This window comes from Mesorhizobium sp. CA5 (genome assembly GCF_020165105.1).
In the GTDB taxonomy this organism is placed as follows: Bacteria; Pseudomonadota; Alphaproteobacteria; order Rhizobiales; family Rhizobiaceae; genus Mesorhizobium.
In genome coordinates this window covers 1-225,803 of the sequence record NZ_JAIUHJ010000008.1, presented here as the reverse complement: position 1 = coordinate 225,803, position 225,803 = coordinate 1, and the positions used below count along the sequence as shown (strand labels likewise).

General features: G+C 63.9%; 218 protein-coding genes, 1 tRNA gene and 6 pseudogenes (1 of these 225 running past the window's edge). 112 read left to right on the top strand and 113 right to left on the bottom strand.

The window, feature by feature from the left end:
- The 6 genes from LB529_RS13345 to LB529_RS13320 all read right to left on the bottom strand — a co-directional run.
- Nucleotides 1-7,897: the 5' portion of a hypothetical protein gene (locus LB529_RS13345; RefSeq protein WP_224711322.1), read on the bottom strand. It extends 959 nt beyond the left edge of the window; 7,897 of the gene's 8,856 nt are visible here — the first part of the coding sequence; it begins with the start codon at nt 7,895-7,897; its stop codon lies off the left edge, out of view.
- A 332-nt stretch (nt 7,898-8,229) separates the two neighbouring features.
- The gene (locus LB529_RS13340; protein WP_224711321.1) at nt 8,230-9,408 is read right to left on the bottom strand and encodes a hypothetical protein; all 1,179 of its coding nucleotides are present in this window, start codon (nt 9,406-9,408) and stop codon (nt 8,230-8,232) included.
- Nucleotides 9,405-10,148, bottom strand: a complete 744-nt coding sequence (locus LB529_RS13335; protein WP_224711320.1) for a TfuA-like protein — start codon at nt 10,146-10,148, stop codon at nt 9,405-9,407. Before LB529_RS13335 ends, LB529_RS13340 begins: the two co-directional genes overlap by 4 nt.
- Nucleotides 10,145-11,425, bottom strand: coding sequence for a YcaO-like family protein (locus LB529_RS13330; protein ID WP_224711319.1), 1,281 nt, complete (start codon nt 11,423-11,425; stop codon nt 10,145-10,147). The genes LB529_RS13335 and LB529_RS13330 overlap by 4 nt, the downstream gene beginning before the upstream one ends.
- A 9-nt stretch (nt 11,426-11,434) precedes the next feature.
- Nucleotides 11,435-11,860 carry a hypothetical protein gene (locus LB529_RS13325; protein ID WP_224711318.1) on the bottom strand — a complete coding sequence of 142 codons (426 nt, stop codon included), beginning with the start codon at nt 11,858-11,860 and terminating at the stop codon, nt 11,435-11,437.
- A 13-nt stretch (nt 11,861-11,873) separates the two neighbouring features.
- Nucleotides 11,874-13,550, bottom strand: a complete 1,677-nt coding sequence (locus LB529_RS13320; protein ID WP_224711317.1) for a BTAD domain-containing putative transcriptional regulator — start codon at nt 13,548-13,550, stop codon at nt 11,874-11,876.
- Nucleotides 13,551-14,059: 509 nt separating this feature from the next.
- Between LB529_RS13320 and LB529_RS13315 the strand changes: the two genes are divergently transcribed.
- The gene (locus LB529_RS13315) at nt 14,060-14,680 is read left to right on the top strand and encodes a helix-turn-helix transcriptional regulator (RefSeq protein ID WP_224711316.1); all 621 of its coding nucleotides are present in this window, start codon (nt 14,060-14,062) and stop codon (nt 14,678-14,680) included.
- A gap of 271 nt (nt 14,681-14,951) precedes the next feature.
- On the opposite strand, the pseudogene LB529_RS13310 reads toward LB529_RS13315, so the two are convergent.
- Together LB529_RS13310 and LB529_RS13305 are read right to left on the bottom strand one after the other, a co-directional pair.
- Nucleotides 14,952-15,689: pseudogene (locus LB529_RS13310) on the bottom strand (transposase); the annotation flags it as partial.
- Between the two features lie 301 nt (nt 15,690-15,990).
- Nucleotides 15,991-16,066: transfer RNA gene (locus LB529_RS13305), tRNA-Ile, on the bottom strand.
- Nucleotides 16,067-16,286: 220 nt separating this feature from the next.
- On the opposite strand from LB529_RS13305, the gene LB529_RS13300 reads away from it, so the two are divergent.
- Nucleotides 16,287-16,997 (top strand): SIMPL domain-containing protein, encoded by a 711-nt coding sequence (locus tag LB529_RS13300; RefSeq protein ID WP_224711315.1) that lies wholly within the window; start codon nt 16,287-16,289, stop codon nt 16,995-16,997.
- A 165-nt stretch (nt 16,998-17,162) separates the two neighbouring features.
- Here LB529_RS13300 and LB529_RS13295 read toward each other — a convergent pair whose 3' ends face one another.
- Together LB529_RS13295 and LB529_RS13290 are read right to left on the bottom strand one after the other, a co-directional pair.
- Nucleotides 17,163-17,516, bottom strand: coding sequence for a hypothetical protein (locus tag LB529_RS13295; RefSeq protein ID WP_095766645.1), 354 nt, complete (start codon nt 17,514-17,516; stop codon nt 17,163-17,165).
- Between the two features lie 323 nt (nt 17,517-17,839).
- Nucleotides 17,840-18,286, bottom strand: coding sequence for a YcgN family cysteine cluster protein (locus LB529_RS13290; RefSeq protein WP_095766643.1), 447 nt, complete (start codon nt 18,284-18,286; stop codon nt 17,840-17,842).
- A gap of 193 nt (nt 18,287-18,479) precedes the next feature.
- On the opposite strand from LB529_RS13290, the gene LB529_RS13285 reads away from it, so the two are divergent.
- On the top strand, nt 18,480-20,945 hold the full coding sequence (locus LB529_RS13285) for an OmpA family protein (protein WP_411962495.1): 2,466 nt from the start codon (nt 18,480-18,482) through the stop codon (nt 20,943-20,945).
- 420 nt (nt 20,946-21,365) lie between these two features.
- Complete coding sequence (locus LB529_RS13280; RefSeq protein WP_224530384.1) at nt 21,366-21,884, top strand: TIGR00645 family protein; 519 nt, start codon at nt 21,366-21,368, stop codon at nt 21,882-21,884.
- 15 nt (nt 21,885-21,899) lie between these two features.
- Here LB529_RS13280 and LB529_RS13275 read toward each other — a convergent pair whose 3' ends face one another.
- The 3 genes from LB529_RS13275 to LB529_RS13265 form a co-directional block, all read right to left on the bottom strand.
- Nucleotides 21,900-22,766 (bottom strand): SDR family oxidoreductase, encoded by an 867-nt coding sequence (locus LB529_RS13275; protein ID WP_224530381.1) that lies wholly within the window; start codon nt 22,764-22,766, stop codon nt 21,900-21,902.
- Between the two features lie 105 nt (nt 22,767-22,871).
- Entirely contained in the window at nt 22,872-23,519 is a 648-nt protein-coding gene (locus tag LB529_RS13270; protein WP_224711313.1) for a helix-turn-helix transcriptional regulator, read from the bottom strand.
- 8 nt (nt 23,520-23,527) lie between these two features.
- A complete protein-coding gene (locus LB529_RS13265) occupies nt 23,528-24,403 on the bottom strand; it encodes a S1C family serine protease (RefSeq protein ID WP_224711312.1) in 876 nt (291 codons plus the stop codon).
- 160 nt (nt 24,404-24,563) lie between these two features.
- Here LB529_RS13265 and LB529_RS13260 point away from each other — a divergent pair, with 160 nt between their 5' ends.
- Complete coding sequence (locus LB529_RS13260) at nt 24,564-25,511, top strand: S1C family serine protease (RefSeq protein WP_224711311.1); 948 nt, start codon at nt 24,564-24,566, stop codon at nt 25,509-25,511.
- A 15-nt stretch (nt 25,512-25,526) separates the two neighbouring features.
- On the opposite strand, the gene LB529_RS13255 is transcribed toward LB529_RS13260, so the two are convergent.
- Entirely contained in the window at nt 25,527-25,952 is a 426-nt protein-coding gene (locus LB529_RS13255; protein ID WP_224711310.1) for a VOC family protein, read from the bottom strand.
- Between the two features lie 66 nt (nt 25,953-26,018).
- On the opposite strand from LB529_RS13255, the gene LB529_RS13250 reads away from it, so the two are divergent.
- Nucleotides 26,019-26,645, top strand: coding sequence for a TetR/AcrR family transcriptional regulator (locus tag LB529_RS13250; protein ID WP_224711309.1), 627 nt, complete (start codon nt 26,019-26,021; stop codon nt 26,643-26,645).
- Here LB529_RS13250 and LB529_RS13245 read toward each other — a convergent pair.
- Complete coding sequence (locus LB529_RS13245; RefSeq protein WP_095766737.1) at nt 26,587-27,534, bottom strand: LysR family transcriptional regulator; 948 nt, start codon at nt 27,532-27,534, stop codon at nt 26,587-26,589. The two genes, LB529_RS13250 and LB529_RS13245, sit on opposite strands and share 59 nt — an antisense overlap.
- 113 nt (nt 27,535-27,647) lie before the next feature.
- Here LB529_RS13245 and LB529_RS13240 point away from each other — a divergent pair, with 113 nt between their 5' ends.
- A complete protein-coding gene (locus tag LB529_RS13240) occupies nt 27,648-28,286 on the top strand; it encodes an FMN-dependent NADH-azoreductase (protein ID WP_224711308.1) in 639 nt (212 codons plus the stop codon).
- 122 nt (nt 28,287-28,408) lie between these two features.
- Here the strand turns inward: LB529_RS13240 and LB529_RS13235 are convergent, their stop codons facing one another.
- The gene (locus LB529_RS13235) at nt 28,409-28,738 is read right to left on the bottom strand and encodes a hypothetical protein (protein WP_224711307.1); all 330 of its coding nucleotides are present in this window, start codon (nt 28,736-28,738) and stop codon (nt 28,409-28,411) included.
- Between LB529_RS13235 and LB529_RS13230 the strand changes: the two genes are divergently transcribed.
- A complete protein-coding gene (locus LB529_RS13230; protein WP_027168206.1) occupies nt 28,722-29,654 on the top strand; it encodes a 3-keto-5-aminohexanoate cleavage protein in 933 nt (310 codons plus the stop codon). The genes LB529_RS13235 and LB529_RS13230 overlap by 17 nt on opposite strands.
- A 36-nt stretch (nt 29,655-29,690) precedes the next feature.
- On the opposite strand, the gene LB529_RS13225 is transcribed toward LB529_RS13230, so the two are convergent.
- Both LB529_RS13225 and LB529_RS13220 read right to left on the bottom strand, forming a co-directional pair.
- Nucleotides 29,691-29,981, bottom strand: coding sequence for an HlyU family transcriptional regulator (locus LB529_RS13225; RefSeq protein ID WP_095766632.1), 291 nt, complete (start codon nt 29,979-29,981; stop codon nt 29,691-29,693).
- 51 nt (nt 29,982-30,032) lie between these two features.
- Nucleotides 30,033-30,674, bottom strand: coding sequence for a TetR/AcrR family transcriptional regulator (locus LB529_RS13220; protein WP_140838490.1), 642 nt, complete (start codon nt 30,672-30,674; stop codon nt 30,033-30,035).
- A gap of 178 nt (nt 30,675-30,852) precedes the next feature.
- Here LB529_RS13220 and LB529_RS13215 point away from each other — a divergent pair, with 178 nt between their 5' ends.
- A complete protein-coding gene (locus LB529_RS13215) occupies nt 30,853-31,530 on the top strand; it encodes a PspA/IM30 family protein (protein ID WP_224640101.1) in 678 nt (225 codons plus the stop codon).
- Between the two features lie 43 nt (nt 31,531-31,573).
- Nucleotides 31,574-31,834 (top strand): YiaA/YiaB family inner membrane protein, encoded by a 261-nt coding sequence (locus LB529_RS13210; RefSeq protein WP_095766630.1) that lies wholly within the window; start codon nt 31,574-31,576, stop codon nt 31,832-31,834.
- Between the two features lie 79 nt (nt 31,835-31,913).
- On the opposite strand, the gene LB529_RS13205 is transcribed toward LB529_RS13210, so the two are convergent.
- The 7 genes from LB529_RS13205 to LB529_RS13175 form a co-directional block, all read right to left on the bottom strand.
- Nucleotides 31,914-32,570 (bottom strand): PadR family transcriptional regulator, encoded by a 657-nt coding sequence (locus LB529_RS13205; protein ID WP_224640102.1) that lies wholly within the window; start codon nt 32,568-32,570, stop codon nt 31,914-31,916.
- Nucleotides 32,571-32,705: 135 nt separating this feature from the next.
- On the bottom strand, nt 32,706-33,086 hold the full coding sequence (locus tag LB529_RS13200; protein WP_224606285.1) for a thiol-disulfide oxidoreductase DCC family protein: 381 nt from the start codon (nt 33,084-33,086) through the stop codon (nt 32,706-32,708).
- A gap of 61 nt (nt 33,087-33,147) precedes the next feature.
- The gene (locus LB529_RS13195; protein WP_095766734.1) at nt 33,148-33,441 is read right to left on the bottom strand and encodes a GYD domain-containing protein; all 294 of its coding nucleotides are present in this window, start codon (nt 33,439-33,441) and stop codon (nt 33,148-33,150) included.
- A gap of 190 nt (nt 33,442-33,631) precedes the next feature.
- The gene (locus tag LB529_RS13190; protein ID WP_224707055.1) at nt 33,632-34,210 is read right to left on the bottom strand and encodes a hypothetical protein; all 579 of its coding nucleotides are present in this window, start codon (nt 34,208-34,210) and stop codon (nt 33,632-33,634) included.
- Nucleotides 34,211-34,235: 25 nt separating this feature from the next.
- Nucleotides 34,236-36,263, bottom strand: a complete 2,028-nt coding sequence (gene rpoD / locus LB529_RS13185; RefSeq protein WP_224606283.1) for an RNA polymerase sigma factor RpoD — start codon at nt 36,261-36,263, stop codon at nt 34,236-34,238.
- A gap of 424 nt (nt 36,264-36,687) precedes the next feature.
- Nucleotides 36,688-38,628 carry a DNA primase gene (dnaG, locus tag LB529_RS13180; RefSeq protein ID WP_140838494.1) on the bottom strand — a complete coding sequence of 647 codons (1,941 nt, stop codon included), beginning with the start codon at nt 38,626-38,628 and terminating at the stop codon, nt 36,688-36,690.
- A 135-nt stretch (nt 38,629-38,763) separates the two neighbouring features.
- Nucleotides 38,764-39,126 (bottom strand): RcnB family protein, encoded by a 363-nt coding sequence (locus LB529_RS13175; RefSeq protein WP_224707058.1) that lies wholly within the window; start codon nt 39,124-39,126, stop codon nt 38,764-38,766.
- Between the two features lie 352 nt (nt 39,127-39,478).
- On the opposite strand from LB529_RS13175, the gene LB529_RS13170 reads away from it, so the two are divergent.
- The 3 genes from LB529_RS13170 (at nt 39,479) to LB529_RS13160 (ending at nt 42,756) form a co-directional block, all read left to right on the top strand.
- A complete protein-coding gene (locus tag LB529_RS13170) occupies nt 39,479-41,143 on the top strand; it encodes a Na/Pi cotransporter family protein (RefSeq protein WP_224707059.1) in 1,665 nt (554 codons plus the stop codon).
- A 94-nt stretch (nt 41,144-41,237) separates the two neighbouring features.
- The gene (locus tag LB529_RS13165) at nt 41,238-41,447 is read left to right on the top strand and encodes a DUF2061 domain-containing protein (RefSeq protein WP_095766624.1); all 210 of its coding nucleotides are present in this window, start codon (nt 41,238-41,240) and stop codon (nt 41,445-41,447) included.
- 127 nt (nt 41,448-41,574) lie between these two features.
- Nucleotides 41,575-42,756 carry an MFS transporter gene (locus tag LB529_RS13160; RefSeq protein ID WP_140838840.1) on the top strand — a complete coding sequence of 394 codons (1,182 nt, stop codon included), beginning with the start codon at nt 41,575-41,577 and terminating at the stop codon, nt 42,754-42,756.
- Nucleotides 42,757-42,861: 105 nt separating this feature from the next.
- On the opposite strand, the gene LB529_RS13155 is transcribed toward LB529_RS13160, so the two are convergent.
- The gene (locus LB529_RS13155) at nt 42,862-43,419 is read right to left on the bottom strand and encodes a GNAT family N-acetyltransferase (protein ID WP_224711306.1); all 558 of its coding nucleotides are present in this window, start codon (nt 43,417-43,419) and stop codon (nt 42,862-42,864) included.
- A gap of 47 nt (nt 43,420-43,466) precedes the next feature.
- On the bottom strand, nt 43,467-44,177 hold the full coding sequence (locus tag LB529_RS13150) for a DNA helicase (protein WP_224711305.1): 711 nt from the start codon (nt 44,175-44,177) through the stop codon (nt 43,467-43,469).
- A gap of 283 nt (nt 44,178-44,460) precedes the next feature.
- Here LB529_RS13150 and LB529_RS13145 point away from each other — a divergent pair, with 283 nt between their 5' ends.
- Complete coding sequence (locus LB529_RS13145) at nt 44,461-45,459, top strand: murein L,D-transpeptidase catalytic domain family protein (RefSeq protein WP_224711304.1); 999 nt, start codon at nt 44,461-44,463, stop codon at nt 45,457-45,459.
- 9 nt (nt 45,460-45,468) lie between these two features.
- On the opposite strand, the gene LB529_RS13140 is transcribed toward LB529_RS13145, so the two are convergent.
- Nucleotides 45,469-45,918, bottom strand: coding sequence for a GatB/YqeY domain-containing protein (locus LB529_RS13140; RefSeq protein ID WP_224711303.1), 450 nt, complete (start codon nt 45,916-45,918; stop codon nt 45,469-45,471).
- 260 nt (nt 45,919-46,178) lie between these two features.
- Here LB529_RS13140 and carA point away from each other — a divergent pair, with 260 nt between their 5' ends.
- The gene (gene carA / locus LB529_RS13135) at nt 46,179-47,384 is read left to right on the top strand and encodes a glutamine-hydrolyzing carbamoyl-phosphate synthase small subunit (RefSeq protein WP_095766618.1); all 1,206 of its coding nucleotides are present in this window, start codon (nt 46,179-46,181) and stop codon (nt 47,382-47,384) included.
- A 14-nt stretch (nt 47,385-47,398) separates the two neighbouring features.
- On the opposite strand, the gene LB529_RS13130 is transcribed toward carA, so the two are convergent.
- The 3 genes from LB529_RS13130 to mntR all read right to left on the bottom strand — a co-directional run bounded on the left by LB529_RS13130 (nt 47,399) and on the right by mntR (nt 50,363).
- Nucleotides 47,399-48,667 carry a TCR/Tet family MFS transporter gene (locus LB529_RS13130; RefSeq protein WP_224606266.1) on the bottom strand — a complete coding sequence of 423 codons (1,269 nt, stop codon included), beginning with the start codon at nt 48,665-48,667 and terminating at the stop codon, nt 47,399-47,401.
- A gap of 164 nt (nt 48,668-48,831) precedes the next feature.
- The gene (locus tag LB529_RS13125; RefSeq protein ID WP_224606262.1) at nt 48,832-49,752 is read right to left on the bottom strand and encodes a neutral zinc metallopeptidase; all 921 of its coding nucleotides are present in this window, start codon (nt 49,750-49,752) and stop codon (nt 48,832-48,834) included.
- 155 nt (nt 49,753-49,907) lie between these two features.
- A complete protein-coding gene (gene mntR / locus LB529_RS13120) occupies nt 49,908-50,363 on the bottom strand; it encodes a manganese-binding transcriptional regulator MntR (RefSeq protein WP_224543103.1) in 456 nt (151 codons plus the stop codon).
- Between the two features lie 223 nt (nt 50,364-50,586).
- On the opposite strand from mntR, the gene LB529_RS13115 reads away from it, so the two are divergent.
- The 4 genes and pseudogenes from LB529_RS13115 to LB529_RS13100 form a co-directional block, all read left to right on the top strand.
- Entirely contained in the window at nt 50,587-51,945 is a 1,359-nt protein-coding gene (locus tag LB529_RS13115) for an Nramp family divalent metal transporter (protein ID WP_224711302.1), read from the top strand.
- Between the two features lie 78 nt (nt 51,946-52,023).
- A complete protein-coding gene (locus LB529_RS13110; RefSeq protein WP_411962493.1) occupies nt 52,024-52,824 on the top strand; it encodes a protein-L-isoaspartate O-methyltransferase family protein in 801 nt (266 codons plus the stop codon).
- A 153-nt stretch (nt 52,825-52,977) separates the two neighbouring features.
- Entirely contained in the window at nt 52,978-53,628 is a 651-nt protein-coding gene (locus LB529_RS13105; protein WP_224711300.1) for a dihydrofolate reductase family protein, read from the top strand.
- A gap of 80 nt (nt 53,629-53,708) precedes the next feature.
- Nucleotides 53,709-54,347: pseudogene (locus tag LB529_RS13100) on the top strand (glutathione S-transferase family protein); the annotation flags it as partial.
- A gap of 16 nt (nt 54,348-54,363) precedes the next feature.
- Here LB529_RS13100 and LB529_RS13095 read toward each other — a convergent pair.
- Entirely contained in the window at nt 54,364-55,230 is an 867-nt protein-coding gene (locus tag LB529_RS13095; RefSeq protein WP_224711299.1) for a LysR family transcriptional regulator, read from the bottom strand.
- A 99-nt stretch (nt 55,231-55,329) separates the two neighbouring features.
- Here LB529_RS13095 and LB529_RS13090 point away from each other — a divergent pair, with 99 nt between their 5' ends.
- On the top strand, nt 55,330-55,929 hold the full coding sequence (locus LB529_RS13090; RefSeq protein WP_224530528.1) for a LysE family translocator: 600 nt from the start codon (nt 55,330-55,332) through the stop codon (nt 55,927-55,929).
- A 177-nt stretch (nt 55,930-56,106) separates the two neighbouring features.
- On the opposite strand, the gene LB529_RS13085 is transcribed toward LB529_RS13090, so the two are convergent.
- Nucleotides 56,107-56,901 carry an SDR family NAD(P)-dependent oxidoreductase gene (locus tag LB529_RS13085; protein WP_224711298.1) on the bottom strand — a complete coding sequence of 265 codons (795 nt, stop codon included), beginning with the start codon at nt 56,899-56,901 and terminating at the stop codon, nt 56,107-56,109.
- A 189-nt stretch (nt 56,902-57,090) separates the two neighbouring features.
- On the opposite strand from LB529_RS13085, the gene LB529_RS13080 reads away from it, so the two are divergent.
- Complete coding sequence (locus tag LB529_RS13080) at nt 57,091-57,555, top strand: MarR family winged helix-turn-helix transcriptional regulator (protein ID WP_224711297.1); 465 nt, start codon at nt 57,091-57,093, stop codon at nt 57,553-57,555.
- Between the two features lie 31 nt (nt 57,556-57,586).
- Here the strand turns inward: LB529_RS13080 and LB529_RS13075 are convergent, their stop codons facing one another.
- Nucleotides 57,587-58,765, bottom strand: coding sequence for an MFS transporter (locus LB529_RS13075; protein ID WP_224707071.1), 1,179 nt, complete (start codon nt 58,763-58,765; stop codon nt 57,587-57,589).
- A gap of 193 nt (nt 58,766-58,958) precedes the next feature.
- Between LB529_RS13075 and LB529_RS13070 the strand changes: the two genes are divergently transcribed.
- The 4 genes from LB529_RS13070 (at nt 58,959) to carB (ending at nt 64,732) form a co-directional block, all read left to right on the top strand.
- Nucleotides 58,959-59,315 carry an ArsR/SmtB family transcription factor gene (locus LB529_RS13070; protein WP_140838528.1) on the top strand — a complete coding sequence of 119 codons (357 nt, stop codon included), beginning with the start codon at nt 58,959-58,961 and terminating at the stop codon, nt 59,313-59,315.
- A 37-nt stretch (nt 59,316-59,352) separates the two neighbouring features.
- Nucleotides 59,353-60,162, top strand: coding sequence for a metallophosphoesterase family protein (locus tag LB529_RS13065; protein WP_224711296.1), 810 nt, complete (start codon nt 59,353-59,355; stop codon nt 60,160-60,162).
- Complete coding sequence (locus LB529_RS13060; protein ID WP_224711295.1) at nt 60,146-60,934, top strand: SH3 domain-containing protein; 789 nt, start codon at nt 60,146-60,148, stop codon at nt 60,932-60,934. Before LB529_RS13065 ends, LB529_RS13060 begins: the two co-directional genes overlap by 17 nt.
- Before the next feature lie 294 nt (nt 60,935-61,228).
- On the top strand, nt 61,229-64,732 hold the full coding sequence (gene carB / locus LB529_RS13055) for a carbamoyl-phosphate synthase large subunit (protein WP_224636541.1): 3,504 nt from the start codon (nt 61,229-61,231) through the stop codon (nt 64,730-64,732).
- A 243-nt stretch (nt 64,733-64,975) separates the two neighbouring features.
- Here the strand turns inward: carB and LB529_RS13050 are convergent, their stop codons facing one another.
- The 9 genes from LB529_RS13050 to LB529_RS13010 form a co-directional block, all read right to left on the bottom strand.
- Nucleotides 64,976-65,524 carry a hypothetical protein gene (locus LB529_RS13050; RefSeq protein ID WP_224711294.1) on the bottom strand — a complete coding sequence of 183 codons (549 nt, stop codon included), beginning with the start codon at nt 65,522-65,524 and terminating at the stop codon, nt 64,976-64,978.
- 504 nt (nt 65,525-66,028) lie between these two features.
- Entirely contained in the window at nt 66,029-66,421 is a 393-nt protein-coding gene (locus LB529_RS13045) for a RidA family protein (protein WP_224711293.1), read from the bottom strand.
- A gap of 219 nt (nt 66,422-66,640) precedes the next feature.
- Nucleotides 66,641-67,195, bottom strand: a complete 555-nt coding sequence (locus LB529_RS13040; protein WP_224711292.1) for a DUF4142 domain-containing protein — start codon at nt 67,193-67,195, stop codon at nt 66,641-66,643.
- A 114-nt stretch (nt 67,196-67,309) separates the two neighbouring features.
- Entirely contained in the window at nt 67,310-68,065 is a 756-nt protein-coding gene (locus LB529_RS13035) for a DUF899 family protein (protein WP_224711291.1), read from the bottom strand.
- A 116-nt stretch (nt 68,066-68,181) separates the two neighbouring features.
- Entirely contained in the window at nt 68,182-69,006 is an 825-nt protein-coding gene (locus LB529_RS13030) for a carbohydrate ABC transporter permease (RefSeq protein WP_095766599.1), read from the bottom strand.
- Between the two features lies 1 nt (nt 69,007).
- Nucleotides 69,008-69,922, bottom strand: a complete 915-nt coding sequence (locus LB529_RS13025) for a carbohydrate ABC transporter permease (RefSeq protein WP_224711345.1) — start codon at nt 69,920-69,922, stop codon at nt 69,008-69,010.
- Nucleotides 69,923-69,945: 23 nt separating this feature from the next.
- A complete protein-coding gene (locus tag LB529_RS13020) occupies nt 69,946-71,202 on the bottom strand; it encodes an ABC transporter substrate-binding protein (protein ID WP_224543123.1) in 1,257 nt (418 codons plus the stop codon).
- A gap of 421 nt (nt 71,203-71,623) precedes the next feature.
- A complete protein-coding gene (locus LB529_RS13015; RefSeq protein ID WP_224543124.1) occupies nt 71,624-72,121 on the bottom strand; it encodes a GNAT family N-acetyltransferase in 498 nt (165 codons plus the stop codon).
- Between the two features lie 35 nt (nt 72,122-72,156).
- Nucleotides 72,157-73,200, bottom strand: coding sequence for a transglycosylase SLT domain-containing protein (locus LB529_RS13010; protein WP_224711290.1), 1,044 nt, complete (start codon nt 73,198-73,200; stop codon nt 72,157-72,159).
- A gap of 165 nt (nt 73,201-73,365) precedes the next feature.
- Here LB529_RS13010 and LB529_RS13005 point away from each other — a divergent pair, with 165 nt between their 5' ends.
- Nucleotides 73,366-73,935: a methylated-DNA--[protein]-cysteine S-methyltransferase gene (locus LB529_RS13005; RefSeq protein ID WP_224711289.1), complete on the top strand. Its 570-nt coding sequence runs from the start codon at nt 73,366-73,368 to the stop codon at nt 73,933-73,935.
- A gap of 21 nt (nt 73,936-73,956) precedes the next feature.
- Here LB529_RS13005 and LB529_RS13000 read toward each other — a convergent pair whose 3' ends face one another.
- Nucleotides 73,957-74,283 carry a hypothetical protein gene (locus tag LB529_RS13000; RefSeq protein WP_140838556.1) on the bottom strand — a complete coding sequence of 109 codons (327 nt, stop codon included), beginning with the start codon at nt 74,281-74,283 and terminating at the stop codon, nt 73,957-73,959.
- Between the two features lie 278 nt (nt 74,284-74,561).
- On the opposite strand from LB529_RS13000, the gene LB529_RS12995 reads away from it, so the two are divergent.
- Entirely contained in the window at nt 74,562-74,774 is a 213-nt protein-coding gene (locus LB529_RS12995) for a cold-shock protein (protein ID WP_027168154.1), read from the top strand.
- A gap of 332 nt (nt 74,775-75,106) precedes the next feature.
- Here LB529_RS12995 and LB529_RS12990 read toward each other — a convergent pair whose 3' ends face one another.
- The 3 genes from LB529_RS12990 to LB529_RS12980 all read right to left on the bottom strand — a co-directional run bounded on the left by LB529_RS12990 (nt 75,107) and on the right by LB529_RS12980 (nt 77,663).
- Nucleotides 75,107-75,715 carry a glutathione S-transferase family protein gene (locus LB529_RS12990; RefSeq protein WP_224711288.1) on the bottom strand — a complete coding sequence of 203 codons (609 nt, stop codon included), beginning with the start codon at nt 75,713-75,715 and terminating at the stop codon, nt 75,107-75,109.
- Nucleotides 75,716-75,903: 188 nt separating this feature from the next.
- The gene (locus tag LB529_RS12985) at nt 75,904-76,764 is read right to left on the bottom strand and encodes an EAL domain-containing protein (protein ID WP_140838560.1); all 861 of its coding nucleotides are present in this window, start codon (nt 76,762-76,764) and stop codon (nt 75,904-75,906) included.
- Nucleotides 76,761-77,663, bottom strand: coding sequence for an EAL domain-containing protein (locus LB529_RS12980; protein ID WP_224711287.1), 903 nt, complete (start codon nt 77,661-77,663; stop codon nt 76,761-76,763). The genes LB529_RS12985 and LB529_RS12980 overlap by 4 nt, the downstream gene beginning before the upstream one ends.
- A gap of 219 nt (nt 77,664-77,882) precedes the next feature.
- Here LB529_RS12980 and LB529_RS12975 point away from each other — a divergent pair, with 219 nt between their 5' ends.
- The gene (locus LB529_RS12975; RefSeq protein ID WP_224711286.1) at nt 77,883-79,085 is read left to right on the top strand and encodes a pyridoxal phosphate-dependent aminotransferase; all 1,203 of its coding nucleotides are present in this window, start codon (nt 77,883-77,885) and stop codon (nt 79,083-79,085) included.
- Between the two features lie 55 nt (nt 79,086-79,140).
- On the opposite strand, the gene LB529_RS12970 is transcribed toward LB529_RS12975, so the two are convergent.
- A complete protein-coding gene (locus tag LB529_RS12970; RefSeq protein ID WP_224711285.1) occupies nt 79,141-79,536 on the bottom strand; it encodes a cupin domain-containing protein in 396 nt (131 codons plus the stop codon).
- Between the two features lie 298 nt (nt 79,537-79,834).
- Here LB529_RS12970 and LB529_RS12965 point away from each other — a divergent pair, with 298 nt between their 5' ends.
- Nucleotides 79,835-81,364: a putative bifunctional diguanylate cyclase/phosphodiesterase gene (locus tag LB529_RS12965; RefSeq protein WP_224711284.1), complete on the top strand. Its 1,530-nt coding sequence runs from the start codon at nt 79,835-79,837 to the stop codon at nt 81,362-81,364.
- Nucleotides 81,365-81,442: 78 nt separating this feature from the next.
- Nucleotides 81,443-81,601, top strand: a pseudogene (locus LB529_RS12960) (aspartate transaminase); the annotation flags it as partial.
- 9 nt (nt 81,602-81,610) lie between these two features.
- Here the strand turns inward: LB529_RS12960 and LB529_RS12955 are convergent.
- Complete coding sequence (locus LB529_RS12955; protein ID WP_224551624.1) at nt 81,611-82,189, bottom strand: methyltransferase family protein; 579 nt, start codon at nt 82,187-82,189, stop codon at nt 81,611-81,613.
- 122 nt (nt 82,190-82,311) lie between these two features.
- On the opposite strand from LB529_RS12955, the gene LB529_RS12950 reads away from it, so the two are divergent.
- The 3 genes from LB529_RS12950 (at nt 82,312) to LB529_RS12940 (ending at nt 86,820) form a co-directional block, all read left to right on the top strand.
- A complete protein-coding gene (locus tag LB529_RS12950; protein WP_224711283.1) occupies nt 82,312-83,169 on the top strand; it encodes an alpha/beta fold hydrolase in 858 nt (285 codons plus the stop codon).
- A gap of 320 nt (nt 83,170-83,489) precedes the next feature.
- Nucleotides 83,490-85,538, top strand: a complete 2,049-nt coding sequence (locus LB529_RS12945; protein ID WP_224711282.1) for an elongation factor G — start codon at nt 83,490-83,492, stop codon at nt 85,536-85,538.
- Between the two features lie 784 nt (nt 85,539-86,322).
- Complete coding sequence (locus LB529_RS12940) at nt 86,323-86,820, top strand: methyltransferase family protein (RefSeq protein WP_224711281.1); 498 nt, start codon at nt 86,323-86,325, stop codon at nt 86,818-86,820.
- A 146-nt stretch (nt 86,821-86,966) separates the two neighbouring features.
- Here LB529_RS12940 and LB529_RS12935 read toward each other — a convergent pair whose 3' ends face one another.
- Nucleotides 86,967-87,863 carry a LysR family transcriptional regulator gene (locus LB529_RS12935; protein WP_095766582.1) on the bottom strand — a complete coding sequence of 299 codons (897 nt, stop codon included), beginning with the start codon at nt 87,861-87,863 and terminating at the stop codon, nt 86,967-86,969.
- A gap of 71 nt (nt 87,864-87,934) precedes the next feature.
- Entirely contained in the window at nt 87,935-88,909 is a 975-nt protein-coding gene (gene trxB, locus LB529_RS12930) for a thioredoxin-disulfide reductase (RefSeq protein WP_095766581.1), read from the bottom strand.
- Between the two features lie 274 nt (nt 88,910-89,183).
- Here trxB and LB529_RS12925 point away from each other — a divergent pair, with 274 nt between their 5' ends.
- The gene (locus LB529_RS12925; RefSeq protein WP_040989590.1) at nt 89,184-89,660 is read left to right on the top strand and encodes an Lrp/AsnC family transcriptional regulator; all 477 of its coding nucleotides are present in this window, start codon (nt 89,184-89,186) and stop codon (nt 89,658-89,660) included.
- A gap of 69 nt (nt 89,661-89,729) precedes the next feature.
- Here the strand turns inward: LB529_RS12925 and LB529_RS12920 are convergent, their stop codons facing one another.
- From LB529_RS12920 to LB529_RS12895, 6 genes are all read right to left on the bottom strand, one after another.
- Nucleotides 89,730-90,359, bottom strand: a complete 630-nt coding sequence (locus LB529_RS12920) for a D-glycero-alpha-D-manno-heptose-1,7-bisphosphate 7-phosphatase (protein ID WP_224711280.1) — start codon at nt 90,357-90,359, stop codon at nt 89,730-89,732.
- Nucleotides 90,352-90,924: an SIS domain-containing protein gene (locus LB529_RS12915; RefSeq protein ID WP_095766579.1), complete on the bottom strand. Its 573-nt coding sequence runs from the start codon at nt 90,922-90,924 to the stop codon at nt 90,352-90,354. The genes LB529_RS12920 and LB529_RS12915 overlap by 8 nt, the downstream gene beginning before the upstream one ends.
- A gap of 7 nt (nt 90,925-90,931) precedes the next feature.
- The gene (rfaE1, locus tag LB529_RS12910; RefSeq protein ID WP_224711279.1) at nt 90,932-92,416 is read right to left on the bottom strand and encodes a D-glycero-beta-D-manno-heptose-7-phosphate kinase; all 1,485 of its coding nucleotides are present in this window, start codon (nt 92,414-92,416) and stop codon (nt 90,932-90,934) included.
- Between the two features lie 152 nt (nt 92,417-92,568).
- A complete protein-coding gene (locus LB529_RS12905) occupies nt 92,569-93,201 on the bottom strand; it encodes a LysE family translocator (protein WP_224626945.1) in 633 nt (210 codons plus the stop codon).
- A 30-nt stretch (nt 93,202-93,231) separates the two neighbouring features.
- On the bottom strand, nt 93,232-93,645 hold the full coding sequence (locus LB529_RS12900) for a hypothetical protein (RefSeq protein ID WP_318012559.1): 414 nt from the start codon (nt 93,643-93,645) through the stop codon (nt 93,232-93,234).
- The gene (locus LB529_RS12895; protein ID WP_217575619.1) at nt 93,638-93,874 is read right to left on the bottom strand and encodes a type II toxin-antitoxin system Phd/YefM family antitoxin; all 237 of its coding nucleotides are present in this window, start codon (nt 93,872-93,874) and stop codon (nt 93,638-93,640) included. Before LB529_RS12895 ends, LB529_RS12900 begins: the two co-directional genes overlap by 8 nt.
- Before the next feature lie 141 nt (nt 93,875-94,015).
- Here LB529_RS12895 and rfaD point away from each other — a divergent pair, with 141 nt between their 5' ends.
- From rfaD to waaC, 3 genes are read left to right on the top strand one after another with little or no spacing between them, the layout of a single operon-like run.
- A complete protein-coding gene (gene rfaD / locus LB529_RS12890) occupies nt 94,016-94,966 on the top strand; it encodes an ADP-glyceromanno-heptose 6-epimerase (RefSeq protein WP_224626885.1) in 951 nt (316 codons plus the stop codon).
- Nucleotides 94,939-95,946: a lipopolysaccharide heptosyltransferase II gene (gene waaF, locus LB529_RS12885; RefSeq protein ID WP_224711278.1), complete on the top strand. Its 1,008-nt coding sequence runs from the start codon at nt 94,939-94,941 to the stop codon at nt 95,944-95,946. The genes rfaD and waaF overlap by 28 nt, the downstream gene beginning before the upstream one ends.
- Nucleotides 95,943-96,917 carry a lipopolysaccharide heptosyltransferase I gene (gene waaC / locus LB529_RS12880; RefSeq protein WP_224711277.1) on the top strand — a complete coding sequence of 325 codons (975 nt, stop codon included), beginning with the start codon at nt 95,943-95,945 and terminating at the stop codon, nt 96,915-96,917. The genes waaF and waaC overlap by 4 nt, the downstream gene beginning before the upstream one ends.
- A 140-nt stretch (nt 96,918-97,057) precedes the next feature.
- On the opposite strand, the gene greA is transcribed toward waaC, so the two are convergent.
- Together greA and LB529_RS12870 are read right to left on the bottom strand one after the other, a co-directional pair.
- Nucleotides 97,058-97,531 carry a transcription elongation factor GreA gene (greA, locus tag LB529_RS12875; RefSeq protein ID WP_095766573.1) on the bottom strand — a complete coding sequence of 158 codons (474 nt, stop codon included), beginning with the start codon at nt 97,529-97,531 and terminating at the stop codon, nt 97,058-97,060.
- A gap of 260 nt (nt 97,532-97,791) precedes the next feature.
- Nucleotides 97,792-98,328: a tetratricopeptide repeat protein gene (locus tag LB529_RS12870; protein ID WP_224711276.1), complete on the bottom strand. Its 537-nt coding sequence runs from the start codon at nt 98,326-98,328 to the stop codon at nt 97,792-97,794.
- 178 nt (nt 98,329-98,506) lie between these two features.
- Here LB529_RS12870 and LB529_RS12865 point away from each other — a divergent pair, with 178 nt between their 5' ends.
- The 3 genes from LB529_RS12865 (at nt 98,507) to LB529_RS12855 (ending at nt 101,021) form a co-directional block, all read left to right on the top strand.
- Nucleotides 98,507-98,932: a DUF3775 domain-containing protein gene (locus tag LB529_RS12865; RefSeq protein WP_095766571.1), complete on the top strand. Its 426-nt coding sequence runs from the start codon at nt 98,507-98,509 to the stop codon at nt 98,930-98,932.
- Between the two features lie 132 nt (nt 98,933-99,064).
- Nucleotides 99,065-100,054, top strand: a complete 990-nt coding sequence (locus LB529_RS12860) for an extensin family protein (RefSeq protein ID WP_318012558.1) — start codon at nt 99,065-99,067, stop codon at nt 100,052-100,054.
- Between the two features lie 136 nt (nt 100,055-100,190).
- Nucleotides 100,191-101,021 carry an extensin family protein gene (locus tag LB529_RS12855; protein WP_224711274.1) on the top strand — a complete coding sequence of 277 codons (831 nt, stop codon included), beginning with the start codon at nt 100,191-100,193 and terminating at the stop codon, nt 101,019-101,021.
- Nucleotides 101,022-101,027: 6 nt separating this feature from the next.
- Here LB529_RS12855 and LB529_RS12850 read toward each other — a convergent pair whose 3' ends face one another.
- Entirely contained in the window at nt 101,028-101,711 is a 684-nt protein-coding gene (locus LB529_RS12850) for a gamma-glutamylcyclotransferase (RefSeq protein ID WP_224711273.1), read from the bottom strand.
- Between the two features lie 141 nt (nt 101,712-101,852).
- Between LB529_RS12850 and LB529_RS12845 the strand changes: the two genes are divergently transcribed.
- Nucleotides 101,853-102,560: an LssY C-terminal domain-containing protein gene (locus LB529_RS12845; protein WP_224636575.1), complete on the top strand. Its 708-nt coding sequence runs from the start codon at nt 101,853-101,855 to the stop codon at nt 102,558-102,560.
- A gap of 171 nt (nt 102,561-102,731) precedes the next feature.
- Entirely contained in the window at nt 102,732-104,042 is a 1,311-nt protein-coding gene (locus LB529_RS12840) for a hemolysin family protein (protein ID WP_224711272.1), read from the top strand.
- A gap of 152 nt (nt 104,043-104,194) precedes the next feature.
- On the opposite strand, the gene LB529_RS12835 is transcribed toward LB529_RS12840, so the two are convergent.
- Entirely contained in the window at nt 104,195-105,088 is an 894-nt protein-coding gene (locus tag LB529_RS12835) for a LysR family transcriptional regulator (RefSeq protein ID WP_224531371.1), read from the bottom strand.
- A gap of 104 nt (nt 105,089-105,192) precedes the next feature.
- Between LB529_RS12835 and LB529_RS12830 the strand changes: the two genes are divergently transcribed.
- Together LB529_RS12830 and LB529_RS12825 are read left to right on the top strand one after the other, a co-directional pair.
- The gene (locus tag LB529_RS12830) at nt 105,193-106,062 is read left to right on the top strand and encodes an SDR family oxidoreductase (protein ID WP_224711271.1); all 870 of its coding nucleotides are present in this window, start codon (nt 105,193-105,195) and stop codon (nt 106,060-106,062) included.
- A 47-nt stretch (nt 106,063-106,109) separates the two neighbouring features.
- Nucleotides 106,110-106,583: an SRPBCC family protein gene (locus LB529_RS12825; protein WP_224531259.1), complete on the top strand. Its 474-nt coding sequence runs from the start codon at nt 106,110-106,112 to the stop codon at nt 106,581-106,583.
- A 46-nt stretch (nt 106,584-106,629) separates the two neighbouring features.
- On the opposite strand, the gene LB529_RS12820 is transcribed toward LB529_RS12825, so the two are convergent.
- Nucleotides 106,630-106,995 (bottom strand): avidin/streptavidin family protein, encoded by a 366-nt coding sequence (locus LB529_RS12820; protein ID WP_224604541.1) that lies wholly within the window; start codon nt 106,993-106,995, stop codon nt 106,630-106,632.
- Nucleotides 106,996-107,189: 194 nt separating this feature from the next.
- Nucleotides 107,190-107,795 (bottom strand): NADPH-dependent FMN reductase, encoded by a 606-nt coding sequence (locus LB529_RS12815; protein WP_095766563.1) that lies wholly within the window; start codon nt 107,793-107,795, stop codon nt 107,190-107,192.
- 90 nt (nt 107,796-107,885) lie between these two features.
- Here LB529_RS12815 and LB529_RS12810 point away from each other — a divergent pair, with 90 nt between their 5' ends.
- Complete coding sequence (locus LB529_RS12810; RefSeq protein ID WP_095766562.1) at nt 107,886-108,254, top strand: winged helix-turn-helix transcriptional regulator; 369 nt, start codon at nt 107,886-107,888, stop codon at nt 108,252-108,254.
- Nucleotides 108,255-108,414: 160 nt separating this feature from the next.
- Here LB529_RS12810 and LB529_RS12805 read toward each other — a convergent pair whose 3' ends face one another.
- Both LB529_RS12805 and LB529_RS12800 read right to left on the bottom strand, forming a co-directional pair.
- Entirely contained in the window at nt 108,415-108,618 is a 204-nt protein-coding gene (locus LB529_RS12805) for a hypothetical protein (protein WP_224531249.1), read from the bottom strand.
- A gap of 126 nt (nt 108,619-108,744) precedes the next feature.
- The gene (locus LB529_RS12800; protein ID WP_042646168.1) at nt 108,745-109,140 is read right to left on the bottom strand and encodes an acyl-CoA thioesterase; all 396 of its coding nucleotides are present in this window, start codon (nt 109,138-109,140) and stop codon (nt 108,745-108,747) included.
- Nucleotides 109,141-109,328: 188 nt separating this feature from the next.
- Between LB529_RS12800 and LB529_RS12795 the strand changes: the two genes are divergently transcribed.
- Genes LB529_RS12795 through LB529_RS12785 form a run of 3 tightly spaced genes read left to right on the top strand, consistent with a single transcriptional unit; the run spans nt 109,329 to nt 113,067 of the window.
- Nucleotides 109,329-110,945 (top strand): GMC family oxidoreductase, encoded by a 1,617-nt coding sequence (locus tag LB529_RS12795; RefSeq protein WP_224711270.1) that lies wholly within the window; start codon nt 109,329-109,331, stop codon nt 110,943-110,945.
- A complete protein-coding gene (locus LB529_RS12790) occupies nt 110,942-112,153 on the top strand; it encodes a mandelate racemase/muconate lactonizing enzyme family protein (RefSeq protein WP_224711269.1) in 1,212 nt (403 codons plus the stop codon). The genes LB529_RS12795 and LB529_RS12790 overlap by 4 nt, the downstream gene beginning before the upstream one ends.
- A complete protein-coding gene (locus LB529_RS12785; protein ID WP_224711268.1) occupies nt 112,150-113,067 on the top strand; it encodes an NAD(P)-dependent oxidoreductase in 918 nt (305 codons plus the stop codon). Before LB529_RS12790 ends, LB529_RS12785 begins: the two co-directional genes overlap by 4 nt.
- A 71-nt stretch (nt 113,068-113,138) precedes the next feature.
- On the opposite strand, the gene LB529_RS12780 is transcribed toward LB529_RS12785, so the two are convergent.
- Entirely contained in the window at nt 113,139-114,077 is a 939-nt protein-coding gene (locus LB529_RS12780) for a diacylglycerol/lipid kinase family protein (RefSeq protein ID WP_095766558.1), read from the bottom strand.
- 803 nt (nt 114,078-114,880) lie between these two features.
- On the opposite strand from LB529_RS12780, the gene LB529_RS12775 reads away from it, so the two are divergent.
- A complete protein-coding gene (locus LB529_RS12775) occupies nt 114,881-115,396 on the top strand; it encodes a hypothetical protein (RefSeq protein WP_224543157.1) in 516 nt (171 codons plus the stop codon).
- A gap of 156 nt (nt 115,397-115,552) precedes the next feature.
- Nucleotides 115,553-116,035 (top strand): YegJ family protein, encoded by a 483-nt coding sequence (locus LB529_RS12770; protein ID WP_224531227.1) that lies wholly within the window; start codon nt 115,553-115,555, stop codon nt 116,033-116,035.
- Between the two features lie 3 nt (nt 116,036-116,038).
- Here the strand turns inward: LB529_RS12770 and LB529_RS12765 are convergent, their stop codons facing one another.
- Nucleotides 116,039-117,088, bottom strand: coding sequence for a CapA family protein (locus LB529_RS12765; RefSeq protein WP_224626853.1), 1,050 nt, complete (start codon nt 117,086-117,088; stop codon nt 116,039-116,041).
- A 155-nt stretch (nt 117,089-117,243) separates the two neighbouring features.
- Here LB529_RS12765 and LB529_RS12760 point away from each other — a divergent pair, with 155 nt between their 5' ends.
- A complete protein-coding gene (locus LB529_RS12760) occupies nt 117,244-118,494 on the top strand; it encodes a hypothetical protein (RefSeq protein WP_224711344.1) in 1,251 nt (416 codons plus the stop codon).
- 226 nt (nt 118,495-118,720) lie between these two features.
- Here the strand turns inward: LB529_RS12760 and LB529_RS12755 are convergent, their stop codons facing one another.
- A complete protein-coding gene (locus LB529_RS12755; protein ID WP_224711267.1) occupies nt 118,721-119,875 on the bottom strand; it encodes a clavaminate synthase family protein in 1,155 nt (384 codons plus the stop codon).
- Nucleotides 119,876-120,048: 173 nt separating this feature from the next.
- Here LB529_RS12755 and LB529_RS12750 point away from each other — a divergent pair, with 173 nt between their 5' ends.
- The 7 genes from LB529_RS12750 to LB529_RS12720 all read left to right on the top strand — a co-directional run bounded on the left by LB529_RS12750 (nt 120,049) and on the right by LB529_RS12720 (nt 128,072).
- Nucleotides 120,049-120,972: a LysR substrate-binding domain-containing protein gene (locus LB529_RS12750; RefSeq protein WP_224711266.1), complete on the top strand. Its 924-nt coding sequence runs from the start codon at nt 120,049-120,051 to the stop codon at nt 120,970-120,972.
- A 99-nt stretch (nt 120,973-121,071) separates the two neighbouring features.
- A complete protein-coding gene (gene uvrB / locus LB529_RS12745; RefSeq protein ID WP_224711265.1) occupies nt 121,072-124,194 on the top strand; it encodes an excinuclease ABC subunit UvrB in 3,123 nt (1,040 codons plus the stop codon).
- A 457-nt stretch (nt 124,195-124,651) separates the two neighbouring features.
- Complete coding sequence (locus LB529_RS12740; protein WP_224711264.1) at nt 124,652-126,178, top strand: ABC-F family ATP-binding cassette domain-containing protein; 1,527 nt, start codon at nt 124,652-124,654, stop codon at nt 126,176-126,178.
- Between the two features lie 121 nt (nt 126,179-126,299).
- Nucleotides 126,300-126,689, top strand: coding sequence for a nuclear transport factor 2 family protein (locus tag LB529_RS12735; protein ID WP_095766548.1), 390 nt, complete (start codon nt 126,300-126,302; stop codon nt 126,687-126,689).
- Between the two features lie 93 nt (nt 126,690-126,782).
- A complete protein-coding gene (locus LB529_RS12730) occupies nt 126,783-126,965 on the top strand; it encodes a hypothetical protein (RefSeq protein WP_224587753.1) in 183 nt (60 codons plus the stop codon).
- A 157-nt stretch (nt 126,966-127,122) separates the two neighbouring features.
- Entirely contained in the window at nt 127,123-127,539 is a 417-nt protein-coding gene (locus LB529_RS12725; RefSeq protein ID WP_095766546.1) for a VOC family protein, read from the top strand.
- Nucleotides 127,540-127,718: 179 nt separating this feature from the next.
- Nucleotides 127,719-128,072, top strand: a complete 354-nt coding sequence (locus tag LB529_RS12720) for a DUF1428 domain-containing protein (RefSeq protein ID WP_095766545.1) — start codon at nt 127,719-127,721, stop codon at nt 128,070-128,072.
- A 292-nt stretch (nt 128,073-128,364) separates the two neighbouring features.
- On the opposite strand, the gene LB529_RS12715 is transcribed toward LB529_RS12720, so the two are convergent.
- Nucleotides 128,365-129,999, bottom strand: a complete 1,635-nt coding sequence (locus LB529_RS12715) for a tetratricopeptide repeat-containing sulfotransferase family protein (protein WP_224626836.1) — start codon at nt 129,997-129,999, stop codon at nt 128,365-128,367.
- Between the two features lie 190 nt (nt 130,000-130,189).
- Nucleotides 130,190-130,576 (bottom strand): Kazal-type serine protease inhibitor domain-containing protein, encoded by a 387-nt coding sequence (locus tag LB529_RS12710; protein WP_224531204.1) that lies wholly within the window; start codon nt 130,574-130,576, stop codon nt 130,190-130,192.
- Nucleotides 130,577-131,026: 450 nt separating this feature from the next.
- Between LB529_RS12710 and LB529_RS12705 the strand changes: the two genes are divergently transcribed.
- The 3 genes from LB529_RS12705 (at nt 131,027) to LB529_RS12695 (ending at nt 132,370) form a co-directional block, all read left to right on the top strand.
- A complete protein-coding gene (locus LB529_RS12705; RefSeq protein ID WP_006202520.1) occupies nt 131,027-131,239 on the top strand; it encodes a cold-shock protein in 213 nt (70 codons plus the stop codon).
- A 238-nt stretch (nt 131,240-131,477) separates the two neighbouring features.
- Nucleotides 131,478-131,690: a cold-shock protein gene (locus tag LB529_RS12700; RefSeq protein ID WP_008877668.1), complete on the top strand. Its 213-nt coding sequence runs from the start codon at nt 131,478-131,480 to the stop codon at nt 131,688-131,690.
- A 266-nt stretch (nt 131,691-131,956) separates the two neighbouring features.
- Nucleotides 131,957-132,370, top strand: coding sequence for a BA14K family protein (locus tag LB529_RS12695; RefSeq protein ID WP_224711263.1), 414 nt, complete (start codon nt 131,957-131,959; stop codon nt 132,368-132,370).
- Between the two features lie 214 nt (nt 132,371-132,584).
- Here the strand turns inward: LB529_RS12695 and LB529_RS12690 are convergent, their stop codons facing one another.
- From LB529_RS12690 to LB529_RS12680, 3 genes are all read right to left on the bottom strand, one after another.
- Nucleotides 132,585-133,226: an MBL fold metallo-hydrolase gene (locus tag LB529_RS12690; RefSeq protein WP_140838645.1), complete on the bottom strand. Its 642-nt coding sequence runs from the start codon at nt 133,224-133,226 to the stop codon at nt 132,585-132,587.
- A 203-nt stretch (nt 133,227-133,429) separates the two neighbouring features.
- On the bottom strand, nt 133,430-133,738 hold the full coding sequence (locus LB529_RS12685; RefSeq protein WP_095766540.1) for a hypothetical protein: 309 nt from the start codon (nt 133,736-133,738) through the stop codon (nt 133,430-133,432).
- 146 nt (nt 133,739-133,884) lie between these two features.
- Nucleotides 133,885-134,778 (bottom strand): branched-chain amino acid aminotransferase, encoded by an 894-nt coding sequence (locus LB529_RS12680; protein WP_095766539.1) that lies wholly within the window; start codon nt 134,776-134,778, stop codon nt 133,885-133,887.
- Nucleotides 134,779-135,037: 259 nt separating this feature from the next.
- On the opposite strand from LB529_RS12680, the gene LB529_RS12675 reads away from it, so the two are divergent.
- From LB529_RS12675 to LB529_RS12660, 4 genes are all read left to right on the top strand, one after another.
- Nucleotides 135,038-135,565 (top strand): MarR family winged helix-turn-helix transcriptional regulator, encoded by a 528-nt coding sequence (locus LB529_RS12675; RefSeq protein WP_140647554.1) that lies wholly within the window; start codon nt 135,038-135,040, stop codon nt 135,563-135,565.
- Nucleotides 135,552-136,271 carry a response regulator gene (locus LB529_RS12670; protein ID WP_095766537.1) on the top strand — a complete coding sequence of 240 codons (720 nt, stop codon included), beginning with the start codon at nt 135,552-135,554 and terminating at the stop codon, nt 136,269-136,271. Before LB529_RS12675 ends, LB529_RS12670 begins: the two co-directional genes overlap by 14 nt.
- A 51-nt stretch (nt 136,272-136,322) precedes the next feature.
- A complete protein-coding gene (locus LB529_RS12665; RefSeq protein ID WP_224711262.1) occupies nt 136,323-137,738 on the top strand; it encodes an ATP-binding protein in 1,416 nt (471 codons plus the stop codon).
- A 225-nt stretch (nt 137,739-137,963) separates the two neighbouring features.
- Nucleotides 137,964-139,028 (top strand): glycosyltransferase family 4 protein, encoded by a 1,065-nt coding sequence (locus LB529_RS12660; RefSeq protein WP_224711343.1) that lies wholly within the window; start codon nt 137,964-137,966, stop codon nt 139,026-139,028.
- Here LB529_RS12660 and LB529_RS12655 read toward each other — a convergent pair.
- From LB529_RS12655 to LB529_RS12645, 3 genes are all read right to left on the bottom strand, one after another.
- Entirely contained in the window at nt 139,020-139,379 is a 360-nt protein-coding gene (locus LB529_RS12655; RefSeq protein WP_224630894.1) for a tRNA-binding protein, read from the bottom strand. The two genes, LB529_RS12660 and LB529_RS12655, sit on opposite strands and share 9 nt — an antisense overlap.
- 18 nt (nt 139,380-139,397) lie before the next feature.
- On the bottom strand, nt 139,398-139,898 hold the full coding sequence (locus tag LB529_RS12650) for a YbjN domain-containing protein (protein ID WP_040989643.1): 501 nt from the start codon (nt 139,896-139,898) through the stop codon (nt 139,398-139,400).
- A gap of 313 nt (nt 139,899-140,211) precedes the next feature.
- Nucleotides 140,212-140,514, bottom strand: coding sequence for an accessory factor UbiK family protein (locus LB529_RS12645; protein WP_040990372.1), 303 nt, complete (start codon nt 140,512-140,514; stop codon nt 140,212-140,214).
- Between the two features lie 135 nt (nt 140,515-140,649).
- Here LB529_RS12645 and LB529_RS12640 point away from each other — a divergent pair, with 135 nt between their 5' ends.
- The 8 genes from LB529_RS12640 (at nt 140,650) to LB529_RS12605 (ending at nt 146,937) form a co-directional block, all read left to right on the top strand.
- Nucleotides 140,650-140,910, top strand: a complete 261-nt coding sequence (locus LB529_RS12640) for a type II toxin-antitoxin system ParD family antitoxin (RefSeq protein ID WP_224711261.1) — start codon at nt 140,650-140,652, stop codon at nt 140,908-140,910.
- On the top strand, nt 140,907-141,092 hold the full coding sequence (locus tag LB529_RS12635) for a type II toxin-antitoxin system RelE/ParE family toxin (protein ID WP_224711260.1): 186 nt from the start codon (nt 140,907-140,909) through the stop codon (nt 141,090-141,092). Before LB529_RS12640 ends, LB529_RS12635 begins: the two co-directional genes overlap by 4 nt.
- A gap of 90 nt (nt 141,093-141,182) precedes the next feature.
- A complete protein-coding gene (lgt, locus tag LB529_RS12630; RefSeq protein ID WP_224711259.1) occupies nt 141,183-142,037 on the top strand; it encodes a prolipoprotein diacylglyceryl transferase in 855 nt (284 codons plus the stop codon).
- Nucleotides 142,034-143,101, top strand: a complete 1,068-nt coding sequence (locus tag LB529_RS12625) for a class I SAM-dependent methyltransferase (protein ID WP_224711258.1) — start codon at nt 142,034-142,036, stop codon at nt 143,099-143,101. Before lgt ends, LB529_RS12625 begins: the two co-directional genes overlap by 4 nt.
- An 89-nt stretch (nt 143,102-143,190) precedes the next feature.
- On the top strand, nt 143,191-143,979 hold the full coding sequence (gene pgeF / locus LB529_RS12620; RefSeq protein ID WP_224707120.1) for a peptidoglycan editing factor PgeF: 789 nt from the start codon (nt 143,191-143,193) through the stop codon (nt 143,977-143,979).
- Nucleotides 143,979-145,130 (top strand): M24 family metallopeptidase, encoded by a 1,152-nt coding sequence (locus LB529_RS12615; RefSeq protein ID WP_224711257.1) that lies wholly within the window; start codon nt 143,979-143,981, stop codon nt 145,128-145,130. The genes pgeF and LB529_RS12615 overlap by 1 nt, the downstream gene beginning before the upstream one ends.
- Before the next feature lie 55 nt (nt 145,131-145,185).
- Nucleotides 145,186-145,812, top strand: a complete 627-nt coding sequence (locus LB529_RS12610) for a hypothetical protein (RefSeq protein WP_095766530.1) — start codon at nt 145,186-145,188, stop codon at nt 145,810-145,812.
- A gap of 189 nt (nt 145,813-146,001) precedes the next feature.
- On the top strand, nt 146,002-146,937 hold the full coding sequence (locus LB529_RS12605; RefSeq protein WP_095766529.1) for a ribose-phosphate pyrophosphokinase: 936 nt from the start codon (nt 146,002-146,004) through the stop codon (nt 146,935-146,937).
- On the opposite strand, the gene LB529_RS12600 is transcribed toward LB529_RS12605, so the two are convergent.
- Both LB529_RS12600 and LB529_RS12595 read right to left on the bottom strand, forming a co-directional pair.
- On the bottom strand, nt 146,934-147,497 hold the full coding sequence (locus LB529_RS12600) for a dihydrofolate reductase family protein (protein ID WP_224711256.1): 564 nt from the start codon (nt 147,495-147,497) through the stop codon (nt 146,934-146,936). The genes LB529_RS12605 and LB529_RS12600 overlap by 4 nt on opposite strands.
- Before the next feature lie 109 nt (nt 147,498-147,606).
- Nucleotides 147,607-148,476, bottom strand: coding sequence for an AraC family transcriptional regulator (locus LB529_RS12595; protein WP_224711255.1), 870 nt, complete (start codon nt 148,474-148,476; stop codon nt 147,607-147,609).
- A gap of 167 nt (nt 148,477-148,643) precedes the next feature.
- On the opposite strand from LB529_RS12595, the gene LB529_RS12590 reads away from it, so the two are divergent.
- Entirely contained in the window at nt 148,644-149,873 is a 1,230-nt protein-coding gene (locus LB529_RS12590; RefSeq protein WP_181174692.1) for an MFS transporter, read from the top strand.
- A 152-nt stretch (nt 149,874-150,025) separates the two neighbouring features.
- Here LB529_RS12590 and LB529_RS12585 read toward each other — a convergent pair whose 3' ends face one another.
- Nucleotides 150,026-151,312, bottom strand: a complete 1,287-nt coding sequence (locus tag LB529_RS12585) for a glycosyltransferase (RefSeq protein ID WP_224711254.1) — start codon at nt 151,310-151,312, stop codon at nt 150,026-150,028.
- 267 nt (nt 151,313-151,579) lie between these two features.
- Nucleotides 151,580-152,437, bottom strand: coding sequence for an alpha/beta fold hydrolase (locus LB529_RS12580; RefSeq protein ID WP_095766525.1), 858 nt, complete (start codon nt 152,435-152,437; stop codon nt 151,580-151,582).
- A gap of 146 nt (nt 152,438-152,583) precedes the next feature.
- Here LB529_RS12580 and LB529_RS12575 point away from each other — a divergent pair, with 146 nt between their 5' ends.
- The gene (locus LB529_RS12575; RefSeq protein ID WP_095766524.1) at nt 152,584-153,033 is read left to right on the top strand and encodes a MarR family winged helix-turn-helix transcriptional regulator; all 450 of its coding nucleotides are present in this window, start codon (nt 152,584-152,586) and stop codon (nt 153,031-153,033) included.
- 39 nt (nt 153,034-153,072) lie between these two features.
- Here the strand turns inward: LB529_RS12575 and LB529_RS12570 are convergent, their stop codons facing one another.
- From LB529_RS12570 to LB529_RS12545, 6 genes are all read right to left on the bottom strand, one after another.
- A complete protein-coding gene (locus LB529_RS12570) occupies nt 153,073-153,834 on the bottom strand; it encodes an ABC transporter ATP-binding protein (protein WP_095766523.1) in 762 nt (253 codons plus the stop codon).
- A 17-nt stretch (nt 153,835-153,851) separates the two neighbouring features.
- Nucleotides 153,852-154,847, bottom strand: coding sequence for an ABC transporter substrate-binding protein (locus LB529_RS12565; protein ID WP_224711253.1), 996 nt, complete (start codon nt 154,845-154,847; stop codon nt 153,852-153,854).
- Between the two features lie 48 nt (nt 154,848-154,895).
- On the bottom strand, nt 154,896-155,744 hold the full coding sequence (locus LB529_RS12560; RefSeq protein WP_224711252.1) for an ABC transporter permease: 849 nt from the start codon (nt 155,742-155,744) through the stop codon (nt 154,896-154,898).
- A gap of 22 nt (nt 155,745-155,766) precedes the next feature.
- A complete protein-coding gene (locus LB529_RS12555) occupies nt 155,767-157,131 on the bottom strand; it encodes an LLM class flavin-dependent oxidoreductase (protein ID WP_224711251.1) in 1,365 nt (454 codons plus the stop codon).
- Nucleotides 157,132-157,167: 36 nt separating this feature from the next.
- Complete coding sequence (gene msuE, locus LB529_RS12550) at nt 157,168-157,725, bottom strand: FMN reductase (RefSeq protein WP_224531135.1); 558 nt, start codon at nt 157,723-157,725, stop codon at nt 157,168-157,170.
- A gap of 140 nt (nt 157,726-157,865) precedes the next feature.
- Nucleotides 157,866-158,510 carry a glutathione S-transferase family protein gene (locus tag LB529_RS12545; protein WP_224711250.1) on the bottom strand — a complete coding sequence of 215 codons (645 nt, stop codon included), beginning with the start codon at nt 158,508-158,510 and terminating at the stop codon, nt 157,866-157,868.
- 347 nt (nt 158,511-158,857) lie between these two features.
- Between LB529_RS12545 and LB529_RS12540 the strand changes: the two genes are divergently transcribed.
- From LB529_RS12540 to LB529_RS12515, 6 genes are all read left to right on the top strand, one after another.
- Nucleotides 158,858-159,499 carry a 50S ribosomal protein L25/general stress protein Ctc gene (locus LB529_RS12540; protein WP_095766518.1) on the top strand — a complete coding sequence of 214 codons (642 nt, stop codon included), beginning with the start codon at nt 158,858-158,860 and terminating at the stop codon, nt 159,497-159,499.
- A 111-nt stretch (nt 159,500-159,610) separates the two neighbouring features.
- Nucleotides 159,611-160,333 carry an aminoacyl-tRNA hydrolase gene (pth, locus tag LB529_RS12535; RefSeq protein WP_095766517.1) on the top strand — a complete coding sequence of 241 codons (723 nt, stop codon included), beginning with the start codon at nt 159,611-159,613 and terminating at the stop codon, nt 160,331-160,333.
- 198 nt (nt 160,334-160,531) lie between these two features.
- Nucleotides 160,532-161,635, top strand: coding sequence for a redox-regulated ATPase YchF (ychF, locus tag LB529_RS12530; RefSeq protein ID WP_224626820.1), 1,104 nt, complete (start codon nt 160,532-160,534; stop codon nt 161,633-161,635).
- A gap of 19 nt (nt 161,636-161,654) precedes the next feature.
- Nucleotides 161,655-162,629, top strand: a complete 975-nt coding sequence (corA, locus tag LB529_RS12525) for a magnesium/cobalt transporter CorA (protein WP_140543249.1) — start codon at nt 161,655-161,657, stop codon at nt 162,627-162,629.
- A 113-nt stretch (nt 162,630-162,742) separates the two neighbouring features.
- Entirely contained in the window at nt 162,743-163,213 is a 471-nt protein-coding gene (locus LB529_RS12520; RefSeq protein WP_224531110.1) for a MaoC family dehydratase, read from the top strand.
- Nucleotides 163,210-163,680 (top strand): MaoC family dehydratase, encoded by a 471-nt coding sequence (locus tag LB529_RS12515; protein WP_224531108.1) that lies wholly within the window; start codon nt 163,210-163,212, stop codon nt 163,678-163,680. Before LB529_RS12520 ends, LB529_RS12515 begins: the two co-directional genes overlap by 4 nt.
- A 157-nt stretch (nt 163,681-163,837) precedes the next feature.
- Here LB529_RS12515 and LB529_RS12510 read toward each other — a convergent pair whose 3' ends face one another.
- From LB529_RS12510 to petA, 4 genes are all read right to left on the bottom strand, one after another.
- Nucleotides 163,838-164,383, bottom strand: a complete 546-nt coding sequence (locus LB529_RS12510) for an adenine phosphoribosyltransferase (RefSeq protein ID WP_041012774.1) — start codon at nt 164,381-164,383, stop codon at nt 163,838-163,840.
- A gap of 96 nt (nt 164,384-164,479) precedes the next feature.
- A complete protein-coding gene (locus tag LB529_RS12505) occupies nt 164,480-165,337 on the bottom strand; it encodes a cytochrome c1 (protein ID WP_224524619.1) in 858 nt (285 codons plus the stop codon).
- 21 nt (nt 165,338-165,358) lie between these two features.
- On the bottom strand, nt 165,359-166,660 hold the full coding sequence (locus tag LB529_RS12500; protein WP_224707132.1) for a cytochrome b: 1,302 nt from the start codon (nt 166,658-166,660) through the stop codon (nt 165,359-165,361).
- A gap of 16 nt (nt 166,661-166,676) precedes the next feature.
- Entirely contained in the window at nt 166,677-167,237 is a 561-nt protein-coding gene (gene petA, locus LB529_RS12495; RefSeq protein WP_095766509.1) for a ubiquinol-cytochrome c reductase iron-sulfur subunit, read from the bottom strand.
- Nucleotides 167,238-167,547: 310 nt separating this feature from the next.
- On the opposite strand from petA, the gene LB529_RS12490 reads away from it, so the two are divergent.
- Nucleotides 167,548-167,892 carry a cupin domain-containing protein gene (locus tag LB529_RS12490; RefSeq protein ID WP_224711249.1) on the top strand — a complete coding sequence of 115 codons (345 nt, stop codon included), beginning with the start codon at nt 167,548-167,550 and terminating at the stop codon, nt 167,890-167,892.
- A gap of 82 nt (nt 167,893-167,974) precedes the next feature.
- Complete coding sequence (locus tag LB529_RS12485; RefSeq protein WP_224711248.1) at nt 167,975-168,829, top strand: alpha/beta fold hydrolase; 855 nt, start codon at nt 167,975-167,977, stop codon at nt 168,827-168,829.
- Here the strand turns inward: LB529_RS12485 and LB529_RS12480 are convergent.
- The 5 genes and pseudogenes from LB529_RS12480 to LB529_RS12460 form a co-directional block, all read right to left on the bottom strand.
- Nucleotides 168,826-169,136 (bottom strand): annotated as a pseudogene (locus tag LB529_RS12480) (DUF6665 family protein). The gene LB529_RS12485 and the pseudogene LB529_RS12480 sit on opposite strands and share 4 nt — an antisense overlap.
- A gap of 9 nt (nt 169,137-169,145) precedes the next feature.
- On the bottom strand, nt 169,146-171,029 hold the full coding sequence (locus LB529_RS12475) for an ABC transporter ATP-binding protein (protein WP_224711247.1): 1,884 nt from the start codon (nt 171,027-171,029) through the stop codon (nt 169,146-169,148).
- Nucleotides 171,026-172,743, bottom strand: a pseudogene (locus LB529_RS12470) (ABC transporter ATP-binding protein). Before LB529_RS12470 ends, LB529_RS12475 begins: the two are co-directional and overlap by 4 nt.
- Before the next feature lie 379 nt (nt 172,744-173,122).
- On the bottom strand, nt 173,123-175,003 hold the full coding sequence (locus LB529_RS12465; RefSeq protein WP_224711246.1) for an ABC transporter ATP-binding protein: 1,881 nt from the start codon (nt 175,001-175,003) through the stop codon (nt 173,123-173,125).
- A 25-nt stretch (nt 175,004-175,028) separates the two neighbouring features.
- Nucleotides 175,029-175,445, bottom strand: a complete 417-nt coding sequence (locus tag LB529_RS12460; RefSeq protein ID WP_224711245.1) for a hypothetical protein — start codon at nt 175,443-175,445, stop codon at nt 175,029-175,031.
- Nucleotides 175,446-175,888: 443 nt separating this feature from the next.
- Here LB529_RS12460 and LB529_RS12455 point away from each other — a divergent pair, with 443 nt between their 5' ends.
- Entirely contained in the window at nt 175,889-176,347 is a 459-nt protein-coding gene (locus tag LB529_RS12455; protein ID WP_224711244.1) for a tRNA (cytidine(34)-2'-O)-methyltransferase, read from the top strand.
- A gap of 147 nt (nt 176,348-176,494) precedes the next feature.
- Nucleotides 176,495-176,938: a redox-sensitive transcriptional activator SoxR gene (gene soxR, locus LB529_RS12450; protein WP_224711243.1), complete on the top strand. Its 444-nt coding sequence runs from the start codon at nt 176,495-176,497 to the stop codon at nt 176,936-176,938.
- A gap of 152 nt (nt 176,939-177,090) precedes the next feature.
- Here the strand turns inward: soxR and LB529_RS12445 are convergent, their stop codons facing one another.
- Complete coding sequence (locus LB529_RS12445; RefSeq protein WP_095766723.1) at nt 177,091-177,348, bottom strand: hypothetical protein; 258 nt, start codon at nt 177,346-177,348, stop codon at nt 177,091-177,093.
- A 121-nt stretch (nt 177,349-177,469) separates the two neighbouring features.
- Here LB529_RS12445 and hemF point away from each other — a divergent pair, with 121 nt between their 5' ends.
- The 5 genes from hemF to LB529_RS12420 all read left to right on the top strand — a co-directional run bounded on the left by hemF (nt 177,470) and on the right by LB529_RS12420 (nt 181,193).
- Nucleotides 177,470-178,384: an oxygen-dependent coproporphyrinogen oxidase gene (gene hemF, locus LB529_RS12440; RefSeq protein ID WP_224604405.1), complete on the top strand. Its 915-nt coding sequence runs from the start codon at nt 177,470-177,472 to the stop codon at nt 178,382-178,384.
- Nucleotides 178,385-178,644: 260 nt separating this feature from the next.
- Entirely contained in the window at nt 178,645-178,905 is a 261-nt protein-coding gene (locus LB529_RS12435; RefSeq protein ID WP_224711242.1) for a DUF1344 domain-containing protein, read from the top strand.
- A gap of 169 nt (nt 178,906-179,074) precedes the next feature.
- The gene (locus LB529_RS12430) at nt 179,075-179,260 is read left to right on the top strand and encodes a DUF1059 domain-containing protein (protein ID WP_095766497.1); all 186 of its coding nucleotides are present in this window, start codon (nt 179,075-179,077) and stop codon (nt 179,258-179,260) included.
- Nucleotides 179,261-179,464: 204 nt separating this feature from the next.
- Nucleotides 179,465-180,127: a hypothetical protein gene (locus tag LB529_RS12425; protein WP_224711241.1), complete on the top strand. Its 663-nt coding sequence runs from the start codon at nt 179,465-179,467 to the stop codon at nt 180,125-180,127.
- An 85-nt stretch (nt 180,128-180,212) separates the two neighbouring features.
- A complete protein-coding gene (locus tag LB529_RS12420) occupies nt 180,213-181,193 on the top strand; it encodes a S8 family serine peptidase (RefSeq protein WP_224711240.1) in 981 nt (326 codons plus the stop codon).
- A 24-nt stretch (nt 181,194-181,217) separates the two neighbouring features.
- Here LB529_RS12420 and LB529_RS12415 read toward each other — a convergent pair whose 3' ends face one another.
- Genes LB529_RS12415 through LB529_RS12405 form a run of 3 tightly spaced genes read right to left on the bottom strand, consistent with a single transcriptional unit; the run spans nt 181,218 to nt 183,789 of the window.
- Nucleotides 181,218-182,486 carry a CCA tRNA nucleotidyltransferase gene (locus LB529_RS12415; RefSeq protein ID WP_224711239.1) on the bottom strand — a complete coding sequence of 423 codons (1,269 nt, stop codon included), beginning with the start codon at nt 182,484-182,486 and terminating at the stop codon, nt 181,218-181,220.
- Nucleotides 182,483-183,115 carry a CoA pyrophosphatase gene (locus LB529_RS12410; protein WP_140838715.1) on the bottom strand — a complete coding sequence of 211 codons (633 nt, stop codon included), beginning with the start codon at nt 183,113-183,115 and terminating at the stop codon, nt 182,483-182,485. The genes LB529_RS12415 and LB529_RS12410 overlap by 4 nt, the downstream gene beginning before the upstream one ends.
- Nucleotides 183,115-183,789: a DUF1285 domain-containing protein gene (locus LB529_RS12405; RefSeq protein ID WP_411962494.1), complete on the bottom strand. Its 675-nt coding sequence runs from the start codon at nt 183,787-183,789 to the stop codon at nt 183,115-183,117. Before LB529_RS12405 ends, LB529_RS12410 begins: the two co-directional genes overlap by 1 nt.
- A gap of 154 nt (nt 183,790-183,943) precedes the next feature.
- Here LB529_RS12405 and LB529_RS12400 point away from each other — a divergent pair, with 154 nt between their 5' ends.
- Genes LB529_RS12400 through LB529_RS12385 form a run of 4 tightly spaced genes read left to right on the top strand, consistent with a single transcriptional unit; the run spans nt 183,944 to nt 190,772 of the window.
- Nucleotides 183,944-184,948, top strand: a complete 1,005-nt coding sequence (locus LB529_RS12400; RefSeq protein ID WP_095766493.1) for an AAA family ATPase — start codon at nt 183,944-183,946, stop codon at nt 184,946-184,948.
- Entirely contained in the window at nt 184,948-185,862 is a 915-nt protein-coding gene (locus LB529_RS12395; RefSeq protein ID WP_140838720.1) for a DUF58 domain-containing protein, read from the top strand. The genes LB529_RS12400 and LB529_RS12395 overlap by 1 nt, the downstream gene beginning before the upstream one ends.
- The gene (locus LB529_RS12390; RefSeq protein ID WP_224711237.1) at nt 185,859-188,681 is read left to right on the top strand and encodes a DUF4159 domain-containing protein; all 2,823 of its coding nucleotides are present in this window, start codon (nt 185,859-185,861) and stop codon (nt 188,679-188,681) included. Before LB529_RS12395 ends, LB529_RS12390 begins: the two co-directional genes overlap by 4 nt.
- 3 nt (nt 188,682-188,684) lie before the next feature.
- Nucleotides 188,685-190,772, top strand: coding sequence for a hypothetical protein (locus LB529_RS12385; RefSeq protein WP_224711236.1), 2,088 nt, complete (start codon nt 188,685-188,687; stop codon nt 190,770-190,772).
- 170 nt (nt 190,773-190,942) lie between these two features.
- Here the strand turns inward: LB529_RS12385 and clpS are convergent, their stop codons facing one another.
- The 4 genes from clpS to LB529_RS12365 form a co-directional block, all read right to left on the bottom strand.
- Nucleotides 190,943-191,248, bottom strand: a complete 306-nt coding sequence (gene clpS / locus LB529_RS12380; protein WP_224711235.1) for an ATP-dependent Clp protease adapter ClpS — start codon at nt 191,246-191,248, stop codon at nt 190,943-190,945.
- Between the two features lie 128 nt (nt 191,249-191,376).
- Nucleotides 191,377-191,709: a hypothetical protein gene (locus LB529_RS12375; protein WP_224711234.1), complete on the bottom strand. Its 333-nt coding sequence runs from the start codon at nt 191,707-191,709 to the stop codon at nt 191,377-191,379.
- A gap of 152 nt (nt 191,710-191,861) precedes the next feature.
- Entirely contained in the window at nt 191,862-192,137 is a 276-nt protein-coding gene (locus LB529_RS12370; protein WP_095766487.1) for a hypothetical protein, read from the bottom strand.
- A gap of 37 nt (nt 192,138-192,174) precedes the next feature.
- Complete coding sequence (locus LB529_RS12365; protein ID WP_224711233.1) at nt 192,175-192,480, bottom strand: hypothetical protein; 306 nt, start codon at nt 192,478-192,480, stop codon at nt 192,175-192,177.
- 247 nt (nt 192,481-192,727) lie between these two features.
- Here LB529_RS12365 and LB529_RS12360 point away from each other — a divergent pair, with 247 nt between their 5' ends.
- From LB529_RS12360 to LB529_RS12350, 3 genes are all read left to right on the top strand, one after another.
- Nucleotides 192,728-193,444 (top strand): response regulator, encoded by a 717-nt coding sequence (locus tag LB529_RS12360; protein WP_095766485.1) that lies wholly within the window; start codon nt 192,728-192,730, stop codon nt 193,442-193,444.
- Nucleotides 193,441-194,850, top strand: a complete 1,410-nt coding sequence (locus LB529_RS12355) for an ATP-binding protein (RefSeq protein ID WP_224603733.1) — start codon at nt 193,441-193,443, stop codon at nt 194,848-194,850. Before LB529_RS12360 ends, LB529_RS12355 begins: the two co-directional genes overlap by 4 nt.
- Nucleotides 194,851-194,945: 95 nt before the next feature.
- Nucleotides 194,946-195,320 (top strand): YciI family protein, encoded by a 375-nt coding sequence (locus tag LB529_RS12350; RefSeq protein ID WP_224711232.1) that lies wholly within the window; start codon nt 194,946-194,948, stop codon nt 195,318-195,320.
- A 20-nt stretch (nt 195,321-195,340) separates the two neighbouring features.
- Here the strand turns inward: LB529_RS12350 and LB529_RS12345 are convergent, their stop codons facing one another.
- Nucleotides 195,341-196,822 (bottom strand): pyridoxal phosphate-dependent decarboxylase family protein, encoded by a 1,482-nt coding sequence (locus LB529_RS12345; protein ID WP_224711231.1) that lies wholly within the window; start codon nt 196,820-196,822, stop codon nt 195,341-195,343.
- Between the two features lie 81 nt (nt 196,823-196,903).
- Nucleotides 196,904-197,989, bottom strand: coding sequence for a PLP-dependent cysteine synthase family protein (locus tag LB529_RS12340; protein ID WP_224711230.1), 1,086 nt, complete (start codon nt 197,987-197,989; stop codon nt 196,904-196,906).
- Nucleotides 197,990-198,231: 242 nt separating this feature from the next.
- On the opposite strand from LB529_RS12340, the gene LB529_RS12335 reads away from it, so the two are divergent.
- On the top strand, nt 198,232-200,232 hold the full coding sequence (locus tag LB529_RS12335) for a BTAD domain-containing putative transcriptional regulator (protein ID WP_224711342.1): 2,001 nt from the start codon (nt 198,232-198,234) through the stop codon (nt 200,230-200,232).
- A 149-nt stretch (nt 200,233-200,381) separates the two neighbouring features.
- Here LB529_RS12335 and LB529_RS12330 read toward each other — a convergent pair whose 3' ends face one another.
- From LB529_RS12330 to LB529_RS12315, 4 genes are all read right to left on the bottom strand, one after another.
- A complete protein-coding gene (locus LB529_RS12330; RefSeq protein WP_224543204.1) occupies nt 200,382-201,419 on the bottom strand; it encodes an MBL fold metallo-hydrolase in 1,038 nt (345 codons plus the stop codon).
- A 106-nt stretch (nt 201,420-201,525) separates the two neighbouring features.
- Nucleotides 201,526-202,707, bottom strand: coding sequence for a choline ABC transporter ATP-binding protein (choV, locus tag LB529_RS12325; RefSeq protein WP_224711229.1), 1,182 nt, complete (start codon nt 202,705-202,707; stop codon nt 201,526-201,528).
- Nucleotides 202,704-203,558 carry a choline ABC transporter permease subunit gene (gene choW / locus LB529_RS12320; protein WP_095766478.1) on the bottom strand — a complete coding sequence of 285 codons (855 nt, stop codon included), beginning with the start codon at nt 203,556-203,558 and terminating at the stop codon, nt 202,704-202,706. Before choW ends, choV begins: the two co-directional genes overlap by 4 nt.
- 123 nt (nt 203,559-203,681) lie before the next feature.
- Nucleotides 203,682-204,617, bottom strand: coding sequence for a choline ABC transporter substrate-binding protein (locus LB529_RS12315; protein WP_095766477.1), 936 nt, complete (start codon nt 204,615-204,617; stop codon nt 203,682-203,684).
- On the opposite strand from LB529_RS12315, the gene LB529_RS12310 reads away from it, so the two are divergent.
- The 8 genes from LB529_RS12310 (at nt 204,616) to LB529_RS12275 (ending at nt 215,010) form a co-directional block, all read left to right on the top strand.
- Nucleotides 204,616-204,840: a hypothetical protein gene (locus LB529_RS12310; RefSeq protein ID WP_140546564.1), complete on the top strand. Its 225-nt coding sequence runs from the start codon at nt 204,616-204,618 to the stop codon at nt 204,838-204,840. The two genes, LB529_RS12315 and LB529_RS12310, sit on opposite strands and share 2 nt — an antisense overlap.
- Nucleotides 204,841-204,902: 62 nt before the next feature.
- Nucleotides 204,903-205,514, top strand: a complete 612-nt coding sequence (locus LB529_RS12305) for a thymidine kinase (RefSeq protein WP_095766475.1) — start codon at nt 204,903-204,905, stop codon at nt 205,512-205,514.
- Between the two features lie 430 nt (nt 205,515-205,944).
- Complete coding sequence (locus LB529_RS12300) at nt 205,945-207,033, top strand: hypothetical protein (RefSeq protein ID WP_095766474.1); 1,089 nt, start codon at nt 205,945-205,947, stop codon at nt 207,031-207,033.
- Between the two features lie 34 nt (nt 207,034-207,067).
- Nucleotides 207,068-208,213, top strand: coding sequence for a hypothetical protein (locus tag LB529_RS12295; protein ID WP_224711228.1), 1,146 nt, complete (start codon nt 207,068-207,070; stop codon nt 208,211-208,213).
- A 23-nt stretch (nt 208,214-208,236) separates the two neighbouring features.
- Complete coding sequence (locus LB529_RS12290) at nt 208,237-210,147, top strand: AAA family ATPase (RefSeq protein ID WP_224711227.1); 1,911 nt, start codon at nt 208,237-208,239, stop codon at nt 210,145-210,147.
- A 222-nt stretch (nt 210,148-210,369) separates the two neighbouring features.
- Nucleotides 210,370-211,674 (top strand): DUF6638 family protein, encoded by a 1,305-nt coding sequence (locus LB529_RS12285; RefSeq protein ID WP_224711226.1) that lies wholly within the window; start codon nt 210,370-210,372, stop codon nt 211,672-211,674.
- Between the two features lie 217 nt (nt 211,675-211,891).
- Complete coding sequence (locus LB529_RS12280) at nt 211,892-213,016, top strand: DUF2333 family protein (protein ID WP_224636644.1); 1,125 nt, start codon at nt 211,892-211,894, stop codon at nt 213,014-213,016.
- A gap of 314 nt (nt 213,017-213,330) precedes the next feature.
- Nucleotides 213,331-215,010 carry a formate--tetrahydrofolate ligase gene (locus tag LB529_RS12275; protein ID WP_095766469.1) on the top strand — a complete coding sequence of 560 codons (1,680 nt, stop codon included), beginning with the start codon at nt 213,331-213,333 and terminating at the stop codon, nt 215,008-215,010.
- A gap of 65 nt (nt 215,011-215,075) precedes the next feature.
- Here the strand turns inward: LB529_RS12275 and LB529_RS12270 are convergent, their stop codons facing one another.
- From LB529_RS12270 to LB529_RS12260, 3 genes are all read right to left on the bottom strand, one after another.
- Complete coding sequence (locus tag LB529_RS12270; protein ID WP_224711225.1) at nt 215,076-216,380, bottom strand: hypothetical protein; 1,305 nt, start codon at nt 216,378-216,380, stop codon at nt 215,076-215,078.
- A 15-nt stretch (nt 216,381-216,395) separates the two neighbouring features.
- The gene (locus LB529_RS12265) at nt 216,396-216,611 is read right to left on the bottom strand and encodes a hypothetical protein (RefSeq protein WP_224711224.1); all 216 of its coding nucleotides are present in this window, start codon (nt 216,609-216,611) and stop codon (nt 216,396-216,398) included.
- Between the two features lie 157 nt (nt 216,612-216,768).
- Nucleotides 216,769-217,410, bottom strand: coding sequence for a cysteine hydrolase family protein (locus tag LB529_RS12260; RefSeq protein WP_224711223.1), 642 nt, complete (start codon nt 217,408-217,410; stop codon nt 216,769-216,771).
- Between the two features lie 127 nt (nt 217,411-217,537).
- On the opposite strand from LB529_RS12260, the gene LB529_RS12255 reads away from it, so the two are divergent.
- A complete protein-coding gene (locus LB529_RS12255) occupies nt 217,538-218,524 on the top strand; it encodes a helix-turn-helix domain-containing protein (RefSeq protein ID WP_224711222.1) in 987 nt (328 codons plus the stop codon).
- On the opposite strand, the gene LB529_RS12250 is transcribed toward LB529_RS12255, so the two are convergent.
- Entirely contained in the window at nt 218,511-219,068 is a 558-nt protein-coding gene (locus tag LB529_RS12250; RefSeq protein WP_224711221.1) for a sugar O-acetyltransferase, read from the bottom strand. The two genes, LB529_RS12255 and LB529_RS12250, sit on opposite strands and share 14 nt — an antisense overlap.
- Nucleotides 219,069-219,202: 134 nt before the next feature.
- Between LB529_RS12250 and LB529_RS12245 the strand changes: the two genes are divergently transcribed.
- From LB529_RS12245 to LB529_RS12225, 5 genes and pseudogenes are all read left to right on the top strand, one after another.
- Complete coding sequence (locus tag LB529_RS12245) at nt 219,203-219,664, top strand: DUF4126 domain-containing protein (RefSeq protein ID WP_224543224.1); 462 nt, start codon at nt 219,203-219,205, stop codon at nt 219,662-219,664.
- Entirely contained in the window at nt 219,661-221,037 is a 1,377-nt protein-coding gene (locus LB529_RS12240) for an FAD-containing oxidoreductase (RefSeq protein WP_224711220.1), read from the top strand. Before LB529_RS12245 ends, LB529_RS12240 begins: the two co-directional genes overlap by 4 nt.
- 165 nt (nt 221,038-221,202) lie before the next feature.
- Nucleotides 221,203-222,257: pseudogene (locus tag LB529_RS12235) on the top strand (succinylglutamate desuccinylase/aspartoacylase family protein).
- Nucleotides 222,258-222,495: 238 nt separating this feature from the next.
- A complete protein-coding gene (locus LB529_RS12230) occupies nt 222,496-224,685 on the top strand; it encodes an anthranilate synthase (protein WP_224711219.1) in 2,190 nt (729 codons plus the stop codon).
- Nucleotides 224,686-224,690: 5 nt separating this feature from the next.
- Nucleotides 224,691-225,638, top strand: a complete 948-nt coding sequence (locus LB529_RS12225) for a cation diffusion facilitator family transporter (protein ID WP_224711218.1) — start codon at nt 224,691-224,693, stop codon at nt 225,636-225,638.
- The last annotated feature ends 165 nt before the right edge of the window (nt 225,639-225,803 follow it).

Here is a 225,803-nt window from a genome sequence, read left to right as displayed (position 1 = left end):
GGAAGGCGCCGAGCTTCGCGTCGGCGCGGAACCTGACAGGATCCTGGCCGAGCAGGTCGATGTCGACCCGCACGGCAACGTCGAATTTTGTCCCCGGAAGAAGCTGGAAGATCTCGCCTTCGGCCGTGCCGCCGCCCGACGCCAGGTTCAGGTCGTAGGCGAGCGTGGTGCGCAGTGGAACCAGATTGGCCAGGGCGTCCTCGATCTCGTCCCGCAGCGCCGCGACGTCGATCATGCTCAAAATGTCGCCGCTGGTTGCCTTGACGACGAGCTGCTTGAGATTGTTGGCGATCACCTGCGGCGCGGCGGCGTGGTTGCGCCAGCCTTCCAGCAGCGCGGACAGTTCCTGGCGAATGTTCACTTGACTGAAATCGCTCGCCGCCGCCGCGTCGGCTATCCAACCGGCCTCCTGTCCCAACCGGTCTGATTTGTCGCCATCGTGCGGGAAAGTCGGATCGGGCTCGACCACGAGGGCCTCGCGAACCAGCCCTTTTGCCAGGCCCTTAGCCAAAGAGGGGTCGGCCAGCACCTTGTCCCGAGCGCGGACGATCTCGGCATAGCCGGTCGCCAATAACGCGAAGGCAGGCTGAACCAGGTGAAAGGCCTTGTCCTGCAAAGGCTTGGGCAGCGCCGAGGCGCGCTCGAACAGGCTGCGGTATGCCGACATGGCGGCTGCCTCAGCGGCCCGCAGCCTGTCCCGCACGGCGTTGAATTCGGCCGCCCCGCCGCCGAAGAAGAATTTCTCGACCGTCGTATCCTTCTTGACGGTCAAGGCGAGAAAATCGGCGATCGTTTGCGGATCGATGCCGACCCCGAAATTCTCGGGCAGGTCCGCCGGTATCGCCGCTTCAAGGGCGGCGAGCGCATCAACCACCCTTTGGCGCTCGGGATCGAGCACTTTGGGCAGATCGGCGAATATCTTTTTGAGCGCCGCGATGCCGGCGGTGGTCAGAAGGCAGCTGTTTGCAAGCAACTTCAACAGCGCGCTTGTCGCAAGTGTCAGGTAGCCGGCAATTTCGGCCTGAGCGGATTTCAGGGATGCCTCTACGGTTTTGACGGCGTTCTGAATGTCTGCGCTGGCACCCAACTTTGCCGCAAACGCCAGGCCCAAGGCGTCCGCATTGTTGGGCTTGCCGGTGATGTAGGCCTTCACGGCCTCGCTGATCGCCTGCAGGGTATCGAACAAGCCGTCCACACCACTCTCGACGATCGCGCGGGCTGCTTCCAATCGCTGCAGAAGCCTTGCCAGATCAGGCGTATCTCCATTTGCGGGGCTCAGTTTTTCGAAGTCGCGCAAAGAGCGCGAGGCCATTTGAAGCCCCTGCCCGAGATGCACGGTGTGCCGATAGGCCTCGCCGATCTGCCCTCTGACGGCACCGGCGAGCGTCTGCGTATCCGACAGCACGCCGTCGACATCATGCTGCAGCGGCAATGGCAGCTCGTCCTTGTGGTCGGTGAACGCGGTTCTGGCGAGAGCAAGGTCCGAGTTGAGCTGGCCGGCGGTTTGCCAGGCCTTGGCGAGCTTCATGAGGGCGCTGCCCGAAGCCGGCAGCGTGTCCGGCAGATCCGCCATCACCGCCGTTTCGACCTCTTCATCGGTCGGCCATTGCTGCGCGCTGTCGCTGGTGAAACCAAGCGACCTGGCCAGCGTGTCGATGGCGTTCGCAGCCTCTCCCGCCGACTTTGTCAGTGGGTTGCTCAGGTCGACCTCGACGCCGAACAGCTGACGCGCCGCAGACCCCGAGGCAGCGAGTGCCGCCTCGATATCACTGTTCTTGACGGCGCTGACAAACGAGACGACGGACTTTCCGCCGTCCTGCAGGCGGGTCAGCGTGGTCATCAACTGCGACAGTGCGGGAGGCAGCTTTATCGGTCTCTTGCCAACGCCATCGCCGACCAGCTTCAACCGGGCGCGATAGACCTCGACCTCCGCCACGAGTCTCGACCGGTAAGGCTCGTCGACATTGTCCTTGACGTGGTCAAGCGCTCCGTCGATTGCGCCGGCGGCGGCATTGATGATCGTTTTGGCCAGATCGGCCGTCGCCGCTTCCGGCGTTGCGGCGCCTGTCGCCAGATCGCCGATTGCTTTCCCGATAGCATCCCGCAAGCCGCCGACATCAGTGGAAACCGCGCCGCGAAGCAGGGCGGCGGTTTCCTGAGCCGCGGTTTCGATATCCGCCGGCGTCGGATCAGCGACGACGCGAACCGCCGCAACCAGATCGGGAACCGGCACCGGCAGCGGGATAATGTCGTCGAAGAACTTGACGGAGGCTATGAGCTCGCCCGCCACCGCGGCGACCGCTGCCGGCGCATCGCCCTGGCCCACCGCCTGGATCTTGGTCAGCGCGGTCTCGAGAGCAGTCTTGGCTGCCAGGATACCCGATATCCCGCCGACCAGCGAACTGCGCACTGCCTCCTGCACCCGCTCGGGCGCGTTCGCGGCAAGCGCGGAAAGCACGCGCGCGAAGCGCTTGCCCGCCTCGTAGACGGCCGAAAGCTTCTTGGGCAGCTTGAGGAGATCGTTCTCCGCCAGCGCGTCGTCGAGCAGACGCCGCAGGCCGGCAAGTCCATCCTCGATCTCGGGAAAGTACGTCTTTATCGAGATGATCTGGACATCCTGACCGATGAGCTTGGCCTGCCTTTTCTGCTCGGCCTGCAGGCGCTGGTCGAGCGCATCCCATTGCGCGGCGATGGCATCGATAGCGGTTCGCAGCGGCAGAAGCACGTTGGTGCGCACAAGCGCCAGGGCATCCGAGGTCGTCTTCTGCAACGCGGAGCCGAATTCGATCGCCTCCTTCAGAAGCGGCAGGTCGGCGCCGGCCAGATCGAAGGATGACATCAGATCCTTGAGCGTGATCAGTCCAAGGAGCTTGGCGTCCGACGAGAAGAAGCCCTTGAACACGTCCATCTTGGCTGGCGCGGAAGCACCGTCGCCGGGCGCCGCCGGCGCAGCGCCGGCGGTCTTTTCGGGGACGGCGCTGCTGAAATATTTGGCCATCGATACAATGGTGGAAGGCGGACGACGCTCGATGGATGGCTCATCGGCTCCGAGCGGTCCCTTGCTTCGGGACAGGGCCTGGATCATCGAATTCGGACGGGCAATGCCGCCCGAGCGGTCACCGCTGCCGGCCATGTCCAGCTTTACCGGCGAGGTGAGGTCGAGGAACACCTCGACGGGATTTTCCGCGGCCGCCACATCGCTCGCGTCCTTTACCGCCCCCTCCTCGCGCGGAAAGCCGTGAGCTAGGAAATGCCCGTCGTAGCGGACGCTGGTCGGCTTGGTGCCAGAACCCGTGAAGCGCTCCACCTGCTCGATGTGGATGTCGGCGATATCGACGGCCGGGTAGAATGGCGGCTGCTCGGCGCCCTCGAGCACGCCTGTCGTCTCGTAGAGGGTATTGTCGCCTTCCCAAGTGCTTCCGCCTGGAGCTTGCCGGCCTTGCGCAACCACCATCACCCGATCGGTGGCGAACGTCGTATCGCCGCTCTCCTTCTCCTCGGCGAAGCGCAGCTTCTGGCCATGCAGCGGCATGTCGCGACGCACAAGTTGGTTGGTGTTGTAGTACTCGGCGGCCTTGCGCACGGCCGCCGGCGTGGTCGCCGCGACATTGTCCAGGAACAGCAGCGGCATCGAGGTCTTCTTGCCGTCGAGCGTGAACTGGAAAGAGATGATGCCCTGATCTGTGAGATCGACCTTCGGCCAGAACGCCAGGCCTGGCTGGTCGCCCAGCGAGAGCATGCCGTTGGGACCAACCTGGCTGTCTCCTGGGAGTGGCCCCACCGGCGTTGTCGGATCCACGATATCGGGTGTGCGACGGGTGAGCATTTCCACGTGGCTGGCGCACCACTGACGGCCGGCGTTGGGCTGACCGACCGCTGGATACTGCTTCTCGGGCTTGCCGACGCGCAGGAACATGCGCTGGCGCAGCAGCGCTTTGTAGCCCTGGTTCTTGGTCAACAGGAAGATGCGCTCGGTGAGCTTGACCAGCGAAGCCCGATGACCAAGCGGGAACAGATAACCCTTATAGACGACCTCGGCGCGGATGTCGCGGCTGAGCACGATGTCGTGCTGCCAACGCTCGATGGTCATGCCATTAAAGAAGGGAAGGCCGTCGATGTCGAGCGCCGTCGCCGGCGGGTTGAAATGAGTGTCGTGGGAGAACGAGCCGCCGAGCGTCGAAAGCGTCAGCTCGGTGGCGTTCAGCGCGACCGGTCGGTAGATCGCCTCATCGGCGCGGCCGTCAAGCAGCGCGAACTCCGCGCCGGGCTCGAATTGGCCGGAGCCGTCGACCAGAGCTCCCGACAATTCGACGTTGTCGCCAACCGCCTGGCGCTTGCCGGTGACAGGCAGGCCAAAGGCCGATGTCAAGAGCATCAGTTCGTGCCGGTCATAGGCGTCGAGCGAGGTGCGGAAGAATTCGATATCCCGCTCGGTCTGCGAGCGGATGCCAAGACGGCGGCAAAGCCAATCGACCAGCCGAAGCTTCCTTGGTGGCTGGAACTCCTTAGCCGCGGCGCAGAACGCCTCGTCGGAGACCCCCTCCCATTTCTTGTCCGGATCGCCAAAGCGCTCGACAAAGGCATCGCGCGGCGATGATGCGCCGGACGCCGCCTGCTCCTTGCCCAGGAACCATGGCGCATAGGCCCCGCGCGGCGGCGCGAAATGACCCGGCAACAAAGCGCGGCTGTCGCGCGTCGCCGGCTCGAGGGCCATCGGGCGGTAATCTGGCGTGCCGACCACGCGCAGGCCCGGTTGCACGTCTTCGATCAGCAAACGCGCGGTCCACAGATCCCGACTGTGGGAGGCGATCGGCGCGCCCGTTTCCACAACCTCGCGACCTGCCTCGAGCACAGCGGGAGGATCGGCAAAGGCCGTGTCCGGCTCCGGAATGGGAAACCGCCGCGTCGTCTGCCAGACGGCATCCTGCGCTGTCGACAACAGCAGCCGCGACGGAATCTCGATTGCCGTCTCGAGCGCATTCGGCGCCTTGGCGAGCGAGGCGCGGATTTCGGCCATGCGCTGGGCGCCGGTGATGTCTTCTCCGGCGCTTAGGCTCTGGTAGTCCAGCATGTGCCGGTCGTCGAGATCTGCGGCCTGCTCGCCCAACGGGGCAAGGACGCCGCTGGGCAGTTCGCGAAAGAGCTTTTCGGCGCGGCGGGTGACTGCCGGCTCGTGGTGCGACCAGTCGGTAAGCGCGGCAAAGGTGAATGGCATGCCGTCGAAGGCGACGCCTGCCGCTCCAGGTCTGGCAGATGACGCCGCGGGCGTGGCGGCGAGGCCGTTGGAGTCGCTGCCGTCGCCCACGCCAGGCCTGCAGTTGAGGCGGAAGGCAAGCCGTGTCGGTCCGGATAAACGGGCCTCGACGATATCGGGAATATCGTCGCGACCGGCCGCGAAATCGCTGAACTTCTCGCGCGCATCCGTATCGCGCCGCCCTGCCCGCGCCAGATCCTTCTCCGCGACGCCGTCGCGGTTGTTTGGATGGAAGTATTCGGACGCGGACTCTTCCGGCAGCGGCGGCTCCGCCGGCCTGACTTTGGCTGCCCCGGTCATCAGGTCGCGATAGAAGCTCCTGAACAGGGCATAGAGCGGAAGGCTGGTCTCGACGGAGCTTTCCAACGCCAGGCGTAGGCCGCGATCGGTAATCGGCCGCTTGAATTCCGTGTGAGCCGCGTTGGCGGCGGCCGAAGCCAGGATAGCGGCGATCTGATCGCGCGCCTGTATGTCGACAAGTTGATCGACGGCGTTTTGGATCGTCTGGCCGAGAGAGAGGGCCTGCAGCTTGCGCGCGGCTTCGAACGCGTCGGGATCAAGGCCGTCCGGGCCGATGTAGATCCTCTGCGCCTTAGAAAGCAGCTTGGTCTCTTCGGCCTTCGCGAAGATTGCGCAAAAATCGGCGAACGGGTGATCGTTCTTGTCCTGGGCGTCTTTCTCCTCCTTGGCGACCTTCGCGTCCTGGATCGCCTGGCGGCCCTTCTCATCGCTGGCGTTGGCAAGCTTGCTTTGCTCTCCCGGGTCCAGGGCCACGTCCGGCAAGGGTGGCGGCTCGGGCAGGAAGATTGCCTCTTCCATCACATGTTGCGGATCGAATTCGACAACCAGAACCGGGCGCGTATCGATGCGCACCGGTTCTGGTTGGGCCCGCCCCTCTCCATCCGCCGAGCCTGCCGGCTCGGAACCTTGGGTGGCGAACACGCCGCAATCGGCGCGTCCATTCAACAGCATCGGTTGCGGCGTGAATGCCAGAGCCACGTCACGGAAGCGGAACCGCAGGCGCATCTGGTCATAGTCGCGAGCGGCGGCAAGGGTGGCGCGCCCGAGATCAAGCGCTGCCTGACGCTGAGTTCCGTCGCGGTCGTCGAGCCAGATGAAGCTGGAGCGTTCAGGAACCGGCGCCTCGGCAATCAGGCCGCCCAACTCCCGGCCATCGGAAAATGCCAGGCGCAATTCTGCACGGTCGAACAGCAGCCTGCTATGACTGACGTCGGGCAATGCGGCGTCCGCCTCAAGCAGCTCGAGATCGATCGCGGCGCGGCGCAAGGATCGCGCCTTGGGATCGCTGTCGGCGACGACCCAGGCCGTCTGGTCCGCGACCGCCGAACGATCGCCGCACGCCGCCAGCGCTATCTTGCCGAATTCGTCGAGACTGTGGGCGGGGTCCTGCGGCGTCGCCGCGGGACCGACAGCGGCCGGTTGGGCGCCCCCCCGCCCGTCCGGTTGCGCCGGCTCCGATGCGCCGTCAGCGCGGACGCGGCCAATCGGCGTGTCGATCGTCCTTCCCTCGCCCTTGGGATCGCTCGTGGACCTTGCCGAAAATACGGTGCGAACTGTCCGTTTCGAACGGGAAGCCGACTTGTCGGGAAAGACGATCGCTGTCTCGGTCGCCACCGACCGCTCCATGGCGATCGGCCCGGCAACGCGGGCACCATCTCGCCAGAACTCCGTCTCGGTCCCTCCGATGGCGATGCGCGTCACGGTCTGATACGTATTCGGCTTCAGCGCGGAAGGTCCGCGGCGGATCTCCACCTGCCAGCCGGCTGCGCGAGCGGGCTGCGGGCGAACAAGGCGCATGCGCGGCGCTTGCCGGCCGCCGAACTCAAGCTTGTCAAGCGACGCGGTCGTGCCCAGCGCCGCAAGATAAGGCCCTTGATCCGCGCTCACGGCAGTGCCGTCTCGGTACCAGCCGACAACAAGATCGGCGATTTCGACCTGGCCGCCGAAGACGGTGAACTTCCTTTGAAGCGCGGCCAGATGCCATTGGAATTGTGAATTCAGGCCGACCAGCACATCCTCCCGGCCGGCGCCGGCGTCGATGCGACCCTCCAGCATCCGCCGAAATGTCTGGGTCAGGCGCGATGCCGGGAGCGTCTCGACCAGTTCAGCCCGACCGCTGACAAAATCGTCGAGGAAGACCGGACTTTCCGTCTTGTACTCCAGCGAGTTTCCCTTGCTGTCGAGCCAGGCGTCAGTGAGCAGGCGAACCTTCCATGCGCCGCTGTTTTCGAAGAACAACTCGATATTGCGGTTGATCAGATCGCCATAGGCGATGTTGCGGACATAGAGCTGGCGCGTACGCGCGTCCGCTGGCGGAGCGCCGAGATCGAACCACGCCTCCGGCCCGAACATTTCAAGGTTGAGCTTCAGGATTTCGAAGCCGCTCGCCGGCTGATTTTTCTCGACGCGGACGACCTGCAATTCGCGACCGTCGGCCGACAGATCGAAACGCAAGGCGAGCTGGCCGTCATCGCGCCGCTCGGCCGCGAATGCGTCGGCGAGGCCTGGTAGCGCAGGCGCAGCCGCCAGAAACGCGAGGACCTGCCTGCGGCTGACTGGCAGTCGGGCGAGGCCGGCGGCGGCCGGTATTGCCGAAAGCGGTTCATAGAGCGTGTCGCGCATTGGTCCTCCCGGGCCATCCAGGCCCAAGCGAAACTTCGGCTGGGGCGAGCGCTGGGAGCGGGCGTCCCGGACAAAGGATTAGGACAACAGCGTTAGGACGACAGCCGTGACACGGCCGTTACAGCGAGCAACGCGAGGCGCTCCCGCTGCTGCCCAGGTGGCGACCCGCCGGACGGCTTGAGTCTTCCTGCTTCTGATCTTGATAGCGGCCATGAGGCGCTTGATCGCCGCGCTCACCGCCTGCTCCGACGTTGCCGAGCTCGCGGCCGCAGTCAAGGTATCTCAAGTCGAACGGAGATACAGGGGGACTTGCGGCGTCCCGAAAGATGAGACTACGGCCGCTCAAGCACGTTGGTTGCGCAGCGGATGGCTCCCGCGGATTCGTGGAAGGCCATCCAGCCGTTCACAGGCCTCACTTCGAAGCCGAGGTCGCTCCAGATCTTTCGGTTTGCCGCATCGGTATCAGCAAATTCGCCATTGAACTGTGGAAGCCACACGATGTCTGGACAGGTCTGGACAATGGTGTTGTTGTAGGCCAAGGGTGCCTTTTTTGTATACCTTGTGGGGTTGTTGATCACCTTGTAGCCGCTGCCACGCAGATAGTCCGACAGCGCACTCAGACAGTCGGCCATTGGAGCTTCCGATTCGCCGCCGTTTCCTATCGATATGATTTGCGCGACCAGCAACGTGCCCTTCGTTCCAGCCTCTTTGCGGCCGGTCACGGAAACAACCTGGTCGGTATGAAGCCAGCTCTGGGTCAACCGGTTCAGCAGCAGATCGGTGATCGTGGCGATCAAGGCGCGTATCAGGGCGACCGAGATGGGCAAGGTGGGTGGAGTGGCGACCGCCAACGGTGCCAAGCCGTGCGTTGTCTGCATTCGCCGCTGAATCTCGAATCTTATCCAATTGACTTTGTCGCGGATGGCCTGGGGGAAATAACCCACAACGGTGAGCGGCCTGGTGTCCAGGGCGCCCAGCCGCGCCACCGCGACTGCCGGCTTGCAAAGGTACTTGGCGATCTGACTGCCGGTGCTGTCCACCGCGCTTTTCCCGACCAGCCGAAAATCCGGCCCGACAAGGCTGTCCCCGCCCTCGAGGTAGGTGTCTGGCACCGGCACGACGGGCGTTCCGTCGATTGCTGAAATCCAGTCGGCCTGGTCGCCTCGGTCCGCGCTGATGACACATTTTACGTAGCTTCGTCTGCCGTCCTGCTCGCCTCGAAGAAAAGCGTCGCGTATCCACGACAGGGTATCCGTCACCTCCCCGCCAGGACGTCCGGCCACGGCAGCGCGGCAGGACAGATTGAGGCCGGCCAGCCAGGACTCGACGTCCGCGACGCTCGTCTGATCGGCAAAGACTTGAACCTCCATCTCCGCCGGAAAGGCCTGCAAGAGATTTTGATACGCAAGTTTCATGTCGGATTGCCCCGCCGTCAGCAGATCGGACGAAACCTGCATTGCGATGCGGGTGATGCGCCCCGTGACATCGTCGGCGAGCGTATTGCGTTTCATTTGCCAAGGCCTCCGACTGGCGCGGGCGCAGCGATGGTTGCCTGCAGCGTGTCGAGATAGATCGTTCGATTGAGTTGGGCCGCGGTGATCGCATGCGGCGCGGTCCCGGCCATGCCCAGGCGCTTTATCAGTTCCTTGGCGTCGAGCGTCTTCTGGCTGACCGTATGGCTTTGCAGATTGCGCGCCAGCATCTCCGTGGCGCGTTGGTCGAAGCCTGCGACGTCAAGAATGCGAGACCACGTCCGCTCCTTGAAATGCAGCACCCGTGCGGCGGCAAGCAGCGCCGGGGCTTGCGAAGCCACCAGCAATTTCAGACCCGACAATTGCGCGATGGTAGCCTCGACGTCCACGAGCGCCACCGTAAGGGGCCGGTAGGCGAGCTCCGGCGGAGCATGCAGGACGGCTACATCGGCGTCGGCGATTCTTTGCCCGGAAAGATATTGTTCGAAGATGACTCCCACCCCCTGCATGCCGAACCGATGGCACTCGGCCGCCCGCAAAGCTCCCATGCTGGCCGCGCCGGAAACCTCGACACCCAGGGCAAGGGCAAACAATATCTCCTTGTGCCAGACCGACGGGCACGATTCGAAAACGCCATCGACTATGCCAATTCTTGAGACGCCATCGCGGCAAGCGCGAAGAATATCGCCGCAAGCTGCAGGCGGGCGCAAATCGACTTCCGCCAAATCGCCCTTCTCCATGCCGCAAATGCTGGGGCCGGCGAAGACGACCGCTTTCATGGCGCCGCCTCTTGCGGCGACCACAGCGCCTCGAGAGCATCGATCCCCATCCGCACGACGCCATGTCCGGCGGCCGCCTGCAGACCGGGCACCAGAACGCGCACTACCCTTACACAATCGGAGAGACCGCCCAGCGGAACGACTATGAGGTCGTGAGCGCCCGCCCGCAGGTTCGCGCTGAGGACGACATCGAGTTTTTCGATCGACGTCGCGTCGGCAGGCAGGTCGTATCGCGGCATGTCTTCAATAGCACGTGCATGGCCTCTCGGGCGCTTGATCAGGCACCCGTGCCGATAATCCTCGAAGGAAAGATCGTCGCGAGCGCCGGCAATTAGGGTCAGTCTGGATTGAACCGCTTCCAGCAGAGCCGCAAACGCCGCCGCCTCGGGCGAAAGCCGGCATGCGAACCCGGCAAAGCCGCGTGCGCCGACGCCCGCGTGGCTCCCCCCCGGCGTGGCGATAAAGGCAGCCACTGTGGGCAGGCGGACATGGCCGGACACATCGGCGAAAAAGCACTCGAACCCGGCGGCCTGCACTCTGGCGACGAGGTCGTCGAGCAGCTCGTGGCGACCGGAGCGACACACCAGCGGTCGCGCAAAGCCCGACAGCTGGCCAAACACGTCCACCATAGCCGTCGCGTCATTTTCGACCACCTCAAGCATTGCATGAAGGGTCGCCTCGGCCATTGACTCCCCTGCGCCCAGGCCAACCGTGGACATTGTGTAGGCGGCGTGATCCCAGCGTGCCTCGCTGCGCAGGTCGAAACCGACCAGCTCGAAGGGTACGTGCACTGGCAGACCATCGACCATGGACAGCCCACGCACCCAGCAGCGCTCGCGGCGCGGGTCCCGGGCGGAGGCGGTCGTTCGAAGGATCTCGAACGCGTCGACGCATCTCAATCCACGACGCTCCATCGCCGCCTGCGCCGCCATTTCCACGACGAGGTCTTCGTGTCGTTCGGCCAGCGACTGCTCCACAGCCTCCATTATTGCGCCCAGCCTGGCATTTTCCGGGCGTATGTCCTTGCCCAAGCAGACAGACAGCGACCGGGAATTCGGGCGTGTGGCGCAGAAGACAGGAACGCCGATGACATCAAGCCCTGTCAGATCGGCCACACGCGTGATGCCGAAGGACGACAGGTGCGGCTCGATCGAGGCCAGCACCTCCGCGGCCCCGGGCCGCGGGGCGGCTTGGGCTCCCGCTGCCGCGTTTGCAGCCGCGCGAAGCGCGCTGACTTCGCCGAGCAGCTTATCCGGCCAGCCAAAGACCCCCGTCATGAGGCCAAGTCAGTCCTGCGCCAACTCTGCTTCCGGCACCGCCGCGGTGAAGAGCGTGGCAGAATCAAGCAAGGTCTTGATGGTCGGCTTGATCGGAACGAAGCCGTTGCGGAAGGTTTTCCATTTCTTGTCATCTACTTCGGATACGAAACAAAACTCTGCGTTGGTGATCGTCTTTCCGATAGAGAGAAGATACTCGATGGAAATGTGCGACAACTCATCCAGATTGTCGGGAGTGTCGCCATTACCGTCCGTCTTGCGGATCAGGCCGTGGATCGCAGCGCCGACATAAGAAAGCGCCTGCTCGAAGGTCTTTTTGTGATTGTCCGCGTAGTTCTGGATCTCCTCCCTTGTCACCACCACCGCACGCAAGGGATCAAGCATGACAATCAAAATGCCCTCGTTCTTGTCGCCGATCACATAAAGTTTCGCCATTTCAGTCCCCTTCTCAAACGACCCCGGCCAACCGGAGTCCCTCCAAACTCAGCCGTCGATGGTCTTCCAATCGATCCGGAGTTACCGTCGCGCTTTTCGCAAGCGCCATTCCGCCCGGGAAAAGTTCCTTTATCCTGCCGGCATAGATGCGCGCGCGATCAAGGTCGCCCTGCAAGGCATGACAGGCCGCCAGCATCGACAGGACCGGTTCGTCGTCCGAAAGCCTGCCGCATAGATCGATAGCTTTCTGGAAAGCCTTTTGATGAAAGGCGATACTGGCGCCCGCCCACCAATAATGGTCTGGCGGCAGCGGATTCAAATCAACGGCGCGTTCGAACTTGCGCCAGCCGCTGTCCGGATCGCCCAGATGAGACAGCGCATCGCCGTATTGCACCTGCAGATCCGCCGCGTTCGGACAAAGGGTCTCGGCCTCCGCCAGCTTTGCCTCACACTCGTCGTAATCACGCTGATAAAGCGCCACAGTACCTTTCATCCAATGTCCGATCGCGTCATTCGGGTCTAGCGCAAGCGCTATGTCCGACTGTTCCCTCGCCAGGTTAAGCAGTTCCGGGTCGTGGCCGCCGACTTGTATCCACTCGAGATAAAGCGTTTGCGCGATGCGCGCCCTTGCCGGCGCGAAAGCGGGATTTTCATCAAGGGACTGTTTGAATGATTTGCGTGCCCGGCGAAGCCTGGGAAGATCGCAAGCAGACAGCCACTTCTGCCCCTGAAGATAGTGTAGATATGCCGGGCCGCCGCAATTTTTCCGAGGCGCTGCGAGAAGGTCACCTTCGATTGCAGAGCAGAGAGTGCCGGCTATGCGAAGAGACAGCAGGCTGAAGGATTTCGATAATCCCTCGACGTCGACGGGGAACTCCCCAGCCCAGATCACTTCCCCGCCGGAGCATTTCGTCATCCTCAAGGCGAGAGTTGTTGCGTGCCTGTCCGGTTTTATAAAGCCGCTGACCGTATAATCCGCGCGCAGTATCGAGTTGTCGACAGGCATCCCAGAGAGATGGTCGATCTTGAAGGAGCTGTGCGGCGCCAGGACCAGGAAGCCTCGATTTCGACCCAGCTCGTTCGCGACATCCTCCACGAAGAACCTGATCAGATCGCCGTTCTCGATTCTGTCGAGAGACAAGGGCGCAAGGAACGCGACCCGTGGTCGCTCATCGACCTGACCGGTCGGCAATGATATCGGACCATATTGCGGGCGAGGCGCGAAGACACGGCGGGTCACGGCGATGGTTTCGGGCGACGGGACCGATCCATACTCGCGCTGCAGCATAAGGCATAGCGCATCGTGGATCCGCCTGGCCTCATCCAGCATCCCGTTGCGGCCGTAGGCCTCGACGAGCGCGCGGTAACTCTGCTCCCGCTCGGGTTCGAAGCCCAACATCCTCTCGGCAATCAGCTTGAGGCTCGTCTCCGAAGCACGGCCGAATTTCGTGAGCTCTATCAGACATGTTTGAGCCAGGAGGAAAAAGCGCTCGCGGATTGCCGCGCGTTCCCTGGCCAGCCAATGCGAGAATTGATCCGTGGTGTCGTCGACGCCCTCGAGCAGGTCGCCTCGAACCAAGGTCATAACGTCGGCGCATGCCGAGGCCTTCTCACTGCCAACGCAGGCCATAAGGCGGCAAACGTCGACTTCATCGCGCGCCACGCCAAGCGCCACGGAATAAGCGTCCACCTGCAGGAGCTCTCGCTCGGCGGGAATGGCCTTTTTGACGCGGGCTATCAGTTGCCTGAGGTTCGAAAGCGCAGAGCCTTCAGAACTGCTCTCCCAGAGCAGATCGGCGATCTCCCTGCGGGATACCGCTCCAGAGGCCGAAAGACTAACTATGGCAATAAGTTGGAATGCTTTCCCTGGGAAAAATGCGCCTGGAGGCAGTCCAGCGATTGCCGGAGTCCCCATTATTCGAACTGACGGTTCCCCTGTTATCGTCATATTCAATGTCTGCCCCAGACGCCAGACACTATCCGAATGTCTTTGCCGTTCAAGTAATTTCTATTTCAAGGCGGCACGACTACCAGATGGTAGTCGTGCCTTGCCAAGTCACGTTGGCGTCACGCTCCCACTGATCTTGTCACCAGAACGTGAGGACGAAGAAGGCGAACTATCAGCCGCGGCCTGCTGACCCTCTATGTACTGACCGCCTGATTGCCCGCGTCAGAAACCAAGCAGGAGGCGCCGAGATCGTGGGTAACGAAATACTGCCCCTTCTGTGTCCGGACTGGCGAACAGCGACCCTGGTGATCGACGGGAAGCACGCGTCGGTAGCGTTCGCCAATTCGACTGGCATTGCCATGCTGAGACGAAAGCGGCAGGTCCGTCTATCCCGAGGACGCCTTGTGTTCGGGTCGGCCGATCTCGATCGCAGGTTTCGTCTGGAGCTGGAGCGACTGATCTCGACTGGGAGCGAAAGCGCCTTTTTGTTCGAACGCGATGTGGCGGAGGAAGGCTGGCTATCTGTGTCCATCCGAAATGGTCAGGGCTTTTTTCGCGATGCGATCCACACTGGACTCGGCGCTGCTTATGGTCAGAGCCTGATGGTGATCGAGCTCTTCAACGACAGCGAGGATATCGATGCACAGGCGTTTTCCGCGTTTGCCGCGACGGCCTCGCTCTCCAACGCGGAAGCGGAACTGGTGGACGCGGTCGCCCGCGGAAGGTCCCTCCGGCAAGCAGCAGAAAAAAAGGGCGTGGCCATATCGACGATCAGACAGCGCATGAAGGCCATCCTCCTCAAAACCGGATGCCGAAGTCAGCCCGAACTGACGCATCTGGTCCTGTCGCTCTGTCCGAGACGTTCAAACTAATGTACAGCGCCCCGCCGCTTCGCAGGCGAATTGAGCGTATGCCGCCAGCCTTGCGGCGACTGAGCATCGAAGTGGCTCGCATCTCGCAAGGCAAAATACGGTCTGATTACCTAGTCCCCCCTGCCCAATCGGAAGATGAACGAGACGCAATTCTCTAATATCCATCGATCTGTGCGAGCGTAGCCTTACGAGTCGATCTCACGAGATCGGTGATCGCCAGAAACAAACAGAACCGGACCGCCCTGTCCGCAACGGGCTGCCACCGGTATCAGAGCCTGGCTCTTGCGGCGCGGATCATGTCCCTGATAGCCCCCGACTTGTGGGGTCCCCGAGAGTGTCCGTGACGACGATGTCGCCGGGATCGAGCGTGGGCACAGTTGCTGCTCGACGGGCGCGGAAGCACTGGCCGTTGATTGGCCCGTCGAAGACGCAAAGCGCTGTCAGTCGGTCGCACCGCAGGGCGCCGGGGAAGGCCAATGTGCGCGCCAGTGACCATGCGGGGCAAGGCTGTGCAGGCGTTTGCCTGATGTCCCCAGCCGCGTGGCCGTGCCATGCTGGTCTTGATTATCCAAGTCCCGTCGATGAAGACCAGCCGTCACGGGTCGAAACCGGCCTGCCAGGCGCGCCGGCGTGCCGCCTCGCGATGTCAGCGCAGGCTTGCTCAGGGCGAACAGCGTCTTTTTTGAACCGTGGGCCCTCGCGCCGCAGGAACTGCCACACTGTATCGTGCGAGACCTTCACGCCCCGTGCCGCCAGTTCGTCCTTCAGCCCATGCAGTGACAGATGCGGCGTCTGATGGATCCGTTCCAGGATGAATGCACAGTGCGGCTCCAGGACACGCTTACGGTGCCCACCCATCGTGCCAGGCGCTCGCACGGTACCGCTGCGACCACTTCACCGCCGACGAAACTGCAATCCCGAAACGAGCCGCCCCCGACTGCCAGCTCTCGCCGGCCACGATCGCAGACACAACACGCTCGCGAAGATCGTTGGAAAGAGATGCCGCCATCCGATGCTGGCCTCCAGTCCCAGCCAGCATCTTGAATAACAAAACGGCCCTAACCGGAATCCCCTTCCGATTCGGTCAAACTCTGAAACGCTCTAGAAGCGCAACTCCGGTGCCGTCACGGCAATCATTCGCAAGGAACGACTGGCGACGATCGCATGTCCAAAACGCAAAAACCGCCCCGGTTAGACCGGGACGGTTATAGATTTATGACAGAATTGGTTGCGGGGACACGCAACCACCGATACCGACAATCACTGATCGTTTCGATTTGACGATGCCAAGCCACACCAAGTTGGTGTTTTGGTGGGCCCGGAGGGACTCGAACCCCCAACCAAGCGGTTATGAGCCGCCGGCTCTAACCATTGAGCTACAGGCCCCACGCGGGCTGGCTTAGTGTTTTTCTTGTCGTCGCACAAGGCTTTCGAAAGCTCTGGCGCAAAACGCCAAAATCAGCCCATATTCGCGCCGTAGAGCGGCCTGCGCCCATATGGCGCGAGAAAGGTCCAGCCCTTGCACCGCACTGCAGGAATCGGCGCCCTTTGCGGGTCGAGGCAGATGCGGCACGGGGGAGGCGGACCGCAGACTTCGAGGAGTTTCATGACCAGACAACTTTTGCCCATCGCGCTCGCTGCCGCGGTCGCGTTCCCGGCGCTGGCGAGCGCCGCCGACATCCAGCCTCCGCCACGCATCATCGTGTCCGGCGAAGGCGAAGCGACCGTGGCGCCGGACATGGCGATCCTTTCGCTCAGCGTGATGCGCGAGGCCAAAAGCGCGCGCGAAGCGCTCGACGCCAACAACGACGCCATGGCGGCGGTGATCGCGGCGATGAAATCCGCTGGCATTGCAGAACGCGACCTGCAGACCGCCGGCATCCAGATCAACCCGCGCTACAACTACACCAACAAGGCCGACGGCAGCCAGGAAGCCGAGCTCGTCGCCTATCAGGTGACCAACACGCTGTCGGTGCGCGTGCGCGACGTCGACAAGACCGGCGAGATTCTGGACAAGGCGGTGTCGCTCGGCGTCAACCAGGGCGGCGGCATTGCTTTTACCAACGATAATCCGAAGGCCACGATCACCGAGGCGCGCAAGAAGGCCGTCGCCGACGCGATGGCCAAGGCAAAGACCCTCGCCGAAGCGGCGGGCGTCAGTCTGGGCAAGGTGCTCGAGATCGCCGACCAGAATGTCGCGCCGGTGCCGATGCCGATGGCGGCCAAGTCGTTGGATGCGGCCCGTTCGGCCGTCCCCGTGCAGGCCGGCGAGAATTCCTACAACGTCCAGGTCACGGTCACCTTCGAGCTGAGGTGACATCCGGCCCAGCCGCGGACATGCCGTTAGCAAAACGCCCCGCAGGATCATCCTGCGGGGCGTTTTCGAGCCGCGCCTCATCTTGAGGGGCTCAGCTACTCATAGGCGATCCTCGCAGAGGATCGTCCGCATAAGCGATCCTCGAACGGGATCGCCCTTTCAGCCTCAGCGATAGATGATCGGGCAGCCGCGCTCGTTGGCGAACACCACCACGACACGGTCGCCATACTGGCGACCTGCCACCTTCACGGTACGGCGGCTGATGTCGACGATGCGGGCGCGGTGCAGACCCATGCGCTCGGCCTTGTCGAGGGCGCGGTCCGGCGAACAGCCGCGCCAGTCGCGGTCGCGGCGCCAGTCGCGGCGATAACCGTCATCGTCGCCGGTGTAGATGCCGAAACGCGGGTCGTGCCTGTCCCCGAAACCGAGATAGAGGCTGTCCGCATGTGCCGGAATGGCCGTCAAAGTGCCAAGCCCGACAAGGGCCGAAAGGGCTGCCGTCCTGATCGTGTTGAACATCGTCTTCTCTCCTTATTGTGGGCTGTCGCCCGTAGAACCGATGATTGGAAAATGCCCTTTTGCGTCTGAACCTTCCGCGAACCGGCCATTCATGTCTGGTTCATATAAGCGCGAACCCGCCAGGGTTCGTCGCTCGTGCCAAAACCGCGAGCCCCTTAGGCGCGAACCCGCCAGGGTTCGTCGCTCGTAAGTGCGTAAAAGCGAGGCCCCTCAGGTTTCTAAACGCGAACCCGCAGGTTTCGTCGTTCCTCGTCAAAAGCGCCTCGTCAGCGTTCGTCATCTAGAGGCGAACCCGTCAGGGTTCGTCGTCCAGACGCGAACTGCTAAGGTTCGTCGTCCAATATATAATCAAAATAATCGTCCGGGTCGGCCAGATCGGTTTCCTTGGCCTTCACCCGACCCCGGATCGAGATGCCGGCCTCGTGCACGGTCTCAGCGCTTCCCGAAACAAGTCTGTGCCACCAGTAGAGATCATGGCCCTCGGCAATAAGCCGGTAGGCACAGGTTTTTGGCAGCCAGGTGATGGTGCGCACATTCTGTGGCGTCAGGCCGACGCAATCGGGCACCCGCGCCAGGCGGTTTGCATAGTCGGAGCAGCGGCAGTTCTCGGCGTCGAACAGCCTGCAGCCCACGCTTGTCCAGAAGATCTCGCCCGTATCCTCATCCTCGAGCTTGGACAGGCAGCATTTGCCGCAGCCGTCGCAAAGCGATTCCCATTCGGCCGGGGTCATCGCCTCAAGCGTCTTGGTTTTCCAGAATGGCGCGGTCATTTGGCTGGATTTGGCCCTCCGCGGTCTTCCGGTCAAGCGCTGTGTGGCGGCGACCCAGTATCAACATTAGAAAAACACGAAATTGCCTTCAAAAGGCCGGCCAGGCATCCTTGGTTGGCGCCAATGCCTGACGGAACCAATTATGGTTGATGAAAGTTTGGGCAGGGATGGGACCCCATTAGGAGAAATCGATATGAAACGCCAACCACGGATTCTGGCGGGCACGGCAATCGGCCTGCTTATGGCATCCGCGCCGTTGGGCGCGTACCCGCTGCAGGGGGGTGTCGCTTCCGGCGGCCTGCACGGAGCGCCGCTCGTGCTGGCTCAGGCCGCCTGCGCCGAAGGCCAGTCGGCCGAAGAATGCGCGCAAGGCGGAGCCGAACAGCCGCGTAGAAAGAAGCGCGAGCAGCAGCAGCAAAGCGAATCGGCGCCGGCCGAACAGGCCGCGCCCGCCGAATCCGAGCAACAGCCGCGCAAGAAGCGGCACGAGCAGCAGCAGACGGAGGGCGCCCAGTCCGGGGAAGCTGCACCGGCCGAGCAGCAGTTCAAGCCACGCAAGAAGCGCGACCAACAGCAGCAAATCGAGGCGGCACCCGCCGACCAGGGCGGCCAGCCTGCGACCGACGAGCAACAATTCAAGCCGCGCAAGAAGCGCGATCAACAGCAGCAGATCCAGGCAGCACCCGCCGACCAGGGCGGCCAGCCGGCGGCCGACGAGCAGCAATTCAAGCCGCGCAAGAAGCGTGACCAGCAGCAGCAGATCGAGGCTGCACCCGCCGACCAGGGCGGCCAGCCCGCGGCCGAGGAGCAGCAGCCGCGCAAGAAGAAGCGCAACCAGCAGCAGATCGAAGCGGCGCCAGCCGACCAGCAGCCCGCGGAACAGGTCGCGCCTGCCGCCGGCGACCAGCAGCAAGGCAACCAGGGTCGCAAGAAGCGCAAGCACGATCAGCAGCAGACAGAAGGTGCGCCCGCCGGCCAAGCCGGCGAGCAGGTTGCCCCGACCGAACAGACTGCTCCCGCCAACGACAACCAGCAAGGCGGCAATCAGCTCAGGAAGAAGCTTAAGCAGAACCAGCAGGGTGAGACCGCCCCGGCCGAGCAGACGCAGACCAACGAGCCGGCCAAGAAGCGGGCGCCGGCAGGTGAGCCCGTGCCGCAGGCCCAGCCGCTGCAGAATGGCGAGCAGCCAGCCCAGGGCGAACAGGCCCAGGACAACAAGAAGCGTGGCAAGAAGCCGAACGCGGAACAGCCCGCGACGGGTGAACAGCCCTCGACAGGTGAACAACCCGCGACCGGCGAACAGCCACAGACCGGAGAGCAGACGAAGACCGGCCGCAAGCCCCTCACCGGCGAGCAGCAACCCGCAACCGGCGAGCAGCCGGCCAATGGCAATCAGCCGGCGAACAACAACCAGCCTGCCAACGGCAACGCCGCGCAGGGCGAAACCGCCAATCCGAACGAGGCGCCCGTCTTGGACAGCCAGAAAGATGCCATGCGCAAGCACCGGGGCCGCAACGACAACGGCCAGAACGGCGGGGCCCAGACCGGTGGCGCTCAAATCGAAAATGGCCAGGCCGGCAACGGCCAGAACGCCAATCAGGCCGGACAGCAGCAAGGTGGCGAGCAGGCGCAGAGGCCGGCTCCGGTCGATCAGGGGCCGCCGCCCACCGACGACAAGTCGGCGCAGCAGGCGATCAAGCCCGAAAAGATCGTCCCAGTGGACCAGGAGAAAGGCAAGCGGATCGAGCTTACGCCCGAGCAGGTTGTCCGTGAGCGCCGCCGGCCGCAGGGTGCCGACGTGGTGAAGCAGTTCGGCGACCGGGTGATCCTTCAGTTCAACAACCAGACATTCGTGGAAAGCAACGAAGCTCCTCGCATCACCCGCGGCGCCAGGGATGTTTACTACGAGGATCTTTCGGGCGGCCGCACCCGCGAAATCGTGGAGCGCGACAACGGCGTCAGGATCATCACCATCCGCAACCGTAATGGCGACGTCATCCGGCGATCTCGCGTTACATCGGATGGCCGCGAATACGTGCTGAGCTATGTCGACGAGCGCTACTATAACGACGTCGACGAGTGGCGCGATCCCGGCGACGACCTGCCACCGATGCGGCTCGACATTCCGCGCCGGGACTACATCCTGGATTCGGAGGAAGTCGAGGATCCGGACGAATATTATACCTTTCTCGAGCAGCCACCTGTGGAAAGGGTGCAGCGTCTCTACTCGATTGACGAGGTCAAGCGCTCGGCCCGCGTGCGCGACATCGCCCGGCGTATCGACCTCGACACGCTGAACTTCGATTTCGGCTCGGCGACGCTCTCCGACACCGAAGTGCAAAAGCTCGAAGGCGTCGCCACCGCCATGGAAAAACTGCTCAAGAAGAACCCGGCGGAAACCTTCCTGATCGAGGGCCATACCGACGCCGTCGGCACGCCGGACGCAAACCTCGCTCTGTCGGACCGGCGCGCCGAGGCGGTGGCCGAGGCGCTCACCAACGCCTTTGGCATCCCGGCCGAGAACCTCACCACGCAGGGCTATGGCGAGGAGTATCTCAAGGTGAACACGCCCGGTCCGAACCGCGAGAACCGGCGTGTCGCCATCCGCCGCATCACCTCGCTGGTGGCGCCGGTGGCGAGCAACAGCGAGCAACAATGAGCGTTTGATTTCAAGATCCTGCCCGGATCTGCAGAATCAGCGCGCAAGACGGGCCCGTCCGCTTCGGACGGGCCTTTTTTCCTTACCGGCTCAAAAAGAATTGTCCTGCCTGGCCCGGCCTGCTCATTGAATCGCCGCATTGCGGCACCCAGATTCCAGATAGGGCGTTCCCTGCCCTGTCCCGACTCCAGCGGGACACGTTGAGCCCCGCCGGGCCCCCTCCCCGGCGGGGTTTTTTGCCTTGAAAACCTGTGTCACCTGGCCGAAATACGTCCAGAGCAATTCCAGGAACAGTGTGAGCGGTTAGGCTCGGCGCCTTCGCCGTAGCCTTCCGTCCGGACTTGCGTCAAAACAAAAGATAGAGCGGTTCGCCGTTTCCGTGAACGGTGAAACGCTCTATCGCAATTGACCGGAGCCTTCATGAAGCGTCTCGAACTCGCCATCGAATCCGTTATCCTGGCCTCGCGCTGGCTGCTGGTCGCCTTCTATCTCGGGCTCGGCGTGGCGCTGGCGATCTACGCGCTGTCCTTCGGCAAGAAGCTCTATGAGTTCGTCATGAGCGCCTTCACGCTCGGCGATACCGACACGATCCTGAAGATGCTCGGTCTGATCGACGCGGCGCTTGTCGCCTCGCTGGTGGTGATGGTGATCATCTCGGGCTACGAGAATTTCGTCAGCCGCTTCGACGAGCAGGATGGCGAGGTCCATTGGCTGGGCACAATCGATGTCGGCTCGCTGAAGGTCAAGGTCGCCTCGACCATCGTTGCCATCTCCTCCATCCACCTTTTGCAGGTGTTCCTGAATTCGGTGTCCTACACGACCGACCAGCTGATGTGGCTGACCATCATCCACCTCGCCTTCGTCGTCTCGGCGCTGATGCTGGCCTATATCGACCGCGTCATGGCGCTCGCCAAGGGCAAGAAGGCCGAGATGGATTGAGGCGGACCCGGTCCGTCAGTAGATCCTTTTTACCTCCGTCTGCGAGTTCGCGAACACCTCGTCGGGAACGAAGAAGTCGCCCGCCAGCTGATCGGCCGCGCCCGGCGCATAGATCGAGAAGTCCGTCACGCCTTCGGCGCGCAGCACCTCTTCGTCGATGTAGAAATTGCCAGTCGCCTCGCGCGACGGGCGCATGAAGATCGCATGCGCGGCGTCGGCCATGATGTCGGGTGAGCGGCTCATCGCGGCCACTGTTGCACCGCCCAGAAGATTGCGCACGGCCGCGGTATCGATGGTGGAGATCGGCCATAGCGAATTGACCGCGATACCGTCCTTGGCGAATTCGGCGCTCATGCCCAGCGTGCACATCGACATGCCGAACTTGGCCATTGTGTAGGCGACATGGTTCTTGAACCACTTGGCCTTCATGTCGAGCGGGGGCGCCAGATTCAGGATGTGAGGATTGTTTGCCAACTTAAGGTGGGGAATGCACATTTTGGAGACCAGGAAGGTGCCGCGCGTGTTGATCTGGTGCATCAGATCGTAGCGCTTCATGTCCGTCTCCAGCGTGCCGGTGAGCTGGATGGCGCTGGCATTGTTGACGCAGATGTCGATGCCGCCGAACCGCTCGACAGTTCTTGCCACCGCATCGGCGACCTGGACCTCGTCGCGAATGTCGCAAAGCACTGGCAGCGCCTTGCCGCCGGCCTGCTCGATCTCTTCCGCCGCGCTGTAGATGGTGCCCGGCAACTTCGGATGCGGCTCGGCGGTCTTGGCCGCGATCGTCACATTGGCGCCGTCGCGCGCCGCGCGCAACGCGATCGCCAACCCGATGCCGCGCGATCCGCCCGAGATGAACAGCGTCTTTCCGTGGAGCGACATTTTTTGCATCCCTCTTCAATTGGGAAGGCAACTTGCGCGGGCGACACACTTGGCGCAAGAGCCGAAGGGGACGGGCCGAGATTACGCAACGTCGTGCGGACAGGGTCAGACCAATACCAGCCCCTGCCGCATCGCGATCGCAATCGCGTCGGTGCGGTTGGCGGCGCCGAGCTTGATCAGGATGGCGGCCACATGGAACTTCGCCGTGTGGACGGAAATGTTGAGCCGCCGGGCGATGACCTTGTTTGGCGCGCCTTCGGCCAGCAGAGCCAGCACCTCCGCCTCGCGCGGCGACAAAGCCGGGCGGGGCTGGTTGTCGTCAGGCGTCTCTTCCTCGGCAGGCTCGTCATCGTGGAAATCGCCATGCCCGGCCTCCGACGGCGCCGCCCTGCCAACGCGATAGCCTGAGGCCGCCAACCGCGCTGCGGCGGCGATCAGCAGGCCATCTGCGGAGGCAGGCAGCACGGCCAGCACATTGTCCGTCACCTGCTCGCTGCCCACACGCCGCGAAAGCAGGACGATTGGGGTGGCCGAACTGACGACCCGGCCTTCCAGGCCGGCCTCATCGGCGATGGCGACATCCGCCATTTGGCCGACGCCGCTTCCAGCCAAGGCCGGTGCCAGATCGTCGCTCGCGGCCAGCGCATCGGCAAGTTGCTCGGCGCGCTGGGCATCGGCGAGCGCGACCAGCACCGTCAGCCGGTGAATTGCCGGCTCCGGTCTCGCGACTGCTTGTGCTGCGCTGTTTGCCATAGACCCTCTCAGCTCAGCGGCTTCTCGCCGATGGTGATCGAGACATCGCGCTCAGCGCCGCCGCTTGAAACACCGAGCGTAACGGTGGTGCCGGCGCTGTCCGGCCCGAGCTTGCGGATAAGCTCGCGCGGACCATGCACCGCCTCGCCGTTCCAGGCGACGATGATGTCGCCGACATGCAGGCCGGCGGCCTTGGCCGGGCCGTTATCGTCGAGGCTCATCACCATGGCGCCTTTCGTGTCGCCATTGCGGATCGGATGCAATCCGGCGCCGAGATAGCCGCGCGCGACATGACCCTTCTCGCGCAACGTCGCGACCGCGCGCTCGATCGTCTCGTAGGGCATCACCAGCGCCCGCCGGCGCGGCCCGAACAAGAGCATGCCGATCACGCCGCCCTTGGCGTCGAGCACCGGCCCGCCCTCGAAGCGCCCGCCGGTGTTGATGGCAAGGTTGATACGCCGGTCGATCGTGCCGCCGCGCATCGAGCGCCACGCCGGCCCGACCTCGCCGACTGTGCCGAGCACCGCAAGCGCGGCGCCGTCGCTGTTGCCGACCGCAATCGCGATATGGCCGGGCCGCACGGCGCCGGCCTGAGCCAGTTGCGGCAACCCGGCAGCGCCGGAAGCGGGCTTCAACAGGGCAACGCCCGTCGAAGGATCGCGTCCGACGAGCTCGGCCTTGACGGTTTCGCCGGAAGCCAGCGTCAATTCGATCTCCTCGCCGGCTTCGACCGCTTCCTCGGCGGTGACAAAATAGCCGTCGCGCCAATGGAAGGCGCTCGCGGTGCGGTGATGGTGCGTGACGAAACTCGCCAGCGCGGGGGCGGCGGTGGCCGCGACATCGGCGATCGTGTCGGAAAAGGCACTGAGGTTGAAGTCGCTCATAAGACTGTCTCCTGGGTTCGGTGACCCAGATATCGCTCGGTAACACCGCCGCGGGTACTCGCCTGACGGCTAGTCGCCGGCCGGACTGGCCATCTGGTCAGGTCGCGGCAATTGCGGCTGCTCCGCACATATAGTCATCATTCTACGAGGGAACACGCCGATGGCTTTCGCAGCCGAAATACTTCCATCCGACGACACCTTGCTCGATGCTTATTCGGCATCCGTTGCCGACGCCGTCGACCGGATCGGCCCAGCCGTCTGCCGCATCGAACGCATCGGCGCCGGCGGCCACGGCTCCGGCTTCGTCATCGCGCAGGACGGGCTGGTCGTCACCAATTTCCATGTCGTCGGCGACGCGCGCGCCGTGCGCGTCACCATGCCGGACGGTGCCTCGCGCGAAGGCCATGTGCTTGGCCGCGACCCCGACACCGACATAGCGCTCGTGCGCGCCGACGGCAGTTTCGCCGACGTCGCGCCGCTCGGCGATTCCAAGCGCCTGCGCCGCGGCCAGATCGCGATCGCGATCGGCAATCCGCTCGGTTTCGAATGGACCGTCACCGCCGGCGTCGTCTCGGCGCTCGGCCGCTCGATGCGCGCCTCGACCGGCCGGCTGATCGACGACGTCATCCAGACCGATGCCGCGCTCAATCCCGGCAATTCGGGCGGACCGCTGGTATCGTCGGCGGGCGAGGTGATCGGCGTCAACACCGCCATGATCCACGGCGCGCAGGGCATCGCCTTCGCGGTCGCCTCCAATACCGCCAATTTCGTCATCTCGGAAATCATCCGCTTCGGCCGCGTGCGTCGCGCCTTCATCGGCATTTCCGCCGACACGACCAACCTGCCGCGCCGTGCGGCACTTCTGTCGCAGGTGACCACGAACACGGCGGTGCGCCTGCGCAGCGTCGAGAAGAACGGTCCCGCCGCCAAGGCCGGCCTGAAGGAAGGCGACATCATCGCCGCTATCGACGGACGGCCGGTCACCGGCGTCGACGACCTCGTGCGCATGCTCGACGCCGAGCGCATCGGCCGCGAGACGCTCTGCACGGTCGTGCGCCGCACCGGCGTCAGCCAGGTGAAGGTGACGCCGGTGGCGCGGACGAGCTGAGATTGCCGCGCCGGTCTAACTCCCGGCTGCGCCCTCCGCATATTGCGCCAGGAACTCCTCGCTTGGCGGGATCGGCTTGATGACGTCGATCAGCACGCCGTTGGGATCCGTGGTGATGAAATGGCGCTGGCCGAAGGGCTCGTCGCGCAAGCTGCGCAGGATCGGCAGGCCAGCGGCGACAATCCGCGCATAGACCGCGTCGGGATCGCGGACCTCGAAATTGATCAGCAGGCCCGACGTTCGCCCCCGCCCCTCTTGCGGGATCGTCTCATGGTCGCCCTGGACGATGCCAAGGTTGACGCGCCTGTCCTCACTGGAGCGCAGATGCACATACCAGTCGCTCGCAAACAGCGGCTCGAAGCGGAAATGCTCGACATAAAAATCCGCAGTGCCTGCGACATCATCCGTCATCAGCACCGGATAATAGCTTGTCGTCCTCATCTTTCCTTCTCCTCTCATCCAACATACAGTCTGTATGTAAATGCAAATAACATACAGGCTGCATGTATGCAACAAGAGTCCGGACGCCGCTCCAATCGCGACCGCACCGAGGCGACGCGCGCCGATCTGATCCGCGCGGCGCGAAAGCTGTTTACGGAAAAGTCCTATGCCGAGACTGGCACGCCGGAGATCGTCGCCGAGGCCGGCGTGACGCGCGGCGCGCTCTACCATCACTTCGCCGACAAGCAGGCGCTGTTCGCGGCGGTGGTCAAGCAGGAAGCAGCGGCCGTTGCGGCCGAGATCGACCAAGCCTCCCCGCCGTCGCTATCCGCGCGCGACGCGCTGATCGCAGGCTCGGACGCCTATCTCGAGGCAATGCAGGCGCCCGGCCGCACGCGGCTTCTGCTGCTCGACGGGCCGGCCGTGCTCGGGCGCGCGGCCATGGACGAGATCGACAACCGCCACGGCAACCGCTCGCTGCGCGAAGGCCTGGTCGCGGCGATGCGCGCGCAAGCAATGACCAGATTGCCGGTCGAGGCGTTGACCGTCCTGCTGGCGGCCGCCTTCGATCGAGCCGCATTAGCCATCGAGGCCGGCGCGTCCAGCGAGGATTACCGCGCGGTGCTGATCGCGCTCATGGACGGCTTGTCTCCGGCTCCTCCTCCGTCCAAACGCCCGGCTCCGTCTCGGTGAAGCAGCCGAGTTGCCGCTTGAACTCGTCGATCAGCCAGGATGCCGCCGGCTTGGGGCTGCGATCGTTGCGGTGCATGGCGTACATCGGCGAACGGACTTCGCGGTAAGGCTCGAGATCGAGCTCGACCAGCCGTCCGCTGGCTAGGTCGTCGGCGATCAGCCAGCGCGGCAGGCCGCCCCAGCCAAGTCCCTCGCGCATCAGCGCGTGCTTGGTGCGCAGGTCCGTAAGCCGCCAAGTGCGATAGGCAAACACGCCATAGTCGCGGCCGCGCGTCCGCTCCGACTGGTCGGTGACGACAAGCTGGATGTGCTCGCGCAGATCCTCGATCCCGACCGGCTTTGGCAGTTTCGCCAGCGGATGATCGGGTGCGGCAGCCGGCACCAGCGAGATGAAGCCGACGCGCAGCAGATTGACATCGGCATCGCCTTGCAGGCCGCCGAAGCCGAGATCCGCCTGGCCGTTGACGACCTGGTCGACAATGAGGCCGAGCGAGCCGATATAAAGCCGCAGCATGACCGCCGGGAATTGCGCCTCGAAGGCTTTGAGCACGCGCACCAGCGCCGGTGAGGGCAGCGCCACGTCGACCGATATCGCCACTTCCGCTTCCAGCCCTTGCCGGTAGCCGTCGGCACGCGAACGGATGCGCTGCAGCACGCCGATCATGCGCCGCGCATCTTCCAGCATCGCCTTGCCGACGTCGGTCAGTTGCGGCTCGCGCACGCCTTCGCGTTCGAACAATTTCAGTCCGAGCTGCGCTTCGAGATTGGCGATGCCGTAGCTTACCACCGACTGCGCCCGGTTGAGCTTGCGGCCCGCGGCAGAGAAGCTGCCGGTGTCGGCCACCGCCACTAGAATTTGGAGCTGATCCAATGTCGGGTTCGGCTGCATGCTTCCCATCCATTTTGTTGATGGATTGTATGCATATTATACCCATTATCCTGATGAGGCAGCAATCCCATATTGGCGGGGAAGTTTCAATCCAACCCCAAGGGGACACCGCCATGTCTATTCTTCTCGTTACCTCCAGCCCGCGCGGCGCCGCTTCGCACTCGACCCGCGTCGCCACCGATCTTGCCCACAAGCTCGCTGCCGCCGATCCGTCCAACACGCTCGTCGTGCGCGATCTCGTCGCCAACCCGCTGCCGCATATCGATCCTGACTACGCCACCGGCATCTACACGCCGGCCGAAGCACGCACGCCGCGCCAGGCCGAGGTCGTCGGCGTCTCCGACGCCGTGCTCGACGAGCTTTTCGCTGCCGACACCGTGATCCTCGCGACAGGTTTCATCAACTTCAACATCTCCTCGACGTTGAAGTCCTGGGTCGACCATGTCGCCCGCTCCGGCAAGAGCTTTGCTTATGGCGAAGGCGGTCCGAAGGGCCTCGTCAACGGCAAGAAGGTCTATATCGTGCTCGCTTCCGGCGGCATCTATTCGGAAGGCGCCGCAGTGCAGATGGACCATGCCGTTCCCTATCTGCGCAGCGTGCTCGGCTTCCTCGGCATGACCGATGTCGAAGTCATCCGCGTCGAAGGCGTCGGCATGGGCGCTGATGCCGTCACGGCGGCGCTTGCCAAGGCCGCCGCCAAGGTCGATGCGATCGCCGCCGCCACGGCTGACCAGGTCGCCGCCGCGGCCTGACCGCCGATGCCGGAAATGAAAGAGGCAGGTGCCCGCCAGCGCCTGCCTCTTTTTGCATTTTCGCCCCCGCTATAGCGGCGGCAGCGCCACGGCTGGATGGCGGTCCTCTCGCAGGACCAGCCTCACGGCGCCGAGCGCGATCCGATATCCTGCTCTGCCGACAGCGATCCGCCCGCCGCCAGCGCAAACAGCTGGAACGACTTTTTCTTCCCCCTGGTCCTGACCACCTCCGACAATTTGAAGACACTGCCGCGAGGGCTGACCGTGTTCGTCGGCGAATTCACCACCGACTGGGGGTGCGGTTCACCGGGCTGACACTGGCGGCCCTGCCGATTACCCTGCTTTATGTCGTGCTGTCGAAGCAGTTCATTTCCGGCATCAAAGTAAGGCGCGGTTAAATAGGCGCAGGTCAACAACGAAGTCAGGGCACCAAAAGTGGCGAACCAGAACAAGATCATCATCACCTGCGCGGTCACAGGCTCGATCCATACGCCGTCAATGTCGCCGCATCTGCCGGTGACGGCGCAAGAGATCGCGACCGCGGCCATCGAGGCGGCCGAGGCAGGTGCGGCGATCGTCCATCTTCACGCCCGCAACCCGGTCGACGGGCGCCCAGACCAGTCGACCGAGGCCTTCGCCCCGTTCCTGCAGGTCATCAAGCAGCGCTCCAACTGCGTCGTCAACATCACCACCGGGGGTGCGGCGACGATGAGCGTGGAGGAGCGCGTCAGGCCGGCGAAGGTGTTCGCGCCCGAAGTCGCGTCGCTCAACATGGGCTCGATGAATTTCGCGCTGTTCCCGATGCTGGAGCGCTTCAAGACATTCGAGCATGACTGGGAGCGGCCCTATCTGGAATCCTCGCGCGACCGCATCTTCCGCAACACCTTTGGCGACATCGAGCACATCTTGCGTACCTGCGCCGACAACGGCACGCGTTTCGAGATCGAATGCTACGACATCGGCCATCTCTACACGCTGGCGCATTTCGTCGAGCGCGGCCTGGTCAAGGCGCCGTTCTTCGTCCAGAGCGTGTTCGGCATCCTCGGCGGCATCGGCACTCACCCGGAAGACGTTGCCCATATGAAGCGCACCGCCGACCGCCTGTTCGGCAACGACTATCACTGGTCGGTGCTCGGCGCCGGCCGCCACCAACTGCCGATCGCCACGCAGGCGATTGCGCTGGGCGGCAATGTGCGGGTCGGCCTGGAGGACTCGCTATGGATCGGCAAGGGCAAGCTCGCCCGCTCCAGCGCCGAACAGGTGACCAAGGTGCGCCAGATCATCGAAGGCCTCGGCGCCTCGATCGCCACACCCGACGAAGCGCGGCAGATCCTCCAGCTCAAGGGCGGCGACAAGGTCTCGTTCTGAGCGAGGAGAAGCTGGCGGGCGCAGCGGAAGTACTGCTTACCCGAACATCCGCTCGCCCTGCTCGTCGACCAACTGGATGCCCTTCTTGATCGAGATGTCGACGGCGTCGTCCAGCCCGGCGAAACGGTCGGCGCGGATGAAGCGGTGCTCTTTCATCACACCGTCCACTTCCTTCGAGACGACGCCGCAGGTCTGGTATTGGCCCTCGGCCTTGTAGGGCGTGGCGCTGATCAGAAATCCCTTGTGCTCGACCTGCTTTGCCGGCTTGGCGGTGCCGGCCTCCGTTGCCTCGCCGCCGCCGCCGAAAAGCTTCTTCAGAAAAGACATTTTTTCAAAACTCCTATTCACGCGGGCACCAAGGATTCGCGGCGCCCCTGGTTACGCAGGCTTTGCGTCAGCATGCGCGAATGCGCCGCCGTGTTCCAGCCCCTTGACGAAAACGCCGACCAGAAGCTCGATCTGATGCCAGATCTCCTCGGCCTGCCTGCTGTCCGAATTCGCCACATAGCCGCTGGTCACAATGCCATGCACGCTTGACCACAAGGTCCGGGCCGCAAGCGCGCGGCGGTCGTCGTCGAGGCCGAAATCGCCTGCCTTGAGCACGCCGGCGACGATGTCGAAGAGTGCGTCGAGCAGCGCGTCATAGGCGTCGGGGCCGGGCCGCGTCGCGCGGCGGCGGTTGAAGGCAAGCACCGCCGGCCAACTACCGGGATGGGCCTCGACGAAGCGCACATAGGCCGCCGCCATCGCCAGGATGCGGTGCTGGACATCCGTCACCCCTTGCCTTTCGAGATCGGCCATCGCCGCCAGACCTGTCGCGCCGAGCCGGTCGAGCAGCCGCATGTTGACGGCGCGGTGCACCTCGTCGAGATCGGCAAAGAGGTTATAGACGGATCCGACGGAGATGCCGGCCTGCTCGGCAATGGTGCGCGCTTTCAGGTTGTCGGCGCCGCCCTCGTTGAGCAGCGCCTCGGCAATGGCGAGCACCTTCTCACTCATCTCTTCCTTGTCCAGCGCCATGCTTCTTTCTTGTCCTTATGTCCGAAGTCGGCAAGCCCGGCCCGGGATTCATTCCGTTGCTTGCATTTACCATGTCCGGCGCTTCATGAACAGCGTTCAAAATAACTCTTGAACAATGTTCATTTCCTGTTATGTTGAGCTTGTGAACAACGTTCACGAAAACAGGGAGAAGAAGACCATGCTTAGCCTGATCAAGACATTGCTGGACGGCGCCAGCGCGCGGGCCGAGGACAATCTGAAGGATCGTTTTGCGATCGACCTTCTGGCCCAGCGCATCCGCGACGCAGAGGCGGGCCTTGCCGCCGCCAAGCAGACGCTCGCCTCGCTGATCGTGCGCCAGCGCGCAGAGCAGACCAGCCTCGACCAGCTCGACCGCCGCATCGCCGATCTGGAAACCCGCACGCTCAGCGCGCTTTCCGCCAACAACCAGGCGCTTGCCGAAGGCGGCGCCTCCGCAATCGCCGAACTCGAGAACGAGCGCGAGGTCCGCCGCGCCACGGTCAAAAGCCTGGGCGAGAAGACCTTGCGGATGCGTCTGTCCGTGGAACAGGCGCATCGCCGCATCATCGATCTCGGCCAAGGCATGATCTCAGCCCGGGCGATCGATGCCGAACGCAAGGCGCAGTCGCGCCTCAACCGCTCGATCGGCCGTACCGCAAGCATTAACGAAGCGGAGGAATTGCTGGCCCGCATCAAGGACAGCTCCGACCCGTTCGAGGAAGCCAGCATCCTCGACGAGATCGACGGCGAGCTGCGCCACGAGGCGATCCGCGAACGTCTCGCCGAAGCAGGCCATGGACCGGCCACCAAGGTGCGCGCCCAGGATGTTCTGGCACGCCTCAAATCCCTGAACTGAACCCGCAATTTCCCGTGACGGATCAAATCCAAGGAATACGACGATGAACGGCAATCAGACCTATATCCTCTTCAACACCATATCGGTGGGCGCTGCCTATTTCATGCTCGGCCTGTCGCTGTGGCTTGCTCCCGTCGACCTCTCGACCAAAGGTTACTGGGCGATGGGCGTGCTGCTGCTCACCGGCAGCCTGGTGAACCTGGTCAAATACCGCACCGACGAGCGGATTGCGGCCGAGACCACTGCCAAGATCGAGAAGGCGCGCAACGAGAAGCTGATCAGCGAATATGTCGGCAAGGAATAATCCCCTGCCCTTGCCGATCGCTGACTGAATACAAAAGCCCGGAGCGATCCGGGCTTTTGGGCTTCCCTATGAGAATGTCTTAGCGGCGAGCCAAGGCTTCGATCGCCTCGGCGGCGTCTTCCAGGATGCTGATCGCCTCGGCCTGCTTGTCCTCCGGCGCGTCGGCGATGTCGCCGAGCGCGGCGCGCAGCCGGTGTCGCAACGAGCGGAACCGGTCACGCGTTTCGGAGCGGCCGCGGCGCCCCTCGTCCTTGTCGTCGCCCCAGCCGAACCATTCGCGCGCCGCGGCCATCTTGCGGCCGAAACGCTCGAGATGGTCGAGCACGCTGTCGATCATCTCGCGGTTCTCGTCCAGATGCGCCTTGCCGGCCTCGGTGATCGAAAACACCTTCTTGTTGCCTTCGCTCGAGGATACCGCGTAGCCCGCCTCCTCCAGGAAGGTCAGCGTCGGATAAACCACGCCCGGGCTCGGGCTGTAGATGCCGCTGGTGCGCTCTTCCAGAGCTTTGATGATGTCGTAGCCGTGGCGCGGCGCGTCGGCCAGCAGCGACAGCGTGATCAGCTTGAGATCGCCGTCGGCCAGCATGCGCCCGGCGCGGAACATGTCGCCCGGGCCGCCGCGTCCACCGCCCCTGCCGCCATGGCCGAACGGGCCGAAACCGCCGCCCCCTCTGCCACTAAATTTGCCGGCCATATGCATGAACATGCGCTCGCCAAAGTGGTTGTGTCTGTGCATGGATTGCTCCTTGAGCTATATCTTACGATACATCGTAAGTAAGGCGCGGCGCTTGTTGAGTCAAGATATATCTTAAGATGTATCTTACGCCGTTCCAAGATCGCATATGCGTCCTCATACGGCTCGGCCAGACCGCTACCAACGGCCCTTTCGTCGGTTCCAGCCGTAGAGCACGTCCGCAAAACGGTCATAGGCAAAGCGCGTCAACGGCAGCGCGATGGGGTTGCCGAACAAGCTCGCCAGCCATCCCTCGCCCGGCGTGATCCGCCAGACCGCGATCGCGACGTCGGCGCCGACCAGCAGCCGCCCGCTTGCGTCGGTCGCATGCAGGCGCCGGCGGATATCCTCCAGCGAGGCGCCGAAGGCGGAGAGCGCCTCAGGTTCGAAATTGATGTCGCGGAATTCGACCCGGCCCGCCTTGACGGCCTCGACCAGCCGCCGCTTTTGCCGGTTGATGCCGGCGTCGCACACCGGACAACGTGTGTTGTACCAGACTGTCAGCAACGGCTCGGGCATGGCGCGACTATCGGGAATGCGGCGCGGCTTCGCAACAGCCGCGCTGCGCCCGTTAGCCACTTTACCCGAGTGAGCTGATGATCTCGCGATAGGCGAATTCCGGAAACGCCTTCATCGTCCGCGTTTTGACATTGCCGCCCGACGACAACATCAGCGCGAAGCGGGCGAGCACCGCATCGTCCGGCGCTTCGACGATGGCGACCATGTCGCATTCGCCCATGGTCAGGTAGAACGCCTTGAACGAACCGCCCATTTCCCCCAGCAGCTTCTTGGCCGCATCGAGCCGTTTCGGCGATTCCCGCACATTCTTGGCGCCGAGCTCAGTCCAGTTGATAAGCACGATGTACGTCGTCATGGCACACCTCCCATCGGAGCCAGATGGCCAGGGCATCCGGCCAACTGTCCGGAAATGCATTCGACGTTTCGACTATCCTCCCGGCAACCGTTCCAGACAAGAGTTGCAAGCGAAACCGGCAACGAAAAAGGGGCCGAAGCGCCCTTTCGATCCTTGCCCAGCGCTCGGCTCAGCTGCCCAAACGACAACGCTAGCTGTCGACGGTCCTGATCAGCCCCTCTTCGAGCAGGTCAATCTTATCCTTCAGAATGTATCTGTGGCCGAGGCCAACGGAATTCTCCGGAAGTCGCAGATACGTCGCGAGTTCTTCGTGGAGATCGAGCGGAGCTACGTACTCTTTGGCTCCATCCATCCCCAATATCTGAAGCAGACTGTCGGGCGCGGTGGATTTGCCGATCGTAGCCAGCAACGCGGCGGCATCTTCGAGCCGAGGACGCATATCCTCATCGTCAGGGTCGCTCATCTCCATGCCTGGGCAAGAATTGTAGCGAGACTGCAGAAAACCATCCTTCGCCGCCCAGAGGCGCAATTGTTCTTCGTCGTAGACGGTGATCGCGATGCCGACACAGGCCAGGTCACGCGTAAGGCTCTGGAGCAAAGGTTCGATCCAGCCAGGATCGAGCCCGTCCGTATATTGGTCCGAAAATGTGATCCAACCGCTCTCATCCGGCGCGGTGACGAAGGCATCGATTTTCTTCAATCTCAGCCAGTTGGCCAACGCCTCACGCGTTGGCCCCTCTATACTGATGTTTCCGTAGGTCGCCCCCATGCCGAACTCCGGAAAGCAGACTGCTTCAGCTGTCGAGGAAGCTTCTGAGCTTGCGCGACCTGCTCGGATGCTTGAGCTTGCGCAGCGCCTTGGCCTCGATCTGGCGGATACGCTCGCGCGTCACCGAGAACTGCTGGCCGACTTCTTCCAGCGTATGATCGGTGTTCATGCCGATGCCGAAGCGCATTCTGAGCACGCGCTCCTCGCGCGGCGTCAGCGAGGCAAGCACGCGCGTCGTCGTCTCGCGCAGGTTGGCCTGGATCGCCGCGTCGATCGGCAGGATCGCCATCTTGTCCTCGATGAAGTCGCCGAGATGCGAATCCTCCTCGTCGCCGACAGGCGTTTCGAGCGAGATCGGCTCCTTGGCGATCTTCAGCACCTTGCGCACTTTTTCCAGCGGCATGGCGAGCTTTTCCGCCAGTTCCTCCGGCGTCGGCTCGCGGCCGATCTCATGCAGCATCTGGCGCGAGGTGCGCACGATCTTGTTGATCGTCTCGATCATGTGCACCGGAATGCGGATGGTGCGCGCCTGGTCGGCGATCGAGCGGGTGATGGCCTGCCGGATCCACCAGGTGGCGTAGGTCGAGAACTTGTAGCCGCGACGGTACTCGAACTTGTCGACCGCCTTCATCAGGCCGATATTGCCCTCCTGGATGAGATCCAGGAACTGCAGGCCGCGGTTGGTGTATTTCTTGGCGATGGAGATGACCAGGCGAAGGTTCGCCTCGACCATTTCCTTCTTGGCGATCGCGGCCTCGCGCTCGCCCTTCTGCACCTGGTTGACGATCTTGCGGAATTCCAGGATCGAGATCGCCGTTTCGGTGGCGAGGTTCTGGATCTCGGCGCGCAGCTCCTTGATCGCATCCTTCTCGTTCTTGGTGAACTCCTTCCAGCCGCGCGACGTCAGGTTGGCGATCGAGCGCGTCCAGTTCGGATCGAGCTCCGAGCCCTGATACTCCCGCAGGAACTCCTCGCGGCGCACGCCATAGCTTTCGGCGAGGCGCAAAAGCTTGCCCTCGTTCTGCACCAGGCGCTTGTTGATGTCGTAGAGCTGCTCCACCAGCGCCTCGATGCGCGCGGCGTTGAGCGACAGCGACTTCACCGCCTTGATCAATTGGTCCTTCAGCTCCTTCAGGCGGCGGTCCTGGCTGGGCGACAGCGTGCCGGCCGCGGCCAGGCGGTTCTCGACCTGCTGGTCCTGCAGCTTGCGCAGCTTCTTGTAGGTATCGGCGATGACGTCGAGCGTCTCCATCACCTGCGGGCGCAGTTCCGCTTCCATCGCGGCCAGCGACAGGCTCGCCTCGTCCTCGTCGTCTTCCTCTTCCTCCAGCCCGCGCGTGTCGCCGCCGACATTGGTGATGTCGTCTTCTTCCTCGCGTGCCGCCGAACGGCCGCGCGGCTTCTCCTCGGACTTGGGCGCTTCCTCGATGCGTTCGACGACGGGCGCCTGCTTGGCTTCGGGGCCGGCATAGGTCGCCTCGAGGTCGATGATCTCGCGCAGCAGGATCTTCGATTCGTTGAGCTCGTCGCGCCAGATGATGATGGCCTGGAACGTCAGCGGGCTTTCGCACAGCCCCGCGATCATCGTTTCGCGGCCGGCCTCGATGCGCTTGGCGATCGCAATTTCGCCCTCGCGCGACAGAAGCTCGACCGAGCCCATCTCGCGCAGATACATGCGCACCGGGTCGTCGGTGCGATCGGTAGGCTCTTTCTTGGTGGTCGTGGCGGCGACAGCGGTGCCGGTCTGCTCGGCGAGCTCGTTGGCGTCTTCCTCGGCGTCGGCGGCCGGCTCGGCTTCCGCCTCCTCGCCCACCTCGTCGTCCTCGACAACGTTGATGCCCATGTCACTGAGCATCGCATTGATATCTTCGATGCGGTCCGGATCCGTCTCTTCCGAGGGCAGCACCGCGTTGAGCTCGTCGAGCGTGACATAGCCGCGTTTCTTCGCGGCCTTGATCATCTTCTTGACAGCATCGTCGGAAAGGTCGAGCAGGGGGCCATCAGTGGCGCCTTCGCGTTCGGTCTCGACCTCTTCCTTTTCCTTTGTCGCCATTCTTTGTCGTCTCCAAGCGGCCGAATATCGAGGCCGCGTAAACTGCCGTACCGGTTATGCTGGACGCGCTCGCGCGGGAACGCTTTTCACCGGCCCAGCAACCGTGTCATCTCTTTTGTTTTGTGCATGTCTCTGTCCCAAACCGGTTTCCACTTTTGGGCGACATGCATTAAGTCCAGATTAACCCTGATATCTGGAGCGGGCACTTTGCCTGTCCAGTCGCACCGGTGCCTCACATCGCTCGAATTCCCGTCGATGCGTGGCACGGTTAACGTTTCGAATCGTCCTGATTCCGCCAATCTGCCAGAAGGTCAAGCGCCTCTGGCATGATTCGCATGAAAAAAGCGAATCAATTACCCGACTTAGAGGCGTCGATTCGACGCGCCGCGCATTTCCACTTCACTTCCAATGGGTGGTGTTCGGCCTAAACGCGGCCAACCCTGCCCGACGAGACGCCGAATCCTTCGATCAGCGCTTCCGTTGCCTGCACATCGTTGAATTGCGCTTGAATCTCGACGAGATGCCGGAAGTTTTCGTCCGAAGGGTCTGCATCGAGCGCCGCCTGCGCCTGTTTCAGCTCTCTATGTAATGTGCGGGCGCTGCGCTGCAAGTGGAGCGCCTGGTTGAAGGCGTCGCGGGCATCGTCAAGCGCCGCGGTTTCGAGCGCCGGCCATTGCCGCGCGCGCTTGATCAACTCGACAGCCCGCTCCCAGATGCCGCCGCAGCCGGCGCGCTCGATGGTGGCGATGACCGCGCCGCGCTCGTCGGCCGCTTCATGCGCCATGGCGTCGAGAATGGCCGCGTGCAGCTTGCGCAAATCCGAATTGGCGAGGTCGAGGAATTCGACATGCGCGAAATTCTCGTCGATCAGCGCCGGATGATTGACCAGCGCCACGATAATCGTCGCTTCGCGCACCGACATCCCCTCGCCGGCCCGCTTGACCAGCGCCGAGCGACCCAGGCTCTCGGTGATCGCGGCGCGCCCGCCGGCCGCCCCACCTTTCGCGAACTGCCCGCCGGGCACGGGCGACTTGCCCTGCCCTGGCTTCCAATCCTGACGGCCTTGCCGAACGCTCCGCTGGGAGCCGAAGAAGTTCCGCTCCCGCTCGTCCATTGTCTGCTGATAGTAATAACGCACGCTCTCGTCACGGATGCGGCTGGTCAACTCCCGCAGCCTTTTCCGCAACTCAGCTCGCCGCTCCGGCGTATCGAAGACACCGCCTGCCGTCTCGCGCATCCATAACAGTTCGTCCAGCGGCCGCGCATCGGCAAGCACGGCGCGGAACGCGTCCGGCCCCTCGGCCTTGACCAGATCGTCGGGATCCTTGCCTTCCGGCAACAAGGCAAAGCGCGCCCGGCGGTCGGTCTGCGCCGACGGGAGCGCGAGATCGGCCGCACGCCATGCCGCCTTCAGCCCGGCCTGGTCGCCGTCGAAGCACAGCACCGGCTCGGGCGCCATGCGCCACAGAAGCTCGAGCTGGTTTTCGGTGAGCGCAGTACCGAGCGGCGCCACGGCATTCTCGAAGCCTGCCTGCGCCAGCGCGATCACGTCCATATAACCTTCGACGGCGATCACCGTGCCGCCCTTGGCCAACGCCTTGCGGGCGCGCGCGAAATTGTAGAGCACGTTGCCCTTGTGGAAGAGCTCCGTCTCCGGCGAATTCATGTATTTGGCGAGCGCGTCGGGTGCCAGCGCGCGCCCGCCGAAGGCGATGATCTTGCCGCGCGAATCCGGGATTGGAAACATGATGCGGTCGCGGAACCAGTCATAGGAGACCGGAATGTCGTCGCCGTGCCGCACCAGGCCGCAGGCTTCGATATCCGCCTTCGGCACGCCCTTGGCGGCAAGATGCTCCTTGAGCGCGTTGCGGCTGTCGGGCGCATAGCCCAGACGGAAGGATTGCTGCGTCGCCGGCGTCAGCCCGCGGTCGCGCAGATACGCGCGGGCTTTGGCGCCGTCGGCGCTCTGCAGCCGCTCCTGGAAGAAGGCGGTCGCCATTTCCATGACGTCGGTCAGGCTGGCGCGTTCCTTCTCGCGCCGCTCTTCCTGTTCGTCGCGCACCGGCATCGGCACGCCGGCCATCTCGGCGATCTTCTCGACGGCTTCGGGGAAGCTCATGCCGTCTAGCTCGGTGAGGAACTTGAAATGGTCGCCCGAAACCGAGCAGCCGAAGCAGTGATAGCGGCCCTTCTTGTCCTCGCAATGGAAGGACGGGCTCTTCTCGCCGTGGAAAGGACAGCAGGCCCAGTAGTCGCCGCGCGACGCGTTGGTCTTCTTCCTGTCCCATGCGACGCGCGTGCCGATGACCTGCGAAATCGGCACGCGGTCGCGTATCTCGTCGAGGAAGGCGGGCGGAAAGCGCATCGGGGAACTCGTTTGCCCTCCATATAATCAAGCCGCCCGGGCACGGCGACCCCATCCGGCCCATCGTACCCGCTTTTCACAGACGAAAAGAAGGCGGCCGGGCGGCCGCCTACCGGATTTCCGGATTGTCGCGGATTACTGGGCGGCGATCGCGCCGAAGACGATGCCGGAGAGGATGCTGACCAGCAAATACTCGTTGCCGACGCGGATCCATTCTTGGCCGGGACCAGGGCGGCGCAGGCCGTGGCGGTTCCAGTCGCGGACCGGCTGGTGACGGTTCCAGTCGGAATATCTTTGGCCGTTGCGCCAATGGCTGCGCCTTACCACCTTGTTCTTGACGATGACCCGCTTGTCGACATGCCTGCCGGGCTTCTGCCAGTCGACCTGGGTGTAGCTCGACTGCGGCGTGCCCGGCTGGACGAGCGGCGCGGCCTGGCCGGAGAAGGCCGAGGCGGCCAGCATCGAGGCGGTGACGGCGCAAAGTATGAGACGCTTCATGGTCGGTATTCCTTGTTGTCGATAGGCAGGGGAATAGCCGCCAATGGATGAACCGAAACTGAACACCAGAATTACAATTCTGCAATGTTTTCCAAGACTTGCACCGGCCGCTTGACCAACGCTTCGGATCACGCGGCCGAGCGTCGGGCGGTATGAGGCGAAGCGCTGCCGCCAGGCGCATGCAACCAATGCTTCCTGCAGTCATTTCCGACATGCGCCGTCGAGTCGAGACGATCATCGCATCAGAAAAATCTATTATTCGGCTAATTTTAACTGGTATATTTCGACTCGTTGAAATGACTAAGATTCGTACCCCTCTCCGCACCCCTGATGCCAGCTCGCGAGTTTGGCTGTGAGCGGCTCTGTCGTCCTCCTGCACCTTGCCGGCGCGGTGGCGCTGATGCTGTTCGCCACCCGCATGGTGAAGACGGGCGTCGAGCGCGCCTATGGCGACGTGCTGCGCCACCGGCTGCGCGCCACCATGCGCAATCCGGTCATGGCGGTGCTGGCCGGCTGCGGGCTGGCGATCGCGCTGCAGAGCTCGACCGCGGTGACGCTGCTGGTCGGCTCCTTCGCCGGCGCCGGCATCGTTTCGGGCGCCGCCGGGCAATTGGCAGTGCGCGGCGCCGAGATCGGTTCGGCGCTGGTGGCCAAGCTGCTCACCTTCGACCTGACGCTTTTGGTGCCGCTCTGCCTGATCGCCGGCACGGTCATGTTCATGGCCACCGAGCGGCGCGATTGGCGGCAGATAGGCCGTATCCTGATTGGCGTCGGCCTGCTGATCCTGTCGCTGGAGATGATCGGTCAGGCGTCGGAACCGCTGCGCAACAGCCAGTTGATGCCGCTGATCGTCAACTATTTCTCCGGCGACTATGTCACCGCTTACCTGCTCGCCGCGCTGGTTACCTGGCTGTTCCATTCCTCGATCGCCGCCGTGCTGCTCCTGGTGACGCTGGCCGGGCGCGGCTTTATCCCTCCCGAGCTCGGCATCGTGCTGGTGCTCGGCGTCAATCTCGGCTCCTCGATCATCGCGCCCCTGCTTACCCGCAATGCCGATCCGGGCGTCCGCGTCGTGCCGATCGGGAACCTTTTGATGCGCGGCATGGGCTCGCTGGTGATGCTGATCCTGTTCATGACGCTGAAGCCGCCCATCGGCTTCCTCGGCGCCACCGTTCCGGACCAGATCGTCAACGCCCACATCCTGTTCAATGTGATCATCCTGCTCGCCGGACTGCCACTCGCGGGCCTCGTCTACCGCGTCTCGGAGAAGATCGTTGCGCTCGGAGCCGTGCCGGAGCCGACCGCCACGCTGGATGTCGTCGAACTGTCGGCGCTCAATGAAAGCGCGTTGGACACGCCGAGCCAGGCGCTGGCCAATGCGACGCGAGAGGTGGTGCGGGTCTGCGAGACGGTCGAGATCATGTTGAAGCGCATCATCGAGCTTTATGAGGACGCCGACACCGACAAGATCAAGGCGCTGGCCGCGCTCGACGACCGCGTCGACAGGAAGCACGCGGCGATAAAACTCTATCTCGCCAAGATCACCAGGAACCCGCTGACCGAGGATGAGGCATTGCGGTGCCAGGAGCTGATCGGCGCCTGCGTCAAGCTGGAGCAGGTCGGCGACATCATCGTGCGCAACATGCTGGTGCATGTCAGGAAGAAGCTGGAGCGCGGCCTGGAATTCACACCGGAAGGCTGGCAGGAGCTCTGCGCCTTCCATTCCTCGGTGCTCGCCAATGCGCGGCTTGCCTTCAACGTGCTGGTCTCGCGCGATCCGGAAACCGCGCGCCAGCTGGTGCTGGAAAAGGATCTCTTGCGCGAACGCGAGAAGGAAACCAGCGCCAGCCATTTTCAGCGCCTGCGCGAAGGCACCGCCAAGAGCGTCGAGACGAGCTCGATCCACCTCGACACCATCCGCGACTTGAAGCAGATCAACTCGCTGCTCGCCTCGATCGCCTATCCGGTGCTTGAGGAGCGCGGCCTGCTCGGCGGTTCGCGGCTGAAGGCCAGCTGAGGCGATCGGGACCTGCCAAAAAATTAGTCTTTGCTCATCCTCGCTTCCGTCGGCTAAGGAACGCCAGTGGACCTGTTGGGAGGACGATCCGTCGATGGACACGCATTCGCGCAGCTTCGCCAAGGCGCTTTCATGGCGCGCCACCGGCACGATCGACACGATGATCATCTCCCTGGTGGTCACCGGCAGCATCAAGCTCGCCGCCACGATCGGGCTCACCGAGGTCGTCACCAAGTCGCTGCTTTACTACCTGCACGAACGGGCCTGGCTGAAGATCCCTTACGGGCGCAAAACGGCAGCGTAGCAGCAAGCGACAGGCCGGCTTTGATGCGTCCCGTCAAGAAAAGCTAAAGCGCCATCACCAATTTCTGCATTGCCGCGCCCGCGCAGGCATGGTTTGAGACGTGCATTCCTCGCCTATGTTTTGAACCATGCTGCCGCTGATTGCCCTTTTCCTTGCCGCCTTCGCCTTCGGCACCACCGAATTCGTCATCGCCGGCGTGCTGCCGGAGGTGGCGCAGGGCCTCGGCGTTTCGGTGCCGACCGCCGGCTATCTCGTCTCCGGTTATGCCTGCGGCATTGCCATCGGCGGCCCGCTGCTGGCTTTGGCCACCGGCAAGGTTTCGCGCAAGACGCTGCTGATTGGGCTCACGATCGCTTTCACCCTTGGCCAGGCGGCTTGCGCGCTCGCGCCCGATTTCACCTCGATGCTTCTGCTGCGTGTCGCGACTGCCGTGGCGCATGGCTGTTATTTCGGTGTCGCCATGGTGGTTGCGGTCAGCCTGGTGCGCGAGGACCAGCGCGGCCGGGCAGTCGCGGTCATTCTCTCGGGGCTGACGGTTTCCAATATCATTGGCGTGCCCGCCGGCACCGCGATCGGCAGCCTGTGGGGCTGGCGCGCGACCTTCTGGGTGATGGGCGCGCTGGGCCTCGTCGCGATCCTCGCCATGCTGGCGCTGCTGCCGCGCACGGCGGGCGCCGCCAACCGGCCAGCAGGGCTGGCGCGCGAAGTTCGCGTGCTCGGCCGCCAGCAGGTCTGGACCTCGCTGATCCTGATGCTGATGCTGATGATCGGCCAGTTTGCGCTGTTCACCTACATCACGCCGATGCTGCTCGAGGTCACGGGCCTCGACGAGGGCCTGATCCCCTTTGTGCTTTTGCTCAACGGCGTCGGCGCCACGATCGGCGTCCTGGTCGGCGGCAAGCTCGCCGACTGGAAGCTGATGCCGTCGCTGATCGTCATGCTTGCCCTGCAGGCGGTGACGCTTGGCGTCATCTATCTCGTCAGCCCCTATCCGTTGCCGATGGTCGCGGCAATCGTCATCTGGGGCGGTCTCAATTTCGCCATCGGCGCGCCGATCCAGACGCGCATCCTCGCCTGGACGGCCGATGCCTCCAACCTCGCCTCCTCGCTGATCCCGTCCGGCTTCAATGTCGGCATCGCGCTGGCTGCCTCGCTGGGCGCGGCGATGCTCAATGCCGGCCTAGGCTATCGCAGCCTGCCGCTGGCCGGCGTGCTCGCCATGCTGGTGGCGGTCGTGGTGGCTTTTGCCTCGCAGACCTGGGAATGGCGCAGCCGCGCGACGCCGCCGCTGCCGGCGGCCGCGGAATAATTTAATGCATGTCGCCCAGAAGTGTGCAGCGGTTCTGGGACAACGACATGCATCAGAACAAAGATTTAAAGCGCGTCGCCTGAATCCGTTTCAGCGCGACGCGCTTTAAAGATCGATCCGGAACCTCAGGCTCTCTGCGCCGCCATAGGCTGCAAGTTTGGCAAACCGCCCGACCAGCCTGCCGCCATTGGCAAGCACCACTTTGTGCGAGGCAGGATTGTCGAGATCACTGGTGATCTCGACATGATCGAGCCCGACCGCCCTCGCCTCGTCCAGCATCAGCCGCAGCGCTTCGGTGGCATAGCCGCGGTTGCGCTTCCACGGCACCACCGCATAGCCGATGTGGCCAAGCACATGCGAGGGCAGCTCCGACGTGCCCTTCTGCCAGCGAAAGCCGATCGAGCCGGCGGCCTCGCCGTCCCAGATCCAGCGCCGGAATCCAGGCAGCCGCGCGACCTCGGTGCCGTCGGGCAAGACGATGGGCGGCCCCTTCGCTTCGGGGTCGTCAAGGCCGGCGAGAAATTCAACGGGATCCTTCTCGATCGCCTCGAGTTGCTCGCGCGTCGTTTCGAGGAGCCGCACATTGTCGGGTGACCAGCCGCGCTCGAGCGCCGCCTTGTAGGACGGCAAATGTTCGAGCGCGGGTTTGACGATTTCGATCATGCTTGGCTTCCCTGTCGAGACCGGCCTAGAAGCGACACTGATCGCTCTCAAGTCGCCTGAAACCGGATTTCGCCCTTGTTCAGGAAACAGGCTTTGTCGAACAGCGACAGGTCGAGGGGGTTCGGCAGCCGGATATCGCCGATATCCGGGAACGCTTTCCGGGCGCAATCATATGACCTGTCGACCTGCGAGATGAAGATGAGCACCAGTCCGCGTTCCCGGGCAAACGACTTCAAGGCGCGTATCTGGACCATGAGTTCCGGATTCTCCCGCTTCTGGTCGAGCAGTTGCAGATAGTCGATGACCGCCAGCGTGCCGCGCGGCGCCGACCGCAACGCCTCGATGATGTAGGTAGCGCTGATGGCGTCCGAATTGTCGAACTCGAACAGGCGGTTGAAATCGGCCGGGTCGACGCCGATGTCACGGAACCGATCGAGGATATCGGCATGCATGTATTCCAGGGTGAAGAATACGGCGCGACTGCCTTGCTTCATGGCTGCCACGGCAAGCTCGAGGCTCATCAGCGTCTTGCCCTGCCCCGGCCGCGCCGCCACGAGGACCATGTCGCCGGGGATCAGCCGCGCCAACAGGGCGCCGGCTGGCGCAGCCTCGGCGGCCTTGGCCGCAAGCAGGCTCCAACTGCCGAAGCCTTGCTTGGCGGCAACGCGGTCGAGCGCCTGGTGGAGGGGCACATTTCCGCTGCGGGACAGAAGCCGCGCCTGGCGCTTCAGATGATAGACGGGTGCGGAAAACCGCATCGAAAAACCTCCTGCCGCGAGCAGTCTTGACAACCCCTCCTTATGTCTGGCGCTCGAACAGTTGGTTCGGTGATAAACTGCCCTGCATGAACGATGCTTCCCGACGGAGGGAGGAGGCGTGGGCGCGCCGGAATCAGATCATAGCTCAATCGAGGCGGGCCGAAAATCCGACCTCCAAAAGGCGTCGCTAAACTAGAAGTGTTTCGCCGATGCGTGCGAGACCTTCTATAATCGTCCATGCTGATTCACGGGTACGAGACATTTCGGCGGGAGGGGCAAGAGGGTGCGGTTGAGATCTGTTCCGCGGGGCGCAACCATCTTCTGCCTTGTCGCGATCCTGGCCGCCCTGACGGCATCGGTCAGCTCTTTTGCGGCCTTGCGGCCGTCGACCGTTCCCGACTGGTTGCAGCGCCATGTCGGCGATGGCGAAGGCCAGATCTCTCAGGTCGTGCTGGAGCGGGCGCGCGCGCTCTACCAGAAGAAGGTCAGCGAAGGTTCGGTCAGCAACCCCTGCTACTTCGCCATGGATGCCACGCGTCCCGCGGATTTGGGCAACAGCGTGCCTGGCCAGCGCTACTACATCATTTGTGAAAGCAAGCAGCTCTTCCGCGCGGTTTCCTCGGGCCATGGCGGCGGACGCAACCTGAAAGGCGTTGCCGATTTCTCCAACGGCAGGCGCTGCGCCAAGAATTTCGGCAACGCCATGGACTCGGCGCTGACGGCCGGCGGCGCCTATATGACGGCCGAGACCAAGACGTCCTTCAAGGGCTACTATCGTGTCGGCGCGCAGAACGCGGTGTTCATGCGCAGCTTCATCCAGTTCGACGGCGAAGGCGAGGCGGCGAACGCCAGACAGCGCGTGATCGGCGGCCATCCGGCCGCGATCTTGAAGGGCCTGTGCATGCGCAAGAGCCCGCAAAGCTCCTATGCCGACCATGACGGCCTCGTTCCGTTCGGCAAGCTGGTGAACTATGCCGGCGGCCGCAGCAACGGCTGCACCAGCTGGTCGCCCGCCGACGCCGAGCAGATCATCCCCCTCGTGAAGAACAACCCGACGACGCTCTACATCTATCCGGAATCGCGCGACATCGCCGCTGTCGCCCGGGCCAAGGCTGCCGGCCAGGCGCTCTCAAGCGCGGGCACTTATTGGAACGCCTCCTGCCTGAAGGAGATCGGCACTCCCAAATTCTGGCCGAAGAAGATGCTGGAGCCGATCATCGCCCAGTACAAGAAGGATCATCCGGCACCACCGCCGCAGCCGGTGCCGATCTGCAAGGACTGACACCGTCGTCTATTGCAGCAACCCCTTGATGATGGCGCTCGCCTTGGCGAAGTCCATCTGGCCGGCATATTTCTGCTTCAGCGCGCCGATCACCTTGCCCATGTCCTTCTGGCTGGCCGCGCTCGTCGCCGCGATCGCCTCGCGCGCCGCAGCCTGGATCGCGGCGTCGTCGAGCTGCGTCGGCAGGAACTCGCGGATGATCGCCATCTCGCTGCGCTCCTGCGCCGCCAGCTCCGGCCGCTTGCCGTCCTCGAAGGCCTTAGCCGATTCCTCGCGCTGCTTCACCATCTTGGCGAGAATCTGCAGGATCTCCTCCTCGCTCGCCGGCGGCTTTCCGGCGCCGCGATTCGCGATGTCGCGGTCGTGGATGGCGGCCTGGATCAGCCGCAGCGTCGGCAGGCGGTGCTTGTCCTGCGCCTTCATCGCGCTCTTCATGGATTCGGCGATTTTCTCGCGCATCGTGCTTCTCCTTCGAATGCGGCGGACAATAGCTTTGCCGAACGGCCAACGCAAATCCCGCCAAGCCGCTGATATTGCTGGACGAAAGCAAATCGGCCGTGGTCCGGGGGCGCCGCATTGACCGCTCCGGCGCGTTCGCCTATGTACTCGGTCCTGCATGAGACAATGAGTTGACGCGTGGGAGCCGGGCAATCCAGCTTCGCGCCTTGCTGCGCAAATGGTCCTCCCGACCGACTGCCGCGCCTGACAGGAGTGCCGCCATGGCCACGACCACCGCCCCGTGGGCAACCGAAAAGCCGACCGCCCTTCTGGTGCTCGCCGACGGCACGGTGATCGAAGGCCGCGGCCTTGGCGCCACGGGATCGGCGGTTGCGGAAGTGTGCTTCAACACCGCGCTGACCGGTTATGAAGAAATCCTCACCGATCCGTCTTACGCCGGCCAGATCGTCACCTTCACCTTCCCGCATATCGGCAATGTCGGCACCAATGACGAGGACATCGAGGATTTGCATCCAGCCGCCCGCGCCGGCGCTGTCGGCGCCATCTTCAAGGCCAACGTCACCGACCCGTCCAACTATCGCGCCGCCGGCCATCTCGACCAGTGGCTGAAGCGGCGCGGCATCGTCGCGCTGTCCGGCATCGATACCCGCGCGCTGACTGTGCTGATCCGCGAAAAGGGCATGCCCAATGCTGTCATCGCGCATGCGCCCGACGGCGTCTTCGACATCGAGGACCTGAAGCGGCAGGCCGCGGCCTGGTCGGGTCTGATCGGCCTCGATCTCGCCAAGGAGGTCACGTCGGGCCAGTCTTCGGTCTGGCGCGAGACGCCCTGGATCTGGAACGAAGGTTATGGCGAGCGGAGCGAGCCTTCCATGCACGTCGTGGCCGTCGACTATGGCGTCAAGCGCAACATCCTGCGCCTGCTTGCGGGTCTCGGCGCCAAGGTCACCGTCGTGCCGGCCAAGACCGGTGCCGAGGAGATCATGGCCATGCAGCCGGACGGCATCTTCCTGTCGAACGGCCCCGGCGATCCGGAAGCGACCGGCGAATATGCCGTGCCGGTGATCCAGGATCTCTTGAAGACCGACATCCCGGTGTTCGGCATCTGCCTTGGCCATCAGATGCTGGCGCTGGCGCTCGGCGGCAGGACCGAGAAGATGCACCAGGGCCATCACGGCGCCAACCATCCGGTCAAGGACCACACCACCGGCAAGGTCGAGATCGTCTCGATGAACCACGGTTTCGCCGTCGACGCCGACTCTCTGCCCGAAGGCGTCGAGGAAACCCATGTCTCGCTCTTCGACGGCTCGAATTGCGGCATCGCCCTGACCGGCCGTCCAGTGTTCTCGGTCCAGCATCATCCCGAGGCCTCGCCCGGCCCGCAGGATTCGCATTACCTGTTCCGGCGCTTCGTCAATCTGATCCGCGAACGCCGCGGCGAGGAAGCGCTGGCCGAACGCGCCTAGCCCAAGCAGCCGGCCTAAGCAGCGTCCGTCACCGGCTCCTGCGTGTGCATGCGCTCGACTTCCTTCGGCGTCGGCTTGGCAACTTTCGTCACGAAGACGATCACCGCCAGCGTCAGGAAAATTGCGCCGAGCACATAGGGAGCGCCGCCGAACACGACCGGCGCCGCCGGGCCCGTGAACCAGGAAAATATCGCGGTGTAGAGCAGCGGCGTGATGATCGAGGTGATCGAGAAGATCGAGGTCATCGCGCCCTGCAATTCGCCCTGCGCCGAGGGCGGCACCTTGGCGGCGGCGAGGCTTCTGAGCGGCGGATCGGCCAGCGCCTCCAGGCAGCCGGCCACGATGACCGCATAAATCATCCAGCCTTGCGTCGAAAACGCATAGCCGAAGGCGCTGAGCGCGGTGAAGGTCAGGCCGATCGCCGCCGTCCTCCACTCGCCGAGCTTGGGAATGATCCGCGGCAGCACCGTCGCCATGATGATCGCCCCGCACAGGCCGAAGGCGCCGAGCGAGAAGCCGATCTGCTGCTGGTTCCAGCCATAGCGGTAGTTTGAAACGAACGCCCAGACCGCCGGATACATCATATGGCCGAGCGTCATCAGGAAGAACACCAGCCCGATCCAGCCGATGCCGGGATAATTGCGCATCTGCATGAGCGTGCCGACCGGATTGGCACGCTTCCATTCGAAACGGCGACGATGCTTTTCGTCCAGCGTCTCCGGTAGCAGGAACATCGCGATCAGGAAATTCACGAAGGCAAGCGCGGCCGCGAAATAGAACGGCACGCGCGGCCCGAACGTGCCGAGCAGACCGCCCAGCACCGGGCCGATGACGAAGCCGACGCCGAAGGCGATGCCGAGTAGGCCGAAATTCTTCGCCCGGTTCTCGTCGTTTGAGATGTCGGCGATGAAGGCGGATGTCGTCGAATAGCTGGCGCCGGAAACACCGGCGAGCACGCGGCCGATGAACAGCATCGGATAGGACCAGGCGATGGCGCAGATCAGGTTGTCGATGGAAAAAGTCAGCACCGAGGCAAGCAGGATCGGCCGCCGGCCGAAGCGGTCGCTTAAGCCGCCCATGATCGGCGCGAAGACGAACTGCATCGCCGCATAGACGAAGAACAGCCAGCCGCCCTCGATCGCGGCCTGGCTGACGCTGACGCCGCTCAGTTCCTCCAGATAGGCCGGCAGCACAGGCATGATGATGCCGAAGCCGATGATGTCGAGCAGCAGCGTGGTGAAAACGAGCGCAAGGCCCCGCCTGGCGGTTTTGGGGTCGATCATGATGATAATCTCCTCAGGCCGCCCGGGGCAAAGGCGGGAGGCATCTTATAGGCGACGTCGCCGACAGGAACAATACGCGAACGAAGGCAATTGCCTCATCCTGACATCACTTGCCAGCCGCGTTGATCGCCGATCCTAGCCGCCAAAGAAGCGGCAGGGCCGCGTCAGATCGGACCGCCCATCGTGTTGCAGTCGGACAGCTTGCCGCTCTTTATGCCGCGCGCCAGCCACGTCTGCCGCTGCTGCGAGGTGCCGTGGTTGAAGCTTTCCGGCACGACATAGCCCTGCATCCTCTTCTGCAGCGTGTCGTCGCCGATCTGCTTGGCCGCGTTCAGCGCGCTTTCGATATCGCCCTGCTCCAGGATGCCCTTCTGCTGCGTGTAATGTGCCCAGACACCAGCAAAGCAATCGGCCTGAAGCTCGACGCGCACCGACAGCTGGTTGGCGTCGGCCTCGCTCATGCCTTGCCGCATCTGGTTGAACTTGCCCATGATACCGGTGAGGTTCTGCACATGGTGGCCGACCTCATGCGCCACCACATAGGCACGGGCGAATTCGCCGGACGCGCCGAACTGCTGGTCGAGCTGCTGGAAGAAGGTCATGTCGAGATAGACCTTGCGATCGCCTGGGCAGTAGAACGGCCCGGCCGCCGCCGAGGCGAAACCACAGGCCGAACGGACCTGGCCACTGAACAGCACCAGCTTGGGATCCTGGTAGGTCAGCCCTTCGGACTTGAAAATGCCGGTCCAGGTGTCCTCGGTATCGGCAAGCACGGTCGCGACGAACTGCTTCATCTCGTCATTGGCGGGGGCGTTGCCATTGTCCTGTGTGTCGGAGATCTGGCCGCCGTCTCCCGGCACCAGGCCGCCGCTGCCGTCACCCAGGATCTGCGATGGATCGAAGCCGAAATACCATCCCGCGAGCACGACAAGGATAACCAGGATGATGCTGCCGCCGCCACCGGTACGGCCGCCGATGGGGATGCGGAACTGGCCACCGCCGCCCAATCCGCCGCCAGGCCCGCCGCCGCTGTCGCTGCGTTCGTCTTCGATGTTGTCGCTCTGACGACGGCCTCTCCAAAGCATGGCAACTCCTCGCGACAGGAATGTCCTAGAGGGACCGGCATGCCACCGCCCCCCTGCAGACAATTATCGCAACGAATACGTCAAGTCAGTATTTTTCGCGAGGTCGAAACCGACACTTTGCGTCCTGCAGCGCTATTCTCGTATCGAGCCCGAGCTCAACGAGCGGAGGTCATCGCCCGGCGGAAAGCTTCCAGCGTTTCGGCGCTGACATGGTGCTCGATGCCCTCGGCGTCGATGCGCGCCGTCTCGGCGCTGACGCCGAGAGAGCGCAGGAAGGCCTCGACCGTCTGGTGGCGGATGCGGCTTTCCTCGGCGACCCTGCGGCCGGCCTCGGTCAGGAACACACCCCGATAGGGCTTTCGCGACACCAGCCCGTCGGCGCACAGCCTGGTCAGCATCTTTGCCACCGTCGGCTGCGCGACGCCGAGCCTTGCCGCGATATCCACCTGCCGCGCCTCATTGCCGTCCTCGATCAGGTCGGCGATCAGCTCGACATAGTCTTCGACCAGCGCGCTACGGCGCGCCTCGCGTGTCTGCCGGAAACCCGCCGAATGGATTTCGGCATCGGGAAGCGGCTCTTCGCGTCGAACCGGTTTGTTCCTCAGCGCCAATCCGCGCTCCTCCTTGAATCGGGACCGCATCCATAGCACGAACCCCTGATGGTCCGGCCGTTTATTTGCATTCCCGCTCATGCGCAACCGGCGTTTGCGGCAGCCCGCCGCCAGCCTTGTCTCGGCTCATCACGAAAGCATGATCAATGAAATATAGCATATTGCATAATGTTGAGCCATGGCGTAGATAAGAGGCACGTTCGACAATTCCAGCGGAAATCCCATGTCCGATGCCGATGCAGCAACCGTAGCCCGACCCGCATGGCGATTCGACAGGCCCGACGAAGAGCAGCCGAGCCTGCGCGAGGTGAACGCCTCGATCGCGGTGCCGCGGACCGGCGTCTGGTTCCGCCGCCTGTTCGCCTTCATGGGGCCGGGCTACATGGTCTCGGTCGGCTATATGGACCCAGGCAACTGGGCGACCGACCTCGCCGGTGGCGCCCAGTTCGGCTACACGCTGCTTTTCATCATCATGCTGTCGAACCTGATGGCGATCCTGCTGCAGGCGCTTGCCGCGCGTCTCGGCATCGCCACCGGCCGCGACCTCGCCCAGGCCTGCCGCGCCTATTATCCGCGCCCGGTCAATCTGCTGCTCTGGATCGCCTGCGAGCTGGCCATCATCGCCTGCGACCTCGCCGAGGTGATCGGCACGGCGATCGCGCTGCAGCTTCTGTTCGGCATCCCGCTGATCGGCGGCGCCATGCTGACCGCGCTCGATGCTTTCCTTGTGCTGCTGCTGATGAACAAGGGCTTCCGCTATCTCGAGGCCTTCGTCGTCGCGCTGCTGATCATCATCTTCGGCTGCTTTGCCATCCAGATCTTCGTCGCCGCGCCGCCGGCCGGCACGATCCTGCATTCGATGTTCGTGCCATCGCCGGAGATCGTCACCAATCCGGCGATGCTCTATATCGCCATCGGCATCATCGGCGCGACAGTCATGCCGCATAATCTCTATCTGCATTCCTCGATCGTGCAGACCCGCGCCTATGAGCGGACCGATGCCGGCAAGCGCGACGCTATCAAATGGGCGACGACGGATTCGACCATCGCGCTGATCCTGGCGCTGTTCGTCAATGCGTCGATCCTGATCGTCGCGGCGGTCGCCTTCCACGATACCGGCCATCACCACGTCGCCGAGATCGGCCAGGCCTTCGAGCTGCTCTCGCCGCTGCTCGGCCTGGGCATCGCCTCGATCCTGTTCGCCGTCGCGCTGCTTGCCTCCGGCCTCAACTCGACTGTCACCGCGACGCTCGCCGGCCAGATCGTGATGGAAGGCTTCCTGCGCCTGCGCATCCCGCAATGGGCGCGGCGCCTGGTAACGCGCGGCATTGCCATCGTCCCCGTGGTGGTCGTCACAGCACTCTATGGCGAGAAGGGAACCGGCCAGTTGCTCGTCTTCAGCCAGGTGATCCTGTCGATGCAGCTGCCTTTCACGGTGGTGCCGCTGGTGCAGTTCGTGTCGGACAAGAAGAAGATGGGCAATTTCGCCATACCGCGCGGCGTTGCAGTGTTGGCCTGGGTGGTTGCCGCCGTCATCCTCGTTCTCAACTTCAAGCTCCTCTACGACACCTTCGCCGGCTGACCGCGACATTCGCGCCGGCCGCGCTATCTTCGCGCCATGGCCAAACCGGACGAAGCCCGCAGATTCTACGCCAGGCTGATGGCTGCGCACGCCCGGTCGGCCGATCCACGCATCGAGGAGGTGTTCGCCGCGGTGCCGCGCGAGGCCTTCCTGGGTCCGGGGCCATGGACCGTCTTTGCCGGCGAAGGCCGGTTCCAGACGCCGAGCGCCGATCCTGGTTACATTTACCAGAATGTCCTCGTCGTGCTCGATGCCGACAAGGGCATCAACAATGGCGAGCCGATGCTGCACGCGATGTGGCTCGGCAAGGTCGAGCCGAAGCCGGGCGAGCACGTTACCCATATCGGCGCCGGCACAGGCTATTACACGGCGCTGCTGGCGAGGTTGGTCGAGCCGGGCGGCGGCGTCACCGCCTTCGAGATCGAGGCCGATCTTGTCGCGCGCGCCAAGGCGAACCTCGCCCGGTACCGCAACATCGAGGTGATCCACGGCGACGCCGTCGCCAACCCTTTGCCGCCCTCCGACATCGTCTATGTCAATGCCGGCGTCGTCGCGCCGCCCGCCGCGTGGCTGAAAGCGCTGAAGCCCGGCGGCCGCATGATCTTTCCGTGGCGTCCCTCCGAAACCGTCGGCCTTGCGGTGCTCGTAATGCGCCTGGAAAACGGCTTTGCCTGCCGGCCTTTCATGGGCTCCTGGTTCATCCCTTGCGTCGGCGCCTCCACTGCCGAGCCGGGCGCAAAAATACCGACACGTGAGCGCGCCGCGCGTACCCGCTCGATCTGGCTGAGGAAAGACAAGGCGCCCGACCGCACTGCCACCGCCGTCTTCGGCGAGGTCTGGTTCTCGTCACGCGCCATTCGCGTCGACGACACGCGCTAGAAATTCGCGGGGCCGTGTCGGAGAGCAGCCTTGCCGTTCGTCCTTGGAGCAATTCCAGGAAAAGTGCGAAGCGGTTTTCCGTCAGGAATTGCGTCGAATGCTTTAGGCAGAAATCCGGCCGCGACGGCGCGGATCGTGAAAGGGAGAAGACAGATGCGCAAGATCATCGCCGCCACATTCGTTAGCCTCGACGGCGTCATGCAGGCGCCGGGCGGGCCGGAAGAGGATCCGGTCGGCGGCTTCAAATTCGGCGGCTGGACCTTCCATTATTTTGACGAGGTCGCAGGCGCGGCCATGGAGGAAATGTTCTCCAAGCCGTTCGACCTGCTGCTCGGCCGCAGAACCTACGATATCTTCGCCGCATACTGGCCGTATCAGAACGATCCGATCGCGGCTGTCTTCAACCCCGCGGTCAAATATGTGGCGACGCACCGGCCGGATACGCTGACCTGGCAGAACACGCAGTCGCTCGGACCGGATGTCGTTGCAAGGCTCAAGGAGCTCAAGCAGGAAGATGGACCCGACCTGCTCATCCAGGGATCGGGCAATCTGATCCAGACCCTGCTCGCCAACGGGCTGATCGACGAGATCCGGCTGATGACCTTCCCGCTGCTGCTGGGCAAGGGCAAGCGGCTGTTCGGCGACGACGCGATGCCGGCGGCCTTCAAGCTCGTCAAATCGCAGGCTTCCACCACCGGCGTCATCATGGCGACCTATGAGCGCGGAGGCAAAATCCGTACGGGCTCGTTTGCCCAGCAGGAGCCTTCGGAAGCCGAGCTCGAACGGCGCAAAAATTGGAAGTAGCACAAAGCTGTCGCGCGGCGGGCAGACCCGCCGCGCATTGCCTCTCTTTCGAACGACGATTGAACGGTCAGGAGCCGCCAATGATGCCCACGATCACCGCCTTTGAACGATCGCCCGATGGCGGCAGAGGGCTCGCGCGCGACATGCACGTGCGCTGGGCGCTCGAGGAAGTCGGCCAGCCCTATGATATTCGCCTCGTTTCGTTCGATGCGATGAAGCAACGCGCGCATCTTGCGATCAATCCCTTCGGCAGTATCCCGACCTATGAAGAAGGCGATCTCGCCCTATTCGAGTCAGGCGCGATCGTCCTCCACATCGCGGTGCGTCACGCGGGCCTGTTGCCCGATGATGCGAACGCCCGGGCGCGCGCGGTCGCCTGGATATTCGCCGCGTACAGCACAGTGGAGCCGCCGATCCTCGACCGCGCGGCGGCCGTGATCATGGAGCGCGACGCGAGGTGGCACGACGAGCGTCTGCCCCTGGTCGACGACCGCATCCGCAAGCGGCTGGCCCAGCTCTCCCACCATCTCGGCGACAGCGACTGGCTCGATGGCGCCTTCAGCGCCGGTGACCTTGTCATGGTGGGCGTGCTGCGCCGGCTGCAAAGATCGGGACTGCTGAACGAATTCCCGAACATTGCCGCCTATGTCGCCCGCGGCGAGGCGCGGCCGGCCTTCAAGCGCGCTTTCGACGCGCAATTGGCGGTCGCCATGGCAGCGAAAGGCCGACGCCGCGTCACGCCGCCTGCCGATAGCGGGAAAGACCTTCGCGGATATAGCTGGCAAAAGCCTTTGCGGCCGGGGCGGCGGCATGTTTCGGCAGATGCAGGTTGACGGAGAAATTCGGCAGCGCCGGAAGGCCGGCGTCTGACAATATGTCGAGATCGGCCGGAACCGTCGAGGCAAGCCATGCGGTCACCGCGAGGTCCGAGCGCACCGTCGCTGTCGTGGCATCGATGTTGCCGTTCTCGAACACTGTGCGCCAGTCGAGCCCGTGTTCGCCAAGTGCGGCCAGCACCGCCGGTCGGAAGGCGCAGGTGTCGGCGACGATCGAAACCGGCAGCGGCCGCTTCAGGCGTGCCGTCCCGGCTCTGGCGCCGACCCAGACCAGCCGGTCGACGAGCAGGCATTCGCCAAGGGTCGGGCCGACACGCTCCTCGATGACGGCAAGGTCGATGGTGCCCGCCGCCAGGGCCGCCGCGAGTTCCGGCGAGGACGCGCAGATCAGCGAAATCTCCACCTGCGGATAGGCTTCCGCATAGGCCTTCAGCACGGGCGCGAGCAGCGTGCCGACAAGGTCGTAAGGTACGCCGATCCGCACCTCCCCGGCAACCGCCCTTCCCCTGATCTCGGCAAGGATCTCGTCATTGAGCTGCAGCAGGCGGCGGGCTTTGTCGAGCAGCCGCTCGCCCACCCGCGTCAGCCTCAGGCCGCGGCGGTCGCGCTCGAACAGGCTCTGGCCGAGCACCTCCTCCAGCCGCTTGATCTGCTGGCTGACGGCGCCTTGCGTCAGGTGAAGCGCATTAGCGGCCGCCGTCATGCTGGCCTTGTCGGCGGTGGTGACGAAGGTGCGGATAAGGGTCATGTCGAGATCGCGGATCATGCCTGGTATTATAATCGCTAATGCAAACCATACCAAACATTGCATTTACTGATGCTGCCAAGCGCCTAAGCATGTCTGCTCCTCGATTGGGAGGCCCGCATGTCCGACACCATCATCCCGCTGGTCCTGTTCGCGCTGATCTCGACCTCGACGCCCGGCATCGCCACGACGTTGTCGACCGCGTCGGGCGCACAATTCGGCTTTCGCCGTTCGGTGCCGCTGATGGCCGGCAGCGCCGCGGGGCTGGCTACCGTGGCGGCCGCAGGCGCGGCAGGCCTGGCTGGACTTCTGGCCGCCATTCCATCCCTGCAGCTTGCCATGAAGATCGCCGGCTCGCTCTATCTGATCTGGCTGGCGATCAAGATCGGCCGCAGCGGGCCTCCCAACCTCGACATCAGCATGGCCAGGCCGAACAGCTTTTTCGGCGGCGCCGGCATCCAGTGGATGAATCCGAAAGGCTGGGCGATGGGGCTCGGCGCCGCCGCATCCTTCGCGGCACTGGCGGATGGTCCGTTGCAGCTTGCGCTGCTGCTGGGTGCCGTGTTCGGGCTGACGGCAGCCTTTTCGCTGTCGCTGTGGTGCGTGGCGGGAACCCTGCTTGCCCGTCTGCTCAAGACGGAGCGCCAGTGGCGCGCGCTCAATATCGTGCTCGGCCTGTTGCTGGCCGCCTCGATCCTGCAGATGTGGCGGCCGGTGTAGTGCTGTTCCTCGCCCCCACGAAGGTGGGGGAGAGGTGGCTCGGCGAAGCCGAGACGGAGAGGGGACTGGCGCCGCCCTGACCAAGGATCCGGCGACGAACTCGCCCTATGAAAGCCCCCTCTCCGGCCGCTTCGCGGCCACCTCTCCCCCACTCCGTGGGGGCGAGGAACCTAGTTCTCAGACCGCGTAGCGCGCCGCCGGCTTGCCGGAGAACAGGCTCCCGAAGAACTGGTTCCGGGCACCGAGATAGGTGGCCAGCCCAGCCGCATCGGCAAGGCCGGGCGCGGTGACGGTCTCGCCCTGAGCGAACCCGGCAAGCGCCGCGTCGACCAGATCGTCGGCGCTCATGATCCAGTCCGGATTGATCCCGTCAAGGCTGATTCCGGAGACGTCCCACAACTCGGTGCGGACCGGTCCGGGCACGACGGACTGGACTTTCACATTGGTGCCGGCAACTTCCTTCTGCAGCGCTTCCGTGAAGTTGGCGACATAGGCCTTGGTGCCGCTGTAGATACCGCCGACGGCGATGCCATAGGCAACGACCGAGGTGATGTTGATGATCCCGCCGCGATTGCGCGCAAGCAGGCCGGGCAGCACCGCGCGGGTCAGCCGGGTCAGCGCCACGACATTGACCTTGATCATGCGCTCGGCCGCGTCGGCATCGGCGTCGGCGATCGTCTCCAGGCCACCCACACCGGCATTGTTGACCAACAGCGTCACGCTGTCATCCGCCGCCACCGCCTGCTCGACGCGGCGCAAATCGGCATCGACCGCGAGGTCGGCGATGATCGTCTCGATCTTGCGGCCATAGGCATAGGCCAGCTTGTCCGCCAACTCCCGCAGCCGGTCGGCGCGCCGCGCCACCAGCACCAGATCGTATCCCTGCCCTGCCAGCCGGTCTGCATAGACCGCGCCTATGCCCGACGACGCGCCGGTGATGACAGCCGTGCCCTTATTGTCCTTCGTGCTCATTGTCCTGTTCCTTTGTTCGCTTCGCTTGGCCCAGCGCCGACCATCCGATCATCTGCCGGGCTTCTGATCCGAATTAGTGGCATATGCCGCTTTCTGCGAAGTAGGTATATGCCACTATCTTGTCAACGGCGGCGGCGAAAACTATTTCTGCAGCAGGCTGGCGCGTCGACGCGCCGGCGAGGAGTGATCATGACCGAAGCTCACAAGCCCGGATTCAGCGACTGCAACAACGCCACGCTGCGCCGTGCCGCGCGCAGTCTCGGCCGCTTCTACGACGACGCGCTGGCGCCTTCGGGCCTGAAGAGCACGCAGTTCGGGCTGCTCTTTCAGATCCACATCAGCGACGAGCCGGCAATGGGCACCATCGCCGAAGCGCTGATCATGGATCTGTCCGCGCTCGGCCATACGCTGAAGCCGCTGATCCGCGACGGCTATGTCCAGACCTTCCCCGACAAGGACGACCGCCGCGTCAAGCGCGTGCGGCTGACGCCGCGAGGACAGACCAAGCTCGACGAGGCGCTCAAGCTGTGGAGCGTCGCGCAGCGGCAGTTCGAGAAAAAGGTTGGCGCGGAGCACGCGGCAAAGCTGCGCGCGGCGCTGGACGCGGTGGCTGATCTCGATCTGGAAATGCCGACGGTCGCTCCTTCGCTCTGAAGAAGCGTCCGCCGATCAGGCTTTGAAACCGTTACTCGGCCGGCATCGCCACGGGGCGGGCCAACATCCGGCCGGCGAGCACGACGCCCAGCCCGACGATCGGGAACACCGCGGCGATCAGGCCGAGATCGGCCGGGGCGCCGAAGCGCAGCACTGCGGCGCCAACCACCGCGCCCAGCGCGACGCCCAGATAGAGCGCCGAGGCGTTGAGCGACAGCACGATCGGCGCAGCGTCGGGCGCCAGCTTGATGATGCGGCTCGCCTGCGCCGGCGGGAAGGCCCAGCCGACAATGCCCCACGGCACCATCATACCCATCAGCGCCGGCCCGGCGATATGATGCGGCAAGAAGGTCGGGATCACCGAGAAGGTGGCGAGCATCGCGGCGGAGAGCGCCAGCGACCAGGCGACGGTTCGGGTGGCGCCGAAGCGGTCGGCGGCCTGCCCGCCGGCGATATTGCCGATGACGGCGCCGACGCCGAAGGCGAGCAGCATGCCCGGCAGCGCGATCGGAGAGAGCCCGCCGCCTTCTATGGCCAAGGGCGCGATGAAGGCAAAGACCGTGAAGGCTCCGATCAGCGCCAGCACCGTGGTCAGCAGGATCGGCATCACGCCGGGCCGCACTGCCGCCGCCAGCCGCGCCCTCAGCGGCAGCTTGGTGCCGACGATGCCGCGCGGCAACCGGTACCACAGGATCGCACCGGCCAGCGCGCCGAGCCCGGCAATGGCGAAGAACGTGCCGCGCCAGCCGGCAATGGCCGCGACCAGCGCGCCGAGCGGCGCGCCGACGGCAACCGCCACAGTGGTGCCGCCGACGACGACGGCGATGGCGCGCGCCCGGTGGTGGTCGTCGACCAGTGCCACTGCCGTGCCTTGCGCGGTCGCCGCGAACAGGCCGGACGACAGCGCCATCACGATGCGGGCGATCAAAAGCACCTCGAAGGAGGAACTGAGCGCGGCAGCAACATTGCCAAGGACGAAGAACACCAGCGTCCACAAGATGACGCGCCGCCGGTCCCATTCCCCGGTCAGCGTCGCCAGCACCGGCGCGCCGAACGCATAGGCGAGCGCGAAGGCGGTGATCAGCGAGCCGGCGAGCGGCACGGAGATGCCGGCGTCAGTGGCGATGTCGGGAAGAAGGCTGGAGATGACGAAGCCCTCGGTCGAGATCGCGAACGATCCGAGCGCAAGCCAGAAGATCCGCTTGTCCATGGGGAACTGTCCTTAGTTCAAAAGTTATTGAACAATTGGACATAACAGGGCATGATGTCAACCGAGCCGGGAGAAAATAGCTGAACCCTGCTGACAGCCCTGTGTCAGGAAGGGCCGAAAGGAAGAGGCTATGTCTGTCGGCAGAAAAGGAAGCCGCGTTGAAGTTCGTGCCGTTTGTGCTTAATTCTGGGCCATGAGCCTGCCCCATCCAACCGCCGACCAGATCAGCCTGCCGATCGTGCTCGCCGTGCTCGGCGACCCGACCCGGCTTGCCATTGTCCGCTATCTGGCTCGCAAGGAAGGCGTGCCGATGAACTGCAGCAAGTTCCTCGACCTCGCCTCCAAGACCAATCTCAGCTACCACCTCGCCAAGCTGCGCGAGGCAGGCGTCACCCGCAGCGAGGCGGCAGGCACCAGCCGGCTTATAACGCTGCGCCGCGACGACCTCGACAAGCGCTTTCCCGGCCTGCTCGACAGCGTGATCGCCGCGGCTGACGGCGACAAGGATCTGCCGGCGGTCGGCACCTCCGAGATGGAACTCGAGGCCTGATTGCGGCGCTGACGAAATTGCCTGTCATGGAGCTCTCATGCGCATCGCCGTAGTGGCCGACATCCACGGCAACGTGCTCGCCTTGGACGCTGTGCTCGACGATCTGAACCAGCGAGGCGGCGCCGACATCATCGTCAATCTCGGCGACTGCGTGTCTGGCCCGCTCTGGCCGCGCCAGACGATGGAACGGCTGCAGGCGCTCAATCTGCCGACGGTGCGCGGCAATCACGACCGCCGAGTCGCCCAGGACGTGGCCGATGAAGCCATGTGGCCGTCCGACCGCTACGCCCAGGAGCGGTTGACTGCGCCGCAGCGCGCGGCGTTGCTCGCCCTGCCGCTCATATTGGAGATCGTGCCCGGCGTCATAGCCTTCCACGCCCGGCCGGACCATGACGAAAAATACCTCGCCGACGCCATTGTCGACGGCCAGTTGGTGCGCGCGCCGCTCGCCGCGATCAGGCGCCGGCTGAAGCCGCTCGATCCGGCCTGCCGCCTCGTGCTGTGCGGCCACAGCCATCGCAACGAGCTGATCCGCATCCCCGACGGTCCGGTCATCTTCAACCCCGGCAGCGTCGGCTGCCCCGCCTATGACGATGACACGCCGCCGGCGCATGTCTCCGAGCAAGGCTCGCCGCATGCCCGCTACGGCATCGTCGAGCTGGACGTGCCCGGCCGCGCCGACCGCTTCGAGGCGATCGCGGTGGACTACGACCATGAAGCCGCCGCAAAGCAGGCCGAACAGGCGGGACGGCCAGAATGGGCACACGCGCTGCGGACCGGATTTATGAGGATTGAGCGGAGTTCATATCCCGATCGAGCGGAGCCTATGCATGAAGCGCAGGGTTAGGCTCCCATCCACGCTGCTCTTCGTCGCTCCATTGCTGGCGGCGGCCCTGCCGGCCATGGCCCAGGATGCGCCGGGACCGATCGTTTCGATCATCGGCGGCCTGGCGCCCGACGATCTCCTCAACATCCGCGTCACCGCTTCGCCGAGTGGAAAGGTGGCGGCGCGGCTGCCAAACGGCACGGCAGTCAAGAATTTCGGCTGCAACGTCGTCAACGGCTATCCCTGGTGCAAGGTCGAGGATACGCAGGACGCGCATATCGTCGGTTGGGCGCCCGCCCGCTATCTCAGCCCCAACAACCCTGCGCCGGCACCTGAAGATGCCGCCGCGCCGGCGGCCGCGGCAATTGCGCCTCAACCTTCCGAGGAGCCGCAGCCTGATATAGCGGCGCGCCTGGGCGGCGGGGAGCCGGCCGAGCCGCCATCTGCGGCCGAGATCGGCAGGACCGCGATGCAGGACGCGTATGCTCTCGCCTTCGCGGCCTCGGCCAGCGCCGGGTCCGACACCCCGGACGCCGGCATCCCCTGCGCCCGCCATGTCGGCCAGCCGATGACCCGCTGCGAAATCAGTGTCGCGCATGAGGGCGGCGACAGCGTCGCGACCGTGACCTGGCCGGACGGCGGCACGCGCCTCATCAATTTCCACGACGGCAAGCCCGCCGGCTCCGACTCCTCCGACGAATTCCGCTTCACCCGCGAAGGCAGCCTCAACATGATCCGCATCGGCGTTTCCGAGCGCTTCGAGATCACGGATCAGGTGGCAGTAGGGCACTAGGGGAGTAGGGGAGTAGGGGAGTAGGTTCGCAACACGGAGAACACGGTTGGGAATACTCCCCTACTGCCTACTGCCTACTGCCTACTGCCTACTGCCTACTGCCTACTGCCTACTCCCTACTCCCTACTCCCCTACTCCCCTACTCCCCTACTCCCCTCATTTTCGGGGTTACATCCGCCAAAACTCTTCCCTATAAGGCCCTCCTAGCCTGATACCAGAATCGCAAGCACAACCGGCCGGGTCCTTCCCGCCCGGTTTTTCGTGCAAGCTGCTCGCCGAACGGAACCCGTAGACATGCCAAGACGCACCGACATCAAGTCGATCCTGATCATCGGGGCCGGCCCCATCGTCATCGGCCAGGCTTGCGAGTTCGACTATTCCGGCACCCAGGCCTGCAAGGCGCTGAAGGAAGAGGGCTTCCGCGTCATCCTGGTCAACTCCAATCCGGCCACCATCATGACCGATCCGGAGCTGGCCGACGCCACCTATATCGAGCCGATCACGCCCGAAGTGGTGGCCAAGATCATCGCCAAGGAGCGGCCGGACGCGCTGCTGCCGACCATGGGCGGCCAGACCGCGCTCAACACCGCGCTGTCGCTGCGTCGCATGGGCGTGCTCGAGCGCTATCAGGTGGAGATGATCGGCGCCGACGCGGCAGCCATCGACAAGGCCGAGGACCGCGCGCTGTTCCGCGAGGCGATGAGCAAGATCGGGCTGGAGACGCCGAAGTCGATGCTGGCCAACGCCACCGACGTCAAGAACGCCGACCGCAAGACGCATGAGGCCGAGCGCGCCGCGCTGAAGGCGGAACATCCCGAAAACCTCGACGCCGCCCTCGACGCGCTGGAAACCCGCTGGAACCTCGGCGAAGGCGACCGCAAGCAGCGCTATATCAGCCATGCCATGGCGATCGCCGCCCAGGCGCTCGACCATGTCGGCCTGCCGGCCATCATCCGCCCCTCCTTCACCATGGGCGGCACCGGCGGCGGCATCGCCTACAACCGCGCCGAATTCTACGACATCGTCCAGTCCGGCCTCGACGCCTCGCCCACCACCGAGGTGCTGATCGAGGAGAGCGTGCTCGGCTGGAAGGAGTACGAGATGGAGGTCGTCCGCGACAAGGCGGACAATTGCATCATCATCTGCTCGATCGAGAACCTCGATCCGATGGGCGTGCACACCGGCGACAGCATCACCGTCGCGCCGGCGCTGACCTTGACCGACAAGGAATACCAGATGATGCGCAACGCCTCGATTGCGGTGCTGCGCGAGATCGGAGTCGAGACCGGCGGCTCCAACGTGCAGTTCGCCGTCAACCCGGCCGACGGGCGCCTCGTGGTCATCGAGATGAACCCGCGCGTCTCGCGCTCCTCGGCCCTTGCCTCCAAGGCCACCGGCTTCCCGATCGCCAAGGTCGCGGCCAAGCTTGCGGTCGGCTACACGCTGGACGAGCTGGAGAACGACATTACCGGCGGCGCGACGCCGGCTTCGTTCGAGCCGACCATCGATTACGTGGTGACGAAGATACCGCGCTTCGCCTTCGAGAAATTCCCGGGCGCCGAGCCGGTGCTGACCACTGCCATGAAGTCGGTGGGCGAAGTGATGGCCATCGGCCGCACTTTTCAGGAATCGCTGCAGAAGGCTTTGCGTGGACTGGAAACCGGCCTGACCGGCCTGGATGAGATCGAGATTCCGGGCCTTGGCCACGGGAGCACCGCCGCCAGCCACACCGACGACCGCAACGCGATCCGCGCCGCGCTCGGCACGCCGACGCCGGACCGGCTGCGCATGGTGGCGCAGGCGATCCGCATGGGCACCTCGCTGGAAGACGTGCACGCCATGTGCAAGATCGACCCGTGGTTCCTCGAGCAGATCGCCGGCATCATCGCCATGGAGGAACGCGTCCGCGAGCACGGCCTGCCGCAGGATGCCGTCAATCTGCGCATGCTGAAGGCGATGGGCTTTTCCGACGCCCGCCTCGCCTCGCTGACGAAGACCGACGCGGAAGCGATTCAGAAGGCAAGGCAAAAGCTCGACGTTCATCCAGTCTACAAGCGCATCGACACCTGCGCGGCCGAATTCGCCTCGCCGACCGCCTATATGTACTCGACCTATGAAGTGCCCTTCGTCGGCGAGCCCGCCAACGAGGCGCGCGTGTCGTCGCGCAAGAAGGTCGTCATCCTCGGCGGCGGCCCGAACCGCATCGGCCAGGGCATCGAGTTCGACTATTGCTGCTGCCACGCCGCCTTCGCATTGCGCGACGCCGGCTATGAAGCGATCATGATCAACTGCAACCCGGAGACGGTCTCGACCGACTACGACACCTCCGACCGGCTCTATTTCGATCCGCTGACGGCGGAGGACGTGCTGGAGATCCTGCGCGCCGAGCAGGCCTCCGGCGAGCTGGTCGGCGTCATCGTCCAGTTCGGCGGCCAGACGCCGCTGAAGCTGGCCGACGCGCTGGAGAAGGCCGGCATCCCGATCCTCGGCACGTCGCCCGACATGATCGACCTAGCGGAGGACCGCGACCGTTTCCAGAAGCTCTTGCACAAGCTCAACCTCAGCCAGCCGAAGAACGGCATTGCCTACTCGGTCGAGCAGGCCCGCCTCGTCGCCGGCGAGCTCGGCTTCCCGCTGGTGGTGCGCCCGTCCTATGTGCTCGGCGGCCGCGCCATGCAGATCATCCATGACGAGGGCATGCTGCAGACCTATCTGCTCGACACCGTGCCCGGCCTGGTGCCGGAAGACATCAAGCAGAAATACCCCAACGACAAGACCGGCCAGATCAACACGCTGCTCGGCAAGAACCCGCTGCTGTTCGACACCTATCTCTCCGGCGCCATCGAGGTCGATGTCGATTGCCTGTGCGACGGCAAGGATACTTTCGTCTCCGGCATTCTGGAGCATATCGAGGAAGCCGGTATCCATTCGGGCGATAGCGCCTGCTCGCTCCCCGTTCACTCGCTGCCCTCCGACCTCGTCGACGAGCTGGAGCGCCAGACGGCGGCCCTGGCCCGCGCGCTCAATGTCGGCGGCCTGATGAATGTGCAGTATGCGATCAAGGACGGCACGGTCTATGTGCTGGAGGTCAACCCCCGCGCCTCGCGCACCGTGCCCTTCGTCGCCAAGACCATCGGGCGTCCGATCGCCAAGATCGCCGCCCGCATCATGGCCGGCGAGACGCTTGAAAACGCCTTCGCCCATTACGGCGCCATGCCCGACGCGCGCAATCCGGGCCACATCGCGGTCAAGGAAGCCGTCTTTCCCTTCGCCCGTTTCCCCGGCGTCGACATATTGCTCGGCCCGGAGATGCGCTCGACCGGCGAGGTGATGGGCCTCGATCGCGATTTCGCGCTGGCCTTCGCCAAGAGCCAGCTCGGAGCCGGTGTCGATCTCCCCCGCTCCGGCACGCTCTTCGTCTCGGTGCGCGACGAAGACAAGAAAGGCATCCTGCCGGCGGTAAAACGCCTCGCCGGCCAGGGTTTTAAAGTGCTCGCCACCTCCGGCACCGCCCGCTTCCTCGCCGAGAACGGCGTGACGGCCGAAAAGATCAACAAGGTGCTCGAAGGCCGCCCCCACATCGAGGACGCCATCCGCAACCGCCAGGTCCAGATCGTCTTCAACACCACGGACGGCCAGAAGGCGGTGTCGGACTCGAAGTCGCTGCGCAGGGCAACGCTGATGCAGAAGGTGCCGTATTACACGACGCTGTCGGGTGCGGCGGCGGTGGCGGAAGCGATTGCTGCGTTAAGGGCGGGGAACCTGGAGGTTCGGCCGCTGCAGGAGTATTTTGGTTGAGCGGATAGCCGTTCTCTTCCGGCGCCGAGTCGGATGATGAGTGTTCCAGCTTGGTAGGCGCGCCGTAGACATTGCTCCCGTAGCCGGTCAAATTTGCTTGGGGCGTGCAAATCGGCTATCTATTTGAAGGTCTGGAAAAGTTTCAGATAGGTGGAGGCCGCTGGTCTTAGGTATGGACCCTACTACCAGCGGCCCCAGGTACCTCGGCAAAGCCGAGCAAGATTCTCCGTTTGGACGGGAGAATCAATCAGATATTGCCATGGCTCGCACGACATTTGCAATCTTATTCGCCTCAGCACTTGTCAAATCAAACGGCAATCCTTGGATTTGAATTGTCAAGTTCTGCCGGATCGGTATTGGAAGCACCGATACGCTGGCCGGCGGAGCTATCACAGCGGGGACGACCGATCGAGCAGCCGGCCGCTCCCCGGATCCTTGCCCGGCCCTTTGGCGCTCCCCTGTCTTTCGGGCGCCAGCCACCCCTCCGACCTTGAACGTCATAGGGTTATCCTGATAATTTAAAAAATCTTCGACCGACGTTTTAATCCGGCTTTTGTAAGTATTGAGGCTCCCGGGCGTATAATCGCTGCCGGCGATATTCGAGAATCTATGCATCAAATGATCGAGATCAACGTTGGTTAAATCGGCAGCTTCGGTTTCATCAAGCAACGCAAGGACTTTTCCTGCCGCAGCCTTTCTGGCGTTGGCAGTGGTCTTATTGAGCAAGCCCTTTCTCGCTAGGTAATCCAAAAACTCTAGCAAGGCCTCGCGCGATCTGGGTTTCACATCCATTTGCAGCCTCCTGTCGCCAATCTTAATGACTGACCTTCGTGTCAAAGTCAACATACACAGTGTCAAAATTGATGATTTTTTTTGAAACTTGCTATTTAATTGAACAGCAGGGCGGCGCAATCTGGAGTCCATAACATTTGATCGTTCGGAGACGGTCTCGGAGCATAAGCCAGAAGCACAACACGCGAGCACCACGCCGCTTGTGATCGGCATCCAGCGGCGATCAATTCGAGGTCGCATAATGGCTGCCGTCGATCTCGACGATCAGAATGGCTTCAGCACATAGAACGGCAATAAGCCGCCCAAGCATAAATGACGACGGAATTTGACCCTGCGAAGCCTCTATCCTCAGCTTCGGTCGGTGAACGCGGGAGCGATCGAAGGAAGCACCATTTGGCGGTGAGACACGTTGGCAGGACATGGCACAGTGGGAAATAAATGATATGGCGTCTCTGAAGGACCTATCATCCGTCGCCTAGCATTTCTCCCACAGGGGGGAAACGCTCACGCCACCGCCACACACTCAATCTCAATATCAAACTCCATCGGCCACGAAGCCACCGGCACGAAACTCCGCGCCGGCGGGTTGGTCGAAAAATACTTTGCGTAGACGCGGTTGATGGCGTTGTAGAAGCCGGAATTGACGGCGTAGATGCGCACCATCACCACCTTGTCCAGCGAGCTGCCGGCCGCTTCCAGGCAATGTTTCAGCGCCTTCAGCGACGCCTCGGTCTGCGTTTCGATGTCGCCGCGCACCATCTCGCCCGTCACCATGTCGACCGGCGGCGTCGCCGAGATGAACACGAAGCCGTTGGCCCGCACCGCCGTCGAGCACGGCAGGCCAAGCGAGCGCACTTTCGCCGACATCACGGGCACTTCGATGACTTCCTTATCCATGGCGGTCCTCCCTTTGTTTTGGCGGGAGCTTATCGGGGCAGCGGGGGAACGCCAGCGGTTTCCCTTCCCCCCTTGTGGGGGAAGGTGGATCGGCGCGCAGCGCCGAGACGGATGAGGGGTGTTCCAGCGGAGTGAGACGTCGGCATTCCCTGGAGCACCCCTCATCCGGCCGCTTCGCGGCCACCTTCTCCCACAGGGGGAGAAGGCAAGTGCGCCCCCTCACTGATGCGCCACCGCCAGTTCCTTCACATGCTTCTCGTGCATCTTGAGCGCCGGCAGCGTCTTCTTGGCGAATTCCTTCATCGCCGGGTCGTCGCCGGAATTGGCATAGGTGGAAAACAGCGCCACCGCATCCTTATGCGCGTCGGCCTGCATCTTGATGTATTTGGCATCGAATTCCTTGCCGCTCGCAGCCTTCAAGTCGTCGAGCAGCTGCTGCTCCTTAGGCTGCAGGGCGGGGCCGGCGGGCTTGATCGACGCGGTGGTCTGGCCCTGGCTCAGCGCCGTCTTGAAATCCTCGGCCGCCTTGCTGTGATCCTTGATCATCTGCGCGGCGAAAGCCTTGACGTCGGCCGAGCCCGACTTCTCTTGCGCCAGCTTGCTCGACTGGATCTCGAATTCGTTGGCATTGGGCACCGTCGTGACGAAGGTTTGGGTGTCGACCTTGTTCTCGGCCACCATCGGTCCCACGGCGTCTGAGTTGTCCGACTGGGCGAACGCGGCGGGCACGCCGGCAAGAAGCGCGACGGCGACCAGGGGCAGCAGCGTTTTCATCTCGATCTCCGATCCGAAACAGCCCCTCCGCCTTCCCCAACGCGGCACCGGCCCCAGGGTTGCCTAAGAGGTTGCCTCGAAAGGAAGCGCACGGGCCGGGGGCCCGCGTCGCCATCAATGGCAGTGCGCGCCGGGGGCGTACCCGGCATATTGCAGCTGCTCATGCCAGTTCGGCCGGCCTTCGGGCGTGAAATCCATCAGGTTCCACAGGATCTCGCAGGTGCCGATGCCGCGCGGGTCCTGTCCCGGGTCTGATGGCGCGAAGTCTAGCTCCGACGACCAGAAATGCCGGATGCCGTCACCATCGCGGTGGAACACCGAAAGCAGCGGTATCTGCGCCCCCTCGGCCGTTTCGGAGTTGTAGTCGCGCTTGAAAGCGTTGCCGGCCGACGAGACGAGCCGCATGTTTTTCCAGCCGCGGTCGCGGCCGAGCGCTACCAGATTGTCGAGCGCGGTCTTCGCCACCACGGCAAAGTTGAAGCCCGCCGCTTCGAGATGGCCGATCGCGCCGTCGAACTGGTCGAGCAGCGCCGTGCAAGACGGGCATGGCTGGTCCTGCCGGGCAAGCTTCGCCGTCTCGCCGCCTTTCGCCACCTCGCGCGTCTCCTGCGGATGGCGCGGGAACATCATCTGATAGAGGATCAGCGTATCCTTGCTCGGCGCGAACAGGTCCGACAGCTTGACTTTCGCCGGCCTGCCTTCGCCGTCCAGGGCGTCGAACACATAGTCCTGCGGCACCAAACCGCCCGGCGGCAAAGCGCGCCTTGCCTCCGCCACCGCTTCCATGGCGCGGCGCAGCTCGATTTCCTTGCGCAGCAATTTTTCGCGCGCGGTGCGATATTTGGCGGATTCATTGGGAAAGGTGATCATGATCGTCTCCTGGCGCCGGCGTCCCGGCGCGGGTTGCTATACGATCCAAGGACGGCTCGCCGCGACCTGATCCGACATTTCGGCACACGCTTTCCGGTCACTTTCTCGCGTCGCATCTAGCCTTTGACGCCGCCAGCCGTGAGACCCGAGACAATCCTGCGCTGGAAGACGAGCACCAGCACCACCAGCGGCACGGTGACGATCACCGAGGCGGCCATGATGTTGCCCCACGGAATCTCGAACTGCGAATTGCCGGAGAGCAGCGCGATCGCCACCGGCACGGTGCGCTGCGTGTTGGTGGAGGTGAAGGTGAGCGCGAACAGGAACTCGTTCCAGGCGCTGATGAAGGCAAGCAGCCCGGTAGTGGCGAGCGCCGGCCACATCAACGGCAGGAAGATGCGCGTGAGAATGGTCCACGGCCCGGCGCCGTCGATGATCGCCGCCTCCTCGATCTCGACCGGCAGGTCGCGCACGAAAGTGGTGAGCACCCAGACGGTGAACGGCAGCGTGAAGATCATGTAGGATAGGATCAGCGCCAAGAGCGAATTGTAAAGATGCAGCGCCCGGATGATCTCGAACAGCCCGGCAAGTGCCGCGACCTGCGGAAACATCGACACCGACAGGATGGCCAGCATCAGCGCCGAGCGCCCGCGGAAACGAATGCGCGCCAGCGCATAGGCCGCGGTGACGCCGAGCAGCAGCGAGACCGCGACGACCGCGCCGGAGACGATCAGCGAATTGACGAGATTGCGCAGGAAGGGACCTTCGGTCAGCACGTTGCGGTAATTGGCAAGGCTGAACGATTGCGGCCAGAGGCCCGCCTGGAACAGTTCTGTTCCCGATTTCAGGCTGGTGACGATGGCGTAGTAGAACGGAAACACCGCGACGAAAACGATCGCCAGGAGCAGCAGGTAGAAGCCGGCGCGCTTCAGCATCTTCATGTCAGCGCCCTCCCTCGAAACTCAGCCGGCCGATGCGGATATAGGCGATGGTGAGCAGGCCGATGATCAGGAAAAGCAGCGTCGAGGCGGCCGAGCCATAGGCGAACTTGTCGAACTCGAACAGGTTCTCGCGCGCGAAGATCGACATCGACTTGGTCTGCGCATTGTTGGGCGTCAGCACATAGATCAGGTCGAAGATGCGCAGCGCGTCGAGCGCGCGGAAGATCACCGCCACCATCACCGCCGGCCGGATCAGCGGCAAGGTCACCCGCCAGAAGATCTGCCACGGGTTCGCGCCGTCGAGCTTCGCCACCTCGAGGATCTCGCGCGGCAGCATCTGCAGGGCCGCCAGGATCAGCAGCGCCATGAACGGCGTCGTCTTCCAGATGTCGACGATCAGCACGGCGATCATCGCGGTGTCGGCATTGGCGGTCCAGGCGATCTTGGCGTCGATCAGGCCGAGATTGAGAAGCGCGACATTGATGATGCCGAACTGGTCGTTGAGCATCCACTGCCACATCTTGGCCGAGACGATGGTCGGGATCGCCCAGGGAATGAGGATGGCGGCCCGCACGATGCCGCGTCCCGGGAATTCGGTGTTGAGCGCAAGCGCCACGATCATGCCCAGCACCGTCTCGCAGGCCACCGAAACCACGGCAAAGCGCACCGTGTTCCACACCGCGCGCCACCAGACCGGATCGACGAGCAACCCGTCATAGAGCAGGCGGCCGCTCGGCAGGCGCAGCACCGAAAAGTAATTGTCGAAGCCCACCCATTGCCGCGCGTCGATGTCCGCCAGCGAAGCATCGGTGAAACCGTAATAGACCGTGCGCAGGAACGGCCAGCCAGCGACGGCGGCGAGCACGAGAAGCATCGGCGCAAGGAACAGCCAGGCCGTGCGCACGCGCCGGCGCATCAGCGGCGATCGCCTTGCCGCGCTCACCAGCCCTTGCCTTTCAGCCTGGTCAGCCTCGCGCCGAGATCGGCCAGATTCTCGGCGGCGGCGCCCTGGCCGGAGATCGTGTCGTGCACGGCAGTCCAGAACTGGCTGGATGCCTCGTTGTACTTGATCCTGGCGGTTGCCGACGGCCTTGGCTGCGCGTTGAGAAAAATCTCTTTCCAGCGCGGCACGATCGGCTGCTGCCGGGCGATGTCGGGGTCGTCATAGAGCGCCGGGATGGTCGGCAGGTTGGACGTTCTCAGCGTCCGGTATTTCTGCATCTCGCGCGACGCGATGAACTTTACCAGCTCGATCGCCTCGTCTGGATGTTTCGAATATCTGGACACCGCAAGGTTCCAGCCGCCCAGCGTGGCGACCGGCCGCCCGCCTTCGCCGGCCGGCAGCGGCGCCACGTCGAACTTGCCCTTGATCGGCGAATTCTCGCTGTTGCCCAGCGCATAGGCGTATGGCCAGTTGCGCATGAAGACGGCATTGCCGGTCTGCCAGACGCCGCGCGTTTCTTCCTCCTGATAGGCGAGCACGCCCGGCGGCGCTATCGTGCCGATCCAGCCCTTGACCATGTCGAGCGCCGCGGCCGCCTTTGGATTGTCGATGGAGATTTCACCGTCCGGTTCGATGATCCGACCGCCGCCATTCGACATCACCCATTCGAGCGCATTGCAGGTCAGACCCTCATAGGCGTTGCCCTGGAAGACGAAGCCCCAGATGTCCTTGTTGCCGGCCTGTCGCTCCTTGTTCATCACGAGCTTCGCGGTATCGGCCAGTTCCTTCCAGGTGGCCGGCACCTTGGCGCCATATTTGTCGAGCAGATCCTTGCGGTAATAGAGCGCCGGCGCGTCGGTGAAGATCGGCAGCGCGACCAGCCTGCCGTTGACCGTCTGCGATTGAATGATCGACGGGAAATGCTCTCCCACCACATCCCTTGTCGCCTTGGTCAGGTCGACCAGCTGGCTGGCAAGCTGCGGCGCCCAGATCACGTCGGTCTGATAGATGTCGATATCGCTGCTGCCGGCGGCGAGCCAGAGCCGGTACTGGCCGAACTGGTCGGTGGTCGAAGGCGGAATGACGACGATATCGACCTTGTTGCCGCTCTTCTTCTCGTAACGATCGAGTATCTCGCGCAGCACCTTGATGCCGTTGCCGGTATCGCCCGACACGATCGACAGTTCCACGGCTCGCGCTTGAACAGCGCCGAGCAGGATGCCGGCGGCCAGGAATGCTGAAACGAACTTCACGGGATTGCGGACCTCCCTGCGCGACCGGCGACGCATAGGTCGCGGCTCATCAAGGCCCCTGCGTTGAATGCGCGACGCCGCTTAGGGTTCCCGCGTTGTGCGTGGTCGACCGGGCCAGCAGGTCGGTGAAGCCGATCTCGGTGGCTCGCCGCGTCGGCGGCCCGTTCCGTCCGCCTCGCTTCACGCAAAGCGGACGGGCTCCGAAACCCCCGCCCCGGAGCCCGCCTGGGAGTGGCTGACGCATGCCGGCACAGCCTCCTCCGACGCCTTGCCCGCGTCGATCCGCCGATCGGCCGCCCGGCACGACGACGAATTAGCATGCCCTAACGTCAGCCTATGTGAAGGAGTTCACAATGTCCGGGCGCAGGCGATTGCAACGCCGCGCCGGGAGCCTCCGATCCGGCCCGCCGCGCTTTGGGTGTCAGCCTTCCCAGTCGACCGGGATCATGCCGAGCCGCTCGTAGAGCCTGAAGGCCGCGGTGTTCTTCACAATATTAGTCTTGAGATCGACATGGGTCGCCCCGCGCTCGCGAAAGGTCAGGAACACCTGCCGCATCAGCGCCTCGCCGAGGCCCTGCCGTCTCGATTCCGGATGGACGGCGAGATCCTTGACGAAACCGGATGTCCAGCAGAGCGCCGCGCCCGCCAGCAGCCCCTTGCCGTCGATCGCCAGGAAACAGAGAGCGGGATTGAACTCCGCATCGCCGGCAATGCGCGGCCACCACTCGTCGAACGGCCCGTCGGCGCCGTCATCGAACACCTCTTCCAGCAGCGCGTGCAAGGCTGGCGCGTCCCGGTGCTCGAACGCGCGCATGACGAAACCCTGCGGCCAGTGCGGCGCGGTGAGCGTGTCGTCGAGCAGCTTGCGCAGGCGGATGTCGTTGGCAGCCGGCGGACGGGGAATTGTGTTTTCATGCATGGCGCTGTCTCGAAACGCCGCGCGGGACCGTCCGCTCAGGCGTCGGGTGGCAGGCGGTGCCGCTTGCGGTCGGAGCCAAGCCCCGTCGCCTCGAGCAGGCCCTTGCGCTTGGCGTCGTAGTAGTAACCGGTCTGGTAGAGCGTATCGGCCCGCTTAGCGTTGCCGCCCGAAACCAGCCAGGCGCCGCGCAGATATTTCACCGCGTATTTGAGGTTGGTCTCGGCGTCGAACAGGCCGGCCGCCGGCCCGTCATAGCCCATGCCGCGCGCCGTCGCGTGCTTGATCTGCATCAGCCCCCAATGGCCATGATTGTAGGCTTTCGGGTTGAAGGTGCTCTCGCGGTTCACGACATGGCGCACGAGCTCGACCGGCACTTCATAGATCGCCGAATATTTCTCGATCAGCCGCTCGATCTCGCCGCGCGGGCCGCTGGCGTGCTGCTCGGGCTGGCCGGGTGCCGCCAGCAGCGCCGGGTTGTCCGGCGCCACATAAGCAACCTGTTGGACCCCCGGCATCGGGGCGACTTTCGCCGATTGGCCGGTGACCGGCATGGCCATGCCCGCGGTCGTATAGACCGCCGCGCGGCTGATCGACGCCGCTTGCTTGATGGATCCAGGGCCGGTCGGCGAGCCGCCGGCCGTCAGCACCGGCGGCGGCGGAAACTGGCCGGCCATCGGCGTCGCTCCCGCGAAAGCCGCAGGCTGAGCCAACGCCGCGGCGGGCGCGCCAGGTTGGACAGGCGGCGGCAACAGCGCGCTTTGCGTCGCAGGCGCGCCTTGCGTCGCGGGCGCGCCTTGCATCGCCAATGCGCTTTGCGTCGCGGGCGCCCCTGGCGTGGTCGCCATGGCGACGGCATCGCCAGCCAGCGCGGCAGTCTGCACCTGCGCGAGGCCAGAAGGCTCCGGCAGCACGGCCACCGTTTCGGGCAGCGCGAGCGTCGGCGTATCATCCGCGACGGCCGGCGTCGAGGCTTCCGCAAGCGCGGGCGCGGCCTTCATCTGCGAGGTCGAGGTACAGCCGCTGAGACCAGCAGCGGCTACGAGCACGCTGAGCGCGGTGAATATGATTTTAGCTGGCAAGCCGTGCGGGTCCGGTTTGTCGGTTGTTAAGGAGTCCTTACACCAGCGATTCACACCCGGCAATCGGGGCCACCCGGCGGTTTTCGGGTGGCGACAACAGGGCCGAAGTGCCATATTGTTCTGGATATGTACTCGTTTTTCGCTGTTTTGCCGAAGGAATACGCCATGAAACCCACATCCCAGATCACGGCCGGCCACGCAGTGTTAGAAACAGTGATCGGCTTCATGGGCATTGCCTGGAGCGAGAAGGGCCTGATCCGGCTTTGCCTGCCGGAGCGCAGCCGCGAAGCGGTCGAGCGCCGGCTGCTTCGCCACCCCGGCGTCTCAGCCTCGACAGACCAGCCGCAATGGGTGGTCGAGCTGATCGCCTCGATCAAGGCCTACGCCGCTGGCGAGGACGTCGACTTCTCCGGCGTGCCGGTCGACCTTGACGGCGTCGATGACTTTCGCCTCGCTATCTACGATGCCGCGCGCAGGCTCGGCTTCGGCGAGACCACCACCTATGGCGAACTGGCCAAACGCGCCGGCCATGCCGGGCTTGCCCGCGAGACGGGTGCGGCGCTTGGCGCCAATCCGGTGCCGCTTGTCATTCCCTGCCATCGCATCCTGGCAGCGGGCGGCAAGATCGGCGGCTTCTCCGCCCCGGGCGGCTCGGCCACCAAGGAAAAGATGCTGGCCATGGAAGGCGTTCGCGTCGGCCCGCCGCCGGCCGCGCAGGCCTCGTTCGGGTTCTGAGGCGGAGCCCTTTCACGCCCTTTAATCTTGCAGGAACCGGCGGCGGAAGCGCCGCTCGAAATCCGGGCGCTTGCAGACATAGACCATGCAGGACCTGGTGTCGGCGCTCGGCACGTAGGCGCGCGCCCTCACTTCGCCCGCGTTGCAGAAACGCTCGTCGCGCACATAGCGATCGTAGAGCGGCAGCCCCGGCACGCGCGTCGACTGGTAGCGCAGGATGACGGCGCCCTGTCTGGCGATCGTCGCCTGCACCCGGTCGCAGCTCATGCGCGTCGGATCGTAGCGCGTCACCGCCTGCGCTTCCGCGGCCAGCAGCAGGAAGCAGGCGGCAAGCAGAATGGCTTTCATGGCTTCTCTCCTCGGAAGGGCAAGCATCCCATCCCTCCACAACGCGGCACCGCTGTCAAAACTTCCATGCTTGTATTCCGCTCGATCCGGGATGCGGGGCAGCGTCCAGGCAACCCGTCTTGTTTTCTTGCTCAAACTATCCTATATCCGCAGCATTGAATTTGGCCGATCGATCGGGCCGCGATCTTCGCGTTTGCTGACGTCTATCTCCAAAATTTCGATACCGCCGGCCGGACGTTGGTCCGGTCAAACAAAAGCAAATGTGAAGGGCATTCTATATGGCAACTGGTACGGTCAAGTGGTTCAACGCCACCAAGGGCTACGGCTTCATCCAGCCTGACAATGGCGGCGCGGACGTTTTCGTCCACATCTCCGCTGTCGAGCGCGCTGGCATGACGAGCCTGGCTGAAGGCCAGAAAATCAACTTCGAGATCGAGCAGGACCGCCGCACCGGCAAGTCCGCTGCTGGCTCTCTTAGCAAGGCAGCCTGATTTGGCTTAAGCATTTTGCGGCAGGCTTTACGGCCAGCGGCGCAAAATGCGACTAAGTAAGGCGCGCACCGGGCGAAGGTTCGGGGCGCGCGGCAAGTCACGGATGTACTGACGGTCGCGCGAGAAGCGCGCCGGAGCGAAAAGACCCGACAAGCTGGAACAGCAGATAGCTGCCGGCCCGGACCAGACGCTCCCGATCAGGCTACCGGCAGAGGAAGGCGGGCATTGCCCGCCTTTTTTGTTGTCTGGATTTTGGCGAGTTGCCTCCTTCTCCCCCGTTCACGGGGAGAACGAAGCTGTCCCCCAGCCTTTCGCCGATCGCCGGCGCTGTCTTAAGGCACCCACTCGATCGGCACATGCCCCTTATCCGCCTCGACGCGCTTCAGCCAGGCGGCGACCGCCGGATAGGCGTCGAGCTGGAAGCCGCCCATCCCGGCGGTGTGGGTATAAGCGTATAAGGCGATGTCGGCGATGCTATAGGCGTTGCCGGCGAAAAATTCGTTCCGCTCCAGATGCTGGTTCATCACGCCGAGCGCCTTGTTGCCTCGCTCCAGCGTCTGCGCCAATCGTTCAGGCGTGGCGTCCTTCGCCCGTTCCGGAAAAGTCAAAAGCGCCTTGCGCACCGCGATATAGGGCTCGTGGCTGTATTGCTCGAAGAACAGCCATTGGTAAGCCAGCGCGCGTTCATATTTGTCGGCGGGCAGGAAGCGCGTGCCTTCGGCAAGATAGAGCAGGATGGCGTTGCTCTCGGCGATACGCCTGCCGTCGTCGAGCTCGAGCATCGGCACCATCGCGTTCGGATTCTTGGCGACGTAATCTGGTTTGCGCGTCTCGCCGGTATGCGAGCTCACCTCGACCCGGGTGAAAGGAATGCCGAGCTTGGCCATCAACAGCCGCGGCTTATAACAATTGCCGCTGTCGGCCATGTCGTAGAGGATCATCGCACATACCTCGCGCGTCGCCTGAAGCTCATTTCAGCACGGCTCTAACGCGCCCAGGCGAGACCATCCAGTGATTTGTTTTCAAGAAGAACCATCAGCGGCGCTGATATTTTTTCGCTGCATCAGCGATGCTGATGCGCCTTTTGGATCGAGCATCAGCGATGCTGATGCGCCTTTTGGATCGAGCATTAGCGATGCTGATGCAGGGGCACGACCTTGTTGCCGGCGTCGATGAGAGCGTCGATGGAAAGCGGTTCTTCCTTGAAGACCGTGCCGGCGAGCGCCGGGCGGGCGAGATGGAAGCCTTGCAGCAGGTCGACGCCGCCCTCGAGCGCGACGCGCAGGTGCTGTGCATTCTCGATGCCCTCGACCAGCACTTTGGCGCCGCGCTCGTGCAGCATCGCCACCAACGGCCGGAAGAAGCGTTCGGCGGCGGCATGGCGGCAGAGCTCGCCAAACCAGGCGCCGTCGATCTTGACGATGTCGGGTGCGAGCAGATCGATTCGCGCTTCGGTCGAATGCCCCGTACCGAAATCGTCGATGGCGATGCGGATGCCGTCGCGCCGCATTTCGCGCACCAGGCTGGCAAGAACCTGGTCATCGGCTGCCTGTTCGGTGATCTCGCAGACCAGCAGGCTGGGCTCGAGCTCCAGATCGCCGAGATGCCTGGTCATCAGCCGGATCTCGGCGAGCGCCCGTCCGAGATGGTCGTTGATGGTCGGATTATAGTTGAAGAACAGCGTCAATCCCTCGACGCCGATGTTGCGGTAATTGCCGAGATGCAGCATCCGGCACATCGTTTCGACAAACAGAAGGTCGGACGCGGGAATGCTGCCGAAGAAGACCGAAGCGGCTACCGGCTGCGCGACGCGGCGCGGCTCGATCAGCCCCTCGACGGCGACGGCTCTGAGCACCCTGCCCTCCGGCGCGAAGATCGGCTGATAGGCGCTCCACAGCCGGTACTCGCCATAGACGCCGAACTGGAGGCCGATCTCGTCGGCGAAGATCGCCTCGGCGACGTTGCGCCGCCTGTCTGATTGTCCGCTCATGGCGCGACCTTGCGCCCGAACACCCTTGCCGGCCGTCCGTGCAGCGTTGGGGCCGCCGGGCTTGCGGCGGCCTGTGCCTTGCTGTCTTCGCTCGAAGGCTGCTGCGCGCCCTTGCCGAAGACGCGAAAGCTGGTGGGGGCAAGTTCCGGCCGGGCAAGCACGTAGCCCTGCACCATGGAGGCGCCGGACCTCTCGGCGAGTTCCAACTGCCAGCCTTCCTCGATACCTTCGAAGACGGTGCGGATGCCCTGGTTCTCGAAACTCTGCACCATCGCCGTCAGCAAGGCGAAGCCGGCGCCGGACTCCATCAGATGGGTGATCCAATTCGCATCGAATTTGACGATGTCTGGCTTGAGTTCCTTGATCCTATTGATGTCGGAATCATCGGCGCCATAGTCGTCCACCGCGATGCTGAAGCCATTGGCCCTCAGCGCCTCGACAAACCCGTAGAGCGCTTCCTGCGAAGCCGATTTCTGCTCGGTGACCTCGCAGACGATGCGGCGCGGATCGATGCCGGCTTCATGCAGCACCAGCCGCATGTCGCGCAGGGCCTTGTCGGCGATGTGGCGATCGGTGAAGACCGACGGGTCGAAATTGACGAAGATGGAGGCCTCTTGCGGCAGGCAGGCGCCGGCGTTCAGAAGATGCAGCGTGCGTGTCAGCGCCTCGATATGCAGCCGGTCGGCTGCCGGGCAGGTGCCGAAAAATGTCCCCGGCGACTGCGGCTCGCCATCGCGGAACGGCCGGATCAGCCCTTCGAAAGCGACGACCGAGAGCTTGCCCTGCTTGAAGGCGAAGATCGGCTGGAACGCGCTCTGCAACGTATAGATGCCCCAGACACCGGTCGAGGTGCCGTCATCATGACGGATGATGTGGGCGAGCCCGATGCTGCGCGACAAGGTTTCTCGCTCCGCGAATAGTCGCAATCCGATCTGCGATCCTGCCAGCCAAGGGTTTACCGGCCGTTGATGAATTTAGCGTTGCCGCTCACGCAGGCTGACTTTGGTCACGCCTCCTTGACCTCTGGCTCATCGCACAATGCTTGCGCTCCGCGCCATGATGCGACATGAGAGGCGCCGCGGCCGCTCCTGGCCGCTTTTCCTAGGAGACACTTCGTCATGGCCTTTCTCGCCGACGCCCTTTCCCGCGTTAAGCCTTCCGCGACCATCGCGGTGACGCAGAAAGCGCGCGAGCTGAAAAATGCCGGCCGTGACGTGATCGGACTCGGCGCCGGCGAGCCGGACTTCGATACGCCCGACAACATCAAGAATGCGGCGATCGACGCGATCCGCCGCGGCGAGACCAAATATCCGCCGGTTTCCGGCATCGTGCCGCTGCGCGAGGCGATCGCGAAAAAATTCAAGCGCGAGAACAATCTCGACTACCGGCCGGAGCAGACCATCGTCGGCACCGGCGGCAAGCAGATCCTGTTCAACGCCTTCATGGCGACGCTGAACCCGGGCGACGAAGTCGTCATCCCGCGCCCCTACTGGGTGAGCTATCCCGAAATGGTGGCGATCTGCGGCGGCACGTCGGTCTTCGCCGACACCTCGATCGACAACGGCTTCAAGCTCACGCCGCAAGTGCTGGAAAAGGCGATCACGCCGAAGACCAAATGGCTGCTGATGAACTCGCCGTCGAACCCGTCGGGCGCCGCCTACACGGAGGCCGAGCTGCGGGCGCTGGCCGACGTGCTGCTCAAGCATCCGCATGTCTGGACCTTAACCGACGACATGTATGAGCACCTGACCTATGGCGATTTCGTCTTCAAGACCATCGCCGAGGTCGAGCCGAACCTCTATGAGCGCACGCTGACCATGAACGGCGTATCGAAAGCCTATGCCATGACCGGCTGGCGCATCGGCTATGCCGCCGGCCCGGTGCCGCTGATCAAGGCGATGGACATGATCCAGGGCCAGCAGACCTCGGGCGCCTGCACCATCGCGCAATGGGCCTCAGTCGAGGCGCTCAACGGCCCGCAGGATTTCATTGCGAAGAACAAGGCGATCTTCCAGGGCCGGCGCGACCTTGTGGTCTCGATGCTCAACCAGGCGCGCGGCATCTCCTGCCCGTCGCCGGAAGGCGCCTTCTACGTCTACCCGTCCTGCGCCCAGCTGATCGGCAAGAAGACCAAGACGGGCAAGGTGATCGACAATGACGAGGCCTTCTGCTCCGAACTGCTGGAGGCCGAAGGTGTCGCGGTGGTGTTCGGCTCGGCCTTCGGCCTCGGACCGAACTTCCGCATCTCCTACGCCACGTCGGATGCCTTGCTGGAAGAAGCCTGCACGCGCATCCAGCGCTTCACCGCGTCGCTGACCTGATCGGCCAGCCGGCAAGAAGAACCCGGCGCCGCGCCGGGTTCTTCTTGGACGCCGATCAGCCGCCATATTGCTCCTCGGAAACCTGCTCCAGCCAGTCGGCGTGGACGCCGTCCAGCGCCTCCTGCATGGCGATGTGTGTCATGGCGGTTTTCCGGCCGGCGCCATGCCAGTGTTTTTCGCCCGGCGCGAAGGAAACGACATCCCCTGCCCTGATCTCCTGCACGGGGCCGCCCCAGCTTTGCGCCAGGCCGGCGCCGGCGGTGACATAGAGTGTCTGTCCAAGCGGATGCGTGTGCCAATGGGTGCGCGCGCCGGGCTCGAAGCTGACCAGCGTCGCCCTGAGCCGCGCCGGCGCCTCTTTCTCGATGATCGGCGTCTGCAGCACCCGCCCGGTGAAATATGTCTTCGGCACGATGATCGTCGGCACGCTGCCGCACGCAATGAGCTTCATCGTTCAGATCCTCTCGAACAAAGCGCCCCGCGCGGCGTCTCACGCGGTAGTTTCACCTCGTCGGGAGACCGTTGCAACTGGCTTTGAGCCGTTGCCGGGCGGCAACCTCGATTTCTCATTCGCGCAGCGGGCGGATTGCAGCATTAGAATGTCAGAGAACCGTCACAAATAGTTGCTTTTTAACCATAAAATCGCGATCTCCACTCAGAAGCAAAGGAATAGATCCAGGCAGCGGCCAAGCTCAGCGTTTCTTAACGGCTGAGGTCCTAGCCATGTCGCGTGCTGTGGGGGCGCGGACATGAGTATCTTGGCGACAATCAAAGATCACAGCGGCCGTATCTATCGCGGCATCCAGGCGTTGCTCGTGATGAGCATCGCCGCCACCGGGCTTGCGGCTTTCGCGCTGACGGAGAACGCCTCCCGCGCCGGCGCGCTCGCGGTGTCGGTGACTTCGACCTTAATGGCGCTTCTGGTGTTGATGTATATGCGCTCGAACGTCGTCCAGCGCCTGCAATCGGCGGCGGACGCCGAGGCCGAGAAACATCGCTTTCTCACTGTCGATGCCATGACAGGCGCCATGACCCGGCGCTACTTCATCGAAGCGTTGGGCGATTGGCTGAGCGGCTCGCGCAATCGCCGCCAGGCAAGCCTGCTTTTGATCGACCTCGATCATTTCAAGCAGCTCAACGACACGTTCGGCCATCAGTTCGGCGATCTGGCGCTGGCGCATCTGGTCGCGGAAGCGCAGCGCATCTTCGAGGACGGCGTCATCGGCCGGCTCGGCGGCGACGAGTTCGGCATCATGGTTCCGCATGGCGACGTCGCCAGTATCGGCAAGGACGCGCGCCGGCTGCTGCATGCGATGCGGGCCGGCAAGAGACATGAAGGCAAGATCATTCCCCTGTCGATCTCGGTGGGCGTCGCGCTCGCGCCGTTGCACGCTTCGAACGGCACTGAATTGATGCTGCTGGCCGATCTCGCGCTCTACGAGAGCAAGGCGGGCGGCCGCGGCCGCGTCACCGTTTTCGACGAGGAGATGCTGTCTGACAAACGCTATCGCCGGCTGGTGGAACGCGAGCTGCGCGCCGCAATCTATCTCGGCGAATTGGAACTGCACTACCAGCCGATCGTCGATCCCGACGGCTCGGTCGACGCACTGGAAGGATTGATCCGCTGGCGTCATCCCGTGCGCAGCTTGATCTCGCCGTCGGAATTCATCCCGATCGCCGAGCGTTCGACGCTGATCGACATGATCGGCGAATGGGTCTTCAAGCGGGCCTGCGCCGATATCGGGCATTTTCCCGGACGGCGCATCTCGATCAACGTCTCCGGCGAGCAGCTGAAGCGCGACGAGATCGTGACGATGTGCGACCGGGTCCTGCGCGAGACCGGCCGGTCCGCGTCGCAGTTCATCATCGAGATCACCGAGACGGTAGCGACGGCCGCGACGCCCGAGGTTCTCAGGCGCCTCGAGGCACTGCGCGGCCTCGGCTTCCACATCGCCCTCGACGACTTCGGCACCGGCCATTGCGGCTTCAACTACCTGAAGTCGCTGCCCATCGACAGCGTCAAGATCGATCGCTCCTACATCCGCAGCCTCGCCCACGACCAGGTGGCGCAGATCTTCGTGTCTGCGCTTGCCCAGATCGCCCGCATCCAGGACATCGCCATCGTCGCGGAAGGCGTCGAAACCGCGGAGGAATTCGCGCTTGCCCGGACGGCCGGCTGCAGCCGCTTCCAGGGCTATTTCTTCGGCAGGCCGGCGCCGCGCGACAAGGCAAGCGCGTTATGTGCCGCCGCCCGCGAACCGCTCGCCCTCACAGCCTAACAAGCAAAAATGGCGGCCTGCTGAACCCAAGCCGGCGAACGTCCTATTTTTCTTGCCCTCCGACAAACCCGTGTGACGATGGCTTTGGGAAGAGGTGAAACCCTGAAAAATGCCGGTCGTGACGTGATCGGCCTCGGCGCCGGCGAGCCGGACTTCGATACGCCCGACAACATCAAGAACGCGGCGATCGAGGCGATCCGCCGCGGCGAGACGAAATACCCGCCGGTCTCCGGCATCACTTGTCGGCTACCACCCCAGCCGCGGCCAGAACAGGCCGGCTCGACCGCGATAGGCCTGGTAATCGCCCGCCAATGGCGTCCGCGAAAATTTCTTTTCTTCGCCCAGCGCCGCAACCACATAGAGTACGGCGATCCCGGCGACCGGCACCACCGCCCAGATCGACCAGGTCGCGATCCCCCATCCAATCCAGAAGATGATGTATGACGAGTAGAAAGGGTGGCGGATGTAGCGATAGGGGCCACCGGTCAGCAGGCTGTGCGGATTATCGGGCGCGAAGGCGAAGTGCAGCCGCGCCTTCCGCGAGGTGACGATCGCCCACCAGAAGAGGGCAGAGCTTGCCAGTTCGACGGCGAGCCCGGCGAGCTTTGCCGGAACCGGCTGCGATTGGATCCACAGGATGGCGAGAAAGAAAAAAGTCGTGGCAATCACCGCTGCCGAAATCACCATGGCGCCTGGAAACATGGCCTGCAATTGGAAATGCGCCCGCATCGACCAGACATATTGGCCAATGGTCGCGATGCTGCAAATCGAGACAAGAAGATCGAGGAGTGGTTCCATCGTGGGGGTTTCCGCCGGTGCTGCCATCCAGCCGGTAGCTACGCCGGCCGCTTATTTCCAAGAACCCTCTCTTAACCACATGCTTAAAGAAGATATAGAGCCCCGGATGCGATGTTGGCCACCAGCCACATCCGAGGATCTAATCCAGCATGAGCGTCACTGACCGCACAATCCGTACGCCGCAGGCTGATTTGCGCCTCAGCCAGTCGTCTGGTTCCGGCATGCCCATCATCATGATCCACGGCTCGGGCAGTTCGCGCGCCGTCTTTGCGCGTCAGTTTGACAGTCCGCTCGCCGATGCCCACCGGCTGATCGCTTTCGACCTTCCCGGCCATGGCGACTCCTCCGATGCTCGCGACCCGGCCGCAACCTATACGATCACCGGCCTCGCCCAGATCACAGCCCGCCTTCTCGATGCCCTCAACATCGGCCACGCCATCATCTTCGGCTGGTCGCTTGGCGGCCATGTAGCGATTGAACTTGCCAGCTTCCATCACGCGGTGAACGGTCTGGTGTTGACCGGGGCGCCGCCGGTGTCGAGGGGGCCGCTCGGCATGCTGCGTGGCTTTCATGCCAACTGGGACATGCTGCTCACCTCCAAGAAAGTTTACTCCGAACGCGACATCGAGCGCTTTGAGGCGTTTTGCTTCGGCGGCAGCGCAAGTCCGTCTTTCCGCGAGGCCATAAGGCGCACCGACGGCAGGCTGCGCTCGGGCGTGGCGTTCGGCATGTTTGCCGGCAAGGGCGCCGACCAGAAGCAGGTGGTCGAGAATGCCCCCTTCCCGGTCGCGGTGATCAATGGAGAGCATGACCCGCTTGTGCGGCTGAGCTACTTCGAGACAGTGGCCTACGCCTCGCTGTGGGAACGGTGCCATGTCATATCCGGCGCCGGCCATGCACCTTTCTGGGAAAAGCCGGACCTGTTCAATCCGCTGCTGTCACGCTTTGCGGAGAGGGTAGTGAAGCAGAGCGCAGCCATGCCGGTGCGCCGAACCGAGGCCGGCTGAGCCTTTATTGACATCTTCCGATTCCGGCTTCTCGCGGACGGCCCAATTGGCAGGTGCCGGCTTGGCTTTTAGCGGCTGCGGTCTTGCCCTCACGGCCTGACGAACAGGAGATGGCAGCCTGCCTAAACCAAGCCGGCGAACATTCTATTTTCCTTGCCCTCCCGTCGAACCCGTGTGACGATGGCTTTGGGAAGAGGTGAAAACCCGCCCGCGACGGCCGAACAGGCCGGCCGCCGCTCTGCACAGGGTGCGATCGGACGCAAACCGGTTTCCACTTTTGCTGATCGCTCCTTGGGAAACGCCTGAGTGGAGGTTCAGCCATGGGTACTCGCGCCGGAGGACGACGCACGGGACCGAAATGCATTGCCATAGTCGGTCCCTTCGCAAGCGGTAAAACGACACTTCTCGAAGCCATCCTCGCCCGCACGGGCGCCATTCCCCGCCAGTCACCAGTTTCATCGGGCAACACCGTTTCCGACCATTCGCCGGAGGCACGCGCCCACGCCATGAGCGTCGAGGCGACCTTCGCCACCACCGATTTCATGGGCGAGCAGATCACTTTCGTCGACTGTCCCGGCTCCATCGAATTCGCCTTCGAGGCCGAACCCGTGCTTGCCGCTTGCGACCTCGCGGTCGTCGTCGCCGAGGCCGATGAGAAGAAGATCCCGGCGCTGCAGCTCATCATGCGCAAGCTCGACGATCTCGCCATTCCGCGCATCCTGTTCCTCAACAAGGTCGACAAGGCGGTCGCGGGCGTGCGCGAGACGCTGAAGATGCTGCAGCCGGCAAGCTCGGTGCCGCTGCTGCTGCGCCAGATTCCGGTGCGCAAGGACGGCATCGTCATCGGCTCGATCGATCTGGCGCTGGAACGCGCCTACATCTATCGCGAATATGCCGAGAGCCAGGTTGCCGAGATCCCGAACGACGACAAGGCGCGCGAGCTGGAAGCCCGTTTCTCCATGCTGGAGACGCTCGCCGACCATGACGATCACCTGATGGAGCAGTTGCTGGAGGAGATCGAGCCGCCGAAGGACGCTATCTTCGACGATCTCTCGGCCGATCTGCGCGCCGGCGCGGTGACGCCGGTGCTGATCGGCACGGCCGAGAAGGGCAACGGTGTGCTGCGCCTGTTGAAAGCCATCCGCCATGACGCGCCGGATGTCGAGGCGACGCGGAAGCGCCTTGGCGCGCCGGACGGCCAGACGGTAGTGCAGGTGATGAAGACCATTCACACCGCGCATGGCGGCAAGCTTTCGGTGTCGCGCGTGCTCTCGGGCCAATTGGCCGACGCAGCCGAGCTCTTCCTTTCCAACGGCGACACGGCGAAGATTTCCGGCATCTACAGGATGCTCGGCAAGGACCAGTCGAAGCTGACATCCGCCAGGGCGGGCGACACGGTTGCGCTCGGCAAGCTCGACAACGTCAAGACCGGCCAGACGCTGAGCTCGGCCAAGGGCGGCATCCGGCCATTGGTCACGCTGGAGCCGCCGCAGCCGGTCTTCGCCTTCGCGCTTCGCCCCAAGGAGCGCAAGGACGAGGTCAAGATGTCGGCGGCGATCCAGCGGCTTGCCGAAGAAGATCCATCGCTCAGCCTGCGCCACAACCAGGACTCCGCCGAAACCGTCCTGTCTGGGCACGGCGAGATGCATCTGCGCGTGGTGCGCGAGCGCCTCGAAGGCAAGAACCAGATCCCGATCGAGGGCCATACCCCGGCGGTGCCTTACCGGGAGACGATCCGCAAATCGGCGCAACAGCGTGGCCGCCACAAGAAGCAGTCCGGCGGCCACGGCCAGTTCGGCGACGTGGTGATCGAGATCAAGCCGCTGCCGCGCGGGTCCGGCTTCCAGTTCTCCGACACCATCACCGGCGGCGTGGTGCCGAAAACCTATATCCAATCGGTGGAGACCGGCATTCGCGACTATCTGAAGACAGGCCCGCTCGGTTTTCCGGTCGTCGATGTCGCCGTCAATCTGTCGGATGGTTCCTACCACGCGGTCGATTCCTCCGACATGGCCTTCCAGATGGCGGCGAAGCTCGCGATGAAGGAAGGCATGGCCGCCTGTTCGCCGGTCCTGCTTGAGCCGATCATGAAGGTCGAGATCGTCACGCCCTCCGACGCGACCTCCAAGATCATCGCGCTGATCCCGCAGCGGCGCGGCCAGATCCTCGGCTATGATGCAAGGCCCGACTGGCCCGGCTGGGACGTCGTCGAGGCGACCATGCCGCAGGCCGAAATCGGCGATCTGATCATCGAGCTGCGCTCGGCGACCGCCGGCGTCGCCAGCTACAAGGCCACTTTCGATCACATGGCCGAGCTCACCGGCCGGCTAGCCGACGAAGCGATGAACGCCAACGGCAAAGCGGCCTAGAGCAATTCCGAGAAAAGTGTGAGCGGTTTTCCGTCCGGAATTGCGTAAGAACAAGGAGATAGTGCGGTTCGCCATTTCCGTGAAACGGTGAAACGCACGAGCAGGTCGACCTGCTGGCAGGCTTCTGTTGGAGATATGAAAGCGGCGTCCGGATGATCCGGACGCCGTTCCTATTGCGGACCGTTCTCCTGGGAGGCAACGGCTGGTCCGCCGCATCTGTAAAAAGGTTCGGACGCGGTGCTTGCCTGAGCCCGGTCTTTCGAGTGATGCCCCCATCTCCCGAACCGACCAACCGCGTCCTATCGTCTACTTAAACGATAGAGTGGGTCTGCGACATGTTACCCGATGTTACATGTCACTGTTACGCGGTGGATTCAGTCGTTTTCTTGCCGGCTCGAAGGCATGCGGGCAACAAAAAAGCCGGATCAATAAAGATCCGGCTGAGTTTGATTGGAAGTGCCGATTAAGGCTAACCTCCAGAGGGGAACACTCGAGGGCGCTAATGGGAGGAGAACGCGCCCCGGAGATGCGACTATATATGTGCTCATCATGCCCAAGAAACAAGCATCTATTTTGCAACACACGCATGCAAAAAGACGCAGGCTGTGGTCCAACCTGTTCCTCGAAGCCATAGGACCAGAAAAGTCGCCGATTCCGACGCGTTTCCGACGCTAAAGCGACTGCTTAAAAGCAAACCGAGCCGATTTTGCTCAGAAATATGCGAGTCGGCGAAATGATGTCGATTTCGGCAGGCCGAGTTTATTTTTACGGCAGGGGATCGATGATGCGAACTTTTTCAGCAATCGCCGGCAGCGCGCTGTTCCTGGTCGCAGCGCCGGGCGTCGTCGCCGGCTTGGCGCCGTGGCTGCTGACCGACCATTATCGCAAACCTCTGTCGGCTCTGCCGGGCTTCGTGCCTGTGGGCTCGATTCTTGTGATCGGAGCGGCCGCCATCCTCCTTCATGCCTTCGCCCGCTTTGCCCTCGAGGGCCTGGGCACGCCCGCTCCCGTGGCGCCGACCGAGAAACTGGTCGTCGGCGGCGTCTACCGCCATGTGCGCAATCCCATGTATGTGGCGGTGTTGTCGATCATCCTCGGCCAGGCGCTGATCTTTTCGAGCTGGGCGGTGCTGGTCTACGGCCTCATCGCCGCGGCGGCGATGATCTCCTTCGTCAAGCTCTATGAAGAGCCGACGCTCGCCAACCGCTATGGCGAAGAATACGAGGTCTACCGCCGCGCCGTGCCCGGCTGGCTGCCGCGCCTGAAACCCTGGCGCGGATAAGCCGCCCTTTCCGAGAGGGGTGCCGATATTCAGGTCAGGCCGAGTCGAGAACGGTAGGCTCCGAGAACCGGAACGGAGCGTACTTCAGTACGTGAGTACCGGAAGCGCAGGAGCCTGCCGTTCGCAGGCCTGCCTCACCTGAATATTCAGTAAGACCAGCTGCGCGCCTTGGCGATGATAAAGTCGCGAAACACGTGCAGCTTCGCCTGGTTCTTCATCGCGTCGGGATAGGCGAAATAGGTGTCGAAGGACGGCACCTCGGTCTCCGGCAGCAGCTGCACCAGGTTCGTGTCCTTGTTGATTACATAGTCCGGCAGCATGGCGATGCCGGCGCCGCCCTGCACTGCCCGCTTGATCGACAGGATGTCGTTGATCTGCAGCGTCGGCACCCGCTGCCCGCCCTCGAAATCGCCGACCGTCTCCAGCCAGTTCAGCTCCGACAGATGCGAGGGCACCGGCAGGCCGAAAGTGACGATGCGGTGGTTCCTGAGCTCGGCGATCGAGGCCGGCCTGCCGAACTTGGCGATATAGGACGGCGCCGCGTAAAGGTGGAAATGCACCGTGAACAGCCGGCGCTGGATAAGGTCGGGCTGCTGTGGCTGGCGCAGCCGGATCGCGCAATCGGCCTGGCGCATGGTGAGATCGAGCTCCTCATTGGCCAGGATCAGCTGCAGGCTGATCTCGGGATAGAGCTCAATGAATTCCTGCACGCGCTCGGTCAGCCAGCCGGCGCCCAGGCCGACCGTGGTCGTCACCCTGAGCACGCCCGACGGCCGATCCTTGGTCTCTGTGAGCCGCGTCTTGATGGTTTCCAGCTTCATCAGCACGTCATGCGCCGTGCGGAACAGCATCTCGCCCTGCTCGGTCAGCACCAGGCCGCGCGCATGGCGGTGGAACAGTGCTACGCCGACATCGTGCTCCAGCGCGCTGACCTGCCGCGAAATGGCCGATTGCGACAGATGCAGCGTCTCGGCGGCATGGGTGAACGACCCAGCCTCCGCCGCTGCGTGAAATACGCGTAGCTTGTCCCAGTCCAGCGCCATGATTCCCCTCGCGTTGTCTTTGGCGTCTGAATGAAAAATCAGGCTTTTAAACGGCTCTTTTCAGCCGATTGTCATTCCGCCGCTTCGCGGTGAACCTCGATGCCCGCCAGATATTTTTCCGCCTCGAGCGCCGCCATGCAGCCAAGCCCGGCCGCCGTCACCGCCTGGCGGTAGACGTCGTCGGTGACGTCGCCGGCGGCGAACACGCCGGGCACGTCGGTGCGGGTGGAATCGGGCGCCGTCCACAGATAGCCGTTCGGCTTCTGCTTCAGCTTGCCCGCGAAGAGCTCGACCGCCGGCGCATGGCCGATGGCGACGAACACGCCGTCGACCGGCAGCTTCGATTCCTGGCCGGTCACCACGTTGCGCAGCGTCAGGCCCTCGACCGAGGGCGGCAGCGGCGCCTTGCCCGGCCGTCCGGTGATCTCGTCGACGACCGTGTCCCAGATGACGCGGACATTGTCCCTCTTGAGCAGCCGCTCGCGCAGGATGCGCTCGGCGCGGAAATCGCCGCGCCGGTGGATGACGGTGACGCTCTTGGCGAGGTTCGACAGATAGAGCGCCTCCTCGACCGCCGAATTGCCGCCGCCCACCACCGCGACGTCCTTGCCGCGATAGAAGAAGCCGTCGCAGGTGGCGCAGGCCGAAACGCCGAAGCCCATGAAGGTCTGCTCCGACGGGATGCCCAGCCATTTCGCCTGCGCGCCGGTGGCGATGATCAAGGCGTCCGCGGTGTAGACGGTGCCGGAATCGCCTGTGGCGCGGAACGGCCGCACATTGAGATCGACCTCGGTGATGATGTCGTTGATGATGTCGGTGCCGACATGCTCGGCCTGCTTGAGCATCTGCTCCATCAGCCACGGACCCTGGATCGGATCGGCGAAGCCCGGATAGTTTTCCACGTCGGTGGTGATCATCAATTGGCCGCCCTGCTGCAGGCCGGCGACCAGCATCGGCTTCAGCATGGCGCGCGCGGCATAGACCGCCGCCGTGTAGCCGGCCGGGCCGGAACCGATGATGAGAACGGGCGCATGTTTGGTGTTCATGAAAGTCCCCTGCGGCGCGCAGCCGTGGTTTGTCGCGGCTAATGTAAGTGTTGCCCGTAAGACCAGCAAGGCAAGTTGGCTTTCGTCCCCGGAAAGCTTCGTTCCTCGCATATCGGGCATATCGCCGCCCCTCACCGATGCATGTCGTCCGGAGGTATGCGCGGCTCTGGCATCACCGAATGCATCAAAAGAAGGAGAAAATCATCTAAAGGGATGGCCTCCCAGGCGAAACCAAATTACAAAATCGCGAAAGATTCTTGCGCGAAAGCCGTCCATGCCGCTCAAAGCCGATCTCGATGCCATCGACTGGAAGATCCTGCGCGAACTGCAGGGCGACGGCCGCATGACCAATGTCGAATTGTCCAACCGGGTCGGCATTTCGGCGCCGCCCTGCCTGCGCCGTGTCAGGCGGCTGGAAGAGGCCGGCATCATCCGCGGTTACCGCGCGCTGCTGAACGCGCCGGCCCTCGGCATGGATGTCGTCGCCTTCTGCCTGATCGGCCTGCATCATCAGGCCGATGCCGAGCTGAAGACCTTCGCCGAACGCACGCGCGGCTGGCCGATCGTGCGCGATGCCTGGATGGTTTCGGGCGAATCCGATTTCCTGCTGCACTGCGTGGCGAGCGACCTCGGCACCTTCCAGACCTTCGTCATCGAGGAATTGGCATCGGCCCCGAATGTGGACACGGTACGCACCGCCTTGACCATCCGCCGCGTCAAGGACGAAGGGCTGGTGGCTTTTCCAACTTAATGTGCCGGCTTCCGGAAATTCGCCTGCGCAAACAAAGGGCTTAGCACCGGGTTTTGAATCAATCCGCGATCAGAGCGACCGTATCGCGGCAAGCAGTCCCTCAAGGTCCGTGGCGCCGCGCAACGGCGAAACCGAAAACCCGCCTATCGTCGAGCCTTCGCCATCCGCCAGCCAGCCACGCGCAAGGCCGGCGCGCTGGCCGGCTTCCATATCGGCCGGCTTGTCGCCGACGATCAGCGATCGGCTGAGATCGAGGCCGAGGCGGCGCCCCGCCTCCAGCAGCATGCCCGGGTTGGGCTTGCGCATCGGATGATCGGCAACCGCCAACGCGCCCCTGCCGGCCTCGTGGTAGGCGCAGGCAAGCACCACGTCGACGAAGGCATTTTTCTCAGCCAGCAGCTCGAGCACGCGCCCATTGACCCGCGCGAACGCGTCCCAGCCGAAATAGCCCCGCGCGATGCCGGACTGGTTGGTGACGACAACGACCGGAATGCCGCGCTCGTTCGCGGCCTCCATGACCGGCGCGATGCCATCGCGCAGCACCACGGTCGCCGGATCGTCTGGATACCTGGTATCGACATTGATGGTGCCGTCGCGATCGAGGAACAGGGCCGGCCGGCCGGCCGGAAAGCTCCTGGCGGTGGTCCGCTCGACCCAAAGACCCGGCTCGGCCAGCGGAAAGCCTTCGCTCTCATCCATTGCTGAGACGCGCTTCGACAGCCTCGCACAGATGGTGATAGAGGCACAGATGCCCCTGTTGGATGATCGGCGTCGAGGTCGACGGCACGTTGAGCAGGATATCGGTCAGCGGCTTGAGCTTGCCGCCGGTCTCGCCGGTCAGGCTGATCACCGTCATGTCCATCGCCCGCGCCTGCTCGGCGGCGGCAAGGATGCTTGGCGAATTGCCGCTGGTGGAAATGGCGAGCAGCACCGCGCCTTCCGATCCATGCGCCTCGACCTGGCGCGAGAACACGGTGTCGAAGCCGTAATCATTGCCCCAGGCGGTCAGCACCGCGGCGTTGGCCGGCAGCGCGATGACGTTATAGGCCTTGCGCTCCTTCAGGAAGCGGCCGACCAGCTCGCCGGCGATGTGGATGGCGTCGCTGGCCGAGCCGCCATTGCCGCAGATCAGCAGCGCCTTGCCTTGCGACAGCGCCGTCACCACGGTGCTCACCGCGCGTTCCATCTCGTCGGTGAGGTCGCGCTCGACCATCGCCGATATCGCCGCCGCGGAGCGGACCAGGTAGTCGTTCAAATCTGACATGAGATCCTCAGTTTGCGGCACGCAGCTTGCCGATCGTGTTCGTCGTGCTCTTGCCGGCGACGAGGTCGACCAGCACCACGCGCCCGCCCGCCTTCTGCACGACATCGGCGCCGACCACGGTCTCGATCGTGTAATCCGCGCCCTTGACCAGTATGTCCGGCAAAAGCGCCTCGATGAGCTTCAGCGGCGTGTCTTCCTCGAAGACGACGACGGCATCGACCGAGGCAAGTGCTGCCAGCACGCAGGCGCGGTCATGCTGGTTGTTGACCGGGCGCCCCGGCCCTTTCAGCCGGTGCACCGAGGCGTCGCTGTTGAGACCGAGCACCAGCCGGTCGCACTGGCTGCGCGCGGCATGCAGCAGGCTGACATGGCCGGCATGCAGGATGTCGAAGCAGCCATTGGTGAAGCCGACGGTCAGCCCCTCTTCCTTCCAGGCAGCGACCATCCTGGCCGCGGCATTGAAATCGAGGATGGCATCGGTATGAGCCGTCGGCCCGTGCGAGCGGAACAGCGCGCCGGATAGCTCCTCGACGTTGAGCCGCGCCGTGCCGCGCTTGCCGACCACGACACCGCCGGCCGCGTTGGCGATGACCGCCGCATGCACCCGGTCGGCGCCGGCGGCGAGCGACAGCGCGAAACTCGCGATGACCGTGTCGCCGGCACCGGAGACGTCGAAGACTTCGCGCGCCTGGGTGGAGATGTGGCGGGCGTCCTCGGCGGAGACCACGCTCATGCCCTTCTCGCTGCGCGTGGCGACGATGAACTCGAAATCATGCGTGGCGATCAGGTCGCGCGCCGCCGCCACGATCTCGTCATCGCCGAAGACCTTGCGCCCGACCGCCTCGCCAAGCTCCTTGCGGTTCGGCGTCACAGCCGTGGCGCCGGCATAGCGCGCATAGTCGCGTCCCTTCGGATCGACCAGCACCGGCTTGCCGGCATCGCGGCAGATTGCGATCAGCTCGCCGGCGACGCCGTCGAGCAGGATGCCCTTGCCGTAATCGGAGAGGATGACGATGTCGGCGCGGCCAAACGCCGCCTGGAAATGATCGATGAGCTTCGCCCGCTCGGCCCCGGTGAGCGGCTTGATCTCTTCCTCGTCGAACCGCAGCACCTGCTGGTTGAGCGCGCTGAAGCGGCTTTTCGACGAGGTCATGCGGTCCTGGCGCTGCAGGAGCCCGTCGGTATCGACGCCGATCTCGCTGAGCATGCGCATCAGATTGTCGCCGGCCTGGTCGGCACCGATCACCGAAACGGGAATGGCGGCCGCGCCCAACGAAACGATGTTGGAGACGACATTGCCGGCGCCGCCGATGTTCAACGCCTCGCCCTTTCCACGCAGCACGGGAATGGGAGCTTCCGGCGAGATGCGCTCGATCACCCCGCTGACGAAACGGTCCAGGATGAAATCGCCCACCACCAGCACGGTGACGTCGCCGAACCGGGCGATGGTGCGATGCAAAGGTTCCGGAGAAGGCAGATGGTGCTTGATCATCTCGCTCGAGCTATGCCTGAAGACGGCCGGACTTGATTAGATTTCAGCGCCGGAATTGTGGCGCGGGCTGTTCAAAGCGATGCCGATATACCGCAATTCGGGCGAGCGCAACGGCAGCCCGGCGCGGACCTTAGCCGGAGCCGGGTTGGCAATCAGCTTCTCTGCAGGGCGACGTGGACGCCGAGGCCGACCAGCACGGCGCCGCCCGCGCGCTGCATCAGGCGCTGCGCGCGGCCCGAGCGCCGCAACCGGGCGATCATCGCGCCGGCAAGGAATACGCACATGACGTCGGCGGAGGAGAACATCAGGTTGACGATGGTTCCAAGCACGACGAACTGCAGCCAGACCGGAAACGCCGCCGAAGCATCGATGAATTGCGGCAGGAACGCCATGAAGAAGATCGCCGTTTTCGGATTGAGCACCTCGACGGTGATGCTTTCGAAGAAAGCGCGACGGGCCGATTTCCGCTCGATCAAGGGCAATTCCGTCTCGCCGTCCGCGCGCTTGCGGAAGAGAGACACGCCGAGCCAGATCAGATAGAGCGCGCCGACGAGCTTGACCGCAAGATAGAGCGGCGGCACCGCGTGAAACAGGACGGACAGTCCTGCGGCGGCCGCGAAGACATGCACATAGCCGCCGAGATGGATGCCGAGAGCCGCCGTCAGCCCCGACCAGCGGCCGCGCGCCATTGTCTGCGCAGCGGCGTAGAGCATGGCGGGGCCAGGGATATAGGCGAAGACCGCGGTGGTGGCGAAAAAAGCGATGAGCAGTTCGGTCGACGGCATCTTGTCCCTCATGATCCGGTCGCAGCCTGTTCAGTCCGCACGCGGGATGGCTTTGGATTGACCTTTGCGGACAACCGCAATGAAAGCAGCCATGACTTTCTTGTGGAATGACGGACTGAACGCGCCGATGCGCGCGCCCGGCTCGAAATAGGCTGACGATTCCAGGATATCGTGATTGTATTCGTCGACTATGACCCAAAGAGGAATAGGGTCAAGGCCGGCGCGGCGGCGTTCGATTTCCGGAACGGAAACGGCAACACGATCGCGACCCGGTTGCGTAGAGGTGATTGCGAGGATGAAGAGGTTCGTGCCGCCGGCTTTCCCGGGAAGGACGGCCACGAAGGCAACGGGCCGTCTCTTGCGGCCTTCGGTCTCGCCGTCTCCATGCTGCCGATACCAAAGATATGGATATCGCCAGACGTCGGCGGCAGCCGGCTTAATCACGATCCAACTCCGCAGCGTACTCCTCAAGCATCTCGACATGGTCTGACGGAGCATCCTTGGCAGCGTAAGCGCGACGGCTGTCGTTGGCAAAGCGAGCCTCGTAGGCCTCGATGCTCATTAGGACATATCTCGGCTTGTTGTGACGGGTAATGGAGACAGGCTGCTGGCTCGCGGCCGCAAGCACGTCACCGAGATTTTGTTTCAGATCAGTAGACGGGTATTGCTTCATGAAGTCCTCCATCTTGTACAAAATAGGCAAAACAGACGAAATAGACAAGCTCAACGACCTAAGACGGGACGATGCCTGCTTTGTCGACAGCCCGACTGGCCTCCCCTATAAGAGCCGGAATCGCAAGCAGCAGAGGCCATCATGATCATCGTCACGGGCGGCGCCGGCATGATCGGCTCCAACATCGTCGCCGCTCTCAATGCCGAGGGCCATGACGACATCGTCGTCGTCGACGATCTCACCGACGGCCACAAGATCGCCAACCTTGCCGACCTTCGCATCGCCGACTATTTCGACAAGGACGATTTTCTCGCCCGGCTCGAGGACGGCGCGCTCGGCCGCATCGAAGCCGTCTTCCATCAAGGCGCCTGCTCGACCACCACAGAGTGGAACGGCAAGTTCATGATGGAGGTGAACTACGCCTATTCGAAACGGCTGCTGCATGCCTGCCTGAAGCTGCGCGTGCCCTTCCTCTACGCCTCGTCGGCTTCGGTCTATGGCGGCGGCAGCGAGTTTCGCGAGGAGCCCGAGTTCGAGCGTCCCCTCAACGTCTATGCCTATTCGAAGAAGTTGTTCGACGACTACGTCCGCCGCAACGTCTTCGATACCGATCATTCGCAAGTGGCGGGCCTGCGCTATTTCAATGTCTATGGGCCGCGCGAGGCGCATAAGGGCGCCATGGCCTCGGTCGCCTTCCATCTGTTCAACCAGGTCGAGCGTGGCGAAAACCCGAAGCTGTTCGGCGCCTATGGCGACTTCGGACCCGGCGAGCAGAGCCGCGACTTCATTCATGTCGGCGATGTGGCCGACGTCAATCTGTGGCTGTGGAAGCGCGGCGCGAGCGGCATCTTCAATTGCGGCACCGGCCGCGCCCAGCCGTTCCGGGCGATTGCCGAGACGGTGATCGACACCCTGGGCAAGGGCGAGATTGAATTCATCCCCTTCCCCGACCATCTCAAGGGCAGCTACCAGAGTTTCACGCAGGCTGATATGTCCCGCTTGCGCGCGGCCGGCTACAATGGCCAATTCCGCACAGTCGAAACCGGCGTCAGGGACTATGTCGAATGGCTGAAGGCCCAACGATCCTCGTGATCGGCCCACGCTGGGTGGGCGACATGGTCATGGCGCAGTGCCTGTTTGCGGCGCTGAAGGAAAAACATCCGAACGCGGCCATCGACGTGCTGGCGCCGGCATGGGCGGCCCCGCTGGTCAAGCGCATGCCCGAGATACGCAGCCAGATCGACTTTCCGTTGATGCCGGGAGCGCTCGAGTTCCGCAGCCGCAGGCGCTTCGGCCGCCTGCTGCGCGGCCGCTACGACATGGCCTATGTGCTGCCGGGGAGCTGGAAATCGGCGCTGATCCCGTTCTTCGCCCGCATCCCACATCGCGTCGGCAATCTGCGCGAGATGCGCTACGGCCTGCTGACGGATGTCGTGCCGCTGCCGGAAGCGCTAAAACGGCGCACCGCACGCGCCTATTTCGGCCTCGCGCGCGGCGGCACTTTTCGCGCGCCGCGTCTTACCGTCGACAAGGCCAATCAGGCCGATCTGCTGGCGCGCCTCGGGCTGACCGGGAAGAAATTCGTGGCGCTCATGCCCGGCGCCGAATTCGGCCCGGCAAAACGCTGGCCGAGCGATCGCTATGCTGGGCTGGCCCGGGACATGATGGCCAAGGGTTTGAGCGTCGCGCTGCTCGGCTCGAAGAACGATGCCGACGTGACCGGCGAGATTGCAGCCCTTGCGCCAGGCGCAATCGACCTTGCCGGCAAGACGCGGCTGGAGGATGCCATCGACCTGATCGCAGCGGCGAAGCTTGCGGTCTCGAACGACAGCGGGCTGATGCATGTCGCCGCCGCCGTCGGCACGCCGATCGTTGCCGTCTATGGTTCGACCTCGCCGGAAAACACGCCGCCGCTCAGCGAGCGCTCCGAGCTGATCTGGCTGCATCTGTCCTGCTCGCCCTGCTATAAGAAGGTCTGCCCGCTTGGCCATCTCAACTGCCTGAACACGCTCGATGTCGCGCGCGTCACCGCCGCGGCCGACCGCTTGCTCAAGGTTCCGGCAGCGGCATGAAAGTGCTGATCGTCAAGACATCGTCAATGGGCGATGTCATCCACACTTTTCCCGCCATCGAGGACGCGGTGCGCCATCGTCCTGATGTCAGTTTCGATTGGTGCGTGGAGGAGCCGTTTGTCGGTATCGTGGCTCTGCATCCGGCGATCGGCACCATTCACAAGGTGGCGGTCCGGCGCTGGCGCAAGCGGCTTCTCGACGGAGCCACGTGGCGCGAGATGACCGGACTGCGCGGAGCGCTCCGCGCCTCCCGCTACGATCTGATCATCGATGCGCAGGGCTTATTGAAATCGGCCTTGGTCGCGATCCAGGCCGGCGCGCCGATTGCCGGCTTCGATCGGGCGAGCGCCCGCGAGCCGTCGGCGACGCTGTTTTATCGACACAGATATGCGGTGCCGCGCGACCTGCACGCCATCGAGCGCACCAGACGGCTGTTCGGGCTGGCGCTTGGCTATCAGCCCGACCTGTCGACGCTTCGCTCAGGCATCGTGCCGCCGGCGGGCAATCTCCCTAGCATCAAAGGCAGAGCCGCCTTCCTGCTGCACGGCACCAGCCGCGAGGACAAGAAATGGCCGATCGAGGACTGGATCGAAACCGCGCGCCGATTGACCGACCGGCAGTTCACACCAGTGGTCACTTGGTCGAATGAGGCGGAAAAGAATGTGGCGGAAGCCGTTGCCAGTGCGGTGCGAGGGACGGTGCTGGTTGCGAAATCGCCGCTCGCGGATGTCGCCGCGATCCTTGGCCGCGCGGCGCTGGTCATCGGCGCCGACACCGGCCTCACCCACCTCGCCAGCGCCTTCGGCCGGCCGACGGTCGCCATTTTCCTGGCGACGGAGCCAGGTCTCACCGGCCCGCGCGGGCCTTTCGCATCGACCTTGCTTGCGCCTGCGGGCGGCAGGGTCACGTCGGCTGAGGTGATGGTGGAGGCTGAGCGGCTGCTGGCGCTCAGTTCAAAGGCGCCAGCGTGAGGATTTTTTCAGAATTCGCTCTGGCGAGTCGAATGGCGTAGTTTTCGAGAACCGGAGCGGAGCGTACTTAAAGTACGTGAGCACCGGAAGCGCAGAAAACTACGCTAGTCGGCCGCCAGAGTAGAATTATCAAAAGGTCCTCAGATAAACTGCACCTGGACGATCTCGTACCCTCGGGCGCCGCCCGGAGCATTGACCTCGATCGCGTCGCCGACTTCTTTGCCGATCAGCGCACGCGCGATCGGCGATGAAATCGAGATACGGCCCGACTTCACGTCCGCTTCCTGGTCGCCGACGATCTGATAGGTCTTCTTTTCCTCGGTGTCCTCGTCGACGAGCACGACGGTCGCGCCGAACTTGACCTTGTCGCCGCTGAGCTTGGAGACGTCGATGACCTCGGCACGCGCGATCAGATCCTCGAGCTCGTTGATACGGCCTTCATTGAGGCTCTGCGACTCTTTCGCCGCGTGATACTCGGCATTTTCGGACAGGTCGCCATGCGAGCGCGCTTCGGAAATCGCCTCGATGATGCGAGGCCGTTCCTCCTGCTGGCGCCAGCGAAGCTCTTCCTTCAATGACGCGAACCCCTCGCCTGTCATCGGGACCTTGATCATAGCCTGACCTTTCTGCCGCCACCCCCGTTTTCGGGAGGGACCTTGTCAATAGGTACAAAAAGAAAACGGTCCGGCAGCCTCGGGCTAACGGAACCGTCTCACCACAATTTCCCTGAATATAGCGATCTTTGCGCGATTTTCACGCCCAAAAATTGAAGTTCGGCAAAATGATCACCGCTTTCGCGGGTCCGGGCTGACGGCGAGCAATAAAAAACCGGCTGCGATTGCCCGCAGCCGGTTCGAGAGGCTTCGAGCCCTGTTCAGCTCCTCAGGAAATGATCGATCTGCTCGGACAGCATGCCGTATTCGCGCGAGCCCTTGCCGGTCCGCTTTTCGATTTCCTGGAGCTGCTGCTGCGCGTCGGCGAGATCGCCGATCTGCAGATGCGCCTCGCCGAGATATTCGCGCACCAGCGTGTAATTCGGGTCGATCCGCAGCGCTTCCTCGTAATAGCCGAGGCCGACCGTGACGCGGCCCGAATGGCGGTGCGAATAGCCGAGATAATTGAGGATGCGCGGATCCTGCTTGTTGGCGGCGAGCGTCAGCACCGAAATCGCTTCGTCATAGCGTCCGGCCATCGCCAGATCGTGACCGGCCTCGTAGATGCTGTCGTCGTCCAGCATGCCATATTGCGGCTTTACGCATTTGTTCTTCTTCTTGTCCCAGACCTCGCCCTTCTTGCAGGTGGTGGTCGTCTGGCCACCGCTACTGCCGCCTTCACCAGCCGCAAAAGCCGGCGCAACGAACAGCGGCAGCGCCGCAATAGCCATGACCTGAACAAGCAAACGTCTGCGCATCGAAGCCTCCGTGAGTGTGACAATGCCAGATTAACGCCGCCTTGGCGCGGTTTCATCCCGAAATGCGGGCGACTACCGAACTATTTTGAACGGGCCGGACAGAAGCCGATAGCTGCGGACGTGACGCGCGCTTTAATTCCGCTATCATCGGACCAAGCGCATCACGTGGAGAAGGACCGTGCAGCAGCGCCTCGAGAAGGAGTGGGAACTTTCGATCGATCCGGACACGGTGCGCCTGTTCATCCTCAAGGCGAAGGCGCTGAGTGCTGCCGTCAACGAGGACTATGATGACGGCGCTGAGCACGAGGTCGAGTTCGACGGCGACACACATGACAGCCACCATCATGACGGCCTTGTCGAGGAAGCCTCGGAAGACCTGACCGGGGAAGAATTGCGCGAGCTGATCAACGATCTCAATATCGACGAAGCGGCCGAGCTCATCGCGCTCGCCTGGGTCGGGCGCGGTGACTATGAGGCATCCGAATGGACGGACGCAGTGGCCGCCGCCAGGGAGCGCCCCAGGAAGCGCGTGGCCAAATATCTGCTCGGGCTGCCGATGCTTGCCGACTGGCTGGAGGAAGGCCTTGAAGCCATCGGCGCGTAACGCGCCGGTAACCGATTGTGATCGGCAAGGCAGCCGATACAGGCAACTTCGCACCGCGACCGCCGTTTCCGGGCGATGGCAACGCTGAGCCTTTCACGACTTTGCAGATTGGCGCTGCCTGTGGCGGCTGCGATGTTGCTGGTTACGCCGGCCATAGCCAAGCATCATCATCGGCATAAAAAACATCTGCCGCCGGCCAGCCAGAGCGCCGCTCCGGCTCCGGAAACGCCGCCGGCGACCCCGGTTCCAGGATCGCGTCTGCAGGACCTGGAGAACGGCACTGAGAAGTCCGGGCAAGGCAAGCCGCGCGCGGACGGCAGCGACGACTTCCTCAACCAGCAGAAATCGCATCCGAAATGGGACGCCCGTCCGCCGCGTTCGAAGAGCGCTCAATCCGCGCCGCGGACGGAAGCCGAGCCGCAGACGCCGGATGTCGTTCCGACGCCCCCGCAGAAGCCCACCGAACTGGAGCTGGAGCCGCCGGAAACCGCGCCGCAGCCAGCGGAGAAACCCGAACCGCCGGGCGAGGAAAAGATGCTTCCCGATCCGCGCTCGGCCGACATGCCGGCCGAAACGATGCCGGCGGAAGAAACCGCGTGCCGCGAGCGGCTGAAGGTGCTGGGCGTCGAGTTCGAGGAGCACAAGGCCGAGCACGATGCGGAAATCGGCTGCTCGATCCCCTATCCGATAATTCTGAAAACGCTCGGCAAGTCGATCGGCATCAGTCCCGGCACCGAGCTCAACTGCCAGATGGCCGAGGCGGCGGCGCGCTTCATGGCCGAAATCGTCCAGCCCACGGCAAAGGCCGAGCTGGGCGCCGATTTGAAGTCGATCGACCAGGGCTCGGCCTTTGTCTGCCGGCCGCGCAACGGCACCCGCAAATTGTCCGAACACGCCTTCGGCAACGCGCTCGACATCGCCAGCTTCACCTTGTCGGACGGGAGGAAGATCGAGGTCGGGCCGACGCCGCCGGAGAAGGACGCAAAATTCCTCGACGCGGTGCGCAAGGCTGCCTGCGGGCCGTTCAAGACGGTGCTCGGACCAGGCGCCGATCCCGACCACGCGCTGCATTTCCATCTGGACCTGGAACCGCGCCGCCACGGCGGAACCTTCTGCCAATAGGTGAATTCCGAAAGTCTTGCCCGCAGCAAGCCAAGAACAGCGCCGCAATTCCGCCCCATGCGTGAATGCCGGCGCTGATCTTTCCTTTACTGTTGGCGGTTAACCTTGTGCCATTCGGGGACAAGGACGCTTTTCAATGGCTCGAAGACTTGGCGCTATGCTGGCATTGGCGCAACGGAGCAAGCGTGCGCGCATCACGGTCGCCGGGCTGGCCGCGGGCGTCGCCATGGCGGCAATATCGGCCTGCACGACCGGTGACGTCTTTGCACTGCAGCCGGCCGTCGATGTCGGCAGCCAGACGGCAGCCGTGCCGCAGCCCGATGCGCCGCAATATTCCGGAATGCAGCGTCTTGTTCCGTCCAACCCTTATATGACGCAGGTCGCCTATCCGCGCATGGACGAGCCGATGTCGCCTCTCGAGCAGATGCCGGCCAGCGAGATCGACTGCCGCAACGAGCTGAGGCGGATGGGTGTCGTCTATCAGGACGTCCAGCCTATCCATGAGGGCCAGTGCGGCATCGATTATCCGGTAAAAGTCTCGGCCATCGGCAATGTCGCCATGACGCCCGCGGCGACGCTGACCTGCAACATGGCCGCAAGCTTTGCCGCCTGGACGAAGAACGAGCTGCAGCCGGCCGCCCGCTGGCGCTATTTCTCCGGCGTCAAGGCGATCCACCAGGGCTCCAGCTATTCCTGCCGCAACATCGCCGGCGAAGGCGTGCTGTCCGAGCACGGCAAGGGCAACGCCCTCGACGTCATGAGCATCGAGCTCAACAATGGCGACGACATCGACGTCCGCAAGCCCGGCCTGTTCGCCTTCCGCACGCGCGGCTTCCTCAACAATGTGCGCGCCGACGGTTGCGAGTATTTCACCACGGTGCTCGGCCCCGGCTACAATTACGACCACCGCAACCATTTCCATTTCGACATCAAGAACCGCAAAAGCGGTTACCGCGCCTGCCGCTAGTCTAGATTAGCCTTGGGCTTCGGTGGCAGCGATGATCTGCCGGGCGACCAGATCCTGGATATGCCAAAGATTTCTGTCGCGGATCCCGCTTTCCTCCAGCTTGGCGACCGTCCGGAAAAGATATTGCGCCGAGGAGCCCCAATGCCCGGCGGCGCGCGCCAGCGTGTGCGCAACCTGCTCCAACGCCAGCCTGCCGGCATAAGCCCTGCCCTCGGGCGCGGCGACAAAAGCCAGCGCACGCAATGGCCCGTCCCTGGTCCGGAGCTTGATCCAGCATGGCACGTTGGTCGGCGGGTTCGCATCTATTTCGCGACGAAGCAGTTGGACGATCTGCCCCTGATGGTCCTCCGCCGGCAGCCGATAGGCGATGCCGTTGCAGCTGCCTCCCCGGTCGAGCACCAGCATCAGCGCCGGCAATTCACGCGTTCCGCGCCAGCGTGTCAGCTTCAGGCAAAATGAGCGGTGCCAACCCAGTGCCGTCGCCTGACGCTGCTCTTCATAGATGAACTCTGGATTCCAGATCAGCGAGCCATAGGCAAAGACCCAAAGCGTCTCAGGCCGATATTGCGCAAGCAGCTGTTCGGCCAGACCGTCAAATTCAGCGTCGCTATGCTCGCTTGTTCCGGGCTCGGGACCGGGATCCGGCTCCATGCGCTCGACCCTCGCGACAAGCTCGGCAGTCAGCGCCATTTTCCCGCGGCCTGTCTTTGTCGGTTCCATTCGCTGCACCCCGGTCAAGCGATAATCGATGGTAGACGGTCTCCAGATCGCTGGCCATTGATTTCCCGTGATTGTCGCGCAACACATGCCACACGGGATCGAGCGGCGTTCATGAGCCACAGAAGTTTGAGACGACGCGCGGTGATCTGGATCGCGGCCTTCTGCGCCTTCTACGTGATGCTCGCCTATCTCGCCGCGCCGGAATTCTGGACCTGGCGGGAGCGCGGCTTCCGTACCCGGCCCTTCGAGATGGTGACGCATACGCCGCAGGGCATTCCCGGCGATCCGATCAATGTCGGCCTTGTCGGCACCGAGAAGGAAGTTGTCCACGCCTTCGCGGTCGCGGGCTGGGACACGGCCGATGCCGTGACGCTGCAGACCGCGATCGACATCGGCGAAAGCGTCTTGTTTTCCCGCCCCTACCCCGATGCGCCGATGAGCCGCCTTCTGTTCGAGGGCCGAGCCCAGGACCTGGCCTTCGAGAAGCCGGTCGGCGACAGCGCCGACCGGCGCCACCACGTCCGCTTCTGGCAGACGGACACGGTGGGCGACGACGGCCGCCCGCTCTGGCTGGGCGCCGCGAGCTTCGACCGCGGCGTCGGCCTCAGCCACGATACCGGCGCCGTCACCCACCATATCGGCCCCGACATCGATGCGGAGCGCGACTTCCTGATCGGCGATCTGAAGGCTGCCGACCTGCTGGCCTCCACCAGCGAGATACCCGGGATCGGCGCCACCAAGGCCGGACGCAATGGCGGCGGCGACCCCTATTTCACCGACGGCATGGCCATTATCGGCGTTCTGAAGACGCAGCAGTGACGGCGCACCGTCACGCGCGCGCTGACGCCGAAGGTGCGCGTGGTGGTCGACGCGCTTGTCGGGCATTTTTCGGCGCCGCTTTGGGATGCCGCCTGAACAGCGCGCCTGTCATGTTCCAAAAATACCCGCGGGCTATTTTCGAACGCACTGCAGCAATGCTATTGACCGCCCATGCTATATGTTGAAATCGCCGTCGTGGCCGTCCTCATTCTGGTGAACGGCCTCTTGTCGATGTCGGAGCTAGCCATCGTCTCGTCGCGGCCCACCCGCCTCAAGGCGATGATCGACCGCAACGTCAGGGGCGCGGGCCGCGCGCTGGCGCTCGGCTCTAATCCCGGCAAGTTCCTGTCCTCGGTGCAGATCGGCATCACCTTGGTCGGCGTTCTCTCCGGCGCCTTTTCGGGCGCCACGCTCGGCGAAAGGCTGGCGCAATATCTGGCGTCGACCGGCATCCGCGAAAACATCGCCGATCCTGTCGGCGTCGGCATCGTGGTTGCTTTGATCACCTATGCCTCGCTCATCGTCGGCGAGCTGGTGCCGAAGCAGATCGCGCTCAAGGATCCGGAGCGCGTCGCCGTCAGAGCCGCGCCGGCAATGACCATCCTCGCCACCTTCTCGGCGCCGCTCGTCTTCCTGCTCGACCTCTCGGGCCGCGCGGTGCTTTGGCTGCTTGGGCAGGCCGGCGAGACCGAAGAGAAGGTCACCGACGAGGAGATCAAGATGCTGGTCGCCGAGGCCGAGCATCACGGCACCATCGAATCCGATGAGCGCCGCATGATCGCAGGCGTCATGCGCCTCGGCGACCGCGCCGTGCGCGCCGTCATGACGCCGCGCACCGAGGTCGACTGGCTGAACCTGCAGTCAGACGACACGGCGGTCAAAAAACTTCTGATGGATACCCAGCACTCGCGGCTGCCCGTCGGCGACGGCAATGTCGACGCCATGGTCGGCGTCATCCAGACGCGCGACGTGCTGGCCGCCCTTCTGGCCGGCAGGGTGCTGGATCCGCGCCAGCATGTGCGCGCCGCCCCCATCGTGCATGATCAGGCCGACGCGCTCGATGTCCTGCAGAAGCTGAGGGAATCGGACGTGCCGATGGCCCTCGTTCACGACGAATACGGCCATTTCGAAGGCATCGTCACCCCGGCCGACATCCTCGAAGCCATCACCGGCGTGTTCCGCTCCGACCTCGAAGCCGGCGAGGAGGAAAACGCCGTCAAGCGCGAGGACGGCTCCTGGCTGCTCGCCGGCTATATGCAGGCCGACGAGATGGCCGAGGTGCTTGGCATCGACCTTCCCGAAAACCGCGACTACGAAACCGTCGCCGGCTATGTGCTGTCGCATCTCCACCATCTGCCGACCACCGGCGAATGCGTCGACGCGCAAGGCTGGCGCTTTGAGGTGGTCGACCTGGACGGCCGCCGCATCGACAAGCTGATCGCCACCCGCCTGCCCGAGGGCCACCGCCCTGTGGCGCGCTGAGGACGAAATTTATGTGGTAACCAACTCGCCGTCAGCTTTGCGGCGGGAGGCGCCCAGTCTGCTTTTCGGCAGGCCCACCAACAAGCTGCCGCCCCCGACCGTACAGGGTCGCCGCATAGAGAAGGCGCAGATAGCGTTTCGATCATTCCGTCTCATCCGCCGATATAGGCCGCCAATTCGTCAGGGGTTCCCTTGGGAAAGGCCTGCTTCAAATAGTCGAGGAACGCCGATACGCGGACGCTGAGCAAGCGTCGGGACGGATAGAGCGTCCATAGGGCGATGTCCGGGCCGTCGACATCGCCCCAATGCACCAGCGTTCCAGCAGCCAGATCGTGACTTACGAGCGAGATCGGCAAACGTCCGGCGCCGACGCCCGCCCGGACGGCATCGCGGAACATCAGGAGCGACGAAAGGCGAAGGACTGGCTCAATCGCGATGCGTGATCGTCCGGTCGGCGTCACTATGTCCCAGGCGGCAACGCGCTCGCCGGATTCCCGCACGACGGCCGGAACGGCGAGATCGTCGGTCGGTCTGGCGAGGCCCGGACTCGCGACCACCACCAGCCGGTCGCGCAGGAACACCCGTCCGACAAGACTTTCATCGGGCTCAGGATTGACCCGGATCACCAGATCGTACCCCTCCTCGATCATATCGACGGCCCGGTCTTCCGTCGTGACCTCGAGCCGGATTTCCGGATATTTCAGCGCGAACCCGGCGGCCAGCTTCCCCATCGCAGTTTGGGAGAAGAGCAGCGGTGCGCTGATCCGCAGCCTGCCCCGCGGCGTGTGTCCGCCCGAAGCGATCGCCGTCGCGGTTTCGTCCAGTTCGGTCAGCAACGCTCCCGTCCGCTCGAAGAGCGCCCGTCCTTCCTCGGTGAGCTTCAGCGCGCGCGCCCCGCGCTCGAACAGACGCAAGTCGAGGGCGGCCTCCAGTTCCGCGACCCGGCGAGACAGGGTCGCCTTCGGGCGCCCCGCGGCGCGCGCCGCCCTTCCAAACCCTCCGTGCCGGGCAACCAGATTGAAATCAGCGAGGGCGAGAAGGTCCATCTGTTCCAACATTGAGACGCTGTGTCCTAATATAGCGCCTATCGGTTCGAATGTGGATCACTCATTTACGGGATGTCTTTTGACCCAAACCCGGAGTGAACCCCATGACCATTCTCGTTACCGGCGCGACCGGCAATGTCGGCAGCCAAGTCGTCAACCAACTCGTCAAGCGCGGCGCCGATGTCCGTGCGCTTGTCCGCGACCCTTCGAAGGCGAACTTCCCTGCGAGCGTCGCCGTGGTGCAGGGCGACCTGATCGACGTCGATTCTCTGCGCAGCGCCTTCTCGGGCGTTTCCACCCTATTTCTGCTCAATGCCGTGGTGCCCGACGAATTCACCCAGGCGCTGATCGCGCTCAACTTGGCCCGCGAGGCAGGCATCGAACGCATCGTCTACCTGTCGGTGATCCACGGTGAGCTTTACGCGAACGTGCCGCACTTCGCCGGCAAGCTCGCGGTCGAGCGGATGATCGAGCAGATGGGCGTCAACGCCACCATCCTTCGTCCGGCCTATTTCATGAACAACGAGTTCATGATCAAGGACGTGATCCTCAGCTATGGCGTCTATCCGATGCCGATCGGCAGCAAAGGCTTGGCAATGGTCGACGCGCGCGACATAGCCGAGGTCGCGGCGATCGAGTTGCTTCGCCGCGAGCAGACCGAAATTGCCCTCCCGCTCGACCGGATCAACCTCGTCGGTCCCGACACCCTGACCGGCACGGATGTCGCCGGCATCTGGACCGAGGTCCTGGGCCGCCAGATCGCCTATCCCGGCGAAGACCTGGCAGGCTTCGAACAGAACCTGCGGCAGTTCATGCCGGGTTGGATGGCATTCGACATGCGCCTGATGGGCGAGCGCTTCATCAGCGAGGGCATGATTCCCGACGCTGGCGACGTCGACCGCCTGACCAAGCTGCTGGGCCGTCCGCTACGCACCTATCGCGACTTCGCCGCAGAAATCGCTGCCTCGGCCTGACGCCGGCGGCAGCCTGCCACCCCAACATCAATCCCAAGGACACCATTATGATCTACTCAACCGCCACCGTCCCGGTGAACCCGGAAGGCGCGACCAGGCTGACCCGTGCACAAGCCTGGGCTGGCCTGGAGCTCAAGGCCCGCGACGCCCGCGAATTCCTGCCGCCCGGCCTCTGCACCCGCTGCGATGTCGTGGAAGAAAGCGCGACGCATTTCGTGCGCGAAGCAACCATCGCGGGTGCAGATCTGCGCGAGATCATCACGCTTGAACCGGAGAGCAAAGTCACATTCTTCCAGGCCACCGGGCCGCGCGAGGGCGCGATCATCAACGAACTGTTCGAGGGCGCCGACGGCACGCTCCATCTGCGCTTCTACTGCTATCTCGGCCGGCGCGGCAAAGAGCCGAACGGCCCAGAGGAGCAGGCCGAACAGGCGCAGTTCGACGGCGACCAGGGCTACAAAGCTGCCCTGCTGTCCACACTGAAGCGCACCCGCGAGTTGCTCATGGAGGGCCGGCTCTGACCATCACCCATGAACATCAACCAGGGACCTTCTCTCGTCGGCTTGGCTATTCTCGGACGAAGGTGTCGAGGCTGATGCCGAAGGCACGCCAGGTTCCTACCTGCTTGCGGGAAGCGGTTTCGCCCTCTTTGCCGGTGATGGTGCTGCCGGCCACTGTCAGCCACATCGTCTCCAGCTTGCCGTCCCGCAAAATGCCGGTGTAGCTCACGGCGGCGGGGCCGGCCGTACCCTCGCCGGCGGCCGTTACTCCAATCACGTCGCCATGCGCGATGCCGGATATCGGCACGGTCTGTCCATAGAAGCTGCTGTCTTCGAGCGCCGTGCGAAACGTGCCTTCAATCCGGCCGCCGTCCTCGCCGGTGATGTCGAGGACGGACCCATACTGATTGCGCCATCTGCCAAGCCAAGGCATTCCGCCCCTCCCACGACTGTGCTGTCTTTTTCTTCGGTGGATTCGGGCCTGCATCTAACGCGCCGTTCCGAGCGGTCAACAGCGCGGCGGCAAAGGGATCAGCCTGGGATCCAGAAGACAGAAGCTCCGCAAATCGAAAGGGGCAGCGCTGGCGCCGCCCCTTTCTCATTGAGAGGACAGTGTCGATCGGCCGCTCAGGCGGCCTGGGCTTCGCCGGCGATCGCATCGGCGGCGCGAGCCGCTTTCAGCACCCTTGCCCACCAGGCGACGTCGTTGACCAGGGCGGCGGCGGACTGGTTCAGGTGCTCGAGATCTTCGAGCTTCTTCTCGCCCTGGCGAACCGCAAGGAAATCGCCCCAGGCGATGTGCACCGCCGACTTGACCGGCGCCATCTGCAGCTCGACGGCGATCAGCCGAAGGTGCTCGATCGCGCGCGAGCCGCCGACGCTGCCATAGCCGACAAAGCCGGCCGGCTTCTTGTTCCACTCATTGGCGGCGTAATCGATGGCGTTCTTCAGCACAGCGGTCGGGGCGTGATTGTATTCGGCGGCGGTGAAGATGAAGCCGTCGAACTCGGCGACCTTCTTCTGCCAGCGCTGCGCCACTTCGTTCTGCGACGGCGCCCAGGCGGAGGAAGCGACCTCGTCGAAGAAAGGCAGCGGCCAGTCGCGCAGATCGACGATCTCGACATCGATATCGGCGTGCGACTTGGCGATCTTGGCGATCCACTGCGTCGGCACGTCGGCGAAGCGGGCGGCGCGCGTCGAACCGACGACAATGGCGATTTTGGGCTTGGACATAAGGGGCTCTCCTTGCGGGAATTTCTGGTATCGTTTGGATACCGGCGCCATATGTGATACTGACAAATCGGCGCGCAAGGAGGCACTTCTTTGTTACTGAGGCACCCGCACAACACCGAGGACTGCCGGGCCGTTTCAGAAATCCTGCAACGGGTCGGCGACAAATGGACGGTGCTCGTGGTCGGCAAGCTCGGCGGCGGACCAATGCGCTTCAACGAATTGCGCGCCGCCGTTGGCGGAATTTCGCAAAAGATGCTGACCACCACCTTACGCGGTTTGGAGCGTGACGGCTTCGTCACGCGCAAAGTGTTTCCGACCATTCCGCCACGTGTCGATTACGAGCTCACCCAACTCGGTCACGAGCTGCTCGTGCCGGTCGGCGCGCTCGGCGAATGGGCGCGCAAGAACACCAATCGGGTCCGCGAAGCACGCGCGAAATTTGACGGCCTAGAGGCCTGAAGCCATTGCAATGCAAGGGTTTTTAGCCTGCCGATGAAACCGTGGGCCTCAGCGCCGGTCGCATCGCGCTTTCGGTTTTGATCAGAGCCTCCGCGGTTCCGCCGCCGGCGTCGCCGGGCAGCTGCTTCGCCAAGGAGACCCCGCCTTTAGCCGCCACCGATCAGACGCTTGGGGCAGTGCTGTCGCAGCACGCCGTCGAGCAGCTCTTGAATTGCGCGGCCATCTTGCCGACCGCCGTCCGATCCCGCATGCAGGCGACGTGTGGAAGACCTGTGCTGACTTCCATGTAGGCCGTTACGCCGAGCAGGCAGACCAAAGCAACAAGGGCTGCCACGAGCCAGCCGTTCAGCATATGTTGACGCATTGTCTTTCCCCCTGCGCCTACAAGGTGGGGCGTGAAGGCAACCATTGGATGTCGCGAAGCAAATCTCCCGCGCAGGCGTTGTTACAGAGCGGCAAGTCTGGGGAGAATCAGTATCCCGCCGGAGCGTCAGCTCTCGGCCGGAACCGGCTTCGGCTTGCCTTCGCCGTCGAGCGCCACCATGACGAAATCGGCATGGGTGACCTTCTCCATCAAGTCGGAAAGGTAGCGCTGCGCCCAGGCTTCGACCTTGAGCACCATCGAGGTGCGGCCGACGCGCTCGACATGGGTGTAGATGCAGAGCGTGTCGCCGATCTTCATCGGCTTGGCGAAGGACATCTCCTTGACCGCGGCGGTGACCACGCGGCCCTTGGCGCGCTCGGCGGCGCGGATGCCGCAGGCAAGGTCCATCTGCGCCATCACCCAGCCGCCGAAGATGTCGCCGGCCGCATTGGCGTCGGACGGCATGGCGAGCGTGCGCAAGGTCAGATCGCCAAGGGGTTTTCCGTCCGCGTAATGCACCATGGCGAAATCCTCAAAGGGCAGCTTATGTTGCGTATCAATGCGACCGCCATGTCGCAAGCTCTGGTAAAAGCGAAATGTGCCCCACTGCGCCGGTCGCTTTTTTCACAAGCCATGCCGGAAGCCACGGCGACGCCGCAAGCCGGCAATGTCTAGGGTAAGCGCAACAGTGCGGAGCCCGCTTTTCCACCATGCAGACTTACGACTTCATCATCGTCGGCTCCGGCTCGGCCGGTTCGGTCGTTGCCGACAGGCTGTCGGCCTCGGGCCGCTTCTCGGTGCTGGTGCTGGAAGCCGGCGGAACCGACCGGCGCTTCTACGTCCAGATGCCGCTCGGCTACGGCAAGACCTTCTTCGACTCGGCCGTCAACTGGAACTACAAGGCCGAGCCGGATCCCGGCCTTGCGGGCAACAGCGACCACTGGCCGCGCGGCAAGCTGCTCGGCGGCTCGAGCTCGATCAACGCCATGGTCTATATCAGGGGCGCGCGCGAGGATTTCGATGCCTGGGCCGCCGCAGGCAATCCCGGCTGGGCCTATGACGACCTCCTGCCATCCTTCAAGGCGCTGGAAGACAATGCGGCGGGCGCCGACCAGTGGCGCGGCGTCGGTGGCCCCTTGCACATCACCGACTGCACGAACGCGGTGCATCCGCTGACCAAGCGCTACCTTGCCGCCGCACAGCAAGCCGGGCTGCCGCTCAATCCGGACTTCAACGGCGCCTCCCAGGAAGGCGTCGGCGTCTACCAGATCACGACGAAGAACGGACGCCGCATGTCGGCCGCCCGCGCCTTCCTGCGGCCGGCGATGAAACGCGGCAATGTCCGTGTCGAAACCAACGCCCTGGCGACGAAAATCCTGTTCGAGGGCAAACGCGCCGTCGGCATCGAATACGAGCAGAACGGGCAGAAGAAGACGGCTCGCGCGGGCCGCGAGGTGATCCTGTCGGGCGGCTCGATCAACTCGCCGCAGTTGCTGCAGCTGTCCGGTATCGGCCCTGCGGCATTGCTGGCCGACCTCGGTATCCCAGTCGTGCACGCCAATGAAAATGTCGGCGCCAATCTGCAGGACCATGTCGGCATCAACTACACCTTCAAGGGCAAGCTGCCGACGCTCAACCAGGTCCTCAGGCCATGGTGGGGCAAGCTGCTCGTCGGCATGCAATACATCCTCTTGCGCTCCGGTCCGCTGTCGCTGTCGATGAACAATGCCGGCGGCTTCTTCCGCACCGACCCGTCGATGACACGGCCGAACATGCAGCTCTATTTCCAGGCCTTCTCCACCGTCATCCCGAAGAGCGGCGAGCGTCCGATCCTGACGCCCGACCCCTGGCCGGGCTTCTCGATAGGCCTGTCCAACTGCCGGCCCTCGAGCCGCGGCGAGATCATGATCCGCTCGAAGGACCCGCGCGAGTATCCAAGGATCACGCCCAACGCCTATTCGACCAACGCCGATGTCGACGAGATGCTGGCGGCGGTGAAGTTCGTGCGCAAGATCGCCTCGATGCCGGCCATGGCCGAGATCATCGAGGAAGAGGTTCTTCCCGGCCCCTCGATCCAGTCGGACGCCGACCTGATCCAGGATTTCAGGAAACGCTCGGGCACCGTCTATCACCCGGTCTCGACCTGCCGCATGGGGCCTGACGCGGCACGCGCCGTCGTCGACCCGCGGCTTCGGGTGCATGGGCTGGACAGCCTGCGCGTCATCGACGCTTCGATTTTCCCCGACAACATCACGGGCAACACCAACGCCGCCTCGATCCTGACCGGATGGAAAGGCGCCGACCTGGTTCTGGAGGATCACACATGAAAATCACCGACGTGAAGACCTGGGTTGTCTGCAACCCGCCGCCCGGCATCGGCGGCAAGTACTTCATCTTCGTCAAGCTCACCACCGATGGCGGCGTGGTCGGCTATGGCGAGGCCTACAACGCCACCTTCTCCGCGCATGTCACCGCCAGGATGATCGAGGACATGGCCGAGCGCTATCTCGTCGGCCGCGATCCGCACGACATCGAGAATTTCTTCCGCCGCGCCTATTCCTCCGGCTTCACCCAGCGCCCCGACGTTTCCGGCATGGGCTGCTTCTCGGCGCTCGAAATGGCCTGCTGGGACATCGTCGGCAAGGAGGCCGGCAAGCCGGTCTACAAGCTGCTCGGCGGCCAGGTGCACGAGACCCTGCGCTCCTACACCTACCTCTATCCGCACACCGGCAGCGTCCATTCGGAAGATGCGCGCGGCAAGAACGTCTACAACGACCCAGACCTGGCTGCGGCCTGCGCGCTCGAATATGTCGAGCAGGGTTTCAACGCCGTGAAGCTCGATCCGGCCGGCCCCTACACCGCCTATGACGGCCATCAGCCGCGCTTGATCGACATCGACCTGTCGGCGCGCATGGTCAAGGCGATCCGCGAAGCAGTCGGTAACAGGGCGGATATCCTGTTTGGCACGCATGGCCAGTTCACCGCCTCGGGCGCGCTGCGGCTCGCCCGCGCCATCGAGCCCTACGATCCGCTGTGGTTCGAGGAGCCGGTGCCGCCTGATATGCCCGAGGTGATGGCGCAGGTCGCCCGCAGCACCTCCATCCCGATAGCAACCGGCGAGCGGCTGACGACGAAGTTCGAGTTCGCCCGCGTCATCGAGAACCGCGCCGCGACCATCCTGCAGCCCGATCTCGGCCGCTCCGGCGGCATTCTCGAGACGAAGAAGATCGCCGCCATGGCCGAGGCCTACCACATCCAGGTCGCGCCGCACTGCTACTGCGGCCCGATCGTCGGCGCCGCCAACATCCAGCTCGCGGTGACGCTGCCCAACTTCCTCATCCTGGAATCGCTCAAGCAGTGGGACGGTTTCCACGAAAAACTGCTCAAGAAGAAGATCGAATGGCAGGACGGCAACGTCATCCCCTCGAAGGAGCCCGGCCTCGGCTTCGAGCTCAACGAGGAGGTCTGCGAGGCCCATCCCTATAGCGGCAAGGAGCTGCATCTGCAGATGATGCAGACGCCGCTGATGCCGTGACCCTCGCTTATGCCTTCGTCGGCCTTGGCCATCTCGGCGGCAACCTTGCCGCCAGCCTGCTGCGCAACGGCTTTGCCGTCACCGTCTTCGACCGCGACCCGGCGCCGGTCGAGCGCCTGGTCGCGCTCGGCGCCACGGCGGCGGCGAGCCCGGCCGATGCTGCGGCGCGTGCCGGCAACGCGATCACCTGCCTGCCCTCGCCGAAGGTCAGCGAAACAGTGCTCGCCGGCCCCGACGGATTGCTCCACGGCCTGCCCGCGGGCGGCACCTGGATCGAGATGTCGACCAATGGCCGTGACGAGATTTTACGGCTCGCCGCGCTGGCATCGGCACAAGGCATCGAGACGCTCGAATGCCCGGTGACCGGCGGCGTGCATCTGGCCGCAGTGGGCAGGATCACGGCGCTCGTCGGCGGCGATGCGGCGCTCTACGAACGCCATCGTCCGGCCATCGAGGCGATGTGCGCGAAATCCTTCCTGATGGGCACGGTCGGCTCGGCGGCGGTGATCAAGGTCATCACCAATATGCTCGCCTTCATTCATCTCGTCGCTGCCGGCGAAGCGTTGATGCTGGCGAAGCAGGGCGGGCTCGATCTCGCCCAGGCCTACCACGCCATCGTCGCCTCTTCCGGCAACAGCTTCGTCCACGAGACCGAAAGCCAGCTGGTGCTTAACGGCTCCTACGACGTCGGCTTCACCATGGACCTGGCGCTGAAGGACCTCGGCTTCGCGCTTGCCATGGGCAGGGATTTCGGCGCGCCGCTCGATCTTGCCACCCGCGTCAACGCGATTTTCGAAGAGGGTAAGCGCGCCTATGGTGGTGGTGCCTGGTCGACACAGATCGTCAAGCTGCTTGAGGATGAAGTCGGCGTGGAGCTTCGCGCGCCGGGCTTTCCGGCGAAGCTCGAACTGTAACCCGGCAGAAATTAGCCAGCTGTTTCAATTGCCTGACCGCACCGGCTGAATCGGCCTCTTAGCCGGCTGATTCAACCTCTCAGCGTCAGCGCGCCGGGCAGGATCTCGAATGTCGCCGGAATTCGGCCTGGCGACTCGCCGTCTATGTCGACCAGCGCGCCGTTCTTCTCGGCATCGCCGAGCGGCTCGACCAGCACCTTGCGGCCACGCAGGATGGTGATTGCCGGATGGTTGCGGTGGCGCCCGCCGTAGAGCAGGCGGAGGTCGCGGATCAGCCCAAGCTTGCCGGCGGCCCGCAGGATGATGATATCGAACTGGCCGTCGGCGAGCTCGGCGTCCGGCGCGATCATCATGCCGCCGCCGAAGAATTTGCCGTTTGCCACCGCGACCAGCGCCATGCGCGCCTCGACCGGCTCGCCGTCGTCGATGGTGATCCTGACATCCTGGAAGCGGTAGCGGATGAACTCCAGCACGGTGCGCCAGAAGAACAGCGCCTTGGCCGAGACCCTGCCCTTGCGCTTGTCGGCATTGACGGCGCGATCCGTCGCGCCGGACAGGCCGAGGCTGGCAATGTTGATGAAGTGGCGGCTGGCCAGCGCGCCGTGGTCGTCGATGTAGCAGATGCGGCCGGCGTCGATTTTTCGCGCATTGGAATCGGCGATCCGCTTCAGCGCGGCATCGATGCCGCGCGGCAAGTCGAGCCCGCGCGCGAAGTCGATGCCGGTACCACAGGGCAGAAGGCCAAGCGCGGCTTCCTGGCCGGTCTCATCTTGTGCCTGCAGCAACCCGTCGGCCACCTCGCTTGCGGTGCCGTCGCCGCCTGCCGCGATCACCAGGTCGCACCCGCCGGCGGCGAGATCGATCGCCAGCCGCTCTGCGTCGCCGCTGGCCTGAGTTTCCCGCAAGTGGAAATCGCCGAAATTCCTGTTGAGCGATGCCGCGGCCTCCGCCCAATGCCGCTTGAGCCTGCCGCCGCCGGCAATCGGATTGAGAACCACCCCGACTTTCAAGTCGACCTCCCCCGAGGCAAGTCGCGCAACTAGCACCCAAAGTCTTTTGCCGACATTGAAACGCGGACCGGGCGCCGGAGCAAGGCTCCAACATCGAACGGATACAGAAAAGCGGGGCAGGCCGTCTAAGCGGTTCGGCCAGCGGATTCCGGGGCTTTTGCCACTGGTCCCCGATAATCCCGCTATTCACAGGCGCGCCGGCATTCCCGAAACCCCTTACCCGGCGTACATTCAACCCATCTCAGGTGGCTACCGAACGCCCAGCCGAAAGGCAAAAGCGCAAGGCGGATTTCCTGAGGCCCGTACGGCCCAGAACGAGAGCAGGCTCGCCTGTTTGAGGGACGGATGCCGAGACCTACGGGTGCCGCGGAAAGCGTGCCAACGCCGACGGCGGACCGATGCTGCCATGAAGGCCGGTAAAAACCTTCGATGGCACGCTGGGCGAAGCCTGCAAGGGTGGAGATCGGCGTGGTCTGGAACGGGAGCTGCCCTTCGGGCGGCGACTGGCAGGACCGTCAAAATCAAGGCTGGCCTGGCGCGACGACCTTACGGAAGTTGCTGCCTTGACTGGTTCCTGATCTGACAGGGAGGCGCTGGGAGAAATCCCAGCGCCGACTGTCTTTTTGGCCCGCCTCACAGGCTACCGCGCCTCCCGGGGCGTCCGCTGCTGATGCTTTCCGGCCACAGTCGCCGGCCAAGCAACCTTCCGTAACGCATCGACACGCACAATCCACAATCGCGGCCAAATCCCGCCTTGTTCCGCGGTGATTGATCGGTTTGGGAATATTTAAAGGGACAAGACCGTGATCAAGACCGCCCTTGTCGCCATGACCATTGTCGGCTGCGACTGCGACGCCAAGCTCTGCGAATATATCGGCGAGACGCCGGCCAAGTGGACGACGCTCGCCGACTGCGAAGCGGCGATGAAGAGCCAGATGCTGCACCAGCGCAATTTCGACTATCCGCTTGTTTCAGGCATTTGCCGCGTCAAGGGCTCGGCCTCTTCCTCCGAGCTTGCCGAGAAAGCTTCCAGGCCGGATCTGAAACCCAGGAACCGCGTCGTCGAAACCATCGCCCCGCTGCCGCCCGAGCTCGACCATCGCCCGAGCGCTCCGGTCGGCGGAACGGTGACCGCCAGCGAAACGGAATCGGCAAAGCCCGTGGCCTTCGACGGGTCGGTCGATGGCGGCCGCGCTGTGCTTTACCGCACCAAGGCCGGCTATGCCGTGGTCAAGACCGACCTCAGCCGCGCTGCCGGCGCAACGGTGGACGCGGCGAAGCGCTCGGCAAGCTGGCTGGCCGGATTGACCGGGCTGTAAGCCTGCCCAAGGTTCGGGTCGGCCCGAGCAGCCATTCCCTTATCATTGCCCGATGACAATGGCGTAGGGCCGCTTCGCAACCGCAGACCGGATTGATCAAGCCGACACATTGCCCGAAGATAACGCACAGGATATTGGCCTTCACCGGGGGGTGTCATGACAATTGCCGTTCGTATCGCGTTATCCCTGCTGCTGGCGCTCGCTCCCTTGCATGCCAGGGCGGAAGGCGACGACAAGGCTATGGTGATCGCATCCGACGACGCCGAGATGGCGGCGGCGGTCGAGAAGGCGCGATCCAGCCTGGATGAATTCCTGAACCTGTCCGACGCTCCGCCGCCGGGAACCGACAGGTTCAAGCTGAAGGTGATGATCGTCGACGGCAAGGCGACGGAGCATTTCTGGGTCATTCCCTTCAAGCGGACGGCCAACGGCTTCGTCGGGATATTGGCGAACGAGCCGGAAATCGTCCGCAACGTCGTCCTTGGCCAGAACATCGAATTCACCAGGGACGACATCTCCGACTGGGGCTACACCAGGAACGGCCGCCAGGTCGGCAGCTTCACCGTCTGCGTGATGCTCAAGAAGATGTCGAAGAAAGAGGCCGAGTACATGCGCGCCCAATACGGCTTCGATTGCTGAGGTCTATCGCCCACTTCCCGCCATGGGAAAAATCGCCACCAGTCGGGCCGCGACCCGCTGCTTGAGCACTCCATCCAGAACTTCGATCGGCAGCAGCCGCTCATGGTTGCCTGCACGCAGCCGCACGAAGAAATGCAGCCTATAGGCAGCGATCCTACCCCGCGTGGCCGGATCGGCGCTGACATCGACGACGAATATCGAGCCGATGCGTGCCGGCCATGGCAGTCTGGCGAGCGCAGTGCCGAGGAAATCGCCAAGGCCGTAGGCGATCACGCTGTCGCCGATGCGCTCGATGGGCTGCACGACATGCGCGTGATGCCCCGCGATCAGCCGGACGCCGCGATCCGCCAGCCGTCTCGCCAGCGCCCGCGTCGCAGGTCGTGGAAAATGCCGGAACTCCCAGTCCCAGTGCGGCACGGCGCAGATGAGATCGATGCCGGATGCAGCGTCGCTCGGCCATTCGGCGGCATGCATCGAGATGCGTTCTTCGAACGGCGCGGCATCCGTGTTGCGCCAGAGCGTGAAAGCCGCAAAGCCGATCGTCAGCGGTCCGGCCGCATGACGCTGGAGGGGCCCGCCGGCAACCGTGCCGATGGTCCGGACCCCGAGCCGGTTCAGCGCAGCGAGCGTTTCGTCGAAACCGGCGATGCCCTGATCGAGCACGTGGTTGTTGGCCAGGGACAGAACGAGCCTGTCGCGCGCGATGCCGGCGGCTGCGAGCGCATCGGCCAGGAAATGCTCGCTCATCGCATGATGCGTGCCGAGCCGCGTGCCTATGACCGCGCGTGCTCGTTCGACGATCGGACTTTCGCAATTGCCGATCACGAGGTCGGCGGATGAAAGCAGCGTCGTGATTGCCGGATCGCAATCCGGCGCATCGCGATTGGCGACTGCCGAAATATCGCCGACGAACGCCAGCCGCACCTTCCGTGTGGGCTGCGGATCGAGCAACGTCGCCGCGGGCGCCGCGAAGCCGCTTCTGTCGCCGGCAAGCGACGGTCTCAGCAGGCGCGGCAGCCATGATAGTTTATAGGCAAGCGGATAGTTCGACACGGGCCCATCCAGTTTCGCCCTGTGTAGACTGTCTGCCCTGCGTGTTGAAGCCAGGCGCCGTTCCGAAAGCGGGCTCGCAGATCGGCACGGGCCGGAGGACGCCTTGAGCCAAATGCGTGTATGCTTCCAACATGACGCAGTGGAGGGCGAAGATGATGCGTAGAACGATCCTTGCAGCAGCCTTGCTTGCATTCCTGCCGGCGTCCGTTGCCTGGGCGGAGATGCCGGACGCGGCCAAGTCCATGTTCGAGGCCAAGAGCGTGAGCGACCGGAACACGGCGCTGTCGGCGTTGGAGGCGGCAGCGGCCAAGGACCCGGCCTCGGCCTATGCGGCCGGCGCCGGCGAATTCTTCACCGCGCTTGAGCTCCTCGCCGGCGGACTGCATCGCCACGGTTTCGAGAGCCCGAAATCCTTCATGCTGCCGCTGATGCGGTTGCCCGTGCCCGACAATCCCAACCCGCAGCCGCTGACCTACGAAGAATTCCGCGCCATCCTTGTCGCCTTCCGCGACCGGCTCGAAAAATCCGCCGCCATGCTGGGCTCAGTCCCGGCCAACGCCGACATCGGCATGGTGGTCGATCTCACCCGCGCCGGCATCGATCTCAACGAAGATGGCAAGCTCGCGCCCGACGAAAGCATCGCCGCCATCATGGCGTCGCTGTCGCGCGGCAGCATCGACACCAGCAATACCGCGCCTTCGCTCACCTTCCGCTTCGACCGCGCCGACGGTTTTTGGCTGCAAGGTTATGCCGAGTTCCTCATGGCGCAGGCCGATTTCTGGCTGGCGCATGATTTTCGCAATGCTTTCGACGGCTCGTTCCACATGCTGTTCCCGCGCGCGAAACTGCCTCTGCAGGATACGCTTGTGCCGCTGGACGGCGGCATGAGCGGCAACATTTTCGCCTCGGAATGGCGCTTCGCCGACTTCATCTCGCTGGTGCATCTCGTCAACTGGCCGGTGGTCGAGCCGGAACGCCGGCAGGCCGCGCGACGCCACCTGCTGGAGATGATCCGACTGTCGCGCGAGGACTGGAAATCGATCCTGGCCGAGACCGACAACGATCGCGAATGGCTGCCGGGACCCCAACAGAAAGGCGTCAATCCGCTGACCGGCCTCGAGGTCGGCGAGGAACAGGTGCAGGCCTGGCTCGCCACGTTGACCGTGGCCGAGGATCTTCTCGAAGGCCGCGCGCTGCTGCCGCATTTCCGCATCACCGGCAAGGGCATCAACATGAAGCGCTTCTTCGACGAGCCGAAACCTTTTGACCTGGTCCTTTCGATCACCGGTCCCGGCATCGCGCCCTATCTCGAAAGCGGCAAGATCCTCACCAGCGACGATTTCGACCAGATCCAGCGCCAGTTCAGCGGCGCCGGTTTCTTGACGTTTGCGCTGTGGTTCAATTGAGGCCCGCGGTCTTAGGTTCCTCGCCCCCATGAAATGGGGGAGAGGTGGCTCGGCGAAGCCGAGACGGAGAGGGGGCGCCGGTCCCGCGCGGCGAAAGCGCTTTGAAGAGAAGGGCTTCCGCCTTACGAAACCCCCTCTCCGTCCGCTTCGCGGACACCTCTCCCCCGCCTCTGGCGGGGGCGAGGAAACCGAACCTTCGAGGTCGACGCCGTCCCCCTGGCTATCGTCAGAAAATTGCGCCCTGATAAAGCACCGCTTCCGCCTCTTCCGGCGCGAAGCGCCGCGCCAGCGTGCGGAAGGCGCTGTGGACGCCGTCGCGGTCCAGGTTGCAGCTTCTGAGGTGGCGGACGGCCAGCGTCGGATCGAATTCGGTGCGTCCGTGCAAGACCCGCTGATTGTCGAAGACCAGCACCTCGCCGGGCTGCAGTTGATGCCGGAACTGGTTCGCCGGATCGCAGATCAGCCGCGTCAGCTCGGCAAGCGCTTCGATCAGCCCGTCGATCTCATCGACAGCGCCCGTCTGCGGCGCCAGGCAGCGATCGTTGTAGCGTATGCCGGTGACGGCGCCGCTCGCGTCGAGGCTGATGACATGCGCCTCGGCGCTGAAGAACACGTCGCCGGCATGCTCGCGATGGAAGGTGACGCCATGACGGGTCAGCAGGTCGAAGAGCTCCGGTCTGTTCCTGCGCATCCGTTCAGCGACTTGAAAGCCGTCGACCATCAACGAGGTGCCGCCGCTGCCGGCGCCGGTCCTGATGGCATGGAAGAAGATGAAGCCCGGCGGCGAATAGCGGAACGGCTCGTCCGTGTGCGGAATTTGCGCGCGCGCCGTTTCCCCGGCCACCCGGGCGTCGGGCCGTGAGATGAGATCGAAAACCTTGCCGTAGCTCGTCTCGCGCACTGGCCCGTAGCGGCCGGCGACGCGCAGCGTCGCCTCAGGCTCGGCCGGGACGCCGGTCAGCATGGCGATACCATGGTCGCGCAAGGCGCGCAGCGACTGGAAAAGCGCCGCGTCATCCTCCACCACGGCGTCGAAGGCGAAGCGCCCAAGCCGCGCGCCGAGATCGCCATTCCACAGTTCCGGCTGAAAGCGTGGCGCGCCGAAATCGCCGCCGCGTCGGGCATGGGCCGCCAAAAAGCCCGCCGCGAAGCGCGAGACGTGGCCGTCCTGCCAGACCACGTCCATCGTCCCGCTCGTCGAGATTTCGATCGAGGCCGCGCGGATGTCGGCCGGAACATCGGCAGGCGTCAGCCAACGCTTTCCGGAAGCGGTGTCCCCGCATATCCCGCATTCGCAGGCAAGCCGCAGCCAGCGCGTCGACAGCCGGCCGGCGCTGCCGTCATCGAATTCCACGGCGATGCGCGGTCCTTCGTTGCGCATCGACCGCAACGAGCGCGGGGCCTCAAGAGCCCGACCGGCGGGAACAGAATGCATTTGCATATCGAGCATGGCGACGGCTTTCCTGGATTGAGTTGTCTTCAACAACGGTAGGGCGATCGCGGCTTTTCTTGCAAGCGAGTTTGTTTTCATAAGTTTTGAGGTATTCTCAATCCATGGCATTTCTTCGCGACCTCCCGCTGTCGGCGTTGCGTGCGCTTGCAGCCGCCGCGCGCACCGGCAGTCTGACGCGCGCTGCCGACGAACTCGGCGTCACGCCGGGCGCCGTCGGCCACCAGTTGCGGCAGCTGGAGGACCGGCTTGGCGTCAAGCTGGTCAGGCGCGAGGGCAACGGCATCGCGCTCACGCGCATCGCCGAGGCGGCGCTGCCCGACATCGATCGCGGCTTCGACGCGCTGGCCTCCGGATTGCGGCGGCTACGGTTCGAGCGCCGTGCCGATACCTTCACCATCGCCGCCGATCCGTCCTTCGCCTCGCTTTGGCTGGCGCCGCGCCTTGGCAATGTCCGCGCGGCTCTCGGCAGACTGGACGTGCGCATTGTGGTGTCGATCGCGTTGGATGCGATGCTGGAGGAAGGCATCGACCTCGCCATCAGTTACCGCAACAGCACGGCAAGAGATCTCGCATCGGCCGATCTTTTCACCGAAAGGGTGGTTCCGGCCTGTGCCCCGGCGCTGATCCGCAGCCGCACAGATCAAGACAGCGCCGAAGTGCTCGACCGCCTGCCCCTCCTCCACATCGACCAGACGATGGGCGACGATGTCTACCCCACATGGGCAAACTGGTTCGCCGCCGCCGGCCGCCAACGCAAGAACATCGACCACGGACCGCGATTCCCCTTGACCGTGCTGGCCGCGCATGCCGCGATTTCCGGCATGGGCGCGCTGCTTGCCAGCGAACTGGTGCTGAGGGAGCATTTCCGCTCCGGCCAGCTCGTCGAGATTGCCCGCGAGGTTCCGGCATTGACCATCAAGCGCCGCCTGGTCTGGCCGGTGGATGGGCCGAAGGCCCGCCGCGCCGCCGCCGTCGCCGCGGCGCTTGCCGCAATCGCAGACGCTCCCAGGCCAATCGGATCATGACCCCTTTCCTGACAGCCTTCTGTCAGCAGCGTCCAAGCGCGGCCGGAGCCCTCTCACTCCGCTCTTTCCATTTCGGCCGAGTCCTCCCATATTCGGGCCATGGCCAGACATCCTGACAAGAAGACGCCTTCGCAAGACGGCGCGCCGAAGCGGCGCAGCCCGCTGACCGAATTCCTCGATGCCGCCGAGCCGCTGGAGCCCGGCGGCTTCGCGGAAGCGCCGCAGGCCGACTTTTCCGGCGCGCCGCTGACCGGCTCGATCTCCGATTGGGCCGGGCAGATCGAGCGTGAAGCTGAAAAGCAGCCGAAGGCAAAAGCGCCGAAGAAGATACCCGAGCGCTCGTCGGCGCCCGGGCGCACCGCGCGCGGCACCTCGATGGGCGGCGCTGCCTCGGCGAAGGAGCGCGCGGCCGCCGGCCTCAACCCTGTGGCCGGCCTCGACATCAGCCTGGAGGATGCCGAGTCGGTTTCGTCCGGCGGCGTCACCGCAACGGTCGCGGCGCTCTCGGCGCTGATCGAATCCGGCAATCCGCTGCACAAGGACGGCCAGCTGTGGACGCCGCACCGCCCGGCCCGCCCGGAAAAGTCTGAGGGCGGCATCGCCATCAAGATGGTCTCGGATTTCGAGCCCGCCGGAGATCAGCCGACAGCCATCAAGGACCTCGTCGAAGGCGTCGAGCGGAACGACCGCACCCAGGTGCTGCTCGGCGTCACCGGCTCGGGCAAGACCTTCACCATGGCCAAGGTGATCGAGGAGACGCAGCGCCCTGCCCTGATCCTGGCGCCGAACAAGACGCTTGCCGCGCAGCTCTATGCCGAGTTCAAGAAATTCTTCCCCGAGAACGCGGTCGAGTACTTCGTCTCCTATTACGACTATTACCAGCCGGAAGCCTACGTCCCGCGCACGGACACCTATATCGAGAAGGAATCCTCGATCAACGAGCAGATCGACCGCATGCGCCACTCGGCGACGCGCTCGCTGCTCGAGCGCGACGACGTCATCATCGTCGCCTCCGTGTCCTGCATCTATGGTATCGGCTCGGTCGAGACCTACACGGCGATGACGTTCCAGATGCAGGTCGGCGACCGGCTCGACCAGCGCTCGCTTCTCGCCGACCTCGTCGCCCAGCAATACAAGCGCCAGGACATCAACTTCGTGCGCGGCTCGTTTCGCGTGCGCGGCGACACCATCGAGATCTTCCCCGCCCACCTGGAAGACCGCGCCTGGCGCATCTCGATGTTCGGCGACGAGATCGAACAGATCACCGAGTTCGATCCGCTCACCGGCCAGAAGACCGGCGAATTGAAGAGCGTCAAAATCTACGCCAACTCGCACTACGTGACGCCGCGCCCGACCTTGAACCAAGCCATCAAGTCGATCAAGGAGGAGCTCAAGCATCGCCTGCAAGAGCTTGAAAAGGCTGGCCGTTTGCTGGAGGCGCAGCGGCTGGAGCAGCGCACGCGCTTCGATCTGGAGATGCTGGAGGCGACCGGCTCCTGCGCCGGCATCGAGAACTATTCGCGTTACCTGACCGGACGCCAGCCCGGCGATCCGCCGCCGACCTTGTTTGAATATGTGCCCGACAATGCGCTGATCTTCATCGACGAAAGCCACGTCACCGTGCCGCAGATCGGCGGCATGTATCGCGGCGACTTCCGCCGCAAGGCGACGCTGGCCGAGTATGGTTTCCGCCTGCCCTCCTGCATGGACAACCGGCCGCTCCGCTTCGAGGAATGGGACGCCATGCGCCCGCTGTCGGTGGCGGTTTCGGCGACGCCGGGCGGTTGGGAAATGGAGCAGTCCGGCGGCGTCTTCGCCGAGCAGGTCATCCGTCCGACCGGCCTGATCGATCCGCCGGTCGAGGTGCGTCCGGCCAAGAGCCAGGTCGACGACGTCGTCGGCGAGATCCGCGACACGACCCGGGCCGGCTATCGCACGCTGGTCACAGTGCTGACCAAGCGCATGGCCGAGGACCTCACCGAATATTTGCACGAGAACGGCATCCGCGTCCGCTACATGCATTCCGACATCGACACGCTGGAGCGCATCGAGATCCTGCGCGATTTGCGCCTCGGCGCCTTCGACGTGCTGGTCGGCATCAACCTGTTGCGCGAGGGCCTCGACATTCCCGAATGCGGCTTCGTCGCCATTCTCGATGCCGACAAGGAAGGTTTCCTGCGCTCCGAAACCTCGCTGATCCAGACCATCGGCCGCGCCGCCCGCAACGTCGACGGCAAGGTCATCCTCTACGCCGACCAGATCACCGGCTCGATGGAACGGGCGATGGCGGAGACCAACCGCCGCCGCGAGAAGCAGATGGAGTGGAACGCCGCCAACGGCATCACGCCGGAATCGGTCAAGTCGCGCATCGCCGATATCCTCGACTCGGTCTACGAGAAGGACCATGTCCGCGCCGACATTTCTCAGTTCACCGATGATGCCGGCGCCATGATCGGCAACAATTTGAAGACGCACCTCGAGGCGCTGGACAAGCAGATGCGCGACGCCGCCGCCAATCTCGACTTCGAGAAGGCGGCGCGGGTCCGCGACGAGATCAAGCGGCTGCGCGAGATGGAACTCGCCATCTCCGACGACCCGCTGGCGCGCGAGGTGGAAGGGCAAAGTCCTGCATCAGGCCGCGAAAAGGGCAAGCACAATAAGGGCGTGGCCAAGCATCGCACGGTCGAGGAACAGGAGCGCTTCCGCAAGCTCGATGAGGCACGCGCCGCCGAGGAGGCGGCAAAGGCTGCCCGGCCCAACCTCTTCCGCAAGCCGCATCTGGACGAGATGGGCGCCGACGGCGTCGTGCCGGTGAAGAAGCCGCTCTTCGCCAAGCCGTCGATCGACGACATGGGGCCCGGCACCGACATGACGACCCCGGCCGGCGCAGTGTCGCGTTCGCTGTTCAAGAAGCAGAGCGCGCAGGAAGCGCACGGTTCCGATTTCGGCATTCCCGGCGAGCCGACAAAGCCCCTGTTCAGGAAGAACTCGCTCGACGAGATGACCGTGCGCCGCACGGAGAAACCGGTCGAGGGCAAGAAGCCGGCGAAGCCGCAGCCAACGCCTCCTCCGGCGGGGGAGATGTCCGGCAGGACGGGCGCGAAGGAACGAGACGACAAGCCGATCGTCCGCCAGCGAGCCGGCATCGGCTCCTACGAGGACCCTGGCGACGAGCGGCGTCAAAAACGCCGGCCGGGCAAGACCGGACGGCCGGGGCAGTAGCGCCTTTTCCTTCTCCCCTTGTGGGAGAAGGTGTCGCCGAAGGCGACGGATGAGGGGTGCTCCAGCTTGGCGACACCGTTTGTCCAGCGAAGAGGTCGCGGCCGTCTCACTCCGCTGGAACACCCCTCATCCGTCTCGGCGCTGTCGCGCCGATCCACCTTCTCCCACAAGGGGAGAAGGGAAAGGCGCACCTTGCCTCCGCCCCTCCCCTGGTGTACCCAGTTCCCAACTCGAACATCTGGAAAGGAGGGCTGCGTGAACTACTGCCACCACCGTCAGCGCGGCCCTGTCTGTGCCCTGCGAGCTTGCTTGCAGGGCTGACCAGGACGGTCCGGGTTTTCCCGCTTCGATTTTTGGTCTGCCCTTTCGTGGTGCCGCTGAACCTGGCCTGATGGCCTAGGGGCGCACCGTCAAAGTGCATTGAGCCGGATTTTCCGGACAGACCAGAGAAATCGACATGGCCCTGATCAGCCTCAAATCCCTCGGCGTCACCATGAGTGCGCCGCTCTTCTCCAACCTCGACCTCATCATCGGCTCCGGCGACCGGCTCGGCATCGTCGCGGCCAATGGCCGTGGCAAATCCACACTTCTCAAATGCCTGGCCGGCGAAGTCGAAGCCACGACCGGCGACATCACCCGGTCGCGCGGCCTGCGCGTCGGCCATGTCGAGCAATCCATCCCTGACACATTCCTCGGCAGCAGCTTCCATGACATCGTCGCCGATGCCTTGCCGCCCGAACAGCGCGACAGCGAGTTCTGGCGCGTCGACGTCGTGCTGGATTCGCTCGAGGTGCCGGAAGACATGCGCGGCCGGCCAATGCGCGCTCTGAGCGGCGGCTGGCAACGTCTGGCGCTGATCGCCCGCGTCTGGGTCACCGATCCCGACGTGCTTCTGCTCGACGAGCCGACCAATCATCTCGACCTCGCCAGGATCAGCCAGCTGGAAACATGGCTCAATGCGCTGCCACGCGATGTGCCGGTCATTATCGCCAGCCACGACCGCGCCTTCCTCGACGCGACCACCAACCGTACCCTGTTCCTGCGCCCGGAAGAATCGCCGGTGTTCGCCCTGCCCTATTCGCGCGCCAGGCAGGCGCTCGACGAGCTCGATGCCTCGACGGCGCGCAAGTTCGAGCGCGACATGAAGATCGCCCAGCAGTTGCGCAAACAGGCCGCCAAGTTGAACAATATCGGCATCAATTCCGGCAGCGACCTTTTGACGGTGAAGACCAGGCAGCTCAAGGAACGGGCCGAGAAGCTGGAGGATGCCGCCATACAAGCGCATCGCGAGCGTTCGGCCGGCGCAATCAAGCTGGCCAACCGCGGCACCCACGCCAAGGTGCTGATCACGCTGGAGGACGCTGCGGTCGAAACCCCTGACGGCACGCTGCTGTTCAGGACCGGCAAGTGCCACATCTGCCAGGACGACCGCATCGTGCTGCTTGGCCGCAACGGCGTCGGCAAGACGCGCTTCATCGCAATGATCCGCGGCGCCATCGCCGAGCCGGGATCGGTCGCGAACATCAAGGTGACGCCGTCGACCGTGCTCGGTTACAGCGATCAGGCGCTGTCGGGCATCGATGGCGACGACACGCCGCTGGCGATGGTCTCGCGCCGCTTCGAGGTCGGCGAGCAGCGCGCCCGCTCGCTGCTCGCCGGCGCCGGCGTCGCGATCGAGATGCAGGAGAAGAAGATCGGCGCTCTGTCCGGCGGACAGAGATCGAGGCTGATGATGCTGGTGCTCAGGCTCATCCATCCCAATTTCTATCTGCTCGACGAGCCGACCAACCATCTCGACATCGACGGCCAGGAAGCATTGGAGGACGAATTGTTGAAGCATCAGGCGAGCTGCCTGCTTGCCTCGCATGATCGCTCCTTCATCCGCGCCGTCGGCAATCGCTTCTGGCTGATCGACAAGCGGCGGCTGACCGAGGTCGACGACCCGGAAGCCTTCTTCCGCTCGGTCGCCGAGATGCCGAGCTGAGACGATACCTCTGTTGGGCCGGCGCTGCCGGCCCGACAGGCGTTGCTGCCGGCTCGGCGATACTTTTCCACCTGCTAAAAAAAGCGCATGCTGAACTGCTTAGCCATGGAGGGAATGGGCCATGCGTGCAGTGGAAATCGTCAGCAATCTCTATCAGGCCTATGCGGATCGCGACATCGAGGGCGCCTTGTCTCGGTGCGCCGAAGATGTCGTGTTCCGCTGGATTGCCGATCCCCGGCAATCGCGTCATGCCGGCACCGCGCACGGCAAGCAGGAATTCCTCGCCAGGCTGCTGGCGCTCGACGACGACTTCGAATACCGACATTTTGTCCCGGTCGAGCTCATCGACGGCGGCGACAAGGTCGCCGCGCAGGTCGAGATCCACATGACGCGCCGCGCCACCGGCGAGGAGCTCATCATGCGTACCGCCAATTTCTGGACGGTCCGCGACGGCGAGATCATCGAGATGGTGGAATATTACGACACCGCGCTGGCCGCGTCGGTGCTCTGAAAAAAATCGAGGGCGACCTGTCGGATCGCCGATTGCCGCCTCGTCCTTGGAATGCCGACACGATGATGCCGGCATCAACCAGGGAGAGACATCATGTCGGTACTGTCATCCATCGGCCGCCTTGCCAACCGCTATGCCCAGGCGCGCGCGCGTCATCGCAGCGAGCGCATCCTGCTGTCGCTGCCGGCCGAGCTGCGCAAGGACATCGGCTTTCCGGAGATTTTCGAAACGCGCGAAAGCCGCCGCGCCGCCACCTTCTCGGCGAAGGTCATATAAGTCGCAACTTCGACGCGATTGTTTGCAGCCGGCGCTTGTCGCCGGAGCTGTCTGGGCCAGCTACTCTAAAAAAAATTGGCGGGCCATGTAGGATCGCCGCCGCTTCATCCGTCCTGGGGTCGCAAAACCGCATCAACCCGTGAAGAGGAACACGAGAATGAACGACCAGACCCCGCCCCGCGCCAAGGTCCTTGGCGGATTGACCCCCTACCTGCAGGTCGACGGCGCCATCAAGGCCGCCGAGTTCTACAAGAAGGCTTTCGGCGCGGAGGAAGTGTTCGCCTATCCGCCTGACGACAAGGGCCGCACAATGCACATCCATCTCTACGTCAACGGCTCGACGCTGATGCTGGGCGATGCCTATCCCGAACACGGTCATCCGCACCAGGCGGCGCAAGGCTATACGCTGCAGCTGCATCTCGGCAGCGACGACATCGATGCCTGGTGGCAGCGCGCGGTGGATGCCGGCTGCGAGGTCGTCACGCCGCTGCAGGTGATGTTCTGGGGCGACCGCTGGGGCCAGGTGAAAGACCCCTTCGGCGTCGCTTGGGCGATGAACGCGCCGGTGAAGTGAGCCCGCCCACCTCTCCCCCTCTTGTGGGAGAGGTCGGATTGCCCCGAATTGCCCTTCGCAAATCGGCTCCGGGTGAGGGGTAAGCGACGCCGAGCTGGCGCACCCCTCATCCGTCTCGGCGCTGCGCGCCGATCCACCTTCTCCCACGGGGGAAGAGACGCCACAAAGAGGAGTTCAGCATGTCCTATGTCGATGGTTTCGTGCTTGCCGTGCCGAAGGCAAATCTCGATGCGTACAAGAAGATGGCCGAGAACGCCGGCGCCGTCTGGATGGAGCACGGCGCGCTCGCCTATGTCGAATGCGTCGGCGACGATGTCCCCTATGGCGAGCTGACCTCGTTCCCGCGCGCCGTGCAGGCGAAGGACGACGAGGTCGTCATCTTCTCCTGGGTCGTCTACGAGTCCAGGCAGAGCCGCGACGCGGTCATGGCCAAGGTGATGGCCGATGAGCGTCTCAAGATGGACTGGTCCGCCATGCCGTTCGACGGCAAGCGCATGATCTTCGGCGGCTTCCAGCCATTCATCCAGCTTTGAGGAGCGACGGAACGCCAGTGTCGGCTGATCGCAATCCGTTGCGATTGGCCGAGACGCTCGTCAGGTCGTCATCCACGGGCGGAGCAAGGAGCGAAGCGACGCGGCGCAGACCCGAGGATCCATTCCGTTACCTATGAGCTTTGCAGCGATGCAAAACGACCTCTGTTCTGCGCCGCCTTTAACCTTCGCGCGAGGTCACGGAATGGATCCTCGGGTCTACGCGTCCGCTTCGCTCCCGCTCCGCCCGAGGATGACGAAGTGCGGGCGCTTCGGCCAATCGCTGACGCGTGTGCTAGTTCAGCCGATCAAGCAGCGGCTTCAGCCGCTCCCCATACCTCTTCCACAGATCGACCGAGCCCTGATACATCGGCTGGCGCACCTGCGCGGCGGAAGCGGTGCGCACCGGCCGGTCCGTCTCGTGGAAGGACAGCACCTTGTCGTCCCAGGGCAGGCCGAGATACGCCATCAGCGCCCGCGACTGCCCTTCCTGGTCGGCGACGAAATCCTCATAGCGCACATCATGCACGACGCCTGGCAGCACCTTGTGCCAATGCGCCATGATGTCTGTGTAGAGGTTATGGAAATCGGCGAGCTCGCCGAGGTCGTAGCCGTAGCGGTGGCTGTCGCCGCGGAAATGCACCTTGAAGATCGACAGGCACGTGGCCGCCGCATCGCGCGCGCAATGGACGATCTTGGCCTTCGGCAGCATCATGTGCAGGAAGCCGACCAGCAGGAAGTTGCCCGGCATCTTGTCGGTGACATGGCGGTAGCCCGGATAGCGGCTATGCAGCATGTCGAGATAGGCCTGGCCCGCCTCGGCGAACGCCTTGTCGGGCATGTCGGCGATACCGGCGGGGAAGCCGCCCGGCATGCTCATCGGAAACTGCTTGCCGACGGCCGTCTTCAGGATGTTCAACTCGCCCGCGCCAAAGACCGTCGGGTGGCTGGCGATGATCTGCTCGACCAGCGTGGTGCCGGAGCGCGGCATGCCGACGACGAAAATCGGCGTGTCGTCGGAAATGCCGCTTGGCCTGCGCTTCTCGAAGAAGGCTGTGTCGAAGGCCGCCTTCATCGCCTCGAATTCGCCGCGCGTGCGCGCGGGATCGTAGTCGATCGCCTTGCGGCGGATGGCATTGCCCTCGGCGAAATAGTCGAAGGCGCGACCGTAATCCTTGAGGTCGTCATTGACCTTGCCCAGGCCGAAGGAGAGCTGCATGCGCGCGAGGCTGCCTTGCGGCGCCTTGGCGTGCTCGGCCTCCATGCCGGAAAGCTCCTTGTCGCGCTCGGTCTGGCGCTTGACCTGCGAGAGCAGCAGCCAGGCTTTCGACATGTTCGGGGCGATCGCCAACGCCTGGCGGGCGAAATCGGCCGCCTCGCCGAGCTTGCCCTTCTCCATCATCGCGACGCCAAGCCCGTAGAGCAACTCGGCGTCCTTCGGCCGGATCGACAGCGCCTCGCTAAACAGCTTGATCGCCTCATCCAGCCGCCCAGCCTCCTGCATCGTCTCGGCAAGGCCGATGCGCGCGCGGACGTGGAACGGGTTGCGGCCGATGGTGCCTCGATAGATCTCCTCAGCCGCGTCGAGCTGTCCGAGCTGCTTCAGCGACGAGCCGAGATTGTCGCGCGCGGCCAGTTGGTCCGGCCGGATATCCACCGCGCCGCGGAAGAAATCGATCGCGGCGGCGACGCGCCCGAGATCGCGCATGACCGTGCCCATATTGTTGAGGAAGTCGGCATTCTGGGGCTGCAGCGTCACGGACTGCTCGATGAGATCGAGCCCTTCCTCGCTCCTACCGGTCTGGTGCAGCAGCAGCCCGAGGAAATGCAGCGCGGCGGCATGGTTCGGCTGCTGCCCCAATACCTGCCGGTAGAGGCCCTCGGCCTCCTGGCGCCGGCCGGCCTGGTGCAGTTGCAGCGCCTTTTGCACATAAGGATCGAGCGGGCTCGCCGAGCCACCTGGCCTGCCACCGGCGTTTGCCGCTCTTCTGCGATCTTTGTTAATGGGAAACCTGCCGTATTTGTTGGTCCGCCGGACCTAAGCCATGCGGGCAAGAGATTCAAGACAAACGTCAGCGCGCCTCGCGGTGTCTATCTTGCGAATGGACACCGCGGTCTGCTCAGCACGGGCCGTCGCCGACGATGCGATAGTCCGCCGCGCGCGCTTCGCACGCGTTCGGGAAGGTTCGCACTTGCCCGTGGCGCCTGGCGCAGACCGGCGCGTATTCGCGCGTGCAGAAGGCTTGTTCGCCACCACCGCCGCCGCCGTCGCGGCAAGCACCCTCTCGCATGATGCGGTAGCCTTCCCTTTCGGCCAGGCAGGCATTGGCAAAAGTCTGCCGGTCGCCGCCGCGCCGGGCGCAGACCGGCTGGTATTGCATGGTGCAGAGCTGCGGATGCGGCCCGGGCGGGCGCGGCCCATCGTCGACGACGACGGTGCAGGCTGCCAGCAGCGCCGACAGCGTGAAAACGACAACGCCCTGCCATGACACCGCAAGAAGCCGCATATACCCCTCCTCCATCCCGACGCGTGATGCCGGCTCGCGGTATCCTCGCATCCCGCGCGTTAAACGCAACCATCGTTTGTGGAGCCACGGAACGGTCGTCGCCGCCCACATTCTGGCCCATGCTTGGCCCGCCTCTGGCCGATGACCGGTGATAGGGCCGGGTCTATCGAGGCCCAGCGTTGGACGCGCCGCTGGCCGCCCGCGAGCGTCGTCTTGCAACCATCACGTTTCCGTGTAATAAAAATCATGTTCGGGCATTTGCGACCCGGAGAGCGGAACGTTTTGGACGACCTTTCCCCGATAAGTGTGAATCTCTGACAACCCCGTTTTTCGGCGGGGGGTTTGACCATGCGCGAATGCATGACCGCCGAAGCAACCACCGGGATTTGCCCAAGGCGCGAGGCAGCGGGCAAACCACCAAGACTGACACGGGTGAAGGAGTTTTCCCCAATGGCCCAGACCGGTACTGTAAAGTTCTTCAATGCCACCAAAGGCTTCGGCTTTATCACGCCGGATGGTGGCGCCAAGGACGTGTTCGTCCACATTTCCGCGATCGAGGCCTCTGGCCTGCGCACGCTGGTCGACGGCCAGAAGGTCACCTTCGACGTCGAGCCGGACCGCATGGGCAAGGGCCCGAAGGCGGTCAACCTGCGCGCCGCCTGATCCGCCGAAACAGCCTATCGTTGCGGATGCAATGGTGCGGCAGGATCATGAACCGGCTTCAGGACAGGCTTGAATTTGCGAAGGCGCGACCGAAAAGGTTGCGCCTTTTTTGCGCGCAAATGCTTGGATCGGCAGGCGAAAACTTTCTCTTGCCGATAGCGCTAAAATAAAGGACAAATTTCCTCTCGGGCAGTTTGCCGGCCCGAGACTTGACTTGATGGGATCAAAGGAGTTTCCCATGCCGCAGACCGGCACCGTCAAATTCTTCAACCATGCCAAGGGCTTCGGCTTCATCACGCCCGATGATGGCGCGAAGGATGTCTTCGTCCACATCTCGGCTGTGCAGGCGTCGGGCCTTCCCGGTCTTGAGGATGGGCAGAAAGTGACATTCGACACCGAGCCGGACAAGCGCGGCAAGGGTCCGAAGGCCGTCAATCTGTCGGTCGGCTAAGCCGGCTCGCGACGGATCCGACGGAAGCTTTTCAGGCGGGACCGCTCCCGCCCCGGAACGGATTGTGCCTAGGTCCGGAAAGGTCGCCGGCTTCGAAAATCGCCAAGCCTCGCAAACCGCCGAGGCTCGAAAAATCCCCAGGCCTCGAAAAATCGTTTACACCGATTTCCGTTCAGCCTCCGTTCAGCCACGGTCTTCTATTAACCTTTGCTAAAGCCGGTCCATATCCCCGAAAAATGCGCGGGCCGGCGCGAAGGAGACCGAAAATGAACCGTTTTCTCAAGACCGCCATCCTCAGTGTCGGCATTGCCGCGACCACCTTGGCCACCTTCTCGGCGGCCAATGCGGACGACTGGCGCTGGCACCATCATCGTCATCATGGCGGTGACGCCCTCGCCGCCGGCGTTGTCGGCCTCGCGGCCGGCGCCCTGATCGGCAGCGCGCTCAGCAACCCCGGGCCGCGCTATTACGAACCGGCCTATGGTGACGATTATTATGTCGACCGGCCGGTGCGCCGCTACTACGTTCAGCAGCCGCGCGTCGTCTATGCCGACCGCTACGCCGAGCCGTGGACCCGCGGCTGGTACGAATATTGCTCGGACCGCTACCGCAGCTTCAATTCGCGGACCGGCACCTTCACCGGCAGTGACGGCGCCCAGCATTTCTGCGTCGCCAATTAAGAAAACCCAGGTTCCCTGCCCTAAAAAGCGCCGCCCTTGGGCGGCGCTTTTTTTTGAATAACCCGCCAACGATGGCTATGCCGAGATTCAGGTCAGGCCGAGCCGAGAGCGATGGGTTCCGAGAACCGGAGCGGAGCGTACTTACAGTACGTGAGCACCGGAAGCGCAGGAAACTGACGCTCGCAGGCCGGCATCACCTGAATATCGGCATAGCCTAGGTCAGAAACGGATTGGTCCGCCGCTCGTCGCCAAGGCGGCTGCCCGGGCCATGGCCGCAGATGAAACCTATGTCGTCGCCTAGCGGCAGAAGCTTGTCCTTGATCGAGGCGATCAGCGCGGCATGGTCGCCGCCGGGAAGGTCGGTGCGCCCGATCGAGCCGCGGAACAGCACGTCGCCGACATGCGCGAATTTGGCCGCCCGGTTGTAGTAGACGACATGGCCCGGCGCATGTCCCGGGCAATGCAGCACTTCGAACACATGGTTGCCGAACGACACCGTTTCGCCTTCGGTGAGAAAGCGGTCCGGCACGCAATTGCGCACCGGATCGGTGAGGCCGAAACGTTTGGCCTGGTTCTCGAGATTGGCAAGCAGGGGCTTGTCGGCCTCATGTGGGCCGATAATGTCGATGCCCAGCGCGTCCTTCAGGTCCATGGCGCCGCCGGCATGGTCGATATGACCATGCGTGATCCAGATTGCGCCGGCGGTGATGGCATTGTCCTTCAGCGCCGACAATATCTGGTCGACATCGCCGCCGGGATCGACCACGACGCCCGACCTGTCGTCCATGTCGAAGAGAATGGTGCAGTTCTGCTGGAAGGGCGTGACCGGCACGATACCGGCATTGAGCTGACCCATGGCATTCCTTTCCCTTCCTTCGAAGTGTCGCCCTGATGTAGACAGCCCGGCGAGCCTCGTCCACCATTGTCCGAACTTCGGGAGGAACTGCGCGGCCGAGGCCGCCGGCTTGGTCAAAAGGAATGGGCGGCCGAGGTCGCCGGCTTGGTCAAAAAAGGAATGGGCGGCCGAGGCCGCCCATGGCAAAGTCCGAAAGACCGGACCTATTTCTTCATCGCATTCATGACCGCGCCGACGATGCCCGTCAGGATCGCGCCACCGCCAACGCCGCCGAGGAGGTTCTTCAGGTCGAGCGCGCTGCCGATGCCGCCCGCCGCCGCTGCCGCGTCAACGCCGCCGCCGCCGAGCAGGCTGCCGAGAATGGCCGCGCCGCCGACGCCGCCGATCGCACCGCTGAGGATTTTGGTAAGTTGGCCCATCGCCGCCTGCTTGAACGCCGCGCCAACCGCCTGGCCACCGATAACGCCGGCAATTACCTGTACAACGATCTGAATAATCGTGTTGCTGTCCATGTAACTAGTCCCTCCATAGCCGCCAGCCTCCTCGGGCCGACGCCATCATGAGACGCCGAATTGTTCGAAAGTCAAATGCGCGCGCGCTTAAATAAAAGGGGCGGCTCGAAAACCGCCCCTATTGCACAAAAAAGCTGTGACTATCTCTATTCTGCAGCGATTGCATGCTTTGGCTGCACCGCGGCGGAATAGTCATTCATCAATGTCTTGGCGATCTCACCGACCTCGAATCGGTATGGACCGATCTCGGAAACCGGCGTGACCTCGGCGGCGGTGCCGGTGAGGAAGCACTGCTCGAAACCTTCGAGTTCCTCCGGCATGATGGCGCGCTCGATCACCTCGAAACCGCGGTCCTTCGCCAGGCCGATCACCGTGCGGCGGGTTATGCCGTCGAGGAAGCAGTCAGGCGTCGGCGTATGGATCTTGCCGTCCTTGACGAAGAAGATGTTGGCGCCCGTCGCTTCCGCCACCTGGCCGCGCCAATCGAGCATCATGGCGTCGGCGTAGCCATTGGCCTCGGCGGCGTGCTTGGACAGCGTGCAGATCATGTAGAGGCCGGCGGCCTTCGACTTGGACGGCGCGGTGCGCGGATCGGGCCGGCGCCATTCGGCGACGTCGAGCCGAATGCCCTTGAGCTTCTGCGCGGGATCGAAATAGCTCGGCCACTGCCAGATGGCGATGGCGCAGTTGATGCGGTTGTTCTGCGCCGAAACGCCCATCTGCTCGCTGCCGCGCCAGGCGATCGGACGCACATAGGCGTCCTGGAAACCCTGCTTCTTCAGCAGCGTGCGGCAGGCCTCGTCGATCTCGGCGACCGGATAGGGAATCTTGAAGCCGAGCAGGCGCGCCGATTCATGCAGGCGCTCATTGTGCTCGGTCAGCTTGAAGATCTGGCCGCCATAGGCGCGCTCGCCCTCGAAGACGGCACTGGCATAGTGCAGGCCATGGGTCAGCACATGGATCTTGGCGTCGGCCCATTTGACGAACTCGCCGTTCATCCAGATGAAGCCTTCCAATTGATCGAAGGGAACGGATGCCATGGAAACCTCCCGCGGGCAGGCGCCCGCAAATCGTTGTGTTTATGACCTTTCGAACCGGCCCCGCACAGGATCCGAAACGCTGGCCAATGCTTGAAAGCGTAGGCGGATATTCAATCCGTGGCAAACTCAGGAAGTTCCGGAAAAACGGCTTCCTCTTGCCTTTTTGTTCGCAATCCGCCGAAAAGCTTGTCAAAAATTATCATTGCCCGGAAATTACGTCAATAGTACTGACGTAATTCCCGCCTCGCATGGAGAAACGATGACGAGCCCCGCAGCCGGAAAACCGATCAGGACGGCCATCGCCGATGAGGACGGCATCGACTTCGCCATTATCGAGCTGTTTTTCTTCGCCTATCGCGATTTCACCTCCGACCCGGACCAGATCCTCGCCGATTACGGCTTCGGCCGCGCCCATCATCGCGTGCTGCACTTCGTCAACCGCAGGCCGGGCCTCACCGTCGCCGAGCTGCTCGATGTGCTGAAGATCACCAAGCAGAGCCTGGCGCGGGTTTTGAAGCAGTTGATCGACACCGATCACATCGTCCAGGTGCAGGGTCCGCGCGACCGCCGGCAGCGCGAGCTTTACCCGACCGCCAAGGGTCGCGCCCTGGCCCTGGCACTGGCGCGGCCACAGTCGCGCCGCATCCGTGCGGCATTGGAGGATTCCGGAACCACCGAACGCGCCACGATCGAGCGTTTTCTGGAAGCGATGGTCAATCCGGAACTAAGAGCGCAGATTGACATTGTGCCTGCGCAAACATCGGGGAAGAACCATGGAGACCATTGAGAAGGTCGATCATCCGTCAGCGCCCGACGATGACGCGCCGCATCTTCTGGTCGTCGACGACGACACGCGTATCCGTAACCTGCTCAAGCAGTATCTGTCCGAGAACGGTTTTCGCGTCACCGTGGCCGGCAATTCCGGCGAGGCCAGGCGCAAGCTCGCCGGCCTCGACTTCGACCTTCTGGTGCTCGATGTGATGATGCCGGGCGAGACCGGCGTCGACCTCACCAAGGCGCTGCGGGCCGAGAAGAACGTGCCGATCCTGATGCTGACGGCGCTGTCCGAGACCGACAGCCGCATCACCGGCCTGGAAGCCGGCGCCGATGATTACCTGCCGAAACCGTTCGATCCGCGCGAGCTGATCCTGCGCATCAACAACATTCTGCGCCGTGGCGGCCCAGCGGCGACGCCGAAGGTGGAGCAACTGGTGTTCGGGCCCTACACATTCCAGATCGCCAAGCGTGAATTGAAGCGCGGCGGCGAGGCGCTTAAGCTGACCGACCGCGAGCAGGAGATCCTCGCGATCTTCGCCGCGCGGGCGGGCGAGACCATACCGCGCCATGAGCTGGTGGGCGATGAATCGGATGTCGGCGAGCGCACCATCGACGTGCAGATCAACCGGCTGCGCCGCAAGATAGAGCGCGATCCGTCCAATCCGGTGTGGCTGCAGACGGTGCGCGGTATTGGGTATCGGCTCAGCGTCGAATAGGTTACCGTCGAAGGCCCTTTGCTGAACGGCCATCGACGAGCGGAAGGGCGAATGGCGACCACGCAACTGGACAAGCCTAAAGGAAGCGGTCCCGGCGATCTCGCATTGCGGACGCTGAGGGCGATGCCGCGTGCCTGGAACCGGTTCTGGCGCCTGGTCGCGCTCTACATGCCGAAACGGCTTTATGCCCGCTCGCTGATCATCGTGATCGCGCCGATGATCCTGCTGCAGTCGGTGGTCGCCTTCGTCTTCATGGAGCGCCATTGGCAGACTGTCACGCAGCGCCTGTCGCAGGCGACCATCTCGGACATAGCGGCCGTCATCGACATGATGGAGACCTATCCGCACGACGCTGACTACGCCAACATCATCCGCATCGCCCAGGACCGCATGCAGTTGAAGGTGGATCTGCTGCCGCCGGACCCGCTGCCGCCGCCCGGTCCCAAACCGTTCTTCTCGATCCTCGACGAGGCCTTGTCGTCGGAGATCACGAAGCAGATCAACCGTCCGTTCTGGATCGACACCGTCGGCAACTCCAACGTCGTCGAGGTTCGCGTCCAGCTTGAAGGCAAGGTGCTGCGCGTCTTCGTGAGGCGCAGCCAGGCTTATGCCTCGAACACCCATATCTTCCTGATCTGGATGGTCGGCACCTCGCTGGTGCTGTTGATGATCGCCATTCCCTTCCTGCGCAATCAGATCAGGCCGATCCTGACGCTCGCCGAGGCCGCCGAGAGTTTCGGCAAGGGTCGGCCGATGCCGCGCGATTTCCGCCCGCGCGGCGCCGAGGAAGTCCGTCGCGCCGGCTTCGCCTTCATCCAGATGCGAGAGCGCATCGAGCGCCAGATCGAGCAGCGCACCGCGATGCTGACCGGCGTCAGCCACGACCTCAGGACCATTCTCACCCGCTTCAAGCTGCAGCTGGCGCTGGCCGGCGGCAAGTCCGAGACCAAGGCCGCGCTGAACCAGGACATCGACGACATGCAGTCTATGCTGGAAGGCTATCTCTCTTTTGCCCGCGGCGAGTCCGCGGAGGATACAGGCCGCTTCGACCTTGAGACCTATTTCCAGAAGCTCGGCGATGAAGCGCAATTGCGCGGCTGCAAGCTCGCGACGACGCTGGTCGGCGATCCGACTGTGCATGTGCGGCCGAACGCCTTTGCCCGTTTGCTGTCGAACGTCATCGGCAATGCTTTCCGCTATGCCAAGACCGTCGAGGTCCACGCCAATCATGGCCGCGGCTCGCTTACCGTCACCATCGACGACGACGGACCGGGCATCGCACCCGACAAGCGCGAAGAGGTGTTCAAGCCTTTCCTGCGGCTCGACGAGGCGCGCAATCTCGATGCCAGCGGCACCGGCCTTGGCCTGTCGATCGCCCGCGACATCGCCCGCAGCCACGGCGGCGACGTCAGCCTCGAGGACAGCCCGCTCGGCGGCCTGCGCGCAGTGATCAAGGTGCCTGCGTAAGTCCAGCCGAGACAGGCTTCATCCGCCCGTCATGAAATCATGGTCAAGAGCGCGCATGAAGCGCGCGACCTCTGTTGATTCGGCCCTGCCGCATCGCTTCGATCCGGCCCCTGCCCGGGTGCGCTGGAGCGAGGCGCGAGCGGCTGCCTGGTTGCCGTTCCGGCACCGCGCTGGCGCGCTCAGGAATTATTACGGCAAAGGATCGCCATGCGTATCGGGATCGCCATGCGTATCCTGATGATCACCGACGCGTGGCGGCCCCAGGTCAACGGCGTGGTGCACACGCTGGAACGCCTCACCGAGGCGCTGAAACCCTTCGACGTCGAGCTCGATTTCCTGACGCCGAACCTGTTTCGCACCTTGCCGATGCCGACCTATCCCGACATCCGCTTGGCGCTGACCACGCCTGGCCGCGTCGCGCGCGTGATCGAGGCCGCCAAGGCCGACCACATCCACATCGTCACCGAGGGTCCGCTCGGCATCATGGCGCGCCGCCATTGCCGAAAAGTGGGCCGCCCCTTCACCACCAGCTACCACACGCGCTTTCCCGAATATCTCAGCGCCCGCCTGCCGGTGCCGGAGAGCTGGGCTTACAATTGGCTGCGCGACTTCCACAATTCCGGACAGGGCACGCTTGTCGCCACGCAATCGCTGGCGGACGATCTCGCGGCACGCGGCTTCAACAAGCTGAGGCCCTGGACGCGCGGCGTCGACACCGACCATTTCCGGCCCAACAAGCGCAAGGAAACCGGATTCCCCCGTCCGGTTTTCCTATGCGTCGGCCGCGTCGCGATCGAAAAGAACCTGACCGCCTTCCTCGATCTCGACCTGCCCGGCAGCAAGGTTATCGTCGGCGAAGGACCGGAACTGGCAAAGCTCAAGGCGCGCCATCCCAGCGCGCATTTTCTCGGCCACCGCCCGAACGACGAGCTGGCCGAGATCTACGCGTCGGCCGATGTCTTCGTTTTTCCGAGCCGCACCGACACCTTCGGCAATGTCATCATCGAGGCGCTGGCCAGCGGAACGCCCGTCGCCGCCTATCCGGTGACCGGACCGATCGATATTGTCGGCGATGGCGTCGGCGGGGCCGTGTCGAACGATCTGGGCGAGGCGGCGATGAAGGCGCTTCACGTCGATCGCGCCGAAGCGCGCCAGCGCGCGATGCGCTATAGTTGGCAGGCCTGCGCCGAAATGTTCCTCGACGCCGTCGACGAAGCGCTGGGCATGCCAAGCAAGCGCGCCGATCAGGACAGAGCGGCTCCAGTTCGCCCCAGGCTCGCCCTAGAATAGGCGCCCGCCGTCCGGCACTTTGCGCTCGATGGCGCCGAGCACCACGGCGCCCTCTTCGTCGGGAAAGCCCAGCGTCAGCACTTCCGACATGAACGGGCCGATCTGGCGCGGCGGGAAATTGACCACAGCGAAGACCTGGCGGCCGATCAGCGTTTCCGGCGCGTAGTATTTGGTGATCTGCGCCGACGACTTCTTTACCCCGATCGCCGGGCCGAAATCGATCTTCAGCTTGATCGCCGGCTTGCGCGCCTCCGGAAACGGCTCGGCCTCGATGATCGTGCCGGCACGGATGTCGACACGGTCGAAATCGGCAAAGCTGATCTCGGGCTTGCGCTCGCTGCTGGAACTCATCGGCGATGTCGGCTTGGCTCAGGCGTTTCCATGGGTCTCAAAGAGCACGCTGGACAGCGCGTCCTTGGCCGATGTACCCGACCAGACGACGAACTGGAAGGCCTGGAAATAGCATTCGCAGGCCTCCAGCGCCGACGACAGCAGCACCTCGACCTGCTGGCTCGACGGCTCGACCCCGCCGGCAAGCAGCAGCGACTGCCGGAACATGATCGCGCCCTCCTGTTCCCACAGATCGAAATGCCCGAACAGCATCTGCTCGTTTATCAGCGAAAGCAGCCGCATCACTTCCAGCGCGCGTGTCTCCGGCACCTTGATGTCGAAGGCGCAGGCCAGATGCAGCGCCTCGAAGTCCTCCATCCAGGAAAAGGAGACGTGATAGTCTGTCCAGCTGCCGGCCACCGAAATCGAAATCTCGTCGTCGCCGGCGCGCTCGAAGGACCAGTCGTTGTTGTGGGCCACCTGCTCGATGACATCCACCGGGTGGATTTCGCGGGAGAATTCGAGTTCGAGGAGTTCCATGAATGCTTCCTGTGTTCAGGGGAGCGCCACACGCTCCGCGGGGCACACACGACGAACAATCTTGTCTAGAACTCGGACGGTCAGGACTTTCCAACACAAAGACCCAACCGGACCCCACCGCCCGGCGCATGACCCTGCTTCGAATCATGCAACAAATTCAGTCTATTGATCGGGAGTCGCGTGAACAGCCCAATTTTTCGCACTGCGCCATCCGCATGTGGAAAGGTGGCTGTCACGAAGATTCATGCAATGCCGGTAAACGATTCACGGCAAAGCGATTTTTCGGATCGCGCTATGTGGAAAAGTTTAACGATTATTTTTTTGCGCGGGGCTTTGCAGCACCCGCTGGTGCGGCTTGTCCGGTCAATTCGGCGAGCCTGGCCTCGAGCGCCTCGACACGCGTCGCCAGCTGAATGTTGTCTTCCCGCGCCTTGACCGCCATCTCGCGCACCGCCTCGAACTCTTCGCGCTGCACCACATCCATGGAATTCAGCATGCGCTCGGCCTGGGCCCGGAACGCCGTCTCCACTTCGCGCCGCACGCCCTGCGCGGCACCCGCGGCATCGGTCATGATCTTTGCGAATTCATCGAGAATGCGGTTCGGTCCAGTCGCCATGGCAGATCCTCGCTTTGTCGTTTTGACGTAGTGGGGTGCGGCGCGGAATGCAAGCGTGCCTGATGACGAGCGGTTCATGTTAGCGCAGCGCTCAATAACTATTATTACGTCGACAAGAGCCCCTAGGAGCATGTCATGGCAATCAGTGCAGATCTCGGTGACCGCCTGGAAGACGTCGTGAACCGGCTCGTCAAAACCGGTCGCTACAATTCGAAAAGCGAGGTGTTGCGCAAGGGAGTCCGCCTCGTTGAAGAAAGGGAGAAACGACTCGCCACGCTCGATGCAGCCCTCGCGCGAGGCGTCGCTGACGCAGACGCAGGACGTGTGAAACCTGGCGCGGACGTGTTCGATCGCCTGGAGAGCAAATATAAGGCGATGGCCGAGAAGCGTAGGTGAAACTGCTGGTATTTACCGACCAGGCCGAGGGTGACCTTGAGGCTATCGGCGATCACATCGCCAGCGACAATCCATTCCGGGCGATGACCTTCGTTCGCGAATTGCGCAATGCCTGCATTGAGCTATGCACAATGCAGGAACGTTGTCAGTTGGCCCACGCCATCAGTCCTCCGGTATCGTGACGGTCGGCTGCGACATTGACCTTGCCTTGACCGCGCCAAAACCCTGCCGCATGGTCCGCGCCCAATCGTGACCGTCACCGGGGACCCGTTTTGAGCGAATATTTCCTGCTGCCGCTGGCCTCCCTGCCCTTCCCCAATATCGATCCGGTCATTGTCCATATCGGGCCGCTGGCGGTGCATTGGTACGGCGTCGGCTATATCGTCGGCATCCTCTTTGCCTGGTGGTACGCCAAGCGCCTGGTCACCAACCCGCGCCTGTGGCCCGACGGCAATCTGCCGATGAAGCCCGAGGACCTCGACGACTTCATTGTCTGGGCGGCGATCGGCGTCGTGCTCGGCGGGCGCACCGGCTACGTGCTCTTCTACGACCTGCCGCGCTATATCGCGCATCCGCTCGACATCTTCGCGGTCTGGCAGGGCGGCATGTCGTTCCATGGCGGCCTGCTTGGCGTCATCCTCGCCATGATGCTGTTTTCGCTCAAGCGCCGCATTCCCACCTGGACATTGTTCGATGTGGTGTCGGCGGGCGTGCCGGTGGGGCTGGGCCTGGTCCGGGTCGCCAACTTCATCAATTCCGAGCTTTGGGGCCGGCCGTCGGACGTGCCCTGGGCGATCGAATTCCCCAATGGCGGCCCGTTCACCCGCCACCCCAGCCAGCTCTACGAGGCGCTGCTCGAAGGGCTCGTGCTTTTCCTGGTGCTGCGCTTCCTCACCCATTCGCGCCTGAAGCTGAAGACGCCGCGCTTCGTCGGCGGCGCCTTCATCTGCGGCTACGGCCTGTCGCGCATCTTCGTCGAGTTCTTCCGCGAGCCCGACCAGCAGCTTGGTTATCTGCTCGGCACCGGCTGGCTGACCATGGGCATGATCCTGTCCACGCCGATGGTGCTGGCCGGCATCTGGGCCATGGTCACCGCAAGGCCGGCGGCCGAGCCGCGGGCGGCATGACCCGGCTGAAGGAGCGCATCATAGGCCTGATCGGCGCGGCGGGGCCGATCCCGGTCAGCGAATATATGGCGCTCTGCCTGTTCGATCCCGACGCCGGTTACTACACGACGCGCGAGCCCTTCGGCGCCGCCGGCGACTTCATCACCGCGCCAGAGATCAGCCAGATGTTCGGCGAACTCGTCGCCGTCTGGCTCTACCAGGCTTGGCAAGGTGCCGGCCGGCCGTTGCCCGCGACCTTCGCCGAGATCGGCCCCGGCCGCGGCACCCTGATGAACGACATGCTGCGCACCTGGTCACGGCTCGACCCGGCGCTCGTGGCCGGCGCCTCCTTTGCCATGATCGAGACCAGCCCGCGCCTGGCTGAGATCCAGAAGCAGACGCTTGCCGGCGAGAGCGCGCCGCTTGCCTGGCACCAGACCATAGACACGCTGCCGCGGCAGCCGCTCTTCATCGTTGGCAACGAGCTGTTCGACGCGGTGCCGATCCGGCAGTTCGTCCATGTCGGCGAAAGCTGGCGAGAGCGCGTGGTCGGCCTCGATGGCGCCGATGAACTGCGTTTCTTCGCCGGCGCGGGGTCTGTCGATCCGGCACTGCTGCCGGCCGCCGCGGCCGATGCGCCGCAAGGCGCCGTCGCCGAAATCGCGCCCGCCCGTTCGGCGCTGATGGCGGTGATCGCCGAACGCATCGCCGGCCAGGGCGGCGCCGGCCTGTTCATCGACTACGGCCACCTCCGGCCGGGGATCGGCGACACCTTCCAGGCGCTGCGCCGGCATCGGCGCGAAGACGTGCTGGCCAACCCAGGTGAAGCCGATCTCACCGCCCATGTCGATTTCACGCCCCTTGCCGATATGGCGCGCGCTCACGGTCTCGATGTGCAATTGTCGACCCAGGGCGAATTCCTGCTCGGCATGGGCCTGCTCGAGCGCGCCGGCACGTTGGGTGCCGATGCCGATGCCAAGACACGTCAAGCCATTTCGGAAGCGGTCGAACGCCTGGCCGGCCGCGACGCCATGGGCGAGCTGTTCAAGGTGATGAAGATCCTGCCGGCCGCGAGAACAGCCTGAGATCGAGGAGCGGGTCATGCCGCATGGCCCGCCTCGTCATCCGAACTTCACCTTGACGAGACCGCCCCGCACGGACGACAAACCCAACCATGCTGAATCAGACCAGACCCGATCCAGTGCGCTCGCCGCTGCTTGAAAAGGCGCAAGGCATGCGCCACGGCTATTTCACGCGCATCGGCGGCGTCTCCGACGGCATCTATCGGGGGCTCAACATCGGCACGGGCTCCAGCGACGATCAGACACTGGTCGCCGAGAACCGGCGGCGCGTTGCCGCCTGGATGGGCGTGCCGGCCGATCATCTGTTGACCGCGCACCAAGTCCATTCGCCGGATGTCGTCGTCGCCAGGGAACCCTTCGCTGGTCCTCGCCCAAAGGCCGACGCCATCGTCACCGACCGTCCGGGCATCGCTATCGGCGCCTCGACCGCCGATTGCGGGCCGGTTCTCTTCGCCGATGCCGAGGCGCGCGTCATCGGTGCCGCCCATGCGGGCTGGAAGGGTGCCTTCACCGGCGTGCTCGAGAATACCGTCGCCGCGATGGAGAGCCTCGGCGCCAGCCGCGAGCGCATCGTCGCCGTGCTCGGTCCTTCCATTGGCCCCGACAATTACGAGGTCGGGCCGGAATTCGTCGCCCGCTTCGTCGAGGCCGACGCCGGCAATCATCGCTATTTCAGGCCATCGAGGACCGCCGGCCACTCGATGTTCGATCTCAACCGATATACGGTCGACCGGCTGCGCAAGGCCGGCGTGACCGCCGAGGGGCTTGGCCGCTGCACCTATGCGGAAGAAGACCTGTTCTATTCCTACCGGCGCACCACACACCGCAAGGAAGCGGATTACGGGCGCCAGGTTTCGGCAATCGTTCTGGAGAAAGAATAATGGCGCTGCATTTCGAACGTTCGGAATTCGACGCGCGGCGCGACCGGCTGCTGATCGAGATGGCCGAGAAGAAGCTCGACGCCGTGCTCCTGTTCGCGCAGGAGAGCATGTATTGGCTGACCGGCTACGACACGTTCGGCTTCTGCTTCTTCCAGTGCCTGGTGGTGAAGGCCGACGGCTCGATGGTGCTGCTCACCCGTTCGGCCGATCTGAGACAGGCGCGCCATACGTCGACCATCGAGAATATCGTGCTGTGGACCGATCGTCAGGGGGCCAATCCGGCGATCGACCTGCGCAACCTGCTCAACGACCTCGATCTGCTCGGCGCCCGCATCGGCGTCGAATACGACACCCATGGCTTGACCGCCTACAATGGCCGCCGCCTGGACGAGCAGTTGCAGACCTTCGGCCAGATCGCCGATGCTTCCGGCATCGTCGGCCGGCTGCGCCTGTTCAAGAGCCCGGCCGAGATCGCCAAGGCGGAAAAGGCCGCCAATCTTTCCGACGACGCGCTGGATGCCGCCCTGCCCCTGATCAAGCAAGGCGGCGACGAAGGGCTGATCCTTGCCGCCATGCAGGGCGCGGTCTTTGCCGGCGGCGGCGACTATCCCGCCAATGAGTATATCATTGGCTCCGGCGCCGATGCCTTGCTCTGCCGCTACAAGGCCGGCCGCCGCAAGCTCACCAAGAACGACCAGCTGACGCTCGAATGGGCCGGCGTCTTCCACCACTACCATGCCCCCATGATGCGTACCGTTTTGACCGGCAAGGTGTCGAAACGTCATCAGGAATTGTTCGACGCTTCCCGCGCCGCCCTGCTCGCGGTCGAAAAGGCGATGACGCCGGGCAATACTTTCGGCGATGTCTTCGACGCGCATGCCCGCACGCTCGAAGCGCACAATCTGACCAAGCACCGGCTGAACGCCTGCGGCTATTCGGTGGGCGCCCGCTTCACGCCGTCCTGGATGGACATGCCGATGTTCTACCAGGGCAACACGGAACCGATCGCGCCCAACATGACGCTGTTCGCACACATGATCATCATGGACTCCGAGACCGAGACCGCGATGACGCTTGGCCGCACCTACCTCACCACGGAATCGGCGCCGAAGCCGCTGTCGCGCCATGATCTCGACTTGATCGTGCAGTGAATCCATAATCGTTCGTTCACGCGGGGGCGTTCGCCAGCAGGGAGTTTTCAGGCAAATGAGACGATCGCAGGTGACGACCGTGTCATTGCTTGCGGCGCTGGCGCTTGGCGCCTGCACCAATGCCAAGGACGTGCTCGAACCTTCGGCGATCACCCCGCCGGCGGGCTCGGCCCAGTCCTCGGCCGCTTCGCAGGGCACATCGACGACAGCCACAACCCCGACCACGACCGCGCCCGCCCCTTCGCCCGCGCCTTCCACCACAGCGTCGCCCGCGACATCCAGGACACCGGCCCAGACTGCGGCTGTCGCCAAGACGCGGCTGCAGGTGGCGCCGATCGTCGGCGCGTCCGTGGAGGCCGCGGCGCCCTTGACGGCGGAACTGCAGGCCCGTGCCCGGCAGCGCGGCCTGACGCTTGTCGGCAGCACCGACCAAACGGCCACGCATGTGCTGAAGGGCTATTTTTCGACGATGTCCGAGGGCAAGGACACGACCGTCATCTATGTCTGGGACATCTACGACCCCTCCGGCAATCGCCTGCACCGCATCAATGGCCAGCAGAAGGCGCCCGCGGCCGGCAGCGGCGAGGGCTGGCCCACGGTGGCGCCCGCGACCATGCAGGCCATTGCCGACCAGACGATCGACCAGTTCGCCGCCTGGCTCGGCAGCGGCGGCGCCGGTTGACCGGACCGGCGCGGGCCAAACTGTTGCCGGCCAAACTGTTGCCGGCTTGCGATGTTTTCCCTGTTTGTTGCGGCCGCCGGAAGGATTCCCCACGACGAGGCTTGCAATACCGGCCCGGCCCGCTAAAAGCCCGCTTAAAAGGCGCATGAGAGTCTCTCCGGCCTCTCCATCCTTCACCAGGAACGGTGCATGAAGCTTTTCGCGGGCAATTCCAATCGGGTGCTGGCCGAGGCGGTCGCTCGCTATCTCAACGTCCCGCTGGGCAAGGCCAGCGTCAGGCGCTTCGCCGACCAGGAGATCTTCGTCGAGATCCAGGAAAACGTGCGCGGCGAGGATGTCTTCATCCTGCAATCGACCTCGTATCCGACCAACGACCATCTGATGGAACTGCTCATCATGATGGACGCCTTCATGCGCTCCTCGGCGCGGCGCATCACGGCGGTCATCCCCTATTTCGGCTATGCAAGGCAGGACCGCCGCGCCTCGGGCCGCACGCCGATCTCGGCCAAGCTGGTCGCCAATATGATCACCCGCGCCGGCGCCGACCGCGTGCTGACGCTTGATCTCCATGCCGGCCAGATCCAGGGTTTCTTCGACATCCCGACCGACAATCTGTTCTCGGTGCCGGTGATGGCCCGCGACGTGAAGGCCAAGTACAAGCAGCTCGGCAATGTCGTCGTCGTGTCGCCCGACATTGGCGGCGTGGTGCGGGCGCGCGCGCTGGCCAAGCGCTTCGACGCGCAGTTGGCCATTGTCGACAAGCGCCGCGAGCGTCCGGGCGAATCGGAAGTCATGAACATCATCGGCGCCGTCGCCGGCAAGGACTGCCTCCTGATCGACGACATCGTCGATTCCGGCGGCACGCTTTGCAACGCGGCCGACGCGCTGCTGGCCAATGGCGCGACCTCGGTCACCGCCTACATCACCCATGGCGTGCTCTCCGGCGGCGCCGTTGCCCGTATCGCCGGCTCGAAGCTGCAGGAATTGGTGATCACCGATTCCATTCAGCCGACGCAGGGCGTGCTCGACGCCCCGAACATCCGGGTCATTTCGATCGCCGACCTGCTGGGCGAAGCGATCTCGCGCACCGCGACGGAAGAATCGGTCTCGAGCCTGTTCGATTAATTGGTCGCCGCGGGCGCATAGCGCAGTAGCGTGACCCCTTGCGCGAGGCGCTCCGTGCCGAGCGGCTTCAACGCCAGCGACAGGCCGGACTGGAAATAAGGCTTGCCGCCGCCCAGCACGACCGGATGCATGTAAAGCCGGTATTCATCGATCAGGCCGGCACGCGCAAGGTGCCCGGCAAGGTCGGCGCCGGAGACCGAAATCTCGCCATCTGTATCCGCCTTGAGGGTCCTCGCCACCGCCTCCGCGTCAGCCTTCACCAGGCGGGCATTCGGCCCGACCTCCTGAAGCGTGGTCGAAAACACGACCTTCGGCGTCTCCCGCCACGCGCGGGCAAAATCCCGCTCGACCTCCTCAGCCGCGATATCGCGTTCCGGGCTGTCCCAGAAGCGCATGGTTTCATACATTCGGCGCCCGCACAGCGCGATCGACGTCCGCCTCATCTCGTCGTTGAAATACCGATGCAATTCTTCCTCGGGAACCGGCAGGTCGATGTCTCCGCTCGGCCCGGCGATGTAGCCGTCCAGCGATGTCAGCATGGCATAGACGAGCGTTGCCATGGGGCCTCCGATTTTGCGTTTCTCGGAAAAGAAACATGACTGATTGCAATTTGCAATTAGAATTGGCGCCTAGGCCGAGCACACCGGCTCAATGCCGCCGGGCGCTGTTTCACGCGGCGATCGGACCGCCTGTGCGGCGCTGGTTCTCACCGGCATCGCGCGCCCCCCGCATATAGCCGCGCGGCGCAGCGCCGAGCATGCGCTTGAACATGGTGATGAAGGCCGGCACGCTGTCATAGCCGAGATCGAGCGCCACCCTGGTGATCGGCTCGCCGTCGGCGAGCCTTGGCAACGCCGCGAAAAGGCAGGCCTGCTGGCGCCAGGTCGACAGCGACAGCCCGGTCTGGCGATGGAAGGCGCGGGTGAAAGAGCGCCGGCTCATGCCCGCGGCATCCGCCCACTCGTCGATCGTCGCATGCGGCGAAGGGGCCGCCACGAAACGCCGGCAAAGCGCCGCGAGCTTCGGATCGGACGGGAAAGGCAAGCCGAGCGGCCGTTCCGGCAGGTTCGGGATCTCGTGCAGCAGCAGTCCCATGACGAGCGCCGCCCGCCCTTCGAGCTCGCCGCCCTGCGGCAGCTTCTCCGATTCGACGATCAGGCTGTGCATCAGCTCGGTAATGCCGACGACGCGCAAGCTGTCCGGCAGGCCGGCAATGGCGCCCGGCATCACATAGACCGAGCGCATCGAGACGTCGCCCAGCATCTCGACGGAATGCTCGATGCCGGCTGGTATCCACATCGCATGGTCGGGCGGCACCATCCAGCGCCCATGCCTGGTCGTCACCAGGACCACGCCGACCAGCGCGTGCAGCAGCTGGCTGCGGCTGTGGCGGTGCTGCGGCACGTGATAGCCGTCCGGATATTCGGTCGGCAGCGCGACCGCCGGCCCGACAGCCTGTTCCAGCCATTGCCAGCGGCTTTCATGCAGCCGGCCGAGCTCGGCGGCGTCGCCCTTGAATATCTCCTTGCCATGCGGCATCGATGTGGCCCACTTGCGAAACTATTGGACCAAACCACGAAAGAAGTCGCTTGGCAACGGGCCTATAAGGCCGGCTGCGGTTCGGCCCGCCCAGAGCATGATCCCGAAAAGTGGGAACCGGTTTTCGGAAAAGACCATGCTCCAACAAGAGACTACGGAGCATTGCCTTGACTGATACGACCGCCACCTCCGTCGCCGCACCGGCGCCGGCAAGCAACATCTCGGCGCAGGCGACGGCCTTCACCGTCATTCTTGCGGTGAGCTTCTGCCACTGCGTCAACGACATCATGCAGTCGCTGCTTTCGGCGATCTATCCGCTGCTCAAGGACAATTACGGTCTCGATTTCTGGCAGATCGGCCTTTTGACCTTCACCTTCCAGGTGACGGCCTCGCTGCTGCAGCCGGTGATCGGCATGATCACCGACAAGAAGCCGATGCCCTACTCCTTGCCTTGGGGCATGGCCTCGTCGCTGGTCGGCCTGGTGGTGCTCGCCCATGCCGGTCATTACTGGCTGCTCCTGATCGGCGCCTCGCTGATCGGCATCGGCTCGGCGATCTTCCATCCGGAATCCTCGCGTATCGCCCGCTTCGCCTCGGGCGGCCGGTTCGGCCTGGCGCAATCGCTGTTCCAGGTGGGCGGCAATTTCGGCCAGGCCATGGGCCCGCTGCTCGCCGCCTTCATCGTCGTGCCGTTCGGCCAGACCAGCATTTCCTGGTTCGCCGTCGGCTCGCTGATCGGCATCGTCGTTCTGTGGCGGGTCGGCGGCTGGTACAGCCGGCTGCGCGCCTCGCTGGCCACCCGCAAGCAGGCTGCCCATGTCTCGCCCTTCGCGCGCAAGAAGGTCATGTGGGCGTTGGCCGTGCTGACGCTGCTGGTGCTGACCAAGAACGCATATATCGCCTCGCTCTCCAGCTACTACACCTTCTACGCCATGCATAAATTCGGCGTTTCGGTGCAGATGAGCCAGGTGATGCTGTTCCTCTTCCTCGGCGCCTCGGCGCTGGGCATCCTGCTCGGCGGCCCCTTCGGCGACCGCTACGGCCAGAAGGCGATGATCTGGTTCTCGATCGTCGGTGTGCTACCCTTCACCCTGGCGCTGCCCTACGCCAATCTGGAATGGACGATGGTGCTTACCGTGCTGATCGGCCTGATCCTGTCGTCGGCCTTCTCCAACATCGTCGTCTTCGCGCAGGAGCTGGTTCCCGGCCGCGTCGGCATGATCGCCGGTATCTTCTTCGGCTTCGCCTTCGGCATGGGCGGCATCGCCGCCGCGGTGCTCGGCGTCGTCGCCGACATGAAGGGCATCGACTTCGTCTACCAGATCTGCTCGTACCTGCCCTTCCTCGGCCTGCTGACTGTTTTCCTGCCCAACATGAAGGAAGCGCGGAAAGCCTGAGCCGATCGGATCAGCGGCCAAGCTGCCGTTCAACAAAAGATCGCCGCCGGGTTCGGAGCCTTGAAGGTTTCGGAGCCGGCGGCGGCGTCCCATGGCGCGACGCTTGCTTTATCCAACAAGCAGCTTCTTCCCTCGCCGCCCTCGCGACGAGATCAGCTCCTTCCCCTCAAACCCAGGCGTTGCAAAAGGCCGTGAAGAAAGAGGCCCCGGCCATCGGCTGGCTTCGCCGCCGGCTGGCGTTGCCGCCTCGGCAGCGCTGCAAACAGCTCGGGAAGCTTTCGGAGCGTCGAACTCCAAAGCAGCGTGTCGAGCTGCGCGATGTCCGCCGAATTCAGCTCTTCAGGCTCGCTTCTGAGCGCCTGGGCAAGCACATCCCGGAAGTCTTCCGGCCTGTCCGCCAGTCGGACATTCGGCCAATGCTGGAATTGCTCGTAGCCGCGCAACGCGAAGGATGTCGCCACGACCGGCTTGCGGTTGTACAGCGCTTCCGCGGTCTTGATATTCGTGCCGCCGCCCTCGACGATCGGAAGCATCACGACGTCCGCAAGCTCGATCAGCGCGCTGAGGTTCGCGCCGTCCTGCATGCCGAGCAGCTCGATCCGGGCATTGTCGGCGCCACGGTGCCGCAGGAATCCGGGATCATTGCGGATCTGGTCGGCAACGCCGCCAACCACCACAATCCGTTCCGAGGCTGAGAGAAAACCAAGGTCCGGATCCGTCATCTGGAGAAAACCGTGGGCGTTGGGCGGATGGCCCGACCCGACGAACAGCGCCGTGCGCAGGCCGGCGAACCGCGATGCCCAACGATCGAGGCCGACGGGCGTTTCCCGCGGCCATACGCCGTTGGCGGCGACCACCACGCTTGGATTGAGCTTGCGAAAATGGGCTGCATCCTGCTCGCTGACCGCGACCACCAGGTCCGCCTTTGCGGCAAGATCGGACTCGATGTCCGCCGCACGTCGAGCGCTCCAGAGGTCCGTTCCCGCGCCGGCAATCGCGGCCTCTTGCGCCAGCAAGTGCTGTTCGACATTGTGCGAGCTGTAGACGATTGAAAAATTCGCCTCGGGCGAGCACGTTTCAACATACTCACGCAAAGCCGGCCAAAGCCAGCCCTGCTCCACGGCAATGACATCCGGCCTGAAGTCGTCGAGAAATCTTGCGATTTCAAGGCGATGGGAGCTGCTGCGCGCGATGAATTCGGCGGTGGCAACATCGGAGCGCCATTTGCGCCTGGCCATCTGCTTGCGAAACCGGCGCGGCATCTCGATGAAAAGATCGCCGGCCTCCATTTCCCGCCTGGCGCCTCGGTTGGGAGTAACGAGGACATGGCGTGTTTCCCATCCACAATCCCGCAGGACCTTGTGGATGGCGTTCGCCCGCAGCTGGCCGCCCTGGACCGGCTGCCGGATCGGATACGTTCCCAGCGAAACATATCTCATCGGATCAGCGTGATGCTGCAATCGCCGGCATCAAGCAGCGATCCTACGACGGCACTCATTTTTTTGCCCCCTTCTTCAGAGGCGACAGTACCATTTTTCGGTGCCGAGTCTGGAGATGATATCGGCGGCCGGGCGCTGACTTCTCGCCGATATCGAAAGGACGGCATAGGGACAATATCGAGCGTCCCCGCCCAACCGCGAAACGATGATCCGTCGTCTTACAGCACCCGCCCGAGGGCGGGTGCTTTCGCGTTTTGGCGGCCAGCCTCAGGCCTTGAAGAAGGCCAGCAGGTCGGCGTTGATGACATCCGCATGGGTCGTTGCCATGCCGTGCGGAAAGCCCTTGTAAACCTTGAGCTCGCCCTTCTTGAGCAGCTTGATCGAGAGGAGCGCGGAGTCGGCGATCGGGACGATCTGGTCATCGTCGCCATGCATGACCAGCACCGGCACGTCGATTTTCTTCAGGTCCTCGGTGAAGTCTGTTTCTGAGAAGGCCTTGATGCAGTCGTAATGCGCCTTGGCGCCGCCCATCATGCCCTGGCGCCACCAATTGTCGATGACACCTTCGGAAGCCTGGGCGCCGGGACGGTTGAAGCCGTAGAACGGGCCGGCCGGCACGTCGTGGAAGAACTGTGCCCGGTTGGCCGCCAGCGCCGCGCGGAAACCGTCGAACACCTCGATCGGCAGGCCGCCGGGATTGGCCGGCGTCTTCAACATGATCGGCGGCACCGCGCCGATCAGCACGGCCTTGGCGACGCGGCCTCCGCCGCCATGTTGCGCGACATAGCGCGCGACCTCGCCGCCGCCTGTCGAATGACCGACGTGGATGGCATCCTTGAGGTCGAGATGTTCCGCGAGCGCCGCCACATCCGCGGCATAGGTGTCCATCTCGTTGCCGGTATCGGTCTGGCTGGACCTGCCATGGCCGCGCCGGTCATGGGCGATGACGCGGTAGCCCTGTGCCAGGAAGAACAGCATCTGGGCGTCCCAGTCGTCGCTGCTCAGCGGCCAGCCATGGTGGAAGACGACCGGCTGGCCAGTCCCCCAGTCCTTGTAGAAGATCTGTGTTCCGTCCTTCGTGGTGATCGTGCCGCTGCCCGAACCCGACTTGGTCTGCGAGGTCATCTCAATCTCCTTATATTAGCGCGATAAACAATATTCGCGATAACCATCCCGTAAATGAAGATCGAGAGCCTTGTCCACGAAAAAATGTATCGCGATACCATTTCCCGTGGTACATAAATGATGCTCAGTCGGCAAAGGAATGCGCCGTGCCTCTCCCGTTGGACAATCAGCTCTGCTTCACCCTCTACGCCACCAGCATGGCGATCAACCGCACCTACAAGCCGATGCTGGACGAGATGGGGATCACCTATCCGCAATATCTCGTGCTCAATGCGCTGGGAGAGACGGACGGCATGTCGGTGGGCAGCATCGCGCATCGGCTGGCCCTCGAATCGAGCACCATCACGCCGCTGGTGAAACGCATGGAACAGGCTGGCCTTGTCACCCGCCAGCGCAGCCAGACGGACGAGCGCCAGGTGCAGGTCGACCTGACCGCCGCCGGACGTGCGCTGTTGGTCCGGTGCAATTGTCTGAACGAGACCCTGATCGAGCGCTCAGGCATGAAGCTGGCTGAACTCGATGCTCTGAACCGGCAAATCCAGGCGCTGCGCAATGCTTTAAGCGGCGGCCAGGTGGTGGACACCGCCGAAGGCTAATTGAGATCAAGATCGAGCCGGCATCACCTGAATATCAACCTAGTGCAGGCCGAACTCGCGTAGCAACTCCTCGCGATAGCGCACGAAGCGGCTTTCGCTGCGCTCGCGCGGCCGCGGTAGGTCGACATCGATCAGTCGCGCCGCGCCGCCTTTCTCCCTGGGCAGGATCAGCACCCTGTCGGCAAGATAGATCGCCTCTTCAAGGTCATGGGTCACCATGACCATGGTGACATTCTCCTCGCTCCAGATGCGCGCCAGCTCCTCCTGCATGGAGATCTTGGTCATGGCGTCGAGCGCCCCGAGCGGCTCGTCGAGCAGCAGGATTTCCGGCTGCACCGTCAGTGCCCTGGCGATGCCGACGCGCTGCGCCATGCCGCCGGAGAGCTGCCTGGGATATGCATCGCTGAATTCGGCAAGGCCGACCAGGGCGATATAGAAACGCGCCCGCTTCTCGGCCTCCGCCTTGGCAATGCCGCGCACTTCGAGACCGAAGGCGACATTGCCGAGCACCGTCAGCCAGGGCAGCAGCCGCGGCTCCTGGAAAATTACCGCCCGCTCTTCGCCGACGCCCTCAATCCGCTTGCCGTCGATCGCGACGGCGCCGCCGTCGGCCCGCTCCAGCCCGGCAAGGATGCGCAGCAGCGTCGTCTTGCCGGAACCGCTTGCCCCGACAATGACCAGGCATTCGCCGGAGCGGATATCGAGATTGAGCGAGCGCAGCACGGCAAGCTGCCGCCCGCCGAGTGCGAAGGATTTCGACAGGTCGCGGATCGTGACATCGCCGCCGCGTGCCGTAGGCATGGTTTGCGTCTCCGTGCTCAATTGGTCTTGGTTTCGCCGAGACGGTAGAGAATGTCGGAAGCCTTGAGCTTGCCTTTCGGCAGCCGGCCGTCGCGCTCGAGGATATTCACCCAGAACTCGACGTCGCGGTCGGTCACCGCCGCCTTCTCGCGCAGGCCGAAGCCGGTCCAGTAGCGCGCCAGCTCGCCATTCTCGCCACGCCTGTTGAGAATGTCGGCTAGCAGCTTGCGCGTCTCGTCCGGATTTTGCCGCGACCAGTCCGACGCGCGCGCCGACTGTTCGACGAAGTTGCGGGCCGCATCCGGATTCGCCGTGATGAAATCACGACGCAGCACGACGAAGCCACCGGCGATTTCGCCGAGCACGTCGGTATCGTTGAAGACGCCGCGCACACCGCCATTGCTGACCAGTTGGCCCGCAAACGTCGCTTGCCAATAACCCAGCCCGGCAATATCGACCTGACGCGAGCGCAAGGTCTGTTCGAGCTGCGGCCCGGGCACCACCACCAGCTTGGCCGCGTCCGGCGGCAGGCCAACGCTGTGCAGCGCCTCGCGCACCGTATAATCGAGATGAGCGCCGAGCGTGTTGACCGAGATCGTCTTGCCGGCAATGTCGGCGATCGATTTGATCGGACTGTCTTCCAGCACGTAGAAGACACTCTTCACATCCTTGTTGATGCCGTTGCTGGGATAAGCCGCGACGAAGTCGTTGCCGCCGGCAATCGAGTTGATCACCGCCGGCGTGGCTGCCGAGCCCAGGTCGACGCTGCCGGACGCGAGCGCGAACAGCGATTCCGGGCCGCCCGCGGCATAGCCGACATTTTCGAGCTCGATGCCGAGGCCCTTGAAATAGCCGAGCGCGTCGGCCAGCTCGTGCGGGGAGATGCTGCCGCGGCTGGCGAGATAGCGGATCTTGACGGATGCGGCTTGCGTCATGGCGATCGACGGCAGGCCGGCGAGAATGCCGGCAGCAAGCGGAGCGCGCAGGAGAAGCGAACGGCGGGTGATGCTCATGATCAAGCCCTTTCCTTGTTTTAGGAATGACGGTGAGGGTTTGGCTGCTTAGCTGGCTGAAACATTCCAACGACACAGCCGCCGCTGCAGGACGACCAGCACCTGGTTGGCGATCAGGCCGAGTGCCGCCAGGATGACGATCGCCGCGAACATCAGCGGAATCTGGAAATTGTACTGGGCATTCATCACCTGGAAGCCGATGCCCTTGTTGGCACCGATCATCTCCGAAGCGATCAAGAGCAGCAGCGCGGTCGTGGCGCCGAGCCGCAACCCAACGAAGATCGACGGCACAGCGCCCGGCAGCACGACGCGGCGGAAATTCGTCAGCCGCCGGGCGCCATAGGCGCGCGCCATTTCGAGCAGCTTCGGGTCGACCTCCTTGACGCCGCTGATGGTGTTGAGCAGCAGCGGAAACAGCGTCGCCCAGAAGATGACGAACACTTTCGAAGCTTCACCCAGTCCCAGAAGCAGGATGAACACCGGGTAGAGCGCCAGCGCCGAGGTCTGACGGAACAGCTGCAGGATCGGGTCGAGCGCGGTCTCCACGGCACGCGCCTGGCCCATGACCAGGCCAAGCGGAATGGCGACGACGACGGCCGCCGCGAATGCAAGGCCGGCACGCTGCAGGCTGATGGCTATGTCGCCGAGCAGGCTGCCGCCAATGAGGCCCTTCCAGAGCGCCGCGACGATCGTGTCGACCGGCGGCAGCACGGCCGAATTGACCCAGCCGCTGCTCGCCGCCACCTGCCAGAACACCAGGAAGCCGAGCAGCACGCCATAACGCGACAGGATTCGCGCCGAAGTCCGCGTCAGGAGGCGCAGCGGCTCCATGCCGGTGCCGCTGCCACCCTCATGCCGGCCGATACCGACCGTCTTTTCGATATGCTGCAAAGTCATCGTCTTGCTCTCGCGTCGGGAATCATTCGGCGGCGAGCACGGTCGAGCGCGCGGCCGTCCACGGATTCTGCGGTCGCCTCAGGCCAAGATTTTCGCGCAGCGTCCTGCCCTCATAAGCGGTGCGGAACAGGCCGCGACGCTGCAGCTCCGGGATTACCAGGTCTACGAAGTCGTCGAGCGCGCCGGGCAGCCATGGCGGCAGGATGTTGAAGCCGTCGGCGGCCTCGCTCGTGAACCATTCCTCCAGTTGATCGGCGACCTGGGCGGCACTGCCGATCACCGTGTAATGGCCGCGCGCGGTCGCAACCCACTGATAGAGCTGGCGGATCGTGAAATTATGCTCGTCCGCGATCTGGCGGATCAGCGCCTGGCGGCCCTTCATGCCTTCGGTCTCCCTGCTCGGCGGCAGCGGGCCGTCGAGCGGATAGTCCCTGAGGTCGAGCGTCTGGCCGGCAAGCCCGTTGAGCAGCGCCACGCCGTCCTCCGGCAGGATCAGGTCGTTCAGCTGCTGGTATTTGGCACGGGCCTCTTCCTCGGTGCGGCCGACGAAGGGCGCCACGCCCGGCATGATAAGCACCTGCGCCGGATCGCGCCCGGCCTCTGCGACGCGCGCCTTGATGTCGCGATAGAACTCCTGCGCCGAGGCAAGGTTCTGATGCGCGGTGAATATCACCTCGGCCGATGCCGCCGCGAGTCCGCGACCGTCCTCCGACTGTCCCGCCTGCACGACCACCGGATGACCCTGCACCGGACGCGGCACGTTGAGCGGCCCCTTGACGCTGAAATGCGCGCCCTTGTGGTTCACGTCATGCAGCTTGTCCTTGTCGTAGAAACGGCCCGTCTTCTTGTCGCGGATGAAGGCGTCGTCTTCCCAGCTGTCCCACAGCGCCTTGACCGTTTCGACATGCTCATGCGCCCGCGCATAGCGCTCGGCATGATTGGGCTGGACGTCACGATTGAAGTTGCGCGCCGTGTCGTCGCCGGCCGACGTCACCACGTTCCAGCCGGCGCGCCCGTTCGACAAAAGATCGAGCGAGGCGAATTTGCGCGCGAGCGTGTAGGGTTCTTCATAGGTGGTCGAGGCGGTGGCGATGAAGCCGATATGCGTGGTCAACGGCGCCAGCGCGGCAAACAATGTCACCGGCTCGAAACCGGCGATCTTGGCGTTGCCGCCTTCACGGGCGCCGAGGCCGATGGTGAGATTGTCAGCCAGGAAATAGGCGTCGAACAGACCCCGCTCGGCGGTCAGTGCGAGTTGCTTGTGGAACTGGAAATTGGTCGCGCCATCGGCCGGCGCGTCCGGATGGCGCCAAGCCGCGACGTGCTGGCCGCCGCCGGGCAGAAAGGCGCCGAGCTTGATCTGTCTGGATGTGCTGGAGCTGGTCATGGGCTGATCCTTCGGGTCCAAAACGACTGCCTGAATTCAGGCGGCGAGGCCGACGCTGCGAGTTTCGCCAACGATGCGCAAAACCTCGGCAACGGCCTGGCGGGCGCGGGCTTGGGTGGCTTCCGACACCAGCACGCCGTCGGTGAAATCCTTATCGGAAGCGTAGATCGCGGTCGGGATGGTGAGCGCTTCGAAGAATCCGAACAGCGGCCGCAGCTGATGCTCGACGATCAGCGAATGGCGCTCGCCGCCGCCCGTGGCAACGAGAATGATCGGCTTGCCGCGCAGCGACGACGGATCGAGCAGATCGAACAAGTGCTTGAAAAGTCCGGTATAGCTGCCTTTGAAGGTCGGCGACCCCACCACCAGAACGTCGGCGCCGAGCAACTGCTCGACGATATTGCGCGCCGTTTGATCGAGATCGGAAATGCGCCGTGCCGACGGGAACGATAGACCGAGATCTTCAATGTCATGGACCGCCGAGGCCGCCCCAATGCGGCCAGCCGCTTCGTCCGCGATCTGCGTGACAAATGCCTTGGTCTTTGACGGACGGGTCAGATTGCCGGAAAATCCAACCACCAGCTTCTTTGTCATGTTCGGGCTCTCCTCGCAGGCGCTTCTTCATTAAGACTACAGATTTGGTAGAATTAAATGAGCGAGAAGATTTCAAAACGCGCCGCGCAAACGGATTGAGTTTGCGCGGGAGAAGCGTTGATTGGTTCAGCCCATGCGGGTCAGGCCTCGACCTTGACCGGAGCCAGTGGAGGCGCCTGAAGACCCTGGAACGGGTCGCGCCAGGCATCGATCGCCTCGAGCCGGCCATACCAGCGGCGGATAGACGGGTAGTCGTCGAGCGGCAATCGGGCGGCATCATTGAAAGGCAGGAACGTCGCCATGCGGAAGTCGGCATAGGAGACGGAATTGCCGACCAGCCAATCGCGTCCGGCAAGCTCAGGCTCGAGGATCGCGGCGGCGGCGTGGAACTGCCTCAGTCCCTCCTCGACCAGCGCGCGGTCGATAGGACCAAGCCCATAGCGCTGCTTGGTCCCACGCTCGAAATGCACCATGTCGCAAGCGAAAGCGAACCGTTCCTTGCCCCAGCTGATCCAGCGGATCATGTCCGGCTCGTCCTGCCCGCCGCGCCAGAAATCCGAATGCATCTCGCGCGAAAGCCGGCAGGCGATGGCGTCGGTCTCCCAAAGGCTCCATCCCGGCCCGACCAGGATCGGCAAGGTCAGATTGGGGTTCAGCGCGCGATAGCGTTCGGCCTGCCCCGGCGCCATGGGCGATGCGAACTCGAACGCGATCTCCGCCTTGAGATGGCGCGCCGTCGCGACCGCGAGGCGAGGATTGGGATTGCGGCTGAACAGAAGCTTCATATTGGTCCCCATGGATTTGGCCACATGCCCGCAGGACGGCTGAGAACTGCGCGTTCCTACATTTGCCGCAAGTCGGATTTCCGGTTTATCCTTTCGGCACCGGAAACCGCCCGCAACCCGCCCGGCCAACCGCTTGCACCCTTGCCCGCCTTCCGCTATAGAGCCGCCACCCGCGTAGACACCCTTGGAGGCAACGCGGAGGAAGGCCGGCCAGGCCTGCATGATCCCCTAGACGCTTTTGGATCGCCAAACGCATCGACAGATCGTGCAAGGCCGCGCACGGCTTTCGACGTTTACGGACGGGTTTGCCGGCCGCGAACGCTCCACAACACGCGAAAGGAAATGCCATGAGCCACGATGCTTATGAGCTGAAAGCCGAAGCGCGCGAACAGGTCGGTAAGGGGTCCGCCCGTGCAGTTCGTCGCGACGGTAAAGTGCCTGCAGTTATCTATGGCGACAAGCAGCCTCCCCTGGCGATTGCGCTCAACTACAAGGACATCTTCTACAAGATCCATGGCGGCGGGTTTCTGACCACGATCGCCACGATCGATGTCGACGGCAAGAAGATCCAGGTCCTGCCGAAGGATTTCCAGCTCGACCCGGTCAAGGATTTTCCTGTCCATGTCGACTTCCTGCGCATCGGCAAGGACACCGAAGTCAATGTCGACGTGCCTGTCCACTTCATCAATGAAGACAAGTCGCCAGGCATCAAGCGCGGCGGCGTGCTCAACATCGTTCGTCACGAAGTCGAGTTCCATTGCCCGGCCAACGCGATCCCGGAGTTCATCACCGTCGATCTCACCGGCACCGACATCGGCGATTCGATCCATATCTCGGCGGTCAAGCTGCCGGCCGGCGTCAAGCCGGTCATCTCCGATCGCGATTTCACCATCGCGACCGTTGCCGGCTCGTCGGCGATGAAGCCGGAGACGGAAGCGACCACGGAAGCTGTGGAAGAAACGGCGGCCCCGGAGGCCGAAGAGAAGTAATTCTCCGAGCCGGATGATTTCATCCGGCTCTAAACCAAAGAAATAGAGCATGATGTTTTCCGAAAACCGCTTCCCACTTTTCGGCATCGTGCTCTAAGTCTGGAGGCGGCGATGCTTGTCTTTGCAGGCCTCGGCAATCCGGGCGCGAAATACGAAAACAACCGGCACAATGTCGGCTTCATGGCGGCGGACGCGATTGCCCGCCGCCATTCCTTTTCGCCCTGGTCGAGAAAATTCCAGGGCCTGGTCTCAGAAGGCACGCTCGGCGGCGAAAAAATCCTGCTGATCAAGCCGCAAACCTTCATGAACCTCTCCGGACAGTCGGTCGGCGAAGCGCTGCGCTTCTACAAGCTGGAGCCATCCGCCCTCACCGTCTTCTACGACGAGATCGACCTTGCTGCCGGCAAGCTCCGGGTCAAGGTGGGCGGCGGCTCCGGCGGCCATAACGGCATCCGCTCGCTCGACCAGCATGTCGGCAACGCCTATCGCCGGGTGCGCATCGGCGTCGGCCATCCCGGCGTCAAGGAGATGGTGCACGGCCATGTGCTTGGCGATTTCGCCAAGGCCGACCGCGAGTGGCTCGATGTCCTGCTGGACGCAATCGCCGACGCTGCCGGCTTGCTCGCCAAGGGCGACGACAGCTCGTTCATGAACCGGGTCACGCTCGCCTTGCGCGACAAGCTTGTGCCGACCGGCGACGACGACCGCCCGCCGCCCAAGGCGCCGAAGCAGCAAAGCCATGTCCGCCAGGCGCGCCCGCAGCAGCCAGCGGCAAAGCTCCCAGAAAGCGGCCCGATGGCTGCCATGCTGAAGAAGCTCTTTGGCAAGGACTAAAGCATGTCTCCCGAAAGTGGGAACCGGTTTCGGGGTAAAGACATGCGCAAAATCAAAAGCCTAAAGCGCAGGGAGCGAATCTAAAAGATCGCGACGCGCTTTAGGCCCTGTCACGATAGAGGCATGGGGCTTGACGTTCGTCACCCCTATCGCCCATAGCCCTCACCAAAATCGAATTTCCGACAGGATTGGACGAACATGGGTTTCAAATGTGGCATCGTTGGCTTGCCCAACGTCGGCAAGTCGACGCTGTTCAACGCGCTGACCAGGACGGCCGCCGCGCAGGCCGCCAACTATCCTTTCTGCACCATCGAGCCGAACACCGGCGAGGTGGCGGTGCCCGACCCGCGCCTGCAGAAGATCGCGGCGATCGGCAAGTCGAAGGAGATCATCCCGACCCGCATCTCCTTCGTCGATATCGCCGGCCTGGTGCGCGGCGCCTCCAAGGGCGAAGGGCTGGGCAACCAGTTTCTCGCCAACATCCGCGAGGTCGACGCCATCGTGCATGTGCTGCGCTGCTTCGAGGATGACGACATCACCCATGTCGAAGGCCGCATCGACCCTGTCGCCGACGCCGAGACGGTCGAGACCGAGCTGATGCTCGCCGACCTCGAAAGCCTCGAGCGCCGCATCGCCCAGATCCGCAAGCGCGCCGCCGGCAAGGACAAGGAGGCCATGGCCGTCCTGCCCATGATGGAGGCCGCGCTCGAGCTTCTGCAAGCCGGCAAGCCGACGCGCTTCCTGCTCAACGGCATCGCCGCGGAGGACCTGCGCATCCTGCAGGGGCTGAACCTGCTCACCTCGCATCCCGTTCTCTATGTCTGCAACGTCGCCGAGGCGGACGCCGCCACCGGCAACGAGCACACCAGGGCGGTGGAGAAGATGGCGGCCGCGCAGGGCGCCGGCACCGTTGTGATCTCGGCGGCGATCGAAGCGGAAGTCGCCCAGCTTTCAGACGAGGAGGAAATGGAGTTCCTTGCCTCGATCGGCCTCGATGAGCCGGGCCTCAACAAGGTGATCCGCGCCGGCTACGAGCTCCTGCATCTGATCACCTATTTCACCGTCGGACCGAAGGAGACGCGCGCCTGGACGATCCACAAGGGCGATAAGGCGCCGCAGGCGGCCGGCGTCATCCACACCGACTTCGAGCGCGGCTTCATCCGCGCCCAGACGATCGCCTACAACGACTTCGTCACGCTGGGCGGCGAGGCGGCCGCCAAGGAAGCCGGCAAGGCGCGCGACGAGGGCAAGGAATACGTCGTCCAGGACGGCGACATCATGCTGTTCAAGTTCAACACCTGATCTCCAGGGAGACCCGGCGATGATAAAGACCTTCGTCGTGGACAATGATCGCCTGCGTCTTACCGAGGACCTTGCGGCGGATGGCGACAGGGTCGTCTGGGCCGATCTTTTCAACCCGACCAAGGAGGAAGAGGCGCGCATCGAGAGCTGGCTGGGCATTGCCATCCCGACCCGCGAGGAGATGGAAGAGATCGAGATTTCGAGCCGGCTCTATATCGAGGACGGCGGCTACTTCATGACCGCCGTGCTGCCGGCGCAGACCGAGGCCGACGATCCTTTGATGTCGCCGGTAACCTTCGCGCTCGCCGGCAAGAGGCTGATCACCATCCGCTATCATGAGCCGAAGGCCTTCAAGACTTTCCCGCAGCGCGCCGAAAAGGTGGCGACCGGCTGCACCAGCGGCGACACCATCCTGATCGGCCTCCTCGAGGCGATCGTCGATCGCCTGGCCGACATCCTCGAGCGCGCCGGCCGCGAGGTGGAAACGATCTCGCGCGACATTTTCGAAGCGCGCTCGACCAAGGCCTCGAAGCGTAATCGCGATTTCCAGGAGCTCCTCAAAGGCATCGGCCGCAAGGAGGACATCGCTTCCTCGGTCCGCGACAGCCTGATCTCGTTGCAGCGCCTGGCCGGCTTTCTCGCCCATGTCGCTGACCAGACCAAGATGAGCAAGGATGTGCGCGCCCGCATCAAGACGCTGTCGCGCGACGTGCTCTCGCTCGCCGACCATGCCACCTTCCTGTCGCAGAAGATCTCCTTCCTGCTCGACGCCACGCTCGGCATGATCTCGATCGAGCAGAATGCCATCATCAAGATTTTCTCGGTCGCCGCCGTCATCTTCCTGCCGCCGACGCTGGTCGCCTCGATCTACGGCATGAACTTCGACATCATCCCCGAGCTCAAATGGGAGTTCGGCTATCCCTTCGCCATCGCCCTGATGGTGGTCTCGGCGATCCTGCCCTTCTGGTATTTCCGCCGCCGCGGCTGGCTCTGACGGACTTGGCCGGCGACGGCTGGCTTACCAGAAATCACTTGACCAAATCGACTTGGGCCGGCATCCGGGTTTTCCGATCCTTGGGATCGCGTTCGTCAACCGGATTGCCGATCATGACCGGAAAGACCTGGGCCTATGAGGATTTCGCCGAGGGCGCCTCGCTCGACCTCGGCAGCAAGGACGTAAGTGCCGCCGAGATCATCGAATTCGCTTCGGAGTTCGATCCGCAGCCGATGCATCTCGACGAGGAAGCCGGTAAGGCGAGCATCCTCGGCGGGCTTTCGGCTTCGGGCTGGCATACCTGTGCGATGTTCATGCGCATGCTGTGCGATGCCTTCCTGCTCGATTCGACCTCGCAGGGCTCGCCCGGCATCGAGCATGTGAAATGGAAGAAGCCGGTGCTGGCCGGCGACAGGCTTACCGGCACGCTCACCATACTTTCCAAGCGCCAGTCGAAATCGAGGCCGCAGCTCGGCTTGGTCACCATGCGCAGCGAGCTCGTCAACCAGCGCGGCGAAAGCGTTTTCGAGCTCGAAAACACTGGGATGTTCCTCGCGCGTGATGCCGCAAGGGACCCGTCATGACCCTGGACGAGTATTTCCTGATCGGCGAGACCGTCACGCTCGGCTCGCATAAATTCGAAGCCGACGAGATCAGGGCGTTTGCCAACAAATACGATCCGCAGGTCTTCCACGTCGATGAAGAGGCGGCGAAGAAGAGCGTGCTTGGCGGGCTCTGCGCCTCAGGCTGGCACACTGCCGCCACCTGGATGAAATACAACCTCGAGAAGCGCATGGAGACCGAGGGCGTGCGCTGGACAGGCCCCGGTCCGCAGCCCGAATTCGGCCCCTCGCCCGGCTTCCGCAATTTGAAGTGGCTGAAGCCGGTCTATGCCGGCGAGACCGTGACTTTCACGCGCACCGCGCAGGCGCACCGCCCGCTCGCCGGGCGGCCCGGCTGGAACCTGCTGACGCTGCGTTCGGAAGGTTTCGATTCGACCGGCGACAAGGTGATTGAGTTCGACAGCGCCGTTCTGGTGAAGGTGGGATAGCGCCTCTCCTTCTCCCCTTGTGGGAGAAGGTGGATCGGCGCGCAGCGCCGAGACGGATGAGGGGTGTTCCAGCGAAGTGCGACGTTGGCGTTCCCTGGAACACCCCTCATCCGTCGCCTTCGGCGACACCTTCTCCCACAAGGGGAGAAGGGGAAGATCAATGCCCCTCGAACCCGATCAGCGTCCTCACCGGCACGCCGAGCGCTTCGAGCTTCCGGCGGCCGCCGAGGTCCGGCAGATCGATGACGAAGCAGGCGGCGACGATGTCGGCGCCGATTTGCCTCAGCAGCTTCACTGCGGCTTCCGCCGTGCCGCCGGTGGCGATCAGGTCGTCGACCACGATCACCTTCTCACCCGGCGAGACGCCGTCCTTATGCATCTCCATCTCGTCCAGGCCGTATTCGAGGCTGTAGGCGACGCGCACCGTCTCGTAGGGCAGCTTGCCTTTCTTGCGGATCGGCACGAAGCCTGCCGAAAGCTGGTGCGCCACGGCGCCGCCGAGGATGAAGCCCCGCGCCTCGATGCCCGCGATCTTGTCGATCTTCAATCCGGCATAGGGATGGACCAGCTCGTCGATGGCGCGGCGGAAGGCGCGCGCGTCGCCAAGCAGCGTGGTGATGTCGCGAAACAGGATGCCGGGCCTGGGGTAATCCGGAATGGTGCGGATGGCCGCGAGCAGCGTGTCTTCGAGGGAGGATTTCATGGGCGATTGATCCGTTGCCGCACAGTTTTGCCGGCAAGCGGCTGAAAAGAAAAGGGCGCCATTCGGCGCCCTTGCATTTTTCTGGAGCAAGCCGCCTCAGTGCGCCACGTCGGCCCACACCCTGCGCTTGGTCATGTAGACCAATGCGCCGAAGACCAGCAGAAATATCATGACGCGGAAGCCGGTTTTCTTGCGATCCTCGAGATGCGGCTCGGCCGCGAACATCAGGAAGGCCGAGACGTCGCGCGCATACTGGTCGACGGTCTGCGGCGAGCCGTCGTCATAGGTCACCTGGCCGTCCGAGAGCGGCTTGGGCATCTTCAACGACACGCCGGACAGGAAGTACGGGTTGTAGTGCGTGCCTTCCGGGATCACCATGCCGGCCGGCGGCGTCTGGTCGTAGCCGGTGAGCAGCGAGTGGATGTAGTCCGGGCCGCCCTGCGCATACTGGGTGAAGATGTCGAAGATGAAGCGCGGGAAGCCGCGCTCGACACCGCGCGCCTTGGCAAGCAGCGACATGTCCGGCGGGGCGGCGCCGCCATTGGCGGATGCCGCGGCCTGCTCGTTCGGGAACGGCGCCGGGAAGTGATCCGACGGCTTGCCGGGACGATCGAACATGTCGCCGGCATCGTTCGGGCCGTCATGGATGGTGTATTCGGCGGCCAAAGTCTTGATCTGCGCCTCCGAATAGCCGAGGCCTTCCAGCGTGCGGAAAGCCACCAGGTTCATCGAGTGGCAGGCCGAGCAAACTTCCTTGTAGACCTTCAGGCCGCGCTGCAGCTGCGCCTTGTCATAGGTGCCGAACGGACCGGCGAAGCTCCAGCTCATTTCCTTCGGTTCGTTGATCGGGAAATGCGTCGGAGCGGCCGCGTTGTGTTCCTCTTCGGCGGCGATGGCAGCGGTGCCCGCGACCACCAGGCCAAGCAGCGCCAGTGAGGTGAGAATCTTCTTCATACCCAAAATCCCCTCAGATTCTCAGCCCGTGGTTTCCGGCGCGGCGGCAGCGCGTGCCGGATGTCCGCTGCCGCCCTTTTTCTTTTCAAGCACGGCCTCGGTGATCGAGTTCGGCAGCCTGCGCGGCGTCTCGATCAGGCCGAGCACCGGCATGACGACCAGGAAAAAGGCGAAGTAGAACAGCGTCGCCATCTGCGCCATGAACACATAGCTGCCTTCCGCCGGCTGCGAGCCCAGCCAGCCGAGCAGGATGGCGTCGGCTACGAACAGCCAGAAGAACAGCTTGTACCATGGACGATAGACCGCCGAGCGCACCTTGGAAGTGTCGAGCCACGGCACCAGGAACAGCATGGCGATGGCGCCGAACATGCACAGCACGCCGCCGAGCTTGGAGTTGATCGGGCCGATGTTGAAGGTGATGGCGCGCAGGATCGCGTAGAATGGCAGGAAGTACCATTCCGGAACGATGTGGGCCGGCGTCTTCAGCGGGTTGGCGACCGTGTAGTTGTCCGGATGGCCAAGAAAGTTCGGCAGGTAGAAGACGAAATAGGCGAAGACGAACAGGAACACGATCATGCCGAACGCGTCCTTGATGGTGGCGTAGGGCGTGAAGGCGACGGTATCGGTCTTCGACTTGACCTCGATGCCGGTCGGGTTCGACTGGCCCACAACATGCAGCGCCCAGATGTGCAGCACGACCACGCCGGCGATCATGAAGGGCAACAGGTAATGCAGCGCAAAGAAGCGGTTCAGCGTCGGATTGTCGACGGCGAAGCCGCCGAGCAGCAGTTCCTGGATCCAGTTCCCCACCAGCGGAATGGCGCTGAAGAAGCCGGTGATGACGGTAGCGCCCCAGAAGCTCATCTGGCCCCAAGGCAGCACGTAGCCCATGAAGCCGGTGGCCATCATCAGGAGGTAGATGATGCAGCCGAGGATCCACAAGAGCTCGCGCGGCGCCTTGTAGGAGCCGTAGAACAGGCCGCGGAAAATATGGATGTAGACGGCGACGAAGAAGAATGAGGCGCCATTGGAATGGAGATAGCGCAAGAGCCATCCCGAATTCACGTCGCGCATGATCTTCTCGACCGAATCGAAGGCGAGATTGGTGTCGGAGGTGTAGTGCATCGCCAGCACGATGCCGGTCAGGATCTGCGCGGCCAGCATGAGCGACAGGATGCCGCCGAACGTCCACATGTAGTTGAGGTTGCGCGGCACCGGATAGGCGACGAAGCTGTCATGGACCAGCCGCGGCAGCGGCATGCGGGCGTCGAACCAGCGCTCGATACCGGTCTTGGGCGTATAGGTCGAGTGTCCCTCGCTCATCGAAATGTCCCCTGCCTCAACCGATAAGGATCTTGGTATCGGAAATGAACTTGAATACCGGGATCGCCATGTTCTCCGGCGCCGGGCCTTTGCGGATGCGGCCGGCGGTGTCGTATTGCGAACCGTGGCACGGGCAGAACCAGCCGCCGAAATCGCCTTCCTGGCCGAGTGGGATGCAGCCGAGATGCGTGCAGACCTGCACCATCACCATCCATGCTTCCTTGCCGGGCGTGGTGCGGTTGGCGTCGGTCGCCGGCGCGTCGGACGGCAGGTTGGCGTTGCGTGCGATCGGATCCTTGAGATCGGCGAGATTGACGGCCGCACCGTCCTTCATTTCCTTTTCGGTGCGGTTGCGCACCACCACCGGCTTGCCGCGCCACTTGACGACCAGCGAGCTGCCGGGCTGCAGTGAAGAAACATCGACTTCGACCGAAGCCAGCGCCAGGGTCGAGGCATCGGGGCGCATCTGGTCGATGAACGGCCACGCGACGGCTCCGGCGCCGACAACGGCGGCCATGCCGGTCGCTACATAGAGAAAATCGCGACGGTTGGGATCGTGGATGTCGGTTGCGCTCACGGGTGCCTGATCCTTTCGCCTCTTCCTAACCGGAGGCCGAGCCTTGTCCCCGCTCAATCGCACCTGCCCGACAGCGCATGGCGAACAGGCTAGCGAATTCCTCCGGCATTTGGAGTTCGGTTTATGCGTGCGGCCCGTTTTTGTCCAGCGGGGTGAGACCACAAGGGCAGATTGTCGCGGGGATGCGCGGCGGCTCAGGCCGACGCGTCCCCGCCAGGCCCCCGGACAGGGTGAAACAGCGGGAAATCCGGGGTCAATCGAGCCGGTGTTCGCCTCGACATCGGCTCCTGGCCCGGTCTATTCTGGCGTCATGGCGCATGTCATTGAACGCTACAGCTGGGCCGACGCCCCCGACTGCTGGAAAGGCGAGCTGCAATGCGGCCAGTTCGGCGCCAATTCCTGCCTGATCTTCAACTATCAGCCGGCGGTCGGCGGCGGCCCGCGCCTGCACAAGCACCCCTATGCGGAAATCTTCGTCATCCGCTCCGGCACCGGCCTGTTCACGATCGGCGACCAGGAGATCAAGGCCACGGCCGGCCAGATCCTGATCGTGCCGCCCGACACGCCGCACAAATTCACCAATCTCGGGCCTGGCCCGCTCGAAAGCACCGACATCCACGAGAACGGCCACTTCATCACCGAATGGTTGGAATGATTCTTCCGATCGTCGGACCGGGCCTGTCCGGAGGCTGATTGCAGGCCTAGTTCCATCGATCTGGCATCGATGGAGATGAAGCATGGGACTGCGCACCGTTGAGGTCGAGGGGCTGGCTATCGCGATCCGGGACGCAGGGCCGCCCGATGCGCCGGGCCTTCTGCTGCTGCATGGTTGGCCGCAAAGCTCCCATGCTTTTGAGGCAATCGTCGACGAGCTGGCCGGCGACCAGCGCGTGGTCGCGCCGGACTTGCCGGGCATCGGCGGTTCACACGGCGCGCCCGAGACCGGAGAAAAGGCATATCTGGCCAGATTGATGAAGGGGCTGATCGCCGTTTGCGGCTTGCGGCAGGTCATCGTCGCCGGTCATGACGTCGGCGGCCAGATCGTCTTCGCGCTGTTGCGCGACGAGCCCGAAAATTTGTCCGGCGCGGTGATCATGGACGTCGTCATCCCCGGCGTGGCGCCGTGGCAAGATGTCATCCGCAATCCGCGTATCTGGCATTTCGCCTTTCATGCGATCCCGGCCTTGCCGGAGATACTGGTGAGCGGCCATGAGCGCGCCTATTTCGATTTCTTCTTCGATATTCTTTCGAAGGAAAAATCGGCGATCCCTGCGGAAGCCAGAGACATCTATGCCAAAGCCTATTCGCGGCCGGAAAGCCTCAAGGCCGGCTTCGACTGGTACCGCGCCTTTGCCGCGGACGCCAAGGTCAATTCCCCCACATCCGCGACGCCGATCGCCAAGCCGGTTCTTTATCTCAGAGGCTCGGCCGAATCCGGCGACATCGCCGACTATCTCGACGGCTTGAAGGCAGCAGGCCTATCCAATGTCGAAGCCGACATCATCCCGGGTAGCGGCCACTTCGTCGCCGACGAGAATCCCCGAGCCCTTGCTGCGCGATTGGCGCGTTTTCGCCAGGAAATCGGCGCCTAGCTGGCGCCGAGCCTGACCAGCACCGCGCGCGGGATGTCGTAGTCGCGGATCACGGCGTCATGCTTGCGCAAACCGCAAAGCTCGCGCTGGATGAATAGGCATGGACGGCCGCTGCCGCCTCCTTAAGCAGCCGGTTGCGATGCTCGCCCTCGCCGCTCTCGCGCAATCTGGCAAGGGTTTCCTCGACACGCCGGCCGGCGCGGCCGAGCGCTGCGGCCTTCTCGGCGAGGATTTCGTGGCCGAGCAGATCGAGCGCGCTTTCCTGCGCGCCTGACCGTCCGAAATTCATAGGCATGCGTACCGACATGATGCCGTTCTACTCCGCTGGCCGCGTCTCTTCCAGCGCACTTTCCTCGTTGAACAGGAAGCCGCCGGACTGCCGCTTCCAGAGCCGTGCATAGAGCCCGTCGAGCGCCACCAGCTCGTCATGCGCGCCCTGTTCGACGATGCGGCCGCCGTCCAGCACCACGAGCCGGTCGAGCGCTGCGATCGTCGACAGCCGGTGCGCGATGGCGATCACGGTCTTGTTCTCCATCAGTCTGGTCAGGTTCTCCTGGATCGCCGCCTCGATGTCGGAATCGAGCGCCGAGGTTGCCTCGTCGAGGATCAGGATCGGCGCATCCTTGAGGAAGACACGCGCGATGGCGACGCGCTGCCGCTGGCCGCCGGACAGCTTCACGCCGCGCTCGCCGACATAGGCCTCGTAGCCGGAGCGCTCGCGGTTGTCGCGCAGCCCTAGGATGAAGTCATGCGCCTCGGCTTTCCGGGCCGCGGCGATCACCTGCGCATCGGTCGCGTCCGGCATGCCGAGCTTGATGTTGTCGCGCAGCGAGCGGTGGAAAAGTGCGGTATCCTGGCTGACCACGCCGATATTGCCGCGCAGCGAGTTCTGCGTCACATGCGCGATGTCCTGGCCGTCGATCAGGATCTGGCCGCCCTCGAGGTCATAGAGGCGCAGGATCAGGTTGGCCAAGGTCGTCTTGCCGGCGCCCGACGGGCCGACCAGCCCGACCTTCTCGCCCGGATGCACGACGAGGTCGATGCCGTCGAGCACTCCGGCCCCCTTGCCATAATGGAAGGTGACGTTCCTGACGTCGATGCGGCCGCCGGCGACGACCAGTTCCCCGGCGTCCGGCGCGTCGGTCAGGCCAAGCGGCTGCGAGATCAGCGCCTTGGAATTCTCCAGCACGCCGAGATTCCTCAGGATGCCGTTGAGCTGCATCATCAGCCTTCCAAGCAGCATGTTGAGCCTGAGCACCAGCGACAGCGTGAAGGCGACGGCGCCGACCGTGATCGAGCGTTCGACCCACAGATAGATGGCGAACGCGGCGATCGCCGTGATCATGATGCCGGAGAGCATGGTCAGCGCCATGCGCACGCCGGTCAGCCGGCGTGTGAACGGCCGCAGCGCGTCGAGATAGATGCCGAAGCCGCTGCGGATATAGCGATCGTCGCCGTCGGCCGAAAACAGCTTCAACGTCTGCACGTTCGAGTAGGAATCGACGATGCGGCCGGTGATCATCGAACCGGCCTCGGCGGTCGCCTCGGCATGCTTGCGGATCGCCGGCAGATAGAGTTTCGCCAGCCAGCCGAACGCGGCGATCCAGATCACCACCAGCACCGCCAGCCGCAGATCGAGACCGGCGACCAGCGCGAGCGTCGTCACCGTATAGACGATCATGAACCAGACCACCTCGATGAAGCTCTCCATCAGGTCGCCGGTCGCCTGCCCCGCCTGCCAGACTTTTGTCGCGATGCGGCCTGCGAAATCGTTCTGGAAGAAGGCATAGGACTGGCGCGAGACGTGCCGGTGCGCCTGCCAGCGCACCAGATTGTAGAATCCGGGCGTGATCGTCTGCTCGTCGACCAGCGCCGACAGGCCGACCACCAGAGTGCGGATGAACAGAACCACGGCGCCCATGAACAGGAGCTCGGGACCGGCGGCCGCCCACAGCGCGTGCCAGCTGCGCTCACCGGGCAACTGGTCGAGGATATCGACCAGCCTCCCGACGAAATAGAACAAGCCTGCCTCGACCAGCGGCGCGATGCCGCCGATGATGAGCATGGCGAAGAAAGCGAGCTTGGCCTGCCCGACATAGTGCCACAGGAAGCCGCCGACGCTGGCGGGTGGCCGAAGATTCACGGGCTCGCGGAACGGATAGACCCAGCCCTCGAACCAGCGATAGACGCCTTTCATCATTCCGCGGCTTCACCTTTCGCCGCCAGATCGTCGGCGGCCTGCTTTTCCTCGAGCAGGAAACCGCCCGACTGGCGCCGCCAGAGCTGGGCATAGAGCCCACCCTTGGCGATCAAGGTCTCATGCGAGCCGTCCTCGACGATGCGTCCCTTGTCCATCACCACCAGCCTGTCCATCGCCGCGATGGTCGACAGCCGGTGGGCGATGGCGATGACGGTCTTGCCCTGCATGAGCTTGTAGAGGTTCTCCTGAATGGCGGCTTCCACTTCCGAATCGAGCGCGGAGGTGGCCTCGTCGAGAATGAGGATCGGCGCGTCCTTCAGCATAACGCGGGCAATTGCGATGCGTTGCCGCTGGCCGCCGGACAGCTTCACGCCGCGTTCGCCGACAAGCGCCTCATAGCCGCTCTGCCCATACGGATCGGTCAGTGCCGCGATCACATCGTCGACCTGAGCGGCTTTGGCGGCGCTAAACATGGCCTCGTCGCTGGCCGACTGGCGTCCATATTTGAGGTTCTCGCGAACGGATCGATGCAAGAGCGACGTGTCCTGGTTGACGAAGCCGATCGCCGCGCGAACGCTCTCTTGCGAGACGTGGCGGATGTCCTGTCCGTCGATCAGCACCTTGCCGTCCTGGACGTCGAACAGCCGCAGCACGAGATGACCAGCGTCGACTTGCCGGCCCCGGAGCGACCGATCAGGCCGACCCGCTCGCCCGGCGCGATCTTCAGCGACAGATTGTCGATGACGCCGCCTTTACCGTCCTTGCGCCAGTAGTTGAAATTCACTCGGTCGAACTCGATGCCGCCGGCGGTCACGGCGAGGGCCGGTGCGTCAGGCTGGTCCTGCATGGTGATGGGACGCGCGATCGTCGTCATCGAATTGCGGGCAACGCCGATCTGCCGGAAAACGTTGGCGCCGACATCGAGGATCCTGCCGGAGATATTGGCGATCTGCAGCGCGAACGGTATCGCGGTCGCCACGGCTGCCGTAGTCATGGTCCCCGCGTTCCAGCCGGCCAGCGCCAGCCAGCTTATGGCGATGAGCAGCGCCGCGTTGAGGACGAACAGGGCCGACCACATCAGCGTGAAAACGCGCATCAGTTGGTAAAACGTGTCGGCATGCTCGACCACCGCCTGCGAGACATATTTGTCCTCGTGCTCGCCGGTCGAGAACGTCTTGAGCGTCAGGATGTTGGTGTAGCTGTCGACCATGCGGCCGCTCACCTGCGACCACCGTTCCGACAGTTGGGAGGAGCGCTGGGTGATCCTGGGCATCGCGGACCAGAAGATGAGGCAGTAGAATACCAGCCACACCGCCACCACAGCCAGCAGCAGCGTATCGAGCCGCGCCAGCACGACGATGGCGACCGCGACGAAGACCAGCGCGTACCAGACGGCATCGACGGTGAGGTTGACGCTCATCTCCACCGAATCGCCACTCTGCATGACCTTGGTTCCGATGCGGCCGGCGAAGTCGTTTTGGAAGAAAGACCAGTCCTGGCGCACGACGTGCCAATGGCTCTGCCAGCGGATGAGGTCGATGAGGTTCGGCGCGATGGCGTGGTTGCGGATGAGACCATCGACAACCATCGACAGCGGACGCAGCAGCACGACGATCGCCATCATGACGAGCAACGGCATGTGCGCAGCGAAGAAATCGCCTGGCTTGGTGCTGGAGAGCAGGCCGACGATCAGGCCGACGAAAATCGGCAGCATCGCGTCCACTACCGCCGCGAGGGCAACGATGATCATGCGCAGCCGATAGGCGGCGCGAAACTGTCTTATGAAATACCAGTAGAACCGCCAAAGCCCCATTGGCGGCTGCCTGTCGTCGGCCAGCGCCACCGGCGAATAACGGCTTTCGAACCAGGTGAAGATGCGGTCGAACATTTTTCTCTCATCGCGCCGGAAATCCGCCGGTAACCGATCTGGTCGCCAGCAGGCCTCTGGCCAGGTCGTGGTTACGCCCGGGATCGATTCCCCGCAATCGCCGTAACCTTGATGCCGGAGCGGCTCGACGGCTCACAGAACCGCCGGGCCGCTCCAAGTCTTTGTTTTGCGCAATTCCGGACGAGTTGCTGCAATCGCGATCGCGTTACTCCGCAGCCATCTCGGATCGAAGCGACTTGGCATCGGGCTCAGCCGGCGCGTCATCGAGCAGGAAACCGCCCGACTGGCGTTGCCAGAGCTGGGCGTAGAGCCCGCCCTTGGCGACGAGCTCCTCATGCGAGCCTTCCTCGATGATGTGCCCCTTGTCCATGACGACGAGCCGGTCCATCGCCGCGATCGTCGACAGGCGGTGCGCGATGGCGATGACGGTCTTGCCCTGCATCAGCTTGTAGAGGTTCTCCTGGATGGCCGCCTCGGCTTCCGAATCGAGCGCCGACGTCGCCTCGTCGAGGATGAGGATCGGCGCGTCCTTTAGCATGACGCGGGCAATCGCGATGCGCTGCCGCTGGCCGCCGGACAGTTTGACGCCGCGGTCGCCGACATGGGCGTCGAAACCCTTGCGGCCGTTATGGTCCGAGAGCCCGCCGATGAAATCGAGCGCCTCCGCCCGGCGCGCCGCCTCGATGAGCATTTCGTCGGTCGCGTCCGGCCGGCCGTAGAGGATATTCTCCTTCACGGAGCGGTGCAGCAGCGAAGTGTCCTGCGTGACCATGCCGATCTGCGCGCGCAAAGAATCCTGCGTCACCGCAGCGATCTCTTGGCCGTCGACGAGAATCCTGCCGCTTTCCAGGTCGTAGAAGCGCAGCAACAGATTGACCAGCGTCGACTTGCCGGCGCCGGAACGTCCGACAATGCCGACCTTCTCGCCGGGCTTCACGGTGAGCGACAGGTTCTCGATAACGCCCTTCTGCTTGCCGTAATGGAAGCGGATGTCCTCGAAGCGGATCTCACCCCGGGCGACGGCGATGTCCTTGGCGCCCGGCCTGTCTTCGACCAGCCGCGGCAGCGAGATCGACTGGATGCCGTCCTGCACCGTGCCGATATTCTCGAACAGCACGGACATCTCCCACATGATCCATTGCGACATGCCCCACATGCGCAGCACAAGGCCGATGACCACGGCTACTGCGCCGATCGTCACCGCCTGGCCGAGCCACAGCCACAGCGAGATCGCCGTGACAGAGACCAGCAGCAGCGAGTTCAAGATGTAGAGCAGGCCGTAAAGCACCGTCACCAGCCGCATAGAACGGTAGACGGTGTCGAGGAAGCCTGCCATGCCTTCCCTGGCAAAGGTCGCCTCGCGGCGCGCGTGCGAAAACAGCTTCACCGTCTGGATGTTGGCGTAGCTGTCGACGACGCGGCCGGTCATGGTCGAGCGTGCGTCGGCTTGCTCCTCGCCGACTTTGCCCAGCCGCGGAATAAAATGCCACAGCAAGGCGACATAACCGATCAGCCACACACCCAAGGGTGCGGCCAGCCGCAAATCCGCCGATCCGACGATGAACAGCATGCCGAGGAAGTAGACGATCACGTAGTTGAGGACATCTATCAGCTTCATGACGAAGTCGCGCACGGCGAGTGCGGTCTGCATCAGTTTGGTGGCGATCCGGCCGGCGAACTCGTCCTGGTAGAAAGCCATCGACTGTTTCAGCAAATAGCGATGCACCTGCCAGCGGATGCGCATGGGATAATTGCCCATCAGCGTCTGCTGGTTGAGCAACGAACGCAGCCACACCGTACCGGGCAGCGCAAACAGCACGATGAAAGCCATGCCGGCGAGTTTCCAGCTCTCGGTCTGCAGGAACGTTTCCCGGTTCTGCGCCGACAGCCAGTCGACGATGCGGCCCATGAAACCGAACATCCACACTTCTGTGATGGCGATCGCCGCCACCAGCACCGCATCTACGGCGATGTAGGGCCAAACGCCGCGCGTATAATGAACGCAGAAGGCGATCAGCGTCTTCGGCGGCTCGACCGGCTCCGCGGCGGGAAACGGATCGAGCCTGTTTTCAAACCAGCGGAACATTCCAGGCACTCGACTATCTAGGCGCTCACGCGGCGCGGGATTGACGGGCAAGGCTTTGCGGCCGCGCGGTATTGCGGGCCGGCGATACGGAATCATCCGCTTCGCCGGCCCTGTCCCGCGCAATATAGGGTTTCGCCGGCATTTCGCCGACAGGCTCGTTTGACGTCCCTGACGGCCCGGAACTTCCGGACGAAAGGGCGGAACCTGCCCGGCTCCTGTCGCCCGGCCGGATCATATGGATGATCCGGCGCACCAGCGTGGGCCGGCTGTGATCGGGCACCGCGCGCGAGAAATCGACGTCCGGCAGCATGCCGCGATGCGGCCTGCGCCGTTCCTCGGCATGCACGGCCGACGAATAGGTCTCGCCGATCAGCAGCGCCCAGGTAGCCGCCTTGCGCTCGTGCAGGCTTCTTGAACCAGGTATTTTGTAGGGATCGAACATTGGTCCGTCCTCCATATGCAAATGCGTTAAAAAGGGTGATGCGTCCTCGACCATCGGCATTCGGCCGAAGGCGCGGATCGAATCGGCCGGGACACGACTAGCGTCGGTCCGGACACGCTCAGCTGGGGCACGGCGCCCCTTTGGCAGTTTGAAAAACATCGCAAGATTCCGTCGAAGGCCGAAAACTGGGTTCGGCGGGAATCGGTGCGATGAGGACTTAAAGTGTCAGAAGAATCGTCGTACCGAAACCGCCGGTGGGCATAGGAGTGCCCCGGAGAGGAGCTGGAAGTGCATGGTCATCATGTGGTCCCCCTCCTTCGGTTCGGGTTGACGATGGTCAGCATATACTCGACTTCGCAGAAAATGGCCACCCGCCAGTCCAGAAATCGCCGAAAGCCGCAGGCGCCTGTGGCCGATCTGCCACTTATTAGCAGGATACGGAAATGAACGGTCGTCTCCGCATCGCGCTCTACCAGCCGGATATCGCCGGCAACACCGGGACGATCCTGCGCTTCGCCGCCTGCCTCGATATCGGCGTCGATATCATCGAGCCGGCTGGTTTCCCGCTCTCCGACCGGGCGCTGAAACGCGCCGGCATGGACTACCTCGAAATGGCGGCGCTGTCCCGCCATGCCGACTGGCACGCCTTCGAGGAGTGGCGAAAGACCAACGCGCGCCGCCTCGTGCTGCTCACCACCAAGACCACGGCCGCCTACACCGACTTTGCTTTCGCTGCCGGCGACATCCTTCTGTTCGGCCGCGAATCCGCCGGCGTGCCGGACCAGGTCCACCAGGCGGCGGATGCGCGACTGACCATTCCGATGCGGCCCGGCGCGCGCAGCATCAATGTCGCGCTGTCCGTCGCCATGGTCGCGGGCGAAGCGCTGCGCCAGCTCGGCTAGAACCCCGAACCCTTCTTCGTTGCCGCGCGCAGGCTCCACTCGCGGCGTCATTCTCAACCAGGCGCACATCGCCTTCTCCTGCAATTGTCCCATCGACGTTTCTTGGCTACAAGCTCAACTTAACTTGAGGTCAAGCGGAAAATCGAGATGGCTCCGGTAAGCGAATTGACGGTCGGCCAGGTGGCCGTGCGCAGCGGCGTTGCGGTATCGGCGCTGCATTTCTACGAGGCGCGCGGCCTGATCCGCAGCCACCGCACCTCCGGCAACCAGCGGCGCTACAGCCGCGACGTGCTTCGGCGCGTGGCGATCATCCGCGTCGCCCAGGAGGTCGGCATCTCGCTTGCCGACATCGCCCGGGCGTTCCAGTCGCTGCCGGAAGAGCGCACACCGAACCGCGAGGACTGGAACCTGCTTTCGACAGCCTGGCGCGACGAGCTCGACCAGAAGATCGCCCAGCTCAAGAAATTGCGCGACGGCCTGACCGATTGCATCGGCTGCGGCTGCATGTCGATCGACAAATGCCCGCTGAGGAACAAGGAAGATCGGCTGGCCAAGGAGGGGACGGGGGCGAGACGGCTGGCGGTGCGCTGACAGTCTGCCGCCAAGGTGCATTGAGATTCAGGTCAGGCCGAGTCGAAAATGGTGGCTTCCGAGAACCGGAGCGGAGCGTACTTAAAATACGTGAGCACCGGAAGCGCAGGAGCCGCCATTGCAGGCTGGCCTCACCTGAATATCAATGCACCTTAATCGGCCGCCGGCAGCCGCCGCATGGTGAATTCGATCACGTCGCCCGGGCGCTCGAACCAGCTTTCGATCTCGGTCCAGTAGGCCTGTTTCGGAAAACGCTCGAACCACTCCTTGGCCTTCAGGCGCGCATCCGGGCGCGGCAGCACGAAGGTTTCGCGCAAGAAACCATCGCGCGGCTGGTTTTCGCGCTCAGCCCGTGAGCGCTCCAGCCTCTTGCGTAAGCCATCCAGCGGCGGTCTTGCCGGGGTGCGCACGAAGGAACTCCTTTGCACCTTGGTCAGACAGGACTTGACCCTTCCTCTCAAGAGATTAGGGATCGCGCCCTGAAAAGACGAGTCATTTGTCAGGCAAGTGTGCCTGTAACTGGAGACCGAATTGGAAAGACCTGACCTTCCCGTGGGCCTGCCGGCCGACATCGAGCAGAAGAAGATGAAGGCACGTCTATGGTTCGAGGCCTTGCGCGAGCGCATCTGCGCCACTTTCGAGCAGATCGAGCAGGAACTCACCGGCCCGCAAGCGTCATGGTCGCCCGGCCATTTCGAGAAGACCCCCTGGGAGCGCGACGAGGGCCGCGGCGGCGGCGGCACCATGTCGATGATGCGCGGCCGCGTCTTCGAGAAGGTCGGCGTCCACACCTCGACCGTCCATGGCGAATTCTCGCCCGAGTTCAGGAGGCAGATTCCCGGCGCCGAGGAAGACCCGCGCTTCTGGGCGAGCGGCATCTCGCTGATAGCACATCCCTGGAACCCCAACGTGCCGGCCGTGCATATGAATACCCGCATGGTCGTCACCACGCGCCAGTGGTTCGGTGGCGGCGCCGATCTGACGCCGGTGCTCGACCGCCGCCGCACCCAGGACGATCCCGACACGATCGCCTTCCATCGCGCCATGCAGTTCGCCTGCGAGAAGAACGCCGCCGTCGCCGACTATCCCAAATTCAAATCCTGGTGCGACGAGTATTTCTTCCTGCCGCACCGCAACGAGCCGCGCGGCATCGGCGGCATCTTCTTCGACTGGCTGCATTCTGACGAGGACAGGGGCGGCTGGGACGCCGATCTCAATTTCGTCCAGGATGTCGGACGTTCTTTTCTCGTCGTCTATGCCCATCTGGTGCGGGGCAATTTCAACCAGAACTGGACTGACGGCGAGCGCGAGGAACAGCTCATCCGGCGCGGCCGCTACGTCGAATTCAACTTGCTTCACGATCGCGGCACCATCTTCGGCCTGAAAACCGGCGGCAATGTCGCCTCGATCCTGTCCAGCCTGCCGCCCGAGGTAAAATGGCCGTAACGATCCGGTGAGCGCGGCGACGGCCGCATTGCTGTCCAATTCGCCGAATCTTGGCCGGCAATGTGGCAGGGACGATATCTTTTTCGTCTAATATCCTTTTGAAAAAATTGAGCTATTTAAGATCGCCGGGTCGGGAAGCGCCGGCGGTCGAAGCGGAGATCATCTCGTCTCCCTCCGGCCGTGAGCCGGCGCGACTTGACGACCCTGATCACGAGAGGTGCCTCGCCGAATCGGGCACCCGCATTCCAGGAGAGCACGCCATGCGCAAGCTTATCGTGACCGCAGCAACCGCCGCCCTTCTCGCCTTCGGCGGCGCCGCGCTCGCAGCGGTCAAGCACACCACCGGCACCGTCAAGAGCTTTGACGGAACGGCCATGAGCCTTGTTCTGGACGACGGATCCACTTTCAAGCTGTCCAAGGCCTTCAAGGATCCCGGCATCCAGGCCGGCGAGAAGGTTCGCGTCTCCTGGGACATGAGCGGCAAGAACAAGATTGCCGAGGCCGTCAAGATCATGAAGTGAAGGCCTGCCCGTCAAAGGCAGATCGAGTTCTCAGGCGGCAAGGAAGGCGGGGCAGCACTGCTCCGCCTTCCTTTTTTGCAGAGAAAAGCAGTCTGCCGCGGGCTGCGATGCAACCGAAACCGGTCGCATGTGTTATGGTTTTCCAGCAGAACGAGGAAAGGAAAGTCCCATGAAGGAATTCCAATGCGGGTCGCTTGTCCCCGGCTGTGACTGGCATACGCGCGCCGAGGAAGAAGCCGAGGTGATGCGCCGTGCCGTCGAGCACATGCGCGAGACGCATGGCGAGACCGTCATCCGCGAGACGATGATCGAGGCGATACGCTCCCGCATCCAGAAGGTTCGCGACGCCGCCTGAGGAGACTCCTCACCTTCGAACAGATCGACCGACAGCGAAATCAGGACGGCTCAGGGCCTGAGCATGTTCCATCGCGAGTTACGAACCAATTTGCCTGAGTCGATCCCGGAAGGTCCGGACCGGCCCGGCATTTCAAACAGATACTTATATTCGAGTCGTCTCATTTAAGTTTGCGGTAACGGAATTCGTGCCACCGTCGGGCAAATGATCCGGCTGCAGGGCTGGCCGAGAAACTCGCCGCCACCCAAGGCGCTGACCGGATCGGTGGGGCGAGGTGTTTCGCGCATGCGCGAACGATCCGGCAAGAGGAGCACATCGTGGGAGGCGGCGCTGCTGCTATGCGCATGTCTCGGCGCGTCTCCCGCGACCGCCCAGGAAATGATGACCACCTCGCTGATCGGCATGCATCAGGGGTCGCCGCTGAGCGACCGTGCCCGAGGCCTCGGCGGTGGCGGCTATGAGCTGCAGAATGGAAGCTGGGTCTCATTCAACCAATGGTACCACACGAACTGGGTAGACATGCATGTCGACCTGCTCACCCAGGTTACCGAAAACACCGGCATCCTTTGGGGGTTCGGGACCGGCGAACAAGGCGACAAATACACCATCGGGCCCAGCCTGAAGCTCGGTTTCCTCACCCAGACGCATCCGAATCCGAACAGCACCCTATCGCTGTCCGTAACGTCGATCATCGGCGGAAACCTCACCGAGAAACCTTGCCTGGCCGACTACGGGGATCTGGGCTCCTACAGTGTCAATTGCCGGCTCGCAGCCGGTGAGATGGCGCCGCAGGAAACCCTGAAATACCTGGTTAGCGCCAAGCCTGAGAGCATGCATCTGTGGCTGAATTATCGTCTCACTTTCTGATCGCCGGGAGCCGCGAATGAAAAGTCCATCTCGTCCCGAAACGCGCGATCGCCCGTCCTGGTTCTTGTTTGGCTGGAGTTGGAACATGTCTGCTGGTCACCTGAAAGTCGGCCTCGTTGCCGCCCTTGCCATCCTTTCGGCGCCCATTGCCTCGGCGCAGGAGGGCCTCGGCGCGGACGAGACGGCGGCGCTCTGCCATGGCGGCGGCTCCATCTGCGTGAGCGCAAAGATACCGGTCGCGCGCACGACGCAAACGGTACAGAACTGGATGAGCCCCGACGTCGGCGCGGCATGGGCCGCCGGCTTCAAGGGCAAGGGCGTCACCATCACGATGGTTGACGACTTCAGCAGCACCTCGCGCTTTTCCGGCAATTTCGGGATCGGCGTGCAGACCCAGCGACACGGCGAATGGACGCGCGAGGAAGCAAGCATGATTGCTCCCGCCGCGACCATCCGCTCCAAGGATTTCTCGACGGGCACGGCCGTTTCGCTGGCACGCGGCCTTAATGTGCTGAACCTGAGCTACGGCATGTATACAACCGCAGGCTACAGCGCGAACCAGATCTGGTGGGCTCCGGAGGAGTCCTCGATCATCTCCTACGCCACCAAAGGTTCGGCCATCGTCTCGAAGGCGGCCGGCAACGACGCGGTCGCTGTTGGCGGGGTCACTGGTGGCCAGCAGGACTATCTCGACCTTGCTTTGATCGGCAAACCGACCGCGATCTTCGTCGGCGCGCTGTCGACGAACGGAACCACAGCCAACAAGGCCCAGCTCGCCTGGTATTCCAATTATGCCGGCTCCGACCAGGCTGTGCAGAGCCACTTCCTGGTGGTCGGCGTCGAGGGTGACAAGACCGGGCTCTACGGAACGTCTTTTGCCGCGCCGATCATCTCCGGCTATGCTGCGATCATCGGCAGCAAGTTCACCAAGGCGACGCCCGTCCAGATCACCAACGACCTGCTCAATACGGCCCGCACCGACACGCTGGCCAATTACGACCCGTCCGTCTACGGCAAGGGCGAAGCAAGTCTCTCGCGCGCTCTCGCTCCTGTGGCCATACATTGACAGGCACCGGCCGTTCCGGCTCGTCTAGCTCTCCAGAGCCTGCGCGGCGCGTTCCACCAGCGCGCCACGTTCCAGGGTGAAGCCGGACTCGACCCATTCCTTCTCGAGGTTCTTCAGCGTGGCGCCAAGCTTCGGTCCCGGCGACGCGCCAAACGCGGTCAGGTCGGCGCCTTTTATCGGAAACACCGGCTTTTCCCATTTCAGCGTGAAATTGAGCAGGCGTGAAAAGCCGCCGGCTTCCATCATTGCCTGATTGTCCTCGACTGCGCGCGTCCGCGCGGCGGCAAGCGCCAGCCGAATGCGGTCGATATAGCCGTTGCGGTCGCCGTAATAGAGTTTCTTGGCCAGCTCGGTCTCCGTCGCCTTGGCATCCGGCGCGATGGTCAGTGCCCAATGCCGCAGGCGGCCGGCCTCGTCGTTCGACAATCGCAGCCGCTCGCCAAGCGTCTTCATGCGCACGGCATCGGGCGGGACGATCGCCTCCAGCCTCAGCACAGGATCGGCGGCCCAGCCGAGATCTTTTCCAGTTTTGACCAGGCCATGGATGGCGTCGATGCCCCACTTCTCGCTTTCCGGCAGCACGGCGGTGAGCACGCCTGCCTGGCGCATCCATAAGAGCGCGCGCGAGGGATCGGGAGCCGACAGCAGCTTCTTCAGCTCGGACCAGACGCGTTCGGCCGAAAGCCGGGCAAGTCCGTCCTTCAGCCTGGCACAGGCCTTCAGCCCTTCCGCGTCCGGCCGTCCGTCGCCATACCAGGCAAAGAAACGGAAAAAGCGCAGGATGCGCAGATAATCCTCGCGGATGCGCGCCTCCGCGTCGCCGATGAAACGCAGCCGCCGCGCCTCTATATCGGCGACGCCGCCGACGAGATCGACGACCGTGCCGTCCGCTTCGGCGTAGAGCGCGTTGATGGTGAAGTCGCGCCGCTCGGCGTCCGCTTTCCAATCGCGCCCGAAGATCACCTTTGCCCGCCGGCCGTCGGTCTCGACATCGGCCCTGAGCGTCGTCACCTCATAAGGCTTGCCGCCGGCGATCACGGTGATCGTGCCATGCTCGATGCCTGTCGGCACCGTCTTGAAACCGGCCGCCTCGGCGCGCCGGACCGTTTCCTCGGGCACGGTGGTTGCGGCGATGTCGATGTCGGCGACCGGCTGGCCGATCAGCGCATTGCGCACCGCGCCGCCGGCGACACGCGCTTCCTCGCCGCCCTGCTTCAGCGCGGCAAGAAGCTTCTGCAGATGCTTGTCGGCCAGCCAATCGGCCCTGCCCGAGAGTGACGCCTCAGCGGTCAACCATAAAGCCTTTCATAGAGCGTGCGGATTATGCCGGCGGTGACGCCCCAGATACGCTGGCCGCCATAGGGCATCTCGTAGAAGAACCATTCGAGCTCGTTCCACATGCGGCTGTCGCGCGCGTGGTTGGCCGGATCCATCAGGAAACTCAGGGGCACCTCGAAAGCCGCGTCGACCTCATCGGCATTGAGCGTCAGCGAAAAACCCTGGCGCACGATGGCAAGCACCGGCACGATGCGGTAGCCGCTGCCGGCGACGTAGTCGGGCATGCGGCCGATGATCTCGACGAAATCCCGTTCGAGGCCGATCTCCTCGAAGGTCTCGCGCAAAGCGGTTGCCTCGGGGCTTGCATCGGTCGCATCAATGGTGCCGCCTGGAAAGGCCACCTGGCCGGAATGGCTGCGCAGTTTCTCGGCGCGCTTGGTGAGCAGCACCATGGCGCCCTCGGCGCGGTCGACCACGGGAATCAGCACCGCCGCGTCGCGCAGCGGCTTGATGTGTTTGAGCCTGGGATGGCCGGGATTGAAGCGATGATCGCCGAATTCGTCGCCGGGGACGATCGCCGCTTGCGCCGCGACGCGCGCCCGAAAATCCGCGACCGAAAACGCCGCCGGCGTAACCTGGTCCATCACGCGCTCAGCCGCTTCAGTTTCTCGGCCGGCATGATCGGATAGACCTCTCCGCCCGAGCGAATGGCGAACATCGCCTTGCCGCCGATGTCGATCTCCTCGCCATGCTCGACCAACTCATACATCACCGGACGCGCCACCAGCGCTTCCAGTCGTCCGCGCACCAGCACATAGGGTTTCAGTCCGCCGGTTTCGTCCTCGTCGACGAAGCGCAGCGCATGGCCGGGGCCGGCGGCGACGACATCGCCGACATTGGTGCGGAAGGTGACAACCTGGTCGTTCCCGCTCCCGGACACGTTCATTTCGACGGCGATGAAGGGCGCGTCGACGACGCGGATCCCAACCCGCTCGACCGGCGTCACCAGATAGGTCTTGCCGTCGTCATCCTTGCGCAACACGCTGGAAAAGAGCTGCACCAGCGGCATGCGGCCGATCGGCGTGCCGAGATAGAACCAGGTCCCGTCGGCCTTGATCTCCATGTCGAGGTCGCCGCAGAACTCCGGATTCCAGCGCTCGACCGGCGCCGGCCCCTTGCCGGCCCGGGCCGCGCGGGAGATCAGCGCCTCAAGGCCGCGCGCCTCTGTGGCGCCGATCAGGCTCTGTTTGCTCAAGCTGTGCTCGCCAGCGCTCTGTTCGTCGGGCGTTTGTTCACGATGTTCGCTGCGTTCGGCCATGGTCACGAAATAGTCACTGTTGTCCCGATTGTCAGCCTTGTCCGCCCGAGTCTGTGATTTAAGTTCAATTACAGGCGCCAGGTGAGGCCGAATCGCGGCATTCTGCGGCATCGAGAGTGCAGGCCGGCATTTCCAACCACAAGGATCGAACGGCATGAGCGTGATGATCAAGGAAAGCCCGATCAGCGAAAAAGCGATGATCGAGGAAGCCGAAAAGGCGCTGGCCGATATCTCCAGGATCCGCGACGCGGTCGGCAGGGTGATCTTCGGCCAGGAGGCGGTCGTCGAGCGCACGCTGGTGGCTCTGCTGGCCGGCGGTCATGCGCTGCTGGTCGGCGTGCCGGGCCTCGCCAAGACCAAGCTGGTCGAGACACTAGGCATCGTGCTCGGCCTCGATTCGCGCCGCGTCCAGTTCACGCCCGACCTGATGCCGTCGGACATTCTCGGCTCCGAGGTGATGGAGCAGGACGAGTTCGGCAAGCGCTCCTTCCGCTTCATTTCCGGGCCGATCTTCACGCAATTGCTGATGGCCGACGAGATCAACCGCGCTTCGCCGCGCACACAATCGGCGCTGCTGCAGGCCATGCAGGAATATCACGTCACCATCGCCGGCGCCCGCCACGACCTGCCCGCGCCCTTCCACGTGCTGGCGACGCAGAACCCGCTGGAACAGGAAGGCACCTACCCGCTGCCGGAGGCTCAGCTCGACCGCTTTCTGATGCAGGTCGACATCCTTTATCCCGAGATTGAGGCGGAACGCCGTATCCTGCTCGAAACCACCGGCGTCGACGAAGCCAAGGCCGACAATGTGCTGCAGCCGGCACGGCTGAGGGAAATCCAGACGCTGATCCGACGCATGCCGGTGCCGGAAAGCGTCGTCGAGGCGATCCTCAAGCTGGTGCGTTCGGCCCGGCCAGGCCAGGGCAATGCCGAGACGGACAAGCACGTCGCCTGGGGGCCAGGTCCCCGCGCCAGCCAGGCGCTCACCCTGTGCGCCCGCGCCCGCGCCCTATATGATGGCAGGTTGGCGCCCTCGGTCGACGACGTTCGCGCCTTGGCCGAACCGGTGCTGCAGCATCGCATGGCGCTGACTTTCGCCGCCCGCGCCGAAGGCACTTCCGTGCGCGACGTGGTGGCGAAGCTGGCAAAAGGCATCTGATGGGTCGAATAGGCGAGGTCCAGGCACCGGTTGCGACGCGCGACGCGCTCGCCCGTGGCCGGTTGCGGGCTTCATTGGTGCCGGACCTGCTGGTCGAGGCGCGCCGTATCGTCAACACGGTGATCGCCGGCTGGCATGGCCGCCGCAAGCGCGGCATCGGCGAGAACTTCTGGCAGTTCCGGCCCTATGTGGAAGGCGATTCCTCGCGCATCGACTGGCGCCGCTCCGCGAGAGACGACCATACTTATGTGCGCGACCGCGAATGGGAAGCCGCGCACACCGTCTGGCTCTGGGCCGACCCCTCGCCTTCCATGCTCTACAAATCCGCCGCGGCAAGCGTCTCCAAGCAATCGCGCGCGCTGGTGCTGGCGCTCGCCTTGGCCGAGCTCTTGTCGCGCAGCGGCGAGCGCATCGCCTGGCCCGGCCTGACCGACCCGTTCACCGCCCGCAACGGCGCCGAGCGGATCGCCGCCCAGCTCAGCCACGCCGCCGCGCTTCCGGCCAAGCCCGATCTGTCGGCCATCCGCCGCTTCTGCGACATCGTGCTGGTCAGTGATTTCCTCGATCCGGTCGAGGAAACCATGGCCTGGCTCGACGTGCTCGCCCGCCACGGCGTGCGCGCGCATCTGATCGAGGTGGCCGACCCGGCCGAAGAAACCTTCCCCTATGCCGGCCGCACCGAGTTCACCGACCCCGAGACCGGCGACAAGCTGACCGCCGGCCGCGCCGAGATGCTGGCCGAGGAATATCGCCTGCTATACCGAGCCCGCCGCGACGAACTGGCCGCCTGGTGCAAGCGTCTCGGCTGGAGCTACACCGTCAACCACACCGACCGACTCGCCTCCGAAGCGCTGGTGCGCGTTCACATGGCGATGACCGCCGACGGCACCAATTTCGGAAGGGCGGTTGCATGAGCTGGCTGCCGCTTTCGTTCGGGGCGCCCATGGTGCTGTGGGGCCTTCTGGCGCTGCCGGTGATCTGGTGGCTGCTGCGCCTTACCCCGCCCAGGCCGCAGACGGAGGTCTTCCCGCCCCTGAGAATCCTCGCTCGGGTCCTGAGGCGCGAAGAAACTCCGCAGCAAAGCCCGTGGTGGCTGACGCTGCTTCGGTTGCTGATGGCGGCGCTCATCGTGATGGCGCTGGCCGAGCCGGTCTTCAATCCGCGCGAAAAACTGCCGGCGGAGGGCGCCGCCCTGGCGCTTGTCGTCGACAATGGCTGGGCGAGCGCCGCCGACTGGAACAAGCGCGTCGCCACCGCCGAGCGGCTGATCGCCGACGCCGGCTCGAACGGCGTGCCGGTCGTTATCGCCTTCACCGCCGAGAAGCCCAATGCCGAGATCGGCCCTTTCGACGCTTCGGGCGCGCTCGATCACCTGCGCGCCGCCAAGCCGCGGCCGATTCCTACCGACAGGCCCGCCGTCTACGCCCGCGTCGCCACCGCGTTGGAGCGCCTGCCGGGTGCCAGCGTCGCCGTGCTCGCCGATGGGCTTGCCGCCAAAGGCGACGAGGCCGCTTTCAAGACGCTGCTCGAAAAGAATGCGACACGGCTGGTCTGGGCCACGTCCGACCGGCCTTCCGTGACCGGCCTGATCGGCGCCGACAACCAGGTCGATGGTTTCGCTTTGAGCGCCATTCGCGCGCCGGGCAATCCGGCGCCGGCGCAGGTCACCGCTGGCGCCTTCGACGACAAGGGCCGCCGCATCGCCGATGCGACGCTGACCTTCGCGCCGGGCGAAGCCACCGCCACGGGGACGATGGCGGTTCCCTTCGAGCTACGCAACGACTTCGCTTCGATCGCGCTCGACGGCGAGCACCAGGCCGGCGCCGTGCGCGTGCTGGACGAGAGCTCGAAACGCCGCCGCGTCGGCCTTCTGTCGCAGGCCGAAGCCGACCAGGCGCAGCCGCTTCTGTCGCCGCTCTATTACATTCGCCGCGCCCTGCAGCCCTTTGCCGATCTGGTCGAGCCGTCGAGCGCCGATCTCGCCGACGCTATTCCACAGCTTCTCGACCAGAAGCCGGCGATGATCATCATGGCCGATGTCGGCACCATCCCGGCCCAGGTCAAGCAGCGGCTGGTCGACTGGGTCGACAAGGGCGGCACGCTGGTGCGCTTTGCCGGTCCCCGCCTTGCCGCGGCCGGCAATGACGACGACCTTTTGCCGGTCAGGCTGCGCAGCGGCGAGCGCGCGCTAGGCGGCGCGCTGTCGTGGACGACGCCGCAGGCGGTGACCGAATTCCCGAAGAGCGGCCCCTTCGCCGACCTCTCGCCGCCCTCCGAGGTGACGGTGAGCCGGCAGGTTCTGGCCGAGCCGACGCCCGACATCGTCGAGCGTACCTGGGCCACGCTTGCCGACGGCACGCCGCTGGTGACGGGCATGAAGAAGGACAAGGGCACGCTGGTGCTCTTCCATGTCACGCCCGAGGCGACCTGGTCGAACCTGCCGATCTCCGGCAGCTTCGTCGAGATGCTGCGGCGCGTCGTGCAATTGTCGCGCAACCAGGGAGCCGCGATCGCCAATGCCGAAGCCGCCGCCGCGTCGCTCGCTCCCTACCGCATGATCAGCGCCGACGGCATGCTGACGCCGCCCTCGCCGGATGCCCGACCGCTGGTGCCCGGCGCCGGTCCGCTGCCGGTGACGCTGGAGAATCCGCCCGGCCTTTACGGCTCCGAGACGGGCGTCTTCGCACATAATCTGCTCGATGCGTCGAGCACGTTCACGCCGCTGGTCCGTCCGCAGGTTTCGCTGCCGGTGACAGCCATCCCCTATGCCTTCGATGAATCGGAGAACCTGAAGGGGCCGCTGGTCGCCATCGCGCTGCTGTTGATGGTGCTCGACACTTTGGCCGTGTTCTGGATGGGCGGACTGCTGGCGCGCCGGCCGCGCCGCGCAGGCACGGCGGCGACCGCCGCGGCCGTTCTGGTCGTGCTGGGCGGCCTCTTCGGCCATGCCGATCTTGCCCGCGCCGATGATTCCAAGCCCGGCGACACCCAGGCGATCGAGGATATTTCGAAAACCCGCATCGCCTATGTCATCACCGGCGAGCCGGGCGTCGATTCGATCAGCCGCGCCGGCCTCGAAGGCCTCACCCGTTTCCTCATCGAAAAGACCGCGCTTGAGCCCGGGCCGCCGGCGGGCGTCGACATCGCCAAGGACGAGCTGTCCTTCTTCCCGCTGATCTATTGGCCGATCGATGCGACGGCGCCTATGCCCAGCCAGGCGGCGATCGCCCGCATCGACGCCTATATGCAGCAGGGCGGCACGGTTCTGTTCGATACCCGCGACCAGTTTTCGAACGGCATCGGTGCCGGCTCGGCAAGCCCGGCGACCGAGCGGCTGCGCGACATCCTCGGCAATCTCAACGTGCCGCCGCTGGAGCCGGTGCCGTCGGACCACGTGCTGACCAAATCCTTCTTCATCCTTCCGGAGTTCCCCGGCCGCTTCAACGGCAGCCCGCTCTGGGTCGAGGCCTCGCTCGACGCCAGCAACACCGAGAACCGCCCCGTGCGCACCGGCGACGGCGTCTCCCCGATCATGATCACCGCCAATGATTTTGCCGGCGCCTGGGCCATCGACGAGAACGGCGATCCGATGCTGCCGACCGTGCCGCCGGATCCGATGCAGCGCATCTACGCGCTACGCGCCGGCGTCAACATCATGATGTACATGCTGACCGGCAACTACAAATCCGATCAGGTGCATGTGCCGGTGCTGCTCGAACGGCTGGGGCAGTAGATCATGAACTGGTCCATCTCATTCGAACCGCTTCTCTCCTGGCCGCTCTTCGGCCTGCTCTTCGTGCCGTTGCTCTTGCTGGCGCTGGTCGGCCTGTGGTTCCGCCAGCGCGGCTCGGCATTGCGCTTCATCGCGCTGCTCGCGCTTGCCGCTTCATTGCTCAATCCCGTTTTCCTCGCCGAGGAACGCGAGGCGCTGAAGAGCGTCGTCGCCCTCGTCGTCGACCGCAGCCAGAGCCAGGACATCGGCGACCGCACCAAGCAGACCGACGAGGCGCTGACCGGCCTGCAGCAGCGTCTTGCCCGCTTCAAGCAGTTCGATGTCCGTGTCATCGAGGCCGGCAAGTCCGAAGCCGCCGACGAGCGCACCGAAACCAGGCTGTTCAGCGCGCTGGAAGGCGTCTTCCGCGACGTGCCGCCGTCGCGCATCGGCGGTGCCGTCATGATCACCGACGGCGAGGTGCATGATGCGCCTGCCGGCGCGCCGGAGTTCAACGCGCCGCTGCACGCGCTGATCACCGGCAACGAGCATGAGAAGGACCGCCGCATCCGCTTCGAGAACGCGCCGCGCTTCGGTCTCGTCGGCAAGCCGCTCGACATGACCTATCGCGTCATCTCGACGGAAGGCGACGGCGCTCCGGTGGACGTGCGCGTCTCGGTCAATGGCGAGCAGGTCTCGGTCGAGCACGCGACCGTCGGCCAGCCGATGAAGCTCTCGGTCACCATACCCAATGCCGGCCGCAACATCGTCCAGCTCGGCATCGACCGGGAACCCGGCGAACTGACCGACGCCAACAACCGGGCGATTGCCCTGGTCGACGGCATCCGCGAGAACCTGCGCGTGCTCCTGGTTTCCGGCGAACCGCATGCCGGCGAGCGCACCTGGCGCAACCTTTTGAAGTCGGACGCGTCGGTCGATCTCGTCCACTTCACGATCCTGCGTCCGCCGGAAAAGCAGGACGGAACGCCGATCAATGAGCTGTCGCTGATCGCTTTCCCGACGCGCGAGCTGTTCGTCGAGAAGATCAAGGATTTCGATCTGATCATCTTCGACCGCTACCAGCACCGCGACGTGCTGCCGATCCTCTATTACGACTACATCTCCGAATATGTCGAAAAGGGCGGCGCGCTGCTGATTGCCGCCGGCCCCGAATATGCCGGCGAGAACTCCATCGCCCGCACGCCGCTCAACGCCGCGCTGCCGGCCATGCCGACCGGCGAGGTGGTGGACAAGGCCTTCTACCCGCGCCTGACCGATCTCGGCCAGCGCCATCCGGTGACGCGCGGGCTCGACGGCTCGGCAAGCGAGCCGCCGCATTGGAGCCGCTGGTTCCGCACCATCGGCGTCAAGAACCCGGAAGGCGAAGTGGTGATGAAAGGCGCCGACGATCGACCCCTGCTCCTGCTCGCTCGCAAGGGCGAGGGCCGTGTCGGCATGCTCCTGTCCGATCAGGGCTGGCTGTGGGCGCGCGGCTTCGAGGGCGGCGGGCCGCATGTCCAGCTTTATCGCCGCATCGCCCACTGGCTGATGAAGGAGCCGGAACTGGAAGAAGAACGGCTAACCGCCGACGGCCGCGGCATGATGCTCGAAATCCGCCGCCAGACGATGAGCGATGATCCCGGTCCCGCCCAGGTCATCACGCCGTCCGGCAAGGCGGTGGCGGTGAAGCTCGAGAAAGCCGAGCCCGGCATTTTCACAGGCAGCCTGCAGACCGGCGAGATCGGCCTTTACCAGATCGGCAATGGCGACCTTACCGCGCTTGCCCATGTCGGCCCGATCAACGCGCCGGAATTTTCCGACGTGATCTCGACCGAGGATCGGCTGAAGGCGCCCGCCGAGGCGACCGGCGGCAGCGTGCGGCGGCTGGCTCCGTCGTCGACGCTCGGCAATCTCGCCGGCGGCTTGACACTGCCGTCGATCGTTCCCGTCCGCTCTTCAGCGGCCGCGTCGGGCGACGACTGGATCGGCCTGCGCACCACCGACGACAGCACGCTCAAGGCCGTGTCGCGCGTGCCGCTGTTCGGCGGTTTCCTTGGCCTCGGCCTGCTGCTGCTCGCCATCGGCTCGATGTGGTATCGCGAAGGGCGGTGACGCCACCTTCTTCCTTCTCCCCTTGTGGGAGAAGGTGGATCGGCGCGCAGCGCCGAGACGGATGAGGGGTGTTCCAGCGGAGTGAGGCGTCGGCGTTCCCTGGAGCACCCCTCATCCGGCCGCTTCGCGGCCACCTTCTCCCACAAGGGGAGAAGGGAAAGCGCCTGCCCCTACTCTTCCGGTTCTGTGGTGAACAGCAGCGGATAGCCCTTGGCCTTGCCGGCGTCGGTCGCCCGCGTCGCCTTGGTCTCGGCGATATCGCGCGTAAACACCGCGACGACGCACACGCCGCGCGTATGCGCGGTGATCATGACGCGATGCGCCTGATCCTCACTGAGCTTGAATTCGCCCTTGAGCACCATCACCACGAACTCGCGCGGCGTGAAATCGTCATTGACGAGGATGACCTTGTAGAGCTTCGGCCGCTCGGTTTTCGGCTGCGTCTTAGTGCGGGGTTTGAGGACGGTTTCGGGCATCGGATCCACCAGCGAGAACTGGGCTCTCTCGCTCTCATTCTGTCACGCAGCAAATATACGTCCAATTCCACGCGCGGGTAATGCCGGCTTGGACCATCAGCCCTATGTGGGGAATCACTGCCGAACGGTCAACGGCCCTGGCGGCGCAACGCGGTGCCCGATCTGCCGGAACCTGCACCGCCATCCATGTCGGAGCCGCGTTCGACGAAGGCGAACAACATCCAGGCGACAAAGCCGATCACGGTCGCACCGGCCAGCAGGATCAGGACCCAGGACTGCGCCGGCGTGATGTAGTCGAAGCTTGAAGAGATCAGCGGAGCGAACAGCTCGGGCTCGGTCCTGCCGCTGGCCGGATCCGGCACGGGGCTTGCGGTAAAGATCATCAACGACCGCGCCGCCGCCGTGGCGATCAGGCCGCCGAGGGTCAGCGAACGCATCAGGGACGAAAACCGCTTCTTCATGCGGACTGTCCTACAGCACCGGCATTGCGATCGGGTTAAGGATAGGACTTGAGCGCGGTGGAAACCTGCCGATTTCGGGCTCCCTGCCGCAAGCAAGCCGCCCCTGCCGAAATCGACCGGAGCGGCTTCGTCTAGTGGCGCAGAGCGCTGGATCAGGGCTTCTTGGCAGCCGGCTTCGCAGCAACGGGCTTCGCAGCCGACGCTTTCTTCTTGACCGGGCACTTGTGCGTCTTGGTCACTTTGCAGGCCTTCTTGGCAGCGACCTTCTTCATCGGCTTCGCAGCCGTGCTATCCGCCGGAGCAGCCGTGGTGGTCGCGGTCGAAGCAGCCGGGGCAGCCGTCGTCGTGGCGGCGGCGTTGCCGAGCGCCGGCATCGCAAAGGCGAGAGCAACACCGAGGCCGAGGGCGGAGAGGATGGACTTCTTCATGGCTTCATTTCCTTTTTCTTGCGGGTCTGGGTGGGTGTCACTGAACGGGATCGATCGGTGCCACTCCAAGCAGCTTCAAAGCATTTGCGAGCATCCGGATTCCCTGTGCCTGCTTCTTGTTGGCGCAGAACCGGTTTCCCCTTCTTTGCAGTGCTTTCGCCGCGGTGACCTGCGTTGCCGCGGCATGGGTTTCGAGAGCTTCGTCAACCTGACGGCTCAGATTGGTGCAGCGCTCGGTCCGGGTGAGCGGAGCGACGACCTTTGCGGTGGAGGCGCCGTCCGCGGCTGTGATGAGCGATATGCTGAGCAAAGCACCCACCACGCTGATCCAGAACCTCTGCATTGGTCTTGTCCGTTACTCCGGAAACTCGCGTCGCAGCCGATGACCTGACCGCCACGGCACCGTTTATGCCCTTGAAATTTTTCACCAGTTTTTCCCAACTGTAGAATTTTGTTTCTGGATTGTTTCTGAGGAATCCGCCCGGCGCGGCGATCGCGGCCACTGGCCAAGATGTGGCCCGAATTCTATCGTGTGGGTTGTCTCGAACGGATATCCAGCAAGAGCCGGCAAAGAGAATCATAGGTTTCGAGTGAAATCCGATGCGCACATACTGATCGTCGACGACGACAAGGGCATACGCGACCTGCTGCAGGAGTTCTTCCACAAGCGCGGGCTGCACACGACGGTGGCCGGCGACGGCACCGAGATGGAAGCGGTCCTGCGCCGCACGCCGGTCGACCTGATCGTTCTCGACGTGATGCTGCCCGGCAAAAGCGGACTTGAGCTGTGCCGCGAGATCCGCGCCAACTACACCACGCCGATCATCATGCTGACCGCGGTCACCGAAACGACCGACCGCGTTGTGGGCCTCGAAATGGGCGCCGACGACTACGTGCCCAAGCCCTTCGATCCGCGCGAGCTGTTGGCCCGCATCCGCGCCGTGCTGAGACGCAACGGCAGCGCCGAGCCGCGTCGGCCCGCCGCCAGGCAGGTCTACCGCTTTGCCGGCTGGACCATGGATTGCGCGCGCCGCCGCCTGACGGCGCCCGACGACGTCCGGGTTGAGCTGACGATGGCGGAGTTCAACTTGCTGCAGACCTTCGTCAAGAGCGCGCAGCGCGTGCTTACCCGTGAGCAGCTGATCGAGCTGTCCGGCGGCGACACCGGCTACAGCTTCGACCGCAGCGTCGACATTCTGGTGAGCCGGCTACGCCGCAAGATGGAAGACGATCCGAAAACGCCGAAACTGATCCTGACCGTGCGCAGCGGCGGCTATCAGTTCCTGCCCGAGACGACGGCCGAATGAGACGCTTCCTGCCGCAGACCCTGCCAGTCTGGGTGCTGCTCATCGTCATTGCCGGTCTCATGCTGAGCCAGGTGACGACGCTTTACATCGTCGCGCGCGATCGAGCCGCCGCCAACGGCGTCGTCGATCTCTACCGGTTGAACGACCGCGCCTATTCGCTGGTGCAGCTGATGCATGACGCCACGCCCGAAGAGCGCAAGGCAACCGCCTCCGGCCTGTTCAACTCGACCTATGCGCTGACGGTTTCGGACACGCCCGCCGTCACCTCTTCGATCGCCGGCGACGACCAGCTTGCCGAGTTGGAGGATATCCTGGTCGGACGCTTGTCGAAGTTCGGCATCACCGATGCGCGCGTGCGGCGCGATCCGGCCACCCAGGAGGCCGATGTCCCGGACGGGCAGGCGGTGAACAAGGATGTCGGCCAGGTCGAGCGCGACCTGCTGGTCCTGGCCGCGGATTTCGCGCAAAGCGATAAGCTGACCGCCTCGCTGCGCTTTTCCGACGGGCAGTGGCTGAATTTCACCGAACCGATCACGCCGGCGGGACCGATTCTGAGCCTCGACAGCCTGCCGCTTTACTCACTGATCGCCGGCTTGATCATCATCATGTCGATCTGGTCGCTGCGCCGGCTGACCGCGCCCTATCGGATGATGGAAACGGCGGTGACGCGCATCGGCAATGACCTGAAAAGCCCGCCGATCGCCGAGAGCGGAAGCCGCGAGATCCGCGCCGCCGCGAAAGCGATAAACGCCATGCAGATGCGGCTGCGCGATTATGTCGAGGACCGCGAGCATCTCGCGGCAGCACTGGCGCATGATCTGCGCACGCCGCTGACCCGGATGCGCCTGCGCCTCGAACTGTTGCGCAGGTCGCCCGCGCGCGAGGCGCTGGCGCATGACCTCGCCGACATCGAAAGTATCGCCAGCTCGGTCATCGACTTCGCCAAATTCGAGGTGACAGAGGAAAAGGCCGAGCGGATCGATTTCTGGTCGCTGGTGGAATCGGTGGCGGATTCCTTCGACGGCGCGTCCTTCGACGAAGGCGTGGTCCCGTCGCGCGGCCTGATCTGCGTCGCGCGGCCGGTGGCGCTGCGGCGCTGCGTCACCAATCTCATCCAAAATGCGGTGACCTACGGCAAGAAGGCGCATCTCGGCGTGCGGCGATCGGGCGACATGATCACGCTTTCGATCCGCGACGAGGGCCCCGGCATCCCGCAGGCGAAGCTGGACGCGGTGTTCGGCTCCTTCGTGCGGCTGGAGGAATCGCGCAACCGCACCACCGGCGGTCTAGGCCTCGGCCTCACTATCGCCCGCAACATCGCGCGCGGCGCCGGCGGCGAGGTCGATCTCTCCAACTACCCCGGTGGCGGGCTGTTGACGGAGCTGCGGCTGCCGCTGGCAGCTTGAGTCAGGAGTGGGCTCTGTCCGCCACCGGCGCCACTGGATCAGCCGAACCATCCTTGTGATAGTGCGGCCCGCCTGGTCACGAGGGAAATCCACCCATGTTCTACGCCGTCCTTGCCTATCATGTCGAAGACACCGTGCAGTCCTGGTCGCCCGATGAGGATGCGGCGCTGATGAAAGACCTGCTCGAGGTCAACGACAGGCTGACGCGCGAGGGCAAGCTCGGGCCCGCGGCCAGGCTCGGCGCGACGGCCAAGGCCGTGACGCTGCGCGGTCCGGGCGACGGCTTGGTGATCGACGGTCCCTTCGCCGAAACCAAGGAGCAGTTGCTCGGCCTCTATGTCCTCGACTGCGCGAACCGGGACGAAGCGATCGCCGCGGCGCGCGATCTCAAGCGCGTGAACCCAAGCGCCGTCTACGAGATCCGACCGATCATGCTCTATCTTCCGGGCGCCACGCTGCAGGCTGGTTGAATTACGCTTAGGTCCGCGTTTCACATTAATGTCGCGGTAGCCGCGATTTCCCGTCCCAGCCGGAGCATCTCCGCGACCAGCAGGTCGAGATCGTCCCGGCGAGTGCGGTGATTGGCGATTGCCACCCTCAGGCAATGCCGGCCCTGCACCGTGGTGTCGGACAAGGCCGCGATGCCCTCCTCCTGGAGTCTCAGCATGATCTCGGTGTTGAACGCCTTGAGCTTTTCCTCCGACGCGCCATCCAGCCGGTGGCGGAAGCTGACGATGTTGATGGTGGTTGGCGCCATCAGTTCGAGCGCCGGCTCCGCCTCGATCAGGCGGGTGAGGTGGCGGGCCTGGGCGATGTTCTGGTCGATCAGGCGGCCGAACTTCTCGACGCCATGCTCCTTCAGCGCCATCCAGATCTTGAGCGCACGGAAGCCGCGCGACGTTTGAAGCCCATAATCGTGCAGCCACTCTCCGGAGGCCAGGCCCCGCGGCGTCGATTTCAGATATTCCGGCGTCACGGCAAACGTGTTGCGGTGCTGGGATGCGTCTCGCACCAGGGCGCAGCCGGCTTCGAACGGCGCGTGCAGCCATTTATGCGGATCGAGTGCGATCGAATCCGCCTGTTCGATGCCGGCGACGAGCGATCGGTTCTTAGGCGCGATCGCGATGAGCGCGCCGATGCAGCCGTCGACATGGAACCAGAGAGCCTCTTCGGCCGCCACGCTCGCCAGCGCCCGCAGGTCGTCGACCGCGCCGGCGTTGACGGTGCCGGCGGTGCCGATCACGCAGGCCGGCCTGAAGCCCGCCTCGCGGTCCTCCGCGATTGCCGCCTTGAGCGCGGCGATATCGATGCGCAAGCCGGCATCGGTCTGGATGCGCCGCAGCGCCTGATTGCCGAGGCCGAGCGCCTCCACAGCCTTGCGATGACAGGAATGGACCTGGTCCGAGGCGTAGTAGCGCAACGGCTTCGGCATGGCGCCGACACCCCGCTCGCGCACGTCGACGCCTGCCTTGACGTTGCGCGCCACGGTCAGTCCGATAATGTTGGCCATCGAGCCGCCGCTGACCAGGGTGCCGCTGGCCGAGGCTGGGAAACCGACCATCTCCTTCATCCAGTTGACGACCTGGCTGTCCATCAGTGCGGCGGCATGGTTGCCGCCGCCGAGATTGGAGCCCTGGATCGCCGCCAGGAAATCGCCGAGCGCGCCGGTGAAGTTGCTGGATCCCATATACCAGGACCAGAAACGCGGATGGATGTTGCCCATCGGATAAGGCATCACGTTGCGGGCGACGTCGTCATAGACGTCAGCCGCCGGCGCCGGCGAGCGCGGCAAAGGTGCGCCGAAGAATGCCCGCACCTCGGCCGGCATCTCGCGCCAGACCGGCCGGTTGCGGACATCCTCGAGATAGGCGATGGCATCGTCGAGGATTCGGTGCGAGAGCGCTCCCACATCGGCCCAATCCGGCGGATCGAGCGTTTCCTCCGCGTTGGTCGCTTCCGGAAATATATCCATCTCGCCTCTCCCGCCGGCGTGGGTCGACCCGCGCATAAAAGAACGACGCCGCCATGCGGGGGCGGCGTCGCGTTTCTGTTCTCAGCCTTCGAACTGGCAGCTCGGCGTCGAGCGCGACAGCGCCGTCTCCTCGGCGTCCATCTCGGCCTCGATGCCGTCGAAAAGCGGCGTCGACATGTAGCGCTCCCCCGTGTCGGGCAGCATGCACAGGATCACCGAGCCGGCCGGGGCCTTGCCCGCGATCTGCCGCGCCACGGCGAAAGTGGCGCCGCCGGAGATGCCGGTGAAGATGCCCTCCTGCCGCGCCAGCGCCTTCGTCCATTTGATGCCTTCGGGACCGGGGATCGGCACCACCTCGTCATAATAGCGTTGGTCGATCGCCTCCTGCAGCACGTTGGGGATGAAGTCCGGCGTCCAGCCCTGGATCGGATGCGGTTCGAAGGCCGGATGGCTGGCGGACGGCGCGCCGCCGGCGCCGCGCTCCTGGGCCTTGCCGCTGCCGATCAGCTGCGCGTTCGCCGGCTCGGCGAGCACGATCTTCACCTCCGGCCGCTCGCGGCGCAGCACGCGGCCCACGCCGGCCACCGTGCCGCCCGTGCCGTAGCCGGTGACAAGCACGTCCAGCCTCGAGCCGGCGAAGTCATTGATGATCTCGCGCGCCGTCGTCGCCTCGTGAATGGCGGCATTGGCCTCGGTCTCAAACTGGCGCGCCAGGAACCAGCTATTGGCCTCGGCAAGCTCGACCGCCTTCTTGTACATACCGAAGCCCTTCTGGGCGCGCGGCGTCAGCACCACCTTGGCGCCGAGCATGCGCATCAGCTTGCGGCGCTCGATGGAGAAGCTGTCGGCCATCGTCACCACCAGCGGATAACCTTTCTGCGCGCAGACCATGGCGAGGCCGATGCCGGTGTTGCCGCTCGTCGCCTCGACCACCGTCTGGCCTGGCTTGAGCTTACCGCTGCGCTCGCCTTCCTCGATGATGTTGAGCGCCAGCCGGTCCTTCACCGAGGCCGCCGGGTTGAAGAACTCCGCCTTCACATAGATCGTCGCGTGACCTGGCCCGAGATTGTTGACGCGGATGACCGGCGTGTCGCCGACGGTATCGAGAATGCTGTCGAACAGCCGGCCGCGACCGGCCGTGGTCCTGATTTTCAATTGATGCAACATGGCTCTCTCCTCGATCTCCTCACGTGCCGGTTACAAACCGGCGGATTGGGCGGCGCGGTTTCGACACCTTGCCGCGCTAGTTGCGTGTGACTTGCCGGCAATTCGGCAAAGGCCGCGTCCGGCTCGAAAATTCGCTGCCGGATGCGCCCTGTCGTGTTTGGTGATAGAACATGGACCAACTGTTCGACGTGGGAGCGAGCGTGGAAACGGACGTGGAATCCGTTCGGTCGACTCTGAAAGGCATGGCAGCCAGCCTTTCGATCAGGCTGCTCGGCCCGTTTACGATCATGCGCGACGATGTTCCTGTGGCCTTGCCTTCGTCACGCAAGCTGCGCGCCCTGCTTGCTTATCTGGCGCTGGCGCCCCACCCAGTCAGCCGCAGCCGTCTTTGCGAACTTCTCTGGGACGTGCCCAACGATCCGCGCGGCGAGTTGCGCTGGTGCCTGAGCAAGCTGCGTGCCGCGCTCGACGAACCGGGCTTGCGCCGAATCGAGACGGAAGGCGACACCGTGGCGCTTCGCCTCGGCGATGTGAGCGTCGATGCCGTCGAGGCCGCTGCCGCGGTGGCGGGCGGGATCGAGACACTTGGCCTCGACCGCCTGCGGACACTTGCGCTACTATTCGCCGGCGACTTCCTTGATGGCCTGGAACTCGATCGCAGCCCGCATTTCGGCAGCTGGCTGACGGCGCAGCGCCGCCGTTTCAGCACATGCCATGTCGCGGTCCTGGAGCACATTATCGGCCTTGTCCCGCAGGGAGCCGATGAGGCCGGCCCCTATATCGACAAATGGCTGGAACTTGCGCCCTTCGACGGCCGCGCACATGTGGCGCTGCTGGAAAATCTGGCGCGGCTCGGACAGATCGGCGCCGGCGAGGAGCATCTTGCCACCGCGGCGGAGCTGTTCCATTCGGAAGAGCTGGATTTCACGCCATTGCGCGAGGCGTGGCAGGAGATAAGAGCCCGCAATGCCGGCGCAACGCCATGCGCCCGATCCGGGCCGGCTTTCCCGCTCCCGGACTTGCCGGTCACCGCGATCGAATCCGAACCAGCGGCGACGCGCCGGGCTTCGCTCGCGGTGATGCCGTTTGCGGAGAGCGCCGGCAGTGGCGGCTTCCGCGGCGGGCTGGCCGATGGCCTCACGCATGACATCATCACGCGGCTTGCCAAGCTTCGCGATTTTTTCGTCATCGCCCGAGGCTCGGTCTTCGCGCTCGCCGAGAAGAACATTGCGCCGGACGACGCCGGGCGCAGGCTGAATGTCGACTATGTCGCGACGGGCTCGGTGCGGGCTCTGCCGGGCAGGTTCATCGTCTCGGTCGAGCTTGTCGAGGTCCGCACGGCAAGGATCGTTTGGGCGGAAACCTTCGAGCATAAACCCGACGACATCTTCATCGTCATCGAGGATATCGGCAACAGCATCGTCTCATCGATCGCCGCCGAGATCGCGACGGTGGAGCGCAACCGCGCATTGCTGAAAGCGCCAAACTCGCTCAATGCCTGGGAGGCTTACCATCGCGGCCTTTGGCACATGTATCGCTTCACCCGCCAGGAAAACGAGCTGGCGCAGCATTTCTTCGGCGAGGCACTGAAGCTCGATCCTACTTTCGCACGCGCCTATGCCGGCATGTCCTTCACCCACTGGCAGAATGCTTTCCAGCGCTGGGGCGACCGCGACCGCGAGACCGCGCTTGCCTTCGAAAGCGCCGGCCAGAGCCTTTTGGTCGACGACCGCAACCCCGCCGCCCATTGGGCGATGGGCCGCGCGCTATGGCTGCGCGGCGAGCAGGACGGCTCGCTGCTGGAGCTCGCGAGCGCCGTCGACCTCAGCCCCAATTTCGCGCTCGGCCACTACGCGCTGTCCTTCGTCCATTCGCAATCGGGCGACCCGCAATCGGCGATCGGCTCATCCGACCATTCGCGTCATCTCAGCCCCTTCGATCCGCTGCTGTTCGGCATGATGGGCGCGCGCGCCATGGCGCATGCGCGGCTCGGCGAATTCGAAGCGGCGGCCGAATGGGCGCTGAAGGCGGCCGCAAGGCCAAACGCCCATGTCATCATCCTGGCGATCGCCGCCCATTGCCTGGCGCTGGCCGGCCGGCAGGAGGAGGCGCGAACCTTCGCCGCCGCGATCCGCAACACCTTGCCGAACTATCGCGCCGACGATTTCATCGCGACATTCCGTTTCGACCGGGATGGAGAAACCCTGTTCCGGAACGGCGCCAAGCTCATCGGGCTGAACTGAACCTGGCCGGCGCGCCTAGAGCAATTCCAGGAAAAGTGTGAGCGGTTTTCCGTCCGGAATTGCGTAAAAAACAAAGAGATAGGGCGTTTCGCCGTTTCCGTGAAACGGTGAAACGCACTAGTGCATGTCGCCCAGAAGTGCGACGCGCTTTAATGCATCAGCGGGCCGCTGGCTTTCCGCCAGGCGTCGATGCCGCCCTGGATATGGCGGGCGCTGGAAATCCCGACATCCTGCGCCGCTTGCACCGCCATCGCCGAGCGCTCGCCGAAGGCGCAGTAGAACAGGATCTGTTTGCTGGTCGATTTCGCCAGCTCGTGCAGCATGCCGCCGGCGGCAATGTTTTCCTGAAGCCGCGCATAGGGCAGATGGATCGCGCCGGGGATGACCCCGTGCCGCTCGCGCTCGGTTTGCTCGCGCAGGTCGATCAGCGCCACGTCGGGTCGCCCGACCAGCGCCAGCGCCTGCTCCGCGCTGACCGCCCAGCCGCGGCTGGCGATGTCGTCCTGATGCAGCCCGACCCGCATGTTGGCGGGCACGGCCACATCCATCATTTTCGGGTTGGACAGATTGAGATTGTTCATGATGTTCACATACTCGTCGACCGACTTCACCTGCAGGCGCGGATTGAAGGCCTTTTCCTCGCCGATCGTCGACACGGTCTCGCCCTTATAGTCATGCGCCGGGAAGATCAGCGTCTCGTCGGGCAGCTTGAGCAGGCGGCCGAAGATCGATTCATATTGCTGGCGCGGATCGCCGTTCTGGAAGTCGGTGCGGCCGGTGCCGCGGATGAGCAGCGTGTCGCCGGTGAACACACGATCCGGCAGGATGAAGCTGTAGGAATCGTCGGTGTGGCCCGGCGTGTAGATGACGTCGAGCGCCAGGCCTTCGATGCCGAGCTTGTCGCCGTCGGCAAGCCGCATCGACACCACGTCGGCCTTGGTCTGCTCACCCATCACGGTCACGCAATGCGTCTTGTCGCGCAGCGCGCCGAGTCCGGTGATGTGGTCGGCATGAAGATGCGTGTCGACCGCCTTGACCAGCCTCAGGTCCAGCTCATTGACCAGCTGCAGATATCGCTCGACCTTCTCCAGCACCGGATCGATGATCAGCGCCTCGCCGCCGCGCCGGCTGGCGAGCAGATAGGAATAGGTGCCCGAAACGGAATCGAAGAGCTGACGGAAGATCATTCGCGCCTCTTTCGCCTGACGCCGGTTGTTCGGCTGCCGGCCAGTCTAGAACAAGCGCGAGCTGCCCGCCAGCGGCACAACTCGCGCCCGTCCAAAAGGCTGAAACCTACCGCCTCAGCACAGCACTCAGCACGTCCCTGATGCCAATCGAGCCGACGAAGCGCGAGCCTTCATCGAACAGCGCCACCGGCGCCGTCTGCGACCGGTGCATGGCGAGCATCACCGTTTTCAGCGGGGTGCCGGGATTGGCCCAGAACACCTGGGCGCCCTCCTCCGGCTGGCGCTCGACATCGGCGCAGGACACCCACACCGCCGGCTTGCCGTCGCGCTCGGCCGCCGCCACAAGGCCGTGGTCGTCGATCTTGAAGCGTGTCGTCTTGCGCCGGTCGAGCCACACCCAGCCGTTATCGCCGTGCTCCAGGTCGCGACGGTCCCGCATCACGTTCCACGCCGTCAGCACCGACAGCGGATTCACATTGGCGATGAAGTCGCGGACATAGTCGTTGGCAGGGCGCAAGACGATGTCTTCCGGCGCGCCGGTCTGCACGATGCGGCCGCCCTCCATGATCGTGATGTGACTGCCGATCTTCAGCGCCTCCTCGAGGTCGTGGCTGACGAAGATGATGGTCTTCTTCAGCTCGGCCTGGAGCTGCAGCAATTCGTCCTGCAGCTTGGTGCGGATAAGCGGGTCGAGCGCCGAGAACGGCTCGTCCATCAACAGGATCGGCGCCTCGGTGGCGAAAGCCCGGGCGAGACCGACGCGCTGCTGCATGCCGCCGGAAAGCTCATGAGCATATTTCTTCGACCATTGGTCGAGATGGACCAGCTGCAATTGCTTCTGCACGCGCGCCTTGCGTTCCGCCTCCGGCACGCCGGCAAGCTCGAGGCCAAAGCCGACATTTTCCTCGACCGTGCGCCAGGGCAGCAGGCCGAACTGCTGGAATACCATGGCCACCTGCTTCTGGCGCAACCGCCGCAAGGTCGCCTCGTCGCAGGTGACGACATCGACGATGCGGTCGCCGTCCTTGACGAGCACCTGGCCGCGCGACACGACGTTGAGCCGGTTGACGGCCCGCAGCAGCGTCGACTTGCCGGAACCGGACAAGCCCATCAACACCGAGATCTCGCCTTCATGCACGGTGAGGCTGGCGTCGGCGCATCCGAGCACATTGCCGGTCTTTTCGAGGATCTCGGCACGGGTGGCGCCCTGATCGATCAGCGCCAGCGAACCGGCCTGATCGGCGCCGAAGACGATGTCTACATTCTTGAAATCAACCGCGACGGTCATTTCTTGCCTCCAACGCCGATGCGGGTCATGCGGTCGAGCACGATGGCGAGCACGACGATCGCGAGGCCCGCCTCAAGCCCGAGATCGATGCGGCGCGAGCCGAGCGCCCGGTTGATTTCCGTGCCGAGGCCGCCGGCGCCGATCAGGGCGGCGAACACCACCATCGACAGCGACAGCATGATCGACTGCGTCAGACCCGCCATGATGGTCGGCAGCGCCGAGGGCAGCTCCACTTTCCACAGAAGCTGGCGCTTGGTGGCGCCGAACGCCTCGCCCGCTTCGATGATTGCCTTGGGCACCGAAACGACGCCGAGATGGGTGAGCCGAACGGCCGTCGGGATGACGAAGATGATGGTGACGATGAGGCCGGGCGCATTGCCGAGCCCGAACAGGGTGAGCACCGGTATCAGGTAGACGAAGGTCGGCAGCGTCTGCATCAGGTCGAGCACCGGCAGCATGACGCGGTAGACCTTCGGCTTGTGCGCCGCCCAGATGCCGAGCGGCACGCCGATCGCCATTGCCATTGCGGCGGCGGCAACGACCAGCACCAGCGTCTGCACCGTCTGTTTCCACAGATTCTGGTTGATGATGAAGATCAGGCCGAGGAAGACGCCGATGGCGAGCGGCCGCGAACGCTGTAAGAGCCAGGCGATGAACGCGATGACCAGGGCCAACAAAACCGGCGGCACCATGAGCAGGAGGCTCACTGCTCCGTCGAGGATGAAATTCAGACCGTTTGAAAATGCGCGGAAGATGGTGTCGAAATTGTCGGTCAGGAAACCGAAGAAAGCCTTGCCCCATGGCCCGATCGGAATTTTGTAGTCGGTCAGGAATTTAGAAATCGGATCCATCTTTCCCCTCTCGGCTTCGCCGCGCTCGCCGCACGGTTATCCTGTCACGTCTCCAGGCATATGAAAAAGGGCAGCCTCTTCGAGGGCTGCCCTTTTTCGGAAATCATGCCGGTCCCAAGCGGATCAGCCCCCGAGCGCGGTCTTGACGGCAGCCGCCGCGTCGCCGCCATCAAAGGTGGTGACGCCGGCGATCCAGGGCGCCACCGCGTCCGGATGCTTCTTCAGCCAATCGGTCGCCACCGTCTGCGGATCGCCACCCTTGAGGATCGCGTCCATCATCTCGCCTTCCATGTCGAGATTGAACTTCAGGTTGGCGATGAACTTGCCGGCGTTCGGGCATTCGGTGGTGTAGCCCTTGCGCACGATGGTATAGACGGTGGCGGCGCCGAAGCCGCTGTCGCCCATGCCGTCGAGATAGGTGATCTTCATGGCGCCCATCACCGGATGCGGCGTCCAGCCGAGGAAGGCGATCCACTCATTGTTCTTCATCGACTGCTCGGCCTGCGTCAGCATGCCGGCCTCCGAGGATTCGACCAGCTCGAAGCCTTCGAGGTTGTCCTTCGGGTTCTTGATCATGTCCAGGATGATGCGGTTGCCGTCATTGCCGGCCTCGATGCCGTAAATCTTGCCGTTGAACTTGTCCTTGAACTTGCCGAGATCGGTCAGCGTCTTGACACCGGCATCCGCGACATAGGTCGGCACGACGATGCCATAGCCTGCGCCGGTCAGGTTGGTGCTGATCGTCTCGATCGAGCCTTCCTTGGTGTAGTCCTTGATGTCGTTGGTCATCGACGGCATCCAATTGCCGAGGAAGACGTCCAGGTCCTTGTTCTTCAGCGAGGCCATGGTCACCGGCACCGAAAGCTGGATCGTCTGCGGCTCATAGCCGAGCGCGGTGAGCAGCACCGAGGCGAGGCCCGTGGTGGCCTGGATGTCGGTCCAGCCGACATCCGACAGCCGCACGGCCTTGCAGCTCGCCGGATCGCCGGCATTGGCGGCGGTTGTCGACAGGAACGCCGCAAGGCCGAGGCCTGCGACGAAAGATTTCATACGCGACATGAACTTATCTCCCATTGGATTTTCGAGGCAAAGCGAAGTCACGGTTCTTGCGCCCGCCTTGTTTCGTCAGCCAAACACCATTTTGATGTTGTTTCAAGCGGTTCAACGTCGCGACGAACGGCGCGCGCTGGCCATTAAGCGACATGACAGCTTTTTGAACGACATCGAGTTTTTGGTGGACGGAGCCGGTGCCCTCTCCCCGAGCCGCGGCAAGTCGGCTTAGGGTGTGTCGAGATTCAGGTCGGGCCGGCCTCGCCTGAATCCCGACACACCCAAAAGAGCGACATGGCCAAGCTTTACTTCCACTACGCCACGATGAACGCCGGCAAGACGACGATGCTCTTGCAGGCGTCCTACAATTATCGCGAACGCGGCATGTCGACGATGCTGTTCGTCGCCGGCCACTATCGTAAGGGCGACACCGGGCTGATCTCGTCGCGCATCGGTCTCGAATCCGAGGCAGAGATTTTCCGCGACGGCGACGACCTCTATGCCACGGTCGCCGAGCACCATCGGCATGGCCCTGTGCATTGCATCTTCGTCGACGAGGCGCAGTTCCTCGAGGAAGAGCAGGTCTGGCAGCTCGCCCGCATCGCCGACCGTCTAGGCATTCCGGTCATGTGCTACGGCCTGCGCACCGACTTCCAGGGTAATCTGTTCTCCGGCTCGCGCGCTCTGCTCGCCATCGCCGACGACCTGCGCGAGGTCCGCACCATCTGCCGTTGCGGCCGCAAGGCGACGATGGTGGTGCGCCTGGGGCCTGACGGCAAGGTGGCGAAGCAGGGCGAGCAGGTGGCGATCGGCAAGGACGTCTATGTCTCGCTCTGCCGCAGACATTGGGAAGAGGAGATGGGTCGGGCGGCGCCCGACGACTTCATCGGCTTTGTCAACCGCTGAGCCGAAAGCCTGCATAGAGCAATTCCAGGAAAAGTGGGTAGCGGTTTTCCGTCCGGAATTGTGTAAAAACAAAGACTTATAGCGGTTCGGCGATTCCGTGAAACGCTGAACCGCTCTAGAGCCGGATGTCGTCCGGAAACCGCTTCAAGCCCTGACCGCCGCCGGTGAAACCGGCATCGCCGCCGCAAGATATTTGCCGGCACTGTTTCATGGCCGGTCGCAAAAACAAGACCTTAAGGCATGTCAGCAAAAGCTGCTCGATGATGGTGCGCGTTACTAGGCGCCATGCGCATGCTTGCCTTGCCTTTCAAGGACCTAACCAATTCTTTTGTTTTGACGCTTCCCTTTGTCTTCCTTCTTTCAATCCCTTGAAGCCCCACATATATTCGCCGCCACGACACGGAAACGGATGCCGAAGCGGGAGGCCCCAATGGCGACATTGCAGAATTTCGATGCCGAAATTGCCAAGACCAAGCAGGTCGTGCAGGACATGCGCAGCAAGATCGAGCAGTCCGGCACCGTGCTCGACACGCTTGCTCAGGCCGACAAGAAGATCGGCGACGCCAATTTCGACATCGAGAACGCCCGCATCGAGGACGTGCTCAAGCAGCAGAAAGTCATGGAAGGCAATATTGCCGACCTGATCATCGGGCTCGAGGACGCAACCAATGTCTTCGGCGCCGAGTTCGAAAGCATGAAGAACTACACCGGCTGGGAAAACTTCGTCGGTGTCTTTTCGGCGCAGCGCAAGCAGCGCATGCGCACCGACCGCGTCCGCAACATGTCGCTCGCCGGCAATCTGCAGGAGCTGCTGGCAAAGTCGGACACCATCGTCGGCATCCTGAAGGCGCAGAAGCAGGTCCTCGACCAGCGCTACAAGACCTCCGAAGCCAGCCTTTCGCAGGTTATCGAGCGCCGCAAGGTGACGATGACCAACCTTGAAGCGGTGCAGAAGCGCATCGAGGAATTGAACCCGATGCTGCTCGACATCGAAAACAAGATCGCCGCCTCCACGACCCAGAAGGAGCGCACCGAGCTTGAGGGCGAGCGCTCCAAAATGGCGACCGAATATAATGAAAAGCAGGCCAAGGAGCAGGAGCTGCTGGCCGAAAGCCAGACGCTGGAGCGCTACACCTCGATGTTCCAGACCTTCGTCGATTCACTCAACAACCAGATTGCCGCGCAGTCGACCCTGATCAACAAGCTGACCATCGACACCGAGCAGCGCATCGTCCTCTACAAGGCGCTGGAAGATTCGCTCAAGACCGCCGCCCAGCAGGACGTCGCCCACAAGATCAACACGCTGGGCAGCCAGGTCGACAACACGGCCGAGGAGACGATGGCCGGCATCGGCGCCGCCTCGCAGAAGCATATCGGCGACCTGCTCGAGATGCATGAGAAGAACATGGTGGCTTCAGCCGACATCCAGCGCCGCAAGAAGCTTGCCGACGATGCTTTCGCCCGCCGCTTCGACGATGTGATGAAGAAGCACAACGCCGCCAACTATGTGCAGCAATAGGCGGCGGCGCTGATTTCATTTCCACGGCAGCCACATGACACCTGAGAACGACGCCGCGGCACACTATTTTTCCGCCATCACGGCGGCGCTGAGCGGGCTGGAAGTGTTCATGCGCGACGACCGCTCGCCGCTCTACCGGCACGGCATCGTCGCCAGGATCGTCGCCGAGTATATCGCGCGGCTCGACAAGTCCTTTGCCTGCTGGCGCAACCGGCTGGGCTTCATGGACACCTTCCGCATCTCGCGCGCCGAAAGCGGCTATCCCGTCTTCCAGAACCTGCTCGAGCTGGAAAACGACCGCCAGCAGGCCGATGCCCGCCTGGCCAACATCCCGCAGGTCGGCGAGCTGCGCGAGGAGATGGCCGACTTCATCCTGCGCCATAAGGAATTTCCCGAGGCGCTACAGAAGTCGATGGCCGAGCGGCTCTATCTGGAGGACGTCAAGAGCGAGGCGACCTTCGGCCCGTTCACCCTTGCGCAGACGGCCAAGGTCTCGGTCAACCCGAAAACCATGCGGCCCTATTACCTCGTCCACTGGGCCGCGTTCGACGGCAGCGCCAACCTGCCGCTGGTCTACATGGTGACGGTGGAGGACTCCTCCGAAAGCATGGTGCGCCAGCTGGTCGACGTGAACGGCAAGCTCAACGAGCGGGTCGATATCCCGCTCCCCGTCGACGGCTTGCTCAACCCGGAGCTTGCGCACCGCTTCGACGATTTCACCGAGAAGAACTCGGCCTATACGCTGTCTCCGGCGACGATCGCCGTCAATCTCGACAAGGATTTCGAGCCGCTGCATCCCAAGCAGCTGAGGCGCGTGGTGCTGGGACCCTTCTACTCGGCCGGCATCACCCAGAACAATTCGACGGTGGCCGAGGTGCTGGCCAAGGTGCGCAAGCCGCAGAACGCCTGGCTGCTCACCTGGACCATCCAGGAAGTCTTCTCCAAGAGCGAAAAGCCCGGCCGCAGGGGCCTGTTCTCCAGCGAGAAGACGACGCAGGAATTCTTCATCAACACCGACGATCTCGAAGCGGCGCGCCAGGGCGTGTCGAGCTACGAGAACCACGCGCTGATCCCGCACGAGGCCTATCAGGCACTCTACGCCGCCGGCGAGGCGCAGAAGATCTTTTCCGGTTACAAGGTCCACATCCTGTCCAACGGACAGGTGATCAGCGACGTCTGACCGTCAATCGCGGAGCATCCTTCATGGACACCGGCCTGACCACGATCTCGGAAGCCGCAATCGAAAAGCACCGCGCGACCGCGCAGAGCTTCATCACCCGCATCGTCGTGCTGGAGGACCCTTCGCGCGAATCCGGCACGGCGCTTGCCGGCACCAACCGCCGCTTCGTCTCGACCGTGTCGGTCGGCTCGGTGCGCCGCACGCGCGAGGTCGAGCTCACGAAAACAGTAGCGGCCATTCATCCCGACGACCAGTTGATGAGCATCCCGCAGCACACGCTGCTCTACCGCGCCCGCCGCGGCCTGGCGATCGCGCTCGCTATATCCGACGTCTTCGCCGAAGGCTCCGACCTCGAAAGCCTGCAGGCGAGGAATGCGCGTGCGCCGCTGGAAGGCGACGAGGCAGCCACCTTCAAGAAGCTTCTGTCGGCCTCGGCTTACGTTTCCGCCTTCAGTTTCGCTTCGTATCTCTTCCAGCTGATCGACAGCGATGGCGAGGCGCCGAACGACATCCCCGAGCCCGACTTCCTGTTCGACACGCCGCAGGACGCGGTCAAGTCGATCATCGCCGGTCTCGACAAGGCAATCGCCGGCTCGAAGGACGACGCCGACCTGACGACGCGCGCTCGCGCCTTCGCCCGCGTCGCCATCGACGGGTTGCTTGCGCGCAAAGGTCGCTTCGACGGCATTGGCCCGTTCGAAAATGCGCATATCCGTATCGACGTCGACGATTTCACCCTCGATGGTTTCGACGTCGCGCCCGGCAAGCGCACCAAGCCGCTGGTGATGACCTTCAAGAAACCGGAAGAGGTCATCGGCAACCACATCGCCAAATTCCAGTCGGTCAGGCTGGCCAAGATGCTCATGGCCTACGACTTCGAGCGCGAGCTGAACCCCTTCGTCGAGCTCGGCGGGTTCCTGTTCACCTTCATCGGCGACGGCGCGCCGGGCACCGGCAAGACGACGCTGATCCAGATGATCGCCGGCCTCGTCAACGGCTACTGCCAGGTCGCCGGCTATCCCTTCGCCTATGAGAATTTCGGCGTCGACCAGATCTCGTCCTACCAGGGCAAGTCGGGCCAGAACTGCCGACAGTTCATCAACAACGTGCTCAATCCGCGCGTCATCGGCTTCGGCACCATCGACGACATCGACCAGGTGGCGGCGCGCCGTTCCGACGACCGTGCTTCCGCCGGTCAGCAGGAGATCACCGGTGTCCTGATGGACGCCTTCGCCGGCGCCTCGACGGTGGTGCGTGGCAATTGCTCCTTCGGCATGTTCTCCAACTATCCGGAAAATGTCGACGATGCGCTGCGCCAGCGCGCCGGCGCGCGCTGGCTCGTCGACGGCCCGCAGACCCGCGATGATTATATCGACATCTTCGTGCTGCTTGCCGGCAAGAACCACGAGATCCCGCTTGGCAAGCACGAACTCTATGCCGCGCAGGAAATCCAACGCGCCGTGGCCGAGGCCTATGAAGAGCACGAAAAGCCGCAGGAAGACGGGCTGATGAAGGTCTATGAGCGCTACATGAAGGAAAACGGCGCGCCGAAGACCATGGCCGATGTCGGCACCTATCTGCACATGATCAAGGACGCCGAGCCGCGCTTCACCGGCCGCGCCATCAAGAACGTCACCGACGCGATAAAAATGCGCGCCATGGACATCGAGCTGCCGGACGACTGGTTCGAGAAGCCGGAAGCCTTCATGCACAAGAGCTACGACGACAAGAAGGCGATGATCGAGGAACTGCGCGGACCGTTCTCGATGGACATGGTCATGCAGGAGATCAACCGCTACGCCGATTCCGAGTTCCGCTATTCCGACAAATCCGACGACGCCGCCGTGGAGAAGCTCCTGCGCGACGCCAGGCTGCGCGAGCGCGCAGCGCGCGAGATGGAGGAGTTGAAGAAGAAGGGGCTGTGGAATGCGTGAGCTGCGCCGACCTCGCCTTCTCCCCTTGTGGGAGAAGGTGTCGCCGAAGGCGACGGATGAGGGGTGCTCCAGGGAACGCCAGCGTCTCACTCCGCTGGAACACCCCTCATCCGTCTCGACGCTATCGCGCCGATCCACCTTCTCCCACAAGGGGAGAAGGAAAGGTCGCGCCCCTCATCCGCCCTTCGGGCACTTTCTCCCCGTGAACGGGGAGTAGGGAAGATGAGCGCAATTAAAAAACCCGACCTTCTGCGCGACAACGAGCTGATCTACGGCCGCTTGCTAACCATCGACGAGCCGCATCTCATCCAGCGCTACAACAAGGCGCTTGCCGCTTTCGGCCTCGAGCCCACCAAGCTTGCGAGCTTCCAGATCGACCGCACCGGCTTCTCGCCCGAAATCGCCGAGGAATGCGGCGACTCCAACTATCTCGATCCCAATGAGGTCAACCGCCGCTTCATCATCCTGACGCCGTCGCAGATCGACCTGCCGGTGGTCCACACCGCCTTCTCCAACACCTCGCAGCTGATGTTCGAGTTCATGTCGAAGAACCGGCGCGCCATCGACGCGCTGACCATCAAGGACGTCATCTACGGCGAGATCGAGGACTCGGTTCCCAAGGTCAACGATATCGAGGACCTGCTGTCGATCAACCAGGTCGAGTTCAAGGTGTTGTCAGCCGAGGACGTGCTCGGCAAGGCGGCTGAGCTCGGCAAGCTCGTCGACCGGCTGAGGCAGGAGCCTGACGCCTGGCGCGACGACGCCATGCTTGAGCGCATGGTCGACCTTGCCAAGGTCTGCGGCGACATCCGCGAGAACGCGCTGGTGCCGGACCAAGTGATCTTCCGCCACAATGCCTACTGGACCAGCCATTTCGGCGGGCTCTATGTCTTCGTCGACCCCGACATGACGACGGTGATCAGCGATCCGGCCGCTCCCGGGTTCCGCCGCTCGCGTCCCTGGCAGGTGAGCTATCTGTCGATCAATGACGCCGACAAGGTGTTCGGCTTCCTGGCCGCCACCGGCCGCCTCGACCTGCCGCGCGCCTCCTGGATCGAGACTTCCGGTTATCTCGAACACCGCGCCGAAATGGTCGTGCGGGCGCTGATCCGCGATGCCGAGCCCAACCGCAATCTGACCGATGTCGACAAGGTCTGGCTGCAGACCTGGATCCACGGCCACGCCGACCTGATCGCCAGCGACGGCAATTTCCCGTTCCTCAACGCCGCCAAGCGCGAGATCGCCCAGCTCGGCCATCTCAAGATCGAGGATGTGCCGCCGCGCCAGCGTTTCCTCGTCGTGCGCGCCAAGCCCGATCATCCCGATGCCTGGCTGACCAACCAGCTGATCTCGGATTTCGTGCCGCAGGACTTCGTGTCGCGCTACGTCTTCAACAAGCCCGGCTTCTACAAGGACTATGACGGCTTCAGCGACGCCTGGCGAAGCCATGTTGTGGACGTTCTGAAAACCACATATTTGAAGGACAAGGCGGCGTTCCGCGCGCGCCTTTACGGTTTGACTGACTAGAGCATGATTCCGAAAAGTGGGAACCGGTTTTCGGGGGAAATCATGCTCCAACAAAGAGTTAGATCAGGATGACGTTTCAACGAAACGTTATTCTGATCTAGAGCAATTCCAGGAAAAGTGTGGGCGGTTTCCGCCCGGAATTGCGGCAAAACAAAGGGTTAGGGCAGATCGCCGTTTCCCTTGAAACGGTGAAATGCTCTGAGGGGGTGCCACAGCCATGCTCGACCCGATCGTGAACTTCGTCACCCGGATTTTTCAATGGATCGGCCGCGGCATCGGCTTCGTCATCGGCCTCATTCTGTGGCCGTTCATGTGGGTTGGCCGCTGGTACGGCCAGCGCGGCTGGATTCTGAAGGCGGTGGTCGGCCTTGCCGTTCTGGTATTGATCGGCCTCTATGCCAATTTCTTCTACGCCACGCAGTGGTGGAACAATTTCAACCCGAACTATCCCGACACCTACACTTTCGAGAAGCGGAACGTGTCGGCGGGCGAGCAGGTTTCAGCCGGCAGCGGCACCGATACGGCCAAGACGTGCGGCAACTCGGCGATCGCCCAGGTTGCCGCCGATTTGACGGACTTCAACGTCAACCAGAATGCCTGGATCTCCTCGATGATCCTCTACAAGCTCGGCTTGTTCGGCATCGATTGGGATCACACGCCCTGGATGGACAACAAGGCCTCCTTCCAGCGCGGCATCAACCAGGCGGTGCGGCGCACCGCGACCGAGCTTGCCGACAATCTCGGCCGCGTGCGCACGACATCGCAGATCGACGCCGACCTGCAGGATGCGCGCGGCAATCTACAGTTCGATGAATACACCTGGTATTTCGGCCTGAACCCGTTCGGTCCCAAGACGCCGACGCCGAGCTATTATCGCGACGCGGTGCGCAAGCTGCGAAACTTCAACGCCCGGCTGGCCACCTGCCAGGCGACGTTCGACGCCCGTGCCGACAATCTGAAGCAATATATCGACCGCATCTCCTCGGACATCGGATCGACCTCGGCCATCCTCAAGGAGCGTGCGGAAAACCACAATGATGGCTGGTTCGATACCCGCGCCGACGACCGCTTCTGGTTCGCCTATGGTCAGCTCTATGCATATTACGGCCTGATGAAGGGCGCCCAGGCCGACTTCGACGACGTGATCAAGGAAAAGCACCTGCAGAGCCTTTGGGACACGATGGATTCGCAATTCGTCTCGGCGCTGCGCATCCAGCCCTTCATCATCGCCAACGGCCGCGAGGACGGCTGGCTCCTGCCGACGCATCTGACGACGATGGGCTTCTACATCCTGCGCGTGCGCTCCAACATGGTCGAGATCAGCAACGTGCTCACGCAATAGCGCCTTTCGAGGCGACACGGCGATGGTGGATTTGCGCCGTCGCCTCTGTCGCTTTTCGCGTATTCAGCGGCTGTTTTGAGACGGCGGAACGGTCTTGGCTCTGGCTTCTATACGCCGCAAGCGACCGGGGCCGAAGACCCGAACAGGGTCGGACCGGGAACAGCAGTTTTTCTTTGCAGGAAACTTAGTTGCATGGAAGTTGACGCCGCGGCCGCGACAGGGTTAGAACTTGCCCTTGCGCCCGCGCGGCGTTTCGAACATGCACAAATGATCAAAACCGTCCCTTCCACCGCCCAATCCAGAGGAAAGCCGTCATGGCCGAAGTGAAGTCCGACATCGAGATCGCGCGCGCCGCCAGGAAGAAACCGATCCAGGAGATCGGCGCCAAGATCGGCATCCCGAACGAGCATCTCCTACCCTATGGCCACGACAAGGCGAAGGTCTCGGCCGAGTTCATCAAGTCGGTGAAAGACAGGAAGGACGGCAAGCTGATCCTGGTCACCGCCATCAACCCGACGCCGGCCGGCGAAGGCAAGACCACCACCACGGTCGGCCTTGGCGATGGCCTCAATCGCATCGGCAAGAAGGCGATCGTCTGCATCCGCGAGGCCTCGCTCGGACCGAATTTCGGCGTCAAGGGCGGCGCCGCCGGCGGCGGCCTCGCCCAGGTGGTGCCGATGGAGGACATGAATCTCCACTTCACCGGCGACTTCCACGCCATCACCACCGCGCATAATTTGCTGTCCGCGCTGATCGACAACCACATCTATTGGGGCAACGAGCTCGGCATCGACACCCGCCGCGTCGCCTGGCGCCGTGTTATGGACATGAACGACCGGGCGCTGCGCGAGATCATCTGCTCGCTCGGCGGCGTCGCCAACGGTTATCCGCGCGAAGCCGGCTTCGACATCACCGTGGCTTCCGAAGTCATGGCGATCCTGTGCCTCTCCACCGACCTCAAGGACCTCGAGAAGCGCCTCGGCGACATCATCGTCGCCTATCGCCGCGACAAGTCGCCGGTCTATGCCCGCGACCTCAAGGCCGACGGCGCCATGGCAGTTCTGCTCAAGGACGCCATGCAGCCCAATTTGGTGCAGACGCTGGAGAACAACCCGGCCTTCGTGCATGGCGGCCCGTTCGCCAACATCGCGCATGGCTGCAACTCGGTCGTCGCCACCACGACAGCGCTGAAGCTTGCCGACTATGTCGTTACCGAAGCCGGCTTCGGCGCCGACCTCGGCGCGGAAAAGTTCTTCGACATCAAGTGTCGCAAGGCGGGGCTGAAGCCGTCGGCGGCGGTCATCGTCGCCACGGTGCGCGCCATGAAGATGAATGGCGGCGTCAAGAAGGAAGACCTCGGCAAAGAAAACATCGAGGCGGTCAAGAAAGGCTGCCTGAATCTCGGCCGCCATATCGAGAATGTGAAGCAGTTCGGCGTGCCGGCAGTGGTGGCGATCAACCACTTCACCACCGACACCGAAACCGAGATCCAGGCGATGAAGGACTTCGTCAAGGCGCAGGGCGCCGAGGCCATCCTGTGCAAGCACTGGGCGCAGGGCTCGGCAGGCATCGAGGACCTCGCCAGGAAGGTGGTCGAGATCGCAGAATCCGGCGCCTCACAGTTCTCGCCGCTCTACCCGGACGAGATGCCGCTGTTCGAGAAGGTCAACACCATCGTCAAGCGCATCTATCGCGGCGACGAGGCGATCGCTGACAAGTCGATCCGCGACCAGTTGCATGCCTGGGAGCAGGCCGGCTACGGCAATCTGCCGGTCTGCATGGCCAAGACCCAGTACTCGTTCTCGACCGACCCGAACCTGCGCGGCGCGCCGACCGGCCATACCGTGCCGGTGCGCGAGGTCAGGCTCTCGGCCGGCGCCGGCTTCGTCGTCATCATCTGCGGCGAGGTCATGACCATGCCGGGCCTGCCCAAGGCGCCGTCGTCGGAGAAGATCTTCTTGAACGAGACCGGCCAGATCGAGGGCCTGTTCTAGACGCTGCTCGAGCTGAAAGACCAAGGGCGCCGCCTCACCGCGGCGCCTTTTTTCTTCGCCGGCTTTCACGCCACCGTGGGCGACCCGAACTTCTTGATGCCGGCGACCGACATCGAGACGAACTGGTCGAGGATGGCGAAGAAGATATCGAGGCTGAAGCCGAACAGGAAAGCGAAGGTGAACAGGCTGAAGCCTATGCCGGTCACCTCGCCGCCGAGCTTGGTTCCCGGCGCCATGAACCAGGCTAGGATCATCCCGGCAAGCCCGCCCAGCGCAATGCGATGAATGAGCCGCGACAGCGGCGGATTGGGTAAGAGCGGGTTCAGGATCATGCGCATGTGGAACATGATGCCGCCAAGCGCGCCGTAAAGCGCGGGCAGGATCCACAGCGCATAGGGGCTGAGGACTTCGCTCAGCGTCTTGGCCTGCAGTGTCAGCGTCGAAATCGAATTCGGCGTGATGGTGATGACGCCTTCGCACTGCAGATCGCGTGTCGCCGCGTCGAAATCCGCGCTCACGTCTTCGACCATGCCGGTAGAACTGACGACTTGCATGCCGCCTTGAGTGTTGCCGTTGTCCCTGCAATCGAAATCCGACTGCTTGAGCGGCTGGCTGCTCCCGGCCCCGCTCTGCTGTTGCGCCAGCGCGATTTCCTGGCCGCAGAACTGGTCAATCGCCATCTGCCTGGGGTTCGAGAAATCAAGCAGCGCGCCCGCTTTGGCCGAGGAAGCCGAAAACTTGCAATAGGCCCATTGCATGCCCCAGAGCGGAAACGGCGCCTCCTGCGTCATGAACCCCTGCGCCCGCACCAGCAACGAGGAAAAACGCTGGTCAAGCGAATGCAGGCTGTCGACGGAATTGTAATAGGCGTCCTTCAGAAGCGTCAGATCGGTCGCCGACGCCTGCTGGGCGGCGGCCGAGCTCAATTGCTTCTTGGTCGCCCAGACCTGCCTGATCGACTGCCCGAACCGAGCGCTGAAATCGTTGTTGTCGATCTCCTGCAGTTCCGCGTTGATCGAGACGCCCCTGTTGTAGACATAGGTCAGCTTGCCGATGACGATCATCATCGTCACCGACAGGGCGATGAGGAAATAGGTCGCGAGAGCGGTCCGGCGCGACATGTCGCCCGGCGACCAGCCGGTGCGCAGCGCAGCCAGGGTTGAAAACGGCACGGTGCTGGAGCAGTCGTTGAGCACCGTTTGAAGTTTGACGACCTCGGGCTGGCTTGCGCTCGCGTCACTGAGTTTTTCCGCGTCGCCGATCGCAGCGAAGAGCGCGCTGTCCTTGAACACGCCGTAGCGGCCGTAGCCGGCAACCAGCTTGGCGTCGGTAAGCAACCCGGAGACAAGAGGATCGTGGAATGTCGTCATCGCGCCCCCCGACGACTAGCCCAGATAACCCTGCACGAAGCCATATTGCGACGGGCATCCGCAGGGATAGCCGGCCGGCCCGGGCGGTTGCGCCCAGCACCAGAAGAATTGGGTGAAGCAGATCGTGCCTGGCGCATGCGGCGGCACTTGCGCGAAGGCGGACCACGGCAGCAGCGCCGCGCCGACAGCGAGGGTCAGGACGACCAAAGTTCGTGCAACGCGCGCCTTCAATCCAGCCCCCCGAGCCATCCGCGCTTATTCACATGCGCGGCGACTTTCTGAAAATACCGGAACGGCGTCCGTGAAATGGCTCACGCTCTTGCTGGATATTTGGCGCCAAGAAAAAGGCGCCGCATCCTGGCGGCGCCCTTGTTTTGAAGGCTTCGGGTCACGCTGCGTTCCGCTGCAGGGCCCGCTGGTTGGACGCATAGATCGTGTCGCGCTCGGGCAACTTCGCGGTCTTCAGGCAATCGATCCACTCGGCGGTCTTGAGCACCGCAGCGAAGCGCGACTGCAGGACGACGCTCACCACCCGGTGTATGTCCTCGGCCGACGCGTAGCCGGCGCTGTTGGCATAGGGCACCGAGCCGCTGGCATCCGAGAGGAACTCGACGGCAAAGCCCATATGCACCGCGTGGATGATGGTCGACAGATCGCAATTGTGGGTCATGTAGCCGACGACCGCGATCGTATCGATGGCGTTGGCGCGCAGCCAGGCTTCGAGATCCGTGCCGGTGAAGGCCGAAGGCAGCGTCTTTTCGACATAGTGGTCGCGGCCGCGCCTGGCGATCTCGGCATGCAACTCGCCGCCATGGCTGCCCTTGGCGAAGATCGGCGAGGTCTCGGGCGCCATCTGCTTGACGACGACGATTTTGATGCCAGCCGCCGCGGCGGCATCCATGGCGCGCGCCACATTGGCGACGGTCTCGTTGAAGGGCGGATGCTGGATGGCGAGATTGCCGCCATTGTAGTCGTTCTGGACATCGACGACGACAAGCGCGCGGCGCGGCTCGGTGGCTGGTGCTGACATGGCGGTTTTCCTTTCGACCGGGTTGATGGGCGCAAGGCTAGGCCGATGTTTCGAGTCGAGAAAGTGTCCCGATTGACATCATTCGAAAAAATTGGGACATTCAACTTTCAACGAAACGATGCTTGCCATGAAGAATCCGATCATCGCCGCCGTCGCCTTCGACGGCATCAGTCCTTTCCACCTCTCTGTGCCGTGCCTGGTGTTCGGCACCGATCGAACCAACCTTGGCCTGCCGCGCTTCGACTTCCGCGTCTGTGCGATGGACGAGAGACCCATTCATACCGATGCGGGGCTGAGCATTGTCGTGCCGCATGGGCTTTCCGCGCTCGACGAGGCCGACATCGTCATCATCCCGAGCTGGAAGGATCTCGAGGATCCCTTGGCCGCGCCGCTCAAGGACGCGCTGCAGCGCGCGCATCGGCGCGGCGCGCTCATCGTCGGCTTGTGCCTCGGCACATTCGCCATTGCCGGCGCCGGATTGCTTGCCGGGCGCAAGGCGACGACCCACTGGGCCTATACCGATCGATTGCAGAAGCTTCATCCTGACATCGCGATCGACGCTGACGTGCTCTATGTCGACGAGGGCGACATAATAACCTCGGCCGGCGTCGCCGCCGGGCTCGACTGCTGCCTGCACATCGTGCGCGCTCGCTACGGGGTGGAGGCCGCCCTTCGGCTTGCCCGCCATGTCGTGCTCTCGCCGCACCGGCAGGGCGGGCAGGCGCAGTTCATCGAGCGACCGCTTGCGCCCACGCCGAGCGCCGACCGCTTCGCCAAGACCCTCGATGACGTGCGGGCATCGCTCGGCGAAGCCCACAGCCTGGACAGTGTCGCTGAAGCAGCGGGCCTTACCCGCCGCACCTTCACGCGCCGTTTCCAGAAAACCACCGGCACCAGCTTCGGCGACTGGCTCGCCGACCAACGCGTAGCACTTGCGCAAAGGCTGCTGGAACAGACGGACAAATCGATGGACATCGTGGCCTTCGAAGCCGGCTTCGGCAGCGCCACCTCGCTGCGCCAGCATTTCGCCGCGCGGCTCAGGACCTCGCCGAGGCAGTACCGGCGCGAGTTTTCCAGAAGCACCAAGGCGTCAGACGGACTCAGCCTTTTGTAACGGCCCGTGCCGGGTTGCCGACGACGGTCGCGTTGGCCGGTACGTCGCGGGTCACCACCGCGCCCGCGCCGACGATGGCGCCCTCGCCTATGCTGGCGCCAGCGAGGATCACCGCGCTGCCACCGATCCAGGCATTGTCGCCGATCGTTACGGCTTTTGCGATCTCCAGCCCGGCCAGCCGGCCAGCAGCTTCGCGATGATGCTCCGCGCAGTAGATCTGCACATTGGGCCCCAGCATCGTCCCCCTGCCGATGCGCACCGGCGCGGTGTCGAGGATGGTGCAGCCGGCATTGAGGAAGACGCCGTCGCCGAGGAACAGGTTGAAGCCATAGGCGCAGTGGAACGGCGCCTCGATGCGCGCCCCCTCGCCCGCGCCACCGAGCAGCGCCTGCAGGGCCGGGGCGATATCACCGCGCTGCCGGGGCGGCAGGCTGTTGTGCTCGAACACCGCATCGCGCGCGGCGACGCGCAACGCCTCGAGCTCATCGTCGATGCAGGTGTACCATTCGCCCGCCGCCATCTTTATGCGTTCGCTTGTCGTCATGGTGGCCCTCCAGGTTTTCGTCTGCTGCCAAAGCATAATCGATCGTCTGACAAAAGCCCCGTAGCCAAACGCCTGGCTTGTGCTAGCCTGCCGTTGCGAGGCCATGCGACGGTCTCGGTTTGAGGGGGTCGATCATGCTTTACATTCTTGCATTGCTGATAGGCGTCATTGCCGGCCTGCGCGCCATGACGGCGCCCGCCGCCGTCGCCTGGGGTTCCTATCTCGGCTGGCTGCCGGTCACGGGCACCTGGGCGAGCTTCATGGGCCACTGGATCGCCGTCGGCATCTTCACCATTCTGGCCATCGTCGAGCTGATCGCCGACCAGCTGCCGTCGACGCCGAGCCGCAAGGTGCCGCCGCAGTTCGGCACCCGCATCGTCGTCGGCGCCTTCTGTGGCGCGGTCATCGGCGTGACCGCCGGCGCCACCATCGGCGGCCTGGTCGCCGGCGCGATCGGCGCGGTGATCGGCACGCTGGGCGGCGCCGAGGTCCGCGGCCGGCTGGCCGCCGCATTCGGCAAGGATCAGCCCGCCGCCTTCATCGAGGATGCGGTGGCCATCATCGGCGGGCTGCTCATCGTGGCGGCGGTCGCATGAGCGCAAAGAGCTTCGACGCCATCGTCATCGGCGCAGGCCAGGCCGGACCGCCACTGGTCGGCCGGCTTGAGGCCGCCGGCATGAAGGTTGCGCTGATTGAGCGCAAGTTCATCGGCGGCACCTGCGTCAACACCGGCTGCATGCCGACCAAGGCGATGGTGGCGAGCGCCTATGCCGCGCATCTCGCCCGCCGCGCCGCCGACTACGGTGTCGCTCTCTCAGGCCCCGTCGGCGTGGACTACAAACGCATCAAGGCGCGCAAGGACAAGGTCACCAACGACGCCCGCGGCAACCTCGAAAAATGGATTGCCGGAATGAAGGGCTGCACGCTTTATCGCGACCATGCCGGTTTCGTCACCGCCGACACGGTGCGCGTCGGCGATGAGCTGCTCACCGCGCCAAAAATCTTCCTCAACACCGGCGGCCGCGCCTCGGTGCCCGATCTGCCTGGCGTCAACGACGTGCCCTATCTCACCAATTCCTCGATGATGGATCTCGATGTGCTGCCCAGCCACCTGATCGTCATCGGCGGCAGCTATATCTCGCTCGAATTCGCGCAGATGTTCCGCCGCTTCGGCTCCGAGGTCACGGTAATCGAGAAGGCGCCGCGGCTGACCGGCCGCGAGGACGAGGACACCTCCGCCGCCATCCAATCGATACTCGAAAACGAAGGCATCGCCGTCCATGTCGGCGCGGACGCCATCGCCTTTGCCAGGCAAGGCAATGGGATCGCCGTCACCTTCGCCGCCGGCAAGCCGCCGGCGGTCGGCTCGCATGTGCTGCTGGCGCTGGGGCGCAAGCCCAACACCGACGATCTCGGCCTCGACAAGGCCGGCGTCGCGGTCGACCAGCGCGGCTATATCGTCGTCGACGACCAGTTGCGCACCAATGTGCCGGGCATCTGGGCGATGGGCGACTGCAACGGCAAGGGCGCCTTCACCCACACCTCCTACAACGACTTCGAGATCGTCGCCGCCAACCTGCTCGACAACGATCCGCGCAAGGTGAGCGACCGCATCGAAGCCTATGCGCTCTATATCGATCCGCCGCTCGGGCGCTGCGGCATGACGGAAGCCGCCGTGAAGAAATCCGGCCGCCGCGCGCTGGTCGGACAACGGCCGATGACGCGTGTCGGCCGCGCGGTCGAGAAGGGCGAGACGCAAGGCTTCATGAAGATCCTGGCCGATGCCGACACCGGTGAAATCCTCGGCTGCTCCGTGCTCGGCCCGGGCGGCGACGAGGCGATCCACTGCGTGCTCGACCTCATGTACGCCAAGGCGCCGATCTCGACGCTGGCGCGCGCCATGCACATCCACCCCAATGTCTCGGAGCTGCTGCCGACCATCGCCCAGGAGCTGAAGCCGCTGGAGTAGAGCAATTCCGGAAAAGGCGCAGCGGTTAGGCTCGGCGTCTTCGCCGTAGCAAGGCTCGGCGTCTTCGCCGTAGCCGCCCTGCCCCGATAGCCCGGCGAGGCTGGACCACTCGACAGCCCGATCGCAACAATGCATGGCTGAAACCTCTTCACGCGGAGATATCCCATGCAGAAGACGATCGAACGCATCGCCGGCGACAGCGAGGGTGTCGCCTACGAATTTCCGGTCTTGCGCTTCGAGGGCAAGGACAAGGCGGCTCCCTCCGCCTATCTGCAGGCGGCACTGCATGCCGGCGAGCTGCCGGGCGTCGTCGCCATCGACGCGGTGATGCGATGCTGGCCAAGGCGGAGGCCGAGGGCCGCATCAAGGGTCCGATCACCATCGTACCCTGGGCCAACCCGATCGGCCGCGCGCAATATCATTTCGGCGAGCACCAGGGCCGCTTCAATCTCGGCACCCGCACCAACTTCAATCGCTCCTTTCCGCTGCTTGCCGCGCCCGACGCCAGGCTTCTGCCGGATGTCAGCCTCGGCGGCGCCGATCGCCGGCTGAAGAACCGGCTCGTCCAGCTCTCGCTCGGCAACGATATCGTGCTTGACCTCCACTGCGACGACGAAGGTCTGGCCTATCTCTACATCCACACCAGCCTGTGGCCGCATATGGCCGATTGCGCGGCGGCCATGGGCGCCGAAGCCGTCCTGCTGTGGAGCGAGGACGATACCGGCACCTTCGAAGGCGCCTCGATCATGCCCTACCAGAACGTGCCGGCGAGCGTCGCGCGTTTCGATCGCCGCGCCGTCACCACGGTCGAATATCGCGGCATGCTCGATGTCGACGCCGCCTTCGCCGCGGCCGATGCCGCGGGACTTTACCGACTGCTTGTGACGCGCGGCGTCGTCCAGGACTCATCAGTGCCGAAATTCGAGAAATTTTCCGGACCGGTCGTACCGCTGGAAAACATCGACATAATGCCTTCGCCCAGGGCCGGCGCGATCCTTTACGAGGTCAAACCCGGCGACCGCGTCAAGAAAGGCGAAAGGCTGGCGACGATCGTCCACGCGCCCGGCGAGGCCGGCGGCCGCACGGAAGTGTTCGCCCCTCAGTCGGGCTTCATCCTGACCCGCCGCGCGCGCCGCATCATCCGCGCCGGCGAGGATCTTCTGAAGCTCGCCGGCGACGCCAGGAGCACCGATGCACGCTCCGGCACGCTGGAAGACTGAGGCGCAGCGGCTTTCACCATCGCCGTGAAATCCAGTTGCATGGACCTCCATTCGCCGCTATGGGAGTCGCCATGAACATGCGTTCGAACAAGACCATTTGGTGGTGGGCTCGCTGACAGCGGCCTGTTCGTGCGTGTGCGCGTGAAAAAGAGGGTGGCCGCAGCGGAATATCCGGGCGGCCATTTGTTTTTTAACGCCATTCCCGGGTCCGTTGCCCAAGACGCTGATGGAGACGGCAATGACGACTAAAGTTCTGGACAACGGGGCCGAGCGCTTCATCACCGCGGGCGGCGTGACGATCACCCGCGAGCGGCACGACCGGCCCTATGAAGGCGCGATCGATGCCTATGTCGACGGCCTGAATTCGCGCCGCGGCGCAGTGTTTTCCTCCAACTACGAATATCCGGGCCGCTACACGCGCTGGGATACGGCCATCATCGATCCGCCGCTGGTGATTTCCGCGCGGGGACGCACCATGCGCATCGAAGCGCTGAACAAGCGCGGCGAAGTGTTGCTGCCGGTGATCGGCAAGGCGCTTGGCGAGCTCGGCGAAGTGACGATCGTCGAGACCTCGAAGACGCTCATCCGCCTCGATGTGGCAAAGCCCGGCCGTGTCTTCACCGAGGAGGAGCGCAGCCGCGTTCCGTCCGTGTTCACGGTGCTGCGCGCCATCACCGCGCTGTTCAAGACCGCCGAGGACGCCAATCTCGGCCTTTACGGCGCCTTCGGCTACGACCTAGCTTTCCAGTTCGATCCTGTCGACTACAAGCTCGAGCGCAAGGAGAGCCAGCGCGACCTGGTGCTGTTCCTGCCCGACGAGATCCTCGTCGTCGACCATTATTCGACCAAGGCCTGGACCGACCGCTACGACTATTCCGGCGACGGTTTTTCGACCGAGGGCTTGGCCCGCGATGCCCATGCCGAGCCGTTCAAGACCGCCGACCGCATCCCGCCGCGCGGCGACCATGAGCCGGGCGAATACGCCAACCTGGTGCGCCGCGCCATGGAGAGCTTCAAGCGCGGCGACCTGTTCGAGGTCGTGCCTGGACAGATGTTCTACGAGCGCTGCGAGACCCAGCCTTCCGACATCTCGCGCAAGCTGAAATCGATCAACCCCTCGCCCTATTCCTTCTTCATCAATCTCGGCGAGAACGAATATCTGATCGGTGCCTCGCCGGAGATGTTTGTGCGCGTCAACGGCCGCCGCGTCGAGACCTGCCCGATCTCCGGCACCATCAAACGCGGCGACGACGCCATTTCCGACAGCGAGCAGATCCTGAAGCTGCTCAACTCGAAGAAGGATGAGTCCGAGCTCACCATGTGCTCGGACGTCGACCGCAACGACAAGTCGCGCGTCTGCGAGCCAGGCTCCGTGCGCGTCATAGGCCGCCGCCAGATCGAGATGTATTCGCGCCTGATCCACACCGTCGATCATATCGAGGGCCGGCTGCGCGAAGGCATGGACGCCTTCGACGCGTTTCTCTCGCATGCCTGGGCGGTCACCGTCACCGGCGCGCCGAAACTGTGGGCCATGCGCTTCATCGAGCAGAACGAGAAGAGCCCGCGCGCCTGGTATGGCGGGGCGGTCGGCATGGTCAATTTCAACGGCGACATGAACACCGGGCTGACCTTGCGCACCATCCGCATCAAGGACGGCATCGCCGAGGTCCGCGCCGGCGCCACACTGCTTTTCGACAGCATTCCCGAGGAAGAAGAAGCCGAAACCGAACTGAAGGCATCCGCCATGCTCTCCGCCATCCGCGACGCCAAGACCGGCAACGCCACCGGAACCGAGCGCACCACCGCGCGCGTCGGCGACGGCGTCAACATCCTGCTGGTCGACCATGAGGACAGTTTCGTCCATACCTTGGCCAACTACTTCCGCCAGACCGGCGCCAACGTCTCCACGGTTCGCTCGCCGGTGCCGGAGGAGGTCTTCGAGCGGTTGAAGCCGGACCTCGTCGTGCTTTCGCCCGGCCCTGGCACGCCGAAGAATTTCGACTGCGCCGCCACCATCAGACGAGCGCGCAGCCGCGACCTGCCGATCTTCGGCGTCTGTCTCGGCCTGCAGGCATTGGCCGAGGCCTATGGCGGCGAGCTCAGGCAGTTGCACATCCCCATGCATGGCAAACCATCGCGCATCCGCGTTTCGAAGCCCGGCATCATCTTCTCAGGCCTGCCCAAGGAAGTGACCGTCGGCCGCTATCACTCGATTTTCGCCGACCCGGTGCGCCTGCCCGACGGTTTCGTGGTGACCGCCGAAACCGAGGACGGCATCATCATGGCTTTCGAGCACCGCAAGGAGCCGATCGCGGCGGTGCAATTCCATCCCGAATCGATCATGACGCTCGGTCACAATGCCGGCATGCGCATCATCGAAAACATCGTCGCGCATCTGCCGCGCAAGGCCAAGGAAAAGGCCGCGTAGGAACCATGGCTGTGACGCAGGACACAGTGGCGGCCGCGGCGAAAGCCGCGACCCGCGAGAAGATTGCCAGGCTTGCCTTCTGGTCGATCCTGGTCGCCTTCGTGGTGCTCGTCTTGAAGCTTGCCGCCTGGTACATCACCGGTTCCGTGGCGCTCTATTCCGACGCGCTGGAATCGATCGTCAACGTGATCGCATCGGCCGCCGCCTTCTGGGCGATCCAGGTCAGCTACAAGCCCGCCGACCAGGACCATCCCTTCGGCCATCATAAAGCCGAATATTTTTCCGCCGTCCTCGAAGGCGTGCTGATCGTCGTCGCGGCGCTGCTGATCCTCAACGAGGTCTGGCAGTCCTGGCAACATCCGGCCCCGCTGGAACAGCCCTGGGAAGGACTTGCCGTCAACGGCATCGCGACGGTCATCAATGCGATCTGGGCCTGGACGCTGATCCGCGCCGGCCGGAATGCGAAGTCGCCTGCGCTTGTCGCCGACGGCCAGCACATCATGACCGACGTGGTAACGTCAGTCGGCGTGTTCGGCGGTCTTGTCGGCGCCGTGCTCACCGGCTGGCAGATCCTCGACCCGGCACTTGCCGTGATCGTCGCGCTCAACATTCTGTGGCAGGGCTGGCATGTCATCGGCTCGTCGATGAGCGGGCTGATGGACCGCGCCGTCGACAATCATGAGCACATGCAGATCCGCGACATCATATCGGCCAATTCGAAGGGCGCGCTCGAGGTGCATGATCTCAAGACGCGCATTGCCGGCCGCGCCACCTTCATCGAGTTCCATCTGGTGGTCGACGCCGACATGACCGTCGGCGCCAGCCATGTCATCTGCGACCGCATCGAGGATGCGCTGAAGGCCGAGATCCCCTCGGTGCGCGTCACCATCCATGTCGAGCCGGACGACGAAGCCAAGTTGCCGAAAGGCACCGCGGCAGTGCCTTTCGCCTGACGGTGGCAGCACGGCAGACATTGGAGATTGGCCGGAGCCTCTCAATTTCGTCATTCTAGGGCGGAGCAGGAGCGAAGCTCCGTCGCGAAGACCCTAGAATCCTGTGTGTTGGTTCTGGTGTATGGTTGAAGTGGGAAGGAGACCGAATGAATCCTGGTCGTCCTT

Bases quoted from the DNA above. Each gene is read 5' to 3' on its own strand.
- LB529_RS12290 (WP_224711227.1), top strand. From the start codon at position 208,237: ATGGACACCGGCCTGACCACGATCTCGGAAGCCGCAATCGAAAAGCAC.
- LB529_RS13040 (WP_224711292.1), bottom strand. From the start codon at position 67,195: ATGAAAACGCTGCTGCCCCTGGTCGCCGTCGCGCTTCTTGCCGGCGTG.
- LB529_RS12610 (WP_095766530.1), top strand. From the start codon at position 145,186: ATGAGACGATCGCAGGTGACGACCGTGTCATTGCTTGCGGCGCTGGCG.
- LB529_RS13165 (WP_095766624.1), top strand. From the start codon at position 41,238: ATGGACACGCATTCGCGCAGCTTCGCCAAGGCGCTTTCATGGCGCGCC.
- LB529_RS13070 (WP_140838528.1), top strand. From the start codon at position 58,959: ATGAGCCTGCCCCATCCAACCGCCGACCAGATCAGCCTGCCGATCGTG.
- LB529_RS12315 (WP_095766477.1), bottom strand. From the start codon at position 204,617: ATGTCGCGTATGAAATCTTTCGTCGCAGGCCTCGGCCTTGCGGCGTTC.
- LB529_RS13130 (WP_224606266.1), bottom strand. From the start codon at position 48,667: ATGATCGACCCCAAAACCGCCAGGCGGGGCCTTGCGCTCGTTTTCACC.
- LB529_RS13045 (WP_224711293.1), bottom strand. From the start codon at position 66,421: ATGGATAAGGAAGTCATCGAAGTGCCCGTGATGTCGGCGAAAGTGCGC.
- LB529_RS12845 (WP_224636575.1), top strand. From the start codon at position 101,853: ATGAGCCACAGAAGTTTGAGACGACGCGCGGTGATCTGGATCGCGGCC.
- LB529_RS12270 (WP_224711225.1), bottom strand. From the start codon at position 216,380: ATGACGACATTCCACGATCCTCTTGTCTCCGGGTTGCTTACCGACGCC.
- LB529_RS12505 (WP_224524619.1), bottom strand. From the start codon at position 165,337: ATGAAGAAGATTCTCACCTCACTGGCGCTGCTTGGCCTGGTGGTCGCG.
- LB529_RS12825 (WP_224531259.1), top strand. From the start codon at position 106,110: ATGATCTACTCAACCGCCACCGTCCCGGTGAACCCGGAAGGCGCGACC.
- LB529_RS12260 (WP_224711223.1), bottom strand. From the start codon at position 217,410: ATGTCAGCACCAGCCACCGAGCCGCGCCGCGCGCTTGTCGTCGTCGAT.
- LB529_RS12800 (WP_042646168.1), bottom strand. From the start codon at position 109,140: ATGGTGCATTACGCGGACGGAAAACCCCTTGGCGATCTGACCTTGCGC.
- LB529_RS12585 (WP_224711254.1), bottom strand. From the start codon at position 151,312: ATGAGATATGTTTCGCTGGGAACGTATCCGATCCGGCAGCCGGTCCAG.
- LB529_RS13275 (WP_224530381.1), bottom strand. From the start codon at position 22,766: ATGTCGCTCCACGGAAAGACGCTGTTCATCTCGGGCGGATCGCGCGGC.
- LB529_RS13005 (WP_224711289.1), top strand. From the start codon at position 73,366: ATGAAACCCACATCCCAGATCACGGCCGGCCACGCAGTGTTAGAAACA.
- LB529_RS12655 (WP_224630894.1), bottom strand. From the start codon at position 139,379: ATGAGTTCCAGCAGCGAGCGCAAGCCCGAGATCAGCTTTGCCGATTTC.
- LB529_RS12940 (WP_224711281.1), top strand. From the start codon at position 86,323: ATGCGAACTTTTTCAGCAATCGCCGGCAGCGCGCTGTTCCTGGTCGCA.
- trxB (WP_095766581.1), bottom strand. From the start codon at position 88,909: ATGAACACCAAACATGCGCCCGTTCTCATCATCGGTTCCGGCCCGGCC.
- LB529_RS12975 (WP_224711286.1), top strand. From the start codon at position 77,883: ATGGCCTTTCTCGCCGACGCCCTTTCCCGCGTTAAGCCTTCCGCGACC.
- LB529_RS12665 (WP_224711262.1), top strand. From the start codon at position 136,323: ATGGCGACCACGCAACTGGACAAGCCTAAAGGAAGCGGTCCCGGCGAT.
- LB529_RS13245 (WP_095766737.1), bottom strand. From the start codon at position 27,534: ATGCAGCCGAACCCGACATTGGATCAGCTCCAAATTCTAGTGGCGGTG.
- pgeF (WP_224707120.1), top strand. From the start codon at position 143,191: ATGCTGAATCAGACCAGACCCGATCCAGTGCGCTCGCCGCTGCTTGAA.
- LB529_RS12955 (WP_224551624.1), bottom strand. From the start codon at position 82,189: ATGGCAGCACCGGCGGAAACCCCCACGATGGAACCACTCCTCGATCTT.
- LB529_RS12430 (WP_095766497.1), top strand. From the start codon at position 179,075: ATGAAGGAATTCCAATGCGGGTCGCTTGTCCCCGGCTGTGACTGGCAT.
- LB529_RS13085 (WP_224711298.1), bottom strand. From the start codon at position 56,901: ATGAGCACGAAGGACAATAAGGGCACGGCTGTCATCACCGGCGCGTCG.
- LB529_RS13220 (WP_140838490.1), bottom strand. From the start codon at position 30,674: ATGGCGCTGGACAAGGAAGAGATGAGTGAGAAGGTGCTCGCCATTGCC.
- LB529_RS13110 (WP_411962493.1), top strand. From the start codon at position 52,024: ATGGCTGCGCACGCCCGGTCGGCCGATCCACGCATCGAGGAGGTGTTC.
- LB529_RS13210 (WP_095766630.1), top strand. From the start codon at position 31,574: ATGAACGGCAATCAGACCTATATCCTCTTCAACACCATATCGGTGGGC.
- LB529_RS12410 (WP_140838715.1), bottom strand. From the start codon at position 183,115: ATGGACCAGGTTACGCCGGCGGCGTTTTCGGTCGCGGATTTTCGGGCG.
- LB529_RS12685 (WP_095766540.1), bottom strand. From the start codon at position 133,738: ATGGACAGCAACACGATTATTCAGATCGTTGTACAGGTAATTGCCGGC.
- LB529_RS13200 (WP_224606285.1), bottom strand. From the start codon at position 33,086: ATGCCCGAGCCGTTGCTGACAGTCTGGTACAACACACGTTGTCCGGTG.
- waaF (WP_224711278.1), top strand. From the start codon at position 94,939: ATGGCTGAAGGCCCAACGATCCTCGTGATCGGCCCACGCTGGGTGGGC.
- LB529_RS12695 (WP_224711263.1), top strand. From the start codon at position 131,957: ATGAACCGTTTTCTCAAGACCGCCATCCTCAGTGTCGGCATTGCCGCG.
- LB529_RS12830 (WP_224711271.1), top strand. From the start codon at position 105,193: ATGACCATTCTCGTTACCGGCGCGACCGGCAATGTCGGCAGCCAAGTC.
- LB529_RS12970 (WP_224711285.1), bottom strand. From the start codon at position 79,536: ATGAAGCTCATTGCGTGCGGCAGCGTGCCGACGATCATCGTGCCGAAG.
- LB529_RS12390 (WP_224711237.1), top strand. From the start codon at position 185,859: ATGAGCTGGCTGCCGCTTTCGTTCGGGGCGCCCATGGTGCTGTGGGGC.
- LB529_RS12820 (WP_224604541.1), bottom strand. From the start codon at position 106,995: ATGCCTTGGCTTGGCAGATGGCGCAATCAGTATGGGTCCGTCCTCGAC.
- LB529_RS13215 (WP_224640101.1), top strand. From the start codon at position 30,853: ATGCTTAGCCTGATCAAGACATTGCTGGACGGCGCCAGCGCGCGGGCC.
- LB529_RS12840 (WP_224711272.1), top strand. From the start codon at position 102,732: ATGCTATATGTTGAAATCGCCGTCGTGGCCGTCCTCATTCTGGTGAAC.
- LB529_RS13000 (WP_140838556.1), bottom strand. From the start codon at position 74,283: ATGAAAGCCATTCTGCTTGCCGCCTGCTTCCTGCTGCTGGCCGCGGAA.
- LB529_RS12935 (WP_095766582.1), bottom strand. From the start codon at position 87,863: ATGGCGCTGGACTGGGACAAGCTACGCGTATTTCACGCAGCGGCGGAG.
- LB529_RS13290 (WP_095766643.1), bottom strand. From the start codon at position 18,286: ATGACCGCGCCATTCTGGAAAACCAAGACGCTTGAGGCGATGACCCCG.
- LB529_RS13240 (WP_224711308.1), top strand. From the start codon at position 27,648: ATGTCTATTCTTCTCGTTACCTCCAGCCCGCGCGGCGCCGCTTCGCAC.
- LB529_RS12710 (WP_224531204.1), bottom strand. From the start codon at position 130,576: ATGCGGCTTCTTGCGGTGTCATGGCAGGGCGTTGTCGTTTTCACGCTG.
- LB529_RS12425 (WP_224711241.1), top strand. From the start codon at position 179,465: ATGATCCGGCTGCAGGGCTGGCCGAGAAACTCGCCGCCACCCAAGGCG.
- soxR (WP_224711243.1), top strand. From the start codon at position 176,495: ATGGCTCCGGTAAGCGAATTGACGGTCGGCCAGGTGGCCGTGCGCAGC.
- LB529_RS12705 (WP_006202520.1), top strand. From the start codon at position 131,027: ATGGCCCAGACCGGTACTGTAAAGTTCTTCAATGCCACCAAAGGCTTC.
- LB529_RS12520 (WP_224531110.1), top strand. From the start codon at position 162,743: ATGACCGGAAAGACCTGGGCCTATGAGGATTTCGCCGAGGGCGCCTCG.
- LB529_RS13050 (WP_224711294.1), bottom strand. From the start codon at position 65,524: ATGGATGTGAAACCCAGATCGCGCGAGGCCTTGCTAGAGTTTTTGGAT.
- LB529_RS12240 (WP_224711220.1), top strand. From the start codon at position 219,661: ATGAGCGCAAAGAGCTTCGACGCCATCGTCATCGGCGCAGGCCAGGCC.
- LB529_RS12580 (WP_095766525.1), bottom strand. From the start codon at position 152,437: ATGACCTCGCAGACCAAGTCGGGTTCGGGCAGCGGCACGATCACCACG.
- LB529_RS12250 (WP_224711221.1), bottom strand. From the start codon at position 219,068: ATGACGACAAGCGAACGCATAAAGATGGCGGCGGGCGAATGGTACACC.
- choV (WP_224711229.1), bottom strand. From the start codon at position 202,707: ATGACCGTCGCGGTTGATTTCAAGAATGTAGACATCGTCTTCGGCGCC.
- LB529_RS12465 (WP_224711246.1), bottom strand. From the start codon at position 175,003: ATGTTCCGCTGGTTTGAAAACAGGCTCGATCCGTTTCCCGCCGCGGAG.
- LB529_RS13225 (WP_095766632.1), bottom strand. From the start codon at position 29,981: ATGTCTTTTCTGAAGAAGCTTTTCGGCGGCGGCGGCGAGGCAACGGAG.
- LB529_RS12435 (WP_224711242.1), top strand. From the start codon at position 178,645: ATGCGCAAGCTTATCGTGACCGCAGCAACCGCCGCCCTTCTCGCCTTC.
- LB529_RS12640 (WP_224711261.1), top strand. From the start codon at position 140,650: ATGGCAATCAGTGCAGATCTCGGTGACCGCCTGGAAGACGTCGTGAAC.
- LB529_RS12735 (WP_095766548.1), top strand. From the start codon at position 126,300: ATGCGTGCAGTGGAAATCGTCAGCAATCTCTATCAGGCCTATGCGGAT.
- LB529_RS12385 (WP_224711236.1), top strand. From the start codon at position 188,685: ATGAACTGGTCCATCTCATTCGAACCGCTTCTCTCCTGGCCGCTCTTC.
- LB529_RS12965 (WP_224711284.1), top strand. From the start codon at position 79,835: ATGAGTATCTTGGCGACAATCAAAGATCACAGCGGCCGTATCTATCGC.
- LB529_RS12295 (WP_224711228.1), top strand. From the start codon at position 207,068: ATGACACCTGAGAACGACGCCGCGGCACACTATTTTTCCGCCATCACG.
- LB529_RS12280 (WP_224636644.1), top strand. From the start codon at position 211,892: ATGCTCGACCCGATCGTGAACTTCGTCACCCGGATTTTTCAATGGATC.
- LB529_RS13205 (WP_224640102.1), bottom strand. From the start codon at position 32,570: ATGCACAGACACAACCACTTTGGCGAGCGCATGTTCATGCATATGGCC.
- LB529_RS13115 (WP_224711302.1), top strand. From the start codon at position 50,587: ATGTCCGATGCCGATGCAGCAACCGTAGCCCGACCCGCATGGCGATTC.
- LB529_RS12350 (WP_224711232.1), top strand. From the start codon at position 194,946: ATGTTCTACGCCGTCCTTGCCTATCATGTCGAAGACACCGTGCAGTCC.
- LB529_RS13030 (WP_095766599.1), bottom strand. From the start codon at position 69,006: ATGAAGATGCTGAAGCGCGCCGGCTTCTACCTGCTGCTCCTGGCGATC.
- clpS (WP_224711235.1), bottom strand. From the start codon at position 191,248: ATGCCCGAAACCGTCCTCAAACCCCGCACTAAGACGCAGCCGAAAACC.
- LB529_RS13260 (WP_224711311.1), top strand. From the start codon at position 24,564: ATGGCTTTCGCAGCCGAAATACTTCCATCCGACGACACCTTGCTCGAT.
- LB529_RS13255 (WP_224711310.1), bottom strand. From the start codon at position 25,952: ATGAGGACGACAAGCTATTATCCGGTGCTGATGACGGATGATGTCGCA.
- LB529_RS12540 (WP_095766518.1), top strand. From the start codon at position 158,858: ATGAGCCACGATGCTTATGAGCTGAAAGCCGAAGCGCGCGAACAGGTC.
- LB529_RS12995 (WP_027168154.1), top strand. From the start codon at position 74,562: ATGGCAACTGGTACGGTCAAGTGGTTCAACGCCACCAAGGGCTACGGC.
- LB529_RS12560 (WP_224711252.1), bottom strand. From the start codon at position 155,744: ATGACTTTGCAGCATATCGAAAAGACGGTCGGTATCGGCCGGCATGAG.
- LB529_RS12725 (WP_095766546.1), top strand. From the start codon at position 127,123: ATGAACGACCAGACCCCGCCCCGCGCCAAGGTCCTTGGCGGATTGACC.
- LB529_RS12795 (WP_224711270.1), top strand. From the start codon at position 109,329: ATGCAGACTTACGACTTCATCATCGTCGGCTCCGGCTCGGCCGGTTCG.
- LB529_RS12305 (WP_095766475.1), top strand. From the start codon at position 204,903: ATGGCCAAGCTTTACTTCCACTACGCCACGATGAACGCCGGCAAGACG.
- LB529_RS12420 (WP_224711240.1), top strand. From the start codon at position 180,213: ATGTCTGCTGGTCACCTGAAAGTCGGCCTCGTTGCCGCCCTTGCCATC.
- LB529_RS12770 (WP_224531227.1), top strand. From the start codon at position 115,553: ATGACAATTGCCGTTCGTATCGCGTTATCCCTGCTGCTGGCGCTCGCT.
- LB529_RS13335 (WP_224711320.1), bottom strand. From the start codon at position 10,148: ATGAAAGCGGTCGTCTTCGCCGGCCCCAGCATTTGCGGCATGGAGAAG.
- LB529_RS12245 (WP_224543224.1), top strand. From the start codon at position 219,203: ATGCTTTACATTCTTGCATTGCTGATAGGCGTCATTGCCGGCCTGCGC.
- LB529_RS12300 (WP_095766474.1), top strand. From the start codon at position 205,945: ATGGCGACATTGCAGAATTTCGATGCCGAAATTGCCAAGACCAAGCAG.
- LB529_RS12920 (WP_224711280.1), bottom strand. From the start codon at position 90,359: ATGGATGAGAGCGAAGGCTTTCCGCTGGCCGAGCCGGGTCTTTGGGTC.
- waaC (WP_224711277.1), top strand. From the start codon at position 95,943: ATGAAAGTGCTGATCGTCAAGACATCGTCAATGGGCGATGTCATCCAC.
- LB529_RS12400 (WP_095766493.1), top strand. From the start codon at position 183,944: ATGAGCGTGATGATCAAGGAAAGCCCGATCAGCGAAAAAGCGATGATC.
- LB529_RS12455 (WP_224711244.1), top strand. From the start codon at position 175,889: ATGAACGGTCGTCTCCGCATCGCGCTCTACCAGCCGGATATCGCCGGC.
- LB529_RS13250 (WP_224711309.1), top strand. From the start codon at position 26,019: ATGCAACAAGAGTCCGGACGCCGCTCCAATCGCGACCGCACCGAGGCG.
- LB529_RS12680 (WP_095766539.1), bottom strand. From the start codon at position 134,778: ATGGCATCCGTTCCCTTCGATCAATTGGAAGGCTTCATCTGGATGAAC.
- LB529_RS13035 (WP_224711291.1), bottom strand. From the start codon at position 68,065: ATGATCACCTTTCCCAATGAATCCGCCAAATATCGCACCGCGCGCGAA.
- LB529_RS12330 (WP_224543204.1), bottom strand. From the start codon at position 201,419: ATGATCTTCCGTCAGCTCTTCGATTCCGTTTCGGGCACCTATTCCTAT.
- LB529_RS12490 (WP_224711249.1), top strand. From the start codon at position 167,548: ATGGCGCATGTCATTGAACGCTACAGCTGGGCCGACGCCCCCGACTGC.
- LB529_RS12850 (WP_224711273.1), bottom strand. From the start codon at position 101,711: ATGGCGCTGACTGCCGAGCTTGTCGCGAGGGTCGAGCGCATGGAGCCG.
- LB529_RS12915 (WP_095766579.1), bottom strand. From the start codon at position 90,924: ATGTCAGATTTGAACGACTACCTGGTCCGCTCCGCGGCGGCGATATCG.
- LB529_RS12740 (WP_224711264.1), top strand. From the start codon at position 124,652: ATGGCCCTGATCAGCCTCAAATCCCTCGGCGTCACCATGAGTGCGCCG.
- LB529_RS13150 (WP_224711305.1), bottom strand. From the start codon at position 44,177: ATGCGGTTTTCCGCACCCGTCTATCATCTGAAGCGCCAGGCGCGGCTT.
- choW (WP_095766478.1), bottom strand. From the start codon at position 203,558: ATGGATCCGATTTCTAAATTCCTGACCGACTACAAAATTCCGATCGGG.
- LB529_RS13090 (WP_224530528.1), top strand. From the start codon at position 55,330: ATGTCCGACACCATCATCCCGCTGGTCCTGTTCGCGCTGATCTCGACC.
- LB529_RS12990 (WP_224711288.1), bottom strand. From the start codon at position 75,715: ATGATCCTCTACGACATGGCCGACAGCGGCAATTGTTATAAGCCGCGG.
- LB529_RS12600 (WP_224711256.1), bottom strand. From the start codon at position 147,497: ATGGCAACGCTCGTCTATGCCATGCTGACATCGCTGGACGGCTACATC.
- LB529_RS13270 (WP_224711313.1), bottom strand. From the start codon at position 23,519: ATGGCAAACAGCGCAGCACAAGCAGTCGCGAGACCGGAGCCGGCAATT.
- LB529_RS12255 (WP_224711222.1), top strand. From the start codon at position 217,538: ATGAAGAATCCGATCATCGCCGCCGTCGCCTTCGACGGCATCAGTCCT.
- ychF (WP_224626820.1), top strand. From the start codon at position 160,532: ATGGGTTTCAAATGTGGCATCGTTGGCTTGCCCAACGTCGGCAAGTCG.
- LB529_RS12690 (WP_140838645.1), bottom strand. From the start codon at position 133,226: ATGGGTCAGCTCAATGCCGGTATCGTGCCGGTCACGCCCTTCCAGCAG.
- LB529_RS12645 (WP_040990372.1), bottom strand. From the start codon at position 140,514: ATGGCGACTGGACCGAACCGCATTCTCGATGAATTCGCAAAGATCATG.
- LB529_RS12515 (WP_224531108.1), top strand. From the start codon at position 163,210: ATGACCCTGGACGAGTATTTCCTGATCGGCGAGACCGTCACGCTCGGC.
- LB529_RS12595 (WP_224711255.1), bottom strand. From the start codon at position 148,476: ATGCCGCATGGCAAGGAGATATTCAAGGGCGACGCCGCCGAGCTCGGC.
- LB529_RS12605 (WP_095766529.1), top strand. From the start codon at position 146,002: ATGAAGCTTTTCGCGGGCAATTCCAATCGGGTGCTGGCCGAGGCGGTC.
- LB529_RS13160 (WP_140838840.1), top strand. From the start codon at position 41,575: ATGCTGCCGCTGATTGCCCTTTTCCTTGCCGCCTTCGCCTTCGGCACC.
- LB529_RS12545 (WP_224711250.1), bottom strand. From the start codon at position 158,510: ATGAAGCTTCTGTTCAGCCGCAATCCCAATCCTCGCCTCGCGGTCGCG.
- uvrB (WP_224711265.1), top strand. From the start codon at position 121,072: ATGGCCAGACATCCTGACAAGAAGACGCCTTCGCAAGACGGCGCGCCG.
- LB529_RS13015 (WP_224543124.1), bottom strand. From the start codon at position 72,121: ATGCATGAAAACACAATTCCCCGTCCGCCGGCTGCCAACGACATCCGC.
- LB529_RS12335 (WP_224711342.1), top strand. From the start codon at position 198,232: ATGGCAGCCAGCCTTTCGATCAGGCTGCTCGGCCCGTTTACGATCATG.
- LB529_RS12660 (WP_224711343.1), top strand. From the start codon at position 137,964: ATGCGTATCCTGATGATCACCGACGCGTGGCGGCCCCAGGTCAACGGC.
- LB529_RS12565 (WP_224711253.1), bottom strand. From the start codon at position 154,847: ATGAGCATCACCCGCCGTTCGCTTCTCCTGCGCGCTCCGCTTGCTGCC.
- LB529_RS12815 (WP_095766563.1), bottom strand. From the start codon at position 107,795: ATGTCCAAGCCCAAAATCGCCATTGTCGTCGGTTCGACGCGCGCCGCC.
- LB529_RS12375 (WP_224711234.1), bottom strand. From the start codon at position 191,709: ATGAAGAAGCGGTTTTCGTCCCTGATGCGTTCGCTGACCCTCGGCGGC.
- corA (WP_140543249.1), top strand. From the start codon at position 161,655: ATGATAAAGACCTTCGTCGTGGACAATGATCGCCTGCGTCTTACCGAG.
- LB529_RS12345 (WP_224711231.1), bottom strand. From the start codon at position 196,822: ATGGATATATTTCCGGAAGCGACCAACGCGGAGGAAACGCTCGATCCG.
- LB529_RS13140 (WP_224711303.1), bottom strand. From the start codon at position 45,918: ATGCGCGAGAAAATCGCCGAATCCATGAAGAGCGCGATGAAGGCGCAG.
- LB529_RS12905 (WP_224626945.1), bottom strand. From the start codon at position 93,201: ATGCCGTCGACCGAACTGCTCATCGCTTTTTTCGCCACCACCGCGGTC.
- greA (WP_095766573.1), bottom strand. From the start codon at position 97,531: ATGATCAAGGTCCCGATGACAGGCGAGGGGTTCGCGTCATTGAAGGAA.
- LB529_RS12460 (WP_224711245.1), bottom strand. From the start codon at position 175,445: ATGTTCGATCCCTACAAAATACCTGGTTCAAGAAGCCTGCACGAGCGC.
- LB529_RS12730 (WP_224587753.1), top strand. From the start codon at position 126,783: ATGTCGGTACTGTCATCCATCGGCCGCCTTGCCAACCGCTATGCCCAG.
- LB529_RS12395 (WP_140838720.1), top strand. From the start codon at position 184,948: ATGGGTCGAATAGGCGAGGTCCAGGCACCGGTTGCGACGCGCGACGCG.
- LB529_RS12675 (WP_140647554.1), top strand. From the start codon at position 135,038: ATGACGAGCCCCGCAGCCGGAAAACCGATCAGGACGGCCATCGCCGAT.
- LB529_RS12405 (WP_411962494.1), bottom strand. From the start codon at position 183,789: ATGGCCGAACGCAGCGAACATCGTGAACAAACGCCCGACGAACAGAGC.
- LB529_RS13095 (WP_224711299.1), bottom strand. From the start codon at position 55,230: ATGATCCGCGATCTCGACATGACCCTTATCCGCACCTTCGTCACCACC.
- LB529_RS13195 (WP_095766734.1), bottom strand. From the start codon at position 33,441: ATGACGACGTACATCGTGCTTATCAACTGGACTGAGCTCGGCGCCAAG.
- LB529_RS12555 (WP_224711251.1), bottom strand. From the start codon at position 157,131: ATGACCAGCTCCAGCACATCCAGACAGATCAAGCTCGGCGCCTTTCTG.
- LB529_RS13300 (WP_224711315.1), top strand. From the start codon at position 16,287: ATGACCAGACAACTTTTGCCCATCGCGCTCGCTGCCGCGGTCGCGTTC.
- msuE (WP_224531135.1), bottom strand. From the start codon at position 157,725: ATGACAAAGAAGCTGGTGGTTGGATTTTCCGGCAATCTGACCCGTCCG.
- LB529_RS13060 (WP_224711295.1), top strand. From the start codon at position 60,146: ATGAAGCGCAGGGTTAGGCTCCCATCCACGCTGCTCTTCGTCGCTCCA.
- LB529_RS12700 (WP_008877668.1), top strand. From the start codon at position 131,478: ATGCCGCAGACCGGCACCGTCAAATTCTTCAACCATGCCAAGGGCTTC.
- LB529_RS12625 (WP_224711258.1), top strand. From the start codon at position 142,034: ATGACCCGGCTGAAGGAGCGCATCATAGGCCTGATCGGCGCGGCGGGG.
- LB529_RS13330 (WP_224711319.1), bottom strand. From the start codon at position 11,425: ATGACGGGGGTCTTTGGCTGGCCGGATAAGCTGCTCGGCGAAGTCAGC.
- LB529_RS12475 (WP_224711247.1), bottom strand. From the start codon at position 171,029: ATGATGAAAGGCGTCTATCGCTGGTTCGAGGGCTGGGTCTATCCGTTC.
- LB529_RS12510 (WP_041012774.1), bottom strand. From the start codon at position 164,383: ATGAAATCCTCCCTCGAAGACACGCTGCTCGCGGCCATCCGCACCATT.
- LB529_RS13125 (WP_224606262.1), bottom strand. From the start codon at position 49,752: ATGCTTTGGAGAGGCCGTCGTCAGAGCGACAACATCGAAGACGAACGC.
- LB529_RS12225 (WP_224711218.1), top strand. From the start codon at position 224,691: ATGGCTGTGACGCAGGACACAGTGGCGGCCGCGGCGAAAGCCGCGACC.
- LB529_RS12945 (WP_224711282.1), top strand. From the start codon at position 83,490: ATGGGTACTCGCGCCGGAGGACGACGCACGGGACCGAAATGCATTGCC.
- LB529_RS12860 (WP_318012558.1), top strand. From the start codon at position 99,065: ATGTTGCTGGTTACGCCGGCCATAGCCAAGCATCATCATCGGCATAAA.
- LB529_RS12925 (WP_040989590.1), top strand. From the start codon at position 89,184: ATGCCGCTCAAAGCCGATCTCGATGCCATCGACTGGAAGATCCTGCGC.
- pth (WP_095766517.1), top strand. From the start codon at position 159,611: ATGCTTGTCTTTGCAGGCCTCGGCAATCCGGGCGCGAAATACGAAAAC.
- LB529_RS12835 (WP_224531371.1), bottom strand. From the start codon at position 105,088: ATGGACCTTCTCGCCCTCGCTGATTTCAATCTGGTTGCCCGGCACGGA.
- LB529_RS12670 (WP_095766537.1), top strand. From the start codon at position 135,552: ATGGAGACCATTGAGAAGGTCGATCATCCGTCAGCGCCCGACGATGAC.
- LB529_RS12355 (WP_224603733.1), top strand. From the start codon at position 193,441: ATGAGACGCTTCCTGCCGCAGACCCTGCCAGTCTGGGTGCTGCTCATC.
- LB529_RS12790 (WP_224711269.1), top strand. From the start codon at position 110,942: ATGAAAATCACCGACGTGAAGACCTGGGTTGTCTGCAACCCGCCGCCC.
- LB529_RS12650 (WP_040989643.1), bottom strand. From the start codon at position 139,898: ATGGAACTCCTCGAACTCGAATTCTCCCGCGAAATCCACCCGGTGGAT.
- LB529_RS12485 (WP_224711248.1), top strand. From the start codon at position 167,975: ATGGGACTGCGCACCGTTGAGGTCGAGGGGCTGGCTATCGCGATCCGG.
- LB529_RS13265 (WP_224711312.1), bottom strand. From the start codon at position 24,403: ATGAGCGACTTCAACCTCAGTGCCTTTTCCGACACGATCGCCGATGTC.
- LB529_RS13025 (WP_224711345.1), bottom strand. From the start codon at position 69,922: ATGCGCCGGCGCGTGCGCACGGCCTGGCTGTTCCTTGCGCCGATGCTT.
- dnaG (WP_140838494.1), bottom strand. From the start codon at position 38,628: ATGCGCTTTCCGCCCGCCTTCCTCGACGAGATACGCGACCGCGTGCCG.
- LB529_RS13190 (WP_224707055.1), bottom strand. From the start codon at position 34,210: ATGGGGGCGACCTACGGAAACATCAGTATAGAGGGGCCAACGCGTGAG.
- LB529_RS12340 (WP_224711230.1), bottom strand. From the start codon at position 197,989: ATGTTGCATCAATTGAAAATCAGGACCACGGCCGGTCGCGGCCGGCTG.
- rpoD (WP_224606283.1), bottom strand. From the start codon at position 36,263: ATGGCGACAAAGGAAAAGGAAGAGGTCGAGACCGAACGCGAAGGCGCC.
- LB529_RS13080 (WP_224711297.1), top strand. From the start codon at position 57,091: ATGACCGAAGCTCACAAGCCCGGATTCAGCGACTGCAACAACGCCACG.
- LB529_RS13340 (WP_224711321.1), bottom strand. From the start codon at position 9,408: ATGAAACGCAATACGCTCGCCGACGATGTCACGGGGCGCATCACCCGC.
- LB529_RS13155 (WP_224711306.1), bottom strand. From the start codon at position 43,419: ATGATCGAAATCGTCAAACCCGCGCTCGAACATTTGCCGTCCTACAAG.
- LB529_RS13175 (WP_224707058.1), bottom strand. From the start codon at position 39,126: ATGAAGCGTCTCATACTTTGCGCCGTCACCGCCTCGATGCTGGCCGCC.
- carB (WP_224636541.1), top strand. From the start codon at position 61,229: ATGCCAAGACGCACCGACATCAAGTCGATCCTGATCATCGGGGCCGGC.
- LB529_RS13285 (WP_411962495.1), top strand. From the start codon at position 18,480: ATGAAACGCCAACCACGGATTCTGGCGGGCACGGCAATCGGCCTGCTT.
- LB529_RS12365 (WP_224711233.1), bottom strand. From the start codon at position 192,480: ATGCAGAGGTTCTGGATCAGCGTGGTGGGTGCTTTGCTCAGCATATCG.
- LB529_RS12750 (WP_224711266.1), top strand. From the start codon at position 120,049: ATGGCATTTCTTCGCGACCTCCCGCTGTCGGCGTTGCGTGCGCTTGCA.
- LB529_RS13295 (WP_095766645.1), bottom strand. From the start codon at position 17,516: ATGTTCAACACGATCAGGACGGCAGCCCTTTCGGCCCTTGTCGGGCTT.
- LB529_RS12760 (WP_224711344.1), top strand. From the start codon at position 117,244: ATGCGTAGAACGATCCTTGCAGCAGCCTTGCTTGCATTCCTGCCGGCG.
- LB529_RS12285 (WP_224711226.1), top strand. From the start codon at position 210,370: ATGAGCGCAATTAAAAAACCCGACCTTCTGCGCGACAACGAGCTGATC.
- LB529_RS12855 (WP_224711274.1), top strand. From the start codon at position 100,191: ATGGCTCGAAGACTTGGCGCTATGCTGGCATTGGCGCAACGGAGCAAG.
- LB529_RS12230 (WP_224711219.1), top strand. From the start codon at position 222,496: ATGACGACTAAAGTTCTGGACAACGGGGCCGAGCGCTTCATCACCGCG.
- LB529_RS12570 (WP_095766523.1), bottom strand. From the start codon at position 153,834: ATGCCTACGGCACGCGGCGGCGATGTCACGATCCGCGACCTGTCGAAA.
- LB529_RS12370 (WP_095766487.1), bottom strand. From the start codon at position 192,137: ATGAAGAAGTCCATCCTCTCCGCCCTCGGCCTCGGTGTTGCTCTCGCC.
- LB529_RS13280 (WP_224530384.1), top strand. From the start codon at position 21,366: ATGAAGCGTCTCGAACTCGCCATCGAATCCGTTATCCTGGCCTCGCGC.
- LB529_RS12310 (WP_140546564.1), top strand. From the start codon at position 204,616: ATGAACTTATCTCCCATTGGATTTTCGAGGCAAAGCGAAGTCACGGTT.
- rfaD (WP_224626885.1), top strand. From the start codon at position 94,016: ATGATCATCGTCACGGGCGGCGCCGGCATGATCGGCTCCAACATCGTC.
- LB529_RS12805 (WP_224531249.1), bottom strand. From the start codon at position 108,618: ATGCGTCAACATATGCTGAACGGCTGGCTCGTGGCAGCCCTTGTTGCT.
- LB529_RS12870 (WP_224711276.1), bottom strand. From the start codon at position 98,328: ATGCGCAGACGTTTGCTTGTTCAGGTCATGGCTATTGCGGCGCTGCCG.
- LB529_RS12985 (WP_140838560.1), bottom strand. From the start codon at position 76,764: ATGAGCGGACAATCAGACAGGCGGCGCAACGTCGCCGAGGCGATCTTC.
- LB529_RS13325 (WP_224711318.1), bottom strand. From the start codon at position 11,860: ATGGCGAAACTTTATGTGATCGGCGACAAGAACGAGGGCATTTTGATT.
- rfaE1 (WP_224711279.1), bottom strand. From the start codon at position 92,416: ATGATCAAGCACCATCTGCCTTCTCCGGAACCTTTGCATCGCACCATC.
- LB529_RS13075 (WP_224707071.1), bottom strand. From the start codon at position 58,765: ATGGACAAGCGGATCTTCTGGCTTGCGCTCGGATCGTTCGCGATCTCG.
- LB529_RS12615 (WP_224711257.1), top strand. From the start codon at position 143,979: ATGGCGCTGCATTTCGAACGTTCGGAATTCGACGCGCGGCGCGACCGG.
- LB529_RS12755 (WP_224711267.1), bottom strand. From the start codon at position 119,875: ATGCGCAACGAAGGACCGCGCATCGCCGTGGAATTCGATGACGGCAGC.
- LB529_RS12895 (WP_217575619.1), bottom strand. From the start codon at position 93,874: ATGAAGCAATACCCGTCTACTGATCTGAAACAAAATCTCGGTGACGTG.
- LB529_RS12950 (WP_224711283.1), top strand. From the start codon at position 82,312: ATGAGCGTCACTGACCGCACAATCCGTACGCCGCAGGCTGATTTGCGC.
- carA (WP_095766618.1), top strand. From the start codon at position 46,179: ATGGCCACGACCACCGCCCCGTGGGCAACCGAAAAGCCGACCGCCCTT.
- LB529_RS13065 (WP_224711296.1), top strand. From the start codon at position 59,353: ATGCGCATCGCCGTAGTGGCCGACATCCACGGCAACGTGCTCGCCTTG.
- LB529_RS12720 (WP_095766545.1), top strand. From the start codon at position 127,719: ATGTCCTATGTCGATGGTTTCGTGCTTGCCGTGCCGAAGGCAAATCTC.
- LB529_RS12500 (WP_224707132.1), bottom strand. From the start codon at position 166,660: ATGAGCGAGGGACACTCGACCTATACGCCCAAGACCGGTATCGAGCGC.
- LB529_RS12275 (WP_095766469.1), top strand. From the start codon at position 213,331: ATGGCCGAAGTGAAGTCCGACATCGAGATCGCGCGCGCCGCCAGGAAG.
- LB529_RS13105 (WP_224711300.1), top strand. From the start codon at position 52,978: ATGCGCAAGATCATCGCCGCCACATTCGTTAGCCTCGACGGCGTCATG.